This is a genomic window from Rhizohabitans arisaemae, from assembly GCF_025996515.1.
In the GTDB taxonomy this organism is placed as follows: Bacteria; Actinomycetota; Actinomycetes; order Streptosporangiales; family Streptosporangiaceae; genus Rhizohabitans; species Rhizohabitans arisaemae.
In genome coordinates this window covers 1,606,888-1,782,256 of record NZ_BLRH01000060.1, presented here as the reverse complement: position 1 = coordinate 1,782,256, position 175,369 = coordinate 1,606,888, and the positions used below count along the sequence as shown (strand labels likewise).

The 175,369-nt window shown below is 67.7% G+C and carries 161 protein-coding genes, 2 tRNA genes and 1 pseudogene (1 of these 164 cut by a window edge); 74 read left to right on the top strand and 90 right to left on the bottom strand.

The annotated features are described in order from the left end of the window. Positions 1 to 149 precede the first annotated feature (149 nt). The 3 genes from RUR_RS36675 (at position 150) to RUR_RS36665 (ending at position 1,581) form a co-directional block, all read left to right on the top strand. Positions 150 to 521: a type II toxin-antitoxin system RelE/ParE family toxin gene (locus tag RUR_RS36675; protein WP_346349100.1), complete on the top strand. Its 372-nt coding sequence runs from the start codon at positions 150 to 152 to the stop codon at positions 519 to 521. Then, positions 518 to 853, top strand: a complete 336-nt coding sequence (locus RUR_RS36670; protein ID WP_283139830.1) for a helix-turn-helix domain-containing protein — start codon at positions 518 to 520, stop codon at positions 851 to 853. Before RUR_RS36675 ends, RUR_RS36670 begins: the two co-directional genes overlap by 4 nt. Before the next feature lie 143 nt (positions 854 to 996). Further along, positions 997 to 1,581 carry a tyrosine-type recombinase/integrase gene (locus RUR_RS36665; RefSeq protein WP_283139829.1) on the top strand — a complete coding sequence of 195 codons (585 nt, stop codon included), beginning with the start codon at positions 997 to 999 and terminating at the stop codon, positions 1,579 to 1,581. A gap of 308 nt (positions 1,582 to 1,889) precedes the next feature. On the opposite strand, the pseudogene RUR_RS36660 reads toward RUR_RS36665, so the two are convergent. Continuing rightward, a pseudogene (locus RUR_RS36660) lies at positions 1,890 to 2,070 on the bottom strand (IS1634 family transposase); the annotation flags it as partial. A gap of 309 nt (positions 2,071 to 2,379) precedes the next feature. Here RUR_RS36660 and RUR_RS36655 point away from each other — a divergent pair. Further along, positions 2,380 to 3,804 carry an IS1634 family transposase gene (locus RUR_RS36655; protein WP_283139828.1) on the top strand — a complete coding sequence of 475 codons (1,425 nt, stop codon included), beginning with the start codon at positions 2,380 to 2,382 and terminating at the stop codon, positions 3,802 to 3,804. 446 nt (positions 3,805 to 4,250) lie between these two features. Here RUR_RS36655 and RUR_RS36650 read toward each other — a convergent pair whose 3' ends face one another. Both RUR_RS36650 and RUR_RS36645 read right to left on the bottom strand, forming a co-directional pair. Further along, positions 4,251 to 4,865 carry a hypothetical protein gene (locus RUR_RS36650; RefSeq protein ID WP_283139827.1) on the bottom strand — a complete coding sequence of 205 codons (615 nt, stop codon included), beginning with the start codon at positions 4,863 to 4,865 and terminating at the stop codon, positions 4,251 to 4,253. Further along, complete coding sequence (locus RUR_RS36645; RefSeq protein ID WP_283139826.1) at positions 4,862 to 5,413, bottom strand: RNA polymerase sigma factor; 552 nt, start codon at positions 5,411 to 5,413, stop codon at positions 4,862 to 4,864. The genes RUR_RS36650 and RUR_RS36645 overlap by 4 nt, the downstream gene beginning before the upstream one ends. 974 nt (positions 5,414 to 6,387) lie before the next feature. Between RUR_RS36645 and RUR_RS36640 the strand changes: the two genes are divergently transcribed. The 5 genes from RUR_RS36640 (at position 6,388) to RUR_RS36620 (ending at position 11,414) form a co-directional block, all read left to right on the top strand. After that, complete coding sequence (locus RUR_RS36640; RefSeq protein WP_283139825.1) at positions 6,388 to 6,708, top strand: hypothetical protein; 321 nt, start codon at positions 6,388 to 6,390, stop codon at positions 6,706 to 6,708. A gap of 93 nt (positions 6,709 to 6,801) precedes the next feature. Further along, positions 6,802 to 8,223, top strand: coding sequence for an FtsK/SpoIIIE domain-containing protein (locus tag RUR_RS36635; protein ID WP_283139824.1), 1,422 nt, complete (start codon positions 6,802 to 6,804; stop codon positions 8,221 to 8,223). Next, positions 8,223 to 9,857: a replication initiator gene (locus RUR_RS36630; protein ID WP_283139823.1), complete on the top strand. Its 1,635-nt coding sequence runs from the start codon at positions 8,223 to 8,225 to the stop codon at positions 9,855 to 9,857. The genes RUR_RS36635 and RUR_RS36630 overlap by 1 nt, the downstream gene beginning before the upstream one ends. 1 nt (position 9,858) lies before the next feature. Then, the gene (locus tag RUR_RS36625; protein ID WP_283139822.1) at positions 9,859 to 10,059 is read left to right on the top strand and encodes a helix-turn-helix domain-containing protein; all 201 of its coding nucleotides are present in this window, start codon (positions 9,859 to 9,861) and stop codon (positions 10,057 to 10,059) included. After that, positions 10,059 to 11,414: a tyrosine-type recombinase/integrase gene (locus RUR_RS36620; RefSeq protein WP_283139821.1), complete on the top strand. Its 1,356-nt coding sequence runs from the start codon at positions 10,059 to 10,061 to the stop codon at positions 11,412 to 11,414. The genes RUR_RS36625 and RUR_RS36620 overlap by 1 nt, the downstream gene beginning before the upstream one ends. Before the next feature lie 78 nt (positions 11,415 to 11,492). Here the strand turns inward: RUR_RS36620 and RUR_RS36615 are convergent. From RUR_RS36615 to proS, 4 genes are all read right to left on the bottom strand, one after another. After that, positions 11,493 to 11,565: transfer RNA gene (locus RUR_RS36615), tRNA-Lys, on the bottom strand. Positions 11,566 to 11,757: 192 nt separating this feature from the next. Beyond that, a complete protein-coding gene (locus RUR_RS36610; RefSeq protein ID WP_283139820.1) occupies positions 11,758 to 12,117 on the bottom strand; it encodes an RNHCP domain-containing protein in 360 nt (119 codons plus the stop codon). Positions 12,118 to 12,329: 212 nt separating this feature from the next. Beyond that, positions 12,330 to 14,660, bottom strand: a complete 2,331-nt coding sequence (locus RUR_RS36605; protein ID WP_283139819.1) for a xanthine dehydrogenase family protein molybdopterin-binding subunit — start codon at positions 14,658 to 14,660, stop codon at positions 12,330 to 12,332. Between the two features lie 245 nt (positions 14,661 to 14,905). Next, positions 14,906 to 16,336 (bottom strand): proline--tRNA ligase, encoded by a 1,431-nt coding sequence (proS, locus tag RUR_RS36600; protein ID WP_283139818.1) that lies wholly within the window; start codon positions 16,334 to 16,336, stop codon positions 14,906 to 14,908. 246 nt (positions 16,337 to 16,582) lie between these two features. Here proS and RUR_RS36595 point away from each other — a divergent pair, with 246 nt between their 5' ends. The 7 genes from RUR_RS36595 (at position 16,583) to RUR_RS36565 (ending at position 22,861) form a co-directional block, all read left to right on the top strand. After that, entirely contained in the window at positions 16,583 to 16,981 is a 399-nt protein-coding gene (locus tag RUR_RS36595) for a TOBE domain-containing protein (protein WP_428847064.1), read from the top strand. After that, on the top strand, positions 16,978 to 17,736 hold the full coding sequence (gene modA, locus RUR_RS36590) for a molybdate ABC transporter substrate-binding protein (protein ID WP_346349099.1): 759 nt from the start codon (positions 16,978 to 16,980) through the stop codon (positions 17,734 to 17,736). The genes RUR_RS36595 and modA overlap by 4 nt, the downstream gene beginning before the upstream one ends. A gap of 3 nt (positions 17,737 to 17,739) precedes the next feature. Further along, positions 17,740 to 18,555, top strand: coding sequence for an ABC transporter permease (locus RUR_RS36585; protein ID WP_283139816.1), 816 nt, complete (start codon positions 17,740 to 17,742; stop codon positions 18,553 to 18,555). Then, positions 18,552 to 19,589 (top strand): ABC transporter ATP-binding protein, encoded by a 1,038-nt coding sequence (locus tag RUR_RS36580; RefSeq protein ID WP_283139815.1) that lies wholly within the window; start codon positions 18,552 to 18,554, stop codon positions 19,587 to 19,589. Before RUR_RS36585 ends, RUR_RS36580 begins: the two co-directional genes overlap by 4 nt. A 348-nt stretch (positions 19,590 to 19,937) precedes the next feature. Next, a complete protein-coding gene (locus RUR_RS36575; RefSeq protein ID WP_283139814.1) occupies positions 19,938 to 21,545 on the top strand; it encodes an SEC-C metal-binding domain-containing protein in 1,608 nt (535 codons plus the stop codon). 186 nt (positions 21,546 to 21,731) lie between these two features. Beyond that, positions 21,732 to 22,484, top strand: a complete 753-nt coding sequence (locus tag RUR_RS36570) for a GntR family transcriptional regulator (protein WP_283139813.1) — start codon at positions 21,732 to 21,734, stop codon at positions 22,482 to 22,484. 113 nt (positions 22,485 to 22,597) lie between these two features. Next, on the top strand, positions 22,598 to 22,861 hold the full coding sequence (locus RUR_RS36565) for a hypothetical protein (RefSeq protein WP_283139812.1): 264 nt from the start codon (positions 22,598 to 22,600) through the stop codon (positions 22,859 to 22,861). Here the strand turns inward: RUR_RS36565 and RUR_RS36560 are convergent. Both RUR_RS36560 and RUR_RS36555 read right to left on the bottom strand, forming a co-directional pair. After that, entirely contained in the window at positions 22,851 to 24,023 is a 1,173-nt protein-coding gene (locus RUR_RS36560) for a cytochrome P450 (protein WP_283139811.1), read from the bottom strand. The genes RUR_RS36565 and RUR_RS36560 overlap by 11 nt on opposite strands. Positions 24,024 to 24,281: 258 nt before the next feature. Next, complete coding sequence (locus tag RUR_RS36555) at positions 24,282 to 25,322, bottom strand: hypothetical protein (RefSeq protein ID WP_283139810.1); 1,041 nt, start codon at positions 25,320 to 25,322, stop codon at positions 24,282 to 24,284. A gap of 324 nt (positions 25,323 to 25,646) precedes the next feature. On the opposite strand from RUR_RS36555, the gene RUR_RS36550 reads away from it, so the two are divergent. Further along, positions 25,647 to 26,171, top strand: coding sequence for a gamma carbonic anhydrase family protein (locus RUR_RS36550; protein WP_283139809.1), 525 nt, complete (start codon positions 25,647 to 25,649; stop codon positions 26,169 to 26,171). A 23-nt stretch (positions 26,172 to 26,194) separates the two neighbouring features. After that, positions 26,195 to 27,529, top strand: a complete 1,335-nt coding sequence (locus RUR_RS36545; RefSeq protein ID WP_283139808.1) for a hypothetical protein — start codon at positions 26,195 to 26,197, stop codon at positions 27,527 to 27,529. A 587-nt stretch (positions 27,530 to 28,116) separates the two neighbouring features. Here the strand turns inward: RUR_RS36545 and RUR_RS36540 are convergent. The 6 genes from RUR_RS36540 to RUR_RS36515 all read right to left on the bottom strand — a co-directional run bounded on the left by RUR_RS36540 (position 28,117) and on the right by RUR_RS36515 (position 34,776). Further along, positions 28,117 to 28,398 (bottom strand): metal-sensitive transcriptional regulator, encoded by a 282-nt coding sequence (locus RUR_RS36540; RefSeq protein WP_283139807.1) that lies wholly within the window; start codon positions 28,396 to 28,398, stop codon positions 28,117 to 28,119. Between the two features lie 100 nt (positions 28,399 to 28,498). Then, on the bottom strand, positions 28,499 to 29,614 hold the full coding sequence (locus RUR_RS36535) for a glycosyltransferase (protein WP_283139806.1): 1,116 nt from the start codon (positions 29,612 to 29,614) through the stop codon (positions 28,499 to 28,501). Then, positions 29,611 to 30,369, bottom strand: coding sequence for a hypothetical protein (locus RUR_RS36530; protein ID WP_283139805.1), 759 nt, complete (start codon positions 30,367 to 30,369; stop codon positions 29,611 to 29,613). The genes RUR_RS36535 and RUR_RS36530 overlap by 4 nt, the downstream gene beginning before the upstream one ends. Positions 30,370 to 30,513: 144 nt before the next feature. After that, positions 30,514 to 32,643, bottom strand: coding sequence for a heterodisulfide reductase-related iron-sulfur binding cluster (locus RUR_RS36525; RefSeq protein WP_283139804.1), 2,130 nt, complete (start codon positions 32,641 to 32,643; stop codon positions 30,514 to 30,516). Positions 32,644 to 33,004: 361 nt separating this feature from the next. Further along, on the bottom strand, positions 33,005 to 34,201 hold the full coding sequence (locus RUR_RS36520) for a CU044_5270 family protein (RefSeq protein ID WP_283139803.1): 1,197 nt from the start codon (positions 34,199 to 34,201) through the stop codon (positions 33,005 to 33,007). After that, entirely contained in the window at positions 34,201 to 34,776 is a 576-nt protein-coding gene (locus tag RUR_RS36515; RefSeq protein ID WP_283139802.1) for an RNA polymerase sigma factor, read from the bottom strand. The genes RUR_RS36520 and RUR_RS36515 overlap by 1 nt, the downstream gene beginning before the upstream one ends. A 151-nt stretch (positions 34,777 to 34,927) precedes the next feature. Between RUR_RS36515 and RUR_RS36510 the strand changes: the two genes are divergently transcribed. The 6 genes from RUR_RS36510 to clpB all read left to right on the top strand — a co-directional run bounded on the left by RUR_RS36510 (position 34,928) and on the right by clpB (position 42,256). Further along, positions 34,928 to 35,353, top strand: coding sequence for a hypothetical protein (locus tag RUR_RS36510; protein ID WP_283139801.1), 426 nt, complete (start codon positions 34,928 to 34,930; stop codon positions 35,351 to 35,353). A gap of 132 nt (positions 35,354 to 35,485) precedes the next feature. After that, positions 35,486 to 37,357, top strand: a complete 1,872-nt coding sequence (dnaK, locus tag RUR_RS36505) for a molecular chaperone DnaK (RefSeq protein ID WP_283139800.1) — start codon at positions 35,486 to 35,488, stop codon at positions 37,355 to 37,357. 38 nt (positions 37,358 to 37,395) lie between these two features. Then, entirely contained in the window at positions 37,396 to 37,959 is a 564-nt protein-coding gene (gene grpE / locus RUR_RS36500; protein WP_283139799.1) for a nucleotide exchange factor GrpE, read from the top strand. 23 nt (positions 37,960 to 37,982) lie between these two features. Continuing rightward, entirely contained in the window at positions 37,983 to 39,164 is a 1,182-nt protein-coding gene (gene dnaJ, locus RUR_RS36495) for a molecular chaperone DnaJ (protein ID WP_283139798.1), read from the top strand. Between the two features lie 14 nt (positions 39,165 to 39,178). Next, positions 39,179 to 39,526, top strand: a complete 348-nt coding sequence (locus tag RUR_RS36490; RefSeq protein WP_283139797.1) for a heat shock protein transcriptional repressor HspR — start codon at positions 39,179 to 39,181, stop codon at positions 39,524 to 39,526. A gap of 135 nt (positions 39,527 to 39,661) precedes the next feature. After that, a complete protein-coding gene (clpB, locus tag RUR_RS36485; protein WP_283139796.1) occupies positions 39,662 to 42,256 on the top strand; it encodes an ATP-dependent chaperone ClpB in 2,595 nt (864 codons plus the stop codon). Positions 42,257 to 42,342: 86 nt separating this feature from the next. Here clpB and RUR_RS36480 read toward each other — a convergent pair whose 3' ends face one another. After that, positions 42,343 to 43,746, bottom strand: coding sequence for a DUF1841 family protein (locus RUR_RS36480; protein WP_283139795.1), 1,404 nt, complete (start codon positions 43,744 to 43,746; stop codon positions 42,343 to 42,345). A gap of 122 nt (positions 43,747 to 43,868) precedes the next feature. Next, entirely contained in the window at positions 43,869 to 44,444 is a 576-nt protein-coding gene (locus RUR_RS36475; RefSeq protein WP_283139794.1) for a tetratricopeptide repeat protein, read from the bottom strand. Between the two features lie 267 nt (positions 44,445 to 44,711). Here RUR_RS36475 and RUR_RS36470 point away from each other — a divergent pair, with 267 nt between their 5' ends. Continuing rightward, positions 44,712 to 45,083, top strand: coding sequence for a hypothetical protein (locus tag RUR_RS36470; RefSeq protein WP_283139793.1), 372 nt, complete (start codon positions 44,712 to 44,714; stop codon positions 45,081 to 45,083). 2 nt (positions 45,084 to 45,085) lie between these two features. Here RUR_RS36470 and RUR_RS36465 read toward each other — a convergent pair whose 3' ends face one another. From RUR_RS36465 to RUR_RS36455, 3 genes are all read right to left on the bottom strand, one after another. Beyond that, positions 45,086 to 45,745 (bottom strand): TetR/AcrR family transcriptional regulator, encoded by a 660-nt coding sequence (locus tag RUR_RS36465; RefSeq protein WP_283139894.1) that lies wholly within the window; start codon positions 45,743 to 45,745, stop codon positions 45,086 to 45,088. A gap of 281 nt (positions 45,746 to 46,026) precedes the next feature. Beyond that, positions 46,027 to 46,947 carry an SDR family NAD(P)-dependent oxidoreductase gene (locus RUR_RS36460; protein WP_283139792.1) on the bottom strand — a complete coding sequence of 307 codons (921 nt, stop codon included), beginning with the start codon at positions 46,945 to 46,947 and terminating at the stop codon, positions 46,027 to 46,029. Positions 46,948 to 46,976: 29 nt separating this feature from the next. Then, entirely contained in the window at positions 46,977 to 48,056 is a 1,080-nt protein-coding gene (locus tag RUR_RS36455) for a CapA family protein (protein WP_283139791.1), read from the bottom strand. Positions 48,057 to 48,402: 346 nt separating this feature from the next. Here RUR_RS36455 and RUR_RS36450 point away from each other — a divergent pair, with 346 nt between their 5' ends. Beyond that, positions 48,403 to 49,005 (top strand): HD domain-containing protein, encoded by a 603-nt coding sequence (locus tag RUR_RS36450; protein WP_283139790.1) that lies wholly within the window; start codon positions 48,403 to 48,405, stop codon positions 49,003 to 49,005. A gap of 108 nt (positions 49,006 to 49,113) precedes the next feature. Continuing rightward, complete coding sequence (locus RUR_RS36445) at positions 49,114 to 50,037, top strand: Rieske (2Fe-2S) protein (protein WP_283139789.1); 924 nt, start codon at positions 49,114 to 49,116, stop codon at positions 50,035 to 50,037. A 133-nt stretch (positions 50,038 to 50,170) separates the two neighbouring features. Here the strand turns inward: RUR_RS36445 and RUR_RS36440 are convergent, their stop codons facing one another. Then, on the bottom strand, positions 50,171 to 50,926 hold the full coding sequence (locus tag RUR_RS36440; RefSeq protein ID WP_283139788.1) for a sulfite exporter TauE/SafE family protein: 756 nt from the start codon (positions 50,924 to 50,926) through the stop codon (positions 50,171 to 50,173). Positions 50,927 to 50,957: 31 nt separating this feature from the next. After that, on the bottom strand, positions 50,958 to 51,755 hold the full coding sequence (locus tag RUR_RS36435) for an ABC transporter ATP-binding protein (RefSeq protein ID WP_283139787.1): 798 nt from the start codon (positions 51,753 to 51,755) through the stop codon (positions 50,958 to 50,960). 113 nt (positions 51,756 to 51,868) lie between these two features. Here RUR_RS36435 and RUR_RS36430 point away from each other — a divergent pair, with 113 nt between their 5' ends. From RUR_RS36430 to RUR_RS36420, 3 genes are all read left to right on the top strand, one after another. Further along, positions 51,869 to 52,585 carry a hypothetical protein gene (locus RUR_RS36430; protein WP_283139786.1) on the top strand — a complete coding sequence of 239 codons (717 nt, stop codon included), beginning with the start codon at positions 51,869 to 51,871 and terminating at the stop codon, positions 52,583 to 52,585. Between the two features lie 1,107 nt (positions 52,586 to 53,692). Further along, complete coding sequence (locus RUR_RS36425; protein ID WP_283139785.1) at positions 53,693 to 54,286, top strand: hypothetical protein; 594 nt, start codon at positions 53,693 to 53,695, stop codon at positions 54,284 to 54,286. A 251-nt stretch (positions 54,287 to 54,537) separates the two neighbouring features. Beyond that, on the top strand, positions 54,538 to 55,113 hold the full coding sequence (locus tag RUR_RS36420) for a hypothetical protein (RefSeq protein ID WP_283139784.1): 576 nt from the start codon (positions 54,538 to 54,540) through the stop codon (positions 55,111 to 55,113). 54 nt (positions 55,114 to 55,167) lie between these two features. Here the strand turns inward: RUR_RS36420 and RUR_RS36415 are convergent, their stop codons facing one another. Both RUR_RS36415 and RUR_RS36410 read right to left on the bottom strand, forming a co-directional pair. Next, positions 55,168 to 56,214 carry an ABC transporter permease gene (locus tag RUR_RS36415; protein WP_283139783.1) on the bottom strand — a complete coding sequence of 349 codons (1,047 nt, stop codon included), beginning with the start codon at positions 56,212 to 56,214 and terminating at the stop codon, positions 55,168 to 55,170. Beyond that, positions 56,211 to 57,116 (bottom strand): ABC transporter ATP-binding protein, encoded by a 906-nt coding sequence (locus tag RUR_RS36410; protein ID WP_283139782.1) that lies wholly within the window; start codon positions 57,114 to 57,116, stop codon positions 56,211 to 56,213. Before RUR_RS36410 ends, RUR_RS36415 begins: the two co-directional genes overlap by 4 nt. A gap of 207 nt (positions 57,117 to 57,323) precedes the next feature. Here RUR_RS36410 and serB point away from each other — a divergent pair, with 207 nt between their 5' ends. Next, positions 57,324 to 58,517: a phosphoserine phosphatase SerB gene (gene serB / locus RUR_RS36405; RefSeq protein WP_283139781.1), complete on the top strand. Its 1,194-nt coding sequence runs from the start codon at positions 57,324 to 57,326 to the stop codon at positions 58,515 to 58,517. A 345-nt stretch (positions 58,518 to 58,862) separates the two neighbouring features. Here serB and RUR_RS36400 read toward each other — a convergent pair whose 3' ends face one another. The 5 genes from RUR_RS36400 to RUR_RS36380 all read right to left on the bottom strand — a co-directional run bounded on the left by RUR_RS36400 (position 58,863) and on the right by RUR_RS36380 (position 66,031). Next, on the bottom strand, positions 58,863 to 61,082 hold the full coding sequence (locus tag RUR_RS36400) for an FUSC family protein (protein WP_283139780.1): 2,220 nt from the start codon (positions 61,080 to 61,082) through the stop codon (positions 58,863 to 58,865). A gap of 187 nt (positions 61,083 to 61,269) precedes the next feature. Continuing rightward, complete coding sequence (locus RUR_RS36395; RefSeq protein ID WP_283139779.1) at positions 61,270 to 61,713, bottom strand: SixA phosphatase family protein; 444 nt, start codon at positions 61,711 to 61,713, stop codon at positions 61,270 to 61,272. 645 nt (positions 61,714 to 62,358) lie between these two features. After that, positions 62,359 to 64,647, bottom strand: a complete 2,289-nt coding sequence (locus RUR_RS36390; protein ID WP_283139778.1) for a sodium-translocating pyrophosphatase — start codon at positions 64,645 to 64,647, stop codon at positions 62,359 to 62,361. Between the two features lie 543 nt (positions 64,648 to 65,190). After that, positions 65,191 to 65,670 carry an ATP-binding protein gene (locus tag RUR_RS36385; RefSeq protein WP_283139777.1) on the bottom strand — a complete coding sequence of 160 codons (480 nt, stop codon included), beginning with the start codon at positions 65,668 to 65,670 and terminating at the stop codon, positions 65,191 to 65,193. Positions 65,671 to 65,680: 10 nt separating this feature from the next. Then, positions 65,681 to 66,031, bottom strand: coding sequence for an STAS domain-containing protein (locus RUR_RS36380; RefSeq protein ID WP_283139776.1), 351 nt, complete (start codon positions 66,029 to 66,031; stop codon positions 65,681 to 65,683). A 248-nt stretch (positions 66,032 to 66,279) separates the two neighbouring features. Here RUR_RS36380 and RUR_RS36375 point away from each other — a divergent pair, with 248 nt between their 5' ends. Together RUR_RS36375 and RUR_RS36370 are read left to right on the top strand one after the other, a co-directional pair. Beyond that, a complete protein-coding gene (locus RUR_RS36375; RefSeq protein WP_283139775.1) occupies positions 66,280 to 68,688 on the top strand; it encodes a DEAD/DEAH box helicase in 2,409 nt (802 codons plus the stop codon). Positions 68,689 to 68,903: 215 nt separating this feature from the next. Further along, the gene (locus RUR_RS36370; protein WP_283139774.1) at positions 68,904 to 69,320 is read left to right on the top strand and encodes a hypothetical protein; all 417 of its coding nucleotides are present in this window, start codon (positions 68,904 to 68,906) and stop codon (positions 69,318 to 69,320) included. A 1,018-nt stretch (positions 69,321 to 70,338) separates the two neighbouring features. Here the strand turns inward: RUR_RS36370 and RUR_RS36365 are convergent. The 12 genes from RUR_RS36365 to RUR_RS36320 all read right to left on the bottom strand — a co-directional run bounded on the left by RUR_RS36365 (position 70,339) and on the right by RUR_RS36320 (position 78,529). After that, positions 70,339 to 71,091 (bottom strand): leucine-rich repeat domain-containing protein, encoded by a 753-nt coding sequence (locus tag RUR_RS36365; RefSeq protein ID WP_283139773.1) that lies wholly within the window; start codon positions 71,089 to 71,091, stop codon positions 70,339 to 70,341. Further along, positions 71,039 to 71,830 (bottom strand): Rv3654c family TadE-like protein, encoded by a 792-nt coding sequence (locus RUR_RS36915; RefSeq protein ID WP_428847050.1) that lies wholly within the window; start codon positions 71,828 to 71,830, stop codon positions 71,039 to 71,041. The genes RUR_RS36365 and RUR_RS36915 overlap by 53 nt, the downstream gene beginning before the upstream one ends. Beyond that, entirely contained in the window at positions 71,761 to 72,447 is a 687-nt protein-coding gene (locus tag RUR_RS36360; protein WP_283139772.1) for a TadE family type IV pilus minor pilin, read from the bottom strand. The genes RUR_RS36915 and RUR_RS36360 overlap by 70 nt, the downstream gene beginning before the upstream one ends. Before the next feature lie 11 nt (positions 72,448 to 72,458). Then, entirely contained in the window at positions 72,459 to 72,767 is a 309-nt protein-coding gene (locus tag RUR_RS36745) for a DUF4244 domain-containing protein (protein ID WP_346349097.1), read from the bottom strand. A gap of 154 nt (positions 72,768 to 72,921) precedes the next feature. Next, a complete protein-coding gene (locus RUR_RS36350; protein ID WP_283139771.1) occupies positions 72,922 to 73,506 on the bottom strand; it encodes a type II secretion system F family protein in 585 nt (194 codons plus the stop codon). Between the two features lie 443 nt (positions 73,507 to 73,949). After that, positions 73,950 to 74,474: a type II secretion system F family protein gene (locus tag RUR_RS36345; protein ID WP_283139770.1), complete on the bottom strand. Its 525-nt coding sequence runs from the start codon at positions 74,472 to 74,474 to the stop codon at positions 73,950 to 73,952. Between the two features lie 191 nt (positions 74,475 to 74,665). Then, positions 74,666 to 75,802, bottom strand: coding sequence for a TadA family conjugal transfer-associated ATPase (locus tag RUR_RS36340; protein WP_283139769.1), 1,137 nt, complete (start codon positions 75,800 to 75,802; stop codon positions 74,666 to 74,668). Beyond that, positions 75,799 to 76,851, bottom strand: a complete 1,053-nt coding sequence (gene ssd / locus RUR_RS36335; RefSeq protein ID WP_283139768.1) for a septum site-determining protein Ssd — start codon at positions 76,849 to 76,851, stop codon at positions 75,799 to 75,801. Before ssd ends, RUR_RS36340 begins: the two co-directional genes overlap by 4 nt. 268 nt (positions 76,852 to 77,119) lie before the next feature. Beyond that, on the bottom strand, positions 77,120 to 77,332 hold the full coding sequence (locus RUR_RS36330; protein ID WP_283139767.1) for a transposase: 213 nt from the start codon (positions 77,330 to 77,332) through the stop codon (positions 77,120 to 77,122). Next, the gene (locus RUR_RS36325; protein WP_283139766.1) at positions 77,332 to 77,718 is read right to left on the bottom strand and encodes a hypothetical protein; all 387 of its coding nucleotides are present in this window, start codon (positions 77,716 to 77,718) and stop codon (positions 77,332 to 77,334) included. Before RUR_RS36325 ends, RUR_RS36330 begins: the two co-directional genes overlap by 1 nt. A gap of 173 nt (positions 77,719 to 77,891) precedes the next feature. Continuing rightward, a complete protein-coding gene (locus tag RUR_RS36910; RefSeq protein ID WP_428847049.1) occupies positions 77,892 to 78,257 on the bottom strand; it encodes a transposase in 366 nt (121 codons plus the stop codon). Continuing rightward, positions 78,209 to 78,529: a hypothetical protein gene (locus RUR_RS36320; RefSeq protein ID WP_283139765.1), complete on the bottom strand. Its 321-nt coding sequence runs from the start codon at positions 78,527 to 78,529 to the stop codon at positions 78,209 to 78,211. Before RUR_RS36320 ends, RUR_RS36910 begins: the two co-directional genes overlap by 49 nt. Positions 78,530 to 79,174: 645 nt before the next feature. Between RUR_RS36320 and RUR_RS36315 the strand changes: the two genes are divergently transcribed. Then, entirely contained in the window at positions 79,175 to 82,216 is a 3,042-nt protein-coding gene (locus RUR_RS36315) for an N-6 DNA methylase (protein WP_283139764.1), read from the top strand. Positions 82,217 to 83,293: 1,077 nt separating this feature from the next. On the opposite strand, the gene RUR_RS36310 is transcribed toward RUR_RS36315, so the two are convergent. After that, complete coding sequence (locus tag RUR_RS36310) at positions 83,294 to 83,506, bottom strand: hypothetical protein (RefSeq protein ID WP_283139763.1); 213 nt, start codon at positions 83,504 to 83,506, stop codon at positions 83,294 to 83,296. Between RUR_RS36310 and RUR_RS36305 the strand changes: the two genes are divergently transcribed. Further along, the gene (locus tag RUR_RS36305; protein WP_428847063.1) at positions 83,427 to 83,972 is read left to right on the top strand and encodes a hypothetical protein; all 546 of its coding nucleotides are present in this window, start codon (positions 83,427 to 83,429) and stop codon (positions 83,970 to 83,972) included. The two genes, RUR_RS36310 and RUR_RS36305, sit on opposite strands and share 80 nt — an antisense overlap. 840 nt (positions 83,973 to 84,812) lie before the next feature. Here RUR_RS36305 and RUR_RS36300 read toward each other — a convergent pair. Continuing rightward, a complete protein-coding gene (locus RUR_RS36300; protein WP_283139761.1) occupies positions 84,813 to 85,340 on the bottom strand; it encodes a hypothetical protein in 528 nt (175 codons plus the stop codon). Positions 85,341 to 86,555: 1,215 nt separating this feature from the next. Then, complete coding sequence (locus RUR_RS36295; RefSeq protein ID WP_283139760.1) at positions 86,556 to 87,386, bottom strand: Fic family protein; 831 nt, start codon at positions 87,384 to 87,386, stop codon at positions 86,556 to 86,558. A 205-nt stretch (positions 87,387 to 87,591) separates the two neighbouring features. Here RUR_RS36295 and acs point away from each other — a divergent pair, with 205 nt between their 5' ends. From acs to RUR_RS36270, 5 genes are all read left to right on the top strand, one after another. Further along, positions 87,592 to 89,517 (top strand): acetate--CoA ligase, encoded by a 1,926-nt coding sequence (gene acs, locus RUR_RS36290; RefSeq protein WP_428847048.1) that lies wholly within the window; start codon positions 87,592 to 87,594, stop codon positions 89,515 to 89,517. Between the two features lie 184 nt (positions 89,518 to 89,701). Beyond that, complete coding sequence (nhaA, locus tag RUR_RS36285; RefSeq protein ID WP_283139758.1) at positions 89,702 to 90,928, top strand: Na+/H+ antiporter NhaA; 1,227 nt, start codon at positions 89,702 to 89,704, stop codon at positions 90,926 to 90,928. A 25-nt stretch (positions 90,929 to 90,953) separates the two neighbouring features. Further along, positions 90,954 to 91,358: a phage holin family protein gene (locus tag RUR_RS36280; protein ID WP_283139757.1), complete on the top strand. Its 405-nt coding sequence runs from the start codon at positions 90,954 to 90,956 to the stop codon at positions 91,356 to 91,358. After that, complete coding sequence (locus tag RUR_RS36275; protein WP_283139756.1) at positions 91,342 to 92,265, top strand: alpha/beta fold hydrolase; 924 nt, start codon at positions 91,342 to 91,344, stop codon at positions 92,263 to 92,265. The genes RUR_RS36280 and RUR_RS36275 overlap by 17 nt, the downstream gene beginning before the upstream one ends. An 83-nt stretch (positions 92,266 to 92,348) precedes the next feature. Continuing rightward, complete coding sequence (locus RUR_RS36270; RefSeq protein WP_346349096.1) at positions 92,349 to 92,726, top strand: DUF309 domain-containing protein; 378 nt, start codon at positions 92,349 to 92,351, stop codon at positions 92,724 to 92,726. Here the strand turns inward: RUR_RS36270 and RUR_RS36265 are convergent. The 3 genes from RUR_RS36265 to nth all read right to left on the bottom strand — a co-directional run bounded on the left by RUR_RS36265 (position 92,706) and on the right by nth (position 95,359). After that, a complete protein-coding gene (locus RUR_RS36265; protein ID WP_283139754.1) occupies positions 92,706 to 93,893 on the bottom strand; it encodes a MarP family serine protease in 1,188 nt (395 codons plus the stop codon). The two genes, RUR_RS36270 and RUR_RS36265, sit on opposite strands and share 21 nt — an antisense overlap. A 105-nt stretch (positions 93,894 to 93,998) precedes the next feature. Next, positions 93,999 to 94,649: an NUDIX hydrolase gene (locus RUR_RS36260; protein ID WP_283139753.1), complete on the bottom strand. Its 651-nt coding sequence runs from the start codon at positions 94,647 to 94,649 to the stop codon at positions 93,999 to 94,001. Next, on the bottom strand, positions 94,646 to 95,359 hold the full coding sequence (gene nth, locus RUR_RS36255; protein WP_283139752.1) for an endonuclease III: 714 nt from the start codon (positions 95,357 to 95,359) through the stop codon (positions 94,646 to 94,648). The genes RUR_RS36260 and nth overlap by 4 nt, the downstream gene beginning before the upstream one ends. Positions 95,360 to 95,431: 72 nt before the next feature. Between nth and RUR_RS36250 the strand changes: the two genes are divergently transcribed. Continuing rightward, positions 95,432 to 96,112 carry a Crp/Fnr family transcriptional regulator gene (locus tag RUR_RS36250; RefSeq protein ID WP_283139751.1) on the top strand — a complete coding sequence of 227 codons (681 nt, stop codon included), beginning with the start codon at positions 95,432 to 95,434 and terminating at the stop codon, positions 96,110 to 96,112. On the opposite strand, the gene RUR_RS36245 is transcribed toward RUR_RS36250, so the two are convergent. The 4 genes from RUR_RS36245 to sp36 all read right to left on the bottom strand — a co-directional run bounded on the left by RUR_RS36245 (position 96,094) and on the right by sp36 (position 98,505). Further along, the gene (locus RUR_RS36245; RefSeq protein ID WP_283139750.1) at positions 96,094 to 96,873 is read right to left on the bottom strand and encodes an MBL fold metallo-hydrolase; all 780 of its coding nucleotides are present in this window, start codon (positions 96,871 to 96,873) and stop codon (positions 96,094 to 96,096) included. The two genes, RUR_RS36250 and RUR_RS36245, sit on opposite strands and share 19 nt — an antisense overlap. Further along, positions 96,870 to 97,718, bottom strand: coding sequence for an NUDIX hydrolase (locus RUR_RS36240; protein ID WP_283139749.1), 849 nt, complete (start codon positions 97,716 to 97,718; stop codon positions 96,870 to 96,872). The genes RUR_RS36245 and RUR_RS36240 overlap by 4 nt, the downstream gene beginning before the upstream one ends. 158 nt (positions 97,719 to 97,876) lie before the next feature. Further along, complete coding sequence (locus tag RUR_RS36235) at positions 97,877 to 98,353, bottom strand: RidA family protein (protein WP_283139748.1); 477 nt, start codon at positions 98,351 to 98,353, stop codon at positions 97,877 to 97,879. Beyond that, positions 98,350 to 98,505: a Sp36 family protein gene (gene sp36, locus RUR_RS36230; RefSeq protein WP_283139747.1), complete on the bottom strand. Its 156-nt coding sequence runs from the start codon at positions 98,503 to 98,505 to the stop codon at positions 98,350 to 98,352. Before sp36 ends, RUR_RS36235 begins: the two co-directional genes overlap by 4 nt. 142 nt (positions 98,506 to 98,647) lie before the next feature. On the opposite strand from sp36, the gene bagA reads away from it, so the two are divergent. Beyond that, complete coding sequence (gene bagA, locus RUR_RS36225) at positions 98,648 to 99,667, top strand: ATPase BagA (protein ID WP_283139746.1); 1,020 nt, start codon at positions 98,648 to 98,650, stop codon at positions 99,665 to 99,667. Further along, on the top strand, positions 99,664 to 100,818 hold the full coding sequence (gene bagB, locus RUR_RS36220) for an ATPase BagB (protein ID WP_283139745.1): 1,155 nt from the start codon (positions 99,664 to 99,666) through the stop codon (positions 100,816 to 100,818). Before bagA ends, bagB begins: the two co-directional genes overlap by 4 nt. Positions 100,819 to 100,972: 154 nt before the next feature. Here the strand turns inward: bagB and RUR_RS36215 are convergent, their stop codons facing one another. Further along, positions 100,973 to 101,269, bottom strand: a complete 297-nt coding sequence (locus tag RUR_RS36215; protein ID WP_283139744.1) for a WhiB family transcriptional regulator — start codon at positions 101,267 to 101,269, stop codon at positions 100,973 to 100,975. 359 nt (positions 101,270 to 101,628) lie between these two features. On the opposite strand from RUR_RS36215, the gene RUR_RS36210 reads away from it, so the two are divergent. Beyond that, positions 101,629 to 103,746: a transglycosylase domain-containing protein gene (locus RUR_RS36210; protein ID WP_283139743.1), complete on the top strand. Its 2,118-nt coding sequence runs from the start codon at positions 101,629 to 101,631 to the stop codon at positions 103,744 to 103,746. Between the two features lie 51 nt (positions 103,747 to 103,797). Here RUR_RS36210 and RUR_RS36205 read toward each other — a convergent pair whose 3' ends face one another. Next, positions 103,798 to 104,253: a GatB/YqeY domain-containing protein gene (locus tag RUR_RS36205; protein WP_283139742.1), complete on the bottom strand. Its 456-nt coding sequence runs from the start codon at positions 104,251 to 104,253 to the stop codon at positions 103,798 to 103,800. Positions 104,254 to 104,318: 65 nt separating this feature from the next. Here RUR_RS36205 and RUR_RS36200 point away from each other — a divergent pair, with 65 nt between their 5' ends. Both RUR_RS36200 and RUR_RS36195 read left to right on the top strand, forming a co-directional pair. Continuing rightward, positions 104,319 to 105,212 carry a metallophosphoesterase gene (locus RUR_RS36200; protein WP_283139741.1) on the top strand — a complete coding sequence of 298 codons (894 nt, stop codon included), beginning with the start codon at positions 104,319 to 104,321 and terminating at the stop codon, positions 105,210 to 105,212. A gap of 107 nt (positions 105,213 to 105,319) precedes the next feature. After that, positions 105,320 to 105,393, top strand: a tRNA-Pro gene (locus RUR_RS36195). A gap of 76 nt (positions 105,394 to 105,469) precedes the next feature. On the opposite strand, the gene RUR_RS36190 is transcribed toward RUR_RS36195, so the two are convergent. From RUR_RS36190 to RUR_RS36130, 13 genes are all read right to left on the bottom strand, one after another. Further along, a complete protein-coding gene (locus tag RUR_RS36190) occupies positions 105,470 to 106,642 on the bottom strand; it encodes a tyrosine-type recombinase/integrase (protein WP_283139740.1) in 1,173 nt (390 codons plus the stop codon). A gap of 75 nt (positions 106,643 to 106,717) precedes the next feature. Further along, the gene (locus RUR_RS36185) at positions 106,718 to 106,933 is read right to left on the bottom strand and encodes a helix-turn-helix domain-containing protein (RefSeq protein ID WP_283139739.1); all 216 of its coding nucleotides are present in this window, start codon (positions 106,931 to 106,933) and stop codon (positions 106,718 to 106,720) included. Between the two features lie 116 nt (positions 106,934 to 107,049). Then, complete coding sequence (locus RUR_RS36180; protein WP_283139738.1) at positions 107,050 to 108,276, bottom strand: DUF3631 domain-containing protein; 1,227 nt, start codon at positions 108,274 to 108,276, stop codon at positions 107,050 to 107,052. 18 nt (positions 108,277 to 108,294) lie between these two features. Beyond that, a complete protein-coding gene (locus RUR_RS36175; protein WP_283139737.1) occupies positions 108,295 to 109,077 on the bottom strand; it encodes a bifunctional DNA primase/polymerase in 783 nt (260 codons plus the stop codon). Continuing rightward, positions 109,074 to 109,247: a hypothetical protein gene (locus RUR_RS36170; protein WP_283139736.1), complete on the bottom strand. Its 174-nt coding sequence runs from the start codon at positions 109,245 to 109,247 to the stop codon at positions 109,074 to 109,076. Before RUR_RS36170 ends, RUR_RS36175 begins: the two co-directional genes overlap by 4 nt. Then, positions 109,244 to 110,083, bottom strand: a complete 840-nt coding sequence (locus tag RUR_RS36165; RefSeq protein ID WP_283139735.1) for an adenine nucleotide alpha hydrolase family protein — start codon at positions 110,081 to 110,083, stop codon at positions 109,244 to 109,246. The genes RUR_RS36170 and RUR_RS36165 overlap by 4 nt, the downstream gene beginning before the upstream one ends. A gap of 269 nt (positions 110,084 to 110,352) precedes the next feature. Beyond that, complete coding sequence (locus RUR_RS36160) at positions 110,353 to 112,434, bottom strand: DEAD/DEAH box helicase family protein (RefSeq protein ID WP_283139734.1); 2,082 nt, start codon at positions 112,432 to 112,434, stop codon at positions 110,353 to 110,355. Between the two features lie 52 nt (positions 112,435 to 112,486). Continuing rightward, positions 112,487 to 114,001 carry a hypothetical protein gene (locus RUR_RS36155; RefSeq protein WP_283139733.1) on the bottom strand — a complete coding sequence of 505 codons (1,515 nt, stop codon included), beginning with the start codon at positions 113,999 to 114,001 and terminating at the stop codon, positions 112,487 to 112,489. Next, entirely contained in the window at positions 113,998 to 114,903 is a 906-nt protein-coding gene (locus tag RUR_RS36150; protein WP_283139732.1) for a DUF2637 domain-containing protein, read from the bottom strand. Before RUR_RS36150 ends, RUR_RS36155 begins: the two co-directional genes overlap by 4 nt. Then, on the bottom strand, positions 114,900 to 115,139 hold the full coding sequence (locus tag RUR_RS36145; protein WP_283139731.1) for a hypothetical protein: 240 nt from the start codon (positions 115,137 to 115,139) through the stop codon (positions 114,900 to 114,902). Before RUR_RS36145 ends, RUR_RS36150 begins: the two co-directional genes overlap by 4 nt. Continuing rightward, positions 115,136 to 115,354, bottom strand: a complete 219-nt coding sequence (locus RUR_RS36140; RefSeq protein ID WP_283139730.1) for a hypothetical protein — start codon at positions 115,352 to 115,354, stop codon at positions 115,136 to 115,138. Before RUR_RS36140 ends, RUR_RS36145 begins: the two co-directional genes overlap by 4 nt. Beyond that, a complete protein-coding gene (locus RUR_RS36135) occupies positions 115,354 to 115,644 on the bottom strand; it encodes a WhiB family transcriptional regulator (RefSeq protein WP_283139729.1) in 291 nt (96 codons plus the stop codon). The genes RUR_RS36140 and RUR_RS36135 overlap by 1 nt, the downstream gene beginning before the upstream one ends. 224 nt (positions 115,645 to 115,868) lie before the next feature. Further along, positions 115,869 to 116,015 (bottom strand): hypothetical protein, encoded by a 147-nt coding sequence (locus RUR_RS36130; RefSeq protein ID WP_283139728.1) that lies wholly within the window; start codon positions 116,013 to 116,015, stop codon positions 115,869 to 115,871. Between the two features lie 186 nt (positions 116,016 to 116,201). Here RUR_RS36130 and RUR_RS36125 point away from each other — a divergent pair, with 186 nt between their 5' ends. Continuing rightward, positions 116,202 to 116,867: a GntR family transcriptional regulator gene (locus RUR_RS36125; RefSeq protein ID WP_283139727.1), complete on the top strand. Its 666-nt coding sequence runs from the start codon at positions 116,202 to 116,204 to the stop codon at positions 116,865 to 116,867. A 53-nt stretch (positions 116,868 to 116,920) separates the two neighbouring features. Here RUR_RS36125 and RUR_RS36120 read toward each other — a convergent pair whose 3' ends face one another. The 4 genes from RUR_RS36120 to RUR_RS36105 all read right to left on the bottom strand — a co-directional run bounded on the left by RUR_RS36120 (position 116,921) and on the right by RUR_RS36105 (position 121,393). Further along, positions 116,921 to 117,745 carry a hypothetical protein gene (locus RUR_RS36120; RefSeq protein WP_283139726.1) on the bottom strand — a complete coding sequence of 275 codons (825 nt, stop codon included), beginning with the start codon at positions 117,743 to 117,745 and terminating at the stop codon, positions 116,921 to 116,923. 954 nt (positions 117,746 to 118,699) lie between these two features. After that, the gene (locus tag RUR_RS36115; RefSeq protein ID WP_283139725.1) at positions 118,700 to 118,858 is read right to left on the bottom strand and encodes a hypothetical protein; all 159 of its coding nucleotides are present in this window, start codon (positions 118,856 to 118,858) and stop codon (positions 118,700 to 118,702) included. 285 nt (positions 118,859 to 119,143) lie between these two features. Then, positions 119,144 to 120,004, bottom strand: a complete 861-nt coding sequence (locus RUR_RS36110; protein ID WP_283139724.1) for an alpha/beta fold hydrolase — start codon at positions 120,002 to 120,004, stop codon at positions 119,144 to 119,146. A 78-nt stretch (positions 120,005 to 120,082) separates the two neighbouring features. After that, on the bottom strand, positions 120,083 to 121,393 hold the full coding sequence (locus tag RUR_RS36105) for an MFS transporter (protein ID WP_283139723.1): 1,311 nt from the start codon (positions 121,391 to 121,393) through the stop codon (positions 120,083 to 120,085). 126 nt (positions 121,394 to 121,519) lie between these two features. Here RUR_RS36105 and RUR_RS36100 point away from each other — a divergent pair, with 126 nt between their 5' ends. Further along, positions 121,520 to 121,978, top strand: a complete 459-nt coding sequence (locus RUR_RS36100; protein WP_283139722.1) for a winged helix-turn-helix transcriptional regulator — start codon at positions 121,520 to 121,522, stop codon at positions 121,976 to 121,978. Between the two features lie 270 nt (positions 121,979 to 122,248). Continuing rightward, the gene (locus RUR_RS36095; protein ID WP_283139721.1) at positions 122,249 to 122,953 is read left to right on the top strand and encodes a hypothetical protein; all 705 of its coding nucleotides are present in this window, start codon (positions 122,249 to 122,251) and stop codon (positions 122,951 to 122,953) included. A 425-nt stretch (positions 122,954 to 123,378) separates the two neighbouring features. On the opposite strand, the gene RUR_RS36090 is transcribed toward RUR_RS36095, so the two are convergent. Next, positions 123,379 to 124,269, bottom strand: coding sequence for a hypothetical protein (locus tag RUR_RS36090; RefSeq protein ID WP_283139720.1), 891 nt, complete (start codon positions 124,267 to 124,269; stop codon positions 123,379 to 123,381). Continuing rightward, complete coding sequence (locus tag RUR_RS36085; RefSeq protein WP_283139719.1) at positions 124,266 to 124,817, bottom strand: RNA polymerase sigma factor; 552 nt, start codon at positions 124,815 to 124,817, stop codon at positions 124,266 to 124,268. The genes RUR_RS36090 and RUR_RS36085 overlap by 4 nt, the downstream gene beginning before the upstream one ends. 131 nt (positions 124,818 to 124,948) lie before the next feature. Here RUR_RS36085 and RUR_RS36080 point away from each other — a divergent pair, with 131 nt between their 5' ends. After that, a complete protein-coding gene (locus RUR_RS36080; protein WP_283139892.1) occupies positions 124,949 to 125,293 on the top strand; it encodes an MmcQ/YjbR family DNA-binding protein in 345 nt (114 codons plus the stop codon). A gap of 618 nt (positions 125,294 to 125,911) precedes the next feature. Further along, a complete protein-coding gene (locus tag RUR_RS36075; protein ID WP_283139718.1) occupies positions 125,912 to 126,397 on the top strand; it encodes a GNAT family N-acetyltransferase in 486 nt (161 codons plus the stop codon). A 27-nt stretch (positions 126,398 to 126,424) separates the two neighbouring features. Here RUR_RS36075 and RUR_RS36070 read toward each other — a convergent pair whose 3' ends face one another. From RUR_RS36070 to RUR_RS36055, 4 genes are all read right to left on the bottom strand, one after another. Then, positions 126,425 to 127,321 (bottom strand): TolB-like translocation protein, encoded by an 897-nt coding sequence (locus tag RUR_RS36070; RefSeq protein WP_283139717.1) that lies wholly within the window; start codon positions 127,319 to 127,321, stop codon positions 126,425 to 126,427. Positions 127,322 to 127,389: 68 nt separating this feature from the next. After that, entirely contained in the window at positions 127,390 to 128,226 is an 837-nt protein-coding gene (locus tag RUR_RS36065; protein WP_283139716.1) for a 5-oxoprolinase subunit C family protein, read from the bottom strand. Beyond that, positions 128,223 to 128,831, bottom strand: a complete 609-nt coding sequence (locus RUR_RS36060; protein WP_283139715.1) for a 5-oxoprolinase subunit B family protein — start codon at positions 128,829 to 128,831, stop codon at positions 128,223 to 128,225. The genes RUR_RS36065 and RUR_RS36060 overlap by 4 nt, the downstream gene beginning before the upstream one ends. Next, a complete protein-coding gene (locus tag RUR_RS36055) occupies positions 128,828 to 129,604 on the bottom strand; it encodes a LamB/YcsF family protein (RefSeq protein WP_283139714.1) in 777 nt (258 codons plus the stop codon). The genes RUR_RS36060 and RUR_RS36055 overlap by 4 nt, the downstream gene beginning before the upstream one ends. 113 nt (positions 129,605 to 129,717) lie before the next feature. Between RUR_RS36055 and RUR_RS36050 the strand changes: the two genes are divergently transcribed. Then, positions 129,718 to 129,855 carry a hypothetical protein gene (locus tag RUR_RS36050; protein ID WP_283139713.1) on the top strand — a complete coding sequence of 46 codons (138 nt, stop codon included), beginning with the start codon at positions 129,718 to 129,720 and terminating at the stop codon, positions 129,853 to 129,855. Between the two features lie 218 nt (positions 129,856 to 130,073). Beyond that, positions 130,074 to 130,850, top strand: coding sequence for an ErmE/ErmH/ErmO/ErmR family 23S rRNA (adenine(2058)-N(6))-methyltransferase (erm, locus tag RUR_RS36045; protein ID WP_283139712.1), 777 nt, complete (start codon positions 130,074 to 130,076; stop codon positions 130,848 to 130,850). A gap of 36 nt (positions 130,851 to 130,886) precedes the next feature. Here the strand turns inward: erm and RUR_RS36040 are convergent, their stop codons facing one another. After that, the gene (locus RUR_RS36040) at positions 130,887 to 131,117 is read right to left on the bottom strand and encodes a hypothetical protein (protein WP_283139711.1); all 231 of its coding nucleotides are present in this window, start codon (positions 131,115 to 131,117) and stop codon (positions 130,887 to 130,889) included. Further along, on the bottom strand, positions 131,110 to 131,454 hold the full coding sequence (locus RUR_RS36035; protein WP_283139710.1) for an ATP-binding protein: 345 nt from the start codon (positions 131,452 to 131,454) through the stop codon (positions 131,110 to 131,112). The genes RUR_RS36040 and RUR_RS36035 overlap by 8 nt, the downstream gene beginning before the upstream one ends. Before the next feature lie 161 nt (positions 131,455 to 131,615). On the opposite strand from RUR_RS36035, the gene RUR_RS36030 reads away from it, so the two are divergent. From RUR_RS36030 to RUR_RS36020, 3 genes are all read left to right on the top strand, one after another. Then, positions 131,616 to 132,338 (top strand): GntR family transcriptional regulator, encoded by a 723-nt coding sequence (locus RUR_RS36030; RefSeq protein ID WP_283139709.1) that lies wholly within the window; start codon positions 131,616 to 131,618, stop codon positions 132,336 to 132,338. 142 nt (positions 132,339 to 132,480) lie between these two features. Beyond that, entirely contained in the window at positions 132,481 to 133,713 is a 1,233-nt protein-coding gene (locus RUR_RS36025; RefSeq protein WP_283139708.1) for a hypothetical protein, read from the top strand. 447 nt (positions 133,714 to 134,160) lie between these two features. Then, positions 134,161 to 135,927: a S9 family peptidase gene (locus RUR_RS36020; protein ID WP_283139707.1), complete on the top strand. Its 1,767-nt coding sequence runs from the start codon at positions 134,161 to 134,163 to the stop codon at positions 135,925 to 135,927. Between the two features lie 185 nt (positions 135,928 to 136,112). On the opposite strand, the gene RUR_RS36015 is transcribed toward RUR_RS36020, so the two are convergent. Further along, a complete protein-coding gene (locus RUR_RS36015) occupies positions 136,113 to 137,363 on the bottom strand; it encodes a PP2C family protein-serine/threonine phosphatase (RefSeq protein ID WP_283139706.1) in 1,251 nt (416 codons plus the stop codon). Between the two features lie 401 nt (positions 137,364 to 137,764). Between RUR_RS36015 and RUR_RS36010 the strand changes: the two genes are divergently transcribed. Next, the gene (locus RUR_RS36010; protein WP_283139705.1) at positions 137,765 to 141,958 is read left to right on the top strand and encodes a HAMP domain-containing protein; all 4,194 of its coding nucleotides are present in this window, start codon (positions 137,765 to 137,767) and stop codon (positions 141,956 to 141,958) included. A gap of 3 nt (positions 141,959 to 141,961) precedes the next feature. Continuing rightward, positions 141,962 to 142,615, top strand: coding sequence for a response regulator (locus RUR_RS36005; RefSeq protein WP_283139704.1), 654 nt, complete (start codon positions 141,962 to 141,964; stop codon positions 142,613 to 142,615). On the opposite strand, the gene RUR_RS36000 is transcribed toward RUR_RS36005, so the two are convergent. Then, positions 142,612 to 144,042 carry an NYN domain-containing protein gene (locus RUR_RS36000; RefSeq protein WP_346349095.1) on the bottom strand — a complete coding sequence of 477 codons (1,431 nt, stop codon included), beginning with the start codon at positions 144,040 to 144,042 and terminating at the stop codon, positions 142,612 to 142,614. The genes RUR_RS36005 and RUR_RS36000 overlap by 4 nt on opposite strands. Before the next feature lie 254 nt (positions 144,043 to 144,296). After that, positions 144,297 to 146,645, bottom strand: a complete 2,349-nt coding sequence (locus tag RUR_RS35995) for a sigma-70 family RNA polymerase sigma factor (protein WP_283139703.1) — start codon at positions 146,643 to 146,645, stop codon at positions 144,297 to 144,299. Positions 146,646 to 146,863: 218 nt separating this feature from the next. On the opposite strand from RUR_RS35995, the gene pyrE reads away from it, so the two are divergent. Beyond that, positions 146,864 to 147,397: an orotate phosphoribosyltransferase gene (gene pyrE / locus RUR_RS35990; protein WP_283139702.1), complete on the top strand. Its 534-nt coding sequence runs from the start codon at positions 146,864 to 146,866 to the stop codon at positions 147,395 to 147,397. Here pyrE and RUR_RS35985 read toward each other — a convergent pair. Together RUR_RS35985 and RUR_RS35980 are read right to left on the bottom strand one after the other, a co-directional pair. Beyond that, a complete protein-coding gene (locus RUR_RS35985) occupies positions 147,394 to 147,810 on the bottom strand; it encodes a DUF4115 domain-containing protein (RefSeq protein WP_283139701.1) in 417 nt (138 codons plus the stop codon). The two genes, pyrE and RUR_RS35985, sit on opposite strands and share 4 nt — an antisense overlap. Positions 147,811 to 147,882: 72 nt before the next feature. After that, positions 147,883 to 148,581 carry a DedA family protein gene (locus RUR_RS35980; RefSeq protein ID WP_283139700.1) on the bottom strand — a complete coding sequence of 233 codons (699 nt, stop codon included), beginning with the start codon at positions 148,579 to 148,581 and terminating at the stop codon, positions 147,883 to 147,885. Between the two features lie 130 nt (positions 148,582 to 148,711). Here RUR_RS35980 and fbaA point away from each other — a divergent pair, with 130 nt between their 5' ends. The 4 genes from fbaA to RUR_RS35960 all read left to right on the top strand — a co-directional run bounded on the left by fbaA (position 148,712) and on the right by RUR_RS35960 (position 152,702). Continuing rightward, positions 148,712 to 149,734 (top strand): class II fructose-bisphosphate aldolase, encoded by a 1,023-nt coding sequence (fbaA, locus tag RUR_RS35975; protein ID WP_283139699.1) that lies wholly within the window; start codon positions 148,712 to 148,714, stop codon positions 149,732 to 149,734. 142 nt (positions 149,735 to 149,876) lie between these two features. Then, positions 149,877 to 150,296: a DUF3151 domain-containing protein gene (locus tag RUR_RS35970; RefSeq protein ID WP_283139698.1), complete on the top strand. Its 420-nt coding sequence runs from the start codon at positions 149,877 to 149,879 to the stop codon at positions 150,294 to 150,296. A 120-nt stretch (positions 150,297 to 150,416) separates the two neighbouring features. Further along, positions 150,417 to 151,700, top strand: a complete 1,284-nt coding sequence (locus RUR_RS35965; RefSeq protein WP_283139697.1) for an adenylosuccinate synthase — start codon at positions 150,417 to 150,419, stop codon at positions 151,698 to 151,700. A 57-nt stretch (positions 151,701 to 151,757) separates the two neighbouring features. After that, complete coding sequence (locus RUR_RS35960; protein WP_283139696.1) at positions 151,758 to 152,702, top strand: glycerophosphodiester phosphodiesterase family protein; 945 nt, start codon at positions 151,758 to 151,760, stop codon at positions 152,700 to 152,702. Here RUR_RS35960 and corA read toward each other — a convergent pair. Beyond that, on the bottom strand, positions 152,697 to 153,740 hold the full coding sequence (gene corA, locus RUR_RS35955; RefSeq protein ID WP_283139695.1) for a magnesium/cobalt transporter CorA: 1,044 nt from the start codon (positions 153,738 to 153,740) through the stop codon (positions 152,697 to 152,699). The two genes, RUR_RS35960 and corA, sit on opposite strands and share 6 nt — an antisense overlap. A 320-nt stretch (positions 153,741 to 154,060) precedes the next feature. Between corA and purD the strand changes: the two genes are divergently transcribed. The 8 genes from purD (at position 154,061) to RUR_RS35915 (ending at position 164,667) form a co-directional block, all read left to right on the top strand. Continuing rightward, positions 154,061 to 155,305: a phosphoribosylamine--glycine ligase gene (gene purD, locus RUR_RS35950; protein WP_283139694.1), complete on the top strand. Its 1,245-nt coding sequence runs from the start codon at positions 154,061 to 154,063 to the stop codon at positions 155,303 to 155,305. Positions 155,306 to 155,715: 410 nt separating this feature from the next. Continuing rightward, positions 155,716 to 157,188 carry a glycosyltransferase family 39 protein gene (locus RUR_RS35945; protein ID WP_283139693.1) on the top strand — a complete coding sequence of 491 codons (1,473 nt, stop codon included), beginning with the start codon at positions 155,716 to 155,718 and terminating at the stop codon, positions 157,186 to 157,188. A gap of 13 nt (positions 157,189 to 157,201) precedes the next feature. Continuing rightward, positions 157,202 to 158,224: a hypothetical protein gene (locus tag RUR_RS35940; protein WP_283139692.1), complete on the top strand. Its 1,023-nt coding sequence runs from the start codon at positions 157,202 to 157,204 to the stop codon at positions 158,222 to 158,224. Positions 158,225 to 158,239: 15 nt separating this feature from the next. Beyond that, positions 158,240 to 159,571, top strand: coding sequence for an adenylosuccinate lyase (purB, locus tag RUR_RS35935; protein ID WP_283139691.1), 1,332 nt, complete (start codon positions 158,240 to 158,242; stop codon positions 159,569 to 159,571). Positions 159,572 to 159,635: 64 nt separating this feature from the next. Beyond that, complete coding sequence (locus RUR_RS35930; RefSeq protein ID WP_428847047.1) at positions 159,636 to 160,499, top strand: phosphoribosylaminoimidazolesuccinocarboxamide synthase; 864 nt, start codon at positions 159,636 to 159,638, stop codon at positions 160,497 to 160,499. Positions 160,500 to 160,675: 176 nt separating this feature from the next. Then, a complete protein-coding gene (gene murA / locus RUR_RS35925; protein WP_283139690.1) occupies positions 160,676 to 161,974 on the top strand; it encodes a UDP-N-acetylglucosamine 1-carboxyvinyltransferase in 1,299 nt (432 codons plus the stop codon). A 373-nt stretch (positions 161,975 to 162,347) separates the two neighbouring features. Next, positions 162,348 to 163,601, top strand: coding sequence for a transcriptional regulator (locus tag RUR_RS35920; protein ID WP_283139889.1), 1,254 nt, complete (start codon positions 162,348 to 162,350; stop codon positions 163,599 to 163,601). 139 nt (positions 163,602 to 163,740) lie between these two features. After that, a complete protein-coding gene (locus RUR_RS35915; protein ID WP_283139689.1) occupies positions 163,741 to 164,667 on the top strand; it encodes an EamA family transporter in 927 nt (308 codons plus the stop codon). A 2-nt stretch (positions 164,668 to 164,669) separates the two neighbouring features. On the opposite strand, the gene hisC is transcribed toward RUR_RS35915, so the two are convergent. Beyond that, positions 164,670 to 165,737 carry a histidinol-phosphate transaminase gene (gene hisC, locus RUR_RS35910; protein ID WP_283139688.1) on the bottom strand — a complete coding sequence of 356 codons (1,068 nt, stop codon included), beginning with the start codon at positions 165,735 to 165,737 and terminating at the stop codon, positions 164,670 to 164,672. Positions 165,738 to 165,896: 159 nt separating this feature from the next. Here hisC and RUR_RS35905 point away from each other — a divergent pair, with 159 nt between their 5' ends. Further along, complete coding sequence (locus tag RUR_RS35905) at positions 165,897 to 166,112, top strand: PspC domain-containing protein (protein WP_283139687.1); 216 nt, start codon at positions 165,897 to 165,899, stop codon at positions 166,110 to 166,112. 98 nt (positions 166,113 to 166,210) lie between these two features. Here the strand turns inward: RUR_RS35905 and RUR_RS35900 are convergent, their stop codons facing one another. The 5 genes from RUR_RS35900 to RUR_RS35880 form a co-directional block, all read right to left on the bottom strand. Further along, positions 166,211 to 166,897: an NUDIX hydrolase gene (locus tag RUR_RS35900; RefSeq protein WP_283139686.1), complete on the bottom strand. Its 687-nt coding sequence runs from the start codon at positions 166,895 to 166,897 to the stop codon at positions 166,211 to 166,213. Positions 166,898 to 166,968: 71 nt separating this feature from the next. Beyond that, positions 166,969 to 168,732, bottom strand: coding sequence for a DUF4434 domain-containing protein (locus RUR_RS35895; RefSeq protein WP_283139685.1), 1,764 nt, complete (start codon positions 168,730 to 168,732; stop codon positions 166,969 to 166,971). A gap of 103 nt (positions 168,733 to 168,835) precedes the next feature. Next, positions 168,836 to 169,927 carry a glycosyltransferase gene (locus RUR_RS35890; RefSeq protein ID WP_283139684.1) on the bottom strand — a complete coding sequence of 364 codons (1,092 nt, stop codon included), beginning with the start codon at positions 169,925 to 169,927 and terminating at the stop codon, positions 168,836 to 168,838. Between the two features lie 10 nt (positions 169,928 to 169,937). Then, positions 169,938 to 171,290 (bottom strand): nucleotide sugar dehydrogenase, encoded by a 1,353-nt coding sequence (locus RUR_RS35885; protein WP_283139683.1) that lies wholly within the window; start codon positions 171,288 to 171,290, stop codon positions 169,938 to 169,940. A 126-nt stretch (positions 171,291 to 171,416) separates the two neighbouring features. Beyond that, on the bottom strand, positions 171,417 to 172,964 hold the full coding sequence (locus RUR_RS35880) for a glycosyltransferase family 4 protein (protein WP_283139682.1): 1,548 nt from the start codon (positions 172,962 to 172,964) through the stop codon (positions 171,417 to 171,419). Positions 172,965 to 173,117: 153 nt separating this feature from the next. On the opposite strand from RUR_RS35880, the gene wecB reads away from it, so the two are divergent. Together wecB and RUR_RS35870 are read left to right on the top strand one after the other, a co-directional pair. Next, positions 173,118 to 174,248, top strand: coding sequence for a non-hydrolyzing UDP-N-acetylglucosamine 2-epimerase (wecB, locus tag RUR_RS35875; RefSeq protein ID WP_283139681.1), 1,131 nt, complete (start codon positions 173,118 to 173,120; stop codon positions 174,246 to 174,248). Positions 174,249 to 174,254: 6 nt separating this feature from the next. Next, positions 174,255 to 175,369 carry the 5' portion of a glycosyltransferase family protein gene (locus RUR_RS35870; RefSeq protein ID WP_283139680.1) on the top strand. The gene runs 928 nt beyond the window's last position, so 1,115 of the gene's 2,043 nt are visible here — the first part of the coding sequence; it begins with the start codon at positions 174,255 to 174,257; its stop codon lies off the right edge, out of view.

The following is a 175,369-nucleotide window of genomic DNA, read 5'->3' as shown; positions in this document are numbered from 1 at the left end:
TTCGCTGCCAGGCCTTGTCGGTCAGCTCACCTCGTCGTACCACGAGTGATCATCTAACCGCACCCACCGTGATCATTTGTCAGACATCGCCTAATGGGCACCTGCGCCATCCCCAACCCTCCCGGTAGAGGATTTGCTACACTCTCGGTGTGGAAGAGTGGGAGATCCGCGTCACCAACGAGTTCCTAGCCTGGGTCAACGCCTTGGACGAGAAGTCCAAGGCTCAAGTGGTCGACGCCATCGACCGACTGGCCGAGGGAGGTCCCGGGCTGGGGAGGCCCCTGGTCGACCGGCTGGAAGGCTCGCAGGTCCACAACCTCAAAGAGCTGCGGCCGGGCTCGGCGGGACGCTCGGAGATTCGGGTCATCTTCGTGTTCGATCCCTGGCGTTCAGCGATCCTGCTGGTCGGCGGAGACAAATCGGGAGACTGGTCTGGCTGGTACCGGCGGGCGATCCCACAAGCCGAAGAGCTGTACGCGCAGTATGTGAAAGAACGGGAAGAAGAGGAGGGCCAGCGATGACGAACTTTCCCAAGTGGAGCGATATACGCCCCGGCATCGTCGCCGACGCCGGGGGCGAGCAGGCGGTCGCCGAAGCCCGCAAGCGCAACCAGGCCTACATCGACGGCCACCGCCTCGCCGAACGCCGTACCGCCCTGGACCTGACCCAACTTGAGGTGGCCGAGAGGATGGGCGTCACCAAGAGCCGCGTCTCCCAGATCGAACGCGGAGAGGTCTCCACCGTCGAGGCCATCGCCCGCTACGTTCAAGCGCTCGGCGGCCATCTCCAGATCTCGGCCGTCTTCGGCGACGACCTGTACATCTTGCGCGGCACCGACACCCACGCTGCGTAACTCCTGCGCACGCCTGTGGGTGCCCGAAACTCGGTCGTCGGGCTGACCTGGGGTTTGACATTCCCGTTCTTGCGGACATGATCGCTGTTCATGGCGTTGTGGCTTGTTGGAGGTCCTAACAAAATGATCTAGAGCCAAATCCCATGGCACTGCTGGTCGTTGACCTCCGCGTGAAGAAGGGCGAGCAACTGCCGTGGATCGTGCCGGACAGCCTATGGGAGCGGATCGAGCCGCTGCTGCCGAAGGTGGAGCGGCGCCGACACCACCCGGGCCGGAAACGGCTGGATGACCGGCTGGCGTTGCAGGGCCGGCGGGTCATCGCGCTGGACGGCGAGACCGTCCGGCTGCTGCGTGGCCATGAGCGGGCCGAGCGGAAGCGGCTGGGCAACGCCTGGCAGGAATCGGGGCCGATCTTCGCGCGAGCCGACGGGTCACCGCTGCGGCCGGACTTTCTCACCGTCCGGTTCCATAGGTTGGTGCACGCCAGTGGGCTCCCGCCGATCCGGTTACACGATCTGCGACACGGTACCGCGACCCTCGCCCTGGCCACCGGTTCGGATCTGCGCGTGGTCCAGGGCACGCTCGGGCACGGAAGCATCGTGGTGACCTCCGACATCCACACCACGGTGCTGCCGGAGGTGTATCACCAGTCCGCGCAGGCCATCGCGCGGTTGGTCCTGGCCAGAGCCCGCAAGACCGCCCGGAAAGCCCGGAAGGCAGCCGCCTGACCGAATGACCCAGATGTGACCCACACATGTCTCACGATCAGCAAGATACTTTCCGATACACGACGTATCAGCAGGTCAGAGTGGTGGGGCGCCTGGGACTCGAACCCAGAACCTACGGATTAAAAGACGAATTTCTTAGTGCCACTTAGTGTCGCAGGCTATCTATCATTCCATACAGATTTGCCGCCGTCAAAATGCCCGATCAGGATGTGCGATGTTGTCGCGTATCGCATGCCCATGAGCAACCACCGAGCAACCATCAGGCACCCCGTCCGGCTTTACTGAAACACGATTACCTATTCTCGACCTTGGGTTCTATCCCAAAGAAACGCCTCCACCATCAGCGGGAACCCGCTGGCATCGGGTCAGCAGGCCGATGGTGATCTGCGGGTCCAGGTGCCGCTCCATGCTGAAGCCAGGCTCGCGTAACCCGTTCCCGGCGTCAGTCTCGAAGTGCAACGTCGACAAGTTGTACTGCACAAGGGACGCAGTACGCCCTGTGGACGCCCAACATACGGGCGTCACAACTATCTTTGCCTTCACCTACAATTGGACCTTATTTTGCCTGTATCACGATGCCAGAGAGCTGATCTCTTCATTAATCTGCACCGCGCTCACCAAGCACTGGCATGGATGAGGTTTGGCAGGAGCAGTGTAACGAATCCGACGATGACTGACTCCGCGATCCTCGAGCATGCGAAGCTCGAGGTATATACCGTTTTCCGCATATGAGGATCTTTGGGATTCTTCGGTGTGTCGAGTTGGTAGCGGGCTCGGCAGTCGGCAGCCTGCTTGCGTGTGAGACAACCCGCGCAGTTCGGTGTCCCATCGGTCGAGAAACTGCTGGGGGCGTTGCCGGTGGTGGCCGGCTTCTGCTCCCGGTTGAAGATCCGTGATGTGGTCGATGATGCCTGTCCAGTGCGTGACCTGGCCGGACTCTCGCACGGGCAGGTGATCGAGACGCTGGTGGCCAACCGGCTGACCTCTCCGGCTCCGCTGGTGCATGTGCGGGAATGGGCGCGGGAATGGGCGGTGGCCGAGACGCTCGGGGTGGAGGCCGACCTGCTCAACGACGACCGGATCGGACGGGCGCCGGACGCGATCGCCCCGCACCTGGACCGGATCACCGGTTCGATCGGCCTCACCGCGATCCAGGAGTTCGGGATCGATGTGACCCGGCTGCACTGGGACATGACCTCGATCTCGATGCACGGCGCCTACCCCGACAACCAGGACGGGTTCCCGGCCGTGAGGTTCGGCCATCCCAAGGATCGCCGCCCCGACCTGAAGCAGATCCAGGCCGGAATCGCGGTCAGCGGAGATGGCGGGATCCCGGTCTTCCACCGGGCCTTCGACGGCGGAGCGGGCGAGGTCGGCCAGGTCGTCCCCGTGATGAGGGCGCTGCAGGAACTGGCAGACCGGCGCCGCATGCTGATCATCGGGGATTCCAAACTGATCTCCTACGGCAATCTGGCCGCGATGGACGGCGACGGGGTGGACTTCATCGCCCCGGCGTCCAAGACCTACGTGGCGGTGAGCGAACTTGCCGGCCTGTCCCTGGACGGCGCGACCAGGGTCGACCACACCGCTCAGCGTGACCGGGCCAAACCCGCCGACCAGCGCGGGACCTGGCATGTCCTTAAAGACGCCATGACGCTTGCCGGCCCGCGCAAACGCGACCCGGTGCTGCGCTTACGCAGGGTGTTCGTGCACTCCTCGGCCTGCGCCGGCGCCGCGGCCACCGCCCGGGCCTTGAAACTCGGCAAGGCCGCAGACGACCTGCAACGGCTGGAATGCGGCCTGGGCTCGCGGCACTACCCGACCCCCGCCGCGGTCGAAGCCCGGATCGCGGTCATCGGCAAGACCCGCAGGGTCGCCGCCTATCTCCAGACCGAGACCAGCGTGGATCCCGGCACCGGCAAATCCACCCTGGCCTGGAGCTTCGACCAGGAGGCGATGGACGCCGAAACCGCCACCGACGGCTGGTACGCCCTGCTCACCAACCTGCCCCCCGACCAGGCCGACGCCGCCGCCGTCCTGACCCTCTACAAAGGACAGGAAGCGGTCGAACGCCGCTACTCCGCCTTCAAAGGCCCCCTGGCCGTGGCGGCCCTCTACCTCAAGAACAACCGGCGCATCGCCGCCCTGGTCACCGTCATCTGCCTGGCCCTGCTCATCTTCTGCCTGATCGAACGCCAGGTCAGGCACGCCCTAGCCGGATAAGCCCAGACCAGAGTCGAGGGCCTGTATGCCGAACGAGCGGCCATCCCCACCGGCAAGCTCATCCTCGACGCACTCGCCACCATGAAGATCATTCCCGGCAACGGCCAGGACCCGCCGATCATCCCGCAACCGACAGCCCTCCAACTCCGCTTGCTCGACCTCCTCGACACCGACCCTCGGCAGCTTCGCTGACGATCATCGATGCGCGGAAAACGGGGGCTAGACACCGTCACGATCACCGTTCAGGGGCACGCCCCTCCCCACGACACGCGAACGCGCGCGAACAGGCGTGGGGACTGAAAACTGGCCACCAGTGGTGACCTCAACCTGGCCACCTGCGGCTACTTTTACACGGCCACGGACAGCGCGCCCGGCCTGCTCTCGCAGGCCGGGCCACTGTCGCCGCCGCTAAGTAAGCCCGCGGCGGCTGCCGTGCTCAGCCGAGATCAGCGTCCCACGGACGTCGAAGGCGCGGGACCTCCGCGCAGCTGATAGTGCGCGTCGACGACGGTGCAGGGCATTACTTTGCCGGTGATCAGCAGGCGGCGGAACACCAACCTGGCCCGTGGTCCCTCGGGGGCGGGGCCGGATTCGGAGATCTCCATGAGCAGGGTCTGGCCGTTGCTGATGTACTGGGGATGGATAGCGACATTGTTTTCGTCGGTCACCTCGGCCACCTTCTCGTGGACGGAGTTCATCCACTCCTGGGGCGTCGTCGGCCACTCGCCCCCAACAAGCTGGCCCCGGTCCTTCTGGCAGCCTTTTCCAGGCTTGAGATACGTGATGTCGGCGGGGACACCCATCTTGGCGAGGTCCAACTCCAGCTTGTCTGCGCCCTTGAACTCCTTGATCTGCACGCTGATCGTGCCGTCGGTGTCCTTGGTCACCGCGTACGCCGGGCTCTGCATGCCCGTCAGCAGTGGTACCACGATGGCCGCCGCAGCGGCGAGCCCGGCCACCGCCGCTCCCACGAACACGCGGCGAACAGTACGGCGGCGGCGTTCGGCCCGCGCGGCGAATTCGACTTTCAGATCCATCAGCACCTGCTCCTCGAAACTCATTTACCGGTTCCTTCCATGACGAAGGGCAGTTCTTTGAGCGTTCGGCGGGCGCGGTGCAGCCGTACCATGGCGGTCCCCGACCGGATGCCGAGGGAGTTCGCGGCTTCGGTGACCGTCAGCTGATCGAGGACGACCAACTCCAGCACGGCGCGTTCCCCCTCGGGCAGCCGGGCCATGGCCTGGAAGGCCCGCCGGGCAGGCTGCTCCGCGTCGATGCGCTCCTCCAGCCGGGCGATGTCATCGCTGTCCAGCGGCCGTCGCCTGCTCACGCGGTCGGTCAGCTGGGACTCCCTCAACGACCTGCGCCGCTCAGCTGAGAGCGTGTTGCGTGCTACTCCGTACAGCCAGGCGACCTCGCTGCCCCGTCCCGGCCGGTAAGTATGAGCGGACTCCATCACCGCCAGAAACACATCCGCCACCAGGTCGGCGACCATATGGGGGTCATCGACCCGGCGGGCGAGGAATCGCGTGATCCCTTCCACGTGCCGCCGGTAGAAGGCCTCGAACGCCACAGAGTCTGTGGCGAACTCCGCCTGTTTACGACGCACCGGCCATGCTCCCTTCGTCGATCTACGCCCATACTTGGTAGGAAGCGACCAAAGGCTTACAAGCGGACGTCGTGGACGCCTGCCCGAGAGGTGGTGAGTACTGGCTGGGAGCAGCGCTGCATGACGGTTTGATGCAGTACTGCCGATTGTGGTTTCGTTAGAGATCCTGCGATCTTGGGGCCTTGCGATGCCATCGCCACTACAGCGAGGGGTCAAATCAATGCAGCAGGTGAAGCAGGCCACCACCCCCATAACCCGCAATTCAGATCACCTTGTCGCAGCACCCAGCCCAGAGTCGGCGTCGCCATGCACAGCAACGGGAACTCGGACCTCCACCAGCGGCCTGACACCACTCGGGCCTTCCCAGACACCTGCTCCGCGGTCCTAAAACCAGGACGAACCAGATTCGGAAACCCCCGAAACGACAAGATCCCGCCCGATCGCGATGATCAGACGGGATCCCGTCAAACTTCAGTCCAGCCGTCTCATGAACGGCCCTGGGTGGGGTGTTCACAAGAGTGTGCAGCCTGCCCGGAATGGGCCCGCCGGAAGATCGCTTCCCGCGTAAGGAACGATCGTTTCCCGAACCAGTCGGCGTGGTCGGCCCTTGCACGGCACCGCTCAATTACGTCAGCCCCGAGCAGAGTGACATTATCTGGTGCTGGATGTCGAACCGATTCATCCCTCCTGTCCATCGCCCGCCGGTGCGCCGAACCACGCCGTCAGTGCACGGCGCAGCCCTGCCGAACGGCATCCAGTCGGCGCGAGGGTGCTCATGCACACTCAGGCGCAGTCAGCCCTGATGGCGCCCGGCCCCGAGGTCACCGCCCTGCGGGAGCTGTTCGGCCACCTGCTCGGAGAAGACCACCTGCTGCGCGGCATCGCCGAGATGCTGCACGGCTCGGACGTCCGCTACGACATGGAGGCCGCCCGGCCACACCCGCTGATCGGCCGGTTTCCAAGGAGGCGGCGGCGTGAGCGGCCACGACCCCTACACCTATGTGACGGCAACGATCGGGAACGGCCGTACGCGCCTGGACGTGAGCTTTCACACGGCCAAGCTGGACGTCCACGCCTTCGTGGTCGGCAACCGGCGGCCGTGCCTGGACCTGTCCAGCGAGGAAGCCCTGGTGTCGATCACCACGACGGGATGCGGGCAGCCAGTCACCGAACAGGACGTGGCCCTGGCGCGGAAGATCTTCAACGCGGCTGCCCGTTACCTGGCCGACTGCGAACGGCTCCACGCCGCACAGCAGACGGACGCGCTGACCGCGCTGGAGCCGGACGCGGCCTGACCTCGGGCGGGGCCGCTGGAAGCGCCAACTTCCCGCGGCCCCCGATCACTTCTCTCCCAAGACATCCCGATCTTTGAAAGAGGTGTTCAGTTTATGCTGCGCAAACTTCCCGGGGACTACACCAAGGATCTGGTGTCGACCACGCCGACATCGGTGGTGTTTCAGCCGACCGTGGTCAAGACCCCCCGCTGGCTGACCGTGCTGTCCCTGGTGTGGCGGGCCTGCTCGGGTCTGGTCGGCTCGATGCTGGCTCACCCGATCGTGTGGGGGCTGGCCGTCGCCCTGGCCGTGCTGGTCTGGTACACCGGCTGGCTGGCCTCCCTGCTCCTGGTGGTCGCGGTGGTTGCCGGGCTCCTGGTGTGGCGGCGCCTGGACCGTGGCCGGTTCGATCGGTGGATCGGCTGGCGCCTGCTGGGGTTCTGGCGGTGGCTGTGGGTCTACCGCCGTCACTGGCAACCCGTCATGGTCGTGTCCGGACTGGCCGCCCGTATCGGCGGACGCGAATACCTCCCGACCCTGGTCAAGGTCCGCTGTACCCCGGTGGCCGACGTGGTGATGGTCAAGATGCTCCACGGCCAACCCCTGTCGGCCTGGGCCGAACGCTCCGAGCACCTGGCGCACGGCTTCAGCGCCAAATACTGCCGGGTGCGTTCGGTCAAGCCGGGTACGGCGGTGCTGACCCTGCCGCACACCGATCTTCTGGCCTCGGTCGTCCCTGCGCTCCCGATCCCCGAACAGGTGAACCTCAAGGCCGTTGCGGTCGGGCGGTGCGACGACGGGCAGACGCTGAAACTGAAGGTCCACGGAACCCACGTCCTGATCGTCGGCGCCACGGGCGCGGGCAAGGGGTCGTGGCTGTGGTCAACCATCCGGGGGATGCTTCCCGCGATCCGGGACGACCTTGTGCAGGTGTGGGCGCTCGACCCCAAGCTGATGGAGCTGTCCTACGGGCGGCGCCTGTTCCACCGCTACGCCTCCTCCCCTGAGGACTGCGCGGAGCTGCTCGAAAACGCGGTGGAGGTGATGCAGGCGCGGGCGGAACGGATGGCCGGCAAGGTGCGCGACCACACCCCCACACCCGAGTCGCCGTTCCTGCTGGTGATCGTCGATGAGGTCGCGTTCCTGACCGCCTACCAGCAGGACAAGGGTCTCAAAGCGCGGGTGAACGCGACGCTCGCGACGCTGACCACACAGGGTCGGGCGGTCGGGGTCGGGGTCATGGCGGCTCTTCAGGACCCGCGCAAGGATGTGATCAGCATTAGGAATCTGTTCCCCGACAAGATCGCGCTCCGGCTGGACGAGTCGGAACAGGTCGACATGGTGCTCGGTGACGGGGCGCGGGACCGTGGCGCGCTGGCCGACCAGATTTCCCCTCGGCCGCAGATCGGGGCCGGTGTCGGGTACCTGCGGCTGGAAACCGATCCCGAACCGGTGCGGGCACGCGCGGCCTACGTCACCGATGCCGACATCCGGCAGATGGAGGCCGAGTACGGGATTCCGGGTGAGACGGCCTGATGACCGCGACCGAGCCGACATCGGCGCAGATTCGGCGGGTCCCCCGTGCGGTGCGGGCCGCGATGCCGGTGGCCCTGGACGTCGTCGTGGAAGCCGCCAAACAGAACGGGGTGTGCACCCGTCCACTGGAGTTCGAACGCCTCGACCTTCACGGCGGCCGTACCGAACGGGTGCTGATCCCCTGCGGCGCACGGCTGGCAAGCGTCTGCGAACCCTGCGCCAGACAGGCCGCGACCCTGAGGCGGGCACAGTGCCGGGAAGGCTGGCACCTGGCCGTCGAACCGGTCGCGGACCGCGACGTCCCCAACGACCATCAAATGTTCCTCGCGACAGAGCGAGCCGACGCGCAACGGCTCCTCGATCGTGCACACCAGGACGGCGGCGACACGGCGACCTATCAAGAGGTCGTCGAGCTGCTGGACGGCGACCTCAACGCCGCTGGGGTACGGGGACGGCTCGCCCTGGAGACTCCGGCTCGGCGGGCCCGGTCGACCAGGCGTCGCCAGGATGCCCCCGACCTGCCTCGGCGGCGGGTCGAACCCCGCACGGTCGGCCGGACCTACACCGGTGCGGACGGGCGGGGCTACCGGCCAAGCCTGTTCGTCACCCTCACCTGCGACACCTACGGCAAGGTGAAGGCCGACGGGACACCGGTCAACCAGGACACCTACGACTACCGGCGGGCTGCGAGGGACGCGATCCACTTCCCCCGGGTCGTGGACCGGTTCGTGCAGAACCTGCGTCGGGTCGCCGGTTTCGACGTCCAATACTTCGCCGCGGTGGAGCCGCAACGGCGGCTGGCTCCTCACCTGCATCTCGCGATGCGGGGGACCATGCCCCGGGCCGACGTGAAGGCGGTGGCCGCGGCGACCTACCACCAAGTCTGGTGGCCCTCTGCCGACGTGGTCCGCTTCGCGGGGGATCACCTGCCGGTCTGGGCGGAAGGCGCCGGCTACCTCGACCCCGACACCGGTGAGGTCCTGCCCACCTGGGATGAGGCCCTTGACGACCTCGACGACGACCCGGACGCCGTACCGTTCCACGTCGTCAGGCTCGGGCCGCAGGTCGACGTCAAAGGGGTGCTTGCCGGATCGCCGGATGCGGGCCGGTGTCTCTCCTACCTGTCCAAGTACCTGACCAAGTCGGTGGCCGACTGCCACGAACCGGACACCGACGCTCAACGGCGGCACGTGGAACGGCTCATGGACGTGCTGCGGTATGAGCCGTGCTCGCCCTCGTGCCCCAACTGGCTGCGCTACGGGGTGCAGCCCAAAGATGCCAAGCCGGGCATGGCTCCGGGCCGGTGCCGCGGTAAGGCGCACAAGCCCGCGCACCTGGGCTACGCGGGGCGGCGGGTGCTGGTGTCCCGCAAATGGTCCGGCAAGACCCTGGCAGAGCATCGGGCGGACCGTCGCGCCTGGGTGCTGGAACAACTCGGCGTTGCCGTCGACTCGGACCACGACCCGGACCGGTACCTGTGGCGGCCGATCGACCCGGGAAGCCCGAAAGCCTCCCCGTTGGCTGCTCGGCTGCTGCGCGCGATCGCTGATCGGCAACGATGGCGCGCTCAACTCCAGGCCGTACAGGACGGTCAACCACCAACCGACATCCCGGCAACACGAGAGGCGGCCTGACATGGAGCAACTGTTCTACCGGCCCAAGGATGCCGCGCTCATGCTCGGTGTCAGCCGTACGGCGGTCTTCCGGTTGATCAAGACCGGCGAACTCAAGTCGGTCAAGGAAGACGGCTACCGTCTCGTTCCGGGGTGGGCGCTGCGCGAGTTCGCCCGTGCCCTGGAGACCAAGGCGGGACTGATCCGGGATGAGGCGGCCTGATGGCAGGCAGGAAGCCCAATAATCGATCCTCGATCTACCTCGGCAGTGACGGTAAGTGGCACGGCTGGGTCACGATGGGGCTCAAGGACGACGGCACACCTGATCGTCGGCATCGTGAGGGCAAGACAGAAACCGAAGTCACCGCGAAGGTTCGAGAGCTGGAGAAGGAGCGGGATTCGGGGAAGACCACCAAGCCGGGCAAGGTGCCGACCGTCCGGGAGTGGATGCGAACGTACCTGGATGAGATCGCGCCACTACGTGTGAGTCAGCTGACGCTTGACAGCACCTACCGGCCCAAGGTCGAGCGGTGGATCATCCCACGGCTTGGGGCTCATCGGCTCGATCGGCTTCGACCCGAACATCTGGACCCCTTCTACGCCGGTTTGGCCAAAGAGGGCCTTGCCCTGAATACGATCTTGCAAATCCATCGGATCCTGTCACGCGCTCTCAAGATCGCTGTACGGCGTGAGCTGATCGCGCGCAACGTCTGCGGGATGATCGACGCTCCCCCCGGTGAAGAGTCGGAGATTGAGCCGCTATCGCGGGATGAAGCCCAAGACATCCTCGATCTGGTCAAGGAACGCCGGAACGGCACGCGTTGGTCCGTGGCGCTCGCCCTGGGGCTCCGGCAAGCCGAGTCGCTCGGGCTGCGGTGGAAGTACGTGGACCTGGTCAAGGGAACGGTCCGGGTCTTCTGGCAACTGAAGCGTCTCCGGTACCGGCACGGCTGCGCAGACCCCCACGCCTGCGGGGCTCGGCTGCACCGCTACCCCTGCCCGAAGGAATGCCCCAAAGCCAAGCGCACATCCGGTCGGCGGCATCACTGCCTCGTCGCATGCCGCAAGAACTGCACCCAACACCAGGGAAAGTGTCCGGTCATCTGCCCGTCTGACTGCGCCAAGCACGCGAAGGCATGTCCGGGTCGTGTCGGAGGGTGGACGTTCGTCAGGCCGAAGGGGAAGGCAAGACGCACCATCGCCCTACCACCACCCTTGGTGGGGCTCCTGAAACTCCACAAGGAAGCACAGCGGCTCGAACGTGAGGCGGCTGGGGAGAAGTGGAATGACTGGGATCTGGTCTGGTGCACCGCGTACGGCAACCCCATCGATCCCGGCGACGATTGGGACGAGTGGAAGACGATTCTCGAACTGGCCGAGGTGGAGAAGGATGCCCGGGTACACGACGCGCGGCATACCGCTGCAACGCTGCTCCTGGAGCTGGGGGTGGACATCCGGGTGATTCAGGCAATCCTTGGGCACTCCCAGTTGACCACGACCAAGCGCTACACCCATGTCACTGAGACGCTTGCCGTTGAGGCGGCGGCACGGATGGGGCGAGCGCTGCTGGACGGCTGACAGGCGAACTGCAACGGAGAATGCAACTGGGCAGATTTCCCGATCATGAAGACGGGGAGTCTGCCCAGTTCAATGAGGTGGGGCGCCTGGGACTCGAACCCAGAACCTACGGATTAAAAGTCCGCAGCTCTGCCAATTGAGCTAACACCCCGCACGACGCAGGATACCGAGCCTGACTCCTTCGCCGCGACTGGCTATCGGGTGAGGGTAGGGGCCGGTGCGCCTGCCGTGGGCGGACCTGGTTGTGATCCGCCCAGGTAACTCTAGCGGACCCTGGTCGTTGTGCCTTCGCACGTATCTGTATGGACGGTGTGGCCTCGGGAAAGGTTCCCGAGGCCACGGGTTACAGCCGGGCCAGCCAGTCCATGGGGAACGGCGGCTGGGCCAGTGGGGCGACGGCGAGCCGCATCAGGCTGAGCGGGTTGTCGTCGCCGGCGATGCGGTTGGCGTCGAGGGTGCCGCAGGCGTTGCAGCGGTGGACGATCGCCCATTCGCCGTTGGGGCGTACCTGGATGGCGATGGGTGCCATCGACGCGTCGCAGTCGGCGGCGCGGTCGCCGGGGGTGTTGTCGAGGTGTCTGCTCCACAGGCAGGTGGGGCAGTGGTTGCGGTGTGCTGTGCCGGGGGCGTCCATGGAGACGTCGAGGCGGCAGTTGAGACAGCGGAATGAGCTTGTCCGGTTCCGGGTGCGGTTGCGCGACACGGAGGACCTACCTTCGGGGTGACGGTTGATGTGCGTGGTCACCTGTGCTGTCGGGCGCACACGAAGGTCAGATCAGCATGCGAAAGATCACCCTCGGCGGGTACCGGCGGGGTGCTGATCCGTTCGAGGACACGCGACAGCGGCCTCGGTGCCCGCGGGCATCAACATCCCCCCTCCCATGACTAGTGTTCCAAAGCACTCAAACATGGACATCACTGTGATCGCAAATCAATTTCCCGGAGGGCCGACCAGACGGCGGCGGGGGTCATCGGAGTCCGGGTGATCAGTTCGGCGATCTCGGGTACGGCTGCCGCGATCGCGTTGCCGATCGCGGCGGGAGGCCCGACCGTTCCGCCCTCCCCCACGCCTTTCATCCCGCCCGGCGTGATGGGGGAAGGCGTACACAGCAGGCTGAGGTCGACATCCGGTGTCTCCCGCGCGGTCGGCGGAAGATAATCCGAGAAACCGGTGCCTATCGGCTGTCCGTCGGCGGAGTAGACGATCTCTTCGGTCAGCGCCATGCCGATCCCCTGGGCGATGCCGCCGCGCAGCTGGCCTTCCACGATCGCCGGGTTGACCACGACCCCCGCGTCGTAGACCAGCCAATACCCCTCCACCTCGACGGCGCCGGTCTCGACGTCGACGGCGACCGCTGCCGCGTGCACGCCGTACGAATACGTGTACTGGGTGGGATCGTAGGCGACCCGTTCCTCCAGCCCGGGCGGCATGTCTTCGGGGAGGTCCCAGCCGCGCCACGCCGACTTCGCGATCTCAGGGAAGGTACGGCGTGCGCCGGGATCCCCTTTGACTTGTACGGCGTCCGCCACGAGCTCCAGGTCGTCGGGTGAGACCTCCAGCTGATGCGCGGCGACGGCGATCAGCTTCTCCCGGAGCCGTTCGGACGCCTGGATCAGCGCTCCCCCGCCGACGACGAGGGAGCGGCTGGCGATGGAGCCGACGGGCGAGTACGGCGAGATCGCGGTGTCGCCGAGGAGGACGCGTACCCGCTCCAGCCGTACGCCCACCTGATCGGCGGCGAGCTGGGCGAGGGTGGTCTCGATACCCTGGCCCATGCCGACGACCCCGGCGGCGACGACGACCGAGGCGTCCGGCTCCATCCGCACGATCGCGGTCTCGAAGCCGCCGGCCTGAATGCCTGCGTACCTCAGCTCCGCGGACGGGCCCAGGCCGGTGATCTCCACGTGGGAGGCGTAGCCGATGCCCCGGCGCCGCCCGTCGGCCGAGTGGCCGGACCAGCCCGTGGTCATTTCGCGCAGCAGGCGAAACGCGGAGGGGTAGTCGCCGGAGTCGTAGTTCTGGTGGACGCGGGTGCGATGGGGCATCTCGTCAGAGCGAACGAGGTTCCGCAGCCGGAGTTCGACCGGGTCGAGGCCGAGGCGCCGCGCCGCCTCGTCGACAAGTCGTTCCCGCACCCAGGTGGCCTCGGGCTGGCCGAACCCGCGGTACGAGCCGGTGGGCGTGGTCGTGGTCACCGCCGCCCGGATCCGCGCCCCGGCGTACGGGAAACGGTAGAGGCCCGGAAGGCTTACCGCACTCACCGCAAACGGTGAGATCCCCACATTCGAGGGATGCCCCCCAAGATCGCCCAAAATATCGGCATAAATCGAGATAAAGCTGCCTGTGGAATCGAGGGCGAGGAACGCCCGGTGTACGGCGTCCCGAGCGGGCAGCATCGCGGTGAAGTGCTCGCTCCGCGACTCCGTCCATTTCACCGGCCGCTTCAGCCGCTTGCTCGCGAGGCAGACCAGCAGTTCGTCGGGATAGAGGTGTTCCTTCCCGCCGAAGCCTCCCCCGACGTCGCACCCGTACACCCGGACCTGGTCGTAGCCGAGGCCGAGCGCGTCGGCGGCCTCGTCCCGTACGACATGGGGGGACTGCGTGGAGGCCCAGACGGATAGGGAACCCTGCTCCCAGGAGGCCACGATCCCCCTCGGCTCGATCGGTGCGGGACCCACCCGGCCCAATCGGAAGGTCATTTCCACGATGTGCGCCGACCCGTCCGCCGCGGCCCGGCAGTCCGCGTCCGAGTCGCCGATCCCGAAGTCGGTGACGAGATTGGTCCCCCACTCCGGGTAGAGCAGCGGCGCCCCCTCGGCGATCGCGTTCTCCACCCCGACCACCGCGGGCAGTTCCTCGAAGTCGAAGCCGAGGAGCTGAGCCGCGTCCTGTGCCTCCTCCGGGGATCGGGCGACCACGACGGCCAGGGGCTGCCCGGCGTACCTGATCCGCTCGTCCAGCACCGGATAGGAGACCTCCGGCTGGCCGGGGGCGAGGGTGGTGCACGGCAGCCGTATCCCCTGGGTGTCCGCGGCGACGATCACGTCGAGCACCCCGGGTGCCTTCCGGGCGGCCGTGGTGTCGCAGCCGGTCAGACTGCCGTGCGCGATCGGGCTCCGGACCATCGCCGCGTACACCGTACCGGGCGGTCTGACGTTGTGAACGTAGTTCGCCTCCCCGGTCAGGAGCCGGCCGTCCTCCCGGCGGGGAGCCCGGGTACCGATGTAGCGAGGCGCATCGCTCATGCCTTCGATTGTGAACGCTCGGCCAACCCGCGCCAATGGCCGACCGCGGAGTCCTCCTCCGCCGTCTTCACGAACGAGGCCCCCTTGGACGAGGCACTCGCCCTGACCTCATTCCACGGCTTCGGACCGGCCCTGTCGATCTGGACCGCCTTCCTGGACATGGCGAGGCGGCAAGGCCTCCGGCTACCAACAGCCGGCTTGGGCACGTATTCCGACCTTGAGAACACCCGGCTCAGGCGAGCGGGTCAGTAGGCCCGTCCGAAGATCACGCGCTTGCCGTACTCGGATGGGGTGTCGCATCGGACGCACCGGCCGGACCCCGCCTCGGCGTCCAGCGGCACGCAGCGCGGGGTTGCCGCGGTATCGGCCTTGATCTCGTCCTCACAGGACGGTTGGCCGCAGTGGAAGGCTCGAGCCCATCCGGTCGCGACCGCCTCGGCGAACTCGCCCCACGAGTGCACCGTGACCGTACGACGGTCGCGGAACTCGGTGGCCCGCCGCAACAGGAACGCCTGGAAATCCTCCAGCACACCGGCGACGATCTGCGGCGCGTTCTCCAGCGGGATGCTCTCCTTGCCCTCGCCGAGGCGCCGGGCCATCACCGCGGTGCCCGCCTCCAGGTCGCGCGGCCCGAGCTCCAATCGGACCGGCACGCCGCACATCTCCCACTCGTTGAACCGGAACCCGGGCGAGAGCTGGGGCCGATCGTCGACGTGGACCCGCAGACCGGCGCCGCGCAGCCGTACGGCAAGATCCCGGGCGGCCTCCGCCGCCGTCTCGCCCCGCCCGATCGGGACGATCACCACCTGGTACGGCGCCAGGCGCGGGGGCAGCACGAGACCTTTGTCGTCGCCGTGCGTCATGATGACGCCGCCGATCATGCGGGTGGACATGCCCCAGGAGGTGGTGTGACACAGCTCCGCTTTGCCGTCCGCGCCGGTGTAGGCGATCTCGAAGGCGCGGGCGAAATTGGTGCCCATGTAGTGGGATGTGCCCGCCTGCAGCGCCCGCCCGTCACGCATCATGCCTTCGATCGTGAAGGTCTTCTTCGCCCCCGCGAAACGCTCTCCCGGGGTCTTCTCACCTGGAACGACGGGGATCGCGGCGAGGTCGCGGGCGACTTCCTGATACATCGTCAGGGCGAGCATCGTCTCGGCCATCGCGTCGGCCTCGTCGGCGTGCGCGGTGTGGCCCTCCTGCCACAGGAACTCCGTCGTCCGCAGGAACATGCGGGGCCGCAGCTCCCAGCGCACCACATTGGCCCACTGGTTGAGCAGGAGAGGGAGGTCTCGGTGCGAGGAGATCCACTTGGCCATCATCTCGCCGATGATCGTCTCCGAGGTCGGCCGGACGACGAGAGGCTCATCCAGCTGCTTGCCGCCCGCGTGGGTGACGACCGCGAGCTCGGGTGAGAAGCCCTCGACGTGTTCGGCCTCCCGGCGCAGGTAGCCCTCGGGGATCAGCATCGGGAAGTAGGCGTTCTGGTGACCCGTCGCCTTGATCTTGGCGTCGAGGTCCGCCTGCAGCAGCTCCCAGAGCGCGTAGCCATACGGTCGGATCACCATCGTGCCCTTGGCCGGGCCTCGATCCACCAGCTTGGCCTTGACGACCAGCTCGTTGTACCAGGCTGAGAAATCCTCGCTCTGCGGAGTCACTCCGCGTTCGTCACGTGCCACGGAAGGAGGCTACTGGCTCTTCGTGACGCACGTCCGCTCACTTTGCCGCACGGCGCTGTCAAGGATCGCGACTTATCCCCTTATGTGAGGCGTCAGCGGTAGCCATCGATCAACTGTCGACCCTGGAGGAGCCTGCGTCGATCATTCATCACAGATGCCAGGGCAATCAGCCAAACATATGGGCATTTACCAACCTAGGTCACCATTGAAACTTGATTCTGCGTGAGTAAGCTCCCATACGTGACGATGTTTCGGATCGGCGATGCGGCCGAGCTGCTCGGGGTCAGCCCGGACACCATTCGCCGGTGGGTGGACGCCGGACGTCTTCCCGCCACCCGGGACGAGCACGGGCATCGGATCGTGGCGGGCACCGATCTCGCCGCGTTCGCCCGGGCCCAGGTCGGGGCGGAGAGCGGCTCGGGGCACTCCTCGGCACGCAACCGCCTGCGCGGAATCGTGACCGAGGTGGTGCGGGACACGGTGATGGCCCAAGTGGAGATCGCCGCCGGCCCGTTCCGCGTGGTCTCGCTGATGAGCCGGCAGGCCGCCGACGAGCTCGGCCTTGAGGTCGGGGTCGTGGCGTTCGCAGTGATCAAGTCCACCAACGTCGTCGTGGAGATCCCCCCAGGCAAGGAGTCCCGTTGATCAAACGTCTTATCGGAGCGGCGGCAGCCCTCGTCCTCACCGTGGCCCTCGCCGGATGTGGCTCCTCTTCCGACGCCGGCTCAGGCGGAGGCGGCGACAAGGAACTCGTGGTGTTCGCCGCCGCCTCGCTCACCGAGTCGTTCACCGAGATCGGCAAGCTCTTCGAGAAGGAGCACGCCGGCACCACGGTGCGGTTCAACTTCGCCGCCAGCTCGGCCCTCGCCCAGCAGATCGTCCAGGGGGCTCCCGCGGACGTCTTCGCCGCGGCCAGCCCGGCCACGATGGGCCAGGTGCCGAATGTCTCGCCTGAGGTGTTCGTCAAGAACAGCCTCATCATCGCGGTCCCCAAGGGGAACCCCGCCAAGATCACATCGCTGAAGGACCTCACCGACCCCTCGGTGAAGGTGGCGCTCTGCGCCGAGCAGGTCCCCTGTGGCGCGGCCGCGGTGAAGGCGCTCAAGGCCGCCGGTATCACCGTCAAGCCGGTCACCCTGGAGCAGGACGTCAAGGCCACCCTGACCAAGGTGGAGCTCGGTGAGGTCGACGCGGCCCTCGTCTACCGTACGGACGTGAAGTCGGCGGCGGGCAAGGTCGACGGGATCGAGTTCCCCGAGTCGGCGCAGGCGATCAACGACTATCCCATCGCGGTGCTCCCGAAGGCTCCGCAGCCGGAACTCGCCAAGCAGTTCGTCGCCCTCGTCCGCTCCGAGCAGGGGCGGAGCATCCTGACCCGGGTCGGTTTCGACCTTCCCTGACCTATGGCGACACCTCGGCGGAGCAGCGTCAACCCGGTCACCGGGCGGATCCCGTGGATCCTGGTGCTGCCCGCGCTCATCGGGCTGGTCTTCCTGGCACTTCCCATGGTGGGACTGCTCGTCCGCACCCCCTGGTCCACGCTCGGGGAGCGTCTGGCCGCGCCCGGTGTCCTTGAGGCGCTCAGACTGTCCCTGATCACGGCGACCTGTGCCACCGCGGCATGCCTCGTCTTCGGCGTTCCGCTCGCCTGGCTGCTGGCCCGGGTCGCCTTCCCGGGCAGGCGGCTGGTCCGCGCCCTGGTGACGGTCCCGCTGGTCCTCCCGCCTGTCGTGGGCGGGGTCGCGCTCCTGCTCGTCCTGGGCCGCCGTGGCCTGGTCGGGCAGTGGCTCGACCAGGTCTTCGGCTTCAGCTTGCCGTTCACCACGGCCGGGGTGGTGGTGGCCGAGGCCTTCGTCGCGATGCCGTTCCTGGTGATCAGTGTCGAGGGGGCGCTGCGCGCCGCGGACCTGCGGTACGAGGAGGCGGCCGCGACGCTCGGCGCCTCCCGGTGGACCGTCTTCCGCCGGGTCACGCTCCCCTTGGTGGCGCCGGGGATCACCGCGGGCGCCGTACTCTGCTGGGCGAGGGCCCTGGGCGAATTCGGGGCGACCATCACCTTTGCCGGCAACTTTCCCGGCCAGACCCAGACGATGCCGCTCGCGGTCTATCTGGCGCTGGAGAGCGACCCGGAGGCGGCGATCGTGCTGAGCCTGGTGCTCCTGGTCGTCTCGGTGGTCGTCTTGGCGAGCCTGCGCGATCGGTGGGTGAACTCCCCATGACACTTCAGGCCCATCTTGTGGTGGAACGCCCCCGGTTCCTGCTCGACATCGAACTCAAGGTCGATCAGGGGGAGGTCGTCGCCCTGCTCGGCCCCAACGGCGCCGGCAAGACCACGGCGCTGCGGGCCCTGGCCGGTCTCACGCCGCTCTCCCGTGGCCGGATCGACCTGGACGGTGAGAGCCTGCACGACAAAGGCCCAGAACGTCGGCCAATCGGGATGGTCTTCCAGGATTACCTGCTTTTTCCGCATCTGTCCGCCTTGGACAATGTGGCTTTCGGCCCGCGATGCCAGGGTCTGGGGAAGGAACAGGCACGCCGTACGGCCATGGGCTGGCTTGCGCAGATGGGTCTCGCCGAGTACGCCCACGCCAAGCCGCGCTCCCTGTCCGGGGGCCAGGCCCAGCGTGTGGCGCTCGCCCGCGCCTTGGCGGTGAACCCCCGGCTGCTCCTGCTGGACGAGCCGCTCTCCGCGCTGGACGCGCACACCCGGGTCGAGATCCGCGCTCAGCTCCGCCACCGTCTCGCCGGTTTCGCGGGCACGTGTGTGCTGGTCACGCACGACCCGCTGGAGGCGATGGTCCTCGCCGACCGCCTGGTGGTCATCGAGGGCGGCGGCATCGTGCAGCAGGGTTCGCCGGCGGAGGTGGCCGGGAATCCCCGTACGGACTACGTCGCCAGGCTGGTCGGTCTCAACCTCTACCAGGGGAGCGCGGACGGGCAGGCCGTCACGCTCGATCCGTCCGGGATCGTGCTCCGGGTGACCGAGCACCACCGGGGCCCGGTCTTCGTGGCCTTTCCCCCGTCGGCCGTCGCCCTTTACCGGGAACGTCCGGAGGGGACGCCGCGCAACCTCTGGCAGGGCCGGATCAGCCATATCGAACGGCACGGCGACCAGGTCCGGGTGAGTCTGGACGGTCCGGTCCGGGTGGGTGCGGACGTGACCCCGGTCGCGGTGGCCGAGCTCGGGCTCACCCCGGGCCAGCAGGTCTGGGTCTCGGTGAAGGCGACGGAGACCCATGCGTACCCCGCCTGATGAGTCGTCCCACTGAATCCGGATAAGCCGGACACCTCCCGCACTGTATTTCAGACCGGTATTTTCCCCGAAGAAACCCCGAATCCCCGGCCAGATGTCACCCTGGACTCCGGTGATGACCCGTAATGGTTCTCGACGGATCCTCGCGACCCGCCCCCCAGACGATCCACGGACCGTTCACGCACTCGGGAGACCGTCCCAGGACACCGTTCCGGGATCGGCTCCCCGGCTCCCCGCCGGGAGACGGAAGGCGGCGGGCGGCACCCGGCGTGGATCCGGTCCGGCCCGAACGGTGCGGATCACGGGTCGCCGCCCACGACCGAAATGAGAGCGCGAAGGGGAGGATTGATGGGGGCGGATCTGCTCGCCACCGTCGACGGCTCGGTGTTCACGCATGTGCTCACCGAAACCGAGCGGGCCACGGGGGTGCTGGCCGGAGACGACGACCTCGCGCTGTGGGCACGTCTCGCCGACGACGGCCTGCCTCTGCGCGAAGGGGGGTGGGTGCGGTGCCGGCGGTTCAGCGATCTTCTCGACGGGGGGACGGCGCTCCACGGTCCCTCGGGGTGGCTGGCCGGCTTCGAGGCGGACGACCTCCTGGAGTTCCGGCTGCGCGGCGGCGCGCTGGAGATCGAGCTCGGGTCCCGCCCCGACGTCTTCGACGCGCGGGTCATCACGGTCGGCCAGCGGTTCAGCGAGGCCGCGGTGGAAGCGCTGCACCGCTACGCGGAAGATCCGTGGACCGGATCGGGAGCCCTCATCGTGGACGTCCTCACCGACCTGGCGGTGGAGTACCCCGGGCTCTTCGACGAACCGCTCCCACCCCTGACCTCGATGCTCCTGCCCGGACAGTTCGAGCTCTCCGCGGGCTACGTCCACCTTCCCGGCGCGCCGCGAAGCCCCGCCGAGACAGCCGGACTCGCCAATGGGGAGATCGTGAAGTTCGCCCTGATCCGTGGGGCGCTGCTGACCAACATCGAGCCCGCGCTCCCCCTCCGCCTCCTGCCGGAATCGCTCACCGTGCTGAACCGGGTCGCCGACGAGGTGGAGACAGCGCCCCTGACCGAACAGACGCTCAAAGCACTGCTCGCCGCGGCCGCCGACCGCGACCAGCAGGGGCTCGCCGTCTTCCTCGGCGCCCGCTCCGCGCTGGGCGGGTCCCGGCCGCTCGACGCCCTCCGGCTGACCGAGGAGTCGCTGGACCTGGCGCCCGGGCTGGTGCCCGCGCTCCTGGACGCCGCCGAGTTCGCCGCGACCCGCGGTGAGACCGTCCGGGCCGACGCGCTGCTGCAGCGGGCCGGTCTGACGCCGGAGCAAGGCCTGCGCCCGGCGTTGCAGGGGCTCCTGCCGCACACGGTGTCGACGACCGGCCGGAACCAGCCCTGTCCCTGCGGCTCCGGGCAGAAGTACAAGAAATGCTGCCTGTCCCCACGCGAACGGGCGCTGCCCCGTCGGGCTCCGCTGCTCCACGCGCTGCTCGTCGCCTACGCGAGCCGGCCCACCCGGCGCGAGCGGCTGGGCGCGCTCATCGAACTCGCGGGTGGCGGTACGGCGTCCGCGTGCGTCGATCTCGCCCTGTTCGAGGCGGGGACAGCCGCGGAGTTCCTCGGCGAGCGGGGTGAGTGGCTCCGCCTCGACGAGCACTCCTTGATCGGCCGCTGGTGCCAGACACCCCTCGCCCTTTACGAGGTGGTTCACGTCATCCACGGGCATTCCGCGCAGATCCGACCGGTCCCGGACGGTACCGACCCGATACCGGTGAACGACGGGGCGCTCGCCGGCTGGGTGTCGCGCGGCGACGTCCTGCTCGGCCGTCTTCTGGCGACCGGAGCGGAGCCGCGGCTCTTCAGTACCCCGCTGCGGATCGCGCCGGGGCGTGTCCCCGAGGCGCTCGCCTTGCTCGCCGACTCGCCGGATCCGAAGTCCCTGGCGAAGTTCTTCGCCCCAAACGCATAGTCAGTCACACAAATGGGTGTACGGAGCCGACCTCCGTGGCAAAAACAATCATGGGAGACGCCCAGATAGGCACGATCCACTCGAAAGAAGCACGCGACCTACGCAAATCCCTGTGCGATCGTGGACAAGGCGAACAAGTTCTCTGGAGAAGACGCCGAACCTCCGTGTGGCAGAGGGTGATATGCAGTGGTGGAACCCCCGGTACCTCACGAGACCCCCATCTATCGCCGTATCGCAAATCAACTACGGACCGCGATCCTCAACGACGAATACCGGGACGGTGACCGGCTACCCGGCGAAAACCACCTCATGCACGAGTACGGCGTCGCCCGCGCGACGGCACGGCAGGCCTTGGCCGTACTGATCAACGAAGGGCTTGCCGTCCCCCGGCGAGGATCGGGCGTCTACGTGCGAACGTTCCGCCCGATTCACCGGTACGGCACCCGCCGGCTCTCCCGGACGCACTGGGGCGAAGGCAAGGCCGTGTGGGAGGCCGACGTCCGCCAGCGCCCGTACAGCGTGGACGTCCTGCGCGTCGAGCGGATCCGGGCCGACAAGGAGACGGAGGTCGTCCTGCTCACCGACGAGGTGTGGGTACGGCGGCGCCGCTACTCGGTGGACGGCCGCCCCGTGCAGCTGGCCGCGACCTACTTCCCCGCCGGCCTGGTGGACGGCACCCGCGTGGTCGAACCGGACACCGGACCCGGCGGGGTCTACGCCCGGCTCGGTGAGCTGGGGGTGGCACCCGTCCGGTTCAAGGAGGAGGTCCGGGCCCGGATGCCCCTCCCCGACGAGGCCGCGCTCCTCTCCCTCCCGGCCGGGACCCCGGTGATCGTGGTGTGCCGTACGGCGTACGCGGCGGGCGACCGGGCGGTCGAGTTCAACGTCATGACGATGGACGCGGCCTCATACGTCCTGCAGTACGACTTCGACGCCTGATGCGGCCGGATTACAGATCTCTGTCCACTGGGATCGTTGTTTTGGTCGGCGAGCTGCGGTCAAGTGGAGGGTGAATCCTCTCTAGAGATGCCTCGGATGGGGAAAGATGAGAAATGTCCGCTGACCAGCGCCTCACTGAAATCGCCCACGACTATCCCGACTGGACCATCTGGCGGAGTGATGCCGGCCGCTGGTGGGCCACGAGGCATCGTCCGCTGACACCGGCCGAACGGGAGGCCGGATGCGCCATGACCATCGACGCCGACGATTCCGACGGGCTCGCCGAGCGCCTCGCCGTACAACGGGAGCGTTCGGCTTCGACGCTCCCCCCGACCGGCGACGAGGACGAGGCGGTGGACGAAGAACCTACTCGGTGAAGACGAGGGTGGCCGATCGGGGGCCGGTCACCACAGGAGAGCCGTTCCAGACGACCTCGCCGTCCAGCTCGATCCCCGAACACCACCCGAGAAGCTCCTCCAGAAGCACCCTGATCTCCAACCGGGCCAGCGACGCGCCGAGGCACAGGTGCGGGCCGAACCCGAAGGCGAGATTCCCCCGGTCCGGCCGCCCGACGTCGAAGACGTCCGCCGATGGGCCGAACCTGACGATGTCCCGGTTCGCGCAGCCGTACAGGAGCAGGAGGCGTTCGCCCTCCACCACGCGGTGCGGGCCGACACAGGTGTTGTGCACGGCCGTGCGCACCGACGACACCACGGGGCTGGTCCAGCGGAGGATCTCCTCGACCGCCGTGGAGACCAGCAAGGGGTTCTGCCGGATCCGCTGCCACTGATGCGGGTTCCGGGCGAAGGCGACCAGCCCACCGGAGATCGCGTGCCGGGTGGTCTCCCCGCCCGCGACGAGCAGCTGGATGATGAACGTCCGAAGCTCGACGTCGTTGAGACGGTCTCCGTCCGCCTCCATCGACGTCAGCCGGGAGATGATGTCCTCCCCCGGCTCCGCGCGCCGGGTCACCACCGTCGACAGCAGCGCCGTCTCCGCCTCGGTCCGCATCTCCTCCTGCTCCGCTTCGGACAGCAGCGACGCCCCGGGGACGAACGCCTGCGCCCAGTGCAGACAGCGCTGCCAGTCCGCGCCGGGCAGGCCGAGAAACTCGCAGATCACCTGGATCGGCAGCGGCCCGACCAAGGCGTCGACGACGTCCACCGGCTTCCCGAGGTCCAGGGTGGCGAGCACGTCGCGCACGCGCCGCCGTACCGCCTCCTCAAGCCGGTGGATCACGGACGGGCGGAAGACCCGGGCCACGAGCTCGCGGTGCCGGGTGTGCGCGGGCGGGTCGGAACGGGTGATCGTCGGCCGCTTGGGCAGCACGCCGGTGAGATCCGGCAGCGTGCTGCCGAGGCCGGAGCAGAACGTGACCGGGTCCATGGCGATGGTGTTGACGTCGGCGTAACGGCTCACGATGGTGAAGCGGGGCTCGGGCCATTCGGCGAACGGCTCCTCACAGCGGAGGGCGGCGTACAGGTCCCACGGATGACCGTGGCGGAAGGATCCGTTGAGAAAATCCGCCGGCAACCTCACCGTCGGACGCCTTCCGGCGGCGGTGACTGCCGGCCGCGCTGAGTGTGGAGTCCGTGCATCTCGACCATCCCTTCCCCTTACCAGCGCCGGTTGAGTAGCGCAAGGGCCGGACCCGGCCTGCAAGAACGGGCGTCACCAGAGGGCCGCATCGCGTTCTAGGAGGAAGGTACCCGGTTGTCCGGCCGATGCGAAGAGCCCGCGGTCACCCGCCGCGGACTCTCCCTTTGCCCATCGCACCCTTGAGGTTCGGCCCCGGCGTCAGGGACGGGTGGATCCCGGCGACAGCTCACGGTGCGCCTGCATCGGCCCGCCGTGGAGCCCGTCCTCCTCCCGGCTCTCATGCGGCCGACGGGTGTCCTCGTCGACCATCGCGATCTGCGGCGAACCCTGCTCGTCGTGGTCCTCGTGCACGATCCCGTGGGCCACGACGTCGTCGGGGGTCTCGTCCGCGTCGGAATCGTCCATGATCATGCGCTCTTCGGCGACCGCCTCGACCTGAATGGGGTCGGGCTCCTCGACGATCAGCGGGCCGGCGCTCGCGTCCTGGCTCATCAGTTCCACGAGAACGGAGCTGATCTCCGACAGCCGGCGCACCGCCTCCCCGTGGGTCCGGGTGAGCGCGTTGACCCGGCGGCCCGTGTGCTCGTCGAGCGCGGTGGAGCGCCGCTCGGCGGCGGTCATCATGGCGTCCGACTCCGAACGCGCGGTCGTCACCAGGCGCTCCGACTCGTGGCGGGCGTTGGTGACCATCCGATCGGCCTCGGCCCGCGCGTTGTTCACCGTGTCCTCGGCCTCGGCGCGCGCGGTGGCCAGTGTCTCCTCCGCGTCCGCACCGGCCTGGGAGAGGAGGCGCTCGGCCGAGGCGGTCGCCTCCGCCACCCGGCGCTCGGCCTCCTGCTGCGCCGCGCTCATGATCTTCTCGGCCTGCTCGCGGGCGGAGTTCACCAGCTGGTCGACCTCGGCTGCGGCCTCCTTGCGGAGTTCGGCCACCTCGTTGTCGGCGGTCTGCCGTTTGGCCGCGGCCTCCTCCTCGCCGAGCTTGAGGATCTGGCTGAGTCGCTGGCCCAGCTCGTCGTAGTCCTGCGGAGCCTCGGAGAGGCGCCGCCTGGCCTCGGCCAGTTCGATTCTGCTCTGCTCGGACTGCTCGATCGTGCGGGCGAGCCGCTCTTCGAGGTCCCGAGTCTGGTTACGGGTACGGATGAGGTAGTCGTCTACCTGACGCCGGCTGTAACCACGCATGACGACCTCGAAGGAGTCTTCACGCATCATGTCAGAAAGCGTCTCGTGCTGGTTCGTCATGGGCACTGCCTGGGGGTTGTGTGTGAGCGGGGAAGGACACGTCGGGGTCGACTCTTCTAGGCATACACCCGCGTCCGCAACCGGAATGCCAGAGTGCTAGCGGAAAAATCGGGCACACCCTGTGAATCCGGCTCGACACGAGTGTCAATCCGAGGTTCCCTACCCGGCTGCCTGACGAAGATGCGGCAAGTAGTGAACAATGCCACAACTGTTGGCCAAGCTCCAAAGCCTCCCGGACCACCGCTGCCCATATTGCTTAGGACTGTACCGCTATCGGCAAGGGTGCCAAACCCGCCGCCGGAGCGGTATGCCACCATGCTGACCATGAACTACATCGCCGCCCTCGGTCAGGATGAGCCCGAGATCCACCCCGAGGCGTGGGTCGCCCCGGGAGCCGTCGTCGTCGGCCGGGTACGGCTGGGCCGGGCCAGCAACGTCTGGTACGGCTCTGTCCTCCGCGGCGACGACGAGGAGATCGTCGTCGGGGCCGAGTGCAACATCCAGGATCTGTGCTGCCTCCACGCCGACCCGCGCGAACCCGCGATCCTGGAGGACCGGGTCAGCCTCGGCCACAAGGCCATGGTCCACGGTGCCCACGTCGAGACCGGGGCCCTGATCGGGATCGGCGCCATCGTGCTCGGCGGCGCCCGGGTGGGGGCCGGCTCCCTCGTCGCGGCCGGCGCCGTCGTCACCCCGGGGGCGAAGATACCCGCGGGCGTCCTCGTCGCGGGCGTACCGGGCAAGGTGATCCGCGAGCTCACCGACGCCGACCGGCAGTCCTTCGCCCGCACCCCCGAGAACTACATCGCCAAGGCGGAGCGGCATCGCGGGGCCCGACCGGCGGGCTGAGATTCAGGATCTACGATGTCGGTGTGGCGTGGGTTACGGATCCGTTCAGCGCGGTCGAGCGGCATACCTTCGCGGCGGTGCGCTCACCCCAGTGGACGAACACCCCGCAGGCCGTACGGACCCGCGCCCTCGCCCCCCATATGCTCTGCCTCCCCGACGGCGCCTTCTGGTTCTTCGGAACCCTGGCCCGCTGGTATCGCCGGCACCCGGCGGACGGGGGCTGGCATCTGTGCCCTCCCCCGATGACCCCGATGATCCGCACCGCCGCCAGAGCGGTCGGACGGTACGGCAGCGCGCCGGCCGTCCCCGCGGCCCTGGTCCCCGCCGGTCCTGACTTCGCCTTCCGCCGGGGCTCGTTCCAGGCGTTCGTCGGGCCCGACGTGCCCGCACCGGTCGTCGACGGCGTCCGGGCCGTGCTGACCGACCTCCGCCGTACCGAGTGCGCCCGATTCCCGGTCGGCTGGCCGATGTTCGCCGACGACGTGCCGAGCCCGGTGGCGGCCGTCTGGGGGACGATCATGTGGTGCTCCTACGCCCCCATCTTCGACGGGAACGAGCGCCTCCTCACCATGTTCGGCGAGTTCCTCGCCCGCCCCCTGCCCGGGGACGAATGGGTCCGGCGCCTCCCGCCCATCCCGCTCACCGCCCTCACCGGACTGTACGGCGGACGGCTCCGCGCGGGCGACGCGGACGCCGCGCACCTCCTGCTCACGACGATGGTCCGGACCGCCTCCGTGCTCTGCGAGGACCCGCGTTTCTCCCCCCGGGCCGAGGCGCTCCTGTCCATGGCGCGACCGGCGCTCGCCCGTCCGGACCTCGACGCCGACCTGGCGGAGCAGGGGGAACCGGCGCTGGTGCGGGGCTGGCTCTCCCGGTGCCCGCCGCACCTGGCACCCGCCACGAGTATGGAGACCTCCCCCGGCGAGCATCTGCGCCACTCGGTGTACGACCTCGCCCAGGCGCTCTCCTACGCCGATCCGCGGGTGGCCGGCTACCTGGAGGCGCGGCTGGCGGCCATATCGCTGATCGGCGCCGACATCTGCGCCGTGAAGCCCGACCTCGCCGCGCCCGTCGCCACCTGGCTGGAGCCGGAGCTGGGCGCCGCGCTGAGCGCGGTCGTCGAACAGCCGGGGCACCCGCTCCGCGGGTGCTGGCCGCAGGACGGCACGTTGCCCGCGCACGTGTCGCCACCGGGCAGAGAGGCCACCGCCACCGTTCTCGGGGCGAGTTACGCGGCGAGCCTGGCGTGGTGCCGGCTTACCGGGATCCCGGTCCCCGAGCAGGGCTTCACCACATCGGCGGCTCTTGTTCGGCAACTCATCCATCACCGTGATGACCCGCTCCCTCCGTCCCGGTAAGAGCGGAGAAGCGGGCGTGCCCTGCTTTTCCCCGGCACCGCTAGGCTATTTGGGCCATGCACGGCTACGTTGGATCACCACCCGAGCCGGGATAACCTTGAGACGGCTTTGCCGCTATTTCACAAGGGCACACGCATAGCGCCTGATCCAGCCGCCCACTTCGGATTTCATTGAATTGTGATCTCAAAATCCGGGAAATGGCCCATCAGGGGGGCGATGCGGACCGGAATGGTCCCGACGGGCCATGTTCCTCATTGTCTTAACACCGTAACCTCAAAAGTGGGTGTGGGCTGCGGAAGGAGAGGACGACGCGGTGAGACACGATGATCTTGATTCTCGGGTCCACGACCGTGTCGCATGGGATGAGATCGTGCTCTATGCCGAGGTCCTAAGCGCCGTCAACGCCGTGAACGCACGACAGTTGACCTTGGAAGAGCTTGATCAAGCGCTGGGTTTGAAGACCTCGGCGCGTCTCTAGCGACCGCCGTGACTAGTTCGTTGGGCGATATCGGCTAGCCCACGAGAGCCATGATTTACCATCCCGCGTGGTTCCCCACTACGCGGGAAATCATGCTTGACCGTACCGCTTAGGACCGAACCAAGCGGGCGATGGCGGCCGAAGCCTCTTTGACCTTCTCCTCCGCCTCGGGACCACCGGTCCCCACCGCCTCGGTCACGCAGTGCCCGATGTGATCCTCAAGAAGACCCAGGGCGACGGACTGGAGCGCCCGGGTCACCGCCGACACCTGGGTGAGGATGTCGATGCAGTAGACGTCCTCGTCGACCATCCGCTGCAGGCCGCGCACCTGACCCTCGATCCGCCGCAGCCGGGTGAGGTATTCCTGCTTGTCTCCCGTGTAGCCTCTCATATCTCCACAGTATACCCTCTGAGGGTATGCCGGAAGCTCCTGAGCGGCCCGGACACCGTCAAATCACCTCGATACCCGGTAGCCCTGGAAATCACCTAGGTCAAGATCTCCGCCCGGCGCCCAACTCGCCGATGAGTTCCTCCCAGAACGCGCCGATCACCTGCGAACCATAACGAACAGACGTCTCCAACGCGTATACCCCCATCTTCTTCCGCTGCTCGTCGTCGTCGATCAACCCGAGCAGGGCGTTCGCGAAAGCCTGCCCGTCATCCTCCCCCTCGGGAACCAAAATTCCATTCCACTCGGACTCCACGATCTCCTCCACACCCCGCAAACCGGCGAAGCTCACCACCGGTACCCCACACCCCAAAGCCTCGATTATCGACATGGCCCCGCTCTCCCGGCGGGAGGTGACCGCGACGACCGACGCCTTCGCGAATTCGCCTTCGATATCCGCGGTGGTGCCCATGAAATAGACGTTGTTGTGTAGTTCCCGGTCGTAGACAAGGCTTCTCAGCCTCTTCTCCTCCGGGCCGCTGCCGTATAACCGTAATCGCCAATCCGGGCGTTTATCGACGACTATGGCAAAAGAATGAATTAGCCGGTCGTATGACTTTGACGGAACAAAGCGACCGGCCGCCGCGACGATCCGGTTGTCCATCCGGGAGCGCGGCCGGTTCCCTGGGGCGAGCGAATTGCCGATCGCGCGGATCCGGACACCGGTGCCCGCCAAAAGGCTCGCATACTCCCCTCGATCCACCTCGGAGACGGCGACCACCGCGTCCAGCCCGGCGTAGAGGCGTTTGATCACGCCGGCCCGCTCGGGGACGGGAGGCGTGTGCTCCCGCGCGATCCTGATCACCCGTCGTGGCGCATGCCTGGCCGCGAGGATGCTGAGCGACGGGCGCCCCGTGATGAGCACGTCCGTCCGGGGTGTCCGAAGATACCGCCACAGGGCGAGATCGGTCCGCATCAACCGGGGGAGCCTGGCGAAGGCCACCGACATGGGACCGGCCGTCCCAGACTCGGGGCGGGTGTCCACCAGGGAGCGGAGCCGGACCCGGGGATCCAGCGGAAGGAACGGGACCTCCCGGTGCCGCTCGACGCTGACGATCTCGACCTCGTGGGCGTCCGCCAGCCGAGCCGCGAGATTGAACGCCGATCTGACGCCTCCCCCCAGCCCGTAGGCGGTCGGGAGAAGCAGTGAGATCTTCACGCCTCCACCCCGACGTAAAGGTCATCGCGGGTGTCGTAGTACGGCTGGATCCGCATCCCGTCCACCGTCGCCGCGGGGTACTGCAGCCGTCGGCGCTTGCTCAGCACGTCGTCTATCCGGGCGCTCAGTCTCAGTGGGGTGCCGAGCCCGTCCACCTCCAGCGACGGCTCCCAGCTTCCGGGGTTCAGCAGCCCGAAGAGCGACATGGCCGCGTGAAAACGCACCCCCTCGACGGTCGCACCCACCTCCACCGAGGAGACACTTCCCCGCTGCTGCATGATCAACCGTGCGTTTCGCCGTACCCCGTCGTCGGAAAGGCCGGTGTAGGCGAGGAGCCCGGTGACCTCGAACCGGCGTTCCCGCAGCCAGACGGCGCGAACCTCCGCCATGGCCAGCAGCTTGCGGACCTTGAGCGCGAGGTAGCCGTCCATCGTGCGGTAGGCGTGGAATCCGAGGGTCCGGCTGCTCAGCGCGTACGAGTCCAGCCGGTCGAGGGAGAAACCCGGATCGGTGCTGATCAGGCGGATCTCCCCGGCGGCTCCGCTCAGATAGGCGTCCCACAGGCCCGGGGTCAGCTCCAGCGACGTCAGCGGGACCGCGGTCTCCGGGATCTGTGCCCGGACCCGCCGCTCGTGTCCGGCCTTCCGGTGCCGGAGCACCAGCTCATGGTCGCCTGCTAGGGGGTCCGCGGTGGCGAACCGGATGGCGAGCACATCAGTGGGTCCGACCTCGGCCTCGGTGACGATTGGACTCACTGGCAAGCTCCCTCCCCCTTGAATGAGCCGCGTGACGAAAAGATTACCGTGATTTAGCCGTTATGTAGAGAGGACTTACCGTGTCGATCAGGGTTAAGTCCCCCATGGCGTTCCCATGAGGGACTTAAGCCGCGATCACTGATGTTAAGGCGTGGCGGCCTCGCCCTTTACCGACTTGATGAGCAACTGGGCGACATCCACCACCTCAAGGGATTCCTTGGCCGCGCCGGAGTTCTTCTTCTCGCTGATCGCGTCACCCAGCATGACCAGACAGAAGGGGCACGCCGTGGAAACGGTGTCGGGATCGGTCTCCAGCGCCTCCTCGATCCGCTCGGTGTTGATGCGCTTGCCGATCCGCTCCTCCATCCACATCCTGGCGCCGCCGGCCCCGCAGCAGAATCCCCGGTCCTTGCACCGGTGCATCTCCTGGGTCTGCACTCCGGGCACCTTGGCCATGATGTCCCGCGGCTGGGCGTAGACCTTGTTGTGCCGGCCGAGGAAGCAGGGGTCGTGATAGGTGATCTTCTCCTCGATCGGGGTGATCGGGGTGAGCCTGCCTTCGTCGACCAATTTGGCCAGCAGCTGCGTGTGATGGACGACCTCGTAGGTCCCGCCGAGCTGGGGATACTCGTTCGCGAGGGTGTTGAAGCAGTGCGGGCAGCTGGCGACGATCTTCTTGACCCCGGCTTCGTTCAAGGTCTCGATGTTCTGCTGCGCGAGCATGTTGAAGAGGAACTCCATGCCGAGGCGCCGCGCCGGGTCACCCGTACACGCCTCCATCGGGCCGAGCACCCCGAAGCTCACCCCGGCGATGTGCAGCAGCTCCGCGATCGCCTTGGTGGTCTTCTTCGCCCGGTCCTCCAGGGCACCCGCGCAGCCGACCCAGAAGAGGTACTCCATGTCCGCCGGCATCTTCTCGTCGACGATCGGCACCTCGAAGTCGAGCTCCTCGATCCACTCGGCGCGCTTCATCTCGGACATCCCCCAGGGGTTGCCCTTGTTCTCCAGGTTCTTCAGCATCACGCCGGCCTCGGAGGGGAAGCTCGACTCGATCATGACCTGGTAGCGCCGCATGTCCAGGATGTGATCGATGTGCTCGATGTCCACCGGGCACTGCTCGACGCAGGCACCGCAGTTGGTGCAGGACCAGAGCACGTCCGGGTGGATGACCCCGTCCTCGCCGACGAGCGGCCTCTCCGCCTCCTTGAGCACCGCCTCCGGCAGATTCGCCCGCTCCTCCTCACTCGCGAGCAGGTACGGCGCCTTGGCGAAGGCGTGATCCCTGAGGTCGAGTACGAGCATCTTCGGCGAGAGCGGCTTCTCGGTGTTCCAGGCCGGGCACTGGGACTGGCATCGGCCGCATTCGGTACAGGTGTAGAAGTCGAGGAACCCCTTCCAGGTGAAGTCCTCGATCTTGCCCCGGCCGAAGAGGTCGACGTCCGGGTCGGCCTCCTCGAAGTCGAGCACCTTGCCGCCGCTGCGCATCTCCGGTACGGCTCCCAGCCCGTCCGGCCGACGGGAGAAGAGGACGTTGATCGGAGCGGTGAAGATGTGCATGTGCTTGGAGTGCACCACGATGATGAGGAACACGAGCATCACGCCGATGTGGAGAAGAAGGCCGATCTTCTCCAGCAGTTCGTTGGCGGGCACCCCGAGCGGCTTCAGCAGTTTCGCCGTGACCTCAGAGGCGAAAGCTCCGGATTGATAGGGAAAGTTCCCGCTGTTAAGAGCCGCACCCCGAAACAGGAACATCGTCCAGATCACATTGAAGATCATGAACAGCACGAGCCACGCGCCGCCCAGATGCGATCCGGAGAAGCGGGAATCACGGCCCTGGGACTTCGGCGAGTTCCTAATCCGGATGACGGCGAAAGCCACGAGGCCGAGAACACAGGCGACCGCGATAAAGTCCTGAAGGAACCCGAGGATCGGCCAGGTCCCCACGATCGGGATATGGAAGTACGCCTCGCCGGTGAACATCCCCTGAATCAGCACGCCATAGGCCTCGAGATAGACCGTGGCGAGAATGATGAAGGCCCACATGACAAAGGCGTGGGCGACCCCCGACGGCGTCCACTTCAACAGCTTCCGCTGCCCCAGAACCTCGACGAGCTGCGTCTTGATCTCGGTGCCGACGTTCGCCTTCGCGTACTCCACCCGCTCCGGGGCGGGCTGCCCTACCGTGGCAAGCCGCTTCAGCCAGAGCACGCGGCGGGTCGCGAGCACCAGTGTGACGGCGGTCATGACCAGCCCGATGATCGCGACAACGAGCATGGATCCTCCCAAGTACGGCGGTGGATGCCAGGGTACGACCCGGCGGCGTTCCACGATCGACGAGGTACCCCTGTCCCTGCTCTCGATCCTACCGAGCGGTAGCTACGAAACGTCGCAGCCACCCCCGTCCACGACGAACGTGCCGATCACCGATGGTGATCGGCACGTTCATGCCCCTGTTCGCGGAATGCCGAGGGTGGCCGGGCGCCGTGAGGGTGTGCCGTACGGCGCTGCGGACGATGGGGGCGTCGCTGCTGCCACACCGGTTCGCCCGCGCGGAGCGCTTCGGGGCGTCCGGTGCCGGCGCGGCGCCCGGCCGCACCCTTCCACCGCCGACTCGGGCGGCGTGCTCAGGCGACGATCAGCCCTTGGCGTCCTCGGGTCCGCGCTGGTCGGCCGGGATCTCCGGCTCGTCGTCGGTCCAGCCGACCTTCTCGATCAGCGTGCTGTGCAGGGTCTGCCCGGCGCGTTGCGGTTCACGTGCCTGGGTGTCGGGCCGGACCACGACGGTTTCCGACCAGAGCGCCACACCGGTCTCCCGGTCGATGAGGAGCCGGTGCTCGTACTCCCCGGTGGGGAACGGCGCCGGGAACACGATCAACTGCCCGGTCCGGCCGAGGGAGTCGGTGGCCTCTCCCCGCTCGGATACGCCCGGCAGGGAGGCCATCGCGCGATACGCAGCGGCCCGGACCTCGGGTGTCACCGGCAGACCCGTGATCACCCTTCCCAGCTCGGAGTACATTTCGAGGTGGGGCGAATCGACGTTCGTGGTAGAGCCGGTGCTCCGGGCGAACTTGTCCAGTTTCTCCTGGATGTATGCTCGCAGTTTCTCCGGATCATCGGGCAGCCGCCGAATCTCCTGCTCCGTCACCGGTCCGTTCACGAGCCACCCGAAGCGACCACCGTCGTCCAGCCTCCACGCCTCCGGTTTCCCCGCCGCGGAATTGACGATCTCCTCCGACGTCTTCTTCCCCACTATCTTCGCCTTCTCCGCCGGGATCTTGTGGACGATCTTCCAGCTGTCCGGGGATCCGGCCTTCCGCCACGCCTCCTCGTCGGCCGGGGTGGCGGGACGGACGCCCAAGTTCTGTGTGATGCCCCAGGACGACTTCGAAGTCGACCGTGCGATCCAGTTCTCGTTACTGTAGGACTGCTCGATCCAATAGCCCTCCGCTAGGCCCCGCTGTGAGTCCGTACGTACCTTGAGCAGCCAGTATGTGCCGTCCGCCTGGCTCTTCTCCACCTTGGTGGCGGCTGCGAGCAGGATGTCCTTCGCCGACAGCCTGGCCGGAACCGGCTGGGTGACGACAGGCCTGTCCGTCCCACCGACGGACGTGACCGGTGCGGTGCCGTTGACCATGACCATCGTCACGGCCGCCGCCGCACCGAGGAGTCCCACCCCGAGGGTGGTCCACCGCGCGGAGCGCAGTGCCGTACGGCTGCGCCGGGTTCTGCCGTCCTGCGCGTGGAGCAGTCGCGCGCGGCCCGCGGCGACGACGCGGTCGGACGGGGGCTCTTCGGCGAGGAGCTTCCGCACCGCGGACATTTCATCGTTCATCATGATCCTCCGAGCGCGAGGCGAAGCTTCTTCCTGACCCGATTGAGGCGCGAGCCCACGGTGCCGAAGGGGATGCCCATGGCCTGGGCGACCTCCTCGTAGCTGAGGTCGCCGAGTGCGACCAGCAGGAGCACGTCCCGATCCCCCCGGGAGAGCCGGGCCAGTTCCCTGGCGAGCTCCCCCTGGCGTCCCGCCGCGGCGACGCGGGCGTCGATCGCGTCGTCGTGATCGTGGTGGACGTGTTCGGCCGGGACGCGCTCCATGGCGCGGTACCGCCGGATCTCGTCCCTGCGGTGCTGTGCGACCAGGTTGGTGGCGATGCCGAACAGCCACGGCCGTACGGCGCCACGCGCGGGGTCGAACCTCTCCCGCTTCCCGAACGCGGTGACGAAGGTCTCCGCCGAGAGGTCGTCGGCGGCCTGGGCACCCAGTCGTCCAGCTATGTAGCGATAAATAGCGTGAAAGTGGCGATCGTAGATCGACGCGAACCGATCGGGGTCGGCTCGGGACTGCTCGATCAGCGCGGCGTCGTCGACCCAGCGGGCCGGATCGGCGACCTCCGGTGGAGCGGTCATCGATGGGTATCCCTTCGGGCGGGGACAGCGGTCACCCTGTACTCAGCCGAAGTCCGGCATCGCCTTCACGCCGAGGGAACCACCGCGGTACGGCGAAGCGTCGAAGCATGTGAGGGGAGGCACTTAGGTGCGGTGTTTGAGGATAGGCACGATGGTCGCCTTTATGGCGCTCGCCGCCGCGTGCGGCGGGTCCGACGCCGCGACGAGCAGCTCCGAGCCCGACCGGCCGACGAGCGCCCCCGCGCCGACGTCCGCCGTCGCGCCCCCCGCCGCTTCGCCGGTCGAGCCCCGTGGCGGCACGACCACCCCCCAGCCCGTCCGGTGGACGAGTGCCGTCCCGGTGGGTGACGGACGGACCTTGCGGGTGACCTGGACCTCCGGTGTCGAACCTTGCTACACCCTTGACCGGGTGAACGTGGTGGAGGACGACCGGACCGTCGAGGTCACGGTCTGGGAGGGTCAGGACTCCCGGGTGCAGAACGTCGCCTGCATCGACATCGCCGTGGCGAAGACCACGACGATCCGGTTGGACGCCCCACTCGGCAACCGCACGGTCATCGACGGCACCGGAGAGTAATCTTCACCCCTTTGGCCGCCCATTTTGCGCGCCCCGGCATTGAGTCGACTACGCTCAAGCTGTTTGACAAACCATGGTTCGTCGAGCAAACTTGCGTCGGACCAACTCAACTTTGACTACAAGGACGTACTCATGGCACGTGCGGTAGGTATCGACCTTGGGACGACCAACTCCGTCGTCTCGATCCTCGAGGGCGGTGAGCCCACCGTCATCGCGAACGCGCAGGGCTCGCGGACCACGCCGTCCGTGGTCGCCTTCGCCAAGAACGGTGAGGTCCTCGTCGGCGAGGTGGCCAAGCGGCAGGCGGTGACCAACGTCGACCGCACCATCCGCTCGGTCAAGCGCGAGATGGGCACCGACTGGTCCATTGAAATCGACGGCAAGAAGTTCACGCCGCAGCAGATCAGCGCGTTCGTCCTGCAGAAGCTCAAGCAGGACGCCGAGGCCTACCTCGGCGAGAAGATCACCGACGCGGTCATCACCGTCCCGGCGTACTTCAACGACTCCCAGCGCCAGGCCACCAAGGAGGCCGGCACGATCGCGGGACTGAACGTCCTGCGGATCATCAACGAGCCGACCGCCGCCGCGCTCGCCTACGGGCTCGACAAGGAGCAGGACCAGACCATCCTCGTCTTCGACCTGGGCGGCGGCACCTTCGACGTCTCCCTGCTGGACGTGGGCCACGAGGACGGGCACGGCTTCGTCGAGGTGAAGGCCACCAGCGGCGACAACCACCTCGGCGGTGACGACTGGGACCAGCGCGTCGTGGACGAGCTCGTCGCCCGGTTCAAGAACGCGCACGGTGTCGACCTGTCCAAGGACAAGATGGCGATGCAGCGGCTGCGCGAAGCCGCGGAGAAGGCCAAGATCGAGCTGTCCAGCCAGTCCGAGACCTCGATCAACCTCCCGTACATCACCGCCTCCGCCGAAGGCCCGCTGCACCTTGAGGAGAAGCTGACCCGCGCCGAGTTCCAGCGCATCACCACCGACCTGCTTGAGCGGTGCAAGGGCCCGTTCAACCAGGTGATCAAGGATGCCGGGATCAAGGTCGGCGACATCGCCCACGTGGTGCTGGTCGGCGGCTCCACCCGGATGCCCGCCGTGGTCGACCTGGTGAAGGACCTGACCGGCGGCAAGGAGCCCAACAAGGGCGTCAACCCGGACGAGGTCGTCGCGATCGGCGCCGCGCTCCAGGCCGGTGTGCTCAAGGGTGAGGTCAAGGACGTCCTGCTGCTGGACGTCACGCCGCTCTCCCTGGGCATCGAGACCAAGGGCGGCATCTTCACCAAGATTATCGAGCGGAACACCACGATCCCGACCAAGCGGTCGGAGGTGTTCACCACCGCCGAGGACAACCAGCCCTCCGTGCAGATCCAGGTCTACCAGGGCGAGCGCGAGATCGCCGCTTACAACAAGAAGCTCGCCACCTTCGAGCTGACCGGGATCGCGCCGGCGCCGCGCGGCGTGCCGCAGATCGAGGTCACCTTCGACATCGACGCCAACGGCATCGTCAACGTCAGCGCCAAGGACCTGGGCACCGGCAAGGAGCAGACGATGACGATCACGGGTGGCTCGGCGCTGCCCAAGGACGACATCGCGCGCATGATGCGGGAGGCCGAGTCCTACGCGGAGGAGGACAAGAAGCGCCGCGAGGAAGCGGAGATCCGCAACAACGCCGACTCCCTCGCCTACCAGACCGAGAAGTTCCTCCGGGAGAACGACGAGAAGGTCCCGGGCGAGATCAAGACCGAGGTCAACGAGGCGCTCGCCGAGCTGAAGAAGTCCCTCGAGGGCACGGACTCGGCCGCGATCCGCACGAACGCCGAGAAGCTCGCGCAGGTCAGCCAGAAGATGGGCTCCGCGATCTATGCTCAGGCACAGCAGTCCGGAGCCGACGGCGCCCAGGCGGGCGGCGAGGCCGGGCCGGGTGCCGGCGACGAGGACGTCGTGGAAGCCGAGATCGTCGACGAGGACAAGCCGAAGCGCGAGGGCGGCGCAGCGTGAGTGGCACCAAGTCGGATCGACCTGAACAGGAGGGACCGGTGATCCGTAACAATCGGAAGATCGATCCCGAGACCCATGAGGTCCGCGCGGAGGCGAAGGCGCCCGCCGAGGCACCGGCCGCCGCGGCTCCGGTCGCCGACGCGGACGCCGCCGCGCTCGACAGCCGGCTGGCCGAGCGGACCAGGGATCTCCAGCGACTCCAGGCGGAGTACGCCAACTACCGCAAGCGGGTGGAACGCGACCGGGTCGCGGTACGGGAGCAGGCGCTGTCGAACGTGCTCAGCGAGCTGCTGCCCGTGCTCGACGACATCGGCCGGGCCCGCGAGCACGGCGAGCTCACCGGCGGATTCGCCAAAGTGGGCGAGTCCCTGGAGGCGACGCTCGGCAAACTGGGCCTGGAGAGCTTCGGAACCAAGGGCGAACCCTTCGACCCGACGATCCACGAGGCCCTGATGCACAGCTACTCGGCGGAGGTGACCGAGCCGACGTGCATCGAGGTGTTCCTCGCGGGCTACCGGGTGGGCGAGCGGGTGCTCCGGCCCGCTCGGGTCGCCGTCGCCGAGCCTGCGCAGGACGGCGACGTCGATCAGACTGACAACTAGCAGCAACCAGATGAAGGACGCCCATGAGCACCAAGGACTACCTGGAGAAGGATTACTACGGCGTCCTTGGTGTGCCAAAGAACGCCACCCAAGAGGAGATCAAGAAGGCCTATCGCGGGCTGGCGCGTAAGTACCACCCCGATACCAACAAGGGCACCAAGGAGACCGAGGAGAAATTCAAGGAGGTCTCCGAGGCCTACGACGTGCTCTCCGACGCGACCAAGCGCAAGGAGTACGACGAGGCCCGGTCGCTCTTCGGCTCGGGCCTGGGCGGCTACGCGGGGGGCGGCGCCCCCCGCGGCGGCTTCCCCTTCGACTTCGGCGACCTGTTCGGCGGGCACGGCGCCGGGACGGGCACCGGGGCCGGGGAGCGTATCGGGGACATCTTCGGCGGGCTCTTCAACCGGGGTGCGGGCGGCCGGACGACCACGACGACGCGGCCTCGGCGCGGCGCCGACGTGGAGTCCGAGGTGACGCTGAACTTCGTCGAGGCGGTCGAGGGATCGACCGTCTCGCTCAGGCTCACCAGCTCGGCCGCGTGCCAGGCGTGCAGCGGCACCGGCGCGAAGGCGGGGACGACACCCCGGGTCTGCCCGACCTGTGAGGGGACCGGCCACGCCAGCAAGAACCTGGGGGGGTTCTCGCTCTCCGAGCCGTGCCGGGACTGCCGGGGCCGGGGTCTGCTCATCGACGACCCCTGCCTCGTCTGCGAGGGGAGCGGACGGGCGAAGAGTACCCGGAGCATCCAGGCGCGTATCCCCGCCGGGGTGGCGGACGGTCAGCGGATCCGCCTCAAGGGCAAGGGCGCCCCGGGTGAGAACGGCGGGCCCGCCGGGGATCTCTACGTCGTGGTGCACGTCAAGCCACACCGGCTCTTCGGCCGTACCGGCGACAACCTCACGCTCACCGTGCCGGTCACCTTCCCCGAGGCGACGCTCGGCGCGGAGATCAAGGTTCCGACGCTGCACGGCAACCCGGTCACCGTCCGGATTCCGCCGGGCACCCCGAACAGCCGGACCTTCCGGGTCCGGGGCCGCGGGGTCACCCGCAAGGACGGCACCAAGGGCGACCTCCTGGTCACCGTCGAGGTGACGGTGCCGCAGAACATCAACAGCACCGCGCGCGACGCGCTGGAGCGCTTCCGCGAGTCGACGGCTGAGCACGACCCCCGGGAAGGCCTGCTGGAGCAGGCGAAGGGCGAATAAGGAGGCGAATACAGGTGGACGCCAACTTCTTCGACCTCGCGGACGACACCCCGGTCTATGTGATCTCGGTCGCCGCACAGCTCTCCGGGCTGCATCCGCAGACGCTCCGGCAGTACGACCGGCTCGGCCTGGTCTCGCCCGGGCGCGCGGCCGGCCGGGGACGGCTGTACTCCACGCGGGACATCATTCTCCTGCGTGAGGTCCAGCGCCTGTCCCAGCAGGACGGGATCAACCTCGCCGGGATCAAGCGAATCCTGGAGCTGGAGAACGAGGTCATCCGGCTCCGCAGTGAGGTGGCGCAGATCCGCGGAGAGCTGACCATGCTCCGCGCATTGATCAGATATGAATTGCCCCCGGCCTAGAAATATTGCTGAGGTCATACCGCTCACCTGCAGCTTGACGGGTTTTATCACCCACGCCCATGCGCAGGTCTTCGAAGGCATGGGCACAACACGTCGTCACCGGGTGATGCAAGATCACGGGGAGGGTTTGCGGGCATGGACTACAAGTTGACGCAGAAGAGCCAGGAGGCGCTCTCCGCAGCGGTACGGCGTGCCGCGGCCGACGGCAATCCCGAGGTCGCGCCCGCGCACCTGCTGAGCGCGCTGCTCGGCCAGACCGGCGGCACCGCCGTACCCCTGCTAGAAGCGGTCGGCGCGGACGCCAAACATGTCCGGGCCAAGACCGAGGAGGCGCTGGCCGCGCTGCCCAAGGCCCAGGGCGCCACCGTGAGCGCGCCCGCCAGCTCCCGGCAGCTGCTCACCGTGCTGCACACCGCGGCGGCCAGGGCCAAGCAGCTGGAGGACGAGTACGTCTCCACCGAGCACCTCCTCGTAGGCCTCGCCGCCGACGGCGGACCCATGGCGACCCTCCTCAAGGAGAACGGGGCCTCGCCCCAGGCGCTGCTCGACGCTTTTGAGAAGGTACGGGGACACGCCCGTGTGACCAGCGAGAACCCCGAGGACACCTACCAGGCGCTGGAGAAGTACGGGATCGATCTCACCGCGAGCGCGCGCAACGGCAAACTCGACCCGGTGATCGGCCGTGACTCCGAGATCCGGCGGGTGGTCCAGGTCCTGTCCCGGCGGACCAAGAACAACCCGGTCCTCATCGGGGAACCCGGGGTCGGCAAGACCGCGGTCGTGGAGGGGCTGGCCCAGCGGATCGTCGCCGGGGACGTGCCGGAGTCGCTGCGGAACAAGCGCTTGATCTCCCTCGACCTCAGCGCCATGGTCGCCGGGGCCAAGTACCGCGGTGAGTTCGAAGAGCGCCTCAAGGCCGTACTCCACGAGATCAAGGAGAGCAACGGCCAGGTCATCACGTTCATCGACGAGCTGCACACCATGGTGGGCGCGGGTGCCGCCGAAGGCGCCATGGACGCCGGGAACATGCTCAAGCCCATGCTCGCCCGCGGTGAACTCCGCATGATCGGCGCGACCACGCTGGACGAGTACCGCGAACGGATCGAGAAGGACGCCGCCCTGGAACGCCGCTTCCAGCAGGTCTTCGTCGGCGAGCCGTCGGTGGAGGACACCATCGCGATCCTGCGTGGGCTCAAGGGCCGCTACGAGGCCCACCACCAGGTGCAGATCAACGACTCGGCGCTGGTCGCCGCCGCCACCCTGTCCGACCGCTACATCACCTCCCGATTCCTCCCCGACAAGGCGATCGACCTCGTCGACGAGGCGGCGAGCCGGCTCCGAATGGAGATCGACTCCCGGCCGGTGGCGATCGACGAGCTCCAGCGGGCCGTCGACCGGATGAAAATGGAGGAACTCGCCCTCCAGCGGGAGAGCGACGAGGCGTCCAAGCAGCGGCTCGCCAAACTCCGGGAAGACCTCGCCAACCGGCAGGAGGAGCTGAACGGGCTCGTCGGCCGCTGGGAGCGGGAGAAGTCCGGCCTCAACAAGGTCGGCGACCTGAAGAAACAGCTCGACGAGACACGGAGCGCCGCCGAGCGCGCCCAGCGCGACGGCGACTTCGAAAACGCCTCCCGGCTGATGTACGCCGAGGTGCCCAAGCTGGAACGCGAGCTCGCCGAGGCGTCCGAGACGACCATGCCCGAGGAGGGCACCATGGTCAAAGAGGAGGTCGGCCCGGACGACATCGCCGAAGTGATCTCCTCGTGGACGGGCATCCCCGCCGGACGGCTCCTCGAAGGAGAGACCTCCAAGCTGCTCCGGATGGAGGATGAGCTGGGCAAACGCCTCATCGGCCAGCGTCCCGCCGTCCAAGCGGTCTCCGACGCCGTACGGCGTGCGCGCGCCGGGGTGTCCGACCCGGACCGCCCGACCGGCTCGTTCCTGTTCCTCGGCCCCACCGGCGTCGGCAAGACCGAGCTCGCCAAAGCGCTCGCCGACTTCCTCTTCGACGACGAACGGGCGATGACCCGGATCGACATGAGCGAGTACTCCGAGAAGCACTCCGTCGCCCGGCTGGTCGGCGCCCCGCCCGGGTACATCGGCTACGAGGAGGGCGGCCAGCTCACCGAGGCCGTCCGCCGCAGGCCGTACACCGTCGTGCTCCTCGACGAGGTCGAGAAGGCCCACCCCGAGGTCTTCGACATCCTGCTCCAGGTGCTCGACGACGGTCGGCTCACCGACGGGCAGGGTCGCACCGTCGACTTCCGCAACGTCATCCTCATCCTGACCTCGAACATCGGGTCGCAGTACCTGGTGGACCCGACCATGGAGAACGGCGCCAAGCGGGAAGCCGTCATGAAGGCCGTGCGCAGCTCGTTCAAGCCCGAGTTCCTCAACCGCCTCGACGACGTCATCCTCTTCGACGCGCTCGGCAGCGAAGAGCTCGCGCAGATCGTCGACCTCCAGGTGAACCGCCTCGCGCAGCGCCTCGCCGACCGGCGGCTCACCCTCACCGTCACCCCGGGGGCCCGGGAATGGCTCGCCCTCACCGGCTACGACCCGGTGTACGGGGCACGCCCGCTCCGGCGCCTGGTGCAGTCGGCCATCGGTGACCGGCTCGCCAAGGAGCTGCTGTCCGGCCACATCCACGACGGCGACGAGATCCTCGTCGACCTCGACGAAGCCGGCGACTCGCTCACCGTCACCCCGATCGGACACGTCGCAGCCTGACTCCACCGACCGAGCCCTTGCCCTCCTACCAGGTCAAGGGCTCGCTGTCGTTTCCAACACCGCGGTGTGGCGTCTGGCGCTGAAGATCATGCCTGATTCGGCAGGGCGTTGAGGCGCTCAATGTAGCCGTCGGAGGTCGGCGGGCGGTCGTCGGCGATGGTGTGCCGGAGGTCCTCGACCAGTGCGTCGGCGATCATCGCCAGGGCCTGCCTGCGGTCATACCCCTGGCTCATCAGCCGTTTCGCGGTCTGCCAGACCACCGGCGGATCGTCGTTCCAAAGCTGGTCGGCGACCGTCGCATGGGCCACGATGTGCAGCCGCGGGTTGACGCCGCCGATCTCCTGGACCTGCGGGTCGTGCAGGACGTCCCGTTGCAGGGGATGCTCCATCTCGATGAGCAGCCGCCGGTCCCGGCCCTCGGCCAGATCGAGCGTGGCGTAGGCGTCTTCGCCGAGCAGTGTGTAGGGGACGGCGAATCGTCGCCGGGCCAGGGTCTCGTGGTCGCCGGCCGCATAGCGCGCGTTCAGCTCGTCGAGCTCGCCGGTCCATTCCAGGATCGCGGTCTCCACCTGTCGTACGGCCGACGCCGGCAACCCCCGCCGTTCGCCCGCGAACCGCGTCCACGCCTCCAGTACCTCGCGCAACGCCTGTTCCTGGGCGGCGGTCAGCACCGCATGACCGGGAAGCCAGTCACGGAGAAAACCGGTGACCTTCGCCGGGCTCACCCGATCCGGCTGCCCGGGATCGTGGCCGACGATGAGACGGGCGAGGCTCTCCGCTTCGCCGGGCAGTCCGGTGGCGTGCGCTGAGCCGAGAAACTCCCGGACCGGCGCCTCCCCGTCCGCGGGGCCCGCCTCGGACTCGGTTCCCCCGGGCAACGCCTCGGCTCTGCGCAGCAGAAAGGCCCAGGCTTCACAGAGATCTTCGCTCAGCAGCTCGACGGCGAGCAGTCTGGATCGGGAGAGCGCCCGCGTCAGCCGTACCCCCGCCTCCTCCGGGGAGACGGCGGTACCCGTCATCCGCGTGGCGAGCAGGGCGACCGCCGCACGTGACTTCTCCCCCACCATGGCGTCGACGGCGGCACCCAACCGATTGTGATCGGCCAGGACGACCACGGTGTGGTCCCCGAAGTCGACCACGATCGCCTCCTCGTCACCGAAGGTGTCGAGGAGGACCCAGCATTCCCGTGGCCGGAGTTCCGCCAGCCGCCACGGCGGCTCCGCGACCCCCGATCGCGAGAGCCCGTCGGCGGCGGCACCGGCTTTGGCCCGTACGGACCGCGGTCCAAGCTTGGACACGGCCCGCAGCAGGGCGAGGGCCTCCCGGCTGCGCTGTCGCACGGCGTACCCGACGACGCCGTCCGCCAGGGCGTCCTCCATGCTCTCCGCGCGTTCCCTGCTCATCCACCAGGGGCTGATGAGCAGAGAGGCGGTCAGCTCGGCTTCGACGGGATCGGGTACGGACAACAGGTCGCGAGCGCCTCGGAGCACGAGTCCGAAGGCGTCCTCGGCTGTGGACCGGCGGCGAACATCCTGCCTGCCACGCCGTGACTTACCCGTTTTCCGACCTCTCCGCTGTGGACTCACATGCCTCAGGGTATCCTCACGGATCTTCAGCCAAGGGCGCCTCCACCCCGGTTGGAGAGCTTCGACGGCTCGGTGTCGAGAAGCGCGTCGAGGTCGTCCTCCGGCAAACCGAGATCGACTCGAATGCGATAGCGGGTCCGGAGCAGCGCCTCACGCATGTCCTCGTCACCTCCGCAGAGCCAGACGCCCTCGGTCGCCCACGAGTGCGCGGCCTCCAGGTCGCCGTAGGCCATCAGGGTCTCGGCGACATAGAGCATCGTGCTCGGATCCCGCCGTTCTCCGGCCGCGATCTCGGAGATGACCTCCCGGGCTTCGTCGGGCCGGTCGAGCTCGAAGAGGGTGTCCGCGATACCCGCCCGAGGGTCGGTGCCCGCTTCGCCGCCGTCCTCCAGCGCCCGCTGGAAAAGTTCGAGTGCACGAGCCGGCTGACCTGCCTGACGCCACTCCTCCGCCGCGAGGACGAAGATCGCCGCTCGCGAGATATCGCCGGATTCATATGCTTCGGCAAGACCGACGAGCTGCTTGGCCAGCGCGCCGTGATCATCCAAAAGCAGTGCCTTTTCGAGGAGCTGATCAAGGTCCTCATGTGTCACATGTGCCACAATCCGAGGCTACCCATCTTGCCGCTCTCAGACGTGGAGTCCGGCAGGGAAGAGCCATCGCAGTCTGCACCTGAAAACTAACCCTACGTGTAGACCCCTCACGAACTGGGCATATTGCTCAAAGATGATCTGGACCAGCCGACGGGGGCGAGCTGTTCGGCATCCGGTCGGCTCGGTGTGCGCCGACACGCGCCGCTCTGGCACCTCCCGTGACCACGAGGGGGAGCGTCGATGGGTCTATCGCGTCAGACGACATTCGCTCTCGCCGTGACCGCTGTGCTCTGCACCGTCATCCCCGGAACCATGGGTTACACAGCGGCACGACTCGACGCGATCGAGCAGGCGAGACTGGAGGTCGTCGCCCTCCAAGCGAGGGCGCCGCACTCCTGGGTCAATCTTTCTCCGTGCCCCGCGATCCCCCACCGGGCCGACGAGCAACACAGATCAACGAAAACCCGCAAACTCAGCCACGTTCATCCGCGGCTCCGAAAAGACGTGCGGGCGAAACCGCGGGCCGTACGGAGACACCCCGTCCACAACCGGGGGCGGGTCGGGCAGATCATCCTGCTGGACCTGGCGAAGCCCGTACCCCAGACGCTGCAGCTCCCCCGCCAGGTGAGCCTGCGACGCGGGCGGTGAACTCAGCGGCGCCTGAGTCGCCGGGAGAGATATCCGCGGACGAGTTCCTTGGCCTCCTCGACGATCTCCGGCGCCCCTTGCGGATCGCGGCGGAACGCCAGCTTGAGTACGGCGTCTCCCGCCTCCACCGCGACCAGGAGGGCCAGATCCAGCTCATCGCTGTCGGCGAGGCCGAACTCCTCCAGGAGCAGCCCGCGCAGCCGTCCGGCGATCACCGTGTTGTTGTCGGAGACCGCGTCCAGCATGTGCAGGTCCACGACGTCGCCGAAGTGCAGGGACCGGAAACCGGGAACGCTCCTATGCATGGCGACGTACTCGTCGATGACCGCGTCGACCGCGTCCCACCAGCCCCGGTACTCCTCAGTGATGAAGCGTCTGCCGACCCGGGTCACGAACATCTCCACATGCCGCTGGGTCAGCGCGCGAGCGATCGCCCGCTTGTCGGGGAAGAACTGGTAGACCGACCCGATGGCCACCCCCGCGCGTTCGGCGATCCTCGTCGTGGACAGCACGTCGTAGCCGACCTCGTCCATGAGTTCGGCACACGCGTCCAGCATCCGCTCGACACGCCGCGCGCTTCTTCGCTGAGCGGGCCGACGCCGTAACGGAGTTGATTCTCCGAGATCGTTGGGGGTGGAGACAGTTGTGGACACGTCTTCCATTTTGCCCCGCTCAGTCGAGTTTTCGACCGGGTTCATGCCCTGTCCTTGACCTCCTCGCCGTGACGAGGCCGAGGATCCGCCCCTGATGACAGGGATCCTCGTCCATCACCGCAACGACCGTTCCGGTGAAGGCGAGACAGGAGTTCACACCGGCCCGCGACCCGGCGTCCCGCCGAGCCCAGACGGACCGCAGAGATCTGGTCCCCCGACACCGAACAGCCACGACGGTACCAAAACACCCCTCGGTACCAGCACGTTTTCCCAGGACCGATGCGTGATGGCTAAGGAGACTGGAAGTATCGGTTGAGATCCTCCGCCCCGGTCATCCTGGCGAGCCCACGCGTCGCCCCCGGGAAGATCCTGGACATGAGGTAGCCGAGCGTCCCCTCCGGGGTGACCGGAACCACGGCCTGGTTCCGGTGGACGGCACGGAGGATGTGCGCGGCCACCCGCTCCGGCGGATACCCCCTCCTGGCCAGCATCCGCTCGGCGAGCGCCTGATCTCCTCCGACGAAGACCCCGTTCCGGACGAGGCCGGTCGCCACGAAACCCGGGCAGATCGTACTGACCCCGATGCCCTGTCCGGCGAGTTCGGCGCGGAGGCAGTCGCCCAGCATCTTCACCGCGGCCTTCGCCGTCGAGTACGCGGGCAGCGAACGGGAGGGCACGAAAGCCGCCAGGGATGCCACGTTCACGATGTGCCCGCCCGCGCCGCGATCCACCATCTGCCGTCCGAACAGGCGGCATCCGTGGATCACCCCCCAGAGGTTGACGTCGAGAACACGCCGCCAGCTCTCCAGCGAGTGATCGAAAAACGGCCCGGAGACCACGATTCCGGCGTTGTTCACCACGATGTCCGGCACCCCCCGGTCCTCCCGGACGGACTTCGCGAAATCGGTCATGGCCTCGGCGTCCGAGACGTCGATCGCGTAGGAGCAGGCCCTCCGGCCGCCACCGACGATCTCATCTGCGGTACGCCGGGCCGCCGCCCCGTCGATGTCGGAGCAGATCACCTCGGCTCCGTGCGCGGCGAAGGCCCGGGCGGTGGCCCTCCCGATCCCGCTCCCCGCCCCGGTCACCAGGACGAGATGGTCCTGGTACGGCCGGCACTCGGCGATCATCTCGGCCCGGCGCACCGACCGTGAAGGCGCGACGACGCTCTCCCCCAGCTGGATGATCTCGCTGATGCGACGACGGGCCATCAGTCCAACCCTCCACCGCATAGCGCCCCCTATGGTCTGGCGTCTGGTCTGGCGTCGAGATTCGCACAGCGACGAAGAGCGTTCCAGCCGGCGAGGGCCTGCTGCTTGGCCGATCCGGTCAGCGGAATGGGAACACCGCCGTTGATCCTGGCCGGTGTCCACTGGTCCTTGAGGACCTTGCGACCGTTGATCGTCAAGGTGAGCACACCTGACTTACCGGTCTCCGGCCCCCAGTTGTAGAAGACGAAATTCCCCAGACCGTAGTTGACGTAACGCCCCTTGAGGTACCCGCTGCCGAGCAGGATGTGGGCGTGCCCGCCCACGATGACGTCGGCGCCCGCGGCGATCAGCTTCTGCGCGAGGTCCCGCTGCACCTGCGTCGGGCAGGCGACCAGCTCGGCCCCCCAGTGCAGATGCACGATGACCGTGTCGGAGTTCTTCCGCGCCTGCCGGACCGCCTGGATCAGCGCCCCCTCCTCCTTGGCCGAAGCCAGGCCGGGCTTGGTCTCGGTCGCCGTCCAGGCCTGAATGAACTCCGAGTCGAGCACCTGGGTGGCCCCGATGATCGCCACCCTGTTGCCCTTCACCGTCGTCCGCCAGGGGGCGTACGCCTGCTGCGCGTTCCGGCCGATGCCGACGATCGGGAACTTGGACCTTTTGATCGCGGCGAGCGAGTCGCGCAGACCGCTCTCCATGTAGTCCATCCCGTGGTTGTTTGCCATCGACGCGACGTCCACCCCGGCCGCCTTCAACGCGGTGAGCGCGGTCGCCGGGGCGCGGAAGGTGTACTGTTTGCCCGGCGCCGGGGTCCCGCCGGTGGTGATCGCGGTCTCCAGGTTGACCATCGCCAGGTCGGCTTTGCTCAATGTGGCCGCGATGGGCCCGAGCGCGGTCTTGGGGTTGGCGTTGAGCCTGGTCCGCAGGACACCCTCAAAGTGCACATCGCCCCCGAAGGCGATGGTGAACGGACGGCGCTCCGGCGCGGCCGGCTTGGACGCCGGAGGCCCCGCCTCCGTAGGTTCCGGATCGGGCGCGGAGGATTCGGCCGGTGTGCAGCCGACGGTCAGCAGAGCGGCGGACAGAGTGATCGCAGCGGCGCGTACGCCCAAGGGATTCAGTTTCATCGCGCTCTGAGCATGCCACGCCGACCCCCGCCAGGGCACGGTACACGAGACGGTGCGCTCCCTGTCGATCCCCACAAAATCCTTATGCTCAACTACTTTCTGAAATCGCGCCAGGCCAGGCGGGCGTGATCGGCGCCCGTGCCCGGGTGGGGACACCGCTGAAAGGCCCGCGCTGCGCCCGGCGCACGGGGGTCGCCGACTGCCGGGCACGGCCAAGGGCCTGGGATGACGTCCACCGATGACGGGGTACCGGCGTCCGCCGTGTCTCGCCCGCGCCGGTGACGTCCGGGACGGCGCACGATCAGTGATCACGGGGGGCTACGCTTACGCGGTGACCACCGTGCCCGATCAGGACCGTTTCATCGCCCAGCTGGCGTTCACCCTGGAGATCGACAAGCTTAAGCGGATCATCCGTAGAAACACCCTTGTCGACGGCTCACGCAGAGAAAACGATGCCGAACATTCCTGGCATCTGGCCATGATGGCGCTGGTGTTCGGAGAGTACGCACCCCCGGGAACGGATCTGCGGCGAGTCGGTCTGATGCTGCTCGTCCACGATCTGGTGGAGATCGACGCCGGGGACACCTTCGTCTACGACTCGACCGCCGTCGCGGACCAGACGGCCCGTGAGCGGGCCGCCGCGGACCGGATCTTCGGCCTGCTCCCCAAGGACCAGGAGGTGGAGCTGCGCGGGCTGTGGGAGGAGTTCGAGGAGCGCGCGACCCCTGAGGCACGCTTCGCCAGGGCGCTGGACCGGCTCGCCCCGATGCTCGCCAACTTCCACACCGAGGGCGGGACCTGGGCCTTGTACAAGGTGACGGCCGGTCAAGTGATGGAAAAGGTTGAGCTCATCCGAGAGGGTTCGCCGACCTTGGGGGACTATGCGGCCGAACTGGTGGACACGGCCGTGGCCAGGGGACATCTCGCCCCCTGACGAGATCCCCTAAGTCCCCTGTAGTCCCTCTACTCACCACAATCTCTCCCAAAAGGTGCGTTGTCCCTCGACGGCCACCGGGTAGACCGAGGGTGAGGAGGTTGGCCCGTGGACGACGCCATAGAGACCCGAAAAGCCCGCAAGCCCTGGCGGCTCAGGCCCTCGGTGGATCTCGTAGACCACCTGGAGCACGCGCCGGCCCTGGACAGACCGATCCTCAGAATCGCCGGGATCGTCCGGGAACGCCTGCCGACCGGCCGACTGCGCGACACACTGCACGGCGTCTTCGCCGGGCACCCGATCCACCCGCCCCTGGCGATGATCAGCCTCGGCTGCTGGTTCTCCACCGCCGTGCTCGACCTCACCGACGCCGACCCCAGAGCCGCCCGAGCCCTGATCACCACGGGGATCGCGAACGCGCTTCCCACCGCGGCCGCGGGAATAACCGACTGGTCCGTACTCCACCGGGAACAGCAGCGGGTGGGGTTCGTCCACGCGGCCGCCAACCTCACCGCCCTCGGGCTCTACAGCGGCTCGCTGTACCTGCGGCTGACCGGGCGCGAGCGGGGAGGCAGAACCCTGGCCTTCCTCGGCCTCGCGGTCGCCGGACTTGGCGGATACCTGGGCGGCCACATGGCCTTCCGGCAGGCGGCCGGGGCCAACCACGCCGAATCCGTCGCCCACCTGGTCCCTCTCGGCTGGCACGACCTGTGCCAGCTCGCCGACCTGCCCAACGGCAGGCCGGTGGTGCGCAGACTCGGCTACATCGCCCTGTTCGTCTTACGGCGTGACGACGAGGTGTGGGTCCTCGCCGACCAATGCTCCCACCTCGCCGGACCGCTGCACCAAGGCCGGATCGCCGTCGAGGCCGGGGACCAGTGCATCATCTGCCCCTGGCACGGCAGCACGTTCCGGATCACCGACGGAGCCGTCGTCCACGGCCCCGCCACCGCCCGGCAGCCGGCCTTCCAAACCCGGATCCTCGACGACGGACTCGTCCAGGTGCGCCCGGAGCCGTCCGACGTCGACTGATCCGCCGCAGGCCGTACCGGCCACATCGTACGGACCTTCGCCGACCCACCGCAGGCCGTTCCGGATCACGCGGTACGGACGACGGTCGGCGCACGCCGTACCGGATATGTCATGCGGACCGTGGCCGGTTCGGCTAACCCATCGCGAGCTGGACGATCGCGAAAAGCCCGACACATACGATCACCGTACGGAGCGCGGTCGGCGAAAGCCGGCGGCCGAGGCGGGCCCCGAGCGCGCCGCCGGCCGCCGCACCCACCGCGATCAGGAGAGCGGCACGCCAGTCGACCTCGGCGAGGAGAATGAAAAGCGCGGCCGCGACCGCGTTGACCAGACCGGCGAGGACGTTCTTGGCGGCGTTGATCCGTTGCAGATCGTCGTCGAGGAACACACCGAGCAGCCCGATGAGCATCACGCCCTGAGCCGCTCCGAAGTAACCGCCGTAAATCCCGGACCCGAGGACACCCAGCCACAGCCACGGTCCGCCGTGGCGACGCGACGACTCCCGCCTCGACGCCATCCAGGCGTTCAACCGCGGCTGAACGATCACAAGCACGATCGCCACCACGATCAGGACGATGACGATGAACCGGAACGCCTCCGGGGGCAGGAGCAGCAGGAGCAGCCCTCCCACCAGTGCGCCCACGGCCGACGCGACGCCCAGCCGGACCAGCCGGGCCCGCTGACCGCGCAGCTCCGCACGGTATCCCAGCGTCCCGGTCAGCGCGCCGGGAACGAGTCCCACCGTGTTCGACACATTGGCCACCACCGGGGGGACACCCACCGCGAGAAGCGTGGGGAAGGTGATGAGCGACCCGGACCCGACGACGGTGTTGATACCGCCCGCCGCGACACCTGCCGCGAGAACGGCGAGTGCTTCCAGCGGTCCCACCGGTGCCCCCGTACTCGGCCTTGATCCACCTCTAGGGAATGTACTCCGCCCGCGCGTACCAACGGCCACCGGGCCCACGCTCGATCGTGAGCGGAAGGCCGAAGGTCCTGGACAGATGGTCGGGGGTCAGCACCTGCTCCACCGGTCCCGCCGCCATCACCGACCCGCGCCGGAGCAGCAGCGCGTGGGTGAAGCCGCTCGGCACCTCCTCCACATGATGGGTGACCAGTACCATCGTGGGCGCCTTGGGGTCGCTTGCAAGCGCGGTCAGCCGCTGGAGCAGGTCCTCCCGGCCGCCGAGATCCAGCCCCGCGGCGGGCTCGTCGAGGAGAAGCAGCTCAGGGTCGGGCATGAGCGCCCGGGCGATCTGCACCCGCTTGCGTTCGCCTTCGGACAGCGTGCCGAACCGCCGTCTGATCAGATGGGCGCAGCCGAGTTGATCGAGGAGCTCCACCGCGCGGGTGACGTCGGACGAGTCGTACTCCTCCCGCCACCTCCCGAAGATCGCATAGGAGGCGGTGAGCACGAGATCGATGACCTTCTCGTCCGGCGGGACCCGTTCGGCCAACGCGGCGCTGCTGATCCCGATCCGCGGACGCAGTTCGAAGACGTCCACCTCACCCAGACGCTCACCGAGAATCTCCGTCGTCCCCCCGGTCGGAAACATGAGCGCGCCGGCCACCTGAAGCAGTGTCGTCTTACCCGCGCCGTTGGGGCCGATGACGACCCAGCGCTCGTCCTCATGGACGGTCCACCCGATACCCCGCAGCAGAGCCGCGCCGTCTCGGTGGACCGCGACATCGTCGAGTCGCAGCACCTCGCCGCCCATCGGAACCTCTTCTCTGTGAGCCCTTCCAAGTCAACCTAAGGCACGATCGCATACGAGCCGAGCGCGTGGGGATACGCCCCACCCACATCAGCTCTTATCGTGGAGCGGTGCACATGGGAACATCCTCCACCCTCGTCTCATGGGGAAACGCCTGGCTCTCCGGCCATGTCGGGCTGGATACGGCCGTCGACGAGATCGAAGCGCTCGCCGGCTCTCACGTCACCGCAGAAAACGTCCCTCTTCGCCGAGCCCTCGCGGACTTCCGGGTGTCGGGGATGACGGCGCTCCGCCTGTCGCTCCCGGTGGCCGGCGACCCGCTCGGCCTCACCGGACCGCCCCCCTTCACCGTGGCCGCGGTCGACGCGGGCCAAGCCGCCACCGCGGTCTTCCCCAACCGATGTCTCGGCCTGGTGCCGGCGGAGGACCGACGCGGGTCGTCGTACGTCGGTGTGAGCTGGACGGTTTTCGAGGCGAGCACCACCCCGCCCGACGTCCCCTCCCTCGCGGAGGCGGAGTACGCGCTCACCCTGGCCATGCGCGAGACGACGGACTCCCTGCTCCGGACGGACACCGCCCCCGGCTGGCGGGAGGAGGTGACCCAGGCCCTCCGGCGACAGGGTTCCACCCTCCCTCCCGGCTATCCGCCGAGGGCGCATCGGGTGGCGGCGCTCGCCGAACGCCTGGCGTCGGTGCTCAAGCTGGCCACTCAGGACCACGGGCTGACCTCGCGGCAGATCGCCGTTCGCGACGAGGCTCTTCGCGGTTTGGATCGGGCGGTACGGCGTGCGCATGTCGCCGCGGTCAACTCGGTGCTGGAACCGGTTCCCTGAGATCAGCGAGCGGCGCACAGGTCCGGTTGGCTTAACCCGCGCACCGCTCGCTGCATTGACGATGTCATGCCCCACTTGCGTTTGACTGAAGTTCCACTTGCAGTTCTCTGTACTCACGGCGGGAATACGCTGCGGACCGTACCGCCCCGCTCCGGTACCGCCTCGGACAGGCGGGGTTTCCGTGTGACGCGAATGATCATAACGTCGGATGTTTATAGGATATTTGACATGAATTACTGACAGTGTCGATAAATCATCTACCACCCATGGATAAATGGATTGATTGCCCGGATTGGACAAGCGCCCGAGATTCTCAAATTGGACATTCCTCCCCGTCCGGGAAGCCATCGGGGACTACTTCGCGGCAAAGACAGCCCGCCTGCGATTTGAATCCGGACCCACTCGCGCCTTAGCGATCGCCCCAAACCCGGATCGCTCAGTTGCGACACGACCGACACGACGGGGATCCCAGATGAACACCCATTGCCAACGCGGCGCACCCCACGGTGGCGACATCAGGCGACGAAGGCGGCGCTCGTCGAGCGCACCCCGGTTTCCATCAATTCTAGGCACACAATCACACAACACCGAATATGATCCCATATCACAATATTGAAATTATGGAAAATTCCATTCGACAAAAATCAGCCTTGGCTTTTGATAGGCCACGGAACATTCATCTCAATTTCCACAGAAACACGCCGCCACCCAAGAATCAGTCGCCAATATAAAGCGTGCCCGTCAGAGGAACCACCAACATATACCAGTCGGCGAAACGGTTGTACCACCCGGCGCCCGGCCGTCTTCACACCTTTCTGTCATGTGACCGGATCCGTCTGGCGATGCGCACGGAAGAGATCCGACCAATCAGCACCCACCGTGAGCCCATCGGTACACCCGCCCCGGGCCCAGGTCCGGATGCCCTGGGCCTGCCTCCCACCCCGGCGTGGCGTCTGGCCTCCAGATTTCCATCATTTATCGCCATTGATACGATATCTACAAGCACAGGGCTGCGAAAAATGGTATTAATTACCCCAGTACCCCCGAGTGAGTGGCCGAATCCAGGCCTCTACGGGTGGAATCCATCACTCTTCGCTGGAGATGCCCATGCATCGGTCGATCAACAAGATCGCCGCTTTCGCCCTTGCAGTGCCCCTCGCGGGCTCGCTCCTGCTCGCACCTTCCGTCGTGAACGCATCACCGACGGTCACGCCGAGCGTCACCAAGACCACCTCCCCCAGCGCCCGGCTCAAGGTCAACGTGACCTACAACAGGTATGTCATTCAGGGCGGTGTGATCACCTACAAGATTAAGACCACCAACCTCGGGCCGTACGGCTCGGATTTCGCATTGCTCGCAGCCGCGCTGCCGAAGGGCAAGTACTCCAAGGCGCGCGTATACGGCATTCCCACAGGCCTTGGCGCCTGTGACTACAGCGCCGGCTCGGTGACGTGCTTTCTCGTTCCCCCGGCGGAGGGCGTAGAGGTCCTCCCCAAGGGCAAGTCCATCACCGTCACCCTCAAGGTCTGGCTGAAGAAGTCCACCAAGGGGATCTTCTCCGCAGAGCTGGGCGCGGTCTCCGGCATCATCCCCGAGGGCGTCACGTTCTCCGACTTCGAGCAGGAGTTCCTCGACCCGGAGAGCCTGCTTGGTGACATCAGGTTCGGCACCGTGAAGACCAAGATCTTCCCGCGGCGGTAAGTGTCCTGACTGAGTTATCCGACCAATGCGAATATCGCTGTGGGTCATCACCGGTGACCCACAGCGATATTTTCTTTCTCGATGGTGCACGCATCACAGATATGACACAGATTCCATCAATCACTACCGAGTGCCGACGCCCTTACGGACGAGGATGGTAGGAATCTCCTACCGCTAGGGGATGCGATCAGGCGTGACCGCCGATTCAACCCCCTTGAATCCCTTTGTCAATTGCAGCAACGGAGTCGCCCATGCGTCGGCCGATCAGCAAGATCGCCGCACTTGCGCTCGCCACCCCCCTCGTGGCCATGTCCATGATCATGCCTGCGGAGGCCGCCCCCGCCGCCTCGACCGCCCAAGTGGCGAGTGTTCAGGCCGCGGACGAACCGGGCTCGGTCTTTTCCGTCAAGGTGACTGCTCCCAAGACGGTCAAGCGCGGTGGCAAGATCACCTACACCATCAAGGCCACGAACCTCGGCCCCTACGAGGCCGACTACTACTACTTCGGCGGAACGCTCCCCAAAGGCACCACCGGATCGGTGACGCTCACACACGAGAGCGGCGAAGCCGAGTGCGACGTCTTCGACGACGGGTACTGGTGCTGGACGCCGGACGTCCTGCAGAAGGGCGAGTCGGACACGATGAAGCTCACGGTGCGGCTGAAGAAGAGCACCAAGGGTACGGTCACCGCCAAGCTCGGCGTCGACAGCTGGGATATCCCCGAGGGTGTGGACATCGAGAACGACGACGAAGTCCGGAACCTCGAGGGCGCCGGCGTCAACTCGTGGTACTTCCTCAAGACCGTGAAGACCAAGGTCGTCCGCTAACCGGAGACCGACTCTGAGGCTCGCCGCGCCGACGCGGGGCGAGCCTCAGTGCTGTCAGACGTCGTCCCAGGTGAACAGCTTGACTGCGAGCAGGGAGACGACCACGGAGAAGCCCAGCAGAATCCCGAGCTCGGGCAGGATGCTCGTCACCCCGAGACCCCGGACCATCACGTCCTGCATGCCTTCGGTCAGATGGCTGAGCGGGAGGAAGTTCGCGACCGCCTGCATCCATCCCGGTGCGTCGTCGAGCGGGAAGAACGTCCCGCCGAGGAAGGCCATGGGCAGGACGAGCAGGTTCGCGATCCCGCTCGCCCCTTCCGGCGTCTTGGAGACGGCCCCGGCGACCAGGCCCACCGCGAGGAACGCCAAGGTACCCGCGATGATCAGAAAGATCGAGGCCCACCAGGACGACGCGAGCTGCAGCCCGAAGAAGGGCAGCGTCGCGACCCCCAGGAAGAGCGCGGTCTGCAGGAGCGCCACCCCGATGCTCACCCCGACCCGGGCGGAGACGATGGTCGTCGTACGCACCGGGGAGAGCCTGAGTCTGCGCAAGATCTTCTTCTGGCGCCAGGAGACGAGGGTCATCGCGGCGCCGAAGGTGGCGCCGGTCGCGATCGCCCAGCCCAGGATTCCGGGTGTGAAGAACTGGATGGCCTTGAGCGACTTGTCCTCGACCTGCTCCGGCCTGAGCTGGAACCGCCCCGGCTGCCCGGCGAGATTCGCCCGCTGCACGAACGAGTCGACGATGCTGCGCACCGTTCCCGCGCGGACCTGATCCGCCTGGGAGTAGTGCAGGACGATCTGGTTGTTCTCCTGCCGGATGAGTGCGTCGACATCGCCCTTGCGCACGTCCTCCAACCCCTTGTTCAGGTCGGTGGACTTGGTCACCTGGATGATCCCCTTCGCCTCTGCGGGGAGGCTGTCGAGGATCTCGACCGCACCGACCTGGAGTATCTCGGTCTTGGGCGCGCTCGACCCCTGAAAGATCACTCCGAAGATCATCAGGAACATGAGGGGGAACAGCACGGTGAAGAACAGCGCGGTCTTGTCGCGCAGGAAACCGAGCAGCATCGCCCGGGAGAGGCTGGACAAGGAGGTCACGCCCGGTACTCCCGTCCGGTCAGGTCGAGGAAGACGTCTTCAAGGGTCGCGCCGCGGACTTGCAGCCCCGCGAGGGCTCCGCGTTCGGCGAGTTCGGAGAGGATCACCGCCGGTTTCCTGGTGGCGATGGTGAGCGAGATCCCGTCCTCGGCGACCTCGTCCCCCGGGCCGGCCAGCTCCTTCGCCGCGGCGAGACTGATCACGCCGAGCTCCACGCTGATGTGGGTGGGGCTGTCCAGGCCGCGGACGAGGACGGCGGGGGAGCCGAGCTTCAAGATCTTCCCGTGGTCCATGACCGCCACCCGATCACAGAGCGACTCGGCCTCATCCATGTAGTGGGTGGTGAGGACGACCGTACGGCCCGCGGCGTTGATTTCGCGGAGGAGATCCCAGAGGTTGCGCCGGGCCTGCGGGTCGAGGGCGGCGGTGGGCTCGTCCAAGAACACCAGCTCCGGCCCGTGCGCGAGGGCGATGGCGATCGAGAGCCGCTGGGCCTGGCCACCGGAGAGCTTCTCCGCCGGGGTGTTCGCCTTGTCCGCGAGGCCGACGACCTCAAGCATCTCGTCGGCCTTGGCCGGCGACACGCCGTACAGGGAAGCGAAGGTCCGGATCTGCTCCCGCGCGGTGAGGCGTTCGAAGAACGCCGAGGCCTGCAGCTGGACCCCGATGCGCGGGAGAAGCCTGGGGTTTCGCGGCCACGGGGAGAGACCGAAGATCTCGGCGCTGCCCGAGTCGGCCTGCCGCAGACCCTCCAAGATCTCCAGCGTCGTGGTCTTGCCCGCTCCGTTGGGGCCGAGGATGCCGAAGAACTCCCCCGACTCCACCTCAAACGAGACACCGTCCACCGCCTGGACGTCCCCGTATCTCTTCTTGAGATCTTGAACAACTATCGCCTTGCCCATCTTTAGATCCTATAGCGACAAAAGTCATACGTATGAGCTCTCTAACAGGCAATATGCTGTCCAAGTCAGCCAAAAAGCCTGTGCACTCCGAAGGACTTCGATGCATCCCGTGCTCCGAACCTCACCCGAGTGGATCCCGGCACACCGCCCGTCCGAAAGACGGGCTGCGCTCAGTGCGGGGCGGGCAGCCAAGTAACGTTGACCGAAATGAACCAGCGCACTCTCCTCATCACGCTGACCGGCCGTGACCGCCCAGGGGTCACCTCCCGGCTGTTCACCGCACTCTCCGCTTTCCCGGCCGTCGTGGCCGACGTGGAGCAGGTCGTCATCCGCGGCCGGATGACCCTCGGCGTCCTCATCGCCTACGACCCTCAGACCGACATCGGGGCACTCTGGTCCAAGGTCGAGGACATCGCCGCAGACCTCGGCATGGAGGTGGAACTCGCCACGGGCACCGGCGACTCCGACAAGCGACGCCGCGGCCGGTTGCACGTGACCGTCCTCGGCGCGCCGCTCCTGCCCGCGGCCATGGCGGGAATCGCCGGCAAGATCGCGGCGAACGGTGCGAACATCGACCGCATCCTCCGGCTGGCCCGGTCACCCGTCACCTGCATCGAGATGGACATCTCCGGCGCCGACCCCGACCGGCTCCGCACCGAGCTCGCGTTCGAAGCCGCCGCACAACAGGTCGACGTCGCCGTACAGCGCTCAGGACTGCACCGCCGAGCCAAGCGGCTCATCGTCATGGACGTCGACTCGACCCTCATCCAAGGCGAGGTGATCGAACTCCTCGCCGCACACGCCGGCTGCCTCGCCGAAGTGGAAGAGGTCACCTCGGCGGCGATGCGCGGGGAACTGGACTTCGAGGCCTCCCTGCGGCAACGCGTCGCCCTCCTGGCCGGACTGCCGGATTCCGTCATCGGGAAGGTCCGGGACGAGGTCGTGCTCTCCCCCGGCGCCCGGACCCTCGTCCGTACCCTCAAGCGCCTCGACTACCGCTTCGCCATCGTCAGCGGAGGCTTCACCCAGATCACCGACGCCCTCGTCGAGGACCTGGGAATCGACTACTCGGCCGCCAACACCCTGGAGATCGTCGACGGCGTGCTGACCGGCCGGGTCGTGGGGCCGATCGTCGACCGTCCCGGAAAGGCCCGCGCGTTGGAGCGCTTCGCCGCCGAAGCGGGCATCCCGATCAGCCAGACCGTCGCCATCGGAGACGGCGCCAACGACCTCGACATGATCGCCGCCGCGGGGCTGGGCATCGCCTTCAACGCCAAGCCGGTCGTACGGCAGGCCGCGGACACCGCGGTGAACGTCCCCTACCTGGACGCGATCCTGCACCTGCTCGGCCTCTCCCGAGAGGAAATCGACGCCGCGGACGCCGAAGACGCGTACACCTAGTCGGCCGACGTCGGGCGGCCTTCCTCGACCATCGAGCACCGCGACGACTCCCACGTGGCCACCCGACCGGGAGGCCAGCCGGGACACCGATCGTTTTGCCTTGGCCAAGCCCTGCGGCCCCGACGTCCGGACCAAGCCATGCCTTTCACCGATCGGTGGTCCGGCTCCCGGAGCCCGTGTCAAGCCCGGCGGTACCTGTGGCGGCCCGGGGGCCGTCGATCCGGTTCACGGCCGGGCTGCGGGCCCTAACCCCTAAACCGCCCGCTCCTGGAAGAACACTGCAAAGTTCCCAACGGTGAAACCCACCGACACCCCCATGCATCGCTGGGCCGAACCGTGTACAACTCACGACCGGCCCGTTTCGCCGGAACCCGCCGGCTGCCGGGCGAGGTCGTCGGGCTCCTCGACGGCGAAAGCCGCCGACGCCACCGCACACAGCCGCGCCGAATCGGCGTTCAGCTCCCGGAGCGCGTGTTCGGCCACCACCGCGTGCAGCAGCGCCCGCCGTTCCTCGGGGGCCTCCTCGGCGGCCCGCTTGATCCGGCTCTCGGTCAGGTCGCTCACCCAGGTGGATAGCTCCGCCAACCGCCGATCCACCTCTCCCTCGGACTGATACGCCCGCCGGGACTCGACCGCCTCCACACAGTGTTCGAAACGATCCGCGAGCGCGCCGAGGACCGCCTGAACCGGAGCGATGTCCGTCGGACCCATCACGGTCACCATCATCATGACGTCGTCGCGAACCCTTCCCGAGGCCCGGGCGACCTCGCGGAGCGAATCGGGTACGGCGACCCCCGGCTCACCCGCCGCGCTGTTGACGGAGGCGGCCAAGTCCTCCTCGGCGCTTCCCGTCTGAAGTACGGCCTTCTCCACTCGGGAACGCGAGCCCTCACCCCGGTCGAAGGAGGCGACCGTACGGCACTCGGCCGCGTGGGCGTGGAGGAGCCGGTTGACCCGGGCGGGCAACCTCGCCGCTTCACCGCGGGGCCACAGCATCCGGGCGATCGTCAACGTCAGCAGTCCCCCGAGCAGCGTCATGAGGATACGAGAGCCTGCGGCCTCCGGGCCGAACGGGATTCTGAAGTCAACCAACAGCATGACCAGTGTGGTGACCAGCGCGGACCAGTACACATAGTGCACGGCCGACAGGGTGAAGGCGAGTACCGCGACCAGGGCGACCACCGCGGTCAGCGCCAGATTCCCGGGGGCGACGACGAGGACGCCGGCGGCCAGAAGAGCACCGACGACACCGCCGCAGGTCCGCGCGACCACCCGGGAGAGGGTGCCGCCGTACGTCGCCTGAAGACTGAGCAGGACCGTCAACGCCAGCCAGTACCCAAACGGCGGCCGCCAGATCGCGATGATCACCAAAGCGGCGCCCACCCCGACGGCGAGCCGTACCGCATGCCGTGCGGCCTGGGAGGTGAATTGGGGACGAGCGGACACCACCGGCGAGATGTGTGGCGGGATCCGCGGACCGGCCGGACCGCCGTACAGTCCCCCGACGGAGAGTTCGGCGGCGACTCCGACGGACTCGCCGATCCGATCGAGACACCGCTGGATCTGACGCAACTGGAGCAGCTCAAGCAGACTCCGCCGATCGTGCGGCAGGTCGGCGCGGAGTACGCCGATCCGGTCCGCGAGAGACGTCCCGGGCGCCACCCCGACGACATCCAGGCCTCCGTCGAAGACGACCCGCAACGCGGCCACGAGCGGTGCCACCGTGGCGGATGAATCCGAGTCCGTCAGAGCATCCGGTGATTGACGGCGCAAGACGGAACAGAGACCGCGGAGCGCCACGGTCTCGTAGAGGATTCGCCGGAGCACCACCACAAGCCGCGCGGCCTCCCTCCCCTGGCGCCGCAGATGATGCCGCGCACACGCTGTACGGGCCTGCCGCAGCGACTTCCCCGCAGCCCGGCGTCGCCCCTCCCAAGCCGCGTCCTCGGAAAGCGGATCCGTGGCCACCTCAAGCAGCGCGGCGATGTCGTTCGCCGCCGCGACGACCGCGGTACGCAGCGGCCGGGTGTGCCGCCACCGCCACGGCAGGGAGAGTAGGGCGCCGACGAGCAGGCCACCACCGAAGGTAAGCAGAATCGGCACGGCGAACTCGGGGTAATGGGGCCGCGACGCGGTGAGCACAAGCGCGAGCGCACCCGTCGGCCCCACCGCCGGAACCAGGCCGCCGAGAGCGGCGACGGCGGCACCGCCACCGGCCAGCAACCACGGCCGGCCCGCGATCAGCACGCCGAGGGCGACCCCGCCCGTGGCCGCCAGCGTCGCCACGAAGAACGTGGGGAACCTCCCGCCGGCCGGATCCTTGATCGCTGTTGTGGCCACCATGTAGGCGCCGAGCGCAACCAGACCTCCCCAGCCGGGGCGGCCGACGACCACGCTGACGAGCAGCGGCAAGGAGATCGCGGTGGCCGCGGTGAGCCCGAAGCCCAGCGCGAGACGGCCGATCGCCCCCTCGTGTACCCTCCGTACCCGCCGTCGTACGGCGTTCCGCAGTCCCCCGATGGTCCAAGACTTCCCCGCCGTCCGCAGGCCACACCCAGGCCCCAAGCCCGCATCCTGCCGTACCGGCTCCTCCCCCGAACCGGGTCGTCCCGGACGCTATGCGGCACGGCCCCAAGCCGATCGGTGGGAACGTCAGATCCGCCCGCGAAACCAGGGCAAGCGCCGTAGGTACCGCTTTCCACGGCCCAATCGACGATCAACTCGCTGAACCGTGCGTCCCGGATCGAGGAGGCTAGGGCTGACGCCAAGCGGCGAGAGACCCGCCCCCGGGCGACAGCTCGGCCCAAGGCCCGTCCACGGCGACGACGGCGGCCGCCGCGGTGGGGAACTCGTCGACGGTGGCGCCCGTCAGCTGCTGCACGAATCCGTGGACCGAAGGGCTGTGTCCGACGATCAGCAGCGTACGCACGCCGTCCGCGGTCTCGGCGACGAGGTCGAACAACTCATCCACATCGTTGTCGTAGATTCGCCGCTCATAGGAGATCGGCACACCCGCCGCGGCGAACTCGGCGGTCTGCCGGGTCCGCAGCGCCGTCGAACAAAGCACCAGATCGGGGATGAGACGCTGTTCGCTCAACCAGCGCCCGACATCGGCGGCCTCATGCTCACCCCGCTCCGCCAGCGGACGCTCATGGTCGGCCACCCCCACCAGGCCGGCCGCCTTCGCATGCCGCAAGACGATCAATTGTCGCCTCATCTCCGGCTCACCCGGATCGTGGGCACCGGGATACCGGCCAGGATCACCGGCCTGCCCGGCATGATCCCGAACGTCTTACCCTCGGAAGGCTGCCCCTGCTGCATACGGCCAGTCTTCCACCCGGCCCATCCGGCCCCCAACCCGCACCCGCCGTGGCGACGGCACCGGACCGCAGGTACCACGACCGATCCCGGGCACTCAGCACCGACCGAGGTCACGGTGCTCCGCCCCACCGCGATCACGGACACCTCGCCCGGCGGTGCGATCTCAAAGCGCATGTCACTCAGTCCGGTGCCGACCTCAGCCGCCACCTCGGCGATGGTCAAATCTCTATCGGTGAGCGTGGGGCCGACCCTTCCGGCCCATTTCGAGGCCGGCTCCTCCGTCGCCGGCGGATCGCCCCCGAGGCCCGGTCGGCGACGACCCCGGTGACGTGGCGGTAAGCAGGAACATCGGTCATGCCAGGAGCACCGGCGGGAGGCATCGTTGCCGCCCGGCAAGGAAACGGTGGTCCGCGGCTGCTCAGGTCAACTGAGACGGGCGGCGGCACTCTTTGGTGAGTGCCGCCGCCCGTTCCTCTGCCCTCGGCTCGGCGTGTGCTCAGAGGCTATGCAGGACCGGAAGCTAGGCCGCGTTGGCGGGCTCCGGCGACCTGTCCTCATTGCTAGGGGTGATCGAAGTCGACCTCCGCTTGGAGATCACCACAGCCGCAACGATCACACCCACCGCGGCGACGGCGATACCGATCCGCAGCGGCGTGTTGCTCGAGTAGGTGACGACCGCGGGAGCGATCAGCAACGCCACCAGGTTCATCACCTTGATCAACGGGTTGATCGCGGGACCGGCGGTGTCCTTGAACGGGTCTCCGACCGTGTCGCCGATGATGGTCGCCTCGTGCGCGGGAGAGCCCTTCCCACCGTGGTGGCCGTCCTCCACCAGCTTCTTGGCGTTGTCCCAGGATCCACCGGAGTTGGCCAGGAACACCGCCATGAGTGTGCCGCAGGCGATCGCGCCGCCGAGGAAAGCGCCGAGAGGCGCATACCCCATGGCGAATCCGACCGCGATGGGGGTGAGCACCGCAAGCAGACCCGGGGTGGCCAGTTCCCGGAGCGAATCCCGGGTACAGATGTCGACCACTCTGCTGTAGTCGGGCAGCTCGGAGCCGTCCATGATCCCGGGCTTGGTGCGGAACTGCTCCCGAACCTCGTAGACCACCCGTCCCGCCGCACGGCCCACGGCCAGGATGGCCAGACCGGCGAAGAGGAAGACCACCGCGGCCCCGACGATCAGCCCGACCAGGACGGCCGGTGCGTCGATCGAGAGGCTGAACGAGCTCGCCGCCGAACCCAAGGCCCCTTCGACCGAGGTTCGGAAGGCCCCGAACAGCGCGGTGGCCGCCAGCACCGCCGTCGCGATCGCGATGCCCTTCGTGATGGCCTTGGTGGTGTTGCCGACCGCGTCCAGGCTCGTCAGCACCTTGGCGCCCTCACCCTTGACGTCGCCGGACATCTCGGCGATGCCCTGCGCGTTGTCCGACACCGGACCGAAGGTGTCCATCGACACGATGACGCCGACCGTGGTCAACAGTCCCGTACCGGCGAGGGCGACCGCGAACAGCGCCACGACCACGTTGCCGAAGCCGAGCAGCGCCGCTCCGTACACCGCACCGCCGATGACGAGGGCCGAGTAGACGGCCGACTCCAGCCCGACGCTGATTCCGGAGAGGATGACGGTCGCGGCCCCGGTGAGCGAACTCTCACCGATGTCCCTGACCGGCTTGCGGTTGGTCTCGGTGAAGTACCCGGTGAGCAGCTGAATCGCGCTGGCGAGAACCAAGCCGATCAGCACCGCGCCGATGGCGATGTACCGCGGGTTGGCGTCGAGGTTCTGTACGCCGCCCGAGAGCTCGGCGAAGGTGTCGGGCAGGTAGGCGAAGGCGGCCACCGCGACGAGCACAGCCGAGATCAACGCCGAGATGAAGAATCCCCGGTTGATGGCGGCCATCCCGTTCCGATCCCCGGCGCGCGGGGAGACGGTGAAGATCCCGATGATGGCGGTGAGCACTCCGATCATCGGAACGATGAGCGGGAAGACCAGCCCCTCGGTTCCGAAGGCCACCTTGCCGAGGATCAGGGACGCGACAAGCATGACGGCGTAGGACTCGAACAGGTCGGCCGCCATCCCCGCGCAGTCACCGACGTTGTCACCCACGTTGTCGGCGATCGTCGCGGCGTTGCGCGGGTCGTCCTCCGGGATCCCCTGCTCAACCTTGCCGACGAGGTCGGCGCCCACATCCGCGGCCTTGGTGAAGATGCCGCCGCCCACTCGCATGAACATCGCGAGAAGGGCTGCGCCGAACCCAAAGCCTTCCAGCACGGTGGGTGCTTCACTGCGGTACACCAGGACCACGATCGCGGCGCCGAGCAGGCCCAGGCCGACCGTGAACATGCCCGCGACGCCGCCGGTGCGGAAGGCGATGCGCATCGCCACCTTTTCCCCGGCGTCACGCGCCGCCGCGGCCACACGCACGTTTCCACGAACGGCAAGCCACATTCCCATGAATCCGGTCAGCGCCGAAAAACCTGCACCAATCACGAAGAACAGTGATCGGCCAATACGGACCCCGGCGGATTCCGCTGGAAGGAGCAGCAACAGGAATGGGATCAAAACCACGAAAATCGCTAGTGTGCGGAACTGCCGCTTCAGGTAGGCTCCTGCGCCTTCCTGAACGGCTCTGGCGATGTTCTGCATCCGCTCGGTGCCCTGATCAGCCGCGAGCACCTCTTTGACGAGTCCACCGGCCACGGCGAGAGCCAGTAGAGCCACAGCGGCGACGACCACGACCAGAGTCAGGTCAACACCGGCGAGGGTTACCGCTGAACTTCCGTCAGCGGCAAGATAGAGGCTTGACATTTCCGTCCTCCTCGGCAACACGAGTAGGTCGTTGCCCGGACGGCGCAAGGAATTCAATCGGCGATGGTTAAGCGCGTCCGGGGCAGTTGGCAATGCCGCTTCCGGTTGCGTCCGCAGACTTCCCGCAGGCTACCTGTGAGCCCACGAGACCAAACCTTGGCCGGTGCCGGGGATTCTACGCAGCGAAGAGCCGGATATGAAGCCTCTTCAGTTCGCCATTTAGAGAAGTACACCGAGAGGCGTTGAACTTTTGCTGCCCTTGACGCGTTCTTTACCAGGTTGGGATGTCGGGGCACCGGGAGAGCCGTAACAGAAATGAATCGCTCTATCCCTATATTGCCTTAGCTATATTCCCAAATTTCGGACATCCGTATATGGATATGGCCCTCGATATCCCGGGCTTCGGATATTAAGTATCGCCAACTGATGGCACGACCCCATGGCCGACCGCCGCGGGAACGGCGACAGACGACCATGGAGCCAAGCGAGCCAGGGCATGACGGAGCGCCCGCCTGACCCCGTGCAGCGCAAGAAGATCGCGAATCAGTTCAGTGCCACACCATTGCCGGCTGCGGGCCAGCTCATCCGGATTCGCAGGCCTTCCGCGCTGGGCAGTACCTCAACGTCATCGGCCAGACCGACTATCACCGCTATACCGAATCCCGCAGTCAGCGAGTCGGGAAAGACGCCAAGAGATGACTGCCCGTCCCGGGAGAACATGTGCGGGGGGTTCACAAACGGATCCGCGGGCATGCCGACCGAAAGATCATCACTCGGTGCCGCGTCGGTGACCGTCACTTCGAATCGCCCCGAGTCATCGCGCAACTCGATCCGGATCGGCTGTCCAGGGCAGTGACGACGGTGCGCCTCCACCGCCCTGGAACAAGCCTCTCCGACTGCGAGCCGCACCTCGTCCAGGACCGCCTCAGGCACTCCCGTACGACGGGCGATCGCCGTGGCGATCAGCCGTGCGGTACGGACATGTGCCGGCAGCGCGCTGAACGTAAGCTCGACGGTGGCCATGGCGAGGACGCTACTTGTCCTTGCCGTGGGCTTCCTTGGCCTCGTCGACCGAGGCGTAGATCCCGAAGACCTTGGTGAGCCCGGTGATCCGGAAGATCTTCAAGATTCGCTCCTGGGTGCAGACCAACTCCAGGGAGCCGTCGTGGGCCCGTACGCGCTTGAGCCCGCCAACGAGCACCCCGAGCCCTGTGGAGTCGAGGAACTCCACCTTCTCCATGTTCACGAGCAGGTGGAAGTTACCCTTGTTGACCAGGTCAATCAGGAGCTCACGCAACCTCGGCGCGGTATAGACATCGATCTCACCCTCAACCTCAACAATGGTGAGCCGATCCTCGGTGCGGTGATCCAACTTCAGATCCACAGATCCTCCAGCGCCATGTCTGCTGTTGCGATCCTCGCCCACCCCAACGGCTGGGCACCATAGTTTCGCCGCGCGGCATTCAACCACGCTCCGACCTCGTGTCTATACGAAATCACGACTCCGGGCGACTCTGCCCCAAGATGCCAAACTAGAAACCGATGACTCCGCCGACCTCTTCCCCTGGACGCGCCGACGCTCTGCTGGAGCGTCTGCTCACGACCTCCACACGCCGTGACCGAGTCACCCACGTGGAGCACGTTTCAGCACGTCAGGCCGTGCTTTCTCCCTGGCCTGGATGGGTTCCCCAGGAGCTCGTCGAGCACTTGTCCAAAAGGGGCGTCGAAGCACTCTGGGAGCATCAATCCAGAGTCGCCGAGCACGCTTACCGTGGCCAAAACGTGATCATTGCCACTCCCACGGCGTCCGGAAAATCCCTCGCCTACCTGGTTCCCGCCCTCAGTGCGATCTTGGAGGGCCACACCGTTCTCTACGTGACGCCGACCAAAGCGCTCGCCGCCGATCAACTTCGAGCCGTCCGCCGTCTCAAACTCGATCAAGTCCGTCCTGCCGCCTTCGACGGTGACACCGCATATGAAGAACGTGCCTGGATCCGACAGTACGCGAACTATGTTCTGACAAACCCAGACATGCTGCATCGTGGCTTGATTCCAGGCCATTCACGATGGGCGACCTTCCTCCGCCGGCTCCGTTACGTCATCGTCGACGAGAGTCACGGCTACCGCGGGGTGTTCGGTTCTCACGTCGCACAGATTCTGCGACGCCTTCGAAGGGTCTGCGCCAGGCACGGTGCCGAACCGACTTTCATCCTCGCCTCCGCCACGGTTTCCGAACCCGGGGAGTCGGCGGCGCGCCTTACCGGTCTCCCGACCGCTGAGGTGACCCAGGACGGCTCTCCGAGGGGCGGTTGTACCTTCGCCCTATGGGAGCCCCCGCTGACCGATCTACGGGGCGAGAAGGGCGCCCCGGTCCGCCGTACGGCGACGGCGGAGACGGCGGACCTCCTCACCGATCTCGTGATCGAGAATGTGCGCACTCTGGCGTTCGTCCGGTCCAGGCGCGGCGCCGAGTCGGTGTCCCTCGCCGCCAAGCGTGCCCTCATGGAGATCTCCCCCGAGCTCTCCGAGAAGGTGGCCGCCTACCGGGCCGGGTTCCTCGTCGAGGAGCGGCGAGCCCTGGAGAAGGCGCTGCGGGCGGGAGAGATCACCGCACTGGCGACCACGAACGCCTTGGAACTCGGTGTCGACATCTCGGGTTTGGACGCCGTGCTCATCGCGGGCTGGCCGGGGACGCGGGCGTCGTTGTGGCAGCAGGCGGGGCGGGCGGGACGCGGACGGCGAGAGGCCCTCGCCGTGATGGTCGCCAGGGACGACCCCCTAGACACCTACCTCGTCCACCACCCCGAGGCTCTGTTCGGCCGACCGGTCGAGGCGACCGTTCTGGACCCGGACAACCCTTATGTGCTCGCCCCTCATCTGTGCGCCGCCGCGGCCGAACTCCCGCTCAGCGCCGAGGACGTGACACTGTTCGGCCCCATGGCCGCCAAGGTGCTCGACGACCTGGTCGACCGAGGGATGCTCCGGCGCCGTCCGACCGGCTGGTTCTGGACCCGACGGGAACGCGCCGTCGACCTCGCCGACATCAGGGGAACGGGCGGTCCTCCGGTGCACGTGGTGGAGGCGTCCACCGGACGGCTGCTCGGCACCGTGGACGAGCCCTCCGCGCATACCACCGTGCACACGGGTGCGGTCTACCTGCACCAGGGGAAGACCTACGTCGTCTCCCTGCTTGATCTCGAAGGCGGCGTGGCGCTCGTCGAAGCGGGCGAGCCCGACTACACCACCTTCGCCAGAGACACCACCGAGATCAGGGTGATCGACACGCTTCGATCCACCTCATGGGGTCTTCAGCTGGGAACGGTCGAGGTCACTCGCCAGGTCGTCTCGTTCCTGGCCCGCAGGATTCAGAGCGGCGAGATCATGGGTGAGACCCCCCTCGATCTCCCGCCCCGCACCCTGCGTACCCGTGCGGTCTGGTGGACTCTCCCCGCCCACGTGATCGCGGCCCTCGCCGTCGCCGGGGTCGATCTCGGCGGTGCCGCGCACGCGGCGGAGCACGCCGCGATCGGGCTCCTCCCGCTCTTCGCCACCTGCGACCGATGGGATATCGGTGGAGTGTCGACGGAACTCCATCCCGACACCGGGCTGCTGACCGTGTTCGTCTACGACGGGCACGACGGTGGAGCCGGCTTCGCCGAGCGGGGGTACGAGCGGGCGATCGACTGGTTACGGGCGACATACGAGGCCATCGACTCCTGCGAGTGCGACCGCGGCTGCCCGTCCTGTATCCAGTCGCCCAAATGCGGAAACGGCAACGAACCACTGGACAAGGCAGGGTCGCTTCTCCTTCTGGCCGCCCTGCTCCGGCAATCCGAAACAGCGGATGATCAAGCCCTGTGTCGGGTGGGTGCCGCCGACCCCACCGACCCGACATCCGATCATCCATCCGGGCGGACACCGGCGAGCCGCTCAACGGATCAGGCGGGGAGTCTCCAACCACCCCTTGGGCATGCGGATGCCGGCCCCGAGCCGACCGGGGAAGCAAAGCCGTGCGGCTCGGCCGCCGTGGAGTCTCGCTGACAGGACCGCACTTGGAACACGACGCTCATCCCGGGTAAGCCCGGCGACAGCCCATCCTGAATCCGAAGAGCGACAGCGGAAACAAAACAGGACAACTCAATAAATCAGCCACTCAGCTCCCATGAATCCCCACGGAGTCCATGCGAAGAACAGATGACTAAGTGGCTCCGGTAAGGGAAGGCGCATCCGCGTAGACCTACCGGAGGTGAGATCCCATGAGAGCGCTCGGCATTCTCCTGATGCTTGCCGGAGCGGCGGCCGCCTATCTGATCGTCCCCATCGAAACCGGCATCACCACGATCAGCGTCTTCGACCGGACATATGCGCTGTCCCCCCAGAACATATTCCTTCTCGGCACCGCCTGCGGCGTCACAGTCATCCTCGGGCTCGTACTGATCTTCGCGGGAGCACGTCGCGCGGCGGTACGGCGACGGGCTCTCTTCGATTCACGAAGTGAGTCACGCCGCCAGGTCGCCAAGCTGGAAAAGGAGAAGAAGGATCTCGAGCGCAAGCTTGAGGACAACCAGACGGCCACTCCGACCGAAACCGTGCCCGCTCGCTCCCCCTCGGCGACCTCGATGACGGATCGCCTGGTGGCCGGGGCACGCGCGGCCGTAAACCGATCACGCTGAGCCGATCACATCACGCCGACCCCGTCGTCAGGCCGGAAAGAGCCACATCTGTGATCTACCCGATCCGATGATCCGTTCTACGGAACCGCTTCAAGCCCGATTCCACGGGGCCGGTCCAACCGATCCAAATCGTCCGCTCGCGCTTCTCCGTCCGAACCACTAGCCCTCGATCTGCGCACAGATGCCTCCCACGCATAGGCGCACTCACCAGATGGATGGAGGCCTCGGATCAGACCTGAACCTGACTTTCGGCCACGGAACCGTCAGGTAGCTCTCCCCGGACTCAGGTTCACCGATTCGACACCTATGCGGCCGACGGTTCGTCCCCGGAACCTGGGCGGTGCTCTCCCCACCGGAGCACCGCCCAGATGGCACTCCCCGTACCCACTCACGCACCGTCTCTACACAATCACCCTCACGCCTGCGCCCCCAACGACCCACTCAGCGTGCCAGGTGCTCCCGGTACACGTGTCGATCGATCCGATGACCGCCCAACCGCTTGAAGCGATCAGTTGGCCGACATCCGGGCTTTTCGGCCATCCCCCCTGTCGGCCCGGCTCGCACACCGCCGTTGAACGGAGCTCCGGGCACAGACAACCACGAACAAGCGGATCTTCACAAGCATCGGAAACAGGATCCCTATGCAATTGTCAAGCAACATAGGCCACGGATCGGGCCAGCGGATAACCGCCATGGTGTTGATCAACCGAGAGAATTCGGCCGGTTGCGGTATTCTCCACTCGAGAGATAAGAATGATAAATAGGGAGCGATTCACCCTATCTCAACTCGGTCCAAGAATCCGGCTTCCTTTTCTCCGTGAAAAGCCGAGAACCATTCTCGGCCGATGAATCCATGCTCTACGCCGTGGACACAACTGCGTATCAGGTTCCACCGGGATCCGACCTGACCTGCGTTTCGGACCGGCAAGCGGCTCCTTGGTGAAACGCGCGTGTGAAGAGTGATCGTGAGACTGTCGGGGTGGGCCGATCGAGGATCTTGGTCGAACCGGGAGCGGTGCTATCCCGTGGTCTTGACGCGACGGCGCAGCGTTTTGGGCAGACCAGGCAGCAGGTGGGGCTCCAAGCTGAGCGTCGTAAGTGCGGTGAGGTTGACCAGCGAACTCGGGAGGCTGGTCAGGTGGTTGCCTTCCAGGCGGAGGTGGGTGAGGGCCGCGAGGTTGCCCAACGACTCAGGAAGGCTGGTCAACCGGTTGTATCTCAGGGAGAGGTGTCTGAGTGCAGTGAGATCACCCAGCGAGTCGGGGACCTCGGTCAGCCGGTTGACTTCCAGGACAAGCGAGGAGAGCGCGGTCAGGTTACCCAGCGAGTCGGGGAGGCCGGTGAGCTGATTGATTCCCAGGAAGAGGCGGTTGAGCGCGGTAAGGTTGCCAAGCGAGTCGGGAACCTTGGTCAACTGGTTCTTGCTCAAGATGAGATCGGATAGCGCGGTGAGGTTGCCCAGAGAGTCGGGGAGACCGGCTAGCTGATTCCCTTGCAGGTACAGGTGTTTGAGCGTGGTGAGCTCTCCCAGCCACTCGGGGATCTCGGTCAACCGGTTGCCGCACAGGTCGAGTGAGACGAGGGAAGTGAGATCCCTCAACGAGCCGGGGACTTCGGTCAGCTCACCACCCAGGCGGAGATGGGTGAGGGCGGTAAGATCGCCCAGCCGCTCGGGAATCTTGATGAGATTCAGGCGGAACTCGCGCAGGTGGGTCAGTTCACGGTGTTGCCCGGGCAACACTTCCAGGGGTATGTCGCTCAGATCGAGCACATCCGATTCGTTTCGCAGGCACTTGTTGACCCTCAGTACAACGGCCCTTGGAAGCCGGTCTCCCATCGTGACTCCTCTTCTCGAGACCACCGGTGTAACCCCGGCTCGGTTGCCCCGGTCCCGGACGATCGAGTCGGCCGACGACGCCTGACTCGGTGGCCGACAGCCACACTAGGCAGACCGACTTGTGGATCACTGGCATCGCCCGAGGTTCGCTTCCCATACCCTGGTGAGCCCACGGGACGTGCAACCCCACACACGTCCTCAGGTCAGGCGGTCCTCTATCCGATCGGCGCCTAGTCTCTCGAACCGGAGAGATCGATCCCGATGGGACGGGGCCGGCTCGCGCCCTGGCGGCCACGGAGCGGTTGAGGAATCTCCACCGCACGGCAGCCGTCACTCCGACCTCGACGACCTCTCCCTCAATTCGGCAGTGATTCAACCGGGCACCGTTGGCCATGGCGATCTCAGTCGCGACCGCGCATGCCCGTTCAGGGTCGATGACCGACTGAGCGGCGGCGAGCGCGCTCAGATCGGCAGCCGTCTGAGCCTTGTGGCGCGCAGACCTCGCCACGCCTATCAGGACGACCCCTGTGGTCATCGTCCAGACAACCCCCACCGCCACCAGCATCCATAGGGTTCCGGAACCGCGCTCGCGTTCTCGATCCTTCACGACTCCGTCACCTCCCAGCCGAATGTTCCCGGCCGATTCGGCGTCTCTCCAGCCCTGACTTCCCATACGGCAACCTCGGTGACCGCCATATCCGCAGGCCGCGTCGCGGGTTCCATGCCGGAACCGGGATCGTCGAGGCCTGCGGGAGCTTCGGCCGAGTGGCCGACCGGGGAACTCGCCGAGACATCCCCCGCGTCCGGTACCCGGTGCCGGGCGACCACCCCGGGTTCTGTCGCGACCACGGCACCCGCGCTCACGGTGAGCGAGGAAAAGCCGGGTGCCCAAGCCGGTCCAACGGCTGCGCTCACCTCGACCCTGGTCACGTCGATACCCCGGGTCAGCTTGATCTGCGCATTGTCAGGCGCTCCCTGAAGAACCCTCGTCTGCACGGCGGCGAGCGGCTCGCCTCGGGACGCGGCCCGAGCCGCTTCCCATGCAGCGTCCACACACTCCAGGTGGATCGCCATCGCCCGGACCGCCCACAGCGCGGCCCCGACGACAAAGACCAGGACCGGCAGCGCCGCAGCCGTCTCCGCCGTCGCGAATCCCCTCTCCCGGTCCCGCCTCACCCGATCCGATCTCGATCTCCGCCGTCGTGACCGCCGATGCCGGGGCGTGTCCCACTTTTCCCTGCGCAGGTGCCACATCCGCAGAAGAAGTTCGGGTGGGAGCCAGATCACCATGGAAGACACGTTCACCCCACCCCGCTCAGTGCGCGATCGATGAGGGCGGAGAGCGCCGAGCGAACCTGGTCACTGGTGACCAGCTTGTACAGCACTACGGCGAACCCGCACGCCGCTATGGTCCCGACCGCGTACTCAGCTGTGGACATCCCCAAGTCCCTGGTTCCCCGCCCGCTCCACGCCCGCCGCCGTCTCCTCAACCACACGGCGATGCCGTCGCGGCCTCGACGGAGACGACCCGGCAGGGGCGTCCCTCCATGAACGAGCTCCCGCAACCACCACCGCAAGGTGTGATTCCCGCGAATCGGCCAGATCCTCATCTGCCCACCTCCTGACATAGGGCCTGTCAACGTGGTTGACGCCGACTCCGTGAGCATCCCCTGGAAGTTCGCACGCGCGCCGGACCGAACTCAGTTCTGTGGATAACCCGGCGGGGGAACAACAAGCTGTGGACAGTGACCTACGGCCTAGGCTCTATCCCGGCCATACTTCCGTGGCGAGAGTGGCAACGATCGGCACGATTCCCAGCAAGACAAACGCCGGGAGAAAGCAAAGACCCAAGGGAGCCGCAACCTGGCTTCCGACCCGTCTCGCGGCGGCTGACGCACCCGCCCTCGCCGACCGTCGGCAATCTGCCGCCAGGCGTTCCAGCATCTCGGCGGACGGCGCACCTGAGACGGTGGCCCGCACCATGGCCCGGGTCAACAAAGCGAGCGCGGGTTCCTCCTCTCCCAGCTTCGACCACGCCACCTCCGGCTCCGCCCCCAGCCTGAGCTGTTCGCCCAGCCAGGCCAACCGCTCCCCGAGCGGCCCGCCGACCGCCCGGGCCGCCAAGGAGACGGCGCCGCTCAACGGACTGCCCGACCGGAGACAAGCAACGATCAAGTCAACACAGAACGGAAGGTCGGCAACGATGCGGGCCCGCCGCCGCAGCACATGCGGAGGCTCCCTACGCCGGAGGACGGCCAACACGAAAGCGGCCGCCGGGGCCGCGCCGACGATTCCCGGGGCCCCACCCACGATCAGGGCGAACAGCAGGCCGGCCGATGCGGCGATCATGTAAGGAGGGAGGCGGTGGCTCACCGGGGGACGTCGAGTCTCCACGACCGGCCGGAGTGAACCCAGACGAGCGGCGGCCGTACGCCGGGACGGCATCGAGTAAACGGCGAGCACCGCCAGGACCATCGCAACGATCTCCACGACCCTCTCCCCCATTTCCAGGCACGCGATTGGCGGGAATCCGGACTTCTCGGATGTGGCCTCGCCAACCTTCGATCCACCGTCGTCTCCCGAACTCGGGTGGACCGAGACCGGCGGAACGCCGACCCCGCAACCGAAGCGGACCGTCGCCGGACCCGGTGTCCCGAGCGTGCCCGCCGGGGTTGAGCAGGCCGGAGTGCACCCCTTCGGCTCACCGCCATGCCCTCCGGTCCCGACGATCTATATGCGACGGGTGGAAACTAGCCGACGACGGACATGGCTGCGACGTCGGCGTTCAGCGGTCAAGGACCGACGGCGGCCTTTACCAAACGCCGTACCCATGCCAGTCCGACCAGGTTCAGTCCGATCCCGATCACCAGGCAGATCAGCCCTGGCAAGGTGCCGAAAAGGTATGAGAACGGTTCCATCCCCATCGCGACACCGAGCGACATGCCGATGATCGGGAGTATCGCGAGCAGTCGCGCGGTCGCCCGTGCTCCGGCAAGTTCGGCGGTGATCTGCTGCCGGTGGGCCTCCGAGTCACGGAGTGTCCTCGCCACGTTCTCGACCAGCGGCGCGAGCGTCCCACCGGCCACGATGCTCACCTGCCAGCACGCGGCGAGTTCACGCACCCCGTCCAGACCGGGTAGGGCGGCGCGCAACGCGTCGGGGATGTCTCCCCCTTCTCCCGCGACGGCTACGACGGAGTCGAACAGCCTGGAGCAGTCCGGTTCCAGGGATTTGATCGCCCGGACCAGTGCGTCTTCCGGCGCGCGTCCCGCATGGAGCTCGGCCGCGAGTCCTTCGAAGAGCTCGACCGTCGCCAATCGAATGCGTGTCCGGAGGTGACGGCTCCGCCGCCACCGGGTCCATGTCCGGGTGAGCGCGCCGGCAAGGATCCGGAGCGCGAGGTGACGTCTGGTACCGCCAAGAATTCTCCTCAGCCGTGCCTCCTTCACGGCCCCGGAAACCATGAACCATCCCGTACCCGCGGCAAGGACGATGGCGAGCGACGCCATCACCCACCCACCCGTGCTTGGAGCCGGTCGAACCCGGCGCCCCTGTCGATGCGACCGTCTGGGTGAAAGGTGAGCGCCGGGGCCACCGCCACCAGACCGTCGGATCCCCTGACCAGCAGAGAGATCTCCGACAGTCGCCTGGCTCCACCACCGGGGGCGCGGACGAGATGGATCACGACGTCCAGCGCGGCCGCCAGCTGGCTGTGCAGAGCCTCCCGGGTGAGCCCGGCCGCGCAGCCGAGCGCTTCCAACCGGGCGGGAACATCGGAGGCCGCATTGGCGTGGAGGGTCCCGCAACCACCTTCGTGACCGGTGTTCATGGCGCTCAGCAGGACCACGACCTCCTCGCCCCGCACCTCCCCGACGACGAGCCGGTCCGGACGCATCCGCAGTGCTTGACGGACCAGCTCACGCAGGCCGATCCCGCCGGCGCCCTCCACGTTGGGTGGTCGGCTGCCAAGACGGACGACATGGGGGTGATCGGGTCTGAGCTCGGCGGAGTCCTCGACCAGGACGAGTCGTTCCGCCGGGCTGACCAGGGACAGGAGACTGCTCAGCAGGGTGGTCTTCCCCGTGCCCGTACCACCGGTGACGAGAAAGGCCAGACGTCCGTGGAGCATGGCCCTGAGCATCCGCGCGCCCACCGGGGGAACGGCCAGATCCTCCAGGGTGAAGGTCCGCCGAGGAGGCAACCGCAGGGACACGCACGTACCCTCCGGCGTGATCGGAGGAATCACCGCGTGGAGACGCACTCCCCCGGCGAGTCTGGCGTCCACATAGGGACAGGCGTCGTCGAGTCGACGTCCGGCGGACGCGGCCAGGCGTTGGGCGAGGCGCCGGACGGCTGATTCGTCGCGGAACCGCACATCGGTCCTCCGCAGACCGGCTCCATCGTCGACCCACACCTCTCCCGGCCCGTTGACCAGGACATCGGTGACAGAGGGATCGGCCAGCAACGCCTCCAGCGGGCCCACCCCGGCGAGGTCGGCCCGAAGCGCCCTGGTCACCGTGAGGATCTCCGCGTCGCCGAGCACGGCCTGTTCGGCCCGGAGGGCTGTGGCGATCTCCCCTGCGGTGGGCTCGGCACCCGTGCGCGCCAGCCGTACTCGAACCGCGTCGACCAGATCCCGGTTCACGCTGGACCTCCCGCCTGCAGAAGTGAACGGAGGAACCGGTCGCTGAACGACGCCAGCGGACCCCGGCTCCCCCGTGTCGGAAGATCGCCGTGCTCGAGGGCGTCACGGAGGCCGCGTTCATCCGTGAAGGTCCCGGCGAGTGGCAGCCCGAGCGAACGAGCGATCATCTCCGGCTCCAGGCCGTCCCCGCGGACGACCAGCCGCACGTCCCCGGTGTGCTCTCTGATCCGGGCGAAAACCTGGCTCGCCGCCGCGACGGCCCGGATTTGTGCGGGAACGACGAGCAGCGTCTGGTTCGCCCGCTGGAGAGCCTCATGGGCTCCGGGGTCGAGGTGGCGAGGCACATCCACGACGACCAGCTCGCACCCCCGTACCCCGGCTGCGAGCACCGCCCGCATGGCCTCCGGAGGTGCGGAGACCACCTCCCCTCGGTGCCAGGAGAGCACGGCCAGCTCACCAAGGGCCGGAAGCGCGTCGCGAAGGGCGAGCGCACTCACTCTGCCTTCTCTCGCCACAAAGTCGGGCCATCGGGCTCCCGCCGCCTGTTCTTCGCCGAGTACGAGGTCTATGCCACCCCCCAGCGGGTCGGCGTCGACGAGCAGCGTGGAAAGGCCGCCGCGTGCCGCGGTGAGCGCCAGGCCCGTGGCGAGGACGGACGCCCCGGCACCGCCTCTGCCCCCGATCACGCAGACGACCGCGGCTCCCCGCCCGACGGGCTCGATGGTCTCGGCGAACTCGTCGATCAAGACCCGCTCGGACTCAGGAAGCGTCAGCACGGTCTGCGCGCCCACGCTCACGCACCTGCGCCAGATGTCGTCGCTCTGCGCTCCGGCGACGACGAGCAGCACTCCGGTGCGCTGCGGAAGCCCGATGGCGGCCAGCTCGTCGGCGAGGTCCGCTCCGATCACGACCAACGGGGCGGCCGACCAATGCGGCCGGGCGTGCCCGGCCGTGTAGGCCACGTCGACCTCCACTCCGGCGGCCGCCGCGAGCCGCAGCAGATCGTCAAGAAGATCTTGATCGTCAGTAATGATCAAGGGACGGTTCATGCCGCCACTCTCCGACGGCCCCCGACGTCCGCGTCGAACCGAATCGGGTTCTGTGGATATCGAAGCGCCTTGGACCCACACCTGTGGATGACCCGCCCACAACCGTCAGGACCATTTCCGGGAATAGCGGGATTTGAAGGAGCCGACATCACCGTCGCCAGCAAGTGGACCGAACATCCAATGGCAGGTCTCTTCCGCAGCGCAGGCCGGGGCTGTCAACGACCTTCGAAATTTAGCTCTGGCATGAATTCCGTGAGGTTGACCCTCGTCAGTCGGCGAGGAGGACGCGTTTGCGCAGGAGGTCGGGGTTGGCCCGTCCGTACATCTGCCGCTTGAGCACCTTGACGCGGTTGATGTGGCCTTCGACCTTTCCAGAACTGTGGGGCAGGGTCAGGACGGCTTTAGCGGCGTCGAAGCCGCGGCGCAACCCGGTGATAAAGGAGTACAGTTCCGACAGGTCGGAGGATTGGACGGCTTTCATCACTGCTCAAGGCCGTCGCCACCGAGCCGCAGCATCATCTGGGCGAAGGCGCGAACATGATCGCGAAGAGCGGCAAGGGCCAGGCATGCTGCGATCAGTGCACGCAGGTGCTGCTGCTCGTCGGCTTGGAGGGTGTCGGGGCCGCGCAGGAACCATCCGGTCGCCTTGCGGACGGTGGGCGGCGGCGCCGACGGCAGGACGATGTCGGTCCGAGACCTCCAGGGCCTCGGATACTCGCGCACCGAGGTGCCTTTGCCGCCATAGCCCATGGCTTTGATCTCCTGGTAGAGCCGCTCGGCGTCGGTGCAACCCTGCTCCCAGCGTTGCCTCAGGTAGCAGGCGAACTCCCCCACCATCGCCGGGCGTTTGCCGGTGTCGTTATTCACCGGTAGCTCCTCCGCACTGCTCGCTCGGGCGAAGCGCCGCACCGAATTGCGGGCCACGTTGAGCTCCCGGGGCGATCGTGCGCAGGTCGCGGCCTTGAGCGATCAACCAGTGCACGAGGGCGTACCGCCGGCGAGTCCGCTCGGCAAGACGGCCGGACCGCCGCTCGGCCTGATCAGGCTCGCCCGGATACTGCGTAGTGGCCGCTGCCGATGTGGGAGCGTCGAGCGGCCGGGTGGCAGGTGTGAGGTCGCGTAGGTGGGCGCGGTGCTTGGTAACGGTGCGCTCGACAGCATTGCCGAGGTTGCGCCACATGTGCCAGCGCTCGGCGACTTGAATCGCCTCTGGCGCCGCGGGTGGCGCCGTCGGCGTAACAGTCGGCCCGGTCCCGGCAGACGATCTCCACCCTGGGATGCCTCTTCAGCCAGGCGGCCAACACCTCCGCTGATCGCTCGGGCAGCATGTCGACCGGCTGGCTGGTGGTGATGTCGATCAGGATCGTGCCGTGGGTGTGGCCACGGCGCAGGGCAAAGTCGTCCACCCCGAGAACGTGGAGCCCGTGTTCGGTTCGGGATCGGGAAGGGATCGGATCAGCCTGATCAGCGTCATCCGGTTCACCGCGGCTGCCAGATGGTGCGTGAGACGGGCACCGGCCCGGCCGCCGAGGGCCAAGCCGATTGTCTGCAGGAGCCGGCGCAATGGGAGGCTGTGGCGCCCGTGGCGGACGGTCAGCCCGGGAACCTGTTCGGCGAAGGTCTTCTTGCCGCAGTCGCTGTTCCCGCACAGAAGCCGCAGCACTCGTAGGTGGACCACGGACTCCTGACCGCTGACCGCCGTGTCGCACAGCCGTCGCTCACGGTTGCTGTGTACTTGGCGGGATACGACCTCGCACTGTGGACATGCCGCTTGTGACTTATGTGTTCTAGCCCGGATCCGTACCGACCCCCCGAACGCTGTACCTGGTCGATATGCAGGCAGCCAAGGTGAGGAAAGAGAACCGTGAGCAACTCCGAGACGGTCACGGATCATGATCAGCAGGACGCTCAGTCGCCCGCCGGAGGATCACGAAATTGGTGCCAGAGCCAGTTTTCATGTGTCGTCGACACGACCGCCCAGCTAGGACGTCATTCCGCATCCCACCCCCGCAGCACAATTTCCGCGAAACAGCTCGAAGCTAATCGGGCAACTTAGTAAATACTGCCCGATACCCAGACGTACAGCCGTCCCGCACTCACGGCATCGTCGGCCAATTACATACAGCGGCCGTAGGATGATATATCGCCCCCGGCACTAGCCTTCGCGATTCATCGCCCCGCCGAGGGCGCGGTCACACCGCCCTCAATTCAGTTCGAACACATGCACTATTTCGTGCTAGCACGTGTAACCGATGGGCATCGAGATCATTTCGGAGCGGCGGAACGTATGGTCCGCTTTATCATCACATGATAGCCCTCATGGGTGTTTGCTGACGTTGAGCGCGAAGACCTCCAAGTCCTGATACGGCGTCTCGCCGACCGCAATCGTGTACGCAGCGAGGCGACCATTCAGTCCGACGTGCGGCAGATCCTCCTGACCGGCGGTTTGGACCTTGCTGCGCACGATCTGGAAGTCCACCTCGAAAAACAGGTGGGTGAACGGCGCAGGATCGACATCGAGGTCGGATATACGGTCATGGAGGTCAAAAAGAGCCTCGCGAGTGCGGCAGTAATTCAAGCTGCCGAGGTCCAGCTCGGCGACTATGTCGCCTTGCGGATGCAGGAGACCGGGCAGCAGTACGTCGGCGTTCTGACCGACGGCGCGGAGTGGCGCGCGTACCAGCTTCGCAACGGTGCCCTGAAGGAAGTGACACGGCATGTCCTGAAGACGGGACGTCCGGACCTGGGCGCTCTGCTGACTTGGCTGGAGGGTGTTCTCGCGACGCGGCAGAACGTGCCGCCGACGCCATCCGAAATTCGGGATCGCCTTGGCGCCGACAGCGCCTCCCACATGCTGGACTTCGCCAGTCTGCACCTCCTGTACGAGGAGCACGGCCAGCTCCCGACCGTCCAGCTCAAGCGCCAGCTCTGGTCGCAGCTCCTCCGGAGCGCTCTGGGGACACAATTCACCGACGACACCGAACTGTTCCTTGAGCACACACTCTTGGTCAACAGCGCCGAGATCATCGCCCACCTGGTGCTGGGCTTTGACGTCCTCGGTCTCCAGCCTGCCAGTCTGCTGAGCGGGGAGCATTTCAAACGTGCCCGTATCTCGGGTGTCGTGGATCAGGACTTCTTCGACTGGGTGTTGGAAATTCCCGGCGGCGACTCGTTCGTCCGCAGCCTTGCCCGCCGACTCGCCCGATTCGACTGGCGGCAGGTGAACCACGACGTGCTCAAGGTCCTGTACGAGTCGATCATCGGGACGGACACCAGGGTCAGCCTCGGCGAGTACTACACCCCCGACTGGCTTGCCGAGCGCATCGTCTCCGACACGGTCACCGACCCGCTCAACCAGCGGGTTCTAGACCCCTCGTGCGGCTCTGGAACATTCTTGTTCCACGCCGTCCGACGTTACCTGACCGCTGCGGAGCAGCAGGGTATACCGCTCGCAGACGCACTCGAAGGCCTGACAGGCCACGTGTACGGGCTCGACCTCCACCCCGTCGCTGTTGCCCTCGCCAGGGTCACCTACGTGCTCGCCATCGGACCCCAGCGATTAACTGGTAGCCGCCGCGGTATTCACGTCCCCGTCTACTTGGGCGATAGCGTGCAGTGGAGGCAGGAGAATGTCGACCTGTTCACGGGTGGGAACCTGGTCATTTCGACCACTGGCGACCAGCTTTTCGGCAACGAGTTGACCTTCCCGGAAGGTCTGCTCGACGATGCCGTCCGCTTTGACACCCTGATCTTGGAATTGGCGGCGCTGGCAGGTTCGCCGAGGGCGGTAGGGACGGTTCCGTCACTGACCGCGCTCTTCAACCGGATGGCGATCGAACCCGAGTACCGAGACGCGATCAAGGACAGCTTCCACCACCTGTGCTACCTCCACGACATCGGCAGGAATCACATCTGGAGCTATTACGTCCGCAACCTGGCTCGCCCGATGTGGCTCAGCAGGCCGCAGAACCGAGTGGATGTGATGGTGGGGAACCCGCCCTGGTTGGCCTACCGCCGGATGACGAAGGCGATGCAGGAGAGGTTCCGCGAGTTCTGCCAGGCTCGGGGCCTATGGCAGGGCGGGGAAGTTGCCACTCACCAGGACCTGTCCGGCCTGTTCGTGGCACGTGCCGTACAACTGTTCTTGAGCGCTGGCGGAAAATTCGCCTTCGTTCTGCCGAACGCCGCACTTGACCGTGGCTACTACGCAGGCTTCCGGTCCGGCCGGTACGCGGATCCGGCCGAGGTGACCACGGTCGAATTCACCGGTTCATGGGACCTGCGCCGGCTGCGTCCACACTTCTTCCCGCGCGGTGGGTGCGTGGTGTTCGGGCATCGAACCGGACCGGAAACCGGTGCAACGCCCCTACCAGTGGCGACCATCCGATGGACCGGAAGGCTCCCCAAGGGCAGCGACACATGGGACACGGTGACTTCGGCCCTGACCCTGCAGCCAGCCACTCTTGCCCGATATACCAACGACCTCCTGGAGTCCCCGTACGAGCAGCGGTTCCTCCAAGGGGCAACGATCGTGCCTCGCGTTATCTTCATGGTGACCGAGCAGTCCTCTGGGCCGCTGGGACTGCCTGCAGGCCATGCGACTGTGATCTCGGAGCGCAGCAGCACTGAGAAGGAGCCGTGGAAATACCTGCCCGCATTCGAACGGGTCGTGGAAAGCGAGTTCGTCTGGCCGGTCCTGCTGGGGGAGAGCGTCCTGCCCTTCCGGGTACTCCCGCCGAGAAAGGCGGTGTTGCCGCTCACTGGAGATCAAGTCCTCGACGGTGATAACCCCCGGATCGACATGTACCCCGCGCTTGCCGATTGGTGGCGGAAAGCCGAGAAGATCTGGAAGGATCATCGGTCCAGCGAGCGCCTCACTCTCACCGAGCAGCTCGACTTCCGGAAGAAGTTGACCACACAGATTCCAACATCATCCTTGAGGGTGGTTTATGGAGCCTCTGGAATGCACGTTTCCGCCGCACTGGTCGATGATCCTTCAGTGCTATGCGACAAGGCTCTGTACTGGGGAGCTGTTGCCAGCCGAGCAGAAGGCTACTTTCTCTGCGCCATCCTCAATTCGCCCGCACTCACCCAGCTGGTACGACCCCTCATGTCGTATGGGAAGGACGAGCGGCACATCGACAAACACGTGTGGAAGCTGCCAATTCCGTTCTACGAATCATCGAACCAGGTCCACGCACGTCTTGCCGAACTCGGAGCCTGTCAGGCCGAATTGGTGGCTGACCTGGAACTCGACGAGAGCGCCAACTTCGTGGGACTTCGTCGTACTGTCCGGAAGGCCCTAGCGGCAGGCCCTGAGTCGGATGAGGTGGACGAGCTCGTGCTGGAACTCCTGGACCAATAGATCGTGGCCGCATGCCTCGGTCGGCCAAACATGATCAGCAGTCGATGGGTGCCACTCCGGGCGCCCATCCCTGCTGACGTCATGCGATAGGACCGCCGGACCCCTGGGGGATGTGCTCCGACTCTCTAAGGATCTGGTCCAGCATCCGGGCGTCTGGGAGGCGGCCGAGGTCGGCAATGAACGTACGGCACGGCAACGTCGGTGAACTTCTTGATCTTGCGCCGGTAGATGGTCACCGGAGGCCCTCCAGCGTCTCGCGGACGTCGGCGATGTCCAAGGCCATCAGCTCCGAGACACGTGCCTCGCAGGAGTAGCCAAGCAGCAGGGCGGCGGCGTCCCTCTTCCCGCGAAAGTCGAGCGGTCGAGCGTGCCCAGCATCGCACGCAGGGCGTCCGGCACGACGGGGTCAGCCTTGCGGGTAACGGTGGCCGGGTCCATGGCCAGGGCCAGGCGCTCCTGGTACCGTCAAGCACCTTCCGGGCGGCCTTGGTCTCCGGCGGTGTCGCGTTGGCCGTGCGGTGGACCGTGCGGATGGCGGCCAAGGCCCGCTCGATGCTGGACGGGGACAGTGGACGACCCGTCCCCGAGGGGGTGTTCGTCAGGTGCGCGACGTACCCAGCAATGGTCTCGGGCGTCGCCGGGAGCAGGACGCGGTCGTGCTCGACGCACCAACCCTCGAAAGCAGTCCAGTCGGCGGTGTACGCGCGCCGGGTCGACGCGGGTATGCCCGCCACTATGGCCTTCCTCGTGACCTCGCTCACGACGAAATCGGCGGCCGAGTAGACCAATCGGCGTCGGCGGTCACGGCGAAGGCGGCGGCCGAGACGATAGGGGCGGAGAGAAGGTCGGTCGCGGGGGGCTCCAGAAATGGGAGAAGTATAAACGATCATGAAGAGGGCGGTGAGCCGCCGGTACCCCGGTGCCGAGCTGCGCCGACACCCGACCGCGAGTCGAGCGAAACAGTTGTTCGTAGTCAGCGGTGCATAGCGGATCATCTACGGCTGGACATCGCAGGCCGACGACCACATGCTCCTGCCATCACCGCAGGTCATCCGGACCCGCAGCGAATCAGGAAAGTCAGCCGCCGATGAAGTGGATCATGATCGACGTCGACAGGGACAGCGAGGCCAAGGAGAGGGTGGCCGCACTGATCACACCGCTGAGGAAGCGGTGGGAGCAGCAGGGCTGGACGCAGGAGGTGCTGGGGAAGATGGCTAACCTCCCACAGAGCAGGGTATCGCGGGTGCTGTCGAAGCGCTTCCTGCCTCCGTTCGCCGTGGTGATCACCATGGCGCAGAAACTAGACTGCGATGTGGTGGAAGCCGTGCGCCGATGGCACGCTGCAGCCAACGCCGTGGGCGCGCAGCGCATCCAGGAGAGCAACGGCGCCCCGCCAAACTTCCAGGACTACCCCGACCTGCTGCGGGGACTGCGTGGTCTGTTGGCCAGCAAGAGCCTTTCGCAGCGCGCTCTGGTCGATGAGGATAACAAGCGTGGCGGGAGCCTGCGACCGTCCACCGTGGGAGCCCAGCTGGGCGGGAGGCGCAGTCTGCACCGCGAGACAGTGGAGGTCATCGTCGACATATGCGGCGTGCCGGAGCCGAACATGGCGAAGTGGCTGGCGGCGTGGGACCGGCTCGGTGCGCCGCACATGGCCGAACAGCTCCGCCGCCGAAACGAGGCGTGTCGGCGCCTCGGCACCGCCCAGGCCCGAGTCATGCACGCGAAGCAGCGGCGCAGGTCCAGCCCGTGGTAGGGGTTCGATGCTGCGATGTGACCGGGTCCGACGCGGCTACTGTCCCCGGCCCCTTGGCGCTCGACTGCATCCAAGGCCTGAGAAACCAGGGGGCCGGGCCCTGGCCTAGCTAGTCGACGACCCAGAGCTGGCGGCATGAGGTCGACGGCCGCGGCTTGGCAGCGCACCAGACTGGGAGTCTAGGGACGCGGGTTCAAATCCGGGGCGCTGGCCTGCACAACGGACACCAGGCGCACTATGACGTAACGGTGTCGCTATAGGGGTGGAGGACCCGGGCCAGACCCTCGCCGATTTTCGCCGGCTGATGACCCAGAAATTGCGACACCATTTTTGACCTGCGGCTATGTCGACGACCTCACGGTGGCGCCTGTGCGGCACGTGCAGCTCCCTTCTACTCACGCCACGGAGCCCAAGGGGCACCATCCCTACGCCGATCCACACTCCCAGGGCCGAACGAGGTGTATTGGGCACCGCCGACAGTTACTGCGGGGGTTGCGGGCCACCCGCCCGAGCCAGAACACCGCGTGGTACTTCGAGGCTGCGGGTCGTTCGTTGGGGCGGGGGCGGTCGTCGGCGGTTGCCTCGGCTGTCGGGGGTCATCGGCTTGTGCCCTTTCAGTGGTTTCGGCCGTCGATGTGGTCCAGGAGCTTGGTCAGCCCCTTGTCGCTAAGCGGGTCAGCATCGAAGTCCAGAACCTTGTTGGTGAAGTCGAGCGGGTAGCCGGGCCCACTCTCTTGAGCGCATTTTTGATGGCGTCCAAGACCATGTCGGTCTCTCCGCCGCTTTCGTTTTCCGGCGATATGTACTGACGTGGAACCGGGAGGTCATGCGTCCCGGGGCTCAGGGTCCGTCGGTCCAGATGTACCACGGGCCCTTGAAGTGTTCATAGCTTCCCCCTTCCGGGTCCGGTGCCCGATCCGGGCTGTAGGCGAAGCCATAGCTTTTCCAGTCCATCGTGAGCGAGGTGACCATGAACCTCGCTCCTTCGGGGATCTTCTCCACGTGGTCCACCCGATACAGGCCCCACCACCGCTCGCTGACGTAGTCGCTGCGTACCGACCGGGCATAGCGCTCCAGGCTCGGCTCCGACAGGGCGAAGCGCGCATGGAGTGGCGCATCGACCGTGACCAGCAGCCCGGTACCCAGCACCAATGCGAGCGGGACGAACATCCAGCGCGCCGGCGTCCGCCGCCCCGAATCAGGGCGGAACGTCCATGCCCAGGCGATGACGAGCGCCAGCCAGTACACCGCCAACGCCAAGACCCAGTAGGACAGGCCGGGAATGCTTGCCTCGACGAGCGTCAGGAGCGAGCCGAGTCCGACGGCCCCGATGAAGAGCAGTGCGGAGCGGTTGCGAGTCAGTCGCATGGGGAGATCTTGCCCGATACCGGGACCAAGCATCATCGATTTCCCATCACTACCGGAAAGCCCACCTGCGGTGACTATCCCACCACCCAGCGACGCCTTTCTTGCACAGAGCGGATCAAACGCGACTGGAGGCCGCACCGACCGAGGACCACACCCTTGCCGGTCCTTCCGGGAGTCTCCACACCTGTGCGGGTCTCCCCCGCCGCAGCCTTCCCGTAGTCCCCAATCCCATCCGAACCTGACCCACAAGCCCGACACGACAAGATCCCGCCAACTTCCCCGGCCGTCTCAGAGAATGGACCTCGGGCCCATGGTGGGATTTGAGTAGGCGCGGTTGCCGCCTCGACGACACAAGCAGAGCCGTTGCGCGTTGGTCGGCCCATTCCCATCGGCGGCGTACGACGCTGTCGGACCAGGCCGGAACGGACCGGTTCGTATCGCGCTCAAGTGCTCCCCGTCCGGTTCCGCCATCGTCCGACGGGACACCGCCGCCGGAGGTGATTTGACCGACGCCTCGACAGATCTTCCTTGGATATAGGGGCGACCCCCGCCGGGGGGGAGAGCGGGGGTCGCCGACCGGTCCGGCTCCGGGGGGGTAGAGCCGGTCCCGTTTCAGAAGAAAGCTTTCATCAGTACACCAGGGCATGGCAAGGGACTTGCCAACTAACTTCCCTGACTACTTACTTCAGTGTACGGAGATACCCCCGTATGCTGCCCGATCGATGTGAGTTTCGTCGAGCTGCAATCTGCGTTTTTCGCTAGTTTTTTTCACCTTACTGACCTGCATGGCTTACCCAAGAACGCTCCAAGGCCCGAGAAAGTGGGCTGAGCGCACACTCACACCGAATCGCTATCGATCACGCTGCGTGATCAAGAACGAGTCAAGTGCCCTTGACTGATCGAGGGCCGCGCCGATTCCCCGAGCGTCGCCCCGCCCGAGCGGCTCGGTTCATCTTCAACTCACCTCTTGGCAAAGCTCTTTACTTTAGGGCTTCCCAACTGGGCGAATTCATCGTAGAAAGGTGACACGGACCATGTGTCCGTGTACGGCAGCCGGGCACCCACGTGCGACCAGCCGCGGGAGGCGCGTCGAGACGGGCTTGACCCGATCCGACGGATTTAGGTGCACGCTTGGTAACCCGGCCCGACGTACGGGCAGCGGCGTCCCAGTCCAGGGACGCCGCTCCTTTTTGGTTTACCGGCTTTCATAACGAATTAGCCACGCTGGAGCGCCTCACAGATCGCGAGCGTCTCTCGGGCCCCAACAATCACAGCATCGGCACAGTGACGCACCCAGAGTGAAAGCCCCGACGCCGTCCCACTGAGATAGCCGACGAGCGCGTCAGAATAAGTCGCCCTAAGTGCTAAATGTCCGACTTCGACCGCAACAAGTGATTTGGGGTCGAGCCCACGCTCCACCAGCGTGAGTCGCTCCGCGGCCCGGGCCACCATCGCGTCAGCCGTACCAAACGGCCGGAGCACCACGAGCTCGGCGTGGACCACGGCGGCCAGGAGCAACGCCGGGGTCTTCGTGGACCCGGAGAGCAGATCGGCGAGGGCGTCCAGCCGTACCGACACCTCCGGGGGAGACGGCGCGGGACCGACGCCCCAAGGATCCGCGACCGAGGCCGTACTCCGCGGACGGCCGAGGCAATCGTCGGGCGCCGAACCGGCCGCCGCGAGACTGTGCAGCCGGGCCAGGACCTGGCGCGGAGCCGTACGCCAGGTCGAGCCGGCCCGCCCCACCTCCGCGGAGGCCCGGAGCGCGCCCTGCACGATCGGATCGCCGACGCTCCCGGAACGCACCTGTTCCAAGGGGAACTCGGCGCCCTCAAGCGCCGCCGACGCACGGGCCCCGCGCAGCGCGGACTCGGCGGAGACCTCGGGACCTCGACGCCGCAGGATACGATGACGGTACATCCTGTCGACCGCGGCGCGTGCCTCCTCGACCGACTCCCGGACACCGGGCAGTTCGGCCACTCTCGCGAGTGGGTCGTTGTCTCCCCGTGGCCCGTCGGCCACCTGGATATCGCGCTCATCGTTCACGTCATCGCACTCTAGCGCCGACACCGGGCCGCCCCCGCCGACCGGTCCGTTTCGTCGGTTTTCTCGCCAGTCGAGACAGCGGGCACACCGCCTATCTCGGGCACTTGTCCCCAGGGCATGATGCCTGGTGAAGTTGGAGCCAACCTTGCCAGTCAGAAGGAGTTACGTAGTGGCCTCGGATAGTCCTCAGGAGACGCTGTCGAACTTGCTTCACGAGACCCGGCGATTCCCACCCCCGGCGGAACTCGCCGCGGACGCCAACGTGAAGGCCGACGCGTATGACGAAGCAGCCACCGACCGCCTCGGGTTCTGGGAACGTGCGGCGGATCGGCTGGACTGGACGCAGCGCTGGGACACCACACTGGAGTGGAATCCCCCCTTCGCGAAGTGGTTCATCGGCGGCAAGCTGAACGTGGCCTACAACTGTGTGGACCGCCATGTCGAGGCCGGACGCGGTGACAAGATCGCCTACTACTGGGAGGGCGAGCCCGGGGACACCCGCGAGATCACCTACGGTGACCTGCTGACCGAGGTCTCCAAGGCGGCGAATGCCCTCACCGAGCTCGGCGTCGGCAAGGGCGATCGCGTCGCCATCTACATGCCGATGATCCCCGAGCTGCCCATCGCCATGCTCGCCTGCGCACGTATCGGGGCGATTCACTCAGTCGTCTTCGGCGGTTTCTCCGCCGACGCGCTCCGCGGCCGGATCAACGACGGTACGGCGAAGCTGGTCATCACCGCCGACGGCGGCTATCGGCGGGGCGCGCCGAACGCCCTCAAACCCACCGTCGACGAGGCGGTCGTCGACTGCCCGAGCATCGAGAAGGTGCTCGTGGTCCGCCGTACCGGCCAGGAGGTGGACACCCACGACCGGGACGTATGGTGGCACGAGATCGTGGACCGGCAGAGCGAGGTGCACAAGCCCGAGCCGCACGACGCCGAGGACCCGCTCTTCATCCTCTACACCTCCGGTACCACGGCCAAGCCCAAGGGCATCCTGCACACCACGGGCGGATACCTCACCCAGGTGGCGTGGACGCACAACGCCGTCTTCGACCTCAAGCCGGACACCGACGTCTACTGGTGCTCCGCCGACATCGGCTGGGTCACCGGGCACTCCTACATCGTGTACGGGCCGCTGGCCAACGGCGCGACCTCGGTCATGTACGAAGGGACCCCCGACAGCCCCCACCGCGGGCGCTGGTGGGAGGTCATCCAGAAGTACGGTGTAACGATCTTCTACACCGCGCCCACGGCGATCCGGACCTTCATGAAGTGGGGCCAGGACATCCCCGCGCAGTTCGACCTCTCGTCGCTGCGGATCCTGGGAAGCGTCGGCGAGCCGATCAACCCCGAGGCCTATGTCTGGTACCGCGAGCACATCGGCGGCGATCGCTGCCCGGTCGTGGACACCTGGTGGCAGACCGAGACCGGCTCCATCATGATCAGCCCGCTGCCCGGGGTCGCCGAAGGCAAGCCCGGTGCCGCGATGCGCCCGCTCCCGGGGATCACCGCCGACGTGGTGGACGATCAGGCGGTCTCCGTGCCGAACGGCGGGGGCGGGTTTCTCGTCATCCGGGAGCCGTGGCCGTCGATGCTCCGCACGATCTGGGGCGACGACGAGCGCTACAAGGACACCTACTGGTCCCGTTTCGAGGGGATGTACTTCCCCGGCGACGGGGCCAAGCGCGATGAGGACGGCGACCTGTGGCTGCTCGGCCGGGTCGACGACGTCATGCTCGTCTCGGGCCACAACATCTCGACGACCGAGGTGGAATCCGCGCTGGTCTCCCACCCCAAGGTCGCCGAGGCGGCCGTGGTCGGCGCGCTCGATCCGGTCACGGGTCAGGCCATCGTCGCGTTCACGATCCTGCGCGGAGACGTGGAGGGCGGCGACGAACTGGTCAAGGAGCTCCGCGATCACGTGGCCAAGACACTCGGCCCGATCGCCAAGCCCCGGCAGATCCACGTCGTCGCGGAGCTGCCGAAGACGCGCTCCGGGAAGATCATGCGCCGGCTGCTCCGTGATATCGCGGACAACCGATCGCTCGGCGATGTCAGCACATTGACCGACAGCTCGGTCATGCAGCTTATCGCCGCGCAGTTGCCGACGGCCAAGAGCGAGGACTGACGCCGATATCGTGAAGAGGGGACCGCGTGCTCGCGGCCCCCTCTTCGTTCCTGTCGGGAAATTATCCGAAAGACCCAACAGAAGGTGACGAAACGGATTCCGGTAATCTAACCGGGAGGTGTGCCGGGAAGTCTGGTCGGCCGAACCGGGGGGACCGTCCCGCCCGCGCTACCGGAGGAAGTCCATGCGCCGAGCTGCTGCGATCTGGCCCATCCGACCGACTGTTCGATATGCGCGCCAACTCGCCGAAGAGCTCCGTGCCGAGACCATCGGTGGCGTGATCATGCTGGCGGCCACCGCGATCGCGCTCATCTGGGCCAACTCACCGTGGGCGGCGTCCTATACGGAGCTCCGGCAGGTCACCGTCGGCCCCAGCGCCCTCCACCTCGACCTGACCCTGCTCGCCTGGGCCTCGGACGGCCTCTTGGCGATCTTCTTCTTCGTGGCGGGCCTGGAGGTCAAAGAGGAGTTCGTCAACGGCGAGCTCTCCAACCTGCGCGACGCGATCCTCCCCATCGTCGCCGCAGTGGCCGGCATGGTGGTACCGGCATTGTTGTATGTGGCGGTGAGCTGGAACGTCCCCGGCGCGGAACCGGGATGGGCGATCCCGATGGCGACGGACATCGCCTTCGCCCTCGCCGTGCTCGCCGTGACGGCGTCCGCCCTGCCGGTCGCGTTGCGCGCGTTTCTCCTGACCCTCGCCGTGGTCGATGATTTGGGCGCGATAGCAGTGATCGCTATTTTCTACACGAAATCACTGAGTTTCCTGCCCCTGCTCGCCGCAGCCCTAATACTTGCCCTATTCGGATATTTGCAGCACAAGCGGGTAAAATCAGTCTTTATCTATATTGTTTTAGGGGTAGCCGCCTGGGTCCTCATCCACCAGAGTGGGGTCCACGCAACGGTCGCCGGAGTCATGTGCGGACTGCTCACTCGGACCAAGACGGACCCGGGAGAGGAGTTCTCACCGTGTGAGCGCTGGGACCACGCCGTACGGCCGATCTCCGCCGGCTTCGCGGTGCCCGTCTTCGCCTTCTTCGCCGCGGGCGTCTCGCTGAGCGGCGATTCGCTGAAGGACGTGTTCACCGATCGAGTCGCCCTCGCCGTGGTCGTCGGTCTCGTCATCGGGAAGTTCCTCGGCGTGTTCACCGGAGCGTGGCTCTCCGTCAAACTTGGCTTCGCCAAGCTCAGCGATGAGCTCAACTGGCACGACATCGCCGCGGTCTCCGTCCTGGCGGGAATCGGTTTCACGGTCTCGCTGCTGATCGGCGAGAAGGCTTTCGGCGGCACCCCGCAGGCCGAACTCGTCACAACCGCCGTCCTCGCCGGGAGCCTCATCGCGTCGGTGTTCGCAGCGGCACTCCTCCGTATTCGGGTACGCAAGCGGATAGGGGAGCAGAATGGTGGGTGAGAGAACCCGGATTGGAGAGATCGACATGCCGGAGACCAGGCTTGAGCAGGAAGCCTCGTTGGGCGAGCTCGTGGCTGACGCGAGCAAGAGCATCTCAACACTGGTGCGATCCGAGATCGAGTTGGCCAAAGCGGAACTGAAATTCGACGTCAAACGCGTCGGAACCGCCGCCGGACTGTTCGCGGGGGCGGCCTTCACCGCGCACCTGTGCCTCATTCTCGGTTCGTTCGCGCTCGCATTCGGCCTGGTGGCGCTCGGCATGTGGCAGTGGGCGGCGTTTCTGGCCGTGACCTTGCTCTACCTCCTCATCGCCGGGCTGCTCGCACTTCTTGGGGTCCGCCGACTGAAGGGTCTCGCCGGGATGAAGCGAACCACCCGCACCCTGAAGCACCTGGCCCATCCCGGAGACGCCGATGCCGCCAAGGGATGAGTCCGTCGTCCAGCTCGACGGTCCGTGGACGCACCGCACCGTCCACGCGGGAGGAACCCGTTTCCACGTCGTGGAGGCCGGCGAGGGTCCGCTCGTACTCTTCCTGCACGGATTCCCGGAATTCTGGTGGGCGTGGCGACATCAGCTGGTCTCGCTGCCCGCGGCGGGCTATCGTGCCGTCGCCGTCGACCTGCGCGGGTACGGCGCCAGCGACAAACCGCCCCGCGGCTACGACCTCATCACACTCGCGGGTGACGCCGCCGGGCTCATCCGCGCGCTCGGCGAGTCGGGTGCGATCGTGGTGGGCCACGACTGGGGTGGCCTGCTCGCCTGGACGATGGCGGCGTTCGACCCCAAGGTGGTTCAGCGGCTGGTCGCCGTATCCGCTCCTCATCCGCTCCGGCTGCGTGCGTCTTTGCTCACCGACCCTTTCGGGCAGCTGCGCCACAGCGTCCACGCGCTGGGATTCCAGCTCCCCATCCTGCCGGAGCGGCGTCTTGTCGCCGAGGACGCGGCCCGGGTGGAGCAGCTGATGCGGGAGTGGTCCGGCTCCGACTGGCCGGACGCGGAAACCGCCAGGCGCTACCGGGACGCGTTTCAGATCTCCAATGTCGCCCACTGCTCGCTGGAGTACCACCGCTGGTTCGCCCGCTCGTCGCTCCGGCCCGACGGGATGCGCTATGCCAGGCGGATGCGGGCCGAGGTGCAGGTGCCGACCCTGCAGCTGCACGGGGCCCGGGACTCCTGCATGCTTCCCCGGACCGCTCAGGGCTCGGGCCGGTACGTCGCGGCACCGTACCGCTGGCGACTCCTCGAAGGCACCGGACATTATCCGCATGAGGAACGGCCCGCGCTCTTCGACGCCGAGCTTCTCGGCTGGCTCGCCGACCCCGAGCCCGATCGATGAGGGATCGCGACGCCTCGGGGCGAGCCCGTAGCGCCAGGCCGCGGGACGCCTTCGGGCGGCCGTTGCCCCGGGGCTCCGCCGGTGTGCCGACGACGCCCGACGACTACACCCCCGGACCCGAGGAGGCTCTGGCCGAGGCGCAGCGGCTGATCGACGCCGGACGACCGTTCCACGCCCACGAGGTCCTCGAGGCGAGATGGAAGTGCGCTCCCGACGCCGAACGAGAGCTTTGGCAGGGTCTGGCGCAGCTCGCGGTGGGGCTCACCCACATTCAGCGGGGGAACCTCAAAGGCGCCGCCGCGCTGCTGCGACGGGGTTCGCTGCGGGTGGAGTCCTCGCGTGAGCCGTACGGTGTCGACGTGCCGAGGCTGGTACGGCGTGCGCGGGAGCTCATCGACCGGCTTGAGGGTGGGGAGATCCCCGCCGACCTGCGAATCGAACTAGTCGCACGTCTTTGTTGAGACGGCCCGGGTGGCGTTGCTCCCGGCCTGAGCGTCCGGCTGGACCTCGGCGGCGGTGAGTGCGTAGCCCGTCTCAGGGTGATCTTTGGCTGCCGCGAAGACCACGCCGTACACCTTGCCGGTGGGTGAGAGGAGGGGTCCGCCCGAGTTCCCCGGCTGGACCAGCCCGCGAATGGCGTAGACCTCACGGTTGTTCTTGCCGCGTTGGTAGATGTTCGGGCCGATCGCCGTGTGCTTGGCCCGGATGCGGGCGGCTTCGACCTTCCATCCCTGGCCGCGGGGGAAGCCTGCGACGATGGCGGTGTCCCGGCTTTCGGCGCTTCCGTCGAACTGAAGTGCGGGCAGCGGAAGCCCCGGAACCCACAGGATGGCGATGTCCCGCTCAGGGTTGAACAGGACGACTTTGGCGGGGAAGGTCCGGCTGTTCACCCCACCGCTGGACACCTGGAGCTCCTCCTTCACCCCCGCGACGACGTGTGCGTTGGTCATGACGCGCTGGGGCGCGTAGACGAAGCCGGTGCCTTCGATCCGCTTACCGCAGTCGGGGGCGGTCCCCTCGACCTTGACGATGCCGCGTCTGGCACGCTGCAGTTCAGGGCTTCGGACCACACTCTGGTCCGGCTCCGGAACCTCCACAAAGGGGCCGCCGCCCAACGCGTCGAAGACCTGCGGAAACGCGGAATTGTCAACGAACTGCTTGAAGGCGGCGGGGAGGTCTTTGATCCCTTGGGGCATGACCGAGTTGATCGCCTTGATCATCTGGGAGCTCGTCACCTGCTGCCGGATCATCTGGATGGGGGCGAGCACCAGGGCGCTCGCCATCAGCCAGGCGATGAGCAGGACCGACAACGTACTCGCCAGAGTCCCGCCGATGGCGTCGATCGCCCGAGCCGAGTCCCAGGTCACATGGCTTCGGACCACGGCGCCGATCGTCGATGAGGCGAACTGCCCGATGGTCGCGGTGAGGAACACCACGACGATCGCCACCAACGCCTGCTCGGTCTCACCGGTGACGAGAAGCCCCGCGATCGGCGGCGCGATCGTCACCCCGAGGAGCCCACCGCCGACGAACCCGACAAGACTCAGCACCCCGATGATGAATCCCTGCCGGTACCCGGAAATGGCGAACAACACCACAAGGGCGAGGAGGATCAGATCAAGGTACACGCATTCACCGTATCCGGCAGCGACGCGTAGCGTGCGTACCTTCTCTTACCGGAACCTTAGGGAAGAGATTGTGACATCGATTCGACATGATCGGGGTGGATCGCCCTAGCTTCGCGAGGCGATCTCCAAAAGATCGCGCGGCAGGTCCTCCACCCGGGACCGATCCCACGGCCGTTCCCAGCCGCCCGCCGCGAGCAGCCGATCGAGGATCCCCGCGGTGAATCCCCAGACCAGAAGTCCACGGACCCGGAAAGCCGGTCCCGAGTACCGGTTGGTCACCCTCAGGGTCAGCCTGTTGGCGGGATCCACCAGCTCGGCGACGCCGATCCGCTCCACGGATTCGACCTCGGCGGGGTTGGCCGCGTACACCTCACAGGGATCACGCCACCAGCCGAGCACGGGGGTGACCCGATAGTCGCTCCGGGTGAGGTAGAGCTCGGGGAGGGTCTCGACGACCGTCACGCCCTCGGGATCGAGGCCGGTCTCCTCCATCGCCTCCCGGAGCGCGGCGCCCACGGGACCGTCGTCGGTGGGGTCGACCGCCCCGCCGGGGAACGCCGGCTGCCCGGCGTGCTTCCGCATCGCCGAGCTCCGCTGAATGAGCAGCACATCGGGGCCGTCCAGCCCTTCACCCATCAGGATGAGGATCGCCGCCCGCCGCCCGCCGCCCCCTTCCGGCAATCGCGCGACCGCGGGGACGGGCTGCCGTACGGCATGGGTGGCCAGCTCAGTGAGCCAGGAGGGGACGCCGCTCATGAGAACGGTCCGCTCTTGACCAGCTTGATGGCGGTCGCCTCGTCGGTCGGCCCTTCCCCGTAGGCGGGGCAGAGCGCGGCCAGCGGGCATACCCCGCACGCCGGTCGTCGAGCCTGGCAGATCCGCCGACCGTGCCAGATGAGCCGATGGGACAGCATGGTCCACTCCGCTTTCGGAATGAGTTTGGCGATAGCGTGTTCGACTTTGACGGGATCCAGCTCTTTGGTCCAGCCAAATCGCCTGGTCAGGCGCCCAAAGTGCGTGTCCACCGTGATACCGGGAACACCGAAGGCGTTGCCGAGAACGACGTTCGCCGTCTTCCTGCCCACCCCTGGGAGGGTCACCAGCTCCTTGAGCGTGTGCGGTACCTCTCCACCGTAGTGGTCGCAGATCCGCTGGGCCATGCCCAGGATGCTGTTCGCCTTCGCCCGGAAGAAGCCGGTGGACCGGATCATCTCCTCCAGCTCGGTCCGGTCCGCCGCGGCAAACTCCTCAGCTGTCCGATATTTCGCAAAGAGTGCCGGAGTAACCATGTTGACCCTTTTGTCCGTACACTGCGCGGAGAGGATTGTGGCGACCAGCAACTCCAAGGGGTTGGCGAAATCCAGCTCGCAGTGGGCGTCAGGGTAGGTCTCAGCCAGGATGCGATTCATTCGGCGGGCTCGACGCACCAAGGCGAGATGCGATTCCTCATGGGCTTTGCGGGTCACTGGGACAGCCTATGTGTGACCTCTAAGGTGGGGTGCGTCACACTGGTGACGTAAGTGTGCGAGGAGGCAGCGGTGGACAGCGACGATGTGTTGAGTAAGGCCCCTCTGTTCGCGGCCCTCGACAGGGAGAGCGCGGCGGCCCTGCGAGCCGGTGTCACCGTGCTTCAACTCAACAAGGGCAGAACACTCTTTCACGAGAACGAGAGCGGCGACCGGCTTTACGTGGTGCTTGACGGTAAAATCAAGCTCATCCGCACCGCGTCGGACGGCCGCGAGAACCTGCTCAGTGTGCTCGGCCCCGGTGAGATGTTCGGAGAGCTGTCCCTCTTCGACCCTCGGCCGCGTACGGCCAGCGCGATCGCGCTCACCGATGTGACCCTGGCCGGCCTTGGCCACGACGACCTGCGTCCCTGGCTCAGCGGGCGCCCCGAGGTCGCGCTGCATCTGCTTCGGGCGCTGGCCCAGCGGCTGCGCCGCGCCAACGACGTGATGGCGGACCTTGTCTTCACCGACGTACCCGGCCGTGTCGCCAAGGCTCTCCTCGACCTGGCGAACCGCTTCGGAACACGGGTCGACGACGGCACGCGCGTCCACCACGACTTGACTCAGGAGGAGCTCGCCCAGCTGGTGGGCGCGTCCCGCGAGACGGTGAACAAGGCCTTGGCCGACTTCGCCCAGCGAGGCTGGCTCCGTATCGAGGCCAAGGCCGTGGTCATCCTGGACGTGGACCGCCTCTACAACCGGTCCAGGTAGTCCAGCTGCGCCTGGACCGACATCTCCGCCGCGGGCCACAGGGCCCGGTCGACCTCGGCGTAGACGACGGCGACGATCTCCGCCGGGGTCGTGGCCCCCTGGGCCACCGCTTCTCTCACCTGGTCGAGGCGTTCCCTCCGATGCCGACGATAGCCCTCGATCACCTCCACCGGCTCGTGGAGCATCGGACCGTGACCGGGCAGCAGGGCCCCGACCTCCTGGGCCACCCCCCGCAGCAGATCCAGCGAGACCAGGTAGTCCGTCAGATTGCCCTCGGGAGCGATGAACGTGGTCCCGCGCCCAAGGATCGTGTCTCCGGTGAGCAGGGACGCGTCGGCGGGCAACCACAGGCACAGTGAATCGAATGTGTGCCCGGGTGTGCCGATGACCCGCACCTCGAAGTCGCCGACGGCGACGACATCGCCGTCGGCGAGCCCCTCCCCGCCGTGACGGTGGCGTGGATCCAGCGCGCGTACGGGGGCATCGGCCAGCTCGGCGAACCGCCTCGCCCCGCCCGAGTGGTCACTGTGCCCGTGGGTCAGCAGGATCGCCTCGACCCGTCGCTCCCCGACCCGGTCCATGATCCGCTGAAGATGGCCTTCGTGATCCGGACCCGGATCGACGACCAGTACGGCCTGCGCACCGGGTTCGGCGAGAATCCAGCTGTTCGTCCCGTCCAGGGTCAGCGGCGAGGGATTCGGGGCCAGCACGCAGGTCGCATGCGGCGTACCGGAGCCGTCCAGGCCCTCAGCCGGCTTCACAACACCCTGCCGTGCAGCGCATAGGTGTTTTCCGGAAGGACGAAGCGGAGCTCTCCCGCGACCTCCTCGACCGTCGGCATGAGCGGGACCATGTGCCGCTGCTGCGCGAGGACCGCTTCGACGCTCTGATAGGCCGAGAGCTCAATCAGCGTGGTGAAAGTAGGCACCATGAGGAACATTTCACCATTTTTCGCACTTTCTACGGCGGCCGTCGGGCTCAACCAGGTGACACGATCGGCTTCCCCACTGACGTACCGAGTCCGCTGCCCGGGTGGGAGGGCGGCGACGAAGAACCGCGTGTCGAAGCGCTTCGACTCGATCTCGGGGGTGATCCAGTGTGCCCACGGCCGCATGAGATCGGAGCGCAGCACCAGCCCACGCCGCTCCAGGAGATCGCTGAAGGCCAACGATCGATCGATCAACGCCTCGCGGTCCCGTTCCCAGTCCTCCCCCGTGGTGTCACCGACGACCTCCGCCTCCGCCGAACCGGCGAGCAGGACACCCGACTCCTCGAAGGTCTCCCGGACGGCCGCGCAGACCAGGCCGCGCGCCGTCGACTCCTCCGCCAGAAAGACCCGCGCCCACTCCGCCGGGTCGGGCCCGGCCCAGGCCAGGCCGTGGTCGGCGTCCCGGGGATCGACCGACCCGCCGGGGAAAACGTACGCCCCCGCGGCGAAGGCCATCGTGGGCTTGCGACGGAGCAGGTAAACCTCGATCCCGCCCTCGGATGCGTCCCGGATCAAGACGACCGTGGCCGCGTCCCGCGCCGGGGCGGGCACCAACCGGCCGGCCAGCAGGTCCCGCGCTCGACCTTCGAGCTCCTTGGGCAGGACAACGCTGGACATGGCCACCTCCGCTGGTTCCGGGCATCGCTCGACCATGGTGTCCTACGGCACGCCACGCGCGGCGGGCGCCCCAGGCCGTAGCCGCCTTCCGGCCGTACCTCCACAATCACCCCACCTACCGTCCTGACGGTAGGTGGGGTGATCGCCGGAGAGTTCCACTACGACGCGTCGGCCACCTCGACGATGACCTCGATCTCGACCGGAGCGTCGATCGGGAGCGAGGCGACGCCGACCGCGCTCCGCGCGTGCTTGCCCACGTCGCCGAAGACGGCTCCCAGCAGCTCGCTCGCCCCGTTGACGACCTGCGGCTGACCGGTGAAGTCCGGAGCGCTCGCCACGAAGCCGACCACCTTCACCACGCGCACGACCGACGAAAGATCGCCGATCACCGACTTCACCGCCGCCAGCGCGTTCAATGCACAGGTCCGGGCGAGTTCCTTCGCCTGCTCGACGTCGACCTCCGCCCCCACCTTGCCGGCGGCGAGCAACTTCCCGTCGACCGTGGGAAGCTGGCCGGAGGTGTAGACATACGACCCGGTCCGCACCGCGGGGACGTAGGCCGCGAGCGGGGCGGCCACCTCAGGCAGGGTCAGGCCCAGCTCGGCCACGCGCTTCTCGGGAGATGTGTCGCTCATTCCTTCTCCCGCTTCAGATAGGCGACAAGCTGCTCGGGATTCGGGCCGGGCACGACCTGAACCAGCTCCCAGCCGTCCTGCCCCCAGTTGTCCAGGATCTGCTTCGTCGCATGGACGAGTAGTGGCACCGTCACATATTCGTACCGCTTCATGGTGGCACTCTAAACCGCGCAACCCGGCCACGAGGGCAGGGTCCCTCACAACGGGTACCCCGGCCGGCCTCCGACCCGGGGGAGCGAACCGACGAGGCATCCCCGGGCTCGCGTCAGGTAACCGGAAGGTAGCCTTCGAACCGTGAGCGCTCGCGATACGGACTGGGACGGCGTCCGACTACACGTCGTCACAGGCAAGGGCGGCACCGGCAAGACGACGGTGGCCGCGGCACTGGCATTGGCCCTCGCCTCGGGCGGTCGTAAGGTCCTCCTCGTCGAGGTGGAGGGACGTCAGGGAATCGCCCAGCTCTTCGACCGGCCGCCGCTGCCGTACGGCGAACGCAAGATCGCCATAGCGCTCGGCGACGAGGGGAAGCCGAACGGAGACGTCTACGCGCTGGCGATCGACCCCGAAGAAGCCATGCTCGACTACCTTGAGATGTTCTACGGCATGCGCCGCGCCGGCCGGGCCCTGACCAAGATCGGAGTGGTCGACTTCGCGACCACGATCGCGCCGGGACTCCGTGACGTCCTGGTCACCGGAAAGACCAGCGAAGCGGTACGGCGCAAAGACGCGAACGGGAGACGAATCTACGACGCGGTGGTGCTCGACGCCCCGCCGACCGGCCGTATCAGCAGGTTCCTCAACGTGACCCAGGAGGTCGCCGGGCTCGCCCGGGTCGGACCGATCAAGCACCATGCCGATCTCGTCCGCGGTGTCCTCGCATCCCCGGAGACGGCTGTGCATTTCATCACACTTCTTGAGGAGATGCCGGTCCAGGAGACCATCGACGGGCTCGCCGAGCTGCAGGCCCAGGGTCTGCCCCATGGCGGGATCTTCATTAACATGGTGCGGCCCCAGGTGGTGCCCAAAGCCGCGCTCGACACGGCCGCCAAAGGTCGGCTCGACCCGAACGACCTCGTTCTCGGGCTCAAGGCGGCCGGCTTGGCCGAAGGCGAATCCCAGGCGGAGACCATCGCGTCCGCCCTCGCCGCCGAGGTGACCGAGCATGCGCGGCGGAGTCATCTTGAGCACCGCGAACGACGTGCGCTCGCCCGGACCAAGGTCCCGCGCTATGAGCTTCCACTCCTCGCCGACGGAGTCGACTTGGCCGGACTCTACGAGTTGGCGGAATGTCTGCGAGCCCAAGGAGCAGCATGAGGAATCCCCCTCCGCTCGACGTCGACGCGCTGATCGACGACCCCGCCACCAGAATCATCGTCTGCTGCGGCTCGGGCGGGGTCGGCAAGACCACGACTGCGGCGGCGCTTGGGCTGCGTGCCGCCGAACGCGGGCGATCGGTCGTGGTGCTCACCGTCGATCCGGCCAAGCGACTCGCGCAATCGATGGGGTTGACCGAACTCGACAACACCCCTCGCCGGGTCAAGGGCACCCGGGGCAGCGGGGAACTGCACGCGATGATGCTGGATATGAAGCGGACCTTCGATGAGATCATCGAAGCGCACGCGGACCCCGAACGCGCTCAGCAGATCTTGACTAATCCGTTTTATCAGTCTTTATCGTCCAGCTTCTCCGGCACGCAGGAATACATGGCCATGGAGAAGCTCGGTCAGCTCAGGCACTCCGGCGAGTGGGATCTCATCATCGTCGACACCCCCCCGTCCCGATCCGCCCTCGACTTCCTCGACGCCCCCGAACGGCTTGGGCGATTCCTGGACGGGCGGCTGATCCGGATCCTGACGGCCCCGGCCAAAGCCGGCGGCAGAAGCGCGTTCAAGCTGCTCAACGCCGGATTCGGCATGGTCGCGGGCGCATTGACCAAGGTGCTCGGCGCCAGCGTGCTCAAGGACATCCAGACGTTCGTCTCCGCGCTGGACGCCGTCTTCGGCGGATTCCGGCAGCGCGCCGAACAGACCTATCAGCTACTCCAGGCGTCCGGGACGGCCTTCCTCGTCGTCGCCATCCCGGAGCGCGACGCCATCCGGGAGGCGTCCTACTTCGTGGAACGCCTTGCCGAGGAGCGGATGCCGCTGGTCGGCCTGGTGGTCAACCGGGTGCACCGTTCACAGATCACGACACTCTCCGCAGCCCGAAGCGCGGCCGCGGCCGAAGAACTGGAAGCCCGTGGCGAGCACCCGCTCACTGCGGCCGTACTCCGGCTGCACTCGGACAGAATGCAACTCGCCGCCCGCGAGCGCCGGGAACAGGAACACTTCACCTCGACGCACCCCTCGGTTCCCGTGACCGAGGTCTCGGCCATGGCCGAGGACGTCCACGACCTGGACGGACTCCGGACGATCGGAGAACAGCTCGGTACCGGTCGGCCGGAACGTACGGAGGCTTCGGCTTAAGCGGCCGGACTCAGCGGAATCCGCATCCGGCCGGGTGCTAGGACAGGCCCGACCCCACCTCTGCCGTGATCTCACAGAGTTCGCTCTGCATTGCACAGGCTCGCCCTGCGACGTACAGGCTCGCCCTGCAAGATCACGGCAAAGCTTGAGGACGTCAGCCCGCGATCAGCTCATGGGCTCGTTCGTACTCCTCCTTCGCCGACTCAAGAAGCTCCCTCCACGAGGTCACCTCCGGCCGGCGCCGCAGCAGCGCGCGTCGTTCCCGCTCGGTCATCCCGCCCCAGACCCCAAACTCGATGCGATTGTCCAGCGCATCGGCGAGGCACTCGGTACGGACCGGGCACCCGCGGCAGATCAGCTTCGCCCGGTTCTGCGCGGCGCCCTGCACAAACAATGCGTCAGGATCCGCACTTCGACAGGCGGCGCGGGAGGTCCAATCCGTGATCCACATTCGACCCCACTCCCCTTAGGTGGTCAGTCGTCTCCTCGGCCGACGGGCGCGGGCGTCAGGCCTCCTAATTAGTTGCCGCATGCAAGAACGTATGCAAGGGGACGTGCAGGCCGACAGCCCCCGTTAGGCCCATTTCCGGGATGGTCTTTGGCCAGGAAGGACTAGTTACCTGTGGACCACGATCACCGACGCGCACGTGTTGACCCGTTGATCGTCAAGCATTCGGTGGGGATTCCCCACCGAATGGGTCACCGGTCCGACGTAGTCTTAGACCCGTGCAAGCACAAGGCAAAGAACAGACATCTGCTCTCGTAAGCATCGGCCGACTCATCGGAGCCGGCGCGCTTGCCGGGGTTCTGGTGGCTGCGGTCGCCCTGCCTGCCATCGGCGGAGGCGGCATATCGGCCAAGAACTCGATCGACTGGTTCCAGGCGCTCCCCTCGGATCTCGAAGAGGAGCCACTGGCCCAGCTGACCACGCTGCTCGACTCCAAGGGCACGAAGATCGCGCAGTTCTACTACGAGAACCGCGAGTCGGTCGCCCTGTCGCGCGTGGCGCCGATCATGCAGAAGGCCATCATCGCCGTCGAAGACTCACGATTCTATGCACACGGTGGAATCGATGCGAAGGGCACCATTCGTGCCTTGGTCAAGAACGTCACGTCCGGCGGCGTGACACAGGGTGGGTCGTCGATCACCCAGCAGTACGTCAAACAAGTCCACGTCGAGAACGCCGAGACCCCGAAGGAGAAGATCAACGCCAGAAGGACGACCGTGGGCCGCAAGCTCACCGAGGTGAGATACGCCCTGGCTCTTGAGGAGAAATACACCAAGAACCAGATCCTGGAGCGCTATCTCAACATCGCCTACTTCGGTGCGGGCTCCTACGGCATCCAGGCGGCGGCCAAACGATTCTTCGGCCGGAACGCCATCGATCTCACACTCCCCCAGGCCGCGACCCTGGCGGGGGCGGTGCAGCTCCCGTTCGACACCGACCCGTCCCGCGGCAAGAAGGCGCAGCAGAATCTCTTGGAGCGCCGCAACACCGTGCTCAACCGGATGGCCGAGGTGGGTGACATCACGGTGGCCGAAGCCGAGAAGGCCAAGGCCACCAAACTCAACCTCAAGATGCGGGCCGTACCGGGCAGCTGCGAGGAGAGCCAGTACCCGTACTTCTGCCTCTACGTGAAGAACGAGATCCTCAACAACCCGGCATTCGGCAAGGACGCCAAGGAACGCCGGCGCAAGCTCCTGCGCGGCGGGCTCACCATCAAGACCACCCTCGACCCCAAGATGCAGGCCGCCGCGGAAAGGGCCATCCGGCAGTACGTCAGCCGGAAGGACAAGCCCGTGGCCTCCCAAGCGATGATCGTCCCTGGTTCGGGGGAGATCCGGGCGATGGCCGCCAGCCGCGAGTTCGGCCTCGACAAGAAGAAGAACGAGATCAGCTACAACGTGGTGGCCGACGCGGCGCACGAGGGTGGAACCGGCTTCCAAGCGGGCTCGACCTTCAAGATGTTCACGCTCGCCACCGCGCTGAAGAAGGGCTGGCGCATCAGGCAGGGGATACGTACCCCCGGCGGCTACCGCGCGACGAGCTACGGCGATTTCAGGAACTGCAAGGGCGAACGGGTCGGGGATCCCAACCACACGGTGTACAACTCCGCCGGTGAGGGTGGCGGAGGCGGCTCCTACAACCTGCAGTCGGGAACCCTGAAGTCAGTCAACGTGTTCTTCATGATGCTCACGCAGCAGGTCGGGCTCTGCGACGTGGTCAAGACGGCCAAGGACTTCGGCATCAAGCGGGCGGACGGCAACGCGCTCGTCGAGAACGAGACCTTCACCCTCGGCACCAACGAGATGGACCCCATCACGGTGGCGAACGCGTACGCGACCCTCGGCGCCCGCGGCACCTACTGCACACCGATGGCGATCACCGAGATCAAGGATCGCGACAACAAGATCACCAGGTTCAAGCCGAAGTGCCGGGACGCCATCGACCCGGAGATCGCCGACGCGATCAGCTACATCATGTCCGGGGTCTTCACCAACGGCACAATGGCCGAAGTCGGGGGAATCGGCAGGGACGCCGCAGGCAAGACCGGAACGACCGACGGAAGCATGACCGCGTGGTTCGCCGGCTACACCCCGACCCTCGCCTCTGCGGTGAGCATCGGCGACCCCCGAGGCTCCGCAAAGTACCCGCTTCGGAACATCACCATCAACGGACGCTACTACTCCAACGTCTACGGAGCCACCATCACCGGACGCATCTGGGTGGCCGCGATGAAGGCGGCCCTCGCCGGAACCGATCCAGAGGTGTTCGAGTCCCCCAACTTCGAACGCTTCGGCGGAGGCGTGACCCCCGGCGACGAGCGCGACCGTGACGAGGAGCCGGACGAGGACGACGAACCACTCGAGCCGCAGCCCCTCAACGACGAGGAAACCGGCGATCCACCGATCGTCCCCGGTCTCTGACCCATCAGGTTGTGATCACGCACATCGAATGTGCGTGATCACAACCTGAGCTCAGCCGGAAAGCCGCTGCCGTACGGCCGCCGCAACCCTGCCCCCCTCGGCACGATCGGCCACCCGAGGCGTCAGCACCTTCATCACCTGGCCCATCGCCTTGGGACCCTCCGCGCCGCTCTCCGCGATCGCGGCGTCCACCAGCGCCACCAGCTCCTCGTCGGAAAGCTGAGCGGGCAGGTACCCCTCCAGAATCGCCTGCTCCTCCAGCTCCGCCTCCGCCTGCGCGGTCCGCCCGGCTCCCCCGAACGCCTCAGCGGCCTCGCGACGCTTCTTCGCCTCCCGCTTCAACACCTTGAGAACATCGGCGTCGGTCAGCTCACGAGCCTCCTTACCCGACACCTCCTCGTTCGTGATCGCGGAAAGCGTCATACGCAACGTGCGTGTTCGAACATCGTCGCGGCTCTTCATCGCATCCGTGAGATCCGCTCTCAGCCTCTCCTTCAACGTGCTCATAACCCACATCCTCTCGCTCAAGATTGCAGCACTTCACCTTATTTGTGATCTGGCAACATGGACGGGTGAGGAAGCGAACCGCGATACCCCTGTCCCTGCTGACCCTCGGCGTAGCCGGTCTCGGCTACGCCTCCCTGATCGAACGAAACTGGTTCCGCCTGCGGCGTTTCGACGTCCCCGTCCTACCCCCAGGGCAACGTCCGCTCCGCATCCTGCACATCTCCGACCTGCACCTCACCCCCTCGCGCCGCCTACTGATCGACTGGGTGCGATCCCTGGGCGACCTCGAACCCGACCTTGTGGTCAACACCGGAGACTCCATCGCCCACCCCGACGCCGTGCCCGCACTCCTGCACGCGCTCGAACCCCTCATGACCCGGCCCGGAGTCTTCGTCTACGGATCCAACGACTTCTACACCCCCAAGCCCAAGAACCCCGCACGCTACCTGTGGCGCACCTCCAGCGGAGACCACAACCGGAAAATCCCCGACCTGCCCTGGCAGGAACTCGGTGAAGGCATGGTCGCCGGAGGCTGGCTCGACCTCAACAACGCCACCGGCAGAATCAAAACCGACACCCACGACGTCTACGTCGGCGGCATCCACGACTCCCACTTCCACCGGGACCGATACTCGATGATCGCCGGCCCCGCAGACGACTCGGCCGACCTCCGGCTCGGCGTCATGCACTCGCCGGAGCCGCGGAACATGGACCTGTTCGCCGCCGACGGATACGACCTCCTGCTCGCCGGCCACACCCACGGCGGACAACTCTGCATCCCGTTCTACGGCGCCCTCGTCACCAACTGCGGAATCGACCGCGCACGGGTCAAAGGCCTCCACCGGCACGCCTCCTCCTGGCTCCACGTCTCCGCCGGACTCGGCACCTCCCCCTACGCACCCGTCCGATTCGCCTGCGCCCCCGAAGCCTCCCTCCTCACCCTCCTCCCCCGCCGATAGAACGGGGAGTGACGGCCTACGCGATGGATTCCCACAGATAACCGTGCAACAGGAGCCTGAAGAGTCCGCTAGACTTCTCGTTGCACGGTGAGAAACGCACTGTGCGCCGGGGTGTAGCGCAGCTTGGCAGCGCGCTTCGTTCGGGACGAAGAGGTCGTGGGTTCAAATCCCGCCACCCCGACAGATAGTGCCAGCTAGTAGGCCACTTCCGATTTCGGAAGTGGCCTTATGCGTTCGGTGAGTGTCCAACTGCGTGACTACGGTTCCGGGTCGGCCTTGAAGATGCGGTCCATGGCCACGGCTCCGCCTTGAAGCACCGGCCGGATCTGCTTCCGGTAGACCGCCTCAGTCACCGCCGTACTACTGTGGCCAACCAAGCGCGAGATCTCCTCCAAGGAAAGACCGTTGTCCGAGAGCAGCGAGACGAAGCTGTGCCGCAACTCTCGGGGTGTCCAGTTCTTCGGGTCGATGCCGGCAGTCTCTGCCCCCGCGATGGCCTTACGGAAGTCGCGGCGAACGCACGAGGGATCGAGCGGCGTACCCACCTTCGTAACGAACACCAGGCCGTGTTCCTTCCAACGTTCCCCCGCCGCTTCCCGCTCCCTGCTCTGCTGCATCCTTTGGTGAAGCAGGGCGTCCACACAGCGCTTGGGTAGTGCCAGGGTCCGCCGTGACTTCCGAGTCTTGGTGTCTCCCCCGGCCCGCACAGAGCGCCATACGGCTACGTGCGGTGGAATCGGCGGGGTGGCGTTCGGATCTCCCGTCAGGTCGACGTGATCCCACGTCAACGCCCGTAGTTCCTCGGTACGTGCCCCGGTGAGAAGTGAGACCACGACGTAGGCGTGCATCCGGGAACTCTCGGCGGCTCCAAGCACCGATTCCGCCTGGGTAAACGTGAGCGCCTTCGACGGGCGGCCCTCTTGTCCCTTGGGGACTGAGCAGAGCGCAACGACGTTCCGCTTCACCTTGTCGCGTGCCATTGCCCGCTTGACCGAACGGTTCAGGCAGGAATGGAGCGCCTGCAACGTCCGGGTACTGAGCGTCTTCCCCTTGCCGGCAAGCCATTTGTCCACGTCTTCGGCGCTGAGGTCCCGAAGCTTCCGGGCGCCCAACGCAGGGATGACGTGGGTCTTGCACAGGATCGTGCAGGTGGTCACCGTGCCTTCGTCCCGGCCGTTGAGCCCGTAGGCCAACCAGTCGTTGACGGCATGTCCAACCGTGTAGTCCGAGGAAGCGATGGCCAACCCATCCTCGTAGTCGCGAAGCACTTCCTTGAGCTTGTTCTTCGCTTCGGTCTTGGTTGTGCCACTGCCCCGTTTGGTGATCCGCTTTCCGTCCGGCGTGTAGCCGAGACTCGCCGTGGCAATCCACCGTTGACGCTTTTCGTCCCAGTGAAGGCCACCGTCGCCACGGCTACGTCGTTTGGTCATAGCGAGTGCTCCTTAGTGATCGGGGATGACGGTCTGTTCAGCCGTCATCCCTGCGATCCGACGTGGGGACAAGATCTAGGCGGCGTTGGCTCTAGTGCTTCCTGATTCGCTGCGAAGCAGGGCCACGTAGGCCGCGATGGAGGATGCGGGGATGCGTCGAGATCCCCCCTCTTTGACCGACTCCAGACGTCGGGACTTGAGAAGTTCGTAGACCTTGCTACGGCTCAGACCTAGAAGAAGTACGGCTTCCGGCACGCGATAGAGCCGGTCACTCTCGATCGTGGTGGGCATGATGGCGATCTCCTCTGTGGTTGCGTGGGTGGCACATTCCGAGGGGGGTAGCCGTCCCAGCCGTCCCAGGCTCATTTGTGCTGGTCAGGCTGGGACGGCTTGGATTCTGGGACGGCTCAAGCCGTCCCACGGGTTGGGGGTGGGACGGCTTGAGCCGTCCCACGATCTGAGCCGTCCCAGGGTTGACCTGCGACGGGACGGCTGGGACGGCTGGGACGGCCACCCCGGGGGTCGAAGGGCAACACCGCGGCTTCGACGTCGGCCGGGCGCTCGTCTTCGGGGCAGTAACGGGCCCACGCGTCGGCGAAATCAGCGCGCTGGTACCCCTTGGACTGGCTGCCGTCGGGGAACCGCACGTTGCCGGACTTGATGTCGTACTCGCGCAGCAGGACGGCGAGTTTCATCGCGGTGAGCCCCGTCGGCCCGTGGTCGATCCACGGGGCTTCCGGGTCGCTTTTCAGGCGGTCCAGGAGAACCCCGGTCGGTAAGGCCGTATCGCGTCCGAACGCGGTCCGGCAGTCGGTGAGCAGCCGGATTCGGGTCGACGGCGCCCCGTTGTCCTGGGCGGCCTCGGTCAGCGCGACCACGGCCGCACGGGCCCGGTCGGGCCAGTGACCCCCGGCGAGGTCGGCCACGGCGACCAGGGGTTCCCAGGTGTCGGCGGCCCGGTCCTCCACCGGCATCGGGGGTTCGGCGGCTTCGAGGTCGGCGAGGTTGGCGCGGAGCCACTCGTTCAACGCGGCGGCCAGACGACGCAGCGGCTTGCGGTCGCGACGGTTGCGGAACGGTGCCACCGATTCCCCGGGCAGCCGCCGGCGCATCCGGACGACCACGGCGCGGTCTTCGATGGTGTCGGGCATGGAGCCGATTCCCGCCAGCGCGGCCATGGCGAAGGTGGGGATGGACTCCACGGTGCCGCTGTTGGCGTCGTATCTGAGCGCGGGCCGGTTCCGCTGGTGTCCGGCGTTGAGCAACCCGCGAAGGTCCTCGTTGCCGTCTTTGGCCCCGAAGATCGTGTCTGCTTCGTCCACCAGGAGCGTCGGCGGGTCCCCGGTGACGGAGCGGTAGACCGCGGCCGGTGAGGCGTTCACCGTGATCACCGGCGCGTGGCACGTCGCCTCCACCACGTCCAGCAGGCGTGACTTGCCGCACCGCTTCTCCGGCGCCTTGATGACCAGGCGCGGCGCATGCGCCCACGCCGGTTGAGCGTGGGTGGCGGCGATCCACAGTGCGACGGACCAGGTGGCTTCCTGCGATGGCAGGATGACGAACCGGTTCAACGCGTCGAGCAGCTGGTCAAGCAGCATGGCACCATCGGGTTCGGGCTGGTTCAGGTCGGTCATGGTGTCTCCCGGATATGGTCAGCGTCGGCCGGAAAGGCGGAACGCGTCGGCGGCTGTACGGCGGGCCTCACGCTCGTCGAGGCCCTGGGCGACGATCACGGTGACCAGCTGGTCAAGGTCGGCTTCGTCGGCGCCGTTCTCCACGGCGCGGCAGCACGCCCAGAACAGGCCGCGGTTCCGGTTGCCTTTGGTCTGGGTGGCGAGCCATGCGGCGAGCCCGGGAATACCGGTTCCGCTGCTCTGCGGCGGGCTTGCAGGGCGTACGGTGCGGGGCCGGGGCGGATCGAGAAAGCGGCGGACTTCACCCCAGTTGAGTTGGTTCTGCGTGAGGCCGGGCCTGGAGAGCACCGTGTACCGCCTGCCGCCGACCGTGCTCGGCGGTACCAGGACGTAGCCGCCGGCGGCTTTGAAGTCCAGGTGGCAGGCAGGCAGCGACCCGCACGACTGGCCGGTCCCGGGGTAGTAGCAGTGCAGCCCGCCCGACGGGGTGGAGATCACCGCGAGCGGTGCGGGCAGCAATCCCGCCTGCTTGAGCCGGTTGAATGCCGGGTACCCGCTTCCGGTCTCCTTGACGTCGACATCCAGCACATCGACGGTGCCCAGGCCGGTGGGGACGGCGACGTTGGCGTGCGGCACCTGCCGCCACCACCATGCGACCAACTCAGAATCTGCGCTCGCCCCGTGGAAACCGTTCGGGACCAGCCGACCCAACGGCCGCTTGCCCCCCGGCTGGCACGGAAAGACACGTCGGCCACGGGCGATGAGTGCCAGCGCGGCGGCCAGGAGAGGGTTGGTGTTCACGGGGTCTCCGATCCGGTGGTGTCAGGGACCCGGCGCAGGCCGCGGAACGGCCGGACAACCCGGGTCCCGTCGGCGCGCTGGATGAGGACGTTGCGGGGACCTCCGCCGGGTCCCCAGGCGATGAGCACTACGACGGGTTCGCCGCGTTCGAGGTAGGTTCGCCCGGTCATGTGAAGCACCATCCGGAATCGCATCCGCCGTCGCCCAGGTCGAGCGGCAGGACGTCATCGGCCGGAACGACCTCATCCAGCGGGGCCGCATACCGGGTGAGCCACACCGGGTCCTTGCCCAGCTCGGTCCGGCGCCCGTTGAGCAGGGTTTCCAGCGCACACGACTTGGCGAAGAGTTCGGGCTGTTCGCGGCGCATGTCGGCCCAGGCGCTGAGCCGGTGGAACGGGCAGAACCAGCACGAGGACTTAGGCGGGACAGGGAGTCCGGCGGACCGGATGATCGACGGGCAGTCGGCCCGGCGAATCCGCAGATCAAGCAGCGGGTAGACGATCTGTTCGTAGGGTTCGCACCGGCGGGCGTTCGCCCGGTGGATCTCATCCAGGGAGATTCCGATGCCCACCGTCGCCGGGTGCTCTCCCGATGCGCCGTGGGCTTTGAGCCACCGCCCGATCACGCGGATCTTGAAGTCGGCTGTACAGCTCCGGGTGCCCGGGGCGCCGTTGCTCATCCGGACCGGGATCGGCAGTGAGCGGGATCCGGGCTTGGTGAGCCGTCCGTAGAGGGTTTCCACGCTGCCATCGCGCCGGAGTCGATCCAAAAGGTGCAGCGCGATTCCGTGCCGTTCGGCGAAGGGGGCCGCGTGCTCACTGATGTAGGCAAGCGTCGCCGGGTGCTCGGAGTCGGCGCCGACGTTGGCGAACAGGAACGTGCGGTAAGGCAGGTCACCACGAGCGGCCAGAACCAGCGCGGCGGTTGACTGCCACCCTCCGCCGTAGCTGAAGACGGTCAGATCGGAACGGGTCGGTTGATCAAGTGGAGTGAGCTCTATCGTCATGGTCCACTTCCTTGATTACTGTCGGTGATCGCGTTTAGGTGCGATGGGATGGCCGCGGGTCGGCATGGCCGGGGTGGGGTGTCCGGGGTGTCCCCCCTGTCCGGGGTGGGGGGTCGGAGCCTGGCAGAGGTCAGCAAGGGGGGTGTCCCAGACCCGGACACCCCGTACGGGCAGCCTTGTTTCAGCTGGTCAGTTGGTGTCCGGGGTGGGTGTCCGGGGGTGTCCCCCCGGACAGGGGGTGTCCAAAGTGGGTGTCCGGGGTGTCCGGGTCACGCGGCAGGCCACGCGGCCACCTCCGGGGGCACGTGCAGCTCCCCGTTTCGAATACGTTCGGTAGCGGTGATCAGGTCTTCGCGGGCGTATCCGCGGCGTTCCTGCCCCCCGCGGCTGAACGCGCGTGCCAGCGGGAAGACCTCCAGCGGTCGCAGGAGCGCGGCCAGGTCGGTGGTCGCCGTGATGCCGAGTGCGGCGGCCAGGCTCTCCGAGTGCATCCGATCGTCTCCCGCGTCGTTGAAGGCGGCCAGGCACCGGCGGAGAAGTTCGGGGATCCGTCGGCCCGGATCGGTCTGCCGGGGGTCTGATGGAGTCTGATGGGGCATCAGGTCGGGCCACTGGTCGGCGGAGCCGACGGCGGGCCGGGCCGGGACCAGGTCGGGCCATGAGTCGGCGCCACCGGGCACGAGTGTGAGTCTCCGTGCGGGTGCGGGTGTCGGCCGGGGCACGGCGAGTTCGCGGCCGGTTCGGGTGTCTTCGGTGTCCAGGCCGGTGTCGGTGAACGCGGCCTGCATCCGGCGGTACCGCAGCGCGTAGGCCGGACCGGCCACACGCTGGCTCGCCTCATCCAGTTCGGGCCGGGTGCGGGCGAGGGTGAGCGCGGCCTCGACGATCTGAGACGGGGTCATCAGGTAGGCCCGCCACGGCCGCGGGTTTCCCTGGTCGGCCTGGAGGTACCCGCACCCGGGGCCGGGCAGGTCCTCCACGCTGAGCCCCTTGTTCCACCCGTACAGGTACGACAGCTCGGTGTCGTCCCGCACATACATCCCGATGCGCAACCCCGACTGCTTGAGCACGTTGGGCGCGATCATGTCCTGCGTGGCTCTCAGGCTGGACACGATCACGTTGACCGCCTCGTTCCGGCCGATCCGCTGCAACTCCTCGATGCCGTCGCGCAGCGCCCGCAGCACCGGGTCACGCTGCGCGGGCGACAGCGCCTCGCCTCCTTCGTCGACGATCAGCACGATCTCGGGCAGGCCCGCCGACACCGGGAGCAGGGCGCTGTTGGTCTCGACCTTGAGCCGCCGATAGGACCTCTTGCGGTCTTTGGCGACCGCGAGCGCGGCCTCCACCATCGCCAGAGCGTCGCCGGGGGTGGAGGCGGACCAGTCGATCACGGGCCGCGGGCTGTCCCCTTCCAGCCACGGGTGCAGCCACGGCTGGCTCAGCCCGCCGCCGTTGAGGTCGACGTGCCATACGACCGCGTCCCGGCACCGGGCGATCTCGCAGGTGAGCACGTGCAACACGTTGGTCTTGCCGCTCCCTCGCTGCCCGGTGACCAGGCCGGACAGCTCCCGCAGCGGCGCGTCGGCGATCGAGGAGTCCCGGTGCTCGCCCAGTTCCACCGGGTCCAGGATGCTGCGCGGCCGGTAATCGCCCGGGTGCGGGATGTTCTCATGCAGCCGGTTGAGGGTCGACACGTGCAGGACGGCCGACCCGCGGTGACCCCCGGCGGCGACCTCCACCCCGCACCCGTCGGGAAGCCGCGCGTCGGCGGCGAGCGCGTCCGCCGCGGTCTCCAGGTGCTTTCGGGTGGCCCCGCCGACGGGCAGGACCACGGCCAGGGTGTACCCGGCGCCGGACTCCCACCGGCGGACCCCTTCGACGGTCACCCGCAACCGGCACACCCGGGCGATCCGGCTCTCCCACTCGACGGCGAGGCGGGAGTCGCGGCGCAGAACCAGGCTCGACCCCGGGGCGGTCCGCACGGCCGCACGGCGGGTGCGTCCCAGCGGGGACAGCACCCCGGCGGCCACGGCACCGACCCCCAGGGCGGCGAAGGTGTCGACGCTCCACAGCAAGCCCGACGCGAGGGTGTAGGTGAGCCACCCCCCTGCTCCGGCCCAGCATCCGGCCCGGTAGACCAGCGCGGCCGGGCCGCGGCCGGTCCCGGTGAGCACAGTGCCGGCCACCCCGGCGACGCTCGCCGCCGCGGCCCACCACGGGGCCACCCCGGCGATGTCGCCCACCGACGCCAGGGCGGCCAGTCCGAGCGCGGCCTGGGCCGTCGCCGACACCGGGCCCCGCGGGGTGATCGACCAATCCAGGCGTTGCGCCGTGGCCTTTGAGTTGGACACCGTGCTCTCCTTCCTTCACAGATTCAAGGGACCGGGGGGACGGGGGGTGTGGTCAGACGTTCCAGAGCGGTTCGCCGGTGCGGGGCGCCTCGTCCCGGCGCAGGTCGTCCTCGTGGAGCCGCCGGAACAACGGCCCGATCTCCTGGGCGGCCTGCACCAGCGCCGTGTGCAGCTTGTACAGCTCGAACAGGGCTTCGACCACGGCCGGGTTGATCGGGTAGGAGCCCTGCAACCGGGCGGCGTAGGTGCGCAGCGCCATGGCGACGTTCACCGGGATCTCGGGGAGCTGGTCGAGTTCGCGGGCGACGGCGAACATGTCGGCCGGGGCGTAGGCGGACACGGCGGCGTTCATCTCGGCGGACGCGACCGCCAGCGGGAATCCGGACATCGGTGTTCTCCTTCGGTGCGTAGGGTTGGGGTTGGGTGTGGTGGTGTTGTCGGCCCCGGGCCGGGGGTTCGGCTCGCCGTGGGGGCCGGGCCGGGGCTGGTTCCCCGCCGGGACGGGGCCGGTCTTCGGGGTTTCCTTGGGGTTCTCGGGCGGCTTCCTCCGTTCACCGGCCCGGTCCGGCCGTTCGGGTGCGGGTGCCTGCTCCGCGGTGCGGGCCCGGCGGTCCCGCCACCACCGCAGGATCCAGGCGATCAGGCGGGCCAAAGGGCCGGCGATCCGGCGGCCGGACCGCCATACGCGGGTGAGGCGGCGGCCGGTCCTGCGGTCGACCCACGCACCGGCCCGGCGGGCCCGGGTCGACACGGCCCGTCGAACGCGAGCTGTCCTGCTTCGCACCCGGTCACCTCCGGTGTCGTCCGTACGGTCTTTCCGGCCCGTTCGGCGGGTCGTACCGCCGGTGCGGTCTGCGGTCCGTTCCTTGATCCGGCGAGCTCGCCGGGCCGCGGTCCCACCGGTGCCGCGTACGATCCGCCGGGCACCCTCGACCGCCCGCTCAACGGCCCGGGGCACCGTACGGGGCTTGCCCGTACGAGCGGTACGGCCACGGCCGCCCGGGGTCGAGCCGTCCGTACGGGCGGACGGGCCGGGCCGACCCGTACGGGGCTGACCCGCCGGTGCGGGACCGGAGACGCCGGGTCGGCCTGCTCCGCCCCGGCGGTGCGTGCCGCCGGTACGGGAGGCACCGGGCACGGCGAACCCCGAACCCGTACGGCCCGTGCGGCTTGTGCGGGCCGACCCGTACGGCCGCTCCGCCGACCGGCCGGAGCGGTTCCCCTCGTCGGCGCGCCGTCGGCCGCGGCCGAACCGGGCGGCGGCACCGGCACCGGCGACCGCACCGGCGCCGGCCAGTCCCCACCATCCGGTGAGCTGGAACAGGCCCGCACCGGCCACCGTCACCGCGGAGACGGCCGCCAGAGCCAGACCCCCGGCGGGAAGCCCACCGAAACGGGCCGGGGCCTGCTCGTCCGCCCGGTCCTCCCGCTCCTCGGATCGGGTCGCCGGGATCGGCATCGCCGTGGTCACCTGCTCGTCCACCACCGGCACAGACGGCGGAGTCTCGCGGACGGCGTCCACATCCGCATCGGCACCGGTGCCGGTGTCCGGGGTCTTCGTGCTCACGACATCACCTCATCGAAGACCGGGATCTCCAGGCCGGGCGTCTCGGGGAGGGTGCACCAGGACACACCGGGTTCGGGCTCGACCCCGGTTTCACGGGTGAGATCACGAGCCTGCCGGACCGCCTTCTCGCACCAGCTGCGCCCGTATCCGGTGCGCTCCATCAGCACCGGGTAGTCCGGCGTCCACCCCGCACCGCGCGCACGGGCCGCGGCGATCTCGGCGGCCAGTTCGGCGACGACCGACTCACGGTCGCGTACGGGGGCCGCCCCGTCGAGATCGGGCTGTACGGGTGACTCCCGTACGGCGTCCGCCGCCCCCGCACCGGCACGTACAGGCTTCGCACCCGCGATTGCAGGCACCCGCTCGACCGGCCGTGCGGTGTCGGGCAGGGCCGCGCGCCGTACGGGGCGGACAGGGATTGCCCGTGTGAGCCGTACGGGTCGTACGGACGTCGACCCGCCCGTGCGGACGGCGTCCGTACGGGTGAGCGCGGCGGACCGGTGGATCAACCCCATCAGCAGCTCGAACGCGATCGTGAGCGTGACGGCGGGCAACGCCGCAGTGATCGCACCGACGATCCCGTACCGCCACCCGTACAGCACGTTCGCCCCCAGGGTGAGCGCGATGCCCACCCCCAGCGCGACCCAGGACAGCCAATGCCGGGCCAAACCCCGGCGGGCCGAATCCAGCAGCGTCAACGAGGCGGCGACCAAGAGACCGTCGATGCACAGCGGCACCAAGTACGCGGTCAGCCCTGATTCGCCGTGTGCGGTGACCACTGTGAGGATGTGCCGGTAGGACACGATCGCGGCCACCACGGCGAGCAAGGCGACCACGGCACCGGTCGAGACGCGCACGATCCGGACCCCCACCGTCGGCCGGTTCGCCGCCGGGCGGCTCATGCCCTCACCCCGCCGGGAGGCAGGGCGAGTTCGGCCCGCCAGTCGGCGATGTGCGCCCGGATCGGGTCGCCGGGGTCGGCGGCGAGCGCCTGGGCCAGGGTCAACGCGGTGACGGCCTGGTTGCGGTCGAAGCGCCGGCCGAACCCGGTGACCGACCAGGTGCCGTCCGCGCCGCGTTCGGCCCGGCGGCCGGTGTGCTCGCACACCATGACCGTGTCGGAGATGTGCAGCGTCACGGGGTCACCCCCGGCAGGGTGTTGGGTTCGACGGAGAAGAACGTAACCACGCCGCCGCGCACCTGGTCCGGGAGCTGGTTGATAGCCCACCGCAACAGGGATTCGCGGGTGGTGCCGGGGGTGACGGTGACGGTTCGCCAGATCGTGCTCATGGCCATGTCCCGGTTGGACGCCTTCGTCACCGTCAAGACGACAAGGAACTCCGTGGCGGTCATCACGCGGCCTCGGAAAGGCCACCGGGGAAGCCCCCGATCTCGTCGGCCGTGAAACCGGCCCACACGCCGTCCGCCGGGCGTACGGCCATGGCGTAGTCCAGGCACAGCGCCCGGACCGGGCAGAGGTCGCACACCTCGCGGGCGACCTGGACACGCGCGTCACGCTCCGGCTTGGACTCCGAGTGGTCCGGCCCGGCGTGCAGGTCACGGTCGTACCGGCACTCACCGGACTTGGCCAGAACACTCCAGGCGTCGGACGGGGTGAGCGGCCGGGAGGAGTAGAGGATCATCGCTTGCCACCGTTCGGTTTGGCGTCGGGCTGGCAGAAAGGGCAGGGGTACGGGCCGCTGCCGGGGTTCCAGATCTGTCCGCCCCGGCATGCCGGCGGACAGCCGGTGGCCTTGGCGGCGGGGAACGGGTGCGTCATGATGGATGTGCTCCTTTCGTGGAGTGGGCGGCCCTGTGTCTTGGTGGATGGGGGGTCGCCCTTTGGCGTGGATGCCGATCCGGGTTGCTACAGGTTGTTGATGAATGTGGTCAGCGCGTGGCCGGTGTGGTTCACGAACGTCGCGGCGTTCTCCGGGCGTAGGAGTACGAACGCCACGAAGGCGATAAGCAGCAGCGTCGGCCAGACGCGGCGGGTCGGTCGGTGATCGTGCATCGCAAGCACCTCCCTTCGAAGCGATGCAATCGGGTCTTCCGTGCGTTTCCGGGTGACCTCTCCGCGTGGAGCGAGTCACAGGGGCTAGCGTATACGTAGCTACGTATACGCACAAGCCCTTGGGATACGATGTTGCGTATACGTTGAGCACGACACCGAAGAACCGCCGAAGGGGATGAGTAACCAGTGCCAGAACCGGCCTACGTCCGCATCGCGGGTGACTACGCCCGGCGTATCCGCAGCGGAGAACTACCGCCTCGTGTCCAGCTACCGAGCTACAAGGAAATCGCTCAAGAGAACGAAGTCTCAGAGATCGTCGTCAGGAAGGCCCTTGAGCTGCTTCAGAGCCAGGGGCTCGTTCGATCCGTACGGCGGCGCGGCGTGTTCGTCGCCGACCGGCCCAACCTCGTGCGCGTCTCGCCAGAGCGGCAGATGGAGTCTGCCGAGCGCTCGTTCGAGAACGAAACCGATCGAGGAATTCAGGTCGAGCGGGAGACGCGGGAGATTCCCGCCATTGGGGAACTCGCAGAAGTTCTCGGGCTCTCAGAGGGTGAGCTGATCACCCACGTCATCACCCGTGCGACCGAAGGGGTTCGGCCTATCTCGATCTCCGACACCTACCAGCCGGTGGGCATTGTCGGCGTGTCGGAAGCGGCCTTCCTGGAAGAGACCATTGCTGACCAACTCCCGGCAGCGTTGCATGCCGATTGGCTGCGCACCACGCCCGGTGATCTCGTCAAGACCGTCAATCAGCGGTTTCTCGCTGATGATGGCCGGGTCATCATGATTTCCGACGTGTCGTATCCGAGGGACCGCTACGACGCGTTCGTGTTCCGCATGTCCCTCAGGTAGCCGAACAGCAAGAGGGGGCGCCGAATCGTTCGGCGCCCCCTCTTGCTGTTCCCTCAGTTCCGCACCCAGCCCTGCGCGATGTCTGACTCTCTCCACCACGAAACGAAGTGCGGGTCTACGGAGTCCAGTCTCCAGCGGGCCGACAGGGTATCGAAGAAGGCTTCATTGCCGGTCTTGCCACCCTTGGGCTCCCCGATGTAGATCAGGCGTTCGCCACCGGCTTTCTCGAAGGATGCCAGCGCCTCGGACGACATCTCATCGCCCCAACCAGGCGGCCAGCAGAGGAACAGCACGTGGTTGGTGCCTGCTGTGAACTCCTCCAGGCCGTACACCGGGTGCCACACGTCCGCCTGTCCGGCAGCTTCGAGGAATGAGACGTTCTTGGTCCTGTCTGGTGGTTCCAGGTCGTACGCGTCCACTGTGAGCCCCGAATGCGCCAACTGCGCGGCCCAATATCCCCGACCAGCCCCTAGTTCCACGATCGGGAGGTCAGCGCAGAAATCAGACATCCATGCGATGGTCTCCGGGGAAGGAATCGCGTAGGCGTAGGTCGCTTGCAGGATCATTTGTGCGTACGCGAGTCGCGCGCTCCCCTTGGCCTGACCGCCGTTCACCACACGCCGGCCCTCGTGCTCGAACACGAACGGCTCAACGATGTCCCAGTACGGGTTCGCGCTCGCAGTGAGCCCACCGGTCACGAAGTGCACGAACCTGAGGTCAAAGGCCGCGTCGGCTTGATCATCACCAGTTCCCGGCAGGCCGGTCGCCATGTCCAGATAGTCGGCCACCTTGGGATACTCGGCCTTGAGCCGCTGTTCGTCCTCCAGGAGCGCCGTCAGTTCGTTCCACCGCTGTGTCGTCATGGTCAAGTTGGCCATGACAGCGAGTTTCCCTCACCGGGTCTGTCCGCGCCACGATTCACGAGACATCCTCACCAGTCCCTTACCGCAGCAGCTGAAATGAGCGTTACGCGTCGCACGCGGCGCTGTCCGATGCGTCTCTGCCGATGCCGGCGCAGCGGGTTCGTGCCATCATGGAGCCGAGTTTGCAGCGGACCTCCCGGGGTCTATGCGCTACCGGAGGTTCACTGCAATCCCACGCCGGATCCTGTTACGGAACGAGCCATTGACCTGCGACATAATCATGGGGGCCTCATCAACCCTCTGAGGGATAGCAACCCAGAACGCGCCGAGCACCCGATCGGGGGAGTCCAGGGCCTCATCAACCCTCTGAGGGATAGCAACAGCCACGCCTTAAACTGGACGACGTTCTGTATCGCGGGCCTCATCAACCCTCTGAGGGATAGCAACGGATGGGTGTGCCCATTCTCCCAGCTGGTCATGTACGGGCCTCATCAACCCTCTGAGGGATAGCAACGTGAGGCGCTCTCGGAGCGTCATCTCGGCTGATCACTGAGGTGTAGGGAGCGGGGGGTGAGTGACCAGCTGCGTTACAACCGCCATGGACGTCAGTGGACGCCTACGGACTTCGGTGGGCTGTTCGGTGAGGTCATCAGGCATAGACCGGCTGGTTGTGATCACGGTTGGATTGCTTCGGGACGAAGAGGTCGTGGGTTCAAATCCCGCCACCCCGACGAACGCGAAGGCGACCTGTGTCCACGGAGAGCGTGGGCCTGGTCGCCTTCGTTGTTTTTGCTCGGCTCCGCCTCGCGGAGCGGGGGCTTCGCCACCCGCACCCCCATCCACCCCGTCCGGGCCAGGGTCTGCTTGACGTCATCGGGCGCTTGGCTGCGCCTCACGGGACCCACGACAACCCCCGACCGGACCAGGATCCGCTTGGCCGGGGCGCTTGGCTGCGCCTCGCGGGAGCCATCACACGAACCGGTGTCCATGGAAGGCGTGGGCCTGGTCGCCTTCGTTGTTTTTGCTCGGCTCCGCCTCGCGGAGCGGGGGCTTCGCCACCCGCACCCCCATCCACCCCGTCCGGGCCAGGGTCTGCTTGACGTCATCGGGCGCTTGGCTGCGCCTCACGGGACCCACGACAACCCCCGACCGGACCAGGATCTGCTTGGCCGGGGCGCTTGGCTGCGCCTCGCGGGAGCCGGCATCCGACCAGACATCTCGGTTCGACCCATTGGATGCCCGTCCAACGAAAGATGTCTGCGCCGCGGCGCTGCGGCCGAAGTCATGCGCCCCGTTCGACGGCCTGGACCGGCAACGTCCGGCTGCTTTGGGAGGTCACCACTGGCCGGGTGGGCCGGGTGATATCGCGGCTTGAAGCCGGTTACAGCGTTTCCGGCGCCCGCAGGTTGTCGCTCACAGTTGCGCGGTGAAGCGTGTGATGTGTTTCGCGATGATCTCGGCGTGGTCTTCGAGCGCGAAGTGGCCGGTGTCCAGGATGACGATCTCGGCGTGAGGAAGGTCGTCGCGGTAGGGGTGCGCCCCCGCTTCGGGGAAGATCTCGTCGTTGGCGCCCCAGGTGATCAAGGCCGGTGGCTGGTGGGTGCGGAAGTACTCGTGCCAGCGCGGATAGAGGCCGGGGTTGGTGCGGTAGTCGTAGAGCAGGTCGAGCATGGCGTCCTTGTTGCCCGGACGATTCAGCAACGCGCTTTGCAGCACCCAGTTGTCCGGGTCGATGCGGGACGGGTCGTTGACTCCGTGGGTGTAGTTCCACTCCAGCGCCGCGTCGGAGATCCCCGCGGAGCGGATGGCTTCGCGGTTGGTGGTGCTGGGGTCGGCCCAAAAGGCGCGCAGGGGCGCCCAGAAGCCGTCGGGCAGCCCCTGTTCGTAGGCGTTGGCGTTCTGGATGACCAGGAACGCGACGCGATCGGGGTGGCGGGTGGCCAGTCGGAAGCCGACGGGACCACCGAAGTCCTGCATGTACAGCCCATACCGGGTCAATCCAAGGTGTTCGGTGAGGTGTTCCACGATGTCGGTGAGACGGTCGAAGGTGTAGTCGAACCGCGATGGAGGCGGGGCGGCGCTGTGCCCGAATCCGGGGTAGTCAGGGGCGATCACATGGAACCGGCCGGCGAGCAGGTAGATGAGCCGGCGGAACATGAACGACGAAGCGGGGAAGCCGTGCAGGAGGAGGAACGTCGGATTTCCGGGATCCCCGGCCTCCCGGTAAAAGATCTCCAGGCCGTCGATGGTGGTCTTGCGGTGGTGCGTGGTCATGGATACTCCTTTTCCGGCCGATGGCGAGATGCCGGTTGATCATGAACCGGACGGACCCGCCATCCGCATGGGCGGGTGTCATGGGATCGCTTGTCGCTCCGCCGGTGGACTCGTACGCGGCGGGTGGTTCGACGCCGGGTCCGGAGAACGACGTCGTGCCAGTCGGTCGATGGCCCATATGAGCAGGGCGAGCATTGAGAGGCCTGCCCCGAAGGCGCTGACGGCATTCCAGCCGGCGAGGCCGTAGAGGCTGGTCGCGGCGATCGCGCCGCCACCGGTACCGATCGAGTAGTAGGCCATGTAGCCACCGATCATCTGGCCGGCGGCGGCGGGATCGGTCTGGACGATCAAATGCTGGTTGGTGACGTGCAGGGCCTGCCCGGCCAGGTCGAGCACGACGATGCCGACGGCGAGCAGGATCAGGGAGTACGGAGCCGCCCCGATTGCCGCCCACGACAGGCTGAACAGGACCAACGCGGTGCCGGTGACCCACTGGGCCAGGCCGCGGTCGGCCAGTCGTCCGGCCCGGGCGGCGCCGACCACGCCGACCGCGCCGATGGCGCCGAACAGGCCGATCCAGCCGCTTGACAGGTGCCACGGGGCGGCTGCGAGGGGCAGCGCCATCGACCCCCAGACCGCCCCGAACCCGCCGAACATCAGCAGTCCGATCAGGCTGCGCACCCGGAACACTCGATCCCGCGCCGTCAGGATGACCACGGAGGAGATCAGCCGGGCATAGGAGGCCCGCACCTTGGGGATGCGGTCCGGCGGTAGCAGCCGACCCAGGGTCACGGCCAACGTGAGCATCAGCACAGCCGAGACGAAGTAGACCCATCGCCATCCCCACAGGTCGGCGATCAGCCCGGACACTGTGCGGGCCAGCAGGATTCCGATGACGACGCCGCCGGTCACCACGCCGACCACGCGACCGCGCCGGCCCGGGTCGCTCAACACCGCGGCATACGCGACGATGACCTGCACGACCGCCGAGACCAGGCCCATGACCGCGATGGCGACGAAGAAGACGGCCGTGTCGCCGGACAGTCCGACCGCCACCAGTGCGGCGGCGGCCACCAGGGCCTGCGCGACGATCAGAAGCCGGCGATCGACCAGATCCCCGATCGGTACGATCGCGACCAGCCCGATCAGGTAGCCGAGCTGGGTCACCGTGGTCACCAGCCCCAGGTGCTCGGCGCGCAGGTTCAGATCGACGCCCATTCGACCGAGCAGCGGCTGCGCGTAGTACACGTTGGCCACCGACACAGCGCACGCCACCGCCAGTAGCACGGTGAGTCCGGTGCCGATACGCGTGGCTCCCGTATCCGCAGTCCCTATCGCCGTACGGCCGCGGTCGGCGCCCAGCCAGCCCATGACCCACCCCCTCCCCATGATTCGATCTGGGGTCGCACTGCGAGCCCGAGCCAAGTGGTAGTAGAATGCAACCACCATAGCTGAGGGTGGTTTTATTTTGCAACCAGTTGATGTGCTGCGGCGCATCACTGAAGGGAGGTCGTCATGAACGCACGGCCAACCGACTCAACGTGTCCGGTTGCTCGCACCGTCGACATCGTGGGCGACCGGTGGTCCCTGCTGATCATCCGGGATGCCTTCGACGGCGTCCGACGCTTCAGCCAGTTCCAACGCAGTCTCGGCATCGCCAAAAACATCCTCGCCACACGACTGCGTCACCTGGTCGACGTCGGTGTCCTGCGTGTCGAGCCCGCATCCGGCGGCGGCAGCTACCAGGACTACGTCCTGACCGACAAGGGCAAGGACCTTTTCGACCTCATCGTCAGCCTGCGCCAATGGGGGCAGGATCACACCTTCACGCCCGGGGAACAGCACTCGGTCCTGGTGGACGTGGCAACCGACCAACCGGTCCCCAGGCTCCGCTACACCACCCCAGACGGCACACATATCCAGGCACACGACATCCGGGTCCGCAAAGTCAACGAAGCGGCTCAGCCTCTGTAGCCGAAGACCGTGCCGCGACTCGCTCGCGACGCCACAGGTTCGACCGCGTGAGTCCGCACGCCCGTTGTCGTGGACACCGGTCCAGCCAGGTAGCGAACGCCACAGTCACTCAATGCTGTCAACGCCGGCCTGCCTTCTAAAAATCAGCGGTATCGGCAATTCACTTACCCGGGAATCGTACAGATCAGATCCACTCGGTCCCGGTGAGGCGGATCATTCCGATCATCGACGCCGGTTGACATGTGTCCGATCCCAAGCAAAACTCCGATTGTGCGCTTAACTCGAGTATGGAGAGAACAGTGGACAACGGGGTGGACAACGCTCACCCCGTTCGAGTTGTACGGCGAGTATTACCTGCTGTCGTACAAGAACGGGTCCGGAAACGCAGACCTAAGTAAGTTCCACAACGACGGCTCGTACAACAGCGTGTGGCAGCACAACTGGACAACAGGGTGGACAACACTCACCCCGTTCGAGTTGTACGGCGAGTATTACCTGCTGTCGTACAAGAACGGGTCCGGAAACGCAGACCTAAGTAAGTTCCACAACGACGGCTCGTACAACAGCGTGTGGCAGCACAACTGGACAACAGGGTGGACAACACTCACCCCGTTCGAGTTGTACGGCGAGTATTACCTGCTGTCGTACAAGAACGGGTCCGGAAACGCAACTCTTGACAAATTCAACAAAGACGGCTCGTACACCAGTGTGTGGCAGCACAGCTGGACGACGGGGTGGACAACGCTCGTCCCGTTCAAGGCCTACGGTGAGTATTACCTGCTGTCGTACAAGAACGGGTCGGGCGAAGCGGCTCTTGACAAATTCAACAAGGACGGCTCGTACACCAGTGTGTGGCGGGAGAACTGGACAACGGGGTGGACAACGCTCACTCCGTTCGAACTGTACGGTAAGCACTACCTGTTGTCTTATAAAGCGGATACGGGAACCGCAGACCTGAGCAGGTTTGATTTATAATCCTGAATCCGATCTGTCGGAGTGAACTGGTCCTACATCACGGCCGGCCCTTATTCTTGGAAGTTCGCGGCCCAGGGGCTTCCAAGAACAAGGTCTTCGGAACCTCGCCGGCCTGCGGCGTTGACTCCGTTTGGGAGCTCATCGCGCCGACCCGGGGCGTGAGCCCTATGGTCCGTCCAGCGCGGGAGAACCCGCGGAGAAGACAGCCGCCCCGATCCGACACCGCCTAGACCAACGCAGACCAATACTCTGAACTGCGCATTAGCCAATCCGCGCAGGCCGGGTAGGTCTCCATACCTCATTCGGGACGAAGAGGTCGTAAGTTCAGATCCCGCCACCCCGACGAATGCGAAGGCGATCTATATCCGCGGAGAGTGCGGGTCAGGTCGCCTTCGTCATACTTGTGCGTCAGCCGGACGAGGGGATCAGGGCTGGTCGTTGTGGAAGCCCGGCGGGGGCGTGGTCTGCGGGCTGGGGAGTACGTGCAGGACGATGACGCCGTCGTTGTAGGTCGTCGCCTCAAGTATCCGCCAACCCGGATCTATCCGGCTGGCATGCACGTTCTCCTCGAGGTTGTGGCCCTCACCGCCCTCGGCTTTGACCGGCCATACCAGTGCGTAGGCCACGCCGAGACTATGGCCCCGTATCACCTGCTCGGCTTGGGTCACGCTCTGGTTCTTGAGGTTCACCCCGGCCAGCGGCTCGCCGGGCCAGGTCGCATCGGCCGGGAAAGCGTACTTCTCCCCGGGCTTGGCCGCGCGGCCCAGGCTGAGCCGGATGCGCCCCTTCGGCTCCATCGGGATGCGGAACATGCTCACGCAGGTCAGGACCCGACCCTGGCAGTCATCAGCCCCCTGCGCGGCAACATGGTCGCCTTTGCCTTCGGTGTCGAGGCCGATGAATGAGCCCCGGCTTTGCGGGGAGATCGGCTTGAGGTCCACCACCGCGTTCAACCCCAGCCTTTCGAACGCCTTGTTGAGGTCTTCGGGTTTGGGTGCGGAGTCAGTGATGTAGAAGAGGTAGTCGTCGCCATCTCGGTCCACGATCACCGACTGTCCCGCGTACACCTCGCCGGTGGCTTTGAAGAGGGTGGGCCCGACAAGGAAGGCACCGGCCAGTGCCGTCACCGCGACCGCGCCGACCAGGGCACGCCGCAGGGTCAAGCCAACCAGTGACGACCGGCGCCGCTCCTGGACCGCCGGCGTGGACACGATCTCCTCCAGCAGCGTCCGTGCCCCGGTGCCGGACGCCTGACCTGTCAGATCGCCGTCCCCAATCCGCGCCAGCCGGGCGATGAGCTGATCGTCGGGCTTCATACCGGCTCCTCCTTCATAAGCGGCGTCCGGACGACGCCGAGTTCGGGCCCGGTCTCCTTGAGCAGCCGGGCCAATCGCTTGCGTGCCCGATACAGGCGGATGCGTACGGCGTTGCGCGAGCAGCCGAGAACCTTGGAGATCTCCCCTGGGTCGAGGCCTTCCCACACCGCGAGGGAGAGGAGTTCCCGATCGTCCGGGTTGAGGCGGCCGAACGCCTCGCCGACCGCTTGTACGGCGGGATCGGCCTCGGGCGGGATCTCGGCGTACAGCCGCTCCGCCTCGGCCAGCAGTTCGGCGTGGCGGGTCCGCCGGCGGAGCTCGCCGCGGCGGTGGTTGGCGATGACCCGGCGGGCGACGCCGTACAGCCAGAGCCGGGCCTGGTCCCCGGACGGTATCTCGCCGATCCGGCGCCAAGTGATCAAGTAGGTCTCGGCGACGATGTCGGCGGCGTCCTCCGGCGAGGCACACCGACGCATGGCGTATCCGAGGATCTGTTCGTAGGTGCTGTGGTACGCAGCCTCGAAATGGGATCGGGCTAGGTCATCCACACGGCATCCTCATTGAGGCTCCCTGGGGGTGTCGGGTGTTCGGTCAGTACATGTCCGAACCCCTCGCCAGGATTTCCGGCCCAGCTCAGCCCCTTGAGAAAGTGTCGGAGCGCTCTGATATAGCTGAAACCATGGGTGTGAGCGTCGATGAGTTCCTGAAGATGTTGAAAGAGCTGCCGGAGGTCGAACAGAGCGACGGAGGCGACTGGGTGTCGCTGAGAGTGCATGGCAAGGGCTTCGGCTACCTGTGGGAGAAGACGGAGACCGTAGGGCTGAAATCGACGATCGAGGAGCAGCTCGCGCTGGTCGCCGAGCGCCCGGAGGTCTTTGAGATCCAGTTCACCGCAGGCAGGTTCGGCTGGGTGGTGGTGCACCTTTCCGGGATCGAGGCGGACGAACTGTTCGAGCTGGTCACCGAGGCGTGGTGCCTGACCGCGCCCAAGCAGCTCGTCGATGCGCACGAGGCCGCACGCTAAACCCTGCGACGCGGCCACGTCCCCTGGGTTGGCCCCGATGCCATCGCTCGATCGGGTGAGGCGTCCGTGAGCGGCTCCCTGGCTCCGCCGATACGGCTGGAGAAGACCACGGCCGATACTCCGGCGGTATCGTCTTCCTCAACATCGCCCCCACCGATCCGGGCCGCACCGACCCCGAGGTCCCGGCATTCACCGGGGCGATTCAGGCCGTTCCTGCATTGGGTCCTCATCTGCCCTGGTGGAGGGCGGCGTCACGAAACGCGGGAACGTCGTGACTGACGGGCCCTGTCGCGGCTGCCCGCCGGGTTCGGGCAGCCCTGGCGGAGATCACACACCCCCGATTACCACAATCTTCCTGACGGATTGTCAGAGACGCGACATTATTGGGGGACCGGTGGGACAAAACGTCATCTCATCTGGTGAAATATGGAGTTGCGTCAGGTTAGTCCTTGCATGATGAACTTAACCTCACACATGGCATGACCACCTAAACGCCCTACGCTGACCACTTTGACTGGAGCGCAGGCCTTGATCGGCGAACCCCCTGAGGTGACGTGTGTATCCGGTCCTTGATGAGCGGAGAACGGACTTCGCCACGGAGAACGGAACCCCCACCGCATGAAGATCACCATCCGACGAGCACGCGAGTCCGACGCCTCCGAGATCGCGGACACCTTCCTCTCCGCACGGGCGCGAATGCGCTATCTGCCGCGGCTCCACACCGACGCGGAGATCCGCCACTGGATCGAGCACACCATGCTCACCTGCCACGAGGTATGGGTCGCCGAGTCGGCGGAGAATGGACCGATCCTGGGATTCGCCGCACTCCACGACAACTGGCTGGGACACCTCTACATCAAGCCGAAGGCGCAGCGGCAAGGCATCGGCACGCACCTGCTGAACACCGCCAAGAACTCCCACCCGGAGGGCCTTCGGCTCTACATCTTTCAGCGCAACACCGGCGCCCGGCGTTTCTACGTGCGGCACGGTTTCTCGGTGACCAACTTCACCGACGGCAGTGAGAACCAGGAGAGCGAGCCGGACTGCGTCTACATCTGGCCGGGCTTTCCCGCGGCGGTGGCCGCGGACATGCAGCCTCAGTAACCGCATGCCCACGGCCGTGGTCGACCGCTATCCGGGAATGCCGAGCAGCGCCATCCTTCTGGCCAGGGTCGGCTCGGTGAGCCGCTGGAGCTCCTTGCCCTGCGGTGACAGGACCACGAGGATGTGCCGCGAATTGCCCTTCACCCGGACGACGAGCCGGCCGTCGGGCAGGTAGAGCGCCCCGATGAGCGCGCCGCGGACCGGAATCGAGACCTCGGCACCGGTGAGCGTGTCGACGACCGTGGGCCGGTAGACGAACGGCCAGGACCCGTCGCCCCCCTCGGCGTTCGGAGCGAGCCGGTTGACGACGACGTTGCGGCCGTCGGGCGAGAGGCTCTGCACATGGTTCGCGTTCTTGATCCCGGGTGCCCGCCGGGACCGTCCGGTCGTCACATCGAGGATGTGGACGCCGTCGGTGTTCCCTGCGTATCCGGCGATATGGCGTCCGTTCGCCGACCAGGTCAGGTGGCAGACACCCAGCGTCGTCCCGACTCTGCGCGCGCCCCGGCCGTCGGCCCCCACCACCGCGACCGGAGCGCTCTCCGTGGTCGAGGGGAGGGTGTACGCGACCCGCTGCGAGTCCGCGGACCACGTCGGTGTCGAACAGGGTCCGGAGTAGAGGGCGTTACGCGCCACCACCTTGTCTCCGGCGGAGCCGAAGACGTGCAGTCTGCCCTTGTCGTCGATCCAGGCGACCTTGGTGCCGTCCGGGGACGCCGAGAACTGCCCGCTCCCCGCGGTGACGGCCATCTTGTGCCAGCCACCTCCGCCGCCCGAGGCGTAGTTCCACACCTCGATCTTGCCGCCGGAGCCGAGTTTGTAGTAAACGGCGCTTCCGGAGAGCGGCTGGGGTGCGGCTTGAGCGGTCGTCGCATGAAGAACGACCGCGGCGAAGGCCGCAAACAGAACAGTAAGACGTTTCATCGGACACCTTAAGATCGCTTAGCTGTACTCGACTCTTATAGCGCCTCCACCGTGTCTCGGCTGGACAGTCATCGGAGTTGAAACGAGATGAGCGCCCCGGGCCGGACTTGAGCGGCCAGATCGACGTCCTCGGTCACCACCACGCCGATCACCGGATAGCCGCCCGTAACCGGGTGGTCGACGAGGAGCAGGGTCGGCTGACCCGACGGCGGCACCTGGAGCGCCCCGGGGACCATCCCCTCGGTGGGGAGCTCACCGGCGCGTGACCGGGTGAGTGCGGCGCCGCGGAGTCGCAGACCCACGCGGTTGCTGTCCGCGCTCACCGTGTAGGGCCGTTCGCACAGCACGGCGACACCGTCCGGGGTGAACCAGTCGTCCCGGGGACCGGGAACCACCCGAAGAACGATCGTGGTGGGTATGTCCTGCCGAGGAGCGGCGTCGACCTGGGGCCACGATCGCGGCGGCGGTCCGACCGGCAGGAACGCACCCGCGCGGACGGGATCGGGACCGATGCCCGACAGCATGTCCGTGGACCGCGAGCCGAGTACGGACGGCACGTCGATCCCGCCGCGCACCGCGAGGTAGGTGCGGAGCCCGGAGCCGGGTTCGCCGAGCCGCAGGACCGCCCCGTCGGGGAGCCGGACCACCGAGTTCACGGCCGTGCCGGGGCAGGCGGCCCCGGTCACGGCGACGGTGAGCGGGCCCCGCGCCCGGACGACCAGACCGCCCAGGGTGATCTCCAGCCCGGCCGCGCCCTCGGGGTTGGCCACGAGCCTGTTGGCGAGCCGGAAGGACGCCCGATCGGCCGCGCCCGAGACCCCGACGCCGAGCGCGCCCAGCCCGGGTCGCCCAAGATCCTGAATCGTCGTGAGCGGACCGGGCGACAGCACCTCCAGCCCCTTCACGCGACCTCCGTGAATCGCACCCGGACACCGGGGAGCAGGAGCGCCGGCGGGTTGCGCGCCGGATCCCAGACGACCTGCTCGGTGTGTCCGATGAGCTGCCAGCCGCCCGGGGAGGCCCGCGGGTAGACGCCGGTGAACTCCCCCGCCAACGCCACGGCCCCGGCGGGCACGCTGACCCGGCTCTCCGGTCTGCGCGGCACCTGCAGCCGTGGATCGCCGCCCACGAGGTACCCGAAACCCGGGGCGAAGCCGCAGAACGCCACCCGCCACTCAGTCGCTCCGTGCGCCTCGACCACGCCACGGGCGCCCAGCCCGGTGAGCTCACCCACCTCGACGAGGTCTGCTCCGTCGTAGACCACCGGGATCTCCACGAGATCGCCTTGGGCCGGCTCCGGATGCGCGGCCTCCAAGGCCCGTACGGCTCGCGCCACCGCGTCGAGGGAGGCGTCCGGTTCGACGCGGAGCAGGATGGTCCGCATCGCGGGAACGACGTCGCTCACCCCGTGCGGCGGGTTACGCGTGATCTCGCCGTAGAGGGCGTGTACCTCCGCAAGGCCGCCGAGCTCGACCAGGAGCCCGGCGTCGCCGCAGCGCAGCAGCCTCATGCCCGTGCCCCGGCGAACGGGGCGACCGCCACCCCCGCCTCGGTCAGCGTCAGCCGTACGGCCCTCGCCATCTCCACCGCGTCGGGGGTGTCGCCGTGCAGGCAGACCGACTCGGCGTGCACCGTGAGCGGAGTGCCGTCCACGGCGATCACCTGACCGTCGGCGACCAGCCGCAGGCACCGTTCGGCGATGAGAGCGGGGTCGTGCAGGACCGCCCCCGGCTCGGTACGCGGTACCAGGGTGCCTTCGGCGGTGTAGGCGCGATCCGCGAACGCTTCGGGGACGGGCCGCAAGCCGGCCCGGTCCGCCTCCCGCAGCCATGCGGAACCGGGCAGGCCGAGAACCGGCATGCCGGGCGAATAGAGGTGTACGGCGTGCGCGAGGGCCCGGGCCTGCGCCTCATGGTGCACCACCGCGTTGTACAGCGCGCCGTGCGGCTTGAGGTAGGCGACCCGTCCCCCGGCGATCGCGGCGAAGGCGTCGAGCGCACCCATCTGATAGATCACGTCATTGATGAGATCGTCGGGGGCGACGTCGACGAACCTGCGCCCGAAGCCCGCGAGATCCCGGTAACCGACCTGGGCGCCGATGGCTACCCCGCGGGCGACCGCGCGTGCACAGGTCCGCCGGAGCACCGTCGGATCCCCGGCGTGGAACCCGCAGGCCACATTGGCGCTGCTGACGTAGGCGAGCATCGCGTCGTCGTCGCCGAGACGCCATCGACCGAAGCTTTCGCCGAGGTCGGCGTTGAGGTCGACGGTGCTGCCGGTCATGTCACGCTCGCAGGTCGCTCGCGACGGTCACGATGGGCATCAGTCTAGGGCGGCCGGTGCGTCGACCGGGAAACCCGGTTGGCCGATCGGGGTGCGTCCTCTACGGTGGTCCCATGGGTGCAAGTACGGCAGCGATCATTGGCGGGGCGTCCCCCTGGGCCCACGCGATGATCGCAAGGCTGCGCCTCCGGCTCAGTGCCCTGGCCTACCAGGACGCCACCGACGCCCCCGCGCACCCGTTCACGGCATAGCGCCTTCTCGCGTACCGGCGTCTCACGGATCGCTTCCGTGATCTAAACGCGTCTTTCGTGTGCCCAGGGCCTCCGAGTAGTCCACATCACCTCGGACAGGCCGCCACGTCACCGCGTCGCCTGTCCCACCGCCGACCCCGCGTCGGCAGGAGAGGACACCGGCTGTGCCGATCGCCAGAAAACATTGGGATCACACCGGCCCCCAAAAGCGGGCCTATGTGCAGAATCAGCGGGGGGCGAAGTCCCGTCGGCGGGAGCTCTCCCAGAACTTCCTCACCGATCGCACCGCGATCGCTTCAGTCCTGCAAGCCGCCCGGCCCCGCCCGGACGACCTCATCGTGGAGGTCGGCGCCGGGCGGGGCGCCCTCACCCGTGAGCTGGCACGATCGTGCCGCAAGGTGGTCGCGTTCGAGATCGACGAACGGCTGGCCGGAAGCCTGCCGGACATACCGAGAGTCCAGGTGGTGCACGGCGACTTCCTCCGCGCCGAACCTCCGGAGGAGGAGTTCGCCGTGGTGGGCAACATCCCCTTCGCCGTCACCGCGCGCATCGTCGACTGGTGCCTGGGGGCGGACCGGCTCACCTCGGCCACCATGGTGACCCAGCTGGAGTACGCCCGTAAGCGCACCGGTGACTACGGACGGTGGACCCGGCTCACCGTGGAGACCTGGCCGCTGTTCGAATGGCGGCTGCACGGCCGAATCCCCCGCCGGAGCTTTCGTCCGATGCCTGCGGTGGACTGCGGGATCCTCCGCCTGACCAGGCGCGCCCAGGCGTTGCTGCCGCAGGGTTCGCTCCCCGACTTCCGCGACCTCGTCTCCCTCGGCTTCACCGGGGTGGGGGGTTCGCTGCACGCGTCGTTGCGCCGCCACCATTCGGCCCCGCGGCTCCGCGACGCGTTCGACGCCGCGGAGCTCGACCGGAGAACGGTGGTGGGGTTTGCGCCGCCGGGACGGTGGATCACGCTCTTCCGGCGGTTGCACCGCATCGATTGACGTGGCACGGAGGCGGTCCGAGGCATGGAGCTCCGATCACGGCGGCCCTTCGTCCGGTGGGTCGCCGGAACGGGTCTCGGCCGCCTCGGACCGCCGGTCGCCGCCGGCGAGGTAGCCCAGCCGCTCCAGCAGTTCCTTCGCCTCCTCGGGATACCTCGCGACGAGAACCCGCAGCGATTCGAGATCGGCGCCCCGCCGCGTGTAGGCGGTCGGCACCCGCTCAAGGAACCGGCGATATCGCGTCAGTGCGTCGTCCTGATCACTCATGGGTTTCCTCAGTAGAGATCTCCGCCCAGGTCATGGTGTAAAGGCCGGGAACCCCTTCGTGGCCCCAGCGACTCGCGATGGAGTCCACCAGCAGCAGCCCTCTGCCTCCGTCCGCGTCGGGGGACGGATCACGGCGGATCGGAGAGGAGTCCGAACCGTGATCGCTCACCTCCACGCGGATGGAGTCACCTTTGTGCACAAGGCTGATCGCGACATCGACTCCCGAACCGTGGACGACGGCGTTGGTCACGAGCTCGGAGAGCACGAGCTCGGTATCCGCCACGAAGGGGTGGTCTAGGAGAAACTGCCGCGCGAAGGCCCTCGCAACTGGCACCATGCCTGTGGAAGCAGGAAGCACTACAGTCCACGCGTCCACCGCCACCTCCAGCCACAGACCGATCACAAGAAGTAAAGTTGGAGCACCAGGTTAGGGCTGGAGTTCCAACTTGTCCATGGATCCGCAACAATTGGCCGCAGATCCACGACTGAGAGTGATCGATGCCGAGCCCTGACCCTGTTTACCTGCGCGTAGCAGCAGATCTCCGACGCCAGATCCTGGACGGCACCCTGCCACCGGGCTCGCCGGTCCCCTCACGCGTGCAAATCACGCAGCACTACAACGTGGGCCAGACCGCGGCGCGCAACGCGCTGCGACTCCTGACCTCGGAGGGTCTCATCGAAGGCCGGGTGGGCTCCGGGCACTATGTCCGGAAGCAGCCTGACCTGACGCGGCTGAACCGCAACCTCTACTCGCACGAGCGCTCCCACTTCGCCGCCGAGGTCGAGGCGCTGGGGGTGAAGCCGGAGTGGAAGACGTCCATCGGCACGGCCTCCCCCGAAATCGCCCAGCGGCTGTTGATCCGCCCCGGGGATCAGGTCACCCGCACCCGATACGCCATGATCGTCAATGCGGAGTGCCTGGCGCTCACGTACTCCTACGAGCCCGGGATCGTCACCCCCGAGAACCACGAATCCGCGGGGCACGGGGTGATCGCCCGGATGTCGGCCGACGACGTGCGCATCGACTCGGTCGTGGAGGAGGTGCATGTGCGGGCGCCTTCGAACAGCGAAGTCGAGGAGATGGAACTGCGGACGGGAAGCCAGCTGCTCGTCATCGAGCGCACGCATTTCTCCGGCAATCGACCGGTCGAGACGGCCGACATCCTGCTCCCCAGTGACCGTTTCGTCCTGAGGTATCGGCTCCCCGTCGACGAAAAGTGAGTAACAGCCGTCAGACAACAAGTCTCGCTGCCCGTGCTGCGCACGAACCTCATCCGTGAGATAGTGCCGATCATCCGTATTGAGTGATTTGTCGGCGCCCCACGAGGGAGACCAGGACGTGCGACCACGTAAACCGAGATGGATGACCACTGTCGGACTGGCTGCCGCTCTCGTCGCCGTAAGCTTGACACCCACCGCCGCGCTGGCCCTGGACGACCCGGGCCAGCGGCGCGGCGGCGACTGCAGCGGACTGTTTCCCGAGGGCACGCCCGACCACGTGGTGTGCCGCTATCTCGTCGGAAGCGACCAGGAAGCACTGGATATCGCGAAGTACTGGATGACCCCGGGCCGGGTGGACTCGGCCAAGCCCTGGCCCCTGGACGAGATGTGCGCGGCCGACGACACCTGTGGGCCGCCCCGGCCGGAGTCGACCCCGACGGGTGCCCCCGGCAGCGTGGACCCCGATCCCGGTGACCATCCCGAGAACGACCAGGCACAGCAGACCGCGAACGGGGCCACGGTCGACCAGACCGTCGACCAGGCCGCCGCGCTCGGCCTGCGGGTCTGGGTCGAGGACGAACTGGCCGACGACTGGCTGGCCGGGCCCGAACGGTTCCGTGCGGCCGTCACCCGCCTCGCCGGTCACGCCAACCGGCCGGGGGTGGCCGGGATCAAGTTCTCCTACGACCTGGGGAACCGTCCCGAGTTCAAGAGCCCGGACGAGGTCCAGCGGTTCGTGGCCGACACCTCGGCCGCGCTCCGTACGGCGGCGCCCGGCAAGCGTCTCGCCGTGGACGCGGTCGTGCCCGAGCTCGGTTGCGGCGCGGTGCAGGCCTGCCTGGACGCGCTGCGGGCGAAGTACCCCCTCCTCACCGCGGAGAACGCGGAGCGCTACCTCCTCACCGGCGCCGTGGACGCGGTCACGCTCAACAGCGTCCCGTTCGCCGGCGAGTACGGGGCCTTCGGGCTCTCGGCGACGCAGGCCCAGTTCAACCAGTGGGTGACCGTGAAGAGCAGGGGCTGGGACGCTCGGGTGCACGTGGGTGCGCGCGACGCCGGTCTGACCCAGGACGGGTCGGAGGGCTGGGACACCACGCGGGCGGAGGCCGAGGCGAGGTTCCGGCTCGACCTTCCGCTGCAGAGCGGCGCGCAGACCGTCCTGGTGTCGGCTTCCCGGCAGGGCTCGGACGCCCAGGTGTTCGGGGACGGGCTCACCGAGAACGAGGTGACCAAGGCGCTGCGGGCGAGAAAGCAGCTGCGCCGGACCGCGCTCCAGATCGACCCGGCCAAGTTCGAGCGGGGTGTCGCGGCGGACCTCCAGGCGGCCGCATCGGTGGCCGACGAGGTCTACGTTTTCGCGGGATATGCCAAGTAATCAGGTATATCCTTTCCGGCATGGCCTCGCCCAGCGCGGCCATGCCGGAAAAGGCTTGAGGGAATCCGCACTCTGCGCATCGAGTCCAGTCGGAAGTTGTGACGCCGAGGCCATTCTTCATTCGTTTTTCGTTGCTCAAACCGCTTTGAGCAAGCATCCTCTTGACCGATGCCCCTCATTGGATGACGATCTGCATCAACTGATCGGCTCATGTTGACCCCGGCTACCGATACATCCACCCGTCTCCCTAGATGAAGTGCCACATATCACGACATTGTCGGACCCTAACCAGCAACCCCGAGGATCATGATGATGCGATGCCGGACGGTGCGGGGGACGGTGAGACGGCCGCTCCACTGCCCGGTTCGGCAGCGGCACTGAGACACAACGGCTACGGGGCCTCCCCGTGACAGCTCGAACCGAGGGTGGGGGAAGGAGAGGGCCAACGTGAAGCCCGAGGAACGCTGGCAATCCAGGTTCCGCGCGCCGCGAGTGACACTGCCCGTGTGGGCAAAGCACATCCCCGCTCGCTCGGTCTACCGCAGCAGCGCCACCGGCACCTGGGAAATCTACGCCTGGGATCGTTCCGCGGGGACGACCCGTCAGGTGACGGTACGGCCGAACGGCACCAACCTCGCCAAGATCGACCCATCCGGTCAGTGGATCTGGTGGTTCGCCGACACCTCCGGCGGCGAGTTCGGCGTCTGGATGCGCCAGCCCTTCCTCGGCGGCCCCGACGAGCCCGCCACCCCGGGTCTGCAACCGGCGCAGTACGCCGGGCTCGCCCTCGGCCCGTCGGGGACGGCCGTCGTCGGTGAGCACTCGATGACCGGCTCCCGAGCCGTCCTCGTCGCACCCGGCCAGGAACCCAGGACCATCTACGAGCACGCCGACTACGCCCAGGTCGTCGGGATCTCCATGGACGGCGGCCACATCGCGATCAACCACAGCGAGCACGGCGATCCCCGGCATCCCGGCCTCAAGATCCTCAGGCAGAGCGGAGCCGTCGTCACCGAGCTGTGCGACGGACCCGGCAAGGGCCTGTACGGCGTGCGCTTCGCGCCCGCGCCCGGCGACACCCGCCTGCTGGCGATCCACGAACGACGCGGCCGGCCCGAGCCGCTCGTCTGGGACGTCAAGACCGGCGACCAGCGCGAGGTCTGGCTCCGGCTCCCCGGTGAGATCATCGCCGACTGGTACGAGGACTGCCGGTCGCTGCTGATCGTCCACCGGCATCGCGGGCGCAACGAGCTCTACCGCTACGACCTGGCCAGCGGTCAGCTCTTCCCGCTGCCGACCACGCGCGGCGTGATCAGCGAGGCGGCCACCCGGCCCGACGGCGTCGTGGAGTACTGCTGGTCGAGCGCGTCCAGCCCGCTGCTCGTCCGCTCCACCGGCGGCCAGGTCGTCATGCACCCGCCCGGTCCGGCCGCCCCGCCCTCGGTGCCCGCGGAGGACGCCGACGTGGAGGGACCCGGCGGCCGGATCCACGCGCTGGTCTCCCGGCCCGACACCGGGCTCGCCCCGTACCCCGCGGTGTTCCTGGTCCACGGTGGGCCGACCTGGCACGACGACGACTCGTTCCTCCCCGAGGTGGCCGCGTGGGTGGACCACGGGTTCGTGGTGATCAGGGTGAACTACCGGGGCTCGACCGGGTACGGCACCGCGTGGCGGGACTCGGTGAACGATCGGATCGGCCTGACCGAGCTGGAGGACATCGGCGCGGTACGGACCTGGGCGGTGAAGCAGGGGCTGGTCGACCCGACCCGGCTGGTGCTGGCCGGTGCCACCTGGGGCGGTTACCTCACCCTGCTCGGCCTCGGCACCCAGCCCGACGACTGGGCCCTCGGGATCGCCGCCAACCCCGTCGCCGACTCGGTGGCCGCCTACGAGGACGCGATGCGCGGCGCCCAGTCCTTCACCAGGTCGCTGTTCGGCGGATCCCCGGCGGAGGTGCCCTCCCGGTACAAGGAGTCCTCGCCCATCAACTACGTCGCCCAGGTGACCTCACCGATCTTGGTACTCGCGGGGGAGAACGATCCGCGCTACCCGATCCGCCAGGTCGACAACTATGTGGCACAGCTCGCCGCGTTCGGCCGTGAGCACGAGGTCTACCGCTACGAGGCGGGCCACGGCGCACTGCTGATGGAGGAGCGAATCCGGCAGATGTCCACCCAGCTCGCGTTCGCCAGAAAGCACCTGGGCCTCGCCTGAGCCGGGCGCGGAACGACCGGGCTTGCCGCCGTCGGGACGAAGGGTGCCCAGGCTCGGCCGGAACGTCCCCGCACATCGGCCGTACGGCCGCCACGACGGGCTCAGGCGCAATCGGGTGCCCGGGCAAAGCCTTGCGGCCCGTACGGCCGTCAGGCGGCTCCGGTGGCACGCGGAGCCCGTACCCCTCAGGCGTGGGGCGCGCGGAGCACCAGGATGGCGAGGTCGTCGGCGCTCGGCTCCGGGGCGAACTCCGCCACGGCCCGGCGGATCCGCTCGGCGACCGCGCCGGCCGACAGGCCGACGCACTCGGCGAGCCGCTTGGCCAGGCCGGAGTCGTCGTCGAGGAGGCGTGCCCCCGACCGCCGCTCGGTGACCCCGTCGGTGACAGCGAGGAGCACGTCCCCGCGCTCAAGGTCGACCACGTCCGTGTGGTACTCGGCTTCCTCGAAGACCCCGAGTAGCGGCTGCGCGGTCACCACACCCGCCACGGCGCCGCCGGCCCGGAGCCGGAGCGCCTCGGGGTGGCCCGCGGAGACCAGGCGGAGCCGTACCCCCTCCGGTCCCGCGATCATCTCGCCGTGCAGGAGGGTCATGAACCTCGCCCGCTCGCCCTCCTCCAGGATCGCCGTGTTCAGGCGGGCGACGATGTCGGCGACGTCGTACCCCTCCCGGGTCAGCAGGCGCAGGGTGTGCCTGGCCAGGCCGGTCACCGCGGCGGCCTCCGGTCCGGTGCCGCAGACGTCGCCGATCGCGAACCGCCACCGTCCGTCCCCGGCGGGGAAGAGATCGTAGAAGTCGCCGCCGACCTCGTTGGTCTCGCCGGCGGGCTCGTACACCACGGCGCAGTCCACGCCGGGGACCTCGGGGATGTCCGGAGGGAGGAGACTGCGCTGCAGGGCCTGGTTGGCCGCCGCCTGCTCCGCGTAGAGCCTGGCGTTGTCCATGGCGAGGGCCGCCCGGTGGCTCAGGTCCTCGGCGAGGTGGACGGCTTCGTCGGTCAGCCCGGTCAACCGCCCCAGGCACATCGCCCCCAGCGCCCGGCCCCTGGCGACCAGCGGGAATATCAAAGCGCGTGAGCCCGCCAGCTCCAGGAGCTCCACCGGAGCGGACCGGTCCGGGACGACCGTGGTCGCCGTGACCTGCGCGAGGTCCTCGCGGAGTGAGTCGATCTTTGTCTCGTCGGTGTGCCAGACGTACTCCGGCCGCATCTCACCCGCGGCGTCGACCAGGTAGACGGCGCACCATGTGGCCAGGCGCGGCACCACGATCTGGGCGATGAGCGCGGGCACCATCGCCGGGTTGAGGGTTCCGGCGAGCAGATCACTCGCGTCGGCGAGAAATCCGAGCCAGCCGGCCCCGGGGGTCTCCGCGCCCTCGGGACGGCTCTGCGGTGCCAGTCCGTCGGGGAGGATGAGATGCACCCACAGTGTCTGCACCAGGCCTTCGACGGTGATCCCCCAGGAGTCCGAAGCGGAGAAATCCGGGAAAACCGGTCGGCCCTCGGCTCGGAACCTCGCCTCGAATTGTGCGCCGTCACCGACGTAGCGGCAGGCTATCTCGATAGGATGATCCGTCCGCCGGGTAATGAATCCGAGCAATTCTTCGATCACAGAGTCGAAGACGGCCGTACTGAACGCCTCTCGCACAATCTGGCGTGCGGCTTCGATCGCGGTCTCATCCGACGCCAGGGTAGCCGCGACAACGGGATGCGATGATCTGAACACTTCTCCCCTAACTACCACAGATACGTCTTGCGTACGTCTTCTAGTCCGCAAGCCCCCGGCCAATCCCCGTGAAAGACTGAGCCCGCCGGAGGTCTCGCGATTGGAGAGCTCTCATGACCATGGCAAAGGCGTCTGAGCATACGACAGCCGACGAATCCTGCTACCCGGAGTCGGAGCTCAGACCGCTTCTGCAAACGCTGATCTCCTGGCGCGACGGTGAGTTTCAGCCACGGGTACCCACCACCGCTCCGGGCATTCTCGGCGAGATCACAACGTTGCTCAACCAGATCGCCGATCGCCGGGAGCACCTGGCCGACGAGCTCTCCCGGGTACGGCGGGAGGTCGCGACCGAAGGCCGTTTCAGCGAGCGGCTCGCCACCAGCCCGGGCACGGGCGCGTGGGGCGAGAGCCTCGACGCGATCAACTCTCTGATCGACGCCCTGGTCCAGCCGGTCAGCGCGGCCGCCGACGTGATCGACGCGGTCTCCAAGGGCGACCTGTCCCAGCGGATCGACCTGGACGGCGTGGCCCGAGGCGACGTACGCAGGCTCGGCCGGGCGGTCAACGGCATGGTCGACCAGCTCTCCCAGTTCACCTCCGAGGTCACCCGGGTGGCCCGGGAGGTCGGCACCGAGGGACGGCTGGGCGGCCGGGCCAACAGCCAGGGCATGTCGGGCAGCTGGCGCGATCTGACCGACTCGGTGAACACCATGTCGAGCCGGGTCTCGGCCCAGGTCCGGGACATCGCGCTCGTCACCACGGCGGTCGCCCGCGGCGATCTCACCCGCAAGGTGGCCGTCGACGCGGTGGGCGAGATGCTGGAGCTCAAGATCACCGTGAACACGATGGTGGACCAGCTCTCCGCCTTCGCCGACGAGGTCACCCGCGTCGCCCGCGAAGTCGGCACCGAAGGTCAGCTGGGCGGCCAGGCCCGGCTCCGCGGCGTCAGCGGGGTCTGGAAGGACCTCACCGACTCGGTGAACGTCATGGCGGGCAACCTCACCGGCCAGGTCCGCAACATCGCCGCGGTGGCCACCTCGGTCGCGCAGGGCGACCTCTCCAGGAAAATCGAGGTCGACGCCCAGGGCGAGATCCTCGAACTCAAGATCACCATCAACACGATGGTGGACCAGCTCTCCGCCTTCGCCGACGAGGTCACCCGCGTCGCCCGCGAAGTCGGCACCGAAGGCCGCCTCGGCGGCCGGGCGGAGGTCAGAGGGGTCTCCGGCACCTGGAAGGACCTCACCGAGAACGTCAACTCGATGGCGGGCAACCTGACCAGCCAGGTCCGCAACATCGCCCAGGTCACCAAGGCGGTGGCCGGCGGCGACCTGTCGAAGAAGATCACCGTCGACGCCCAGGGCGAGATCCTCGAACTCAAGGACACCATCAACACGATGGTGGACCAGCTCTCCGCCTTCGCCGACGAGGTCACCCGCGTCGCCCGCGAAGTCGGCACCGAAGGCCGCCTCGGCGGGCAGGCCCAGGTCCGCGGGGTGAGCGGGGTCTGGCTCGACCTCACCGACAACGTCAACTACATGGCGAACAACCTCACCGGACAGGTGCGGAGCATCGCCGCGGTCGCCACCGCCGTGGCGCAGGGCAACCTGTCCAAGAAGATCACCGTCGACGCCCAGGGCGAGATCCTCGAACTCAAGGACACCATCAACACGATGGTGGACCAGCTCTCCGCCTTCGCCGACGAGGTCACCCGCGTCGCCCGCGAAGTCGGCACCGAAGGCCAGCTGGGCGGCCAGGCCAGGGTCCGCGGCGCCAGCGGGGTCTGGAAGGACCTCACCGACAACGTCAACCTGATGGCCGACAACCTGACCAGCCAGGTGCGGAACATCGCCCTGGTCACCACGGCCGTCGCAGGGGGCGACCTCTCCAAGAAGATCGACGTGGACGCCCGGGGCGAGATCCTCGCCCTGAAGACCACGATTAACACGATGGTGGACCAGCTGTCCTCGTTCGCCTCGGAGGTGACCCGGGTCGCCCGCGAGGTGGGATCGCAGGGCCAGCTCGGCGGCCAGGCCCGCGTGGAGGGGGTCGAGGGGACCTGGAAGCGGCTCACCGAAAGCGTCAACGAGCTCGCCGGCAATCTGACCACCCAGGTCCGCGCGATCGCCGAGGTGACCAGCGCCGTGGCCCGGGGCGACCTGACCCGATCGATCACGGTCGACGCCCAGGGCGAGGTGGCCGAGCTCAAGAACAACATCAACACGATGGTCTCCAACCTGCGGGAGACCACCACCGCCAACCAGGAACAGGACTGGCTCAAGACCAACCTGGCCAGGATCGCCCGGCTCATGCAGGGCCACCGCGATCTCATGGAGGTGGTCCGGTTGATCATGAGCGAGCTGACGCCGCTGGTGTCGGCCCGGTACGGCGCCTGCTACCTGGTCGCGCCGAACTCCCGCGAGCTCACGCTCATCGCCGGGTACGGCCTGCGGCGGGGCGCCCCGCAGCAGTTCGCGATCGGGGAGGGCCTGGTCGGTCAGGCCGCGGTCGAGCGGACGCGGATCCAGCTTGAGGACGTCCCGGCCGACTACCTGACGATCGACACCGGGCTCAGCAAGTCACCCCCGGCTCAGATCGTCATCCTGCCCATCCTCTTCGAGAACCAGGTGCTCGGCGTCCTCGAACTCGCCTCGTTCAACCGGTTCAGCGAGGTCCACCTGGCCTTCCTGGAGCAGCTCGTCGAGAACATCGGCGTGACGTTGAACACCATCATCGCCAACTCCCGGACCGAGGCCCTGCTGACCGAGTCCCAGCGCCTCGCCACCGAGCTCCAGGAGCGTTCGGACGAGCTCCAGCGCCAGCAGGAGGAGCTCCGGCGTTCCAACGCGGAGCTGGAGGACAAGGCCGCCCTGCTCGCCAAGCAGAACCGCGCCATCGAGATCCAGAACTTCCAGATCGAGCAGGCGCGGCGGACCCTGGAGGAGCGGGCGGAGCAGCTCGCCGTCTCCTCCCGGTACAAGTCCGAGTTCCTGGCGAACATGTCCCACGAGCTGCGCACCCCGCTGAACAGCCTGCTGGTGCTCGCCAAGCTCCTCTCCGAGAACGCCGACGGCAACCTCACCCCGCAGCAGGTGGAGTTCGCCAGCACCATCCACGGCGCCGGTTCCGCCCTCCTCCAGCTCATCAACGACATCCTGGACCTGTCCAAGGTCGAGGCGGGCCGAATGGACATCCATCCCCAGCGGATCTCCCTCCCGAAGATCGTCGACTATCTGGAGACCACGTTCTCGCCGCTCGCCGCGGACAAGGGCCTCGCCTTCGCGGTTGAGACGTCCGGAGACGTCCCCCGGGAGCTGCGGACCGACGAGCAGCGTCTCCAGCAGGTGCTGCGGAACCTGCTCTCCAACGCGGTCAAGTTCACCCCGCAGGGCGAGGTGAAACTGACGATCGGCAGGCCGGGGCCGGAGGTCGGCTTCTCCGACGAGACCCTCCGGCACGCCGAGGACGTCGTCGCCTTCTCCATCCAGGACACCGGCATCGGTATCGCGAACGACAAGCTGCACGTCATCTTCGAGGCGTTCCGCCAGGCCGACGGGACGACGAGCCGCAAGTACGGGGGCACCGGCCTCGGGCTCTCCATCTGCCGGGAGATCGCCAGACTCCTCGGCGGCGAGATCCACGTCCTGAGCGAACCCGGGGTGGGCAGCACCTTCACCCTGTACCTGCCCGTCGCCTACACGGGGCCGCTCGCCTCGCGGGAAGGCGGCGTCGTGGTCCCCGGGCACGAGACGACCCCCCGCATGACCCGGACGGCGGAGATCAGCCACGAGGTCGCACCCGACAGCCCGAGCCCGGTGGACTTCCCGGCGCTCCGGCTGGCGGACGACGAGGAACGCACCTGGCACGGGGAGGACCCGCTCTCCGGCGCCAAGATCCTCATCGTCGACGACGACATCCGCAACGTGTTCGCCCTCACCAGCGTGCTGGAGCGGTACGGGTCGGTCGTCGTCTACGCCGAGAACGGCCGGGAGGGCATCGAGCAGCTGGAGCGCAATGAGGATGTGACTCTGGTGCTTATGGACATCATGATGCCGGAGATGGACGGTTGGGCCACGACCTCGGCCATCCGGCGGATGCCGCAGTTCGCCGATCTACCGATCATCGCGCTGACCGCAAAGGTCATGCGGGGCGACCGGGAGAAGAGCATCGCATCCGGGGCTTCGGATTACGTGCCCAAGCCGGTGGACGTGGACATGCTTCTCGAACGGTTGCGCGGCTGGCTGCTGCGGAGCAAAGTTGCCGTCGAAGTCGAAGACGGCTCGGCTCCCCGACATGAAGGGAAGTGATCGGTGCCCGACCGCGCCAGAGTCCTGATCGTGGACGATCGGGAGGAGAACCTGATCGCCCTGGAGGCCATCCTCAGCTCCCTCGACGTCTTCCTCATCCGCGCGCACTCCGGTGAGGAGGCGCTCAAAGCACTGCTGAACACCGAGTTCGCCCTCATCCTGCTGGATGTGCGAATGCCCGGGATGGATGGCTTCGAGACGGCCGCGCACATCAAGCGGCGGGAACGGACCAGGGACATTCCGATCATCTTTCTCACCGTCTCGGATGGAGAGCCCGACTACGCCTTCCGGGGATACGCGGCCGGCGCGGTCGACTACCTCACCAAACCCTTCGACCCGTGGGTGCTCCGGGCCAAGGTCGCCGTCTTCATCGACCTCTACGAGAAGACCCGCAAGCTCACGGTGCAGGCGGAGATGCTCCGCGACCGGGTGACGACGGAGCTGACCGGGGAGGCCGCCGAGGAGGTCTCCATGACCACCGTTCTGGTGGAGCTGTCGGACCGGCTGACCGCGGTCGAGAAGGAGGTGTCACGGGTCCGGGACCTGACGCTCAACGGCCACGACCGGGCACTCAGCCTTCCGGTCGCCGATCTCTGCGCCCGGGTGGCCCGGCTGCGCGCCGGCTTCGACGCCCTGCACGTGGAACCACCCCGCTAACGGCGGGCACGCTCCAGCGCGTCCCAGAAACCCCGGCGGAGCGCGTGCCTGACCTCGTCGTGCAGGAGGAAGTCGATGGGCAGCGCCGACCCCTGCAGGAGTCTGGCCTCCAGATCGGAGGGCATCCTGGGCTTACGGGCGAGCACCGCCTCCAGCCAGAGCGCCGGGGCGTCCCTGGCGACCGAGTCCCCGAAGTCGTAGCCCTCCTTGTGCGCCGACTTCACCGCGTCCGCGAGCGTCGTCGTCCCCTGGCCGGACGAAGCGGCCGGGATCGGCACCGGTGCGGGCTGGGGGCCGGCGTAGGGGGAGCCCGTCCCGTAGCCCGCGCCGCCCGATGAGGTCCCGCTGAAGGCCGCGGCGCTGCCGGACCCGGACGACCCGTGCCGGCTGCCGCTCACCGGCGGGCCGGACTCCGCCGGCGTGGTGGACTGACCGGACCCGGACAGCGGGGTGGGCGCCTGAAGCGGCTGAGCGGGAGCCGAATAGGAGGAAGGCGTGGGGGCCGAGTAGGGCGAGGGACCACCGCTCGGCGTGGCGGCGGGGTAAGCCGGCGGGCTGGGGGTGGCGGCCGGGTAGGCCGACGGACTGGGCGTGGCGGGCGTCACCGGTGGGCTCGGCGAGGCATGCGCGGGCGGGGGGTTGGTCTGCCGGCTCGGGGTCGAGGTGTATCCGGTGTACGGCGGGAGCGCGGCGGGCTGCGCGCGGTTGGGCACATGCGCGATGGCGGAGGAGGAGGACGAGGAGGAGGTGGTCCCGCTCTGCCCGTTGCCGAGCGGCGGCCCGTTTCCGAGTGGCTGGGCACCGGCGTGCGGTTGACCGTTGCCGAGCGGCTGAGCGCTCGCGGGCAGCTGCTGATGCCCGCCGAGCACGGTGGAGTCCATCCCGGTGACCAGGTTGACGTAGGACCGCAGGTGGCCGGAGTCGACCTCGATCAGGTCGTCGCACTCCTGACGCAGCGTCCGGGAGACCGCCCAGTTTCCCTCGGCCGAGATGTGCACGACGGTCACCCGGATCCCCAGGTCCTGCGCGTCGCAGACCACCTGGGCCAGGTCTTCGTCCCCGCTGACCACGATCGCGTCGCAGATCGCGTTGTTGCGGGCGAGCGTCATCAGATCCCGATGGACCTGCGCGTCGACCCCTTCGCGGCGACCCGGCCGGATTCGGGTGAGGCGCAGCTTGAGTCCGGGTATGTCGCTGAGCGCGTCGTGTTCCGAGGTGCGGCGGCCTTCGACGGTCGCCTCGTACCAGTAGCAGCGCAGGACGGGCAGGCCGGTACGTTCACGACCCAGGCCGGTTAAGAGCTGGAGGACGCCCGGAAAGTCCCACGAGACGGCCTCACGATGGCGGGTTCCATGCACCGCCATTGCGCCGTCCGCCAGTAGGTAGCCGGCGTCCACGAACAGCGCACAGCGATCCACGCGATACACCGCCCTTCCCTCGAGGCCGGACCTTACCGGTGCACACCCCTGGGGCGGAAGACCGTATCACTCCGACTGAAATGACGTGCCCCGGCGATCGCCGACGTCAGGCCGTCTCCCAGCGTAATGAACTCTAAGATCGCCGGAGGTGAATCCGGCGATTAGGCCTTCGCCGGTGCTAAGGGGATCATGTGGCTACCGTACCATCGCCCTTACCCCATCGACCCTTCTGAGATCATCCCCGGAGAACCGAGCATTCCCCCTCAAGATCGTGCAGGTACGCTGAGGGCGACCACCCCCAGGACGTAGACGTCCCGCTTGGTGGTGAGGCGGAGCACCGGCCGTTCCCCGAGCTCCCCGCGGTAGGTCTCCACATCCACCCCGAACGTCATCCCGGGGCCGAGCGCGCCCTCCGCCGAGCTGTCGAACGGGTTGTCGCCGCGTCGGTCTCCCCCCTCAGGTGCAAGCCCCTTGCCGCCCAGGACGATCCGCTCCCCGGCCAGCCCGGCGTCCCCCTCCCAAGCCACGACGCTCATCCGCGCCGGGAGCGCGGCCGCGAGCAGCCCGTCGAGGGGGATCTCCACCGGGCGCCGATCGGTGTGCACGATCTCGGCGGTGTCGAGCACGATCGCCTGGCTGTAGGGAGCCCGCTTGTCGGCGACGACCGCGACCAGGCTCCAGCCCGCGTAGCGGGAGACCCCCGAGACCGAGTGCGCGTCCGCGACCCACCACCGTCCCCGGCCACCGCCCCGGACGAGTTCGGTCACGTCCGCGAAGGCCTGATAGCCGTCCCCCGCCGGCAGCTTCAGCCGCTTCACCTCCGCGGCCCGCACCACGGTGTACCGCCGGGAGCCGGGTGGGCGTACCTTCACCCGCGCCACCCGGACGTCGCCCCCGGCCGACCAGTAGAGGCCCGCCCAGACGACCTGACCGGTGAGCGCGAGCCTCGCCGAGCTCGAACTCCGGGTGGCGGGATCCCGGTCGAGGTCGATGGGGTGCATCACCCACTGGTCGTTGTCCCGGCGAACGCCCAGACGCAGACGTGCGCGGGAGCAGCCGGCGGCAGCCGTACCGCAGCTCATCAGGGCGTTTCCGACGGCCGTCGTCGTCACCCGCCCGTCCGCGGCGAAGCGCGCGGTCGCACCGCCGGACCGGACCCCCCGGACGGCTCCGGCGAAGGCCTGTGCCCCGGCACCGCCGATGCGGACCCACGGCCTGCCCGCGGCCTCGGCGTTCCGGGCCACGTCGACGCGGAGGAAGACCGCGGTCCCGGCGCCCGCGCGCAGCGGACGGCGGGAGCATCGGGCACCTCGCGGGGCGGCCCGGCACGACCATCCGTCGACGGTGCCGAACTGAAGCCGGGCCTGTCCCCTGCCCACGGCCGGGGTGAGCGTCACCCCTCGCGGCAGCCGGACGTCCGCGACGAGGTCCCCGGACCGCACCCGTCCCACGTTGCGGAGCCTCAGCGCGATCATGCCCGGCCGGTCGCGGACGAGCGCGCCGAGCGGCTCGATGCTCGCCGTCAACCTCGGCGACGCCGGCGGGCGGGTCGGCCTCGACCTGGGCGATCGCTTCGGCCGGGACGGGGTGGGGCGTGGTACGGCCGACGACGGCGCGGCGGGCTTGACGCCGGAAGCGGGGGGAGGCGCCGCCGCCGGGGCCGCTCCCGGCGGTACGGCCTTGGCCGGTTCCCTGCGGGAGGTGAGCACGACGACGAGGGCGGACGCGGCGAGGAGGGCGACCGCCGTTCCCGCGGCGAGCGCGCGGCGCGGCCCGGGAGTGCGTCGCCACAGGTGGAGCAGGCCGCCTTCGCCCGCCGGAAGGCCGCCGCCCACGGCCGTGCCACCGCCGTGGGGCAGCCCGGCCAGATATCCGGCGACCATCGGTCCCGCGATGAGGGGACCCACGACGACCCGGAGCCCCTCGTTGATCTCCGCCAGCTCGTGGAAGACCCCTCTGCACTCCGGGCACCCCTCCAGATGCCCGTCGACCGTGGCGCTCTCCCGTTTGGCCAGCCCGCCCCGGACGTAGGCGCCCATCTTGTCCAGCACGGGGCGGCACAGCCGGGCGGGCTCGGCCGACAGGTGCATCTGCAGGTACGCCCGCCGCAGCCCCTCCCTGGCCCGGTAGGCGAGGGCGGCGACACCCCCCGCGGAGAGGCCGAGCAGCGGCGCGACCTCGGCGGGCTTGGCCCCTTCGACCTCGGTGTGCCACAGCACCAGGCGCCATCGATCGGGCAGGGACTGAAAGGCCTTGGCCACCATCGTCCGCTCGAGACCGTGGAGCGCGGGGTCGACGAAGGGGACGCCCGGATCCGGCAACGCCGTCTGCTCCATGGCGATATGCCGGCTCTCGACCCGGAAGCGGTCGTAGACCGTATGGCGGATCGCCGTCAGCAGGTACGGGCGGAACGCCGCGTCCGGGCCGCCGCCCCGGCCGATCAGGTCGAGGATCTTGGTGAAGGTCTCCGCGACCACGTCCTCGGCCTCGGCCTCGTCCCGCACCAGCTGCCGGGCGAGCGACCGGGCCGCCGCCCCGTGTCGTCGGTAGAGCGCTCCGTACGCGGACACGTCCCCCGTGCGGAGCATCGCGATCAGCTGGGGATCACTCATGGAGGCCAAGGGGAAATCGGGGGGTTCCACACTCATTGTTACCTCACGGCTACGGGAAGTGGCGGGGCGAATCATTCCGCAGGTCGCGTCGTGACTAAACCCAAGCGGCCTCTTTGCGTATGGCTGGGCGCCGGGACGTGGCACCGGTCGAACCACGGGGCGGGCCCGGCCGCAGGCGGTTCGTCGCCGGGGGTGACGGCGGGGATAGGTTTGTCCCCATGAGCGATCAGGACAGGCTGCTGGATGAGATCAAGAGCAAGGGCGTCGTGCACGGCCGGGTGGTGCTCTCATCCGGACGGGAGGCCGACTTCTATGTGGACCTGCGCCGGGTGACCTTGGACGGTGCCGCCGCCCCGCTGGTCGGACGGGTGATGCTGGACCTCACGCGGGACTGGGACTTCGACGCGGTGGGCGGCCTCACCCTCGGCGCGGACCCGGTCGCCACGGCCATGATGCACGCGGCCGCGGCACAGGGTCGCAAGCTCGACTCCTTCGTGGTCCGCAAGGAGGGCAAGGCGCACGGCCTGCAGCGCAGGATCGAAGGCCCCGACGTGGCCGGTCGCCGGGTGCTCGCGGTCGAGGACACCTCCACGACCGGCGACTCTGTGCTCACCGCGGTTCAGGCGCTGCGCGAGGCGGGGGCCGACGTGGTGGGGCTCGCCACGATCGTGGACCGCGGCGCCGGGGAACGGCTCGGCGCCGGGGATGTGCCCTACCGGAGCGCCTTCACCCTCGCGGACCTCGGGCTTTAGGAACGTTCCGCGGTGAACGACAGGCGCTCTCCGGGTTTCCCTCGGGCGCGCTTCTTCCCGTTGACGTAGACCTCGACCGTGCCGCCGTCTTCGAACACGACGGCGAGTTTGGGCTGGTCGTAGGCGATCTCCTGCCCCTCGACCAGATCACCCGACATGAGGACGTCCCCACCGGGGACGCGGACGAACACCGGGCACTGCGCCGCGACGCACTTGATGAGCAGGGTGCGCGCCCCCGTCGCCGAGACGACCTGGTTCGGCGACGGGGGCACGGCCTGCGATGTGGTCGGGGTGGGGGCGGACTCCGAACCCTCCGAGTCGAGCGAGGAGAGCAGCGCGAACACCCCGACGCCGACAAGGGCGAGTAGCAACACGACCGCCGCGCCGATTATGGCGAGGCGGGCGATCCCCATTGGGTCTGACCGGTGGCGTCCCACAGTGGGAGAGTAGCGGGCTGAGTCAAGCGGTCACGACGGACCGATCGCTTAATTGCCCCGCGCTTTCGCCGCGTGACGCCCTCTTGACGAACGCCGGCCGCGCTTGTTCTCCTTGCGATTCTTGAGGACCTCGCGAATGATCGGGATGATCGACAAGAGCACGATGACGATGACGCCGGGGATGATGTATCTGTCGACGTTGGGGACTGCCGAGCCGACGAACCGGCCGAAAAGCAGAAGTGACTCGATCCAGAGGATCCCGCCGACGACGTTCCAGAGGAAGAACCGCCGGCGATCCATCGCCAGCATCCCGGCGACCGGGTTGAGGAACGTCCGGACGATCGGCACGAAGCGGGCGAGCACCACCGCCTTGGCCGGACCGAACTTCTCAAAGTAGTACTCGGCCTTGTCGACGTACTCCTTCTTGAAAAGGCGGGAGTCAGGCTTGTCGAACATCTTGCGGCCGTACTTCCAGCCGAGATGGTGGCCGAGCTGAGCTCCGGCGATCGCGGCGAGCGGTGCGGCGATCAGCAGGGTCGGCAGCGAGAGCGGCGGGATGCCGAGTCCGGCGGCGGCCGAGCTCACGCTGAAGATGCCGGCCGCGACCAGCAGTGAGTCGCCGGGGAGAAAGAACCCGACGAGCAGCCCTGTCTCGGCGAAAATGATCGCGATTACGCCGAGGGTGGCGAAGGCTCCGAAGAGGCTGATCCACCAGGCCGGGTCGATGAGATTCTGCAGGACGTCCATCAGAGAGGCAGCCTACCCTTGTCGGGGCTCGGGTTTCCTCAACTGTGATCGCTTCGCGATACTTGCGTGATGGGGTTCCGACCCCGACGTGGCCACCGGGCCCCGCCATTCGTTCATTAAGGGAGCAGTCATGCCTATTGCGACCCCAGAGGTCTACGCCGAGATGCTCAACCGGGCGAAGGCAGGTGGGTTCGCCTATCCGGCGATCAACGTGACCTCGTCACAGACCCTCAACGCGGCCCTGCGCGGCTTCGCCGAGGCGGAGAGTGACGGAATCATCCAGGTCTCGACCGGTGGTGCGGAATTCCTGTCGGGCACCACCGTCAAGGACATGGTCGTCGGTGCCACCGCGTTGGCGGAGTACGCCCGGGTGGTGGCCGCGAAGTACCCGGTCACCGTCGCCCTCCACACCGACCACTGTCCCAAGGACAAGCTGGACGGCTTCATGCGCCCGTTGATCAAGATCTCGCAGGAGCGGGTGGCCGCGGGGCAGGACCCGCTGTTCCAGTCGCACATGTGGGACGGTTCGGCCGTGCCCCTTGAGGAGAACCTCTCGATCGCCGCGGAGCTGCTCGAGGAGTGCGTCAAGGCCCGCATCATCATGGAGATGGAGATCGGCGTCGTCGGCGGCGAGGAGGACGGCGTCGTCGGCGAGATCAACGAGAAGCTGTACACCACGCCGGAGGACGCGCTGGCGACGGTGGACGCGGTGGGGATCGGTGAGCGCGGGCGTTACATGCTGGCGGCCACCTTCGGCAACGTGCACGGCGTCTACAAGCCGGGCCACGTGAAGCTGCGCCCCTCGGTGCTCAAGGAGATCCAGGACGCGGTGGGTTCGGCCCGCGGTGTCGACAGGCCGTTCGACCTGGTCTTCCACGGCGGGTCGGGGTCACTCCTCTCGGAGATCCACGAGGCGATCTCGTACGGCGTGGTCAAGATGAACATCGACACCGACACGCAGTATGCGTTCACCCGCCCGATCGTTGACCACATGTTGAAGAACTACGACGGGGTCCTCAAGGTCGACGGCGAGGTCGGCAACAAGAAGCAGTACGACCCGCGTTCCTACGGCAAGTCCGCCGAGACGTCCATGGCCGCGCGTATTCTCCAGGCCTGCCAGGACCTCAAGTCGGCCGGCACCAAGCTGAAGTAACGTCCTGCCACCTCGACGTTCACCACGCCCACCAGCAATTTGGTGCGATTTATCCGTGTAAAACCGGGTTGATCGTGATTCTCCAAAAGGTGTGGTGAATGTCGGGTTAGGGGGCGGTCCGGCCATTAGGCAAGATGGGGGCATGAGCGTGCATCAGAACCTCCTGGGCGGACCGCCCCCCACCCACCTGCCCGATCTCCCCGAGGCGCGCGAAGCACTCGAGTCGGGGATCGATCCCTCCGACGTCGCGGCCCGATTCCCGGCCTACCCCGCCGCCTGGGCCGAACTCGCCGACCGGACCTTCGTCGCCGGACACGCCGTACAGTCCTACGCGTGCGCGCGAACCGGGTACCACCGCGGCTTGGACCAGCTCCGCCGCGCCGGGTGGAAGGGACACGGCCCGATCCCGTGGGAACACGAGCCGAACCGGGGGTTCCTTCGCTGCCTGCACGCCCTGGCCCGCGCGGCCCAGGCGATCGGGGAGAAGGACGAGGCCGAGCGCTGCGCCCAGTTCCTCGCCGACAGCAGCCCGACCGCCGCAGGGGTCCTGAACAGCCGCTGAGCAGTACCCGGCTCTCGCGACCGCGCCGGCCTCGGGTACTCTCTCTACGCAAGAGCCCCTGTCGCACTTGCGCCAGGGGCTTCGCCATGCTCAAGGAAGCACAGCGCGAGGAGATCAGTCATGCCAGCAGTCGTGCTCGTAGGCGCCCAGTGGGGCGATGAAGGCAAGGGCAAGGCCACTGACCTTCTGGGCGACAAGGTGGACTACGTCGTTCGCTACCAAGGTGGCAACAACGCAGGACACACCGTCGTCATCGGCGACCAATCCTACGCACTGCACCTGCTGCCGTCAGGCGTTCTGTCGGAGAAGGTCGTCCCGATCATCGGCAACGGCGTGGTGATCGACCCCGGTGCCCTCATCGGGGAGATCGAAGGACTGCAGGCGCGCGGTGTGAGCTGCGAGAAGCTGCTCATCTCCGCGAACGCGCACCTGATCATGCCGCACCACAAGGCGCTCGACCGGGTGACCGAGCGCTACCTGGGCAAGGCGCGGATCGGCACGACCGGCCGCGGCATCGGGCCGGCCTACGGCGACAAGATCGCCAGAATGGGGATCCGGGTCCAGGACCTCTTCGACCCCGGCATTCTGCAGAAGAAGGTCGAGGGCGCCCTCAACGAGAAGAACCAGGTGCTCACCAAGGTCTACAACCGGCGGGGCATCCCCCAGGAGCAGGTCGTCGAGGAGTACCTGGCCTACGCGGAGCGGCTCCGCCCGTACGTCGCGGACACCTCGCTGGTCATCAACAAAGCGCTCGACCAGGACAAGGTCGTGCTGCTTGAAGGTGCCCAGGGCACGCTGCTCGACGTCGACCACGGCACCTACCCGTTCGTGACCTCCAGCGCCCCCACCTCCGGCGGGGCCTGCGCCGGATCGGGGGTCGGCCCCACCCGGATCACCAAGGTGATCGGGATCCTGAAGGCGTACACGACCCGGGTGGGCTCGGGTCCCTTCCCCACCGAACTCGAAGACGAGATGGGTGACTGGCTCCGCACCACCGGCCACGAGTACGGGGTGACCACCGGGCGCAACCGGCGCTGCGGCTGGTTCGACGCGGTGATCGGCCGCTACGCCACCCGGGTGAACGGGGTCACCGACTTCTTCCTGACCAAGCTGGACGTCCTGTCCGGCCTGGAGACCATCCCGGTCTGCGTCGGCTACGAGATCGACGGCGTCCGGGTGGACGAGATCCCGATGACGCAGACCGAGTTCCACCACGCCACGCCGATCTACGAGGAGTTCCCCGGCTGGCAGCAGGACATCACCGGCGCCACGACGTTCGAGGACCTCCCGGCGAACGCGCAGGCCTACGTGCGGGCCCTGGAGAAAATGGTCGGGGCCCCCATCTCGGCGATCGGTGTCGGCCCGGGCCGGCATCAGACGCTCTCCCTGCGTCCGCTGATCTGATCCCGATAGGGCGAGGCGATCTCAGCGCGCCGGGGACCGCACGATAGTGTCCAGGGCGTGCCGCACCCCGTAGAACTTCATGGTCACCGCGGCGCGCGGGGCCTGCGACCGGAGAACACCCTGCCCGGCCTCGCGCACGCGATGGAGATCGGCGTCGACGCCCTGGAATTCGACGTCGCCATGACCGCCGACCGTCAGATCGTGCTCACCCATGATCTGACGGTCTCCGCCGTCACCAGCGCCGACACAGCGCCCGCCGTACCCGGCGACCCGTTCTTCCCCTTCGTGGGACGCCCGATCGCCGAGCTCACCCTGGCTCAGCTCAGAACCCTGGAGTGCGGGGTACGGCTGCCGCGGGGTGAGGACGACGTCTTCGCCGCCACCCAGATCCCGGTGCCGGGGACCCGAATGCCGACGCTGGGCGCCGCGCTCGGCCTGGTGGCCGCCTATGGAGCCGACCGGCTCCAGCTCAACGTGGAGATCAAGTCCGACCCGACCCGGCCCGAGCTCACCGCCGATCCGTGGGAGATCACCGAGCTGGTGACGGCGGAGCTGACCAAGCACCGCCGGATGAAGAACGTCGCGTTGCTCAGTTTCGACTGGCGGATCCTGCTGGCGGCCTCCCGGATCGCACCGGCCGTACCCCGGTACGCCAACGTGGAGGCCCGCACCCTCGCCCCGGGCACCCGATGGCTCGCCGGGCTGGACCCCGACCGTTTCAATGGGAATGTCGCCCTGGCCGCGCGGTCCATCGGGGCGAACGTCCTCTCCGTCGACCACAGCCTGATCACCGAGGAGCTGGCCGCGTCCGCGGACGGGCAGGCCCTGCCCGTGGTGGCCTGGACGGTCAACGACCCCGGCGACGCGAAACGCCTCATCGACCTGGGGGTCCGCGCCCTGGTGACCGACTATCCGGATCGGATGCACGAGGTGCTCACCGAACGGGGTCTCCCGGTGCCGGCCCCGATCAGGCTCCAGGTGGGCGGCGGACGCCGGTCATAGCCAGCCGTTACGCCGGAAGCCGCGGTAGAGCAGGGCGCAGATCGTGACCATCAGGCCGACGATCAGCGGGTAGCCGAAGGTCCACTTGGTCTCCGGCATGAAGTCGAAGTTCATGCCGTAGACCCCGGCGATCATCGTGGGTACGGCCAGGATGGCGACCCACGAGGAGATCTTGCGCATGTCCTGGTTGGCGATGGCGTTGGACTGCGCCAGCGTCGCCTGCAGGACGGAGTTGCAGAGCTCGTTGGAGGACTCGACCTGCTCGCGGACCCGGACCAGGTGGTCTTCCACGTCCCGGAAGTACTCCCGCATCTCGGTGGGGACGAGCCGGCGGGTGGTGAGCTGGCGGAGCGGCCCGGCGAGCGGGGTCACCGCCCGCTTCATCTCGATGAGCTCGCGCTTCAGCTGGTAGATCCGGCTGATGTCGCTGCTGCGGGACTCGGCGAAGACGATCGCCTCCAGGTCCTCCAGTTCGGACTGCATCTCGTCGGAGACCGACAGATAGTCGTCCACCACCCGGTCGGCGACCGCGTGGACGACGGCCGCCGGGCCCATCCGCAGCAGGTCCGGGTTCTGCTCCAGCCGCCTGCGGACCCGGGCGAGCTCGCAGTGGTCGCCGTGCCGCACCGTCACCACGAAATCCGCGCCGAGGAACACCATGATCTCGCCCGTCTCGACGCAGTCCCCGCCGGTCTCACCCTGGACGTAGCCCACGGTCTTGAGCACCGCGAACAGCATGTCGTCGTAACGCTCCAGCTTGGGCCGCTGGTGGGCGTTGATCGCGTCTTCCACGGCGAGGTGGTGGAGGCCGAACACACCGGACAGGCTCTCCAGCTCCGCCGAGTCCGGCTCGTAGAGCCCGACCCAGACGAACGCCTGCGTCGCCGAGGTGTTCTCGCGGACCAGGGCGACGGCTTTGGCCACGCTCGGGGTGTCCACGCGGACCCCGTCGAGGTAGGCGGCGCAGTCGATCAGCGCCGACCGGTCGTCACGCAAGACGATGTCATGCCCGGGCAGGTCCGGACGAGCGGACCGCATGAGGGGCTTGAAAAGGGTGAGTCCGGAGCGCATTGGAGGTCCCTTCCCGCCCGACGCGAAGCACGGCCGCGCACCGGTGCCGGGGTGGAAGGACCCGGGTCAGGACAGGTGGGTGCGGGGTGCGGTCGGACGCCGATTCGAGGTGGTCGGAGTGCGCACGTACGTGCGCCGGCACGTACTGCAAGGATCACCAGATTTCATCCAGACCACCCCCTTACAGGCAGAGACCAAAAGCCTCGTTAATTTAGCACGAAATCCTACCCGGAGCATAGCCGGTCTCGAATACATGATCATGCTGGGTGACCGATAAGCTCAGTCAAGTGCGCGTTCTCGTGATTGGGTCCGGCGGCCGTGAGCACGCCCTGTGCCGTGCGCTCTCCCTCGACCCCCAGGTCTCCGAACTCCACTGCGGCCCCGGCAACCCCGGCATCGCCGCACTGGCCGTCCTCCACCCGGTCGACCCGGTCGACCCCGACGCGGTCTCGGCGCTCGCCCTGCGGATCCAAGCCGACCTGGTGGTGATCGGCCCCGAGGCACCGCTGGTGGCCGGGGTCGCCGACGCGGTCCGGCAGACGGGGATCGCCTGTTTCGGGCCGTCCGCCGAGGCGGCGGCGATCGAAGGCTCCAAGTCCTTCGCCAAAGACATCATGATCGCCGCCGGGGTCCCCACGGCACGCTCCTACACCTGCACCACCGCCGCGGAGGCCGAGCCGGCGCTCAGCGCCTTCGCCCCGCCGTACGTGGTGAAGGACGACGGACTGGCCGCGGGCAAGGGCGTCTTGGTGACGACGGACCGGGCCGCCGCCGCGGCGCACGCCGCCTCCTGCGAGCGGGTGGTGATCGAGGAGTTTCTGGACGGCCCCGAGGTGTCGCTCTTCGCCCTCTGCGACGGTTCGACCGCGGTCGCCCTGCAGCCGGCCCAGGACTTCAAGCGGGCCTACGACGGCGACGAAGGCCCCAACACCGGCGGAATGGGTGCGTACACTCCGCTGCCTTGGGCACCCGAAGGCCTCGTCAAGCAGGTGATGACCGAGATCGTCCAACCGACGGTCAACGAGCTCGCCGCACGCGGCACGCCGTACACGGGGGTGCTCTACGTCGGGCTGGCCCTCACCTCGGACGGCCCCAAGGTGATCGAGTTCAACGCCCGGTTCGGCGACCCCGAGACCCAGGTGGTGCTGGACCGGCTGGCCACCCCGGCCGCCGGGCTGCTGCACGCCTGCGCGACCGGCACGCTCGACGCTCACCCGCCCCTGACCTGGCATGACGGAGCCGCCGTCACGGTTGTGCTGGCCGCGGAGAACTACCCCGACAGCCCGGTGAAGGGCGACGCGATCGACGGGATCGCCGAGGCCGGGGCGATCCCCGGCGCCTACGTCCTGCACGCCGGTACGGCCGTCGGCGAGGCCGGGGAACTCTGCACCGCGGGCGGGCGGGTGCTGAACGTGATCGGCACCGGGAAGGACGTGCCCACGGCGCGGGCCGTCGCCTACCGGGCGGTCGGCGAGATCCGGATCCGCGGCGCCCATCACCGCGGCGACATCGCCGCCATGAAAGGCGATTGATCAGGAAATTTCCTGACTGTCCGTGCGGGCGTCCCCCGCACTTGAGCCCACGGTTCCGTCGGCGCTGCTCAACACCGGGCCGATGATCGTTGCGGTGTACAGCCCTCCCGAGGCGCGCACAGCGCAACGACCAACCAGACCTCGGAGCCACCCCGGGCGAAGAACGACCACCCCAACCGGCACCCCGGCATGATCGTTGCGGTGTACGGCCCTCCCGGGGCACGCACAGCGCAACGATCATGATGGAAGGGCTGGGGTTCACCCGACGGTCCCGCTGAAGAGCCGGGGCTGGTTGACCGAATAAGCCGGAAATTTCCTGAACCGGGGTAAGGTCGCGATCAGCCTGACCGGGGTCGCCGGCCGCAGGCCGAGCACCCCGGACCGTACCGGGCCGAGCGCGGGAGGTCGACGTGGAGGGGGCACCCAGCCGTCGAGCCGACCTGCGGCGCCGCCTGACCGCGCGCGCCCCGGCGATGATCGGCGTTCTGGCGTTCGTCCTCTTCTTCGCCGGCTCGTGGACCCCGTCGCTGTGGAGCGACGAACTCGCCACCAGAAGCGGGGTGTCCCGCACACTCCCGGCGATGTGGGAACTCCTCTCCCACCGGGACGCGGTCTTCCTCCCGTACTACCTGTTCATGAAGGTCTGGACGCTGCCCGGCGTCGCCGACTGGTGGCTCCGTCTCCCCTCGGCGATCGCCATGGCGGCGGCGGTCGGCCTCACCACCGACCTCGGCCGCCGGCTGTGGTCGCCCCGGGCGGGGATCTGCGCCGGGATCGTGCTGATGATCCTGCCGTCGATATCCCGGTACGGCCAGGAGGCCCGGTCCTACGCGTTCGCCGTCGCCGCGGCGGTGTTCTCCTTCTGGGCGCTCCACCGGGCGCTTGACGGCCGGGGTCGCGGGACGTACGCGCTGAGCGTGGCCCTGCTCCCGCTCACCCACCTCTTCGCGGTCCTGGTCCTCCCCGCCCACCTGGTCGTGACGGCGCTGCGCGGCGGGCTTCGCCGGCTCGTCCCGTACCTGCTCCTCGGCTCGATCACCACCCTGCTGACGGCGGTGCTCTCGTTCCGCCAGCAGGGCCAGGTCTCCTGGCTGGAACGGCCCGGCTGGGAGAACCTCGCCTTCGTGCGGAGCACGAGCAGCGCGTGGCTGCCGGATCCGGAACCGGGGTACCACCTCGCCGTGATCCTGGGCTGGCTGATCACCGCGGCGGGGCTCGCCGGGGCCGCGGTCCTGGCCCGGGAACCGGGGCACCGCCCGTTCGCCGCCGGGCTGGTCGTCTGGGGGGTCCTGCCCACCCTCGCCCTCTACGCCGCCTCCTACGCGCTCTCCCCGGTGTACAACTCCCGCTACATCCTCTTCGCGGCACCGGCCTTCGCCCTGCTGACCGGGGCGGTCCTGGCGCGGGTACGGCCGGCGGCCGCGATCGCCGTACTCGCCCTCCTCACCTTGCTCCCCGTCCGCCAGCAGCTGGCGCTGCGCGCACCCGACGGACACGGCCAGGACTTCGCCGGGGCCGCGCAGATCATCCGATCCAACCTGCGCCCCGGGGACGTGATCGTCTACGCGATGCCGTGGGCCCGGGACGGGGTCGGCCGCGCGGGGGCCGACGACGTCTACCTCAGGACACCGGCCGCGCGGACCGGGACCTTCGACGCCTGGGAGGCCAAGGACGTGCTCGCCCCGCTGGAGGGGCGGCGGCGGGTCTGGCTGATCCGGCCGGACGAGGGCAGGTGGATCCGCCCGGGGACCGCCGACGTCGTCTCCCGGCACGGGCTCACCGGCCCGGCCGTCCCCAAAGTGAAGGCGCTGATCGACTCCGGGTTCACCGTCGAGCGGACCTGGAGGGTGCGGGACGTCGGCGTAATCCTTGTGACACGCTGAGCGATAACCGGGTATGAGCCTTGCCGAACCGCAGCCCATCCCGCAGACCCCGGCGAGAACCCGGCGGCCGGGCGCCTGGCGGGTGTACGTGGAAGCCCGGGCCCAGGAGACCCAGGCGGACGCCAAACGCGCCCTGAACCGCCGAAAAGGCGATGACGGCTATGAAACCCTCGCCGAGATCTATCAGGCCCTCATCGCCCATCTGGACACCGCGCGGGACTACGCGCGGAGCCCGCACGGCCTGCGCCGCTGGCTGACCGGGCAGTGCATGGAAGGCGCGTGGTTCAACGTCTACTGCGCGCAGGTCCTGCTGATCTCCCTGCTCCCCGTGGACGAGCTGCCCGGACGGGCCCACGAGGTGCTGGCGACCGCCCGGGCCTACCTCGGCGCCGACGATCAGCGGCTGGTCCGGCTCAGCGCCCGGGTCGCCGCCGGAGACGTCGGCGAACAGGACCGGACCCTCCTCGAACACACCCTCCGCGCCGCCTACGTGGGGGCGTCGCTGGAGACCGGCCGGGTGCGCGGATTCCGCAACCTCCTGCTCGGCGGCTTCCTCGTCGTCTCGCTGATCGTGGGCGGGCTGCTGCTGGTCGGGGCGTTCGCCCCGCAGGCGATCCCCATGTGCGGCGCCGGCGGCGACCGGACGTCGGCGGTCATGTGCCCCACCGGGAAGAACGCGCCCAGCGGAGGGGACGTCGCCCTGGTCGGCCTGATCGGGCTGGTCGGCGCGGCGCTCGCCACCGCCGTCGGCCTCTCCACCCAGCGGGAGCTCAGCACGCGGTACTCGCTCGCCATCCCGCAGAGCCTGCTCAAGGCGCCGATGGGCGTGGCCACCGCGATCATCGGCGTGCTGCTGCTCTCCTCCGGTTTCATCCCCGGCCTCGGCGGCGTCTCCTCGCAGGCGGCGATCCTGGTCTGGGCCCTCGTCTTCGGATACGCGCAGCAGATCGTCACCCGATTCGTCGACGAGAAGGCACAGACCCTGCTCAAGGCGGCTTCACCCCTCACACCTGGGTCAACGTCGCCGACCCGGTGATGGGAGAATCGACGGGTGATCGAGCGATACACCCTGCCGGAAATCGGCCGCGTCTTCTCCGAAGCCCACAAGTACGAGCTGTGGTGCGAGGTGGAGACCCTTGTGCTGGAAGCCCATGCCGCAGCCGGAACCGTGCCGGAGTCCGCGGTGGAGCCGGTACGGCTGGCGCCGCCGCCCACCCCGGAGGCGGTCGCCGAGATCGAGGCCGTCACCCAGCACGACGTGATCGCCTTCCTCAGCGCCTGGGCGGACAACACCACGCCCCGGGACGCCGCGGCCTACGTGCACTTCGGCATGACCTCCTCCGACCTGCTCGACACGGCCCTGGCGGTCCAGCTGACCGAGGCGACCGACATCCTGCTCGCCAAGGCGGACGCCCTCGTCGCCTCGCTGCGCGACCACGCGCTGGAGCATCGGGCGACCCTGCGGGTGGGCCGCACCCACGGCATCCACGGCGAACCGGACACCTGGGGGCACCGGGTGGCGGACTTCGCGTTCGCCATGGCCCGCTCCCGGGACCGGCTCCGGCGCGCCCGCGAGGCGGTGGGGATCGCCAAGATCTCCGGTGCGGTGGGCACCTACAGCAACATCGACCCGGCGATCGAGCGCTACGTCGCGGAGAAGCTGAACCTCAAGCCCGCCGACGTCGCCACCCAGGTCGTGATCAGGGACGGGATCAGCGAGTGGGTCAACGCCCTGGCGGTCATCGCGACCGTCTGCGACGCCATCGCGATCGAGGTACGGCACGGCCAGCGCACCGAGGTCCGTGAGCTCTCCGAGGCGTTCGGCAAGGGGCAGAAGGGCTCGTCGGCGATGCCGCACAAGAAGAACCCGATCATCTCGGAGCGGATCTCGGGCATGGCCCGGATCATCCGGGCGCAGATGGTGCCGGTGATGGAGGGCATCCCGCTCTGGCACGAGCGGGACATCTCCCACTCCTCGACCGAGCGCATCGCCCTCCCCGACGCCGCGATCGGCACCGACTACACCCTGCACATCACCAAGCGCCTCGTGGACGGGCTGGTGGTCTTCCCGGAGCGGATGAAGGCCAACCTGGAGTCCTCCGGCGGGCTGATCTACACCTCGACGGTCCTGCTGGAACTGGTCGAGGGGGGGATGTCCCGCGAGGACGCCTACAAGCTCGTCCAGGAGGCCGCCATGGAGACCTGGACCGTGCTCGGCCGCTCCTCCGGCGCGACCGGCACCGAGTTCCGCGACGCGCTCCGCAGGCACGCGGCCGAGAACAACCTGAAGATCGACGAAGCGCGGCTGGACGAGGTCTGCCGTCCCGAACGCTTCACGGCACGGCTCGACGGCGTCTTCGAGCGCCTCGCCCGGCTCACCTGACCAGGCCGCAAACCTGCGGCCGGGCGATGTCGCCGGACACGGAGCGAGAGGGGAGCTGGCAGACTTGGCTCACGTGGAACAGTTGAAGCACGTTCACTCGGGGAAGATCCGGGATCTGTACGAGACCGCGGACGGTCTGCTGCTCATGGTGGCCTCCGACCGGATCTCGGCGTTCGACCACGTCCTTTCGCCCGAGATCCCCGACAAGGGGGCGATCCTCACCCAGCTCTCGCTGTGGTGGTTCGGGCAGCTGACGCCGATCGTCCCGAACCACGTGGTGTCGGCGGACGTGCCGCCGGAGTTCGCCGGGCGGGCCGTGCTCTGCCGTCCGCTGCGGATGGTTCCGGTGGAGTGCATCGCCCGGGGGTATCTGACCGGCTCCGGGCTGGCGGAGTACCAGGCCACCGGGTCGGTGTGCGGGGTACGGCTGCCGCCGGGCCTGCAGGACGGCTCCAAGTTGCCCGAGCCGATCTTCACGCCCACGACCAAGGCCCCGGTGGGCTCGCACGACCAGCCGATGACCTTCGATCAGGTGGTGGCGATGCTCGGCGTCGACGTCGCGGAGGCGCTGCGCCACGTCACGGTGGAGGTCTACCGGCGGGGCGCCGAGATCGCGGCGGAGCACGGCGTCATCGTCGCCGACACCAAGATCGAGCTTGGCTGGGACGAGGAGGCCGTGCTCACCCTGGGGGACGAGGTGCTCACCCCGGACTCCTCCCGGTTCTGGCCGGCGTCGGAGTGGGAGCCCGGCCGGTCGCAGCCCTCCTTCGACAAGCAGTACGTCCGGGATTGGCTGACCTCGCCGGAGTCGGGCTGGGACCGGAACTCCGGGCAGGCTCCGCCCAGGCTCCCCGACGAGGTGGTCGCCCGTACCCGGCAGACCTATGTGGAAGCCTACGAAAAGGTCACCGGCCACCGCTGGGACTGATTCGGCGGGCCGGCGGCGAGATTAGGGCTAAGGTGGGCGATGGTTTGCGGTGCCGCCTCTCCCTGAATCCTCCCTCTCAGGGCCTGAGCCGTACGCATATTCCGGATGAACCGGGCATGTGTTTCTTCACCGCAGCCAAGTGAATCCAGCACCTGAGATACAAGGAGCCATGGCGTATGGGCATGGGCCCCGAGGTTCGCTACCGCGTGCGCGGGGGCAACACACTGCGCGGAACCGCATTCATCCAGGGCGCGAAAAACGCGGTCCTGCCGATGATCGGGGCGGCGCTGCTGGCCGCGAAAGGCCGTACGGTGCTGCGCAACGTACCGATCATCGAAGATGTACGGCGAGCCGTCGAGCTGGCCAGGGCGGTCGGGGCGCACGTCGAATTCCATGAGTCCGAACGGACTCTGGTCATCGACGCCTCCACGGTGTCCAGCCCGGTGCTCCCCGCGGAGATCGCCCGCAAGTTCCGGGGATCGGTTCTCTTCGTCCCCGCGCTCCTGCACCGGCTCGGCGAAGCCGTGATCGAGGGAATCGGCGGCTGCAACCTGGGCAGCCGCAACCTGGACTTCCACTATCGCGGCTACGCCAGGCTGGGCGCGATCGTGGAGGAGTCCGACAGCGTCATCCACCTCAAGGCGCACAGCCTCACCGGGGCGCACCTCTACCTCGACACCCCGTCGCACACCGGCACCGAGAACCTGATCATGGCCGCGACGCTCGCCCGCGGCACCACCGTGATCGACAACGCCGCGCTGGAGCCCGAGGTCCTCGACGTCATCGAGTTCCTCACCCGGATGGGCGCCCGGATCCGCGGCGGCGGCACCGGCTTCATCACCGTGGACGGGGTCGACGAACTCACCGCGGTCGAGCACACGATCATGCCGGACCGGTTGGACGCGGGGGTGTTCGCGATGGCCGCCGCGATCACCGGGAGCGAGATCAGTCTGGTCGGCGCCTCGCTGGAGCACCTCGGCGTGGTCCGGTGGAAGCTGGAGCAGATGGGCGTGGAGTTCGCCGCGCACGGCGCCGTGCTGACCGTACGCCGGGACCGTCCGCTCCGTCCGATCAACGTGATCACGGGACCGTATCCCGGTTTTGCGACCGACCTTCAATCCCCCATCATGACCGTCGCCTGCCTGGCCGACGGGACCAGCTACATCCACGAGGCGATCTTCGACGGGCGGTTCGCGCTCGCGGGAGAGCTCAACAAGATGGGGGCCAACGTCGAGGTGGACGGGAGCCGCGCGGTGGTCCACGGCACGAGCACCCTGGTGGCCGCCGAGGTGACCGCCCACGATCTGCGCTCCGGCATCGCCCTCGTCCTCGCCGGGCTCGGCGCCGAGGGGGAGACCACGATCTCTTCCGGCTATCTCATCGACCGCGGGCACGCCAATCTCGCGGAGCGGATGGCGCTCCTCGGCGCCGAAGTCGAGCAAGAGTTTTTACAAGCCGAGACGATCATGAAATAGCCTCCAAAACCCCTTCTGACCATGCGGAACGGCTCATTTCGGAGCCGTTCCGCTGCTTTGTTTGACCACTCGTCAAGGCTGGTGTGCCAAATCCGGGCGTGACATTAGGGCCGGTTCGAGCGATCGTTCCAACGAGGGCATTAAGGCGAGGGTCATTTTGCCCCAGCCACGCAAGCGTGCATTACCGGATCTGAATGGGCGGTCTTGGGCCGCCCGGAATGACCGGCACCATTGACGGAAGCGACAGCCGGATGTCGGAATGAGTCAAACTTTGGTCGAGCGGGTCGAAGAAGCGAGCGGGGCCAATCCCCGCGGATCTCGTCCTGGCACGGTGACACCCGATTTGACCATCGGGGTCGTCGGGCCACATGACCTGGTCGAGCGAGTCATGCTGATGGGCCACGGGGCAACCCCCGTACCCTGCAGGCTGGTGGCGGCAGCGTATCGCGACGAACAGGAGGCGGCCGACAAAGTCGTCCGCCTCGGTTCGGGTGTGGACGTCTGCCTGTTCGCGAGCCCACTCCCGTATGACTTCGCTCGACGATCAGGTGTGTTGACGGTCCCGGCCACCTACGTACCGCTTGGTGGAGCGGCGCTTCACGCGGCGCTGGTACGGACCGCTCAGGACGATCGGATCGACGTGACACGCGTCAGCGTCGACGTCGTCAATCGCGCAGAGATTGAGGAGGCCTACGAAGATCTAGGGTTACCGATACAGGATGTACACAGCCGTGACGAGTCCGGCTCCACCGGCACCGTCGCCGCCTACCACGAGCGACTCCTGCGGCGCGGTGTGACCACCGGCGCTCTCACCTGCCTCCCCGGTGTCGCCGAACGACTCACCGCCGCGGGCGTGCCCGCGATCCGGATCAGGCCCACCACCGCCTCGGTCCGGACCGCGCTCCACGGTGCCGCGCTGCTCGGCGCCCATCACCGGCTGGAGGAGTCCCAGCTCGCCGTGGTGCTCATCGAGGTTCCCACCCTGCGGGAGCCGGTACGGCGGTCCGCGCCGCGCTACTGGCGGGACGAGCTGCGGCTGGCGCTGCAGCGGCTCCTGGTACAGGAGGCCCACCGGATGAACGCCTCGGTGTGGCCCATCGACGACCACAGCTATCTGGTGGCGTCGACCAGGGGGTCGATCTCGGCCGCCACGGACGGTTTCCGGGTACCGCCCTTCGCCTCCAGGATCCGGGAGGAGCTCGGTCTCGCCATCGAAGTCGGGATCGGTATGGGCCGGACCACCCATGAGGCGGAGGCGCACGCCCGGGCCGCGCTGGCCCGTACGCAGGCCAGCAAGCAGGTCCAGGGTTTCGCCGTCGACCGGGAGGGGCGGCCGCTGGTGCCCGCCCCGCGAATGCCCCCGCAGCCAGCCGGACCCGTCAAGCCCAAGGGTGTCGAGGTGCTCGGCCGGCTCGCCGCGAAGCTGGAAGGCGGCGACACCGTGGTCGACGCCGAGGCGGCGGGCCGCATGCTCGGGGTCACCGCCCGTACGGCCAGGCGCCTGCTCCGCACACTCGTCGACGAGGGGCTCGCCTGGCCGTTGCCGCCCAACAGGACCCCCCAACCGGGGCGTCCACGGCAGCTCTACCGGCTTATCGTGGAGAAGCTTGGGCCACGTGCCCCTTAGGAGGTTAAAAGCCACGGAGAACGGCACTGGCGGGTTTCAGAACTGATAGTCGGCTTTGGGAATATGGAAAAACGGCCATGAATTGTCATGAGTCATGGCCTCAAATGCAGCTGACATCAGATCGGCCCCGCGTCCGCTTGTGACGTGGGGCTTACTCGCGATCGTCTACGTGATTTGGGGCTCGACCTATCTCGCCATCGCGATCGTCATCCAGACCATGCCACCGCTGCTCAGCGGCGCCCTGCGCTTCCTGAGCGCGGCCGCCGTGCTGGCGCTCATCCTGTTCCTGCGCGGACGGGGCTCCATCCTGAGGGTCACCCCCAGGGAACTCGGCGGGGCCGCGCTCATCGGGCTGCTCCTGCTGACCACCGGCAACGGCCTGGTGTCCGTCGCGGAACAGTACATCTCCTCCGGCCTGGCCGCGCTCCTGGTCGCCTCCATGCCGCTCTGGCTCGTCGTCTTCCGGGTGATCGCCCGGGACCGGCCGCACCTGCTCACCCTCACCGGCGTGCTCGTGGGATTCGGCGGAGTCGCCCTCCTCACCTTCGGCGACGGCGACACCGCCGCCACCTCCACGTTCGGCGTCACCGTCGTGCTGTTCGCCTCGTTCTCCTGGGCGATCGGCTCGTTCTTCTCCGGCCGCGTCCCGATGCCGCGGGATCCGTTCGCCGCCTCCACCTACGAGATGCTCGCCGGCGGCCTCGGGCTGGCGGTGGGCGGCCTGATCTTCGGCGAACGGCTGAACCTCGCCGAGTTCTCCACCGCGTCCTGGCTGGGGCTCGCCTACCTGGTGGTCTTCGGCTCGCTCATCGCCTTCACGTCCTATGTGTGGCTGCTGGAGAACGCGCCGATCTCCCTCGTCTCCACCTACGCCTACGTCAACCCGGCGGTCGCCGTACTCCTCGGCGTCCTCATCCTGAGCGAACCGGTGACCCCGGTCATCCTCGGCGCCGGGGTCGTGATCCTGCTCGGGGTGGGCCTGGTGGTCTCCACCGAACGGCTGCGCCAACCGAACGGAGGGCGGGTCACGCCGGCCCTGGCGGGGGCCGACGTGGACTCCGGCTGACCTCAGCGGCGAAAGGGGAAGTCCTGGGCCGCCGCGAGGAAGACGTCGTTGGACTCGGCGTCCCCGATGGAGATCCTGACCCCCTCGCCGTCGAACGGCCGGACCGCGACCCCGGACTCGGCGCAGCTCGCGGCGAAGGCCGCCGAGTCGGCGCCCAGCCGGATCCAGACGAAGTTCCCCTCGGTGGGCGGCACGGTCCATCCTTGGGCGAGCAGGGTCTGCCGGACCCGGTCGCGCTCCTTGACGACGGTCTCGACGCGCTCGTACAGCTCGGCCTCGGCGGCCAGCGACGCCACGGCCGCCGCCTGGGCGAGGCGGTTGATCGCGAAGGGCACCGTCGTCTTGCGGACCGCGGTCGCCACGGGCTCGTGCCCGATCAGGTAGCCGACGCGCAGCCCCGCCAGGCCGTACGCCTTGGAGAAGGTGCGGAGCACCGCGACGTTGGGGCGGGAGGGGTAGAGGGTGAGCCCGTCGGGGACCTCGGCGTCGCGGACGTACTCGCGGTAGGCCTCGTCCAGGACGACGAGCACGTTCTCCGGCACGCGGTCGAGGAACGCCTCCAGCTCCTGACGGCGGATCGCCACGCCGGTCGGGTTGTTGGGGTTGCAGACGAAGATCATCCTGGTGCGGTCGGTGATCGCGTCGGCCATCGCGTCCAGGTCGTGTGCCTCGTCCCGCAGCGGCACCTGGACCGCCGTCGTCCCGGCGAGCGCGCAGAGCAGCGGATACGCCTCGAACGAGCGCCACGCGTAGATCACCTCGGCGCCCGGCTCCGCCACGGTCGTGAAGAGCTCCTGGGCGACCGTCACCGAGCCGGGCCCCAGCGCCACATGCGAGGCCGGTACGGCGTAGCGCTCCGCGATCGCCTCGGTGAGCCGTACCGCTCCCGCGTCCGGGTAGCGGTTCATCTCCCGCGCCGCCGCGGCCACCGCGTCGACGACGCCGGGCAACGGGTCGTACGGCGACTCGTTGGACGAAAGTTTGAACGACCTGCCTTCCGGCGACGTCGCCGTCTTGCCGGGCTTGTAGGCCGGAAGAGCGTCCAAAGTTTCGCGGAACCGAGGTGTCATTTCCCGCTGTCCTCCACTGATTCTGTGCCTTACCGGTGGCACCGCCCATTCACTTTAACCGGCGTTCCCCCCGTACTCCTCCAGGAGGAGGCGAAACACCCAAAAGACTGAAAAATCGGGCTAATCCACCACATAGCTTGGGGGGAGAGGAGGTTGTCCATGCATCGATCGAGAAAGCACCGGATCATCGCCGGGGTGTGTGGCGGAGTAGCGGAACGCTATCGCATGCGTCCGACGACGGTACGACTGCTCGCCCTGCTCTCCTGCATCATCCCCGGCCCCCAGTTCGTCATCTACCTGATCATGTGGCTGGTCATCCCCAAGGCGCCGAAGCGAGCCGCCCGCTACCACACCGTGGGAGCACGCCGCTTCTGACGGCCTCGGGCCGCAAGGCGCCGTACCGGGACATCCGCACGAGCCGTCCCCACCCGGCCCGCCGGTACGGGCGAGGCCGCGGAGCCGCCGTACCGGCGTCAGTGCACCTCGGGGATGCGACCGGGGGCTCCGGGGCGGAGCATCGGGGGATGGAGGAGCTCGGCGTCGCCCCGGCGGTAGAGCTGCGCGGGCCGGCCGCCGTCCTTGATCGTCGTCGCGCCGGTGGGAACGAGGAAGCCGGATGCCTTGGTGACTTTGCGGTGAAAGTTCCGCGGGTCCAGCGAGCGACCCCAGACGATCTCGTAGACCCGCCGCAGCTCCGCGACCGTGAACGAGGACGGGCAGAACGCGGCGCCGAGCGAGGTGTACTCCAGTTTGGCCCGGGCGCGCTCGATCCCGTCCAGCATGATCCGCCGATGGTCGAAGGCCATCTCCGTCAGGGTGGCGACCGCCTGCCAGCTCATGTGCGCCTCGGTGGACGCGGGCAGGTCCGGGGCGAGTCCCAGGTAGGCGACGCTGACCACCCGCTGGCGCGGGTCCCGATCCGGGTATCCGTACGTCTGCAGCTGCTCCAGGTGGACGGGCGCGTCGGCGAGTCCGGCGCGTTCGGCGAGGACCCGCGCCGCGGCGGCGGGCAGATCCTCGTCCAGGTGGATGAAGCCGCCGGACAGCGCCCAGCAGCCGGCGTACGGCGACCGGTCCCGCTTCCAGACCAGTGCGCTGAGCTGCTGCTCGCGGACGGTGAGGACGACGAGATCGACGCTGACCGGAATCCGCGGAACCATGGTCCGCACGCTACACTCCCCGAGCCCCGCCCGGACGCCTTCCCGGCGAACCGCCAGGTCGCAGATCGCGGTCACCGTGGTGGGACCACGAGCTGGTAGGGGTTGGCGCTCTTCTTCTGCGAACCGTTGACCACCGAGATCGCCATCCACTCTCCGACCGGGATCTCCGCCCAGTTCAACGGGACCCAGATCGACTCGACCCTGGCCGGCAGACCCGGGACCTGGGTCCGATCGTGCCATCCCTGCCCGCCCACGTCGACGACCTTCGGCGCCGGCTGCCCCGGCCAGGTGATCGTCACCGTGGCGTTGGTGAGCCCGTACCCCTGGATCAGCACCCCGTCCTGGATGTCCCGGCTCCGCCGCACGGCCTGCAGGACGATCGGCTGGTCCCAGTCGGCGGCGACCTCCTGCGCCAGGGTCGCCTCGTGGCTGCCCCGGCAGGTGAAGAAGTCGCTCCACATGTAGGAGATGATCTTGCTGGCATGAGGGCCGACGAACATCACGGCCTGATCCAGGCGTGCTTTGTCGGTACGGCCCCGCGTCCCGGTCTTGCTGCACCTTTCGACCCCGGACGGCTCGAACGCCTCCACGTTCGCCCAGAGTTCCACCTTCTTGCCGGCCGCCGCGAGCTCGTCCCGGGCCTCGGCCATCTGGGCGAAGTGCTCCCGGGTGGAGGCGTGGTACGCGGTGCTGTTGGTGCTCTCCCCCACCACCGGCCGGAGCCGCTGGTCGACGGCCCGGCCGCCCTCGTTCGGCCAGAACAGGGCGCCCTTGCCGGTGCCCCTGCCGTCCTGGGGGGCGATGATGTGCACCCCGGTTTCGGCGATGGCCTTGAACCCGGCCCGCGCCTCCTCCGGCGGAGCGCCGAAGGCAACCCGTTTGCGGGAATCCAGATAGGGGCTGATCAGGATTTTCTTGTCCGGCATCTCCTGGCGGACGATCTCGTGCTGCTCCCGGTAGACCTCGAGGGTGCGGTTGCTCGCCGGGTCCTTCCAGGCGCGCAGCTGGACCTCGAATGACTGGTAGAAGCCGCCGAGGGAGTTCCGCCCGGAAAAACGCTGCTGGTAGTCGTGCATGATCCGCCGGGTCAGCGTGGTTAGGGCGGGGATGTGCCGGGGGTCGGCACGGACCTGCTGAGCCGGGTCGCGGGGCGGCACAGGCAGCGCCGGGAAGATCTGCATCCGGAAGCGGTCCGCCAGGTCGAGCAGTTCGGTCAGGCTGTCCCGCTCCACCCCTCTGATCAGGATGAGGTGGTACCGCTTGCCGCGCTCGTACCCGTTGCATGAGGAGTCGTCGGATCCGTCCTCGGGGACGAGCAGCCGGTGGAAGATGTATTTCCCGGCTTTGACCACCTTGTCGTACGGCGGGCACCGCAGGATGGTCTCGCCGAAAGCCTCGTCCGTCCGGTAGACGTAGGTCTGGGTGATCCGGTTGTCGCGGTGGGCCGCCCGCAGCTGATCCTCCGCGGCCGCCACACAGGGTTTGCCGTCCTCCACACAGGTGGCGTAGCGGTCGTCCACGTTCTCACCGGCGTCATCCCGGATCCGGCCGTCGTTGTCGACGAACCGCGGCGACATCGAGATGCCGAGCCGGATCACGGTGTCCCCGCCGACCCGGTGGATCTGCTCCAGCTGCTTCCGCCAGGTGCACGGGTCCTTGGAGGGGATCAGCCAGTACCCGGTCACCGGATACGGGTTCACCACCGCGGTGTCGAAGGTCCCGCAGGGGTCGGTGAAGGCGGTGGGACTCGGGGTCGCCACGGGGGCGGCCGTGGGCCTCGGGGTCCGGTCGGCCGCGGGGACGCCGTCGTCGACGACGAGAGTGATCACGGCCACCGCCGTGATGATGACCGAGGCCAATATAAGCGCGATTAAAGTCGGTCTCAGTCCACGCACAAGGTGGACCCTACCGGCCAATCGCCGCGAACGCGGCTAAAGATCAGACCCCAGGCTTCGCCACCCACGATTCCAGCTCCCTGACGAATCGACGGGCCGAGTTCGGCCAGTGGTGGTATGCCCGCGCCGCGTCGTAGCCCCGCTGCCCCTGAGCCCGCCGCTCCCCGGTGTCCTCGTGCAGGCGGAGTACGGCTTGCGCCACCGCCCCCGGATCCCGCCACGGCACGACCACGCCGCTGCCGTACCGTTCGACCAGCTCGACGGCGCGCGGGGAAGGCGTCGTGATGACGGGGATCCCGTGCGCCATGTACTCCACGATCTTGGTCGGCATCGAGTGCCGGTAGTTCGGCTCGTCGTGCAGGAGCGACAGGCCGGCGAGCGCGCCGTCCAGCCGCTTCAGCGCCTCGTCGTTCGGCATGAAGTCCCGCCACTCCAGCAGGCCGGCGGCGACCGCGTCCTTGAGCAGCGGCCGGGTCTGCGGGTCGGCGTACCCGATCAGCTCGACCGCGATCCGATGCGGCTGCAGCAGGCGGGCCACCTCGACCGCCTCGTGCACGCCCCGCGCGTGGGAGAGCCAGCCCAGGTAGACGACCCGGTCGTCCCCGGGCGGGGAGACGTGGTCGGGCACCCAGGTCTCGTTCGGGATCACCGGATGCGGCTTGCGGAACCGGCTCGCGTACGCCGTCTCGGCCAGGATGAGGTGCAGCCGCCGCTCCGCCGCGGCCTCCAGCGACCTGGCGAAATAACGGACGGGCGGCCGGAAGATCGACGGCAGCCAGGGCTTGAGCGACAGCGTGGCCGGGGTGTCCTCGTGGACGTCCCACACCACCGGTGGCCGGTTCTTCACCCCGACGACGGCGAGCAGCAGCTCCGGATCGTGGATGAGGACGATGTCGACCTCGTCCCGCATCCGTTTGAAGAGCCGCCGGGCGGCCCTGATGGCGGTCAGACGCTTGCGTTCCGCCGCCCGCGGCAGGTCCACGCCGGTGACCCACGAGCGCGGAACCACCCCCCGCGCGGTGTACGGCGCAGCGTACGTGACCTCATGACCGGCATCGACGATCGCACGGATCTGCCGATGCAGGATCCGTGCGTCCTCCGGGTGATGGACCACCGTCATGACGAGCACGCGCACGAAGGGACTCCTAGAGCCGTTCGATGTGTACGGCCTCAGCGAGCACGCCACGGGTGTCGAGCACCAGCCGCGCCCGATCCTCGACCACGGACAGGTCGAAGGCGGCGTGCTGCTGGAGCAGTACGGTGACGTCCGCCGACTCCACGGCGACGGCCAGATCCTCCTCGCGGGGTACGGGAACTCCGTCGACCGCCCACGACGAGACGTAGGGGTCGGCGAACACCAGCTCGGCGCCGAGCTCGCGCAGCACCCGCGCGACCGGGACGGCCGGGGTCTCGCGCTCGTCGGCGATGTCGGGCTTGTAGGTCACGCCGAGGAGCAGGACGCGCGAGCCGTTGACCGCCTTGCGCTCGCGGTTGAGCAGGCGCTGCACGCGGTTGACCACGTACGACGGCATCCGCTCGTTGATCTCTTGCGCAAGCTCCACGAACCGGAACGGGTAGCCGAGCTTGCGCACCGTATAAGAGAGGTAGGAGGGGTCGACCGGGATGCAGTGGCCACCCACGCCCGGCCCCGGCAGGAACTTCTGGAAGCCGAACGGCTTGGTCGCCGCCGCCTCGATCGCTTCCCACAGGTCGATGCCCAGCTCGTCACAGAAGATCGCCATCTCGTTGACGAGGGCGATGTTGACGTGCCGGTAGGTGTTCTCCAGCAGCTTGGCCATCTCGGCCTCGCGGGTGCCGCTCACCGGCACCACCCGCTCGACGAAGCGAGCGTAGAAGGCGGAGGCGCGGTCGCGGCAGGTGTCGGTGTAGCCGCCGACGACCTTGGGGGTGTTGCTCAGCCCGAACTTGGGGTTACCCGGGTCGATCCGTTCGGGGGAGAAGGCCAGGTGGAAGTCGGCGCCGGCCTTGAGCCCGGACTGCTCCAGAATCGGGCGTACGACCTCGTCGGTGGTACCCGGCCAGGTGGTGGACTCCAGCACCACGAGGGAGCCCGACGTCAGGTTGCGGGCCACCGCGGCGGACGCCCCGCGGACGGCGGACAGGTCCGGCCGGTGGTCTTCGTCCAGGGGGGTGGGCACGCAGATGACGACGGCCTCGGACCGCGCGATCACGGAGTCGTCGGCGGTGGCGGTGAAGCCGCTGCCGAGCATCGCGTCGAGGTCGGCATCGGTCAGGTCGTCGATGTACGAGCGTCCTGCGTTGAGAGATTCGATCTTCGCTGGGTCGACGTCGACGCCGACGACGCGCAGGCCCGACGCGCAGGCCTCCTTGGCCAACGGCATTCCGACGTAACCAAGTCCGATGACCGCGAGGTCGTAACGTCTGGTTCCACCGGCGTCCGTCGCCTCACCCTGATGGTCCGGCACGGTCACCTCTTCTTCCGGCCCGCCCTGCGGCACCATGATCGACCCTGTCACGAGACAGACTGGGTGAGACGGAAAGAACACTTCATGGTCGCAAAGGCTATCTCAAGTCGCCACTAGCCACGCCTATTGCGATTTATCCCATCCGAACTAACTAGACCACCCACTAACCAGGGGTAGTCACAGGTTAATAACAGATGAATAGACATCCCTGTACGTCTCGGCCAAACGGTCCCAGGTACGGCGCACGGACACCTCTTCCCGGCCCGCCTCGCCCATCGCCCGCCGCCGGTCCGGATCGTCCCGGAGCTCGGCGATCCCCTTCGCCAGCGCCGCCGGATCCCCCGGCGCCACCAGCAGCCCAGCCCCCGAACCACCGATCAGCTCGGCCAGCGCGGGCAGATCGCTCATCACCACCGGCCGTCCCAGCGCCATCGCCTCGACCGGCTTCAACGGGGTGACCAACCGGCAGACCCGCAGATCCAGGCGGGGCGTGACGAAGACGTCCAGCGCGGCCTGCGCCTGCAGGGCCTCCTCCGGGGAGACCCGGCCGGGCAGGATCGCCAGATCCCCGAGTCCCAGCTCACGGACCCGCCGGACCAGCGCGGGGCGCTCCACCCCGTCGCCGACCAGGAGAAGACGGACCGGCGTACCTTGATCCCGCAGCAGCGCCACCGCCTCAAGCAGGACCGAGAACCCCTCATAGGCCACGATCGACGACACCGAGCCGACGACAACCTCGTCCGGCCGCAGGCCGTACCGCTCCCGGAATCCGGCCCCGTCGGGTGCGGCGGACAGCAGCGCCGAGTCGACCGCGTTGGGGGCGAGGAAGATCCGCTCGCGGGGCACCCCACGGGAGACGATCTCCTCCCGCATCGTCTCCGCCAGCGTGACCACGGCGTCCGCCGACCGCATGACCTGCGCCTCGCGCTCACGCTGCAGGATGTACCGCTCGGTGTCCGCCGCCGCGTCACCGAACCGGGACAGCCAGGTCTGCTCCAGGAAACCGCGCACCTCGTAGACGAAGGGGATGCCGGTCCGCTCCCGGACGGCGAGCGCCACCGAGCCGTTGCGGTGGTCGGTCGCGGCGTGCAGCACCGAGGGACGGATCCGCTGCGCCAGCCGGGTGACCTCCTCCGCGCCGCGGATCATGCGCCCCCGGCTCTCCTCCGGCACCTGCCCCGAGGGGAGCAGCCGGTGGTACGGGATGCCGTCGATCTCCTCGGAGGCGGGGGCGTCCGCCGAGAGCCCCTGGAGCATCGGCCAGCCCCAGCTCGTCACCACGTGCGGGTCCAGACCGGCGGCTTGCTGCGCGGTGACGATGCGATGCGTCCGTACCGTGTATCCGGCCTGGGTGTACGGCAGCGCGTTGGTGACGCAGTGCAGCACCCGGCCGGGCACCGGGACGACCTCGACGGAGGGGCCGGGCGGGATCGGCTGCGCCGACAGGCTGGCCAGCTCGCCCGCGTACTGCGCCATCCGGCGCCGGACGAAGGAGTTGCGGGCGTACGGCTTCAGCTGCTCGATCGCCTCGCTGTAGTGCCCCGCCTGGAAGGTCGCCCGCGCCTTGGGGAGCGGCCCCTCGACCCGGCGGGCGAGTTTGCGTACGGCGGGACGCGCGGCCACCGCGTTGGCCAGGGCCCGGGGACGGGCCGGAAGTCGTTCCACGGCGACTTCGGCGACCCGAATCGGGTCGGCTCGCAGGCGCGCGAGGATAACTTTCGACACAATGACTGGATGTTGGAGCCAACCCCGGAGGAATCCACTCAGACCGGCGCGAGCCGACTGGGACCGTGGTCGGCTGGCGTCAGAGACCACGGGCTGACCGTACCATAGGACCCGTTTGTCTCTCCTACGTGTGAAAGGCCTGGTCCTAGAACCATGGACGGAGCCAGCAACGTCCCGGCAAGCCACGACACGGGACTCGTCCTGCACGTGCTCGGAGCACGACCCAACTTCGTCAAGGCCGCACCGGTGGTGCGCGCGCTGGCCGACGCGGGGGTCCGTCAAGGGATCATCCACACGGGACAGCACTACGACACCCTCATGTCGGACGTCTTCTTCGCCGACCTCGGGCTCCCCGAGCCGGTCGCCAACCTCGGCGTGGGCTCCGGCAGCCACGCCCGGCAGACGGCGGCCCTCCTCACCGGACTCGAAGAGGTCGTCGAGAAGCTGCGCCCGAGGCTCGTCGTCGTCTACGGAGACGTCAACTCCACCCTCGCCGCGATCCTCGTCTGCGCCAAACTGCACATCCCCACCGCGCACGTCGAAGCCGGGCTGCGCTCCTTCGACCGGACCATGCCCGAAGAGGTCAACCGGGTCGTCGTGGACGCCCTCTCCGACCTGCTCTTCGCCACCAGCCCCGACGCCCTCTCGCACCTCGCCGCCGAAGGCGCCGACCCGGCCAAGGTGTACCTCGTCGGCAACCCGATGATCGACAGCCTCTTCGCCGCCCTGCCCCGCCTCGACCCGGCGCCGATCCAAGCCAGACTCGGGACCCCGGCCAAGTACGCCGTCGCCACCCTGCACCGCCCCGGCAACGTCGACGACCCCGAAACCGCACGGGAACTCGTCGACGCCGTGCTCGAGGTCAGCCGGCTCATCCCCCTCGTCGTCCCCCTCCACCCGCGCGGGCGCGGCCGGCTCGCCGCAGCGGGGCTCGTGCCCTCCGCCGACCTCGACATCGTCGACCCGCTCGGCTACGTCGACTTCCTCTCCCTGGTCCGGGGCGCGGCGCTCGTCGTCACCGACTCCGGCGGGGTCCAGGAGGAGACGACGATGCTCGACGTCCCCTGCCTCACCGTCCGGCCCAACACCGAACGGCCGGTGACGATCACCCACGGCACCAACCGGCTCGTCACCCCGGCCACCCTGCCCGCTGCCGCCGCCAAGGCGCTCTCCGGCTCCGACCTCGGCTCGCCGAGCGGCGAGCTCCCGCCCCTCTGGGACGGCAAATCCGGGCCGCGGATCGCCCGGGTCATTGTCAACTGGCTGAGTAACAACGAAAGCTGAGGCACCATGGCGGACCCCAACGAGCAGTGGCTCTCCGAGGCGAACCAGATGTCTCAGGAGAGCAAGCGCGTCGAACGGTACGAGGCTCAGATCAAGGAGCTGACCAAGCAGCTCGCCCAGGAGACCGCCCGCGCCGACTATGTGACCTGGCAGCTTGAGTCGACCAAAGCCAGGCGCATGTTCCGGCTCGCCGAGGCCGCCGGGACCGCCAAACGCCCGAAAGGCCTGGTACGGCTGCCGCGTACCCTCGCCGGAGCGCTGAAGCGCAAGCCCGCCCCCGCCCGCCCGCAGACCAAGAGCGCCGCCGCGGCGGCCCGGCGGGCGGTCGCCCCCACGGTGATCATCCCGGAGGTCGAATGGCCGGCCGGCCCGATCGTCCGGCCGGGCCTGCGGGTCGCGGTGATCCTGGACGCCTTCTCCAAAATGGCGTTCCGCTACGAGTGGGAGCAGATCGAGTTCGGGGTCAAGGACTGGCGTGAAGTGCTCGAACGGGAGCAGCCGGAGATCCTGTTCGTCGAGTCCGCGTGGTGGGGGAACGACGGGCGCTGGCAGTACCAGATGACCGGGACGAACGCCCCCAAGCAGGAGCTGCGCGATCTGATCGCCTACTGCAAGGAGCGGCTGATCCCGACGGTCTTCTGGAACAAGGAGGACCCGCCGAACTTCGACAAGTTCATCGACACCGCGAAGCTGTTCGACTTCGTGTTCACCTGCGACGGCGACTGCGTCCCGAAGTACAAGGAAATATTGGGACATGATCGGGTGGACGTGCTGCAGTTCGCGGCACAGCCCCGGGTGCACAACCCCGTCTCCATCGGCGAAGGCCGGATCCACGACGTCGTCTTCGCCGGGATGTACTTCCGCGACAAGCACCCCGAGCGGCGCGAGCAGATGGACACCATCCTGGAGCCGATCCGGGAACTCGGCCTGCACATCTTCGCCCGCAACGACAAAGCGGGGGAACAGTACGCCTACCCCGAGCAGTACCGCCCGCACATCGTCGGCGAACTGCCGTACGAGCAGATGCTCGCGGCCTACAAGATGTACAAGGTCTTCCTCAACGTCAACTCGGTCATCGACTCGCCGACCATGTGCGCCCGCCGGGTGTTCGAGCTCTCCGC

What these genes read in the sequence shown, in the direction of transcription:
- RUR_RS36080 (WP_283139892.1), top strand. Translation starts at nt 124,949, where the DNA reads ATGGGTGTGAGCGTCGATGAGTTCCTGAAGATGTTGAAAGAGCTGCCG.
- RUR_RS36280 (WP_283139757.1), top strand. Translation starts at nt 90,954, where the DNA reads ATGCCGGAGACCAGGCTTGAGCAGGAAGCCTCGTTGGGCGAGCTCGTG.
- RUR_RS36190 (WP_283139740.1), bottom strand. Translation starts at nt 106,642, where the DNA reads ATGACCAAACGACGTAGCCGTGGCGACGGTGGCCTTCACTGGGACGAA.
- ssd (WP_283139768.1), bottom strand. Translation starts at nt 76,851, where the DNA reads ATGAACCGTCCCTTGATCATTACTGACGATCAAGATCTTCTTGACGAT.
- RUR_RS36350 (WP_283139771.1), bottom strand. Translation starts at nt 73,506, where the DNA reads ATGATCGCCGCATCGGCCGGCCTGCTGTTCGCCCTGATCGTGGGTGGG.
- RUR_RS36050 (WP_283139713.1), top strand. Translation starts at nt 129,718, where the DNA reads ATGGGTGCAAGTACGGCAGCGATCATTGGCGGGGCGTCCCCCTGGGCC.
- RUR_RS36040 (WP_283139711.1), bottom strand. Translation starts at nt 131,117, where the DNA reads ATGAGTGATCAGGACGACGCACTGACGCGATATCGCCGGTTCCTTGAG.
- RUR_RS36170 (WP_283139736.1), bottom strand. Translation starts at nt 109,247, where the DNA reads ATGACCGGGCGAACCTACCTCGAACGCGGCGAACCCGTCGTAGTGCTC.
- RUR_RS36550 (WP_283139809.1), top strand. Translation starts at nt 25,647, where the DNA reads ATGAACTACATCGCCGCCCTCGGTCAGGATGAGCCCGAGATCCACCCC.
- RUR_RS36025 (WP_283139708.1), top strand. Translation starts at nt 132,481, where the DNA reads ATGACCACTGTCGGACTGGCTGCCGCTCTCGTCGCCGTAAGCTTGACA.
- nhaA (WP_283139758.1), top strand. Translation starts at nt 89,702, where the DNA reads ATGCGCCGAGCTGCTGCGATCTGGCCCATCCGACCGACTGTTCGATAT.
- RUR_RS36630 (WP_283139823.1), top strand. Translation starts at nt 8,223, where the DNA reads ATGACCGCGACCGAGCCGACATCGGCGCAGATTCGGCGGGTCCCCCGT.
- RUR_RS36035 (WP_283139710.1), bottom strand. Translation starts at nt 131,454, where the DNA reads ATGGTGCCAGTTGCGAGGGCCTTCGCGCGGCAGTTTCTCCTAGACCAC.
- RUR_RS36650 (WP_283139827.1), bottom strand. Translation starts at nt 4,865, where the DNA reads ATGAGTTTCGAGGAGCAGGTGCTGATGGATCTGAAAGTCGAATTCGCC.
- RUR_RS36010 (WP_283139705.1), top strand. Translation starts at nt 137,765, where the DNA reads ATGACCATGGCAAAGGCGTCTGAGCATACGACAGCCGACGAATCCTGC.
- RUR_RS35905 (WP_283139687.1), top strand. Translation starts at nt 165,897, where the DNA reads ATGCATCGATCGAGAAAGCACCGGATCATCGCCGGGGTGTGTGGCGGA.
- bagB (WP_283139745.1), top strand. Translation starts at nt 99,664, where the DNA reads ATGAGGAATCCCCCTCCGCTCGACGTCGACGCGCTGATCGACGACCCC.
- RUR_RS36075 (WP_283139718.1), top strand. Translation starts at nt 125,912, where the DNA reads ATGAAGATCACCATCCGACGAGCACGCGAGTCCGACGCCTCCGAGATC.
- dnaJ (WP_283139798.1), top strand. Translation starts at nt 37,983, where the DNA reads ATGAGCACCAAGGACTACCTGGAGAAGGATTACTACGGCGTCCTTGGT.
- RUR_RS36105 (WP_283139723.1), bottom strand. Translation starts at nt 121,393, where the DNA reads ATGGGGAGGGGGTGGGTCATGGGCTGGCTGGGCGCCGACCGCGGCCGT.
- RUR_RS36565 (WP_283139812.1), top strand. Translation starts at nt 22,598, where the DNA reads ATGTCCGCTGACCAGCGCCTCACTGAAATCGCCCACGACTATCCCGAC.
- RUR_RS36300 (WP_283139761.1), bottom strand. Translation starts at nt 85,340, where the DNA reads ATGCGACTGACTCGCAACCGCTCCGCACTGCTCTTCATCGGGGCCGTC.
- RUR_RS36240 (WP_283139749.1), bottom strand. Translation starts at nt 97,718, where the DNA reads ATGTCCAGCGTTGTCCTGCCCAAGGAGCTCGAAGGTCGAGCGCGGGAC.
- RUR_RS36130 (WP_283139728.1), bottom strand. Translation starts at nt 116,015, where the DNA reads ATGCACGATCACCGACCGACCCGCCGCGTCTGGCCGACGCTGCTGCTT.
- RUR_RS36275 (WP_283139756.1), top strand. Translation starts at nt 91,342, where the DNA reads ATGCCGCCAAGGGATGAGTCCGTCGTCCAGCTCGACGGTCCGTGGACG.
- RUR_RS35995 (WP_283139703.1), bottom strand. Translation starts at nt 146,645, where the DNA reads ATGAGTGATCCCCAGCTGATCGCGATGCTCCGCACGGGGGACGTGTCC.
- RUR_RS36620 (WP_283139821.1), top strand. Translation starts at nt 10,059, where the DNA reads ATGGCAGGCAGGAAGCCCAATAATCGATCCTCGATCTACCTCGGCAGT.
- RUR_RS36575 (WP_283139814.1), top strand. Translation starts at nt 19,938, where the DNA reads ATGGGGGCGGATCTGCTCGCCACCGTCGACGGCTCGGTGTTCACGCAT.
- RUR_RS36135 (WP_283139729.1), bottom strand. Translation starts at nt 115,644, where the DNA reads ATGATCCTCTACTCCTCCCGGCCGCTCACCCCGTCCGACGCCTGGAGT.
- RUR_RS36510 (WP_283139801.1), top strand. Translation starts at nt 34,928, where the DNA reads ATGGTCGCCTTTATGGCGCTCGCCGCCGCGTGCGGCGGGTCCGACGCC.
- RUR_RS36465 (WP_283139894.1), bottom strand. Translation starts at nt 45,745, where the DNA reads ATGGAAGACGTGTCCACAACTGTCTCCACCCCCAACGATCTCGGAGAA.
- clpB (WP_283139796.1), top strand. Translation starts at nt 39,662, where the DNA reads ATGGACTACAAGTTGACGCAGAAGAGCCAGGAGGCGCTCTCCGCAGCG.
- RUR_RS36150 (WP_283139732.1), bottom strand. Translation starts at nt 114,903, where the DNA reads ATGAGCCGCCCGGCGGCGAACCGGCCGACGGTGGGGGTCCGGATCGTG.
- RUR_RS36140 (WP_283139730.1), bottom strand. Translation starts at nt 115,354, where the DNA reads ATGACCGCCACGGAGTTCCTTGTCGTCTTGACGGTGACGAAGGCGTCC.
- serB (WP_283139781.1), top strand. Translation starts at nt 57,324, where the DNA reads ATGAACCAGCGCACTCTCCTCATCACGCTGACCGGCCGTGACCGCCCA.
- RUR_RS36110 (WP_283139724.1), bottom strand. Translation starts at nt 120,004, where the DNA reads ATGACCACGCACCACCGCAAGACCACCATCGACGGCCTGGAGATCTTT.
- RUR_RS36915 (WP_428847050.1), bottom strand. Translation starts at nt 71,830, where the DNA reads ATGGGAAGTCAGGGCTGGAGAGACGCCGAATCGGCCGGGAACATTCGG.
- RUR_RS36180 (WP_283139738.1), bottom strand. Translation starts at nt 108,276, where the DNA reads ATGACCGACCTGAACCAGCCCGAACCCGATGGTGCCATGCTGCTTGAC.
- corA (WP_283139695.1), bottom strand. Translation starts at nt 153,740, where the DNA reads ATGCGGTCCGCTCGTCCGGACCTGCCCGGGCATGACATCGTCTTGCGT.
- RUR_RS36235 (WP_283139748.1), bottom strand. Translation starts at nt 98,353, where the DNA reads ATGAGCGACACATCTCCCGAGAAGCGCGTGGCCGAGCTGGGCCTGACC.
- sp36 (WP_283139747.1), bottom strand. Translation starts at nt 98,505, where the DNA reads ATGAAGCGGTACGAATATGTGACGGTGCCACTACTCGTCCATGCGACG.
- RUR_RS36185 (WP_283139739.1), bottom strand. Translation starts at nt 106,933, where the DNA reads ATGCCCACCACGATCGAGAGTGACCGGCTCTATCGCGTGCCGGAAGCC.
- RUR_RS36120 (WP_283139726.1), bottom strand. Translation starts at nt 117,745, where the DNA reads ATGGCCAACTTGACCATGACGACACAGCGGTGGAACGAACTGACGGCG.
- RUR_RS36385 (WP_283139777.1), bottom strand. Translation starts at nt 65,670, where the DNA reads ATGGCCACCGTCGAGCTTACGTTCAGCGCGCTGCCGGCACATGTCCGT.
- hisC (WP_283139688.1), bottom strand. Translation starts at nt 165,737, where the DNA reads ATGACACCTCGGTTCCGCGAAACTTTGGACGCTCTTCCGGCCTACAAG.
- RUR_RS36425 (WP_283139785.1), top strand. Translation starts at nt 53,693, where the DNA reads ATGCATCGGTCGATCAACAAGATCGCCGCTTTCGCCCTTGCAGTGCCC.
- RUR_RS36605 (WP_283139819.1), bottom strand. Translation starts at nt 14,660, where the DNA reads ATGAGCGATGCGCCTCGCTACATCGGTACCCGGGCTCCCCGCCGGGAG.
- RUR_RS36625 (WP_283139822.1), top strand. Translation starts at nt 9,859, where the DNA reads ATGGAGCAACTGTTCTACCGGCCCAAGGATGCCGCGCTCATGCTCGGT.
- RUR_RS35980 (WP_283139700.1), bottom strand. Translation starts at nt 148,581, where the DNA reads ATGGACGTCCTGCAGAATCTCATCGACCCGGCCTGGTGGATCAGCCTC.
- RUR_RS36515 (WP_283139802.1), bottom strand. Translation starts at nt 34,776, where the DNA reads ATGACCGCTCCACCGGAGGTCGCCGATCCGGCCCGCTGGGTCGACGAC.
- RUR_RS36410 (WP_283139782.1), bottom strand. Translation starts at nt 57,116, where the DNA reads ATGGGCAAGGCGATAGTTGTTCAAGATCTCAAGAAGAGATACGGGGAC.
- RUR_RS36215 (WP_283139744.1), bottom strand. Translation starts at nt 101,269, where the DNA reads ATGTGGATCACGGATTGGACCTCCCGCGCCGCCTGTCGAAGTGCGGAT.
- RUR_RS35900 (WP_283139686.1), bottom strand. Translation starts at nt 166,897, where the DNA reads ATGGTTCCGCGGATTCCGGTCAGCGTCGATCTCGTCGTCCTCACCGTC.
- RUR_RS36525 (WP_283139804.1), bottom strand. Translation starts at nt 32,643, where the DNA reads ATGCTCGTTGTCGCGATCATCGGGCTGGTCATGACCGCCGTCACACTG.
- murA (WP_283139690.1), top strand. Translation starts at nt 160,676, where the DNA reads ATGGGCATGGGCCCCGAGGTTCGCTACCGCGTGCGCGGGGGCAACACA.
- RUR_RS36070 (WP_283139717.1), bottom strand. Translation starts at nt 127,321, where the DNA reads ATGAAACGTCTTACTGTTCTGTTTGCGGCCTTCGCCGCGGTCGTTCTT.
- RUR_RS36090 (WP_283139720.1), bottom strand. Translation starts at nt 124,269, where the DNA reads ATGAAGCCCGACGATCAGCTCATCGCCCGGCTGGCGCGGATTGGGGAC.
- wecB (WP_283139681.1), top strand. Translation starts at nt 173,118, where the DNA reads ATGGACGGAGCCAGCAACGTCCCGGCAAGCCACGACACGGGACTCGTC.
- RUR_RS36585 (WP_283139816.1), top strand. Translation starts at nt 17,740, where the DNA reads ATGGCGACACCTCGGCGGAGCAGCGTCAACCCGGTCACCGGGCGGATC.
- RUR_RS36435 (WP_283139787.1), bottom strand. Translation starts at nt 51,755, where the DNA reads ATGGGCGGCGAGGTGCTGCGACTCGACGATGTCGCGGTCCACCGAGAC.
- RUR_RS36055 (WP_283139714.1), bottom strand. Translation starts at nt 129,604, where the DNA reads ATGACCGGCAGCACCGTCGACCTCAACGCCGACCTCGGCGAAAGCTTC.
- RUR_RS36430 (WP_283139786.1), top strand. Translation starts at nt 51,869, where the DNA reads ATGGGAACATCCTCCACCCTCGTCTCATGGGGAAACGCCTGGCTCTCC.
- RUR_RS36260 (WP_283139753.1), bottom strand. Translation starts at nt 94,649, where the DNA reads ATGAGCGGCGTCCCCTCCTGGCTCACTGAGCTGGCCACCCATGCCGTA.
- dnaK (WP_283139800.1), top strand. Translation starts at nt 35,486, where the DNA reads ATGGCACGTGCGGTAGGTATCGACCTTGGGACGACCAACTCCGTCGTC.
- RUR_RS36665 (WP_283139829.1), top strand. Translation starts at nt 997, where the DNA reads ATGGCACTGCTGGTCGTTGACCTCCGCGTGAAGAAGGGCGAGCAACTG.
- RUR_RS35985 (WP_283139701.1), bottom strand. Translation starts at nt 147,810, where the DNA reads ATGGGGATCGCCCGCCTCGCCATAATCGGCGCGGCGGTCGTGTTGCTA.
- RUR_RS36330 (WP_283139767.1), bottom strand. Translation starts at nt 77,332, where the DNA reads ATGAAAGCCGTCCAATCCTCCGACCTGTCGGAACTGTACTCCTTTATC.
- RUR_RS36580 (WP_283139815.1), top strand. Translation starts at nt 18,552, where the DNA reads ATGACACTTCAGGCCCATCTTGTGGTGGAACGCCCCCGGTTCCTGCTC.
- RUR_RS35970 (WP_283139698.1), top strand. Translation starts at nt 149,877, where the DNA reads ATGAGCGTGCATCAGAACCTCCTGGGCGGACCGCCCCCCACCCACCTG.
- RUR_RS36305 (WP_428847063.1), top strand. Translation starts at nt 83,427, where the DNA reads ATGGCTAACCTCCCACAGAGCAGGGTATCGCGGGTGCTGTCGAAGCGC.
- RUR_RS36555 (WP_283139810.1), bottom strand. Translation starts at nt 25,322, where the DNA reads ATGACGAACCAGCACGAGACGCTTTCTGACATGATGCGTGAAGACTCC.
- RUR_RS36745 (WP_346349097.1), bottom strand. Translation starts at nt 72,767, where the DNA reads ATGAGGATCTGGCCGATTCGCGGGAATCACACCTTGCGGTGGTGGTTG.
- RUR_RS35940 (WP_283139692.1), top strand. Translation starts at nt 157,202, where the DNA reads ATGAGCCTTGCCGAACCGCAGCCCATCCCGCAGACCCCGGCGAGAACC.
- RUR_RS36100 (WP_283139722.1), top strand. Translation starts at nt 121,520, where the DNA reads ATGAACGCACGGCCAACCGACTCAACGTGTCCGGTTGCTCGCACCGTC.
- RUR_RS35965 (WP_283139697.1), top strand. Translation starts at nt 150,417, where the DNA reads ATGCCAGCAGTCGTGCTCGTAGGCGCCCAGTGGGGCGATGAAGGCAAG.
- RUR_RS36165 (WP_283139735.1), bottom strand. Translation starts at nt 110,083, where the DNA reads ATGACGATAGAGCTCACTCCACTTGATCAACCGACCCGTTCCGATCTG.
- RUR_RS36670 (WP_283139830.1), top strand. Translation starts at nt 518, where the DNA reads ATGACGAACTTTCCCAAGTGGAGCGATATACGCCCCGGCATCGTCGCC.
- RUR_RS36310 (WP_283139763.1), bottom strand. Translation starts at nt 83,506, where the DNA reads ATGGTGATCACCACGGCGAACGGAGGCAGGAAGCGCTTCGACAGCACC.
- RUR_RS36520 (WP_283139803.1), bottom strand. Translation starts at nt 34,201, where the DNA reads ATGAACGATGAAATGTCCGCGGTGCGGAAGCTCCTCGCCGAAGAGCCC.
- RUR_RS36360 (WP_283139772.1), bottom strand. Translation starts at nt 72,447, where the DNA reads ATGGTGATCTGGCTCCCACCCGAACTTCTTCTGCGGATGTGGCACCTG.
- pyrE (WP_283139702.1), top strand. Translation starts at nt 146,864, where the DNA reads ATGAGCGATCAGGACAGGCTGCTGGATGAGATCAAGAGCAAGGGCGTC.
- RUR_RS36595 (WP_428847064.1), top strand. Translation starts at nt 16,583, where the DNA reads ATGTTTCGGATCGGCGATGCGGCCGAGCTGCTCGGGGTCAGCCCGGAC.
- RUR_RS36635 (WP_283139824.1), top strand. Translation starts at nt 6,802, where the DNA reads ATGCTGCGCAAACTTCCCGGGGACTACACCAAGGATCTGGTGTCGACC.
- RUR_RS36205 (WP_283139742.1), bottom strand. Translation starts at nt 104,253, where the DNA reads ATGAGCACGTTGAAGGAGAGGCTGAGAGCGGATCTCACGGATGCGATG.
- RUR_RS36390 (WP_283139778.1), bottom strand. Translation starts at nt 64,647, where the DNA reads ATGTCAAGCCTCTATCTTGCCGCTGACGGAAGTTCAGCGGTAACCCTC.
- RUR_RS36540 (WP_283139807.1), bottom strand. Translation starts at nt 28,398, where the DNA reads ATGAGAGGCTACACGGGAGACAAGCAGGAATACCTCACCCGGCTGCGG.
- RUR_RS36370 (WP_283139774.1), top strand. Translation starts at nt 68,904, where the DNA reads ATGAGAGCGCTCGGCATTCTCCTGATGCTTGCCGGAGCGGCGGCCGCC.
- RUR_RS36420 (WP_283139784.1), top strand. Translation starts at nt 54,538, where the DNA reads ATGCGTCGGCCGATCAGCAAGATCGCCGCACTTGCGCTCGCCACCCCC.
- RUR_RS36030 (WP_283139709.1), top strand. Translation starts at nt 131,616, where the DNA reads ATGCCGAGCCCTGACCCTGTTTACCTGCGCGTAGCAGCAGATCTCCGA.
- RUR_RS36460 (WP_283139792.1), bottom strand. Translation starts at nt 46,947, where the DNA reads ATGGCCCGTCGTCGCATCAGCGAGATCATCCAGCTGGGGGAGAGCGTC.
- fbaA (WP_283139699.1), top strand. Translation starts at nt 148,712, where the DNA reads ATGCCTATTGCGACCCCAGAGGTCTACGCCGAGATGCTCAACCGGGCG.
- RUR_RS36060 (WP_283139715.1), bottom strand. Translation starts at nt 128,831, where the DNA reads ATGAGGCTGCTGCGCTGCGGCGACGCCGGGCTCCTGGTCGAGCTCGGC.